Consider the following 227,253-nt stretch of genomic DNA (forward strand, 5'->3'; position numbering starts at 1 on the left):
CAAATCCAATCGAAATCGAATATTTCGACAATTGATCGAAGAGCATCCACGCATGGCGTGGATCTACGTGTCGACCAAGGTCGACACCCACCAAGAGCAGGCCATGACATTCCGACAGATCGCGGGAAATTGTCGGAGGCGGGGAGGGGGCAGATGGCGGGGGCGTGAGCGCCATGGATGGCGCGACCGAGCTTACATGGACGTACTTGCAGCGTCCCCCGCCATCTGTCCCCTCCCCGCCATCCCACGAAATGCAGGCTTTTGCTTTTGGTGTTGCTGTTGCTGTTGAGGTTGCCGGCCAGCGGCCGGCACTACCGTGGGTGCAGGGCGCAGCCCTGCCGAACACCCCCGCCTACATTCTGCTTACGAACGACTGACATTGTGCTCATGGTGCATGGGCCACGCTGTAGCTCGGTGTTTACAGCGAGGATGCATGGTGGTCTGGCAACAGCTGCAGCAGTACCTGTGGCCGATCGGCAGCGCCCTGGTGGTTGGCGGCCTGGGGGCTTGGGCCGTACTGGCCCTGTACCGTCGCCTTCGCGGGCGTGACCGGCGCCGTGCGCGCATTGGCCGGGTGATCGGACCGCCGCTGGCTCTTGCACTGCCCGTGCTGTTGCTGGTTCCGGCGCTGCAGACCACGCCATTGCCGGAACACACGCTCGATCAACTGCTGCGCGTGCTGCACATCGCCCTGACTGCCTGCTTCATCTGGTTGCTGGTGCGCGGCGTTGCGGCGGGTGAGCGGGCGATCCTGCGCAGCCACCCGATCGATGTGTCGGACAACCTTGAAGCGCGCCGCATCCAGACCCAGACGCGAGTGCTCAGCCGCGTGCTGATGGGCGGCATCATCGTGCTCGGTGCTTCGCTGGTGCTGCTGACCTTCCCGATGGTGCAGAAGATCGGCACCGCACTGTTGGCGTCGGCGGGCCTGATCGGCCTGGTGGCGGGTATCGCCGCCAAACCGGTGTTCGGCAATCTGATCGCGGGCCTGCAGATTGCGGTGACCCAGCCGATCCGGCTCGATGATGTGGTGATCGTCGAGGGCGAATGGGGGCGCATCGAAGAGATCGGCAGCAGCTACGTGGTGGTGCGCATCTGGGATGAGCGGCGGATGGTGGTGCCGTTGACCTGGTTCATCGAGCACCCGTTCCAGAACTGGACACGACGCAGTGCCGACCTGCTGGGTACGGCCTTTCTGTGGCTGGACTACCGTGCGCCGATCGCGGCGATACGTGCCGAGCTGGAACGCATCTGCCAGGGCCAGCCGCTGTGGGATGGACGGGTGTGCGTGACGCAGGTGACCGAGACCAGCGAGCGCGCGATCCAGGTGCGGCTGCTGGTCAGCGCGCGCAGTTCCGGTGATGCATTCGACCTGCGCTGCCTGGTGCGCGAACGCATGCTGGATTTCCTCGCACGCGAACATCCGCAATCGTTGCCGCAGGTGCGCGCGCGCCTGCAGCGGGACGATGAGCTGGATATGCCGCGGATGCGGCGTGCAGGCAGCGCCGATGTGCGTTCACCCGGTGCGGAGGATGGTGAGGCGGCCATCGCGCCGGCGGAGCCGCGCCCGGAATGGTAGCGCCGGGCCATGCCCGGCGGATTGCAGAGTGCCGCTGCGCTCGCCGGCACGGCCCGGCGCTACCATCCATTGGGTCAGGGGTCGCCGGATTCGATCAAGGTATCGGTATCGAAGTGCGGTGGGCGCCGGGCGCGCGTGCGCTGCTCATACGCGTAGGCCATCTCGATCAACTTCGGCTCGCTCCAGGCCGTGCCCATGAACAACAGCCCCGCAGGCAGGCCATCGATCTGGCCCATCGGCACGCTCAGGCTGGGGTAGCCGGCGACGGCGGCGACGCTGTAGCTCTCGCCGGGGAAGTCATCGCCGGTGCTGCGCAGGGGCCAGGCCACACCGGTCGTCGGTGCGACCAGCGCATCCAGCTTCTGCGATGCCAGCACGGCGTCGATGCCTTCCGGGCCCGCCAGTCGCCGCGCATCGCTGCGCGCGCGGATGTAGACGGGATCGCCCAGGCCTGGAGTCGCCTGGGCTTCCTGCAGCAGCTCCTGGCCGAACAGGCCCAGTTCCTGGCCTTTGTGCGCCTCGTTGAAGGCGATCAGCCCGGCCAGGCTGCGCAGTGGCGCCTGGTAGGTGTTGAGGTAGCGCTCCAGACCCGCCTTGAATTCGTACAGCAGGACGATGCGCTCGGCATCGGCCCAGGCGCCCTGGTTGGGTAATTCCACCGGTACCACCACGGCGCCGGCTCGGCGCAGTTCAGCGACAGCCTGTTCAACCAGCGGTGGCATCCCGCGATATTTCAGCAATGGTGTCTGCAGCAGGCCGATGCGCTTGCCGCGCAGGCCCTGCGGATCCAGCCGTGCGGTGTAGTCGTAGACTGCGCGGCCGGGCATGGTCGCAGTGGCGGGATCGGCGTCATCGCGGCCAGCGATGGCGGTCAGCACGGCGGCGGCGTCGGCGACGCTGCGGGTCATCGGGCCCGCGGTGTCCTGGCTGAAGGAGATCGGGATGATGCCTTCGCGGCTGACCAGGCCGACGGTCGGTTTCAGGCCGACCACGCCGTTGATCGCTGCGGGGCAGACGATGCTGCCATCGGTTTCAGTGCCGATGGCCACGCTGGCCAGGTTGGCGGCCACGGCCACCGCGCTGCCGCTGCTGGAGCCGCAGGGTGAATGACTGAGGCGGTAGGGATTGCGGGTCTGGCCGCCGCGCGCGCTCCAGCCGGAGATGGAGTCGTTGCCGCGGAAGTTGGCCCACTCGCTGAGGTTGGTCTTGCCCAGCACCACTGCGCCCGCTTCGCGCAGGCGGCGGACTAGGTAGGCATCGCCAGGGCGGAAGCCCTGCAGGGCCAGCGAGCCGGCACTGGTGGCCATCGGTGCGGCGTTGATGTTGTCCTTCAGCAGGATCGGGATGCCATGCAGGGGGCCGCGCAGGCGGCCGGCACGGCGCTCCTGGTCGCGCTGTGCGGCTTCCTTGAGGGCATCGGGGTTGAGTTCGATCACCGCGCGCAGGCGTGGCCCGGTGCGGTCCAGGGCGGCGATGCGCTTGAGGTAGGCGCCGGTCAGGGTGACGCTGTCGAGCTCACCGGCGACCATCCGCGCCTGCAGGTCGGAGACTTCGGTCTCGGCGTAGGGGAAAGGCATAGAACTGTTGCCGGGTTCACCGGCATGCGCGGTGGACGCGGCCGGGCTGCAGCCAGCAGCGAGCCCCGCAGGCAACGCGGTGATCAGGAAGGACAGGAGGGGCGGCAAGGACAGGCGCATGGGGCAGCTTCGACGGCTCCGATCCCCAGTGTAGCGGCTGCTCAGCGACGGCGCTTGCGCAGGTCGCGCGCCAGCACGTAGACGACGATCAGGTTGATCGCCAGCACCGTCCACGAGGCCCAGCCGGGATGGCGGACGATCGCGTAGATGTCGAAGGGCAGATAGATGGAGGCGGTCAGGCAGCCCAGCCAGGAAGCCCATGCCTTGGCTTTCCAGAGGCCCCAGGCCTCGACCAGGTGCAGCAGGCCGTAGCCGATCATCGCCGCCGCAGCCAGGTGCACCGCGTCGGGACTGATTGCATTCAACAGCGAGGGCAGGGTGCCGTGATCCGGGTCCAGGCTGAAACGCCGGATCAGGGCATTGACGCCGTCGCGAAGCGGCTGCGGGCCGAGGATTTCCAGCCCGGTGGCCGCCAACAACGCCAGCATCGCCTTGCTCGCTTCGAGCAAGGCGATGACATGGAGGCCCGGATGCCGGTGTGGATCCGGGTTGTAGCCGTTCTGGCTCACGGTTCGCTGGATCAGCCGCCGCGCGAGTTCTTCTTGCGGTCGCTTTCGGTCAGGAACTTCTTGCGCAGACGGATCTCCTTCGGGGTGATCTCGACCAGCTCGTCGTCTTCGATGAAGTCCAGGGCCTGTTCCAGCGAGTACTTGATCGCCGGGGTCAGCTGGATCGCATCGTCCTTGCCCGAAGCGCGCATGTTGGTCAGCGGCTTGGTCTTGATCGCGTTGACGGTCAGGTCGTTGTCCTTGGAGTGGATGCCGACCAGCTGACCTTCATACACGTTGTCGCCTTCAGCAGCGAACAGCTTGCCGCGTTCCTGCAGCGGGCCCAGCGAGTACGCGGGGGTGGTGCCCGGCGCATTGGCGATCATCACACCGTTGATGCGCTTGGCGATGGCGCCCTGTTCCTTCGGACCGTAATGGTCGAACACGTGGAACAGCAGGCCCGAGCCCTGGGTGAGGGTCTTGAACTCGTTCTGGAAGCCGATCAGGCCACGGGCCGGGATCTGGTATTCCAGGCGGACACGGCCCTTGCCGTCCGATTCCATGTTCTTCAGCTGGCCCTTGCGGGTGCCCAGCTTTTCCATCACGCCGCCCTGGTGGACTTCTTCGATGTCCACCACCAGCTGCTCGATCGGCTCCATGGCCTGGCCGTCGATCTGCTTGATGATCACTTCCGGGCGCGACACGGCCAGCTCGTAGCCTTCACGACGCATGTTCTCGATCAGCACCGACAGGTGCAGTTCGCCACGGCCGGAGACCAGGAACTTGTCGGCGTCTTCCAGCTGTTCGACCTTCAGGGCCACGTTGTGGACCTGCTCGCGGTCCAGGCGGTCCTTGATCTGGCGGCTGGTCAGGAACTTGCCACCGGACAGGTCCTTGTTGCCGGCGAACGGCGAGTTGTTGACCTGGAAGGTCATCGAGATGGTCGGCTCGTCGACGGTCAGTGCCGGCAGGGCTTCCGGGGTTTCCGGGTGGCACAGGGTGTCGGAGATGGTCAGCTCCGGAATACCGGAGATGGCGACGATGTCACCGGCTTCGGCGGTGTCCTGCTCGATGCGCTCCAGGCCCAGGAAGCCCAGCACCTGGGCAACCTTGCCGTTGCGCTTCTTGCCTTCACGGTCGATCACCGCGACCTGCATGTTCTTCTTCAGGGTGCCGCGCTGGATGCGGCCGATGCCGATCACGCCCACGAAGTTGTTGTAGTCCAGCTGGCTGATGCGCATCTGGAACGGACCTTCCGGGTCCACTTCCGGCTTCGGCGCGTGCTGCATGATCGCTTCGTACAGCGGGGTCATGTCGCCGTCGCGCACGGTGTCTTCCAGGCCGGCGTAGCCGTTCAGGGCCGAGGCGTAGACGATCGGGAAGTCCAGCTGCTCATTGGTGGCGCCGAGCTTGTCGAACAGGTCGAAGACCTGGTCGATCACCCACTCCGGACGCGAGCCCGGACGGTCGACCTTGTTGACCACGACGATCGGCTTGAAGCCCATCGCGAAGGCCTTCTGGGTGACGAAGCGGGTCTGCGGCATCGGGCCGTCCATCGCGTCGACCAGGATCAGCACGGTGTCGACCATCGACAGCACGCGCTCGACCTCGCCGCCGAAGTCGGCGTGTCCGGGGGTGTCGACGATGTTGATCCGGTTCTTGATACCGGTCTTCTTGTCTTCCCAGGTGATGGCGGTGTTCTTGGCCAGGATGGTGATGCCGCGTTCCTTTTCCTGGTCGTTGCTGTCCATCACGCGCTCGGCGAGGACGGTACGCTCGGACAGGGTGCCGGACTGCTTCAGCAGCTGGTCGACCAGGGTGGTCTTGCCATGGTCGACGTGAGCGACGATGGCGATGTTGCGAAGGTTTTCGATGGACATACGAAAGGGGGCCAGTCGGCGCCGGATTTGGAAAAAGAAGTCCAACATTATACGTCGAACTTGACGATTGGCGAAAACCTGGATTTCAGGACCGCTGAGGCCCCCATTCAGCCTGCCCCCCGGCGCTGCCCGTCCGCAGGCTGAAGACCCTGTCTGCGCACATGGTCGAAGCCGCCCATGCCACGGGGGAGGTGTATCCTTATGGGGCTGATTACACACCCCGCATCCCAAGGATCTGCATGTCCCTCATCGCCACTTTCGACACCACCCAGGGCCCGATCAAGGTCGAGCTGTTCGCCGACAAGGCGCCGCTGACGGTCGCCAACTTCGTGAACCTGGTCAAGCGCGGCTTCTATGACGGCCTGATCTTCCACCGCGTGATCCCCGATTTCATGATCCAGGGCGGCTGCCCGCAGGGTCGTGGCACCGGCGGCCCGGGCTACAAGTTCGAAGACGAGAAGAATGGTGTGAAGCACCAGATCGGCTCGCTGTCGATGGCCAACGCCGGCCCGAACACCAATGGCAGCCAGTTCTTCATCACCCACATCAAGACCGATTGGCTGGACGGCAAGCACACCGTGTTCGGCCAGGTCCTGGAAGGCCAGGCGATCGTTGATTCGGTCAAGCAGGGCGACGTGATCCATTCGATCACCCTGGAAGGCGACACCGACGCCGTGCTCGCCGCCCAGGCAGAGCGCGTGGGTGAGTGGAACAAGATCCTCGCCGCCTGATCCAATACCCGGACGGCCCCCTGCAGAGGGGGCCGTTTCCATGTTGCGGCCGCCCCGCCAGGCCTGTCCCCGCCCGCGCGGCCATCTCCCACAACGCTACTTAGCTTCTTAGCAGAGGAAATCCCCATGAAAGCACCTGTTCGTGTTGCCGTGACCGGCGCCGCCGGCCAGATCGGCTACGCCCTGCTGTTCCGTATCGCCTCCGGTGAAATGCTGGGCAAGGACCAGCCGGTCATCCTGCAGCTGCTGGAGCTGCCGGTCGACAAGGCCCAGGCCGCCCTGAAGGGCGTGATGATGGAGCTGGAAGACTGCGCGTTCCCGCTGCTGGCCGGCATGGTCGGTACCGACGACGCTGAAGTCGCCTTCAAGGACGCCGACATCGCCCTGCTGGTCGGCGCACGTCCGCGCGGTCCGGGCATGGAGCGCAAGGATCTGCTGCTGGAAAACGCGAAGATCTTCACCGCCCAGGGCGCCGCACTGAACAAGGTCGCCAAGCGTGACGTGAAGGTGCTGGTGGTCGGCAACCCGGCCAACACCAACGCCTACATCGCCATGAAGTCGGCGCCGGACCTGAACCCGCGCAACTTCACCGCCATGCTGCGCCTGGACCACAACCGTGCGCTGAGCCAGCTGTCGACCAAGCTCGGCAAGCCGGTCGCCGGCATGGAGAAGCTGGTGGTGTGGGGTAACCACAGCCCGACCATGTACCCGGACTACCGTTTCGCCACCGCCGATGGTGCGTCGATCGCCGATGCGATCAACGACCAGGAGTGGAATGCCAACACCTTCATCCCGACCGTCGGCAAGCGCGGCGCGGCGATCATCGAAGCCCGCGGCTCGTCCTCGGCAGCTTCGGCGGCCAACGCAGCGATCGACCACGTGCGTGACTGGGTGCTGGGCAGCAACGGCAAGTGGGTCACCATGGGCGTGCCGTCCGACGGTTCCTACGGCATTCCGGAAGGCGTGATCTTCGGCTTCGCGGTCACCACCGAGAACGGCGAGTACACCCTGGTCAAGGATCTGCCGGTCGACGACTTCAGCCAGAAGTACATCGACAAGACCCTGGCCGAGCTGGAAGAAGAGCGCGCCGGCGTCGCCCACCTGCTGGGTTGATGCGGTCGGTGCCGGCACCCTGCCGGCACCTTTCCATCAGGATAGGTACCGGCCGTTGGCCGGTACGCAGGAAACGGGGAGGCTTCGGCTTCCCCGTTTTCGTATGGAGTACCTGGCAACGATATGATCCTTCTGCATTACATCGACGACGCGCTGCTGGTGGCCGAGAAGCCGGCCGGCCTGCTGTCCGTGCCCGGCCGCTCGGCGGAGAACCAGGACTGCGTGGTCGCACGGCTGCAGGCGGTGTATGCCGATGCGCTGACCGTGCATCGCCTGGACCAGGTCACCTCTGGCCTGCTGCTGCACGCGCGCGGCAAGGACATGCAGGTAGCGCTGTCGATGCAGTTCGAGAAGCGCCAGGTGGGCAAGCGTTATGAAGCCATCGTGCAGGGGCTGCTGGAAGATGATGCCGGTGAAGTGGACCTGCCGCTGATCGTCGACTGGCCGAACCGGCCCAAGCAGATGGTCGACCACGAACGCGGCAAGCCGGCACTGACCCGATGGCGGGTACTGTCGCGTGACACCGAGGCGCAACGCACGCGCGTTGAACTGGAACCGGTCACCGGCCGCAGCCATCAGCTGCGCCTGCACATGGCCAGCCTGGGTCATCCAATCGTCGGCGACGTGCTGTATGGCGCAGAGGCCGCGCAGCGCGTGTGCCTGCATGCGCGCAAACTGCAGTTCACTCATCCGGTGACGGGCGAGGCGCTCGCGTTCGAGTCTACGACTCCGTTCTAGAAGGGTAGGGTGTTCGGCAGGGCTGCGCCCTGCACCCTGCTACGAACCGAAGCAATGTCAAAAGCCAAGGCAGCTCTGGATTTCTGCGTGTTGGGCGGGGCGGTGTGGGTTGGCAGGACACGCCGTTAACCCATCCATGGGGGCTCGATGGCGCCATCCATGGCGCCAACGGTCCTGCCAACCCGCACCGCCCCGCCTTCGGCAGATCTCCGGTGACGGAGGTCTGTCCGCGCTTTGCGTGGATCAAATCCATCGGAATCGAATATTTCGACAGTTCATCGAAAAGCATCCACGCATGGCGTGGATCTACGTGTCGACCAAGGTCGACAGCTACCAACAGCAGCCCAACAGCAGCGGGAAACTGTAGCCCAACAGCAGCGGGAAATTGTCGAAGGCGGGGTGGGTCCGGTTGCGGGGGCGTGAGCGCCATGGATGGCGCGACCGAGCCTACATGGACGTATTCACGGCGTCCCCCGCAATCGGACCCACCCCGCCATCCCAAGGAATACTTGCTGTTGCTGTTGCGGTTGCGGTTGCCGTTGCTTCGGCGGGTGCAGGGCGCAGCCCTGCCGGCAACACACCCCCTACCAAGGTAGGGCGGCCCACGCGCCAGCGCCGGACTATGCTCGAAGCCATGACTTTGTCTGGGAGGGCTGCGTCATGAACTACGAGGAAACCTACCGCCGTTCGATCGACGAGCCGGAGGCATTCTGGGGCGAGGAAGCCAAGCGCATCCATTGGCACACGCCGCCGCAACAGGTGCTCGACTACAGCAACCCGCCGTTCCGGCGCTGGTTCGTGGGTGGTGAAACCAACCTCTGCTACAACGCCGTCGACCGGCATCTGGCCGACCGCCCGGACCAGCTCGCACTGGTCGCCATCTCCACCGAAACCAACAGCACCCGCGAAATCACCTATCGCCAGTTGTATCGCGAAGTGAACGACTTCGCCGCCGTGCTGAAGCACCTCGGCGTCGGCCACGGCGACCGCGTGGTGATCTACATGCCGAACATGGCCGAGGCCGTGTTCGCCATGCTTGCCTGTGCACGTATCGGTGCGGTGCACTCGGTGGTGTTCGGTGGCTTCGCTGCGCACAACCTCGCGCTGCGCATCGACGATGCCAAGCCGAAGCTGCTGATCGCTGCCGATGCCGGCATGCGTGGCGGCAAGCTCATTCCGTACAAGACGATGGTCGATGCCGCCTGCGCCGAAGCCAGCAGTCCGCCGCCGCACGTGCTGATCGTTTCGCGCGGGCTGGACCCGGCCGAGCCACGCATCGAAGGGCGCGACGTCGAGTACGCCACCCTGCGTGCGCAGATCGGGCAGACCGATGTGCCGGTGCAATGGCTGGAATCGAGCGAGCCCAGCTACCTGCTGTACACCTCCGGCACCACCGGCAAGCCGAAGGGCGTGCAGCGCGATGTCGGTGGCTATGCGGTGGCGATGGCGCAGTCGATGCAGACCGTGTTCGACTGCAAGCCGGGACAGGTGATGTTCTCCACCTCCGATGTCGGCTGGGCCGTGGGCCATTCCTACAACGTGTATGGCCCGTTGATCGGCGGCTGCACCTCGCTGCTGTACGAAGGGCTGCCGACCAACCCCGATCCGGGCATCTGGTGGGCGCTGTGCGAGCAGTACAACGTGCGCACGATGTTCTCTTCGCCGACGGCGATCCGCGTGCTGAAGAAGCACGATGCCGATTTCATCCACCGCCACGACCTGGATGCGTTGAAGTATCTGTTCCTGGCCGGCGAGCCGCTGGACGAGCCGACCGCGCACTGGATCAGCGACGCGCTGGGCAAGCCGATCATTGACAACTACTGGCAGACCGAAACCGGTTGGCCGGCATTGACCCTGCTGCCTGGGCTGGACATGAAGCCGGTGCGGTTCGGCTCGCCCGGGTTCCCCAACCTCGGCTACCGGATGAAGGTGATCGACGAGAACACCGGTGAAGAGGTGGCTGCCGGGCAGAAGGGTGTGCTGGTGATGACGCCGCCGTTGCCGCCGGGCTGCATGAGCACGGTCTGGAATGACGACAGCCGCTTCCTGCAGAGCTACTTCAGCCACTTCAAGGAACTGCTGTACAGCTCGCTGGACTGGGCCATCCGCGATGACGATGGCTATACCTTCATCCTCGGCCGCACCGACGATGTGATCAACGTGGCCGGGCACCGTCTGGGCACGCGTGAGATCGAAGAGGCCATCTCCAGTCACCCGCGCGTGGCCGAGGCAGCGGTGATCGGGGTGAAGGACGAATTGAAGGGGCAGGTGCCGCTGGTGTTCGTCACCCTCAAGCAGGGGCTCGATGGCGAAGACCCGGCCGCAGTGGTGGCCGAGATGATGGCCACGGTGACCGCCTCGCTGGGTGCGGTGGCGCGACCGGCGCACATCCATGTGGTCAACGCGCTGCCCAAGACCCGTTCGGGCAAGCTGCTGCGTCGCTCGCTGCAGGCATTGGCCGAGCAGCGCGACCCCGGCGACCTGTCGACGCTGGACGACCCGGGCGCGCTGGAAGAGATCCGCCGCGCGCTGGGACGCTGATCGGGGTGGTAGCGCCGGGCCATGCCCGGCGAGCGCAAAGCGCGGAAAAGCCGCCAAGCATGGCCTGGCGCTACCCAGGCCTGCCAGGACATGCGCTAAGCTCCGCCTGTCATCGACCTGCAACACGCGTCACGCGCCGGGGAACGCGCGTGCCACCCGGGGATGGCGAACAGGGGGCGTGCCCGCAAGGGCGCGCATGCGTATCGCATCGTGGGAAGGGGGAGCTATGGCACTGCTGCATGCCAAGACGGCCGCTGGCCGCAAGGAAATCGAAGATCGTGCCCGGCGCCTGCCGGCGGCGCTGCGTTCGATCCTGTTGATGGTTGACGGCCAGCGCGATGAAAGCGAACTGCGCGGCTTGTTCGAGGGACTGCGCGCGCCGCCGGATGCGCTGCAGCAGCTGGCTGCACTGGGCCTGATCGAAGTGGTCGGCGGCAGGGCCGAACCTGTACCGCAGCGCGGGCTGTGCAGCGGCCGTGAGCAGGATCCGGCGCTGTACCAGCAGTTGTACGACGCGATGAGCGATGCCGTGCGCCGCCATCTGGGCCTGAAAGGCTACTTCATGCAGTTGAAGATCGAGCGCTGTACCGACGCGGTCGCCCTGGAAAAACTGTGCCCGGAAATGATCGCCGCGATCGGCAAGGCACGCAGCCCGGCGCTGGCCCAGCGCTGGTGGCAGGAGATCCAGATCTCGATGGCACCGGTCACTGCCGAGGTCGTGCCCGGCTGACGCGCGGGGTAAAGTGGTCCGCTCTTTTTCCGCCCAGGAGCCCCGCATGCAGGACGACACCGATACCCCCGGTTGGGATGCGATCAATGCCGCGCTGGCACCGCTGTACGCCGGCCAGGAGCCGCGTCACTTCGGTACCGCGCTGCCGTACACGCTGGGTGGCCAGGATCCGCTCGATGGCATCAGCGTGTACTGGGCGGAATCACCGGTTCCGCATTGGCACTACGTCACCTACGGCCTGTCAGAACTGTATGCAAAAGAGAGCAGTGATGCGGCCACCAGTGGCTATGGTTTCGAGCTGACGTTCCGCCTGGCTGCGGACAAGGGGGAGGATGCAGGCAGCACGCCGCCTGCGTGGCCGATGAACCTGCTGCAGAATCTGGCGCGCTATGTGTTCAGCAGCGGCAATGTGTTCGAGGATGGCCACCACCTCAACGCCAATGGCCCGATCGCGCTGGAGACCGACACCCGTCTCTGCCATCTGGCATTCGTTGCCGATCCGCAGTTGCCACCGCGCGACACCGCCAATGGACATTTGCAGTTCCTTCAGGTGGTGGGGCTGACCGACGAGGAAATGGACGCGATCAAGCGCTGGTCCACGCGCGGTGTCCTGCAGGTGCTTGAGGAAGCGATGCCGCTGTGGATCACCGATCTGCATCGCGGCAATCTGCTGGACGATCCGGCGCTGGCCGCGCGGGTGGAGGCTGGCAGCGAGCGTGAGGGATCCAGTACCGGCATGTTGTTCATCGAGACGCTGGACTGGCGGCAGACGGCGGGTATCACCACGCTGGTGTTGGGGGCCGGGCAGGTCGGCAGTGTGGGTGAGCTGCTGCCACTGCGCCTGCGCCACGGCAAGGCACTGACGCTGGTCAGCCGCGAACGACAATGGGAGTTCATGCCGACCACCGATGGCGCGGTCGCGGTCGAGGACGACAACGTGCGCTGGATACTGGATGAGGCGGCGTTGCAGGCCTGGCATGACGTGCGGCCGCAACGCGGGACCTACCCGGTGTCGAATACGTTGCAGGTTGAAGTGGTGCCGACGTTCCTGCGCGATGCGAAGGGCGAAGTGATCCGCGAAATCGGCTGACCGCGCCGATGGCACCGATGGGGTCGGAGCCGCCTGCTGCGCAGACGGATCCGACCCCGATTCCATCAGGCCAGGCCTTCGGCCTTCAGCACCGCCTGCACGCCCGGATCGGCATCCATGCGCGCCTTGTAGGCGGCCAGGTTGTCCAGGCCCGACAGGTCGACCTTGGTGCCGGCCGCCCAGCGCAGGGTGATGTAGAAGTAGGGATCGGCGAAGCTGCGGAAGCCGGCCAGCCACGGCTTGTCGGCCAGCTGCCTGTCGGCGGTCTCGAACAGGGCGCGCAGGCGCTTGTGCGCGGCGGCGCGGATCGCGTCGTACTGGCCTTCATCGGCGATGAACTTGCCCGGCGCGAACAGCGGCGAGAACGCCGGGTGCACGTCGGAGTTGACGAAGGCCAGCCAGCGGGTGGCTTCAGCGCGCTGGCGTGGGCTGCCATCGCCGCCGAGACCGGCCTGCGGGTAGCTGTCGGCGATGTAGCCCATGATCGCCGCGTTCTGCACCAGCACGAAGTCGCCATCGACGATCGCCGGTACCGCGCCGGCCGGATTGATCTTGAGGAATTCCGGACCCTTCAGGGTGTCCTTGTTCAGCAGTTCAACCTCGAACGGCTGGCCGGTCCACTGCAGTGCGATGTGGTCGGCGGTGGAACAGGCACCGGGCTTGCTGTACAGCTTCATGGGAACTCCAGGCGGGGTGTGGCGGGAAACCACCACTATCCCAGAGCCCAGCCGCACGCGGCAACGCTGCCACCGGCAACGGATCGTTACGACTGCCGGGGCTTGAGGTTCTGCACTTTGTAGAAGGTGTGATCGCCGATGGTGGCCACCTGGTAGGCGTTGCGCCAGTTCGGGCTGGCGATGGCCAGCGCAGCGAAGTGGCTGGCGCCAGGCACGATCTCGCGGCGCTCGCCGGCCGGCAGCGCCCAGTTGCGCTCGGCGTCGAAGGCCACGTCCATCGCTTCACTCCACGCCGCATCGTTGCCCAGCTGGGTGCCGGGGGAGACGATGGTGGGGGCGAACTGCTTGCGCGCGGTCACCACCTGGCACATCGAGTCGCCCCACAGGCCACTGTCGAGGCGACGCAGGGCGACCTCGGCCACGGCCTGCTGGCCACGCAGGGTCTGGTCGCGGGCTTCCAGGTAAACGGTGGTGCTCAAACACAATGAATCAGCGGCCGGCTGCGGCAGCAACTGCGACAGCCAGAGAATCCAGGCCAGTTTCATATAACTCCTTGCTCCGTGTGGGACGCACCTGGCGGTTCCGGCAGCGCAGGCTGCTGGAGGCGGGGTACGACTTGGCGTCATGGGGAGGCGGCCATCGGGGCTGCCCCGTGGGCGGCCCCAAGAACACGATCGTGGATCGATCGGCGGGGTCCGCACCGGCTCACCGGAAACTGGCTGGTGAGCAGAAAGTCGGCGCAAGGTAGGGGGGCATTGCCGAACGCATCCTGAATCGTCTGGCTTGACATTCAGCTTGGGGGCCGGTGACGGAAATCACATTCCGGTCCCCATTCAGGTGCTCATCAGAGCGCGGCGGCGAGCCGGCTGCCCTGATCGATCGCACGTTTTGCATCGAGTTCGGCGGCCACGTCTGCACCACCGATCAGGTGAGAGGCGATGCCTGCTGCCTGCAGTTCGGCCTGCAGCACGCGCTGCGGTTCCTGGCCGGCACAGATCACCACGTGGTCGACCGGCAGCAGCTGTTCGCTGCCGTCCACGCGGATGCGCAGGCCCGCATCGTCCACGCCGAGGTACTCGACACCACCCAGCATGCGCACGCCCTTGGCCTTCAGCGTGGCGCGGTGGATCCAGCCGGTGGTCTTGCCCAGGCGTGCCCCGGGCTTGCCGGCACTGCGCTGCAGCAGCCACAGCCTGCGCGGCGACGCCTCCACGGCCGGGCGGGCCAGTGCACCGCGGGCCTCGAAGGTGGCATCCACGCCCCATTCGGCCATCCAGCGTTGCGGGTCCAGCGATGGCGAGGGGCCGTCATGGGCAAGGAACTCGCCGACATCGAAGCCGATGCCACCTGCGCCGATGATGGCGGCGCTGGCACCCACCTCGACCCGGCCCAGCAGCACGTCCAGGTAGTTGACCACCTTGGCGTGGTCGGCACCGGGGAAGTCGACCTTGCGCGGCAGGATGCCGGTGGCCAGTACGACCTCGTCGAAGCCGGCCAGGCTGGCCGCGTCGGCACGGGTGCCCAGGCGCAGCTGCACGCCGGTCTCGCCCAGCTTGTGGCGGAAGTAGCGCAGGGTCTCGTGGAACTCTTCCTTGCCGGGAATGCGCTTGGCCACGTTGAACTGGCCACCGATCTCCTCGCTGGCGTCGAACAGGGTGACCTGGTGGCCGCGTTCGGCAGCGACCGTAGCGCAGGCCAGGCCGGCCGGGCCGGCGCCGACCACGGCCACCCGCTTCGGTGCGGTGGTCGGGGTGTAGACCAGCTCGGTCTCGTGGGCGGCACGCGGGTTGACCAGGCAACTGGCCAGCTTGTTTTCGAACACGTGGTCCAGGCAGGCCTGGTTGCAGGCGATGCAGGTGTTGATGGCTTCGGCGCGGCCGGCGCGGGCCTTGTTCGGCCACTGCGGGTCGGCCAGCAGCGGACGGGCCAGCGACACCATGTCGGCACCGCCATCGGCGAGGATGCGTTCGGCGACCTCGGGCATGTTGATGCGGTTGGTCGCCACCAGCGGCAATGACACATGCGGCTTGAGCTTGGCGGTGACCGCGGCGAATGCGCCACGCGGTACCGACGTGGCAATGGTCGGAATGCGCGCTTCATGCCAGCCGATGCCGGAATTGAGGATCGTCGCACCGGCGGCCTCGATGGCCTGGGCCTGCTGCACGATCTCTTCCCAGTTGCTGCCGTCTTCGACCAGGTCGACCAGCGACAGGCGGTAGATGATGATGAAATCCGGGCCGCAGGCTTCGCGGATGCGGCGCACGATCTCCACCGCGAAGCGCATGCGCTGTGCGGCATCACCGCCCCAGCGATCGTTGCGCTTGTTGGTGCGCGGGGCGATGAACTCGTTGATGAGGTAACCCTCCGAGCCCATCACTTCCACGCCGTCGTAGCCGGCTTCGCGGGCCAGCTTCGCGCTGCGTGCATAGTCGGCGATGTGCCGCTCGACGCCGCTGGCCGACAAGGCGCGCGGGGTGAACGGATTGATCGGCGCCTTCAGCTTCGACGGCGCTACCGACAGCGGGTGATAGGCGTAGCGCCCGGCATGCAGCAGCTGCAGGCAGATCTTTGCGCCGTGCTGGTGCGCGGCGGCGGTCAACTGCCGATGCGGGCGCACTTCCCAAGGCCAGGACAGCTTGCCGCCGAAAGGCTTGAGCCAGCCGACCACGTTCGGCGCGAAACCACCGGTGACGATCAGGCCGACGCCACCCTCGGCGCGCTCTGCGAAGTAGGCGGCCAGGCGCGGGAAGTCGCGTGCGCGGTCCTCCAGGCCGGTATGCATCGAGCCCATCAGCACCCGGTTGCGCAGCTGGGTGAAGCCCAGGTCCAGCGGGGCGAACAGGTGGGGGTAGGCGCTTTCGTTGGCTGGCGACATGTCGATACGCTTGCGTACGGAAGCGCGAAGGGTGCCGCGAAACGGCTCCCGGGGCAAGGGCTGCTCGCGCGGTAGCGCCGGGCCATGCCCGGCCTACCGGTCAGCTCAGGGCGATTGCGGTTGCCGGCCAGCGGCCGGCACTACCGGTGTGCGGCCGATCCCGAACCAGCCAAGCGTGACCCCGCACAACGGTCCGATCAGCAACGCGAAGGCGAGCGTGCCGACGCCGACATTGCCGCCCAGCCACCACCCCAGCAGCAGCACGCTGCCTTCGATCAGGCTGCGCACCTTCCAGATCGGCCAGCCGGTGCGCGCGTGCAGTCCGGTCATCAGGCCATCGCGCGGGCCAGGGCCGAGCTTGGCGCCGATGTACAGGCCGGTGGCCAGCGCCACCAGCAGCATGCCGGCGCAGAACATCGCCACCTGCCAGCCGAGGCCGACGGCCGGGGGCAGCAGCCACAGTCCGAACTGGGCCGAAGGGCCGATCAGCATCACGTTGAGCACGGTACCGACACCTGGCTTCTGCCGCAGCGGCCACCACAGCAGCAGCACCAGCGCGCCGATCACGTTGGTGGCCAAGCCGAACGACAACGGGGTCTGTGCAGCAATGCCCTGCGACAGCACGTCCCACGGCGCGACACCGATCGCGGCGCGGATCATCAGCGAGGCGCCGAAGCCGTAGAGGAACAGGCCGATGATCAGTTGCAGCAGGCGCAGGGGCAGGGCGGAGGGCATGACGGGCTCGGGGGAGGGAAATCTGTTTCCACCCTATCCCCGAAACGGAGCGTTCAATAGATACAGATGCCGGCCAATCCACTGCGACAGGCTGTGGGCGGTGAATCAGTCGTCCCAGCCGGCCAGCGCCAGCTTGCCGATGGTGCGGCCGCCGGCCAGACGCTGATGCGCGGCATCCAGGTTGGCCGCATTGATCGGGCCCAGCACTTCGCTCAGCGTGCCGCGCAACTGGCCCGCGTCGATCATGCTGGCGGCGCGGTTGAGGATGCGGTGCTGCTCAATGCGGTCGGCGGTGGCAAAGCGCGCGCGGGCGAACATGAATTCCCAATGGATGCCGATGCACTTGGCCTTGTAGGGATCGCCGATGCGCAGCGGGCCGCGGGGTTCCACGATCAGGCCTACATGTCCCTGTGGTGCCAGCAGCTGGCCCAGTTCGTCCCAGTAGTGATCGGTGTCGGCCAGGTTGAGTGCCACCTGCACTTCGTCGAAGCCAAGCGCCTGCAGCTGCGGCAAAAGGGGCTGGCGATGGTCGATGACATGCTGGGCGCCCATCCGCCGGCACCAGTCGATCGAGGCTTCACGCGAGGCGGTGGCAATGACCTCAAACCCCGCGTGGTGGGCCAGCTGGATCGCCATCGAGCCGACGCCGCCGGCACCACCGATCACCAGCAGGCGCTGGCCGGCGTGGCGGCGATCATCAAGCTGCAGGGGCATGCGCTGGAACAGCAGTTCCCAGGCAGTAAGGGTGGTCAGCGGCAGTGCGGCCGTTTCGGCGAAATCGAGGGTGGTCGGTTTGCGTGCCACCAGCCGCTCATCCACCAGCTGATACTGTGCATTGCAGCCAGGGCGGGTGACATCTCCTGCGTAGTAGACCTCGTCACCGGAGGCGAACAGGCTGGCCTCCTCGCCCATCGCTTCGACCACCCCTGCCGCGTCCCAGCCGAGAATGCGCGGGGTATCCAGCGACGCGGCCGACGTGGCTGCACGCAGCTTCCCGTCGACGGGATTGACGGAAAGTGCTTCGACGCGGATCAGCAGGTCACGGCCACGTGGCGGCTGCGGCGGTGGCAGCACCAGATCGCGCAGGGCAGGGGCGGAGTCACGGCACAGGGCGACGGCTTTCATTGCAGCTCCAGCTCGGTTCCTGTCTGCATCATAAGGTTCCTCACCTCGATGGGCGCGCGCTGAATCGCTTTGTGACAATCAGCGTCAAAACTGTCGCATCTGGCTCTTAAACCCTTCCAAACCCTTGTGGTGTGTGGGTCTTGCGGATTTTCATCATCCTGTATAGGGTTTCAACGTCGGGCCGGTAGCCGGTCGCGCACGACGCTTCACATGTTACGGGACTGTTAACATGACCTTCACCCGCCCGAGCATAATGTTCGCGGCGGTGGCGTGCTGAATCGGCTGTCTGAACATCGACGCAGTAGTGCTGGCCCATGCCTCTACCGGTTTCATACCCCCGAAATAGGAGCTGTACTCAATGAACAAGAAGATCCTTACTGCCGCGCTGCTGGGCGGTCTGGCTTTCGCCCAGGCTGCGTCGGCGCAGGAGTTCGATGACCGCTGGTACCTGACCGGTTCGGCCGGCTTCAACTTCCAGGACAACGACCGCCTGACCAACGACGCTCCGTTCGTGACCCTGGGTCTGGGCAAGTTCATCAGCCCGAACTGGTCGCTGGATGGTGAGCTGAACTACCAGAACCCGAACTTCGACGCCAACCAGGACAAGAACTGGTCGCAGTACGGCGTGTCGTTCGATCTGCGTCGCCACTTCATCAAGGAAGGCCGCGGCTGGAACCCCTACATCGTGGGCGGCCTGGGCTACCAGAAGTCGGAAGAAGAGTACAACCCGATCGCCGGTGGCCTGGCTGACCGCAAGGACGGCAACCTGGCTGCCAAGCTCGGCGTCGGCCTGCAGACCACCTTCGACAAGCGCGTTGCTGTCCGCGCCGAAGTGGCCTACCGCGCTGACTTCGACGACCAGAGCATCGCCGCGCGCGACGAAAGCTGGTTCGGCGACGTGCTGGCTTCGGTCGGCGTCGTGATCCCGCTGGGCCCGGCCCCGGTGGCTGCTGCTCCGGCTCCGGCTCCGGTTGCCCCGAGCTGCGCCGACCTGGATGACGACGGTGACGGCGTCAACAACTGCGACGACAAGTGCCCGAACTCGCAGCCGGGTCAGACCATCGGTCCGGACGGTTGCCCGGTGCCGGTCTCGATCGACCTGAAGGGCGTGAACTTCGACTTCGACAAGTCGAACCTGCGTCCGGACGCTGTGGCCATCCTGAGCGAAGCCACCGAGATCCTGAAGCGTTACCCGGATCTGCGCGTTGAAGTTGCCGGTCACACCGACTCGAAGGGTACCGACGCTTACAACCAGAAGCTGTCGGAGCGTCGTGCTACCGCTGTGTACAACTACCTGACCAAGAACGGCGTCGACGCTGGCCGTCTGGCCGGTCCGATCGGCTACGGCGAGAGCCGTCCGATTGCGCCGAACACCAACCCGGATGGTTCGGACAATCCGGAAGGTCGCGCCAAGAACCGTCGTACCGAGCTGAACGTCCAGAACTAAGTTCTGACGCTCTGCCAGTAAGACACAGCAGGACCCGGCTTCGGCCGGGTCTTGTTGTTTGTGCGGTCCGCAATGATGAATCAGCGCTGGAATGGTGACCGTTCGTCGGTAATTTGCTTATTAAACCAATGAGTTGCCGTATTCATTGAAAGTGGCGCTTGAAAGATGACGCGGCATTGCTAAACTCGCCGCGTCACTTCCTTTCGTGGATGCCCTCATGCTGCGCTCTGCATCGGCTGCCGTTCTGGCGCTGGCCCTGGTTCCTGCTGCTCACGCTGCGGTCGATTGCTCGGTCAACACCAGCGCTTCGCCGCTGCCGTTGCCGGCCACGGCCGTCGCCCCGGTGGCCGACGAGCTGTACATCCGCAGCAGCCAGCTGGGCATGTCCAGCGGCGTGCTGGGCAGCAGCTACGATCCGTCGCAGTCGCTGGACCAGGTGCTGCAGCGCTTGCGCATCGATGGCTGCCAGAACATCGCCAAGGCGATTCCGAGCGCGCCGGCGGTGAAGCCGAATGATCCGGCCGCGTACAAGCCGCAGACCGAGTTCGACAACACGCCGTGGCGCTTCGACATGAGCCAGAACGGCAAGCGCATGACCGCCGAAGAGTTCGACGCCTGGATGAAGGCGCGCGGCGTACGCGTGGTCAAGGCGCGTCCGGTTCCGGCAGCCACCCCGGCCGCAGCCGAAGTGCCGGCTGAGACCAAGCCGGTCGACAAGAAGTAAGCGCGGCGGGGAGCAGAGGCTTGCGCACGCGCCGCCCACCTGCCGCCCCCGCTGCCCGCTCCCACGCTGCGCGTGGGCGTGCGAATCCCCCTGCGGTTTCCGCTGGCGTGCGCCATGGCCTGGCGCGCGTGCTGTCCAAGGCGGGTGTGTGCTCGCGCAGCGAGGCCGCGCGCTGGATCGCCGATGGCCGCGTTCGTGTCGCCGGGCGCATCGTCCGTGATCCGGAATTCCCGATTGCCAGCCCGGCGCCGCCGATCGAGGTCGACGGCCAGCCGATGGGCGCACCGCAACGCCTGTACGTGATGCTCAACAAGCCGCGCGGAGTGGTCACCACCGTGCAGGATGAGCGTGGCCGCGACACGGTATACCGCTGCTTCGATGGTGCCGGCCTGCCGTGGATCGCGCCGGTCGGTCGCCTGGACAAGGCCAGTGAAGGCCTGTTGCTGTTCAGCAATGATCCGCAGTGGGCTGCGCGCCTGACTGATCCGGAGACCGGCCCGCACAAGACCTACCACGTGCAGGTGGATCGCCTGCCCGACGAGGACACCCTGGCCGCGCTGCGCGCCGGTGTCGAAGACGAGGGCGAGTTCCTGCTTGCCCTGGCCGTGCGCGTGCTGCGCAGCGGCGACAAGACCGCCTGGCTGGAGGTGGTCCTCGACGAAGGCCGCAACCGCCATATCCGTCGCCTGCTGGCGGCCTTCGACCTGCAGGTGCTGCGCCTGGTCCGCGTTGCGATCGGAGAGCTCACGCTCGGCGATCTCGGCAAGGGCCAGTGGCGGGCGCTGGAGGTCAGCGACCAGCAGCGGCTGGGGGCCGCTGCACCGGGCTGAGTGATGCCCACGGCCGGCGCTCGCCGGCCACCGTTCCAGGCGTAGGGGGCGCCTGGTTGTCGAATGTCCAGAACGGAGCCTGCCATGTATCACCCGACCCTCAAGCAAACCCTGCGCTGCGCCAGCCTGTTGTTGCCGATCGTGCTGTTGACGGCCTGCGGCGGCCACAAGAAGGCGGCCAAGGCCGATCGCCCCGCCGAAACCCCGGTGGTTGAAGTGAAGACCCCGGAGCTGGATGGCCGCGGCAGCTATCGCTTCATGATGAGCAACGGCGACCAGAAGATGACCGCCGACCAGTTCGATGCCTGGATGAAAGCCAATGGCATCCGCGTTGCCAAGGGCAACGGGCAGGATGCTGTCGCCAAGCCGGTGGTGGTCGCCAGCAAGGACGAGCCCAGGGACAAGAAGAAAAAGAAGAAATAAGGCCTGGCAGGTGCCGACCTTGGTCGGCACGCCCTGATGGGTAGCGCCGGGCCCGTGCCCGGCGAGCGCATGGCGCGGCTATCGGGAACCCGCCGGGCATGGCCCGGCGTTATCCGTGGATGATCAGCCCTTGATCACGCCCAGCTCGACACCGATGCGGGTGAATGCATCGATCGCGCGGTCCAGGTGCTCGCGGCTGTGCGCGGCGCTGATCTGGGTGCGGATGCGGGCCTGGCCCTTGGGCACCACCGGGAAGAAGAAGCCGATCGCATAGATGCCTTCTTCCAGCAGCCGCTCGGCGAATTTCTGCGCCAGCGGTGCGTCGTACAGCATCACCGGGCTGATCGGATGCACGCCGGGCTTCACGTCAAAGCCGGCAGCGGTCATCTTCTCGCGGAAGTAGGTGGTGTTGGCGGCCAGGGTGCTGCGCAGGTCATCGGCCGCGGCCAGCATCTCGAACGCCTTGATGCCGGCGGCGACCACGTGCGGCGGCAGCGAGTTGGAGAACAGGTACGGGCGCGAGCGCTGGCGCAGCAGCTCGATCACTTCGGCGCTGGCGCAGGTGAAGCCACCCAGCGCGCCGCCCATGGCCTTGCCCAGGGTGCCGGTGATGATGTCGATCTTCTCCAGCACGCCCTTGACCTCGGCCGAGCCGCGGCCCGACGCGCCGAGGAAGCCGGTGGCATGGCATTCGTCGATGTGGACCAGCGCGTTGTACTTCTTCGCCAGCGCGGTGATTTCGTCCAGCGGCGCGATGAAGCCGTCCATCGAGAACACGCCGTCGGTGGTGATCAGCTTGGTCTTGCAGCCGGCCGCATCGGCGGCCTGGAGCTGCGCTTCCAGATCGGCCATGTCGCAGTTGGCGTAGCGGAAGCGCTTGGCCTTGCACAGGCGCACGCCGTCGATGATCGAGGCATGGTTCAGTGCATCGGAAATGATCGCGTCGTTCTCGCCCAGCAGCGGTTCGAACAGGCCGCCGTTGGCGTCGAAGCAGGCCGCGTACAGGATGGTGTCCTGCTTGCCGAAGAAGTCGGCGATCTGCTTCTCCAGCTGCTTGTGCAGGTCCTGGGTGCCGCAGATGAAGCGCACCGATGCCATGCCGAAACCGTGGCTGTCCAGCGCGTCCTTCGCGGCCTGGATCAGGTCAGGATGGTCGGCCAGGCCGAGGTAGTTGTTGGCACAGAAGTTCAGCACCTTGCGGCCGTCTTCCAGGGTGATCTCGGCGGACTGCGGGCTGGTGATGATCCGCTCGGACTTGAACAGGCCCTGGGCGCGGATGGCGTCCAGTTCCTCAGCATAGTGGCGGGTCAGGGCGGAGGAGTCGGTCATGGCGTGGGCACGGCTCAGCACGGGAAACCACTGATTCTACCGGGCATCGACGGCTGCGGACCGGGCCGGATGGGGCACCGCCATGGCCGGCACATGTTGCATCGCAATAGCAAACGGGTTAAAAATTCGTGAACCGGGGCTGTCTGGCTCCGGTTGCTGCGCCCGCTGCAGATCCCCGCCTTCCACGCCACCGACCCCACCGGAGACGCTCATGAAGCACGCCCGTGCCTGCCTCGCCATTGCCGCCGCCCTGACGCTCGCGCCGTTCGCCGCCAGCGCCCAGGACAACGAATCTCCGTACAGCTGGAACGTCACCGCCGTCTCGGACTACCTGTTCCGTGGTGTGTCGCAGACCGATGAGGATCCGACCCTGCAGGCCGGCTTCACCTACACCAGCCCGGTTGGCCTGTATGCCGGTGTCTGGGGTTCGGGCGTGGACTTCGGTCCGGGCGATCCGAATACCGAGGTCGACTACCTTATCGGCTACGGCGTGGACGTGACCGAGCGCGTCAACTTCGACGTGCTGTTGAACCGTTACACCTACCTCAAGGCCAGCCACCAGAACTACAACGAGCTGATCACCACCACCACGCTGGACGACACCTACAAGCTGACGGTGGCCTACAGCAACGATGTGTGGAACAGCAGCACCGACGGCTGGTACTTCGGCCTGGGTGGCAGCTGGGGCCTGCCGAAGGACTTCACGCTCAACGCCAACGTCGGCCGCAGCACCTTCGAGGACGGTATCGCCAAGGACTACACCGACTGGAACGTCGGCGTCGCCCGCCAGTTCGGCCTGTTCAATGTCGGCCTGGGTTACTACGGCACCGATGGCAACGGCCGCGACAACTCCGGCAAGCTGGCCCACAGCCGGGTGATGCTGAGCGTGGCCGTAGGCAAGTAACGCCGCAGGCGTTACGGTAGGTGCCTGGCTTGCCTGGCTTGCCTGGCACGCTTCACGAAAAAGGCGCCCAATGGGCGCCTTTTTCGATTCCGCAGCGTTCTTGATCCCATCTGGAGGAGAGCCCCCTTGTTGTTCAAGGGGGCGCGCCGACGGCGCAGGGATAAGGAAACCTGCGGGGGAATTGACCCGAAGGGTCAATTCCAGCTGAGGACCACCTTGCCGGCCTTGCCTTCTTCCATCAGGTCGAAGCCCTTCTGGAAGTCGTCGATCGGCAGCTGGTGGGTCATGACCTTGCCGAGCGGGAAGCCGGACAGCACCAACTGGGTCATCTTGTACCAGGTCTCGTACATCTTGCGGCCGTAGATGCCCTGCACGGTCAGGCCCTTGAAGATGATCTTGTCCCAGTCGCAGCCGGCACCCTTGGGCATGATGCCGAGCATGGCGATCTTGCCGCCGTGGTACATGCAGTCGAGCATGTCGTTGAACGCGCGCGGGTTGCCGCTCATTTCCAGGCCCACGTCGAAGCCCTCCATGTGCAGTTCCTTCATCACGTCCTTCAGCGACGTGTTGGCGACGTTGACCACGCGGGTGGCGCCCATGTCGGCGGCCAGCTTCAGGCGGAAGTCGTTGACGTCGGTCACCACCACGTTGCGTGCACCGATGTGCTTGCAGATGCCCGCCGCGATGATGCCGATCGGGCCGGCGCCGGTGATCAGCACGTCTTCGCCGATGACGTTGAATTCCAGCGCGCAGTGCGCGGCATTGCCGTACGGGTCGAAGAAGGCGGCCAGCTCGGAGGGGATCTGGTCGGGGATCGGCCACAGGTTGCTGGCCGGCATCACCATGTATTCGGCGAACGCACCGTTGACGTTGACGCCGATGCCGACGGTGTTCGGGCACAGGTGCGGACGACCGCCGCGGCAGTTGCGGCAGTGGCCGCAGACGATGTGGCCTTCGGCCGACACGCGCTGGCCGATCTCGTAGCCGGTCACGCCCGGGCCGATCTCTGCGATGCGGCCGACGAACTCATGGCCGATGGTCAGGCCCGGCTTGATCGTGCGCTGGCTCCATTCGTCCCACAGGTAGATATGCAGGTCGGTGCCGCAGATCGCGGTCTTTTCCAGCTTGATCAGGACCTGGTTGGGGCCCGGGGTTGGCACCGGAACCTCTTCCATCCAGATGCCCTTGGCCGCTTCGCGCTTGACCAGGGCCTTCATCGTTTGCTGCGCCATCGGGGTGGAACTCATCAGGGGGAAAGCGCGGATTATAGGGCGCCACGCAGAATTCCCATGCTGCGCTGCGGGCGCAGCGGTGGAACGAAAGCTGTGCGCAGGCGGGCGTTTCGAACAGCGCCACTGCGTTCGCCGGGCATGGCCCGACGCTACCGGCAAATCGTGCGGGTAGCGCCGGGCCATGCCCGGCGGGCCGGGGCCCATGACTTCCGGGGTTCGGGCCGGGGCAGGGCGGCGGGCTACAATCGAGGGTTCCACTACCAGGGGCCGCTCCATGCGCTCGAACCTGCTTGCATTCTCCGTCGTCGCCAGCCTTGGGCTGGTCCAGGTCGCCCATGCCGCTGAAGGCATGTGGGTGCCGCAGCAACTGCCGGAAATCGCCGGCCCGCTGCAGAAGGCCGGCCTCAAGCTGTCCCCGGAACAGCTGGCCAACCTGACCGGCGATCCGATGGGCGCGGTGGTCGCGCTGGGCGGCTGCACCGCCAGCTTCGTCTCCCCGCAGGGCCTGGTGGTCACCAACCACCACTGTGCCTATGGTGCGATCCAGCTGAACTCGACCGCACAGAAGAACCTGATCAAGGACGGCTTCAACGCGCCCAAGCTCAGCGATGAACTGAGTGCCGGCCCGAACGCCCGCGTGTTCGTGCTCGACCAGATCACCGACGTCACCGCCCAGGCCAAGGCGGCCATCGCCGGCGCCGGCAAGGACCCGCTGGCCCGCAGCCGYGCGCTGGACGCTTTCGACAAGGCCCAGGTCGCCGCGTGTGAAGCCGATGCCGGCTTCCGCTGCCGCCTGTACTCGTTCTCCGGCGGCAACACCTACCGCCTGTTCCGCAACCTGGAAATCAAGGACGTGCGCCTGGTCTATGCACCTCCGGGCAGCGTCGGCAAGTTCGGCGGTGACGTCGACAACTGGATGTGGCCGCGCCACACCGGTGATTTCTCGTTCTACCGTGCCTACGTCGGCAAGGATGGCAAGCCGGCCGCGTTCTCGGCCGACAACGTGCCCTACCAGCCCAAGCACTTCCTGAAGTTCGCCGATACGCCGCTGGGCGCCGACGACTTCGTGATGGTGGCCGGCTACCCGGGCCGCACCAACCGCTACGCGCTGGCCGGCGAGTTCAACGAGACCGCCAGCTTCACCTACCCGACCATCGCCCGCCACTACAACGCGGTGCTGAAGATGATCGCCGACGCCGGCAAGGCCGACGCCGACGTYAAGGTGAAGTACGCCGCCACCGCGGCCAGCATGAACAACGTGGCCAAGAACTACCTGGGCCAGCTGGAAGGCTTCAAGCGCATCGATGCCGCCGGCCAGAAGCAGGCCGAAGAAGCGGCGGTGCTGGCCTGGCTGAAGAAGCAGGGCGCTGCCGGCAAGCCGGCACTGGCCGCACACGCGCAGCTGCTGCAGCACCTGGATACCAGCAAGTCGACGCGCGAGCGCGACCTGTTCGTCGGCCAGTTCAACAACACCTCTGCGATGGGCGCGGCCATCACCCTGTACCGCCTGTCGATCGAGCGCAGCAAGCCCGATGCCGAGCGCGAAGCGGGTTACCAGGACCGCGACCTGACCACCATCGAGGGCAGCCTGAAGCAGATGGATCGCCGCTACGTGGCGAAGATGGACCAGCAGCTGCAGACCTACTGGCTGGACCAGTACGTGGCCCTGCCGGCCGCCCAGCGCGACAACGAGGTGCTGAACACGTGGTTGGCCGGCAGCGATGCCACTGCGGTGAAGTCGCTGGTGACCAAGCTGGGCGGCACCGGACTGGGCAGCCTGGACAACCGCCTGAAGTGGTTCAAGGCCGATCGCGCTGCGTTTGAAGCCAGCAATGATCCGGCCATCCAGTACGCGGTGGCCGTCATGCCGGCGCTGCTGAAGCAGGAAGAGCAGAAGAAGATCCGCGAGGGCGAATCGCTGACCGCTCGTCCGCTGTACCTGCAGGCCGTGGCCGACTACAAGAAGAGCCAGGGCGAGTTCGTCTATCCCGATGCCAACCTGTCGCTGCGCATCACCTTCGGCAACGTGATGGGCTATGGCAAGGACGGCGTGAAGTACACCCCGTTCACCACCCTGGAAGGTGTGGCGGCGAAGGAAACCGGTGAGGATCCGTTCGACTCGCCGAAGGCCCTGCTCGATGCGGTCAAGGCCAAGCGTTACGGCGGTCTGGAAGACAAGCGGATCGGTTCGGTACCGGTGAACTTCCTGTCCAACCTGGACATCACCGGCGGCAACTCCGGTTCGCCGGTGCTCGATGCCAACGGCAAGCTGGTCGGCCTGGCCTTCGACGGCAACTGGGAATCGGTCAGTTCCAACTGGGTGTTCGACCCGGTGATGACCCGCATGATCGCCGTCGACAGCCGCTACATGCAGTGGATCATGCAGGAAGTGGCGCCGGCGCCGCAGCTGCTGAAGGAACTGAACCTGGCGAAATAAACCGGTTGCGGTAGTGCCGGCCGCTGGCCGGCAACCTCGACCAGATAGCCGGAGTTTCTGAAACCCCGCGACGTCTGTCGCGGGGTTTTTTCATGCCCCGACCGGCCGGGTCCGCCGAACAGGTATCATCCCTGTTCCGCGCACTTCACAGGATGTGAACAATGCGCCGGAACTCCTCCCCCAAGGACCCCTTGTTCGCATGCGCATCCTGCTTGCCCGTCACGGCGAAACGCCGTGGAACGCCGAAGGCCGCTACCAGGGCCAGATCGACATCCCGCTTTCGCCCATCGGTGAGGCCCAGGCCCAGGCGCTTGGCGCCCGCCTGGCTTCGGTGGACATCACCCGCGCGGTGGCCTCGCCGCTGTCACGCGCCCAACGCACCGCGCAACTGGCCCTGGGTGCTGCACGCGCCGACATGCTGCTGACCGAGCCGGAGCTGCAGGAAATCGCCCACGGTGAGTGGGAAGGCCTGCTGGCCAGCGAAATCAACGAAAAAGACCCGTCGCGCCTGCAGGCGTGGCGCAATGAACCGGACACCGTGCTGATGCCCGGCGGCGAATCGCTGCGCCTGGTGCTGGAGCGCAGCTGGCGCGGCCTGGCCCGCGCCGCCGAAGGCCTTGGCGAACACGACACCCTGCTGGTGGTCGCCCACGATGCAGTCAACCGGGTGATCCTGTGCAAGGTGCTGGGCCTGCCGTTGTCGCGGCTGTGGACCTTCCGCCAGGCACCGACCACGCTCAACCTGCTTGAAGGCGCCGACCTGGACAGCCTGGAAGTGGTGCGCCTGAACGACTGCGCCCACCACACGCCGTTCTTCGGTGAAGCCAAGCACCGCGCACTCTGAATCTTCTGCCCTGAACCACCTGCACCTGTTGGAAGCCTTGCCGTGAAGAACACCCCGACCACTCTGGCCGAATGGCTGGACTACATTGAACGCCAGCATCCAGCCAGCATCGACATGGGACTGGAGCGCGTGCGCACCGTGGCCACCGCGATGGGCCTGGGCACGCCGGCCAGGCACACCATCGTGGTCGGTGGTACCAACGGCAAGGGTTCCACCGTCGCCTTCATCGAGGCCATCGCGCGTGCTGCGGGCTGGAAGGTCGGCGCGTACACCTCGCCGCACCTGCTGCGCTACAACGAGCGCGTGCGCATCGATGGCCAGGATGTCGATGACGCCGCACTGGTGGCCGCGTTCAACACGGTCGAGGCAGCGCGCGGTGATGTGACGCTGACCTACTTCGAGTACGGAACGCTGGCCGCGCTGCAGTTGTTCGCCGATGCCGATCTTGATCTGGCCGTGCTGGAAGTGGGCCTCGGTGGCCGCCTGGATGCGGTCAACATCGTCGACGCCGACGTGGCGGTGATCACCACCGTGGACATCGATCACGCCGAATGGCTGGGCGAGGACCGCGAGGCCATCGGTGCCGAGAAGGCCGGCATCATCCGCGGCTGGAAGCCGGTGATCCTGGGCGAGACCGATCCGCCGTCGAGCGTGCTGGCGCGCGCCTACCTGGTGGGTGCCAATGCGATCCGCGGCGGCAGCGACTATTTCTACGAACCGATCGACGCGCAGCGTTGGCGCTGGCGCGATGTCGGCACCCGCCTGGAACTGCCGACGCCGACGCTGGCCGGGCCGATCCAGCTGGCCAACGCCGGTGCGGCGATCGCGGCGCTGCGCGCGTTGGACAAGCCGGTGCCGCGCGCGGCATGGGCCGCAGGCGTGGCAGCGGCGCGCATCGCCGGGCGCCTGCAGGCGTTCGAGCGCGATGGCGTGCAGGTTCGCGTCGATGTCGGCCACAACCCGCAGGCAGCCGGCCAGCTGGCGCGCGCGCTGAAGGCCGAGGCATCCCCCGCGCGCACCCTGGCGGTATACGCCGCGCTGCAGGACAAGGACGCCGTGGGCGTGGTGCAGGCCCTGCAGGAGGTGGTGAGCGACTGGACCCTGGCCGGGCTCGATGGCGCGCGTGGGCAGAGTGCGGCGGAACTGCAGGCACGGCTGGCAGATACTGCGGCAGCCACTGCGGCGCTGGCCGGCACGGTCGAACAGGCGATGGCGCAGGTGCTGGCCCGCGCCGAGCGCGGCGACCGGGTGCTGGTATTTGGTTCCTTCCATACCGCCGCCGCTGCGCTGCAATGGCTGCAGGCCCACGCCTGACCGCCGTTCAGCCATTACCGACGCCGTGCGGTCGCGCACCCGTATAATCGACCGCAACGTCCAGCCTGCCGCCTGCCCTACGTGGATACGCCCCTGAAACAGCGTCTGATTGGTGCCATCGTCCTGGTGGCCTTGGCCGTCATTTTCCTGCCGATGCTCGTCAAGGGCCCGGCCCCGGACAGCGGTGTCGCTTCTGTGCCGATCGCCGCGCCCGATGCGCCGGCCGATGGCCAGTTTGAAACCCGTGAACTGCCGCTGGTAGCACCGGCCGGTGGCGCCACCGGGTTGCAGAGTGGCCAGGCCCGCCCCGTCGAGGAGGCCGCCGCCCCGGCGGCACCGCCGACCGTGGACACCTCGCCAGCCGTCGCCGCAGGTAATTACGCGGTGACCTTCGGAGCCTACGGCAGCCAGGCCGACGCCGATGCAGTGATCGCCTACCTCAAGCGTTCGCAGCTTCCGGGCTTCATCGAGACCGCATCGATCAACGGTCGCCCGGCCTGGCGCGTTCGCGTTGGGCCGTATGCCGACCGTGCCCAGGCCGAAGCGGCCCGGCTGCAGGCGGTGAAGGTGCGTGCCGACGTGAAGGCAGAAGTCATCACGCTCGATGCGAAGCCCTCGACCAGCGCACCGGTGGCAAGCACGCCGACGCCCGCGCCGAGCGCCAGTACTCCCGTCGCGGCGGCCACGCCGTCGGCGACCGGCAACCCGGTGCGCAGTGAAAGCCTGCCGCCGAGTACGCCGACCGCAGCAGCGCCGCCGGCCGCCAAGCCGGAGCCGGTCAAGCCGGTGGCCAAGCCGGAACCGAAGCCCGAGCCCAAGCCGGAAGCGACCGCCAGCAAGCCGGCCACGCCGCCGAGCACGCCGGCCGCACCGGCCGCCAGCGGAGTGGGTTTTGCCGTACAGCTCGGCGCATTCGGCCAGGCCAACGATGCCAACGCCCTGCGCGACAAGGTGCGCGCGGCAGGCTTCAGCGCCTTCGTCGAGCAGGTGCGTACCGAAAAGGGCAGCCTGCACCGTGTCCGTGTCGGGCCGGTCGCCAACCGCGCCGACGCTGAACAGTTGAAGGCGCAGGTCGCCGCCAAGGTCGGCGTGGCCGGCATGGTGCGACCGCACCCATGACCTGTACGCAGCCCCGTTGCCAGCGCCGCCGAAGGAGCGGGGCGCCATGATCGACGTGGTGCTGCTGATCGTGATCGCCGCCTCCACCCTGCTTGGGTTGCTGCGCGGCTTCGTGGGCATCGTCATCGGCACCGTATCGTGGCTGGTGGCCGCCTGGGCGGCCTTCGCCTTCGGCAATGACGCCGCACGCTGGTGGGCCGCACCGGCTGCGCCCGGCGGCGAGCATTTCATCGGCGGCTACCTCAGCGTCGGCATCGGCGTGATGGTCGTGGTCGCCGTGATCGGCATGGTCATCAAGGCCATCGTCCACCGCAACATGCTGGGCAGCCTGGACCGCCTGCTGGGCGGGGTCCTCGGTGCCGTGCGTGGCGGGCTGATCGCCGCCGTGCTGCTGTTGCTGGCCGGCTTCACCCCGCTTACCGCCGAACCCTCCTGGCGCGGCTCAGCGCTGCGCCCGGTGCTGAACCCGGCCGTGGCCTGGATGAACAGCAAGCTGCCGCAGTGGCAGGTGCCGGGCACCGACCTGCTGCCCAAGGCCTTGCCGATGGACGCGCTGTCCCCATCTGCGTTGATGGAGCTGGGCAAGAGCGCCGGCTCCGGAGTGGGCAAGCCGGGGGCGACAGGCGATAATGGCGTACTCGGTCAGATAGTGGCGGGCAGCGGATGGCTGCGGCCTGCGAAGGCGGAACAGGGCGAGGCATACGATCCGGCCGAAGTGCGCCCGGACGCCCCAGCACTACCGGGCAGCATCGAGCCGGACGACCCGGCCAATGTCGACCGCAGACGCGGCGACAACTCTGGCCAGGTACGGCCACCTTCCTTGTAACTGGGCACAGCCCAGCGGAGACCTCGCATCATGTGTGGCATCGTCGGAATCGTCGGCAACCAGAACGTCGCCGGGCAGTTGTATGACGGCTTGACCGTCCTCCAGCATCGCGGCCAGGACGCGGCGGGCATCGCCACCGTCAACGGCAGCCGCCTGCGGGTGCAGAAGGCCACCGGCCTGGTCCGCGATGTGTTCGATGCACGCACCATGTCCACCCTGGAAGGCAGCGTCGGCATCGCCCATGTGCGCTATCCGACCGCCGGTTCGGAAGGCATGGACGAGGCACAGCCGTTCTACGTCAATTCGCCGTACGGCATCGCGCTGGCCCACAACGGCAACCTGATCAACACCGAGGACCTGCGCCAGCAGGTGTTCGAGCAGGACCGCCGCAACGTCAATACCGATTCGGACAGCGAAGTGCTGTTGAACGTGTTCGCCTACGAACTGGAACAGCAGCGCCAGCTCAGCCCGGAAGCCGCCATCCGCGCGGTTGCCGGCGTGCACCGCCGCTGCAAGGGCGGCTATGCGGTGGTCAGCGTCGTGCTGGGCCTGGGCCTGGTCGCTTTCCGCGATCCGCATGGCATCCGCCCGCTGGTGCTGGGCAAGCGCAGTCATGCCGAGGGTGACGAATACATTGTTGCCTCCGAGTCGGCCGCGCTGGACGTGCTGGGCTTCCAGCGCGTGCGTGACGTGCAGCCGGGCGAAGCACTGGTGATCACCGCGCGCGGCGAGTTGTTCTCGGAAATCTGCGCCGAGCCGGCCGAACACACCCCGTGCATCTTCGAGTACGTGTATTTCGCACGCCCCGATTCGATGATCGACAACGTGTCGGTGCACAAGGCGCGCATGCGCATGGGCATCAAGCTGGGCGAGAAGATCCTGCGCCTGCGCCCGGACCACGACATCGACACCATCATCCCGATCCCGGACACCTCGCGCGATGCCGCGCTGGAGATCTCCAACGTACTCGGGGTGAAGTACCGCGAAGGCTTCATCAAGAACCGTTACATCGGCCGCACGTTCATCATGCCGGGCCAGGGCGAACGGGTGAAGTCGGTGCGCCGCAAGCTCAACCCGATACACCTGGAATTCCGCAACCGCGTGGTGCTGCTGGTGGACGACTCGATCGTGCGCGGCACCACCAGCCAGCAGATCGTGCAGATGGCGCGTGACGCCGGCGCACGCAAGGTCTACCTGGCCAGCGCCGCGCCGCCGGTGCGTTACCCGAACATCTACGGCATCGACATGCCGGCCGCTGAAGAGCTGGTCGCGCACAACCGCAGCATCGAGGAAATCGAAGCGCACCTGGGCTGTGACTGGCTGATCTACCAGGACATCGAAGACATGGAAGCGGCGGTGAGCGAAGGCAATCCGGCGCTGCGCAACTTCGATTCCTCGTGCTTCAACGGCCATTACCCGACGGGCATCGAGCCGGGCTACTTCGAACGCATCCAGCAACTGCGTTCGGACGACGCCAAGCACAAGCGCCGCGCCTGAGGTCCATGCGGTGATCGACGTGCCTGACGTCGGCGGCAATCTGCTGCGCGCCGCGCAGCAGTGCCTGGCCGAGGCCGATCCGCTGCGCAAGGTCGCACTGACCCAGGCCTACGCTGCCGCGTTCCGCGCCGGCCGCTTGAACGTACCGGCCGATGCACCGCCGGCCGATCCGATCCGCATGCCGGGCCGGCCGCAGCAGCTGGTGATGGTGCATCCGCGTGAAGTGCCCCGGCGCGGCCTGGGCGGGGTGGAAGGGCGTGCGGCGTTCATCCATGCCATCGCCCATATCGAGCTCAATGCGATCGACCTGGCCTGGGACGCGGTGTACCGCTTCCGCGGTCTGCCGGCGGCGTTCCATGCCGACTGGGTGAGCTGCGCCGACGACGAATCGCGCCACTTCATGCTGCTGCGCGAGCGCCTGCTGGCACATGGCCATGAGTACGCCGATTTCCCGGCGCACAACGGCCTGTGGGAAATGTGCGAGAAGACCGCGCACGACGGCCTGGCGCGCATGGCGCTGGTGCCGCGCGTGCTGGAAGCGCGCGGGCTGGACGTGACGCCGGGCATGATCGACAAGCTGCGCAACGTCGGCGATGGCGAAACCGCCGACGTGCTGGAGGTGATCCTGCGCGAGGAGGTTGCACATGTTGCCGCCGGATCGCGCTGGTTCCGCTGGTACTGCGAGCGCGCCGGCGTCGAGCCACGAGCGCGTTTCAAGGAACTGCTGGTCGAGTATGCCGGTGGCTACCTGCATGGGCCGTTCAATATCGAGGCACGCCTGCTGGCGGGGTTCGATGCAGATGAGCTCGCCAACCTGGTCGAACAGGCGGGTTGAAGGAAAAGGGGACAGAGGGAATCAAGTCGTTTGTGCCACAAACGACTTGATTCCCTCTGTCCCCTTTTTGGTTCTCATGCGTTCGGCAACACCTGGCGTCTGCCATCCACCGTCGGCCGGTTGATGTAGAACAGCCCCGGCCCGGGGCGATACGGCAGCTCGCTGACACCGGCGTCGGCGGTGTAGGTCAGGGCGGTATCGCCCAGCGCATCGAAATTCCAGTGTGCGGACTGCATCAGGTAACGGCGGCGCAGCAACGCTTCCTGCGTCGGGGTCAACGGCTGGCCGGCAATCAGGCGGCGCGCGATCGGCTGCAGCGCGCTGGGCAGTTCCCAACCCGCCACCTTGGCCGCGTCGGTAGTCCAGGTCACGCCGGCATCGATGGCGTGCTGCTGCATCACCTGCAGCGCAACCAGCTGGTAGCGCCAATCGATGCGCCGGTGCAGCACCACCGCAGCGGTGACGTACAGCACCGGCGACATCAGCACGCTGCGGCTGCCCGCGCGTCGCTGCTGCTGCCACTGGTGCCAGACATCGACCCACACTTCCTTCGGGATCAACCCCAGCTGCTGCCGCCAGCGTTCGGCGTCGGCCTGTGCTTCAGCGTACGCGGTGGTCGCCTGCAGCAGTGCCAGGGGCGGTGTCTGGTAGTCCTCCACGCCAGGCCGCCGCAGTTGCCGCCGACGCGGCCGGCTGAGCAGCTTGGGCCCTTCTTCCACCTGGTCGTAGCCGCCACCGATGTTGGCGTGCACGCCGGGCAGTGCGATTTCGCGATGGGCTGGTGCCACCGTGGTCAGCGCATAGTGCTGGCGATGCTCGTCGCGCGCACTGAGCTGCAGCACGGCCTCGGCGATGCCTGCGGGCAGGGCGATGCGGGGGTGTTCGTCGGCGCGGCCGCCGTTGACGGCGACCACCGTGTCGAACAGGCCGATGAAGCGCAATATCGGCCGCGGCAGGGCGAAATCGGCGCTGCATGAAAGCCCCGCCTGCTGCAGCAGCTGCCGCCAGCGCGCGCCGTCCCATCCGCGCAGATGGTTGGCCACATCACGCGCGGAGGCCGCGCCGCGCGAGTAGCCGAACAGATCCAGCTGCACGCTGTGCAGGGGCGCGTGCCACTGCGTCGCAAGAGCCGACAGTGCCGCCGGCAGCAGCACCTGCAACGCACGCTGCACCTTCGCCTGCACGCCACTGGCGCCGATACCGAAGGCCAGGCCGATCAGGTCGTCCTCGGCATCATCGCGGGTGCCGACGCCTTCCACGTAGATCGCCAGCGAAGGTGTACTGCCGGGCGTGCGCCGGCTGTCCGGATACAACTGATGCAGGCGCGCGATGTTGGTGGCGCCGTTGTCGTAGCTGCTGGTCAACCGGCTCTGGTAGGTCGAATCATCATCGGCACGGAGCAGGGCGGGGCGCGGTCGCGGCACCTGCCGGTGGCCCTGCGCCAGGTTGTGGGCGTTGTTGCGGGTGCCATCGAAGAACAGGCCGATCCGCAGCAGGCCCGGATCAGCCGTCGTGTCACCGCTGTGCTGCGCTGGCGCCATGTGCATCCCCTGTCGTGGCCACGTCACGGTAGCGCGAAAGCCGTGTGTTGGCGAAGTGTACTGACGCTTTTGACCTGACTGAACGCAGATGCGGTCGATCACAGATCGCGATTTCCATTCCTCTCGTCTATTGAATTCACACGCCCTGCGCAGGCCTGATGGCCGGACCCGGCACCCCGGGTCGTGCTGCATCAACGCTGTCCACTTCACTTCAAGGAGCGACAAGATGATGTCCAGATCGATAGGTAAAGCGACAGGTGGTCTGTTGTTGGGATTGTCGGTAGCGGCGGCCGCCAATGCGGCGCCGCTGTTCGAGCCGGTCACCGTGCTCAGCCGTGCATCGGCCACCAGCGAGCCGGCACTGGGGCGATTGCTGGCCACCCCGTCCACCGCCGCCGTACAGGAAGTGCGTGTCGATGCTGCCGCCACCGCGCAGCCGCAGCTGGAATTCGAGCTGCTTGGGCAGAAGGTGCAGGCCGTTCGCAGCAAGGTCGAGGCGCTGCCCGATGGTGGCAGCATCTGGTACGGCCAGTTGCGCGCGCCGTCCGATCGCCTGCAGGCGGCCACGTCCAATGGCCAGGACGATCCGGGCAATTCGCTGATCCTGGTGCGCTCGGGCAATACCCTCACCGGCTCGATCCGCAAGGACGGCAAACTCTATCGTCTGCGTCCGCTGGGCAATCGCCACGTGCTGGTCGAGGTGGATGAATCGCGGATGCCGGCCGATCATCCGGCCGACTACAACCAGTTGCCGAAGATCGCCATGCCTGCCAATGATCGCCTCGGCACTGCGCAGGCCTCCTCAGGCAGCCCGGCGACCATCCGCGTGCTGGTGGTGGCAACCAACGCTGCAGTGACCGCCTACGGTGGCAACATGCAGTCGCTGGTGCAGTTGGCGGTTGCCGAATCCAACCAGGGTTACACCAACAGCAACGTAGGCCTCACCCTGCAGCTGGCCGGTTATGAAACCACCAACTACACCGAGTCCGGCAATTTCACCACCGACCTGTCGCGCTTCCGTGGCACCAGCGACGGCTACATGGACAGCATCCACACCAGCCGCAACAACACCGCCGCCGACGTAGGCGTATTGCTGATCAACAACACCAGTTACTGCGGACTGGCGTCGGGCATCGGTTCCACCGCATCGACCGCGTTTGCTGCGGTGTACTGGGATTGCGCCACCGGCTATTACTCGTTCGCCCATGAAATCGGCCACCTGCAGAGCGCACGGCACGACATCGCCAGTGATCCGAGCACGTCGCCGTATGCCTATGGCCATGGCTATCGTTATGAGCCGGCCAGCGGATCGCGCTGGCGCACGATCATGGCCTATGACTGCTCGGCCGGCTGCCCGCGGCTGAACTACTGGTCCAATCCGAACATCAGCTACAACGGCGTGCCGATGGGCATCGCCAGCAGTGCCGACAACCAGCGCGTGCTGGTCAATACCAAGGCCACCATCGCGGCCTTCCGCTGAGTCCAAGCGCCGACCAGGGTCGGCGTCTACCAGGGCGCGTGCACCTGCTCTGGTAGATGCCAACCTTGGTTGGCATCCTGTGATCCATCATGCGCGGCTGAGCGTATCCAGGGTCCAGCCGTTGGCATCCACGCGCAGCACCGAACCCTGTTCGTACCAATCGCCCAGCACGATGCGGGTGCAGCTGCGTCCGCCGGCCTGCAGGGTGTGGATCGCCGGGCGATGGGTGTGGCCATGGATCATCGTGTCCACGCCGTGGCGCACGTAAGTGGCTTCCACTTCGGCCGGGGCCACGTCGGTGACCGTTTCGAACTGCGCACGGTCGCCCTGCTTCATTTCCGACTGGCGCGCCTGGCTGGCATCACGCGCCTTCTGCGCGAAGGCGATACGCGCTTCCAGCGGCTGCGACAGGAACTGCGCCTGGAAGACCGGGTCGCGGGTCTGGGCACGGAACTGCTGGTAGGGGATGTCATCGGTGCACAGCAGGTCACCGTGCTGCAGCAGCACCGGGCGGCCGTACAGCTCGATCATGCACGGGTCCGGCAGGATGCGCAGGCCGGCGCGGCGGGCATAGTCTTCGCCCAGCAGGAAGTCACGGTTGCCGCGGATGAAGAAGACCGGCACGCCGCTGTCGGACAGTACCTTCAGCGCATCGGCCACCGCGTCGGCTGCGGCCGAGGGGGTGTCATCGCCGATCCAGGCTTCGAACAGATCGCCGAGGATGTACAGCGCATCGGCGCCAGGCGCTTCCTCGCGCAGGAAGCGCAGGAACAGGTCGGTGATGGCCGGACGGCTGGGGTCCAGATGCAGATCGGAGATGAACAGCGTGGTCATGCGGACATTCTAGGGCATCACACCGGCAACGGCAGCCAGGCCAGGCTGGCCGAGGCCAGCAGTGCAGCGATGCCGGTGGCAGCCAGAACGTCGCTTGGGTAGTGCAGGCCCAGCACTACGCGCGACAGGCCCACGCCGAAGGTGAACGGCACCAGCAGCGGCGCCAGCCAAGGATAGTAGGCCAGCGCGACGATGGTGAACGACACCGCGTGCAGGGTATGGCCGGACGGGAAACTGAACTCATCCAGCGGCGCCACCCAGGCACGGATACGCAGGTCGGCCGCGTACGGCCGTGGCCGCCGGGTCCAGCGTTTCAGGCCCTTGTACAGCAGCAGCGCGGCCAAGCCGGTGGCGGCCATGTGCACTGATGCGCGCAGGCCGTCGAAGCCATCGATGAGCACCAGCGCGCCCATCAGCACATACCAGAACACGCCATCGCCGAGCCGGCTGATGATCGAAAAGACGCGCCGCACGCGGCGACGTCGGCAGTAGTGGTTGGCGCGGCGGCACAACCGGGCTTCGCGACCGGCCAGCAGCTCAAGCGGCGTGGTGCGCATGTCCGCTCCTCCGCGCGCTGGCCAGTTCCGCCAGCAGGCTTTCGAACTCCGCCACCACCTGCTGCGGGTGCAGCCGCTTCATCGCCCGTGCCGCGTTGCCACCCAACCCGCGGCGCTGGGCATCATCGGCAGCCAGTTGCACCGCTGCCTGCACGAACTGCTCGTCGTCATCCACTGCGGCACCGTTCTCGCCGTTGCGCAGGTACTCGCGGGCCGCGCCGTAGTCGAAAGCGACCGTGGCCAGGCCGCTTGCCATGCTTTCCAGGGTCACGTTGCCGAAGGTCTCGCTGCGGCTGGGGAACAGGAACAGATCGCCACTGGCGAAGTGTCGGGCCAGGGCATCGCCGCGCTGGATGCCGCAGAAGATGAAATCGGGATTCTCATGCGCCAGTTTCTCGCGCGCCGGGCCATCGCCGACCCAGATGAAACGCGCTTTCGGGCGCACCTGCTGTAGCTTGCGGAAGGCCTTCACCGCCAGGCCGAGGTTCTTTTCGGCGGCGATGCGGCCAACGTAGATCGCCGCCAGGCCCGTGCCATCGATACCCCATTCCTCGCGCAATGCCGGGTCGCGGCGTGACGGGTCGAACTGCTGGCTGTCGACCGCACGGGCGAGCAGGCGCACGCGCTCGAAGCCCTGGTCGCTCAGGAATTCCTGCAGTTCGCGGGTGGGCACCAGGGTCGCGTCGGCCTGGTTGTGGAAACGGCGCATCCAGCGCATTGCCGCCGACTGCAGCCACGCCACGCCATAGTCGGGCAGGTATTCGTCGAAGCGGGTGTGGAATCCGGTAGCCACCGGAATGCCGAGGCGGCGCGCGGTGCGTAGTGCCGACCAGCCCAGCGGACCTTCGGTCGCCACGTAGACCGCATCGGGGCGTTGCTGTCGCCAGTGCCGGCCCAGCCGGATCGGTGCCGGCAGGCCGAAGCGCAGGCCGGGGTAGCGCGGCAAGGCCGCGCCCGGTACCAGCAGGGTGCCCGGCGCCGCATCCAGTGCTTCGCTGACCTGTCGCGGACGGATCAGGTCGACCTCGTGGCCGGCGGCGCGCAATCCCTGCTCCAGGCCCTGCACGGTCAGTGCGACGCCGTTGATCTCCGGCGGGTAGGTTTCGGTGACGATGGCATAGCGCATGGCGGGCCTCCGGTTTTACGCATGCTCGGGCCTGGCGATGTAGCCGACATGACCGCTTTGCGACAACGCGATGACGACCGGGCGAGGCGGTGCCTGCGCAGCTCAGCGGCACAAAAAAAGCCACGGCCCCGAAGGGCCGTGGTCGTGGTGTTGCGACAGCGCGTGGATCAGAAGCGCTGGGTGTACTTCATGTAGATGAAACGACCGATGTCAAAGCCGCCGTAGTAGGAGAAGTTGGAACTTGGCTGGCTGTACAGGATCGGGCCCCGGCGGGCGAACACATTGTTGGCGCCGATTGAAACGGTGGCGCTCCAAGGCAGGTTGTAACGCGCCTGGACATCATGGAACGTGACTGATCCGCGTCGGTTGTAATCGCGGTTGCCGCTGTACCAGGGCGCGCGCTGGTCCGGATGGGAACATTCGTCCGGATGGCTGCTTGCGTCCAGGCAGCGTTCCTTGACTGCGGAGAAGTAACGCAGGCTCCAGGTGAGCCCGACATTGCCATGCTCCCAGCCCAGCGACGCGTTGGAGCGGACCCGGAAGCCGATGCCTCCGTTGGTGGCGATGCCATTGCTGGGAATCGGCGGCACATCCGCCTCGTTGGTGGTCCGTTCCTCGGCGGCAACCACATAGGTGGTCTTCCAGTCGGCGCGCAGCGTGCCCCAGCCGGTTTCGATCCGGTGGCCGATTTCCAGATCATAGCCCTCGGCCTGGCGGAACCCGCTGTTGCGGTTGCCGTAGCTGAGCTTGTCGACGATGCCCAGTTCAGGATCACGGGTGAAACTGTCGCAACGTTCGGTGATGCCCAACTCGTAGCAGTCGCGGAGGATGTTGTTGGGATGGTCTGCGACGATGGTGTTCTCGATGCGGATCTTCCACCAGTCCAGCGCGATGTTCAGTCCTTCGGCGAACGTGGGGCTCCAGACCAGGCCTAGTGTGCGGCTGGTCGAGGTCTCCGGCTGCAGGTCGGGGTTGGATCCGTTGGTGAAGGGCCGCGGCGTCTGCCCGCTGCTGCCAGTGATCGGCTCGTTGCCTTGGCCGAGCTGGCGGTAGCTGTCGGCGTTGGCGATGTCGGCGGCGCAGCGTGCACGCACCTCCGGGCTGCTGGCAGCTGCACCGTAGACGGTGTCGCAGGGATCACGGAAGCCGGTGGTGAAGGTCTCAGAACCACCGCCATACAGATTGGAGATGGTCGGCGCGCGGAACCCTTGGGCCCAGGTGCCGCGGACCAGCAACTGGTCGATCGGTTTCCAGGTGAAGCCGAACTTGCTGTTGAGGGTGCCGCCGAAGGTGGTGTAGTCCGAGTATCGGGTGGCGGCGCTCAGGCTCAGCTCGCGCGCACCTGCAAGGTCGCGAAGCACCGGCACGCTCAGCTCCAGGTAGGCCTCGTCTACACGGTAGCCACCGCCGGTGGGGCCTGCGGCCAGGTTGGTGGTGGCACCGGTCTGTGCCAGCGCATCGGGGATGAAGCGGCCATCCTCGCGGCGGCTCTCCGCACCCACCGCGAAGCCCAGTTCGCCGGCCGGCAGCGTGGCGAGGCTGCCACTGAGGCTGGCGAACAGGTTGCGGGTTGTCGTGCGGCCGCGGCTGAGTTCCTCCGGGAACAACCAGTCCTGCAGTTCCGGGTTTCCGGTCAGGCCATAGGGATCATCCTGGCCATAGGGCACCAGCGGGTTCCAGGGTCTGCACCCGGCGATCGGTGCATCCGGTGTACCGCACTCGACCTTGCCGGTTGCCGGATTGTGGAAGGACGGCCCGGTGGCATCGGCGACGCGTTGCTTGTGCAGGTTGCCGGTGGCGCGTTGGGTCAGTTCGCTGCGGTTGTACTGGTAGCCGGCTTCCCAGTCGAAATCGCGACCGCCGAACGCGAAGCTGCCATCGAACGCCGCCACGCCCTGCCAGGAGGTCAGTTCGCTGGTACTGACGCGCGGAATCTCCCAGGTACGGCGGTTCCAGTGCACGTCGCTGGGCGTTTCGTAGCCGTGATGGCTGCCGAACGGGTTGAACCAGCTGTCGGCGGACATCGGCGTGATGCCGGCTGCGCCGGACTGGAACGGGTAGCCGGCGACCTGGCGCTTGGTGGTGCGTTGGTTGTAGGCCAGCTGGGTGTTGAAGCGGACCTGGTCGTTCAGATCCACGCGGGCGTCAACGAAGATCGAGTCACGCTTGATCGGTGTCTGCAGGTGCATCTGCTCGTTGCTGTTGCTGACGTCACCGGTGAATGGCGTGTTGTCGCTGAGATGGAAGCTGTCCGGCCCGCCCGGCTGACTGCCACGGTCGAGCGAATAGCTGCAGCCACGGCTGTTGCTGCAGCCCGGGCCCTTGAAGCCGGTAATGCGGCCCCACTGGCCGACCGTAGTCCAACCATCGTCGGGATGACGGTCGGTATAGGTGTAGGCACTGAAGCCTCGGTCCTTCGCCCACACGCCCTTTTCTTCGACGTGCTCGGCGGCGAGGCTGATCGAGGCGCGTTCATTCGACCAGCCTGCAACCACGTCGTACTGGGTGCGGGCACCATCGCCTTCGCTGAACTGGCCATGGTAGACGCTGGCGGTCACGCCCTCGACGTTGCGGCGGGTGATGATGTTGACCACGCCGGCCATCGCGTCGGAACCGTAGATGGCCGATGCGCCATCCTTCAGAACTTCCATGCGCTCCACGGCAGCGGCAGGAATGCTGGAGACGTCCTGATACCCACTGGTGGTCATGCCCAGGCGTTTGCCATTGATCAGTACCAGCGTGCGCTGCGCACCCAGGCCGCGCATGTCCACGTAACTGCCACCGGCGGTTTCGCCAGCGCTGAGCGGGCTGGCGCGGCTCAGTGCCGGGCTGCCGGTCGCGCTCAGGTTCTGCAGGATGTCGGCGACGGAATTGAAACCCTGCCGCTCGATGTCAGCGCGGCTGATGGTCAGCACGGGCTGCGCGGTTTCCAGATCGACTTGGCGGATGCGCGAGCCAGTGATTTCGATGCGGTCCAGGGTGGTGGTTTCAGCCGAATGCTGGGCGAATGCAGGAACGGCCAATGCGGTGGTTGCGGTCATCGTCAGCGCGCGACGGATCGCCAACCCAAGTTCGGGAATACGGATGGTCATGGCTCTCTCTCTCTTCCAAATCATCGGTGCGCGGCCAAGCAGGGCTGCGCCAGTTCCACCGCGGGCGGTGGACGTTCAAACCTAGTGAAGGCCCGTAGAGAGGAGTAGAGGAACGCGAGGAGAACGCCTGGATCGGCGATGACGCTTTTGTACAAAGCGGAATCGAATCAATCGATTGCCAGGTCATGGTGTGCTCCGGCTTATGGAGTGCCCGGGCTCGCGTGCTGGATTGGAAGCGTCAAGAGCGATGTAGATGGCGACAACCTGCGCGGGCATAAAAAAACCACGGCCCCGAAGGGCCGTGGTCGTGGTGTTACGACAGCGCGTGGATCAGAAGCGCTGCTGGTACTTCATGTACATGAAACGACCGATGTCGTAGCCACCGTAGTAGGAGAACGACGAATTCGGCTTGCTGTACATCACCGGGCCTTCCTTGCCGAACACGTTGTTGGCGCCAACCGACACGGTGGCATCCCACGGCAGGTTGTAACGGAACTGCACGTCGTGGAAGGTGACCGCACCACGCTGGTTGTAATCGCGGGTGCCCTTGATCCACGGTGCGGTGAAGCCCGGATCGGAGCACTCATCCGCGTAGCGGGTGGCGTTGAGGCAACGCTCCTTCACGCCGGAGTAGTAACGCGCGGTCCAGCTGACGCCGAAGTCACCGATATCCCAACCCAGCACCAGGTTCGAACGCACCCGGAAGGCCAGGCTGGTGCTGGTGCCGATGGTGTTGGCCACGCCGTTGATCGGGGTGGGAACCACGCCGGTATCGTTGGTCGAACGGTACACGTTCTTGCTGACGTAGGTGCTGGTCCAGCCAGCGCTCAGCTTGCCGTAGCTGGTATCCACGCGGTAGCTGACATCCAGGTCGTAGCCTTCGGTCTCGGCGAAGCCGGCGTTGCGGTTGCCGAACTTCAGGCCAGTGACGATGCCGGTGGCCGCATCACGGGTGAAGCGGCCGCAACGCGCTTCGATACCCTGCTCGTAGCAGTCGGTGAGGATCTGGTTCGGGCTGTCATCGACAATGGTGTTGTCAATGCGGATCTTCCACCAGTCCAGCGCAACGTTGAGGTTGCTGACGAAGGTCGGGCTCCACACCAGGCCCAGCGTCTTGCTGGTCGAGGTTTCCGGGGTCAGCTGCGGGTTGGAACCGGACACGAACGGCGTCGGCGTTGCGTCCTGCGCGGTGGTCACCGGCGTATTGCCCTGCCGCAGCTGACGGAAGTTGCCGGCGTCGGCGATGTCGCGAGCGCAACGTGCGCGGACTTCAGCACTGTTCCTGGAAGCGCCGAACACGGTGTCGCACGGGTCGCTGAACTGGGCGAAGGTTTCCGAACCGCCACCGTACAGGTCACTGATGGTCGGTGCACGGAAACCTTCGGCCCAGGTGCCGCGGACCAGCAGCTGGTCGATCGGCTTCCACTTGAAGCCGAACTTGCTGTTGAGGGTGTTGCCGAAGGTGTTGTACTCGGAGAAACGCGTTGCGGCGCTGAAGCTCAGTTCCTTGGCGCCCGGCAGGTCGGCCAGGATCGGCACGTTGAGCTCCAGGTACGCTTCCTTCACGGTGTAGCTGCCACCGGTCGGACCAGCGGCCAGGTTGGTGGTGGCACCGGTCTGGGCCAGCGCGTCAGGCGTGTACTGGCCATCTTCCTTGCGGCTTTCGACGCCGAAGGCAAAGCCCAGGTCGCCGGCCGGCAGGGTCATGATGCTGCCCGACAGATTGGCGAACGCGTTCTTGGTGGTGGTGCGGCCGGTGGTTTTTTCGGCCGGGAACAGCCAGGACAGCAGCTCTTCGTTGCCGGTCAGGCCATTCGGGTCATTCTTGCCATACGGCACCAGCGGGTTCCACGGCTTGCAGCCATCGATGACCGCGCCCTGGCGGCCGCACATCACCTTGCCGGTGGTCGGGTCGAGGAACGACGGGCCCACGGCATCACGCACGCGCTTCTTGTGCAGGTTGCCGGTGGCGGTGGCGGTCAGCTCGTTGCGGTTGTACTGGTAGCCCACGTCCCAGTCGAAGTAGCGCTGGCCGATCTCGAAGGTGCCATCCAGCGACACCACCGCACGATAGGTCTTCAGTTCGCTGGTGCTCACGCGCGGCACTTCCCAGGTGCGGCGGTTCCAGGACACTGCAGTCGGGTTGGCGTAGCCGTGCTGGCTGCCGAACGGGTTGAAGTAGCTGTCCCTGGACATCTGGCCAGTGGCGTTCGGGTCGTTGGGAATCGACACCGAGCTGGACTGGGTCGGGTAGCCGGCGATCTGGCGCTCGGAAGAACGCTTGTTGTAGCCGAACTCCGTGCGCAGGTTGATGTCATCGGTCAGCTTGAAGCGGCCATCGAAGTACACCGAATCACGCTTGATCGGGTACATGACGTGCATCTGGTCGTTGGCATTGCTGACGTCACCGGTGAACGGCGTCGCATCGGTCAGGTGGTAATTGGCCGGGTTGGTCGGGTCGGCACCGCGGTTGAGCGAGTAGCCGCAGCCCAGCCTGGTATCGGTGCAGCCCGGGCGACCCTTCAGGCCGGTGATCTGGCCGTACTGGCTCAGCGTGGTCCAGTTGGAGGGGTCATTGGGGTTGTGGTCGCTGGTACCGTACTTGCTGAACCAGCGGTCGCGTGCCCACACGCTCTTTTCTTCGGAGTGTTCCAGCGCAAGCGTCAGCGACACGCGGTCGTTGCTCCAGCCACCCACTACGTCGAAACGATCGCGTGCGCCGTCACCTTCGCTGTACTGGCCGTGGTAGACGTTGGCGGTCACGCCGTTGACGTTGGAACGGGTGATGATGTTGACCACGCCGGCCATCGCATCGGAACCGTAGATGGCCGAAGCGCCATCCTTCAGCACTTCGATACGCTCTACCGCCGACACCGGCAGCGAGGACACGTCCTGCAGGCCCGAGGTGCTGATGCCCAGACGCTTGCCGTTGACCAGCACCAGGGTGCGCTGCGCGCCCAGGTTGCGCATGTCGATGTAGGTGCCGCCGGTGTTTTCGCCCGAGCTCAGCGCGTTTGCGCGGCTGATCGCCGGGCTGCCCATCGCGGTCACGTTCTGCAGGATGTCGGCAACGGAGCTGAAGCCCTGGCGTTCGATATCGGTACGGCTCAGGGCCAGCACCGGCTGCGCCGTTTCAACGTCCACCTGGCGGATACGGGAACCGGTGATCTCGATGCGGTCCAGGTTGGTCGGCGAAGCGGTGCTGCTGCTCTGGGCGAACGCCGGCAGCGCAGCCAGCGTCGCGGTGGTTGCCAGGGCGTAGCGGATGGCCTGCCCCAGTGCGGTGGTGCGTGAAGTCATGACGAGCTCTCTCTCTCGGGTCGTGCAAAGGACGCCAAAACGGGCGTCGAAGGAATCGGCAGGTCCATGACCGAGCCGATGACCCGATAGTAGTCTCGTTGGTTAATGCTCTGTAAAAAGCGCGTGTCGGTTTGTGTCATTACGCATCACACGCTTTCACCAAACGTGAACAAAAGCAGGGGTTTACGTCAGGACGAGGCGCATACCGTCTCCGCCAACTGCTGCGTTGCAGCAGAAATTGGCGGTCGATTGCGCGAACTGTAACGAAATGTAATCGGGCGCCGGTCAGCGATCGGACGGCGTCCCGTCGCCCTGCTCAGACCACGAACGGACGGAACTGGATGCCGAGTCCAGCGATGCCCTCGGTCTCGCCGATCAGGTCGGCGCGCAGCAGCGGGCGCGCATCGATGAAGTCCTGCGGCACGATCAGCGACAGGCGGCTGTCGTCGGCAGTCAGTTCCAGCACCGGCAGCGGTGCGTCCTCATGCGCGCGGTTGAGCAGGACCGCCAGGCGCAGCAGGGCAGCCAGGCGCCGTGCGGTCAGCAGCAGGCGTTCGGGAATGGCATCGAAGGCGGTCTTGCTGATGCCGCGGCGGTGATTGCGCACCAGCGTCGCCAGCATCTGCTGTTCCTGCCGCGAGAAGCCGGCGATATCCGAGTTTTCCAGCACGTAGCTGCCATGCACGTGGTAACCGCTGTGGGCGATCATCAGCCCCAGCTCATGCAGGCGTGCGGCCCAGCCGAGCATGCGTGCGTCATCGGCATCCAGCTTCCAGCGCTCCTGCACCTGCTCCAGCAACGACAGTGCGGTGTCCTGAACGCGGCCGGCCTGCACCGTGTCGATGCCATAGCGATGGGTGAGGGCGGCCACCGATTCATCGCGCGGGTCGTTGTCGCCGGCACGGCCAAGGATGTCATAGAGGATGCCCTCGCGCATCGCGGCCTTGCTGACCAGCAGCTTCTGCAGGCCCAGCGCTTGGAAGGCGGCCTCCAGCACCAGGATGCCGCCGGCGATGATCGGGCGGCGATCGCTGGACAGGCCAGGCAGCACGATGTCGTCGATCTTCTTGGCCTTCAGCAGCTCATCGCGGAGCTGCGGCAACGCCTCGGCGGTGATCGCACCCTTGCTCAGCTTCATCGTCGCGCAGATTTCGCTGATGGCCTTGTGGGTACCAGACGACCCCAGTGCTTCCTGCCAGCCCAGCGCGCGGTATTTGCTGGCGAATGGCTGGAACTCCCGGCCAATCTCGGCCAGTGCGTCCTTCCAGCGCTTCTTGCTGAGTTTGCCGCCCGGGAAGAAGCGACGGGTGCTGGCGATGCAACCGGCCTGCAGGCTCTCGCGCTCCAGGGTCTGCATGCCCTTGCCGATGATGAACTCGGTAGAGCCGCCGCCGATGTCGATCACCAGGCGATGCTGGTCGGGCTTGGGCGGTTGCGCATGGGCCACGCCCAGGTAGATCAGGCGCGCTTCCTCGCGGCCACTGACCACTTCGATGGCGTGCCCGAGCGCGGTTTCGGCCGGCATCAGGAACGCCTGCGGCGAGCGCAGCTGGCGCACGGTGTTGGTGGCCAGAGCACGCACGCGATGCGGCGGGACGTTGCGGATGCGCTGGCCGAAGCGGGCCAGGCACTCCAGCGCGCGCTGTCGCGCTGCTGCGGAGAGTCCGCCCTTGCCGTCCAGGCCGTCGGCCATGCGCACGGTTTCGCGCAGGCGGTCGATCACCCGCAGCTGGCCAAGCGTGTAACGCGCGATGACCATGTGGAAACTATTGGAGCCAAGGTCGATGGCGGCCAGCAGGTCGCCATCCTGCAATGCGGGCGGAGTCGTGGTGGTATGCGGCATGGGCGAATGTTAGCCGAAGGGGCGGTGAACTCGTCACCGCGCGGCCTTCACATTTTGGAGGGGGAGTGCGGCAGGGCTGCGCCCTGCACCCGCCGAAGCGGTAGTGCCGACTGCTGGCCGGCAACCTCAACGTAACAGCAACAGCAACAGCAACGGCAACAGCTGGCTTCCTGTGGGATGGCGGGGTGGGTCCGGTTGCGGGGGACGCCGTAAACCCCCAGACCGGCCCAGCCGCTGGCGGCTGTGCGTTCGGGCGCTTGCGAAGCAGTGCTTCGCAAGCAAAGCGCCCTCACCCTTGGGGGCTTGACCGCGGCATCCATGCCGCGGACACCCCCGCAACCGGACCCACCCCGCCTTCGACAGGTTCCGCGATCTGTCGGAATGGCATGGCCTGCTTCTGGTGGGTGTCGACCTTGCCTGCTGTTGGTAGGTGTCGACCTTGGTCGACACGGTGGATCCACGCCATGCGTGGATGAATCCAAACGTGCCAACCAAGGTCGGCATCTACCGGATCGAAGGGCCTGCATATGTCGACCTTCGACAGGTTCACGCGGCTGTTGGTAGGTGTCGACCTTGGTCGACACGGTAGATCCACGCCATGCGTGGATGAATCCAAACGTGCCAACCAAGGTTGGCACCTACCTGGCCACCTACCGGGTCAGAGGCCCTGCATCAACGCCATCTGCGCCGAATGCGGGGCTTCGTCGTGGGCCGGTGCGCGCTTGTGGTAGATGCCTTCGGCATCCAGCTCCCAGGCGTTGAGGTTGTCGTCCAGGTAGTTCTGCAGCACCTCGCGGTACACCCGCTTGGCCAGCGCCGGGTCGAGGATCGGGAAGCAGGTTTCCACCCGGCGCAGCAGGTTGCGTTCCAGCCAGTCGGCGCTGGCGCAGTACAGCTCCGGTGCGCCGTCGTTGCCGAACCAGTAGACCCGGCTGTGTTCCAGGAAACGGCCGACGATCGAGCGCACGCGGATGTTGTCCGACACGCCCGGTACGCCCGGGCGCAGGGTGCAGGCGCCACGGATGATCAGGTCGATCTGCACACCCGCCTGCGAGGCGGCGTACAGCGCACGGATCACCTGCGCTTCGTTGAGGGCGTTCATCTTGGCGATGATCCGCGCCGGTCGCCCGGCGGCGGCGATGCGCGTCTCGCGCTCGATCCTCGCCAGGATCCCGGTGTGCAACGTGAAGGGCGACTGCAGCAGGCGCTTGAGCTTCATCTTCGACGCCAGCCCGGACAGCTGCTGGAACAGCAGGTGCACGTCGTTGCCGATGTCCGCATCGGCGGTGATCAGGCTCAGGTCGGTGTACGCGCGCGCGGTACCGCTGTGGTAGTTGCCGGTGCCCAGGTGCACGTAGCGGCGCAGCTTGCGGCCTTCGCGGCGCACGATCAGCAGCATCTTGGCGTGGGTCTTGTAGCCGACCACGCCGTACACCACCTGCACGCCGGCTTCCTGCAGCCGATCGGCCAGGCCAAGGTTGGCTTCTTCATCGAAGCGCGCGCGCAGCTCGACCACCACGGTCACGTCCTTGCCGGCGCGCGCCGCCTGGATCAGTGCATCGACGATCAATGAGTCCTTGCCGGTGCGGTACAGGGTCTGCTTGATCGCCAGCACGTTCGGATCAAGGGCGGCCTGGCGGATCAGGTCGAGCACCGCCGCGAACGCGTCGAAGGGGTGGTGCAGCAGCAGGTCCTGGCGGGCCACGGTCTCGAAGATGCCGTCGCTGTCGCGCAGGGTGCGCGGGGTCATCGGCGGATACTTCAGGTCCGGCTGGGCGATCAGGTCGTACAGCTGGATGATGCGGTTGAGGTTGACCGGTCCGTCGATGCGGTACACCGCGTTCTCGGTCAGGCCGAAGTTCTGCAGCAGGGTGCGTACGATGTCGCGCGGCATGTCGTGGGCGATCTCCAGCCGCACTGCAGGCCGGTAGCCGCGGTCCACCAGCTCATCGCGCAGGGCCAGCGCCAGGTTTTCCACTTCCTCTTCATCCACCACCAGCTCGGAGTTGCGGGTGACACGGAACTGATAGGCGCCCAGCACTTCCAGCCCCGGGAACAACTCGTCCACGAAGGTGGACAGCACCGAGGACAGGAACACGAAATTCTGCGGGCCGCCGAGTTTTTCCGGCAGCTGGATGATCCGCGGCAGCGAACGCGGTGCGCGCACGATGGCCAGGTGGCCGCTGCGGCCGAACGCATCGGTGCCCTTCAGCACCACCACGATGTTCAGCGACTTGTTGAGGATCTTCGGGAACGGATGCACCGGATCCAGGCCCAGCGGCGACAGCACCGGCATGATCTCGTTGCGGAAATAGGCACGCAGCCAGCGCTTCTGGCGATGGGTCCAGGAGTTGCGGCCGAGCACGCCGATGCCGGCCTCCATCAGCGCCGGGCGCAGCGTCTGGTTCCAGCAGCGGTACTGCTGGTCCACCAGCTCGGCGGCGCGCTCGTGGATGGCATTGAGAATGGCCTGCGGGCTCATGCCGTCCGGTGCCGGCGGCAGGCCGAACTCCTGTGCATGACGGACCGCAGCGGCACGGATCTCGAAGAATTCATCCAGGTTCGTGCAGGAGATGCACATGAAGCGCAGGCGCTCCAGCAGCGGCACCTGCGGGTCCATCGCCTGCGCCAGCACGCGGAAGTTGAAATCCAGCTGCGACAGTTCGCGGTTGATGTACAGCGCCGGGTCGCGCAACGGATCGCTGTCCGTGCTCACGGGGAGGGGGAGGGATCCGAGGCTGCTCATGGCGTCATTCTTCGAAGGAGGTCAGGGGGGCGGACTCACGCGGTCGCACGTGGTCGGCATCGAAATGGCAGGCGAACACCGAGCCCTTGCCGACCTCGCTGTCGATTTCCAGGCGTGCGTGGTGCAGACCGAGGATGTGCTTGACGATCGAAAGGCCCAGGCCGGTGCCGCCGCTTTCGCGCGAGCGGCTGCTGGAGACGCGGTAGAAGCGTTCGGTCAGGCGGGGCAGGTGGGTGGCCGGAATGCCATAGCCGGTATCGCGTACCGCCAGCACCACGCCGTCGCCCTCGCGGCGGAACTCCACCGCGATGCGGCCACCGGCCGGGGTGTAGCGGACCGCGTTGGTGACCAGGTTGGAGAACGCGCTGTGCAGTTCCTTGGTCGAGCCCTGCAGGTCCACGCCGGCCAGGTCGTCGATGCTGATCTGGTGCCGGCCCTGGCTGTGCGCTTCGGCTTCGCGGCGCAGGGTGGCCAGCATGGGCTGCATCGCCACCGTCTCAGCCTCGCTGTGTTCCTGCGATTCCAGCCGAGACAGGGTCAGCAGGTCCTCCACCAGCTGGGCCATGCGCTGGCTCTGCTTGCGCATTTCCTCCAGCATCGGTCCGGTTCCCGGGAAGTCCTCCGGGTCCATCATGTCCAGGTAGCCGTGGACCACGGTGAGCGGCGTGCGCAGCTCATGTGAAACGTTGGCCACGAAGTCGCGGCGTACCTGTTCCAGGCGCAGCAGCTTGCTGACGTCACGGGCGATCAACAGCCAGTAGTCGGACGAATAGGGAATCAGGCGCAGGTTCAGGCGGATCGCAGGATCGACCGGCGATGGCACGTCCAGGATCGGTTCGGCATTGCGGCCACCGGCCAGCCAGTGGGCCAGCGGCATCGGCTGCAGGCGTTCGACCAAGGCCTCACCCAGATCGCCCGGATGATGCAGGCCGAGCAGGGCCGTGGCCGCTTCGTTGAACCACTGCACGCGCTGGCTGTTGCGGTCCAGCACCACCACGGCGTCGGGCAGCGCGGCCGCTGCAGCGCGATAGCTGCGCAGCATGTCCAGCAGTCGCCGCTTGCGCACGCGCATCTCGACCTGGTTGCGGTACAGCAGGCGGTCCAGCTCGTTCCAGACGCCGGTGCCTTCGGCGGCGGTGTCCCAGCGCTGGCGCGCGGTCAGCCGGCGCAGCACGCGGCGCAGCCGCCAGTAGTGCCAGACCAGCGTCGCCAGTGCCGCCAGCGCGATGCACAGCCACAGGTGGCCAGTGAACCAACCGACCAGACCGGCCAACAGCAACACGGTGGCCACGGTGGCCAGTGTCTTCAACCAGGCAGAGCGGATGTGGCGGGGCATTGCGGTCTCGTCGTGGGTTGCGGCGGTTCACGCAGGTGAACCGGAAGTTATAGCAGAGTTGCCGACGCCGGCACCGTGGGGTGCACGGCGCCGGCACGACGAGGCTCAGGTTGCGGTGGAGAAGCGATAACCGGCGCCGCGCACGGTCTGCACCATGTTCTCGGCGTTGAACGGTTCCAGCGTCTTGCGCAGGCGGCGGATATGCACGTCGATGGTGCGTTCTTCCACATACACGCTGCCGCCCCACACGTGGTCCAGCAACTGCGCGCGGGTATACACGCGCTCGGGGTGGGTCATGAAGAAGTGCAGCAGGCGGTACTCGGTCGGGCCGATCGGCACCGGCTGGTCGTTGGCGAACACGCGATGGGCGGCACCGTCGATGCGGATCGCGCCCACCGCCACGCTGCCGTCCTCGTCATCGTCGCGGGCGCGGCGCATGACCGCGCGGATACGCGCCAGCAGTTCGCGCGCCGAGAACGGCTTGACCACGTAGTCGTCGACACCGGCTTCGAGGCCGCCGACGCGGTCGTTCTCTTCGCCGCGCGCGGTCAGCATGATGATCGGCACTTCGCGGGTGAGGGTTTCCTTGCGCCAGCGCCGGGCCAGGTCCAGGCCGCTGGTGCCGGGCAGCATCCAGTCCAGCAGGATCAGGTCGGGGACGCGGTCGGCGATGGCGGTCTGGGCCTCGCGGGCGTCACCGGCGTGGACAGGTTCGTAATCGCCCTTGCGAAGGGCGAAGGCGACCATTTCGCGGATCGCGGGCTCGTCATCGACGATCAGGATGCGTTTCTGCACGAGGGCACCGTAGGGCTCAGTTACTGGAGTGGTGCCAGTAGACTACGGTTTGATGACATGTTTGTGACTGCCTGGCCGGCATCTGGCTTTGCTGCCATCTGCCGGTCATGCCGCACTCAGCGGCGGTCCAGATCCGGGTCCTGCACGCCCTGCCGGCGCAGCTCGAGCACGGTGGGCGTGATCGACTCGATCCGCGCATCCACCCGGGCCCGACCGACATAGTCCAGCGCGGGGTTACGCTTGAGTGCCTGCAGCTGCATCAGGGCCTGTTCCGGGCGCCCGCCCAGGAACGCCGCCTCGGCATAGGCCTCGCTGGCGCGGACGCTGTCGCCGGCCAGTTCACTGGCGCGGGCGTAGCGCTGCTGGAAGACCGGATCGTTACCGCTTTGCGACAGCAGGGGGCGCAGCATCGCCTGCGCGCGCTGGCCCGCGGCCTGGCCTCCCTGCTCGTTCAGGATCTCGGCGTAGGTCAGGGCCACCGGCCGGCTGTTGGGGTGTTCGTGCAGCAGCTGCTCGAAGCGCGCATTGGCCTGGGTGGATTGGCCGGTGCGCGACTCCGCTTCGGCCAGGGCCAGGGCGACCCACAGGCTGTCCGGGTGGGTCTTCAGCAGGTCGGTGAGGGTCTGCCGGGCCTGGTTGGCACCGCTGCGGCCACCGCGCATCGTGGCCAGCGCCTGGCCATAGCGCTGGGCGTCATCCAGGCCGTCCTTCTGCCTGCGCGCAAGATCGGTGTACTCGCGTTGCAGGTCGGCCGGGCTGTCGGCGCTGAGCACGCGCAGGCGCTCACGGGCCCAGTTGAAATCGCCACTGGCGCCGCGGCTGAGCTGGCCGATCGGAACCCGCAGCACGCTGCCGGGCAGCAGCGGGTTGATGCCGCGCAGCAGCGGATCGCCCAGGGTCGGGTCGGCGGGATCCACTCGCTCCTTTCGCTCGCCGCTGGGCGTGCGCGTGGTCAGCAGCACCGTGTCCTTCTTCATCTGTTCGGCGCGGGCCTTGGCCTCGCTGATGCGGGTGGTGTTGACCGGGTGGGTGCGCAGGAAGTCGGGAACGCTGTAGCCGCCATCGTTGCCGCGCATCGCCGAGGACATGCGTTCGAAGAAGCCGGCCATCGCATCCACGTCGTAGCCGCTGCGCGACAGCGTGCGGATGCCCAGCCGGTCGGCCTCCGATTCGTTGGAGCGGGTGTAGTCGATCTGCCGTTGCTGCATCAGGCCCATGCCCGAGCTGATCGCGGCCATGGTCGCGTTGCCCGAGGACGAACTGTTGCTGGCCTGGGCGGCAACCACCGCCGCCAGCATCCCCAGCAGGATCGGGATCTGGTCGCGCTGGGCGCGCTCGACCCCGCGCAGCACGTGCTGCTGGGTGACGTGGGCGATTTCGTGCGACAGCACCGCCGCCACCTCGTCCTCGCGCTCGGCCGTCAGCACCAGGCCGGCATTGACGCCGATATAGCCGCCGAGGGTGGCGAAGGCATTGATCTGGCGGTCCTTCATCACGAAGAACGTGTAGGGCTGGCGTGGCTGGTCACTGTTGGATCCGAGGCGGGTGCCCATGGTCTGCAGCCAGTCGTTGACCAGGGGATCGTCCAGTAGGTAGCCATAGTTGCGCAGTTCGCGCAGCATCATCGCGCCGTACTCGGCCTGCCGGGCCGGGGTCAGCAGTTCGCCCGCCGAGGAGCCGATGTCCGGCAGCTTCTCCTGGGCCTGCGCCAGCGGGGCGGCCAGGGCCAGGGTCAGGGCAGCGGTGAGCAGCAGGGGTCGCAAGCGGTCGGTCCTCGGGCAGGGTCGGCCCAGCGTGGCAGGGCAGGGGGCAACCATTCGTTAATCAATCCACAGTGTTGCGGGCGTGGCGTGGAAATTCCAGCGCACCGGTACCATATATGGACCGTCGATCCATCGTGGAGTTTCCCGTGACAGCCCAGTCCGCCGGCGCTACCCCCGCCATCACCATCTATTCCACCGCCGTCTGCCCGTACTGCGTGGCCGCCAAGAACTTCCTCAAGAGCAAGGGCCAGCAATGGACCGAGGTCCGCATCGACCTGGACCCGGTCGAGCGCGAGAAGATGATGGCCAAGACCCGCCGCACCAGCGTCCCGCAGATCTTCGTGGGCGACGTCCACGTGGGCGGCTACGACGACATGATGGCCCTGCATCGTGAAGGCAAGCTCGAGCCGCTGCTGGCCGGGCAGGGCCAGGCATGAGCGCGGCCGACGACGGCAGCAAGGACCGGATCGCCGAGTTCACCGACTTCCGCAAGCGCATGAATGAACGCATCCTGGGCGAGCCGAACCAGGTGGTGCGCCGCTTCTTCGCCCTGGATACGCAGACCTACCAGGCCGGCGCGCTGGACGTGAAGACCAAGGAGTTGCTGGGCCTGGTGGCCTCGATGGTGCTGCGCTGCGACGACTGCATCAGCTACCACGTGGCCCAGTGCAAGGACGCCGGCGTCACCCGTGAGGAGTTCTTCGAGACCTTCTCGGTAGGCCTGGTGGTCGGCGGCTCGATCGTGATCCCGCACCTGCGCCGCGCGGTGGACTTCCTCGACCAGCTGGAAGGTGGCGCCGCCGCCCCGGCAGCGCACGAGCACTGAGCCTGGCCGCTACCGCGAACCGGGCCCTCTGGTAGTGCCGGCCGCTGGCCGGCATCTGGTGGACCCAAATCGGCAGAGGTTGCCGGCCAGCGGCCGGCACTACCCGGTAAATGCCTGCACCGGGGCCTTCCCCTCGATCCCGCAGCCCAGGAGCCCCCTTGTTGTTAAAGGGGGCGCGCCGAAGGCGCGGGGATAAGGAGGAATGCGCGGGCAATTCTGCCTGAGCCGGGGACTGGGACCATGGTCTATTTGGGACCTCGGCCCCGGCTCAGGCATAATTGCGGGTGAAACTTCCTTTGCGCCGGCGTTTCCGGGCACGTCCGGACGGCGTTTTTCCCCCTGTTCGGAACATCGATCAATGACGCAGAAAATTACGGTCATCCGCGGCGACGGCATTGGCCCGGAAATCATGGACGCCACCCTGTTCGTGCTCGACCAGCTCAACACTGGCCTGGAGTACGAAGACGCCGACGCCGGCCTGGTGGCCCTGGAGAAGCACGGCGATCTGATGCCGGCGGTGACCCTGGAATCGATCGCGCGCAACAAGGTCGCGCTGAAGAGCCCGCTGACCACCCCGGTTGGTGGCGGCTTCACCTCGATCAACGTCAGCCTGCGCCGCCACTTCGACCTGTACGCCAACGTGCGTCCGGCCCACACCTTCCCGAACACCAAGTCGCGTTTCGACAACGTCGACCTGATCACCGTTCGTGAGAACACCGAAGGTGCGTACCTGGCCGAAGGCCAGGAAGTGTCGGCCGACGGCGAGACCGCTTTCTCCGGCACCCGCATCACCCGCAAGGGCTCCGAGCGCATCGTGCGTTACGCCTTCGAGCTGGCCAAGAGCACCGGCCGCAAGAAGGTCACCGCCGTGCACAAGGCCAACATCATCAAGTCGACCTCGGGCCTGTTCCTGGCCGTGGCGCGCGAAGTCGCCGCGCAGTACCCGGACATCGAGTTCCAGGAAATGATCGTCGACAACTGCTGCATGCAGCTGGTGATGCGTCCGGAACAGTTCGATGTGATCGTCACCACCAACCTGTTCGGTGACATCATTTCCGACCTGTGCGCCGGTCTGGTCGGTGGCCTGGGCCTGGCCCCGGGCGCCAACATCGGCAAGGACGCGGCGATCTTCGAAGCCGTGCACGGCACCGCGCCGGACATCGCCGGCCAGGGCAAGGCCAATCCGTGCGCCCTGCTGCTGGCGGCGGCACAGATGCTCGACCACGTCGGCCAGCCGGAAAACGCCGAGCGCCTGCGCAAGGCCATCGTCGCCACGATGGAAGCCAAGGATTCGCTGACCGGCGACCTCGGCGGCACCGGCAACACGATGGGCTTCGCCAAGGCGATCGCCAGCCGCCTGTAAGCGGCGGCTCGACTCCGATTGGATCCACAGCGGGGCGCCTTCGGGCGCCCCGCTGCGTTTCACCGGCCAGTAGATCCACGCCATGCGTGGATGGCGGCATCATCTGCAAGGAAAATGATCTGTGCGAAAACCGCACAGATTGTGTGCTCAACGGCGGCTGGTTCGTGCATTCAATGCTCCTCATCCTGTGCCCACTTTCCACCGCACAGGAGCTTGACCATGAACCTCACTGCTTTCGGCCTGGCCGGCCTGATCGGCATGGCTGCCACCGCCCCGGTTGTCGCCGCCGAGCCGGTCCACCCCACCATCCGCCATATGGCTGGCGCTGCGGCTGCCACCTCGCTCGACGCAGCGAAGACGGCCGTGCTGGTGATCGACTTCCAGAACGAGTACTTCGACGCCAGCGCCGCGCCCGGTTTCGCCGGTGGCCGCATGGTCATTCCCGATGGCGTGGCGGCCCTGCGGCAGACGCGTCGCGTGGTCGACTTCGCTGATGCCAACGGCATCCGCGTGATCCATGTGCAGCACGTATTGCCGGCAGGCGCGCCGCTGTTTGCAGAAGGCAGTGTCAACGCGGCATTCCACCGTGACATGCAACCGCGCAAGGGCGAGACGGTGGTGCAGAAGGACAACGTCAGCGTGTTCGCCGGTGCCTCGGCAGCGGCACTGGACAAGGTGCTGAAGGATGCCGGTATCGACACCCTCATCGTCACCGGGCTGCAGACCCATGCCTGCGTTGCCGGTGCTGCACGCGATGCTGCGGCGGCGCCGCGCGGCTACCGGGTGATCGTGGCTTCCGATGCCTCTGCCAGCCGTGATCTGGATCTGGCCAATGGCGGGACCATCGGCCATCGCGCATTGCATGAGGCGTCGCTGGCGCAGATCGAGGATGCCTTTGGCGATGTGATGACCACCTCGGCGATTCTGGCCCTGCCGGTGCGCAAGGCAGGCAACGGCACTTGATAAGCTGGCGGGGTCCGCAGCCTGCGGGCCCCGCCGACTGGAGCGCGCTGCCGATGGACCATTTCGCCGCCCTGCGAGCCCTGCGCGCGATCGTCGACGCCGGCAGTTTCACTGCCGCCGCCGAGCGGCTGGGTACCACCCATTCGGCGATGTCGCGGCAGTTGCGTCAACTTGAAGAGCACCTGCAGGTGCGGCTGCTGGATCGCAACAGCCGGCGGCTGTCGTTGACCGAGGCCGGGCGCGACTACTACAGCGAGGCGGTTGCGCTGCTTGACCGGCTGGAGGCCGCCGATGACCGTGCGCGGGCCGGCCAGGCCCAGCCCAGCGGGCGCGTGCGGGTCAGCGTGCCGCAGGTGGTCGCCAGCCAGGAGCTGCCGCATTGGCTGCCTGGCTTCCTGGCGCGCTATCGCCAGGTTGCGCTGGAACTGTCGGCCGACGATCAGCTGGTCGATGTGGTCGGCGGGGGCTTCGACCTCGCCCTGCGCATCGCGCCGTCCTTGCCTGACAGCCAACTGGTCGCCCGTGAACTGGCGCGATGCCCGCGCATCCTGGTTGCGGCACCGGCGTACCTCGCCCGGCAGGGACTGCCTCGGCAGGTGGCCGACCTGCAGAACCACACCTTGTTGGGGTTCAACCCTGTTGCGGCGATGACGCCGTGGCAGCTGCACGGACCGCGCGGTGTCATCGCCAGCGTGGAAGCAGGCCAGCGACTGCGCGTGGACGCCACGCCGGCACTGTATGCGGCCGTGCTGGCCGGCATGGGCATCAGTCTGTTCACCGCGCTTACGGTGCAGGAAGATCTTCGCGCCGGCCGCTTGATCCGCGTGCTTCCCAGCTGGCACGGTGGCACGCGCTGCTATTTCGCGCTGTATCCCCATGCGCGTGCGCTGGCGCCGAAGGTGCGCGCGCTGGTCGATCATCTCGCCACGCATTACGCTGCAGCGTCGGGTGCGGCAGGGTAAGTCGCACGGCAGTGGTGAGGAGTGGGGATGGAGCCGGTGTATCTGCTGGTCGCGCTGGGCGCGATCGTCGCGGGGTTCGTGCAGGGCCTGTCGGGATTCGCGTTCGGCATGGTCGCGATGTCGTTCTGGGCGTGGGGGCTGGATCCCCGGCTTGCGGCGACGCTGTCGGTGTTCGGCGCGCTGGTCGGCCAGTTGCTGGCGGTATTCACCGTGCGCCGTGGCTTCAACCTGCGCCTGCTGCTGCCGTTCGTGCTCGGTGGGTTGGCGGGCATTCCGCTTGGCGTGCTGGTGCTGCCGCAGCTGGACATGGCCTGGTTCAAGGCGCTGCTGGGAGGTTTCCTGGCGCTGTGGTGCCCGGTGATGCTGATGGCGCGTTCGTTGCCACCGGTCACCGTTGGCGGCCGGTTCGGCGACGCGCTGGCCGGCATGGCCGGTGGTGTGCTCAGTGGCATCGGTGGCTTCGCCGGGCCGATACCGACCCTGTGGAGCACGCTGCGGGGCTTCGGCAAGGACGAGCAGCGCGCGGTCATCCAGAGCTTCAACCTGGCGATGCTGGCGGTGACCATGGCCACCTATGTCGGTACCGGCATGGTCACCCGGCAGATGCTGCCGTACTTCGCCATTGTCGCGCCGGCGATGCTGGTACCCACGCTGCTGGGGGCGAAGCTGTATATCGGTATCAGTGAGGCGCGTTTCCGGCAGATCGTCCTCGGCCTGCTGACCGCTTCCGGTGTGGCCATGCTGGCCTCGTCGCTGCCGTTGCTGCTGTCCCGTGGGGTGGCGGGATGAGGGCTCAGGCGGGCCGCAGCATGCGGAAGCGTTGATCGGCGGTGATCCGGAAGTAGTCGGCCGGTCCGCCACCGCGCAGGATGGTGTCGCTCGCTGCGGTGTCGTAGATGCCGTCGACGAGCAACCGCGTATCGATATGCACGGCGACCACTTCTCCCAGTACCAGCCAGCCATTGGTGTCATTGCCGGCCGCATCACGCAGACGCACGATCTGCGTGCAGCGGCACTCCATGCTCACTGGGCTCTGCGCAACGCGCGGCGGTGCAACCAACTCCGAGGCCAGTGCCGTCAGCCCGGCCAATACGAACTCGTCCACGTCGGGCGCGACTGCGCGGCAGCTTTCGTTCATTGCCTGGGCCAGATCGAATGTGGCGAGGTTCCAGACGAACTCGCCGGTGGCTTCGATGTTGCGCAGCGAGTCCTTGCGGCCCTGGCTGCTGAAACCAATGATCGGCGGCGTGTAGTTGAACGCGTTGAAGAAGCTGTAGGGCGCCAGGTTCACATTGCTGTCGGCATCACGACTGGAGATCCAGCCGATGGGACGCGGGCCGATGATGGCGTTGAACGGATCATGTGGCAGGCGATGGCCATCGGCCGGGCGATAGCTGTGGAAGCGGCGAGGGAGGGTGTCTGCCATGGGGCGTGTTTCCGCGGGAGTCGAGCGTGCTCGACGCTACAAAAAAAGGCCGCGATCCCGACGGACCGCGGCCTTGTCGTTTACGGCATGGACTGGATCAGCGCTGCTGGATCTTCGACAGCAGGCGCAGGAACTCCACATACAGCCAGACCAGGGTCACCATCAGGCCGAATGCGCCATACCATTCCATGTACTTCGGCGCGCGCTGGGCCACGCCGGTTTCGATGAAGTCGAAATCCAGCACCAGGTTCAGCGCGGCCACGACCACCACGAACAGGCTGAAGGCGATGCCCAGCCAGCTGGCGTCATGGATCACCGGCACGTTGATGTTGAAGAAGCCCAGCACGAACGAGGCCAGGTACAGCAGGGCGATGCCGCCGGTGGCAGCCACCACGCCGAGCTTGAAGTTCTCGGTGGCCTTGATCAGGCCGCTACGGTAGGCGAACAGCAGTGCGAACAGGGTGCCGAAGGTCAGCAGCACGGCCTGGAACACGATGCCCGGGAACTTCATGTTGAACACGGCCGAGATGGCACCCAGGAACAGGCCTTCCACCAGCGCGTAGAGCGGTGCGGTGACCGGTGACCATTCCTTCTTGAACACGGTGATCAGGGCCAACACCAGGCCACCGATCGCCCCGCCCATGGCGTACAGCTTGGCGCCGGCCATCACCTGGCCGTAGTCGTCCACGGTCTGGTTCCAGGCGAAGGCCGCGGTCAGCACGGTCAGCAGCAGCAGGAAGCCGGTCTTGTTGACGGTGCCATTGAGGGTCATGGTCTGGTCGGGGCTGGTCACCACCGAGCCACTGGCCAGATCGAGGAAGGTCGACTCGGAAAGAGCCGGGTTGCCGCTGCGCATGCGAGGTCTCCGTGCGAAAAGGGGGCGATTGGGCCATCCGGCCGCTGGCTGCGAGCATAGCCGATGACTGCGCAAGCCGTGGTCATGGCGGGGCAGGGCTGGGATTGCGCGTTGACAGTTCGCAGGGCGCTTGGCCACAATGGCCAGCTCCCCGGGTCCATGCCCGAGGGGATTGCAACACCGGGGTATAGCGCAGTCTGGTAGCGCGCCTGCTTTGGGAGCAGGATGTCGGGGGTTCGAATCCCTCTACCCCGACCAATCCCACGTCACGTCGGATTGGACGCCGTTCCGGTTCGGGCGCCCGTAGCTCAACTGGATAGAGCACCGGCCTTCTAAGCCGGCGGTTACAGGTTCGATTCCTGTCGGGCGCGCCATTGGCGCGACACCGGAACGTAGCTGGCGGATGTGAAGAAGTGCTTGCAAAAGCATGCAGACTCCACCAGAATGTCGGACTCGCTTCGGCGGACCTGAACTTCGGTGACAGTCCTCGGGCAACGTATCAAGCGTCAGCGTCGGCAGCATTGGCGGTGAAGCGAAAGTTTCAGTGGTGGCTGTAGCTCAGTTGGTTAGAGTACCGGATTGTGATTCCGGTGGTCGGGGGTTCGAATCCCCTCAGCCACCCCACTGATTCAACCGCATCGGCATCGCCGAAACGGTATTGCAATAAACAGGTCGCCGGCTATAATGTGCGCCTGAGTTTCAAGGGCTGTTAGCTCAGTTGGTAGAGCAGTTGACTCTTAATCAATAGGTCCAAGGTTCGAATCCTTGACAGCCCACCAAGACAGAAGCCATCGGGTCCGCCCGGTGGCTTTTTTCTTCAAGATGTAACCCTTCGCGATGGATCGCTGGTTGCAGTGCTTGTTTCAACGACGTTGAAGAAAGTGCTTGCAACGCCCTCGCGGATCGGGTCATAATTCGCCCCCCGATTTCGGGCTGTTAGCTCAGTTGGTAGAGCAGTTGACTCTTAATCAATAGGTCCAAGGTTCGAATCCTTGACAGCCCACCAGACGAAAGCCACTTGGTCCGCCAAGTGGCTTTTTTCTTTAGTCTCCGCTGGCGTGGAGCCGGCTGGAGGATAGCCCCCTTGAGTCAAGGGGGCGCGGCGAAGCCGGGGGGATGTGGGTGTTGGTGAGAGGGGCCCGCGCGGTGCGCAGCAGCGCGTGGGGCGGCAGCGCGAATGCGCAGCCGCGTCCCCAAGGTTCGAATCCTTGACAGCCCACCAGACGAAAGCCACTTGGTCCGCCAAGTGGCTTTTTTCTTTCCTGCGGCAGCGTCGGCAGATCCCCGTCATGGGTGGATATCGCAGGCATTGAGGGGTTCATCCACGCATGGCGTGGATCTACTGAAGCGTGGCTGAAATCAGCGTCCCATGCGTCATCAGCATGTTCAATGCTGTGAGCTGCTTCTCACCGGTTGCTGCCGGCATCGCTCCCAATAGGCGTTCCGCGCCGAAGGCGCATGCATGAGGAGTGCTTCGATGACGTTCAACAAGAGCGCGGGCGTGATGCTGGCCGCCGTGGTGGTTGTCGCCCTGTCGGGCTGCAGGGCGGACGAGGCGGCCACCGCCGCTGCGCCGGACTACGCGCGGACGGTGGAGCGATCTGCGGATGTCGACCACGTCGCTGCACAGTCGGTGGAGGGGCGCGACGCCGCGCAGTCGACCGGGGCGACAGGGGAGGCGCTGCCTGCTGGCGCGGTTGAAATGACGCGCTCCGCCGATGGCGCCACGCTGGAAACGCCCAGTGACGATGCGGCCGGCGTCCCTGCGGGCGAAACAACCGAGCCCGCGCCGGCCGCCCGCTGACCCGGATCGGCCTGGGGCGGGATGCGCCCAGGCCGGCTCCAAAGGGCAATTTCCCTGTTCAGTTTTGTGGAAGCCTTCCGCTTTTCGCCCTCGCCTGCAACAATGAACACCTGAGCCGGCCACGCGAAAGTGGCGGAATTGGTAGACGCCCTGGATTTAGGTTCCAGTGCCGCAAGGCGTGGGGGTTCGAGTCCCCCCTTTCGCACCAGGCCGGCCCGTCCCCCGCCCAGTCGGGCATTCCGCGTCAACCCCTGCGCCCGGCCGTGCTGGCGGCGCCGCCCGAATTGGGCGAAACTAAAGGGCTGCGGCAAGCAGGCGCGTCATCGACGTCGCGTCCTTACAACCGTTTCATCCATCATCGAGCCGGGGGCCAGGGCGCCACCGGTGGCAGGAGTCAACATGCAAGCTTCGATCGAAACCATCGGCAACCTGGAACGCCGCCTGAGCTTCTCGCTGCCGGAAGACCGTCTGCAGAGCCACATCAACGGCCGCTTGGGCGAAATCGCCCGCACCACCCGCATCAAGGGTTTCCGTCCGGGCAAAGTGCCGGCCAAGGTGATCGAGCAGCGCTTCGGCGCGCAGGTCCGTGGCGAGGCGCTGGACGGCCTTCTGCGCGAAACCTTCGACGCCGCCGTGCGTGAGCACGACCTGCGCATCGTCGGCAGCCCGCGCATCGACAAGGGTGACGAGGGTGAGTTCTCCTTCGTGGCCACCGTCGAAGTGGTGCCGGACTTCGGTGACATCGACGTCAGCAAGCTGACCGTGGTGCGCCACACCGCCGAAATCACCGATGCCGACATCGACCAGATGATCGAGAACCTGCAGACGCAGCGTCGCAGCTGGTCGCCGGTCACCCGTGCCGCGCAGGACGGCGACCTGGTCGCACTGGAAACCTGGTCGCAGGCCGGTGACGAGCGCCTGCCGGCCGAAGGCACCGAGAAGGGCAGCATCGTGCTCGGCCAGGGCATGATGTTCGAGACCATCGAGCAGGGCCTGGTCGGCATGGCCAAGGACGAAGAGAAGACCCTGGACGTCGAGTTCCCGGCTGACTGGCGCGTGCCGGCGCTGGCGGGCAAGACCGTGCAGGTCACCGTGAAGGTCAGCGACGTGTCCGAGCCGGTCGTGCCGGCCGTCGATGAAGCCTTCATCAAGAGCTTCGGCGTCAAGGGTGGCGACGTCGAGCAGTTCCGCAGCGACATCCGCGCCAACCTCGAGCGTGAGCTGAAGGGCGCACTGATGAACCGCCTGCGTCGTGAAGTCGGTGAGCAGCTGATCGCCGCCTATTCGTCGGTGGAAATGCCGCCGCGCCTGGTCGAGAACGAAGCCCGTGCCATGCTGGCCCAGCAGGTCGAGCAGATCCGCCGCAGTGGCCGCAACCCGGGCGAGATCCCGGCCGACGCCCACGAAGGCTTCAAGGACGCTGCTGCCAAGCGCGTGCTGGTCGGCCTGGTGGTCGGCGAAGTGGCCCGCAGCAACGACCTGCGCCTGGAGCCGAAGCGTCTGAATGAAACGATGCGTCTGATCGCCTCGACCTACGAAGAGCCGGAACAGGTCATTGAGATGTACCGCAACGACCCCCAGCTGATGTCTGGCCTGCAGAACCGCGTGATGGAAGAGCAGGTGATCGACTGGATCGCCGAGCGCGCCCAGCACACTGAAGAAAAGCTGTCGTTCCAGGACGCGATCCGCCAGTAATCCCTGGCGGATTGCCGGATACCCCGCGCCAGCCCTGGCGCGGGGGTGTTTCCCCCCAAGATAGGTACCTCACGAAATGGACAACCGAACCAAAGCCCTGAACATGGTTCCCATGGTGGTCGAGCAGACCAGCCGCGGCGAGCGTGCCTACGACATCTATTCGCGCCTGTTGAAGGAGCGCCTGATCTTCCTGGTTGGCCCGATCGACGATCACATGGCCAACGTGGTGGTGGCGCAGCTGCTGTTCCTGGAAGCGGAAAACCCGGAAAAGGACATCAGCATCTACATCAACTCGCCGGGTGGCGTGGTCACCGCCGGCATGGCGATCTACGACACCATGCAGTACATCAAGCCGGACGTGAGCACCATCTGCGTTGGCCAGGCCGCCTCGATGGGCGCGCTGCTGCTGGCGTCCGGTGCGGCGGGCAAGCGCTATGCGCTGCCGAACTCGCGGGTGATGATCCACCAGCCGCTGGGTGGCTTCCAGGGCCAGGCCACCGACATCGACATCCACGCACGCGAGATCCTGACCCTGCGTGCGCGCCTGAACGAAGTGCTGGCCAAGCACACCGGCCAGTCGCTGGAGACCATCGCGCGCGATACCGAGCGCGACAACTTCAAGAGCGCGGTCGATGCGGTCGCCTACGGCCTGGTCGACCAGGTCCTGGAGCGTCGTCCGGAAGAGTCGATCCAGGCCGGCTGACCGGCACTCACGGGGCCATGGCAGGCCCCGTTCCTGCAGGGTCGGGTGGACTGATGTCCCTCCGGCCCTGTGTTATTCTCGAATCGAACCCCCGTTCAGCGGGTGGGGTAACTGGGTAAGCGAAGCATGAGCGAAGACCGCCAAGGTCGTTCCACGGACACCGGCAAGATCCTCTACTGCTCTTTCTGCGGCAAGAGCCAGCATGAAGTGCGCAAGCTGATTGCCGGTCCGAGCGTGTTCATCTGCGATGAGTGCGTGGAGCTGTGCAACGACATCATCCGAGAGGAGCTTGAGGAAAAGGCGCAGTCGGCGCGCAGTTCGCTGCCCAAGCCGCGCGAGATCCTCGAGGTGCTCGACCAGTACGTGATCGGACAGAACCGCGCCAAGCGGACCCTGGCCGTGGCCGTGTACAACCACTACAAGCGCATCGAGAGCCGCCAGAAGAACGACGAAGTCGAGCTGGCGAAGTCGAACATCCTGCTGGTCGGTCCGACCGGTTCGGGCAAGACCCTGCTGGCCGAGACCCTGGCCCGCCTGCTCAACGTGCCGTTCACCATGGCCGACGCCACCACGCTGACCGAAGCCGGTTACGTGGGCGAGGACGTGGAGAACATCATCCAGAAGCTGCTGCAGAAGTGCGACTACGACGTCGAGAAGGCACAGCAGGGCATCGTCTACATCGATGAAATCGACAAGATCTCGCGCAAGAGCGAGAACCCGTCGATCACCCGCGATGTGTCCGGCGAAGGCGTGCAGCAGGCCCTGTTGAAGCTGATCGAAGGCACCGTGGCCAGCGTTCCGCCGCAGGGTGGGCGCAAGCATCCGCAGCAGGAATTCCTGCAGGTGGACACCAAGAACATCCTGTTCATCTGCGGCGGTGCGTTTGCCGGCCTGGACAAGGTGATCCAGCAGCGCTCCAACGACGCCGGCGGCATTGGTTTCGGCGCCAAGGTGAAGAGCAGCGAGCGCAAGCAGGAAGTGGGCAAGGTGCTGGCTGAAGTCGAGCCGGAAGACCTGATCAAGTTCGGCCTGATTCCCGAGTTCGTGGGCCGCCTGCCGGTGGTCGCGACCCTGGAAGAGCTGGACGAGCCGGCCCTGATCCGCATCCTGACCGAGCCGAAGAACGCCATCACCAAGCAGTTCAAGAAGCTGTTCGAGATGGAGAACGTCGAGCTGGAGTTCCGTCCGGACGCCTTGTCGGCCATCGCCAAGAAGGCGCTCAAGCGCAAGACCGGTGCCCGTGGCCTGCGCACCATCGTCGAATCGGTCCTGCTGGACACCATGTACGACCTGCCGTCGCAGGAAAACGTCAGCAAGGTTGTCGTGGATGAATCGGTGATCGAGCACAAGTCCGAGCCCTACCTGATCTACCAGACCCCGCCGGTCCCTGAACAGAAGGCCGCCGGCGCCGAATGATTCTTTCAACTTGTTGAATAGAAAGAATTTTCTCGGAACGTCTTGCATCTGAAAGCCGATGGCCCCATAACGGGGCCATCGGCTTTTTTTGTCTCCGGAAGATGCCCTCCCGGAGACGGTTTTCCCCTTCCCTGGAGCCCCCATGGCCCGTTCCCCAAGTGAGACCCTCGACCTGCCGGTCCTGCCGCTGCGCGACGTAGTGGTATTCCCGCACATGGTCATCCCGCTGTTCGTCGGCCGCGACAAGTCCATGCACGCGCTGGAACAGGCGATGGAAGCAGACAAGCGCATCCTGCTGCTGGCGCAGAAGTCGGCCGAGACCGATGACCCGCAGGCCGCCGACCTCTACCAGGTCGGCACCCTGGCGCAGGTCCTGCAGCTGCTGAAGCTGCCTGACGGCACCATCAAGGTGCTGGTCGAAGGCCTGTCGCGCGTGCAGGTGACCAGCGTCAGCGAACGCGATGGATCGCTGCACGGCCAGGCCGTGGAAATCGAGGCCGCCGATGCACGCGAGCCGCGCGAAATCGAGGCCATCGCCCGCTCGCTGATGTCGCTGTTCGAGCAGTACGTCAAGACCAACCGCAAGCTGCCGCCGGAACTGCTGCAGACCCTGGCCGGCATCGATGAGCCGACACGCCTGGCCGATACCATCGCCGCCCATATCAGCGTGCGGTTGTCGGACAAGCAGCGCCTGCTGGAAACGCTGGCGGTGGGCGAACGCCTGGAGATGCTGGTCGGCCTGGTCGACGGCGAGATCGACGTGCAGCAGATGGAAAAGCGCATCCGCGGCCGCGTGAAGTCGCAGATGGAAAAGAGCCAGCGCGAGTACTACCTCAACGAACAGATGAAGGCCATCCAGAAGGAACTGGGTGACCTGGACGATGCGCCGGGCGAACTGGAAGAGCTGGCGCGCAAGATCGCCGAAGCGGGCATGCCCAAGCCGGTGGAAGCCAAGGCGCGCAACGAGCTCAACAAGCTCAAGCAGATGTCGCCGATGTCTGCCGAAGCAGCGGTCGTGCGCAACTACCTGGAATGGCTGCTGGGCGTGCCGTGGAAGAAGCGCAGCAAGGTGCGCAAGGACCTGAAGGCCGCGCAGGACACCCTCGATGCCGATCACTACGGCCTGGAGAAGGTCAAGGAACGCATCCTTGAATACCTGGCGGTGCAGTCGCGGGTGAAGCAGATGAAGGGTCCGATCCTGTGCCTGGTCGGGCCGCCGGGCGTGGGCAAGACCTCGCTGGGCCAGTCCATCGCCAAGGCCACCAACCGCAAGTTCGTGCGCATGTCGCTCGGCGGCGTGCGCGATGAAGCCGAGATCCGTGGCCACCGTCGTACCTATGTCGGTTCGATGCCGGGCCGCATCGTGCAGAACCTCAACAAGGTCGGCAGCAAGAACCCGCTGTTCGTGCTGGACGAGATCGACAAGATGTCGATGGACTTCCGTGGCGATCCGTCCTCGGCGCTGCTGGAAGTGCTCGATCCCGAGCAGAACAACGCGTTCAACGACCACTACCTGGAAGTGGACCTGGACCTGTCCGAAGTGATGTTCGTGGCGACCTCCAACTCGCTCAACATCCCCGGCCCGCTGCTGGACCGCATGGAAGTGATCCGCATCCCCGGTTACACCGAGGATGAGAAGCTCAACATCGCCACCCGTTACCTGTCGCCCAAGCAGATCAAGGCCAACGGCCTGAAGCCGGAAGAGCTGGAGATCGGCAGCGATGCCATCCAGGACATCGTGCGCTACTACACGCGCGAATCCGGCGTGCGCAACCTGGAACGCGAGATCGCCAAGATCTGCCGCAAGGTGGTGAAGGAAATCGCGCTGGGTGGGCCGCAGCCGGTGGCGAAGGCGAAGAAGGGCGCGCGCAAGTCCAAGGCGCTGGTGAGCGTGTCGAGCAAGAACCTGGACAAGTACCTGGGCGTGCGTCGCTTCGACTTCGGCCGTGCCGAAGAAGAGAACGAGATCGGCCTGGTCACGGGCCTGGCCTGGACCGAAGTCGGTGGCGATCTRCTGCAGATCGAATCGACGCTGGTACCGGGCAAGGGCCAGCTGATCCTGACCGGCCAGCTCGGCAACGTGATGAAGGAATCAGCGTCGGCGGCGTTGTCGGTGGTGCGTTCGCGTGCCGAGCGCTTCGGCATCGATGCGGACTTCCTGCAGAAGCACGACGTGCACCTGCATGTACCCGATGGTGCGACGCCGAAGGATGGCCCCAGTGCCGGTGCGGCAATGGTGACCTCGCTGGTGTCGATGCTGACCAAGGTCGCCGTGCGCGCCGATGTGGCGATGACCGGCGAAATCACCCTGCGTGGTCGCGTCACCGCGATCGGCGGCCTCAAGGAGAAGCTGCTGGCGGCCCTGCGCGGCGGAATCCGCACGGTGATCATCCCCGATGAGAACCGCAAGGATCTTGCCGACATTCCGGCCAACGTCACCCGCGACCTGGAGATCGTGCCGGTGAAGTACATCGAGGAAGTGCTCGATCTGGCCCTGGAACGTCCGCTGGCACCGAAGAAGACGCGCAAGAGTGCGCAGCGCGTCACGGTGCGCAGCAAGGCCAAACCGAGTGGAAACGCGCGCGTCAAGCATTGATGCGTCCTGTCGAAATGCTTGAAACCCGCGTCGTTGCTGGCTTTCCAGCTTGCGTGGGGGTAGGGCCGCTGGTATAAAAGCAGCACTCGCGAATGAGTGATCGCAGTCAGCGCTCACTGAATTCGGCGAACCGTTTCCACATGGCAACCGCATGCAGACGTCGTGCGGTTGCTTCCCTGTCGAATACGCGGAACCCACCGCCAAAGGAGTTGTAAAGAATGAACAAGACCGAATTGATCGATGCCGTTGCTGAAGCTGCCGACCTGACCAAGGCCGAGTCCAGCCGCGCTGTCGATGCCGTCGTTGCTGCCGTCACCAAGGCGCTGAAGGACGGCGATGCGGTCACCCTGGTTGGCTTCGGTACCTTCCAGGTCCGCGACCGTGCTGCCCGCACCGGCCGCAACCCGAAGACCGGCGACACCATCAAGATCGCTGCTTCGAAGAATCCGTCGTTCAAGGCTGGTAAGGCCCTGAAGGATGCTGTAAACTAAGCGGCTCGCTGGGGTGCTTAGCTCAGCGGTAGAGCGTCTCCTTTACACGGAGAGGGTCGGGGGTTCGAAACCCTCAGCACCCACCACAGCACCGCGGTAAGTTTGAAATGTGGAGCGGTAGTTCAGCTGGTTAGAATGCTGGCCTGTCACGCCGGAGGTCGCGGGTTCGAGTCCCGTCCGCTCCGCCATTTTCAACGAGGCCCCCGGCCGAAAAGCTGGGGGCCTTGTTTTCTCTCCAACCAACCGGTTGTAGAGAAAACAAAGAGGTCTGCAATACGGAGCGGTAGTTCAGCTGGTTAGAATGCTGGCCTGTCACGCCGGAGGTCGCGGGTTCGAGTCCCGTCCGCTCCGCCATTGCAAAACTCTTAAATCCTCGTGAAAAAACTTTGAAAAAAGTGTTCAGCGGGGTAGGTTTTCAGGAAGTCTTCGGATATACTGAGCGCCTGCAAAGTTTCAAGCGCGGAGCGGTAGTTCAGCTGGTTAGAATGCTGGCCTGTCACGCCGGAGGTCGCGGGTTCGAGTCCCGTCCGCTCCGCCAACTCTAAGAGCCCTCGACGCAAGTCGGGGGCTTTTTCTTTGCGCCGTTTCCATCATTCGATGCGCGCGAACCTGTAGATCGCCTGGGCGGGATGGCGCCAGGCCCTGCTGCCACTGCTTTTGGTCCACGCCGCGAAGCGGGTTACACTGCCGGGCTCGCCAATCAAGCCTTGTGATTCCTCACCATGCTGCAGAAACTCCGCGACAAGACCTCAGGCTGGATCGTCACCGTGATCCTGGGGCTGCTGATGATTCCGTTCCTGTTCGTGATCGACAACAGCTACCTCGGTGGCGTCGGCGCACAGAACGTCGCCAAGGTTTCGGCACCGCCGACCTGGTGGCGCTCGGCACCGTCCTGGTGGCCGGTGCGCATGATGTGGCAGCACCATGAGATCAGTGCACAGGACTTCCGCACCCGTTTCGAGCAGGAACGCATGCGCGAACGCCAGCAGCAGGGCGAGAACTTCGACCCGCGCGCGTTCGAAAGCACCGAGAACAAGCTGGCCGTGCTCGACCAGTTGATCGACGAGCAGGTCGTGCGCCTGGTCGGTGAGCAGGCCGGTGTCGTGATTGGCGACGGCGCTGTGCGCGAATACATCACCACCATTCCGGGCTTCCTGGGCGCCGATGGCAAGTTCAGCGAAAGCAATTACCGTCTGGCCCTGGCCGGTGGCAATCCGCCGCGCACGCCGACCCAGTTCCAGGAACTGGTGCGTGAGAGCCTGCAGCAGTCGGTGATCCCGTCGGGCCTGCAGAATTCCGGCTTTGTCACCCAGGCCGAGACCGAGCGTCTGTTGAAGCTGCTGGGCGAGACCCGCGATGTGGAACTGGCCGCGCTGCCGGAAGTTCCGGTGGATACCGCGCCGGTGACCGACGCGCAGATCAAGCAGTGGTACGACAGCCATGGCAAGGATTTCCGCCAGGCCGAATCGGTGTCGCTGGAATATGTCGAGCTCAATGGTGCCAACCTGCCGGCGCCGACTGCGGCCGACGAAGCGACCCTGCGCAAGCGCTATGAAGACGAGAAGGCCAAGTTCACCACGCCGGAACAGCGCCAGGCGGCGCACATCCTGATCACCGGCGACGGTGCTGAAGCCAAGGCCGCCAAGCTGGCTGTCGAAGCAAAGGCGGCAGGTGCCGACTTTGCCGCGCTGGCCAAGGCGAACTCGGAAGATCCCGGCTCCAAGGCGCAGGGCGGTGACCTGGGCTGGGTGGAGCGGGGCGCGATGGTCAAGCCGTTCGAAGATGCACTGTTTGGTGCCAAGGCGGGTGAGGTGATCGGCCCGGTCAAGACCGACTTCGGTTACCACATCATCAGGGTCGCAGCGGTTCGTGGCGGCCAGGGCAAGTCCTTCGAAGAAGTGCGCGACACCTTGGCTGCCGAGCAGTTGAAGGCCGACGGCGAGCGCGGCTTCAACGATCTGGCGGGCCGCCTGGTCGATGCCATCAACAAGAGCCCGAGCGACCTGTCCGCGGCCGCCAAGGCGGTCGGCCTGTCGATGCAGACGCTGGGCCCGATCACGCGCACGACCGCCACCGGTATTGCCGCTGATCCGGCCGTGCTGCGTGCCGCCTTCTCCGACGTCCTGGTGCAGGACGGTACCGCCAGCGATCCGATCGCCCTGGGCGGCAGCAGCAACCACAGCGTGGTGATCCGCGTTGCCGCGCATACCCCGGAGCAGGCGCTGCCGCTGGACAAGGCGCGTGAGCAGGTGATCGCCGCGATCCGTGCCGACCGTCAGCGCCAGGCCGGTGACAAGGCCGCCGATGCCCTGCTGGCCAAGCTGAAGGCAGGCGCGACCCTGCAGTCGCTGGCTGCCAGCGAGAAGCTGCAGCTGAGCCCGATGCCGGGCCTGCCGCGCAGCCAGCCGGTGCCGACCCCGGAGATCAACCGTGCGATCTTCAGTGCGCCGCTGCCTGCCGAAGGCAAGCCGAGCTACGGCAAGGTCGACGTCAACGGCCATGCGCTGGTCTTCGCGGTGAACAAGGTCAACCCGGGCGACATCAAGGAAGTGACCGCCGAACAGCAGAAGCAGCTGAAGGACCAGCTGAGCCAGATCGACGGCATGGCCGCGGCCAAGGCCTACATCGAGGCGATGCGCAAGAAGTTCTTGATCCAGACCACCGAAGCGAACCTGTAAGCCCTCCGGCGAGCAGGAACGAAAAGGCCCGGCATTGCCGGGCCTTTTTTGTTGTCGCAACCCTGATCGATCCGTGACCTGCGCGATGAGTGCCGACCAAGGTCGGCCGCTACCAGAAGCGAAGCGACCTGCTCCTGCTCTTCATCCTTCAATCCGTGGGTGGTGCCACCGGAAACCATCAGGGGACGGGCGGGGTGGGCGCGCGGGGGTGTCCGCGGCATGGATGCCGCGGCCAAGCCCCCAAGGATGGGTTCACGGCGTCCCCCGTGGGTCCACCTCGCTCGTCCCAACTCATGAATGCTGCTGCCGCCACCCGCGAGGGGCTTCGCCGTTGGCCGGAAACCGCGCGTCAGCGCCGCACCGACCTCAGTCTTCGACGCGCAGTACCGCGCCTGGCTTCAGCACGCTGCTGCCGCTCAAGCCGTTCAGCGACAACAGCGCCTTCACCGGCATGCCGTAGCGGCGGGCGATGGTCCATGCCGATTCGCCATTGCGAACGGTGTGGCGACGGTTGCGCGGGCGATCGGCAGCCGAGGCGACCACCTTGGCCACCTGCGGGCTCGGCGCGGCGCTGGCGGTGCTGGCCACTGCGGTGGCAACGGCCGTGCTGGCGATGTCGGCAACGTCCGCGTTGGACGCCGAAACCGGGGCCAGTACGCGGGCCGTGCCCGACGGGCGGTTGCCGGCGGCCAGTGCCGGATTCAGGCGGGCGATCTTCGCCGGGTCCAGCGCGCGCTGGGCGGCCCACTGCTGGACGCTGGTGCCCGCCGGCAGGGTGTGGTCCTTCAGCACCGGCACGGTGCGGTCCAGCGAGGCCATCACGCCAGGCTGGTCTTCCACGTCTTCCAGCACGCAGGCCAGGGCATGCAGCTTCTCGACGTAGGCATGGGTGACCGGCGACAGCCCGGGCAGGCCGGCCGGCTTGGCGTTCTGCGCATTCATGCCGGCCTTGCGCATGGACTGCAGCACGCGGTATTCACCGGCGTTGTAGGCCATCGTGGCCAGGCGCCAGTCACCGCCGAACATGCCATGCAGGGTCTTCAGGTAGCGCACGGCGGCCTGGGTGGACTCCACTGCCGACAGTCGGCCGTCGTAGTTGTTGCTCATCGGTACGCGATGGTTGCGTGCCGTGGTGGCGATGAACTGCCACAGGCCGGTCGGGCCGCTGCCGTTGCGGGCATTGGGCCGGTAGCCACTTTCGACGAAAGGAATCAGCGCGAATTCGGTGGGCAGGTTGGCTTTGCGCAGCTCTTCGACCACATAGCCGAACAGCACCAGCGCGTCGTCATCCTGGTTGGCCAACCGCGAAGGCGCATGGGCGAACTGCTTCTGCCAGCGCGGGCTGGTGGCTTCGGCGTCACAGGTAGGTTCTGCAAGGCCGTCGCGGAAGCTGGAGAAGATCTCCTGGCCGTTACGTACCGATGCGGCCGGCAGCGTTGACGGATCCAGCGGCAGGGCCGAGGCGGCGGTCAGGTTCTGGCTGATGCCGGCGCCCAGCGATTGTGCGCCGGCAGTTCCGGCCAACCCCAGGACGAGACCCAGGGCCAGCGGCAGACTTCGGCGACTCATGCGCGGAAGCCGTCTTTCCAGTGCCGGAGACCGGCCATGACGTCGACGTCGTCCACGACTTCGCGCCCCAGGTGCGCCGACACGGCCGCGCGGATGGGCGCCGTGTGGGTACGCAGGAACGGATTGCAGGCAATTTCATCGGCCAGGGATACTGGCAGGGTGGAACGGTCATCGCGGCGCATGGCCAAAGCCTCCTCTTGGCGCTGCAACAAGGCAGCGTTGGCGGGGTCGACATGCCGCGCGAAGACGGCATTTGACACGGTGTACTCGTGAGCGCAACACAGCAGCAGTTGCGCGGGCAGGGCACCCAGCTTGCGCATCGATGCCAGCAGCTGGGACGGCGTACCTTCGAACAGGCGTCCACAGCCCAGGCTGAACAACGAATCTCCGCTGAAAAGCTGTTCAGCGGTGTGAAACGCGATGTGGCTGCGGGTGTGCCCGGGGACGGATAGTACGTGGAACATCCGGCCCATTGCCTGAACACGTTCACCTTCACCGACCCGCTCGGTGGCCATCGGGATGCGCTCGTCGACCGGTGCGACCACGCGCACCCCAGGGAAACGCGCCTGCAGCGCCGGTACCCCGCCGATGTGATCGTCGTGGTGATGGGTGAGCAGGATGGTGTCCACGCGCACGCCTTGGGCAGCCAGCGCCAGTACCGGCGCAGCGTCGCCGGGATCGACGACCACGGCAGCACCGTCGTCGGCGATCAGCATCCAGATGTAATTGTCCGCAAATGCGGGCAGGGCAGTCAGTCGCATAGAATTGGACCATGCCCGCGCTGCAGAGCACCCGTCAAGCGAGCCAGGCCCCGTGGTTCGACAGTGAACCGGCGGAGGCCCTGCGCGTGCTCGAACGGCAGCTGCTGCTGCCGCAGCTGTCGCTGCTGCCGACCCGGCCCTGGTTGTGGATCGCCCCCAGCGCCGCCTGGCTGGCGGATGCGCAGCTGGGCGGTCGGGGCCTGCGCCTGCATCGCCAGGGCAGTGGTTACGCCGGCGATACCCGCTGTGCCCTGCCGTTGCCGCTGCCCAACGAGAGCGTCAACGCCATCGTGCTGCAGCATGTGACCGTCGGCGATGCCGACCATCTGCTGGACGAGTGCGAGCGCGTGCTGATGCCCGGCGGCCATCTGTGGCTGACCAGCCTCAACCCGTTCAGCCCGTTCCGCACGCGCTGGCGCCAGCACGGGCTGGTGGTGCGCACGCCGCAGCGGATCCGCCAGCTGCTTGAGCGCCATGGGCTGGAATGCGAGGACATGCGTTACCTGGGGCCGATGTGGCAGGGTGCCGGCAGCCGCCGTCGCGGCGGCTGGGCGCCCCTGCGCGCGGCCTGCCTGTTCCACGCTGAAAAACGCACGCTGGCCCTGCCCGGGCCGACCCCGTTGCCCGTGCGCTGGCACGGCACCGTTGCTACCTGATCTGGAGTTGTATTGAAAACCATCGAAATCCACACCGACGGTTCCTGCCTCGGCAATCCCGGCCCCGGTGGCTGGGCGGCGCTGTTGCGCTACAAGGGGCACGAGCGCGAACTGAGCGGTGGTGAAGCGCATACCACCAACAATCGGATGGAGCTGATGGCGGCCATTTCCGGGCTGGAGTCGTTGACCGAGCCCTGTGAGATCGTCCTCTATACCGATTCGCAGTACGTACGGCAGGGCCTGACCCAGTGGCTGCCGGGCTGGATCCGCAAGAACTGGAAGACCGCCGGCGGTGACCCGGTGAAGAACCGTGAACTGTGGGAGCGCCTGCAGGCCGCCACGCTGCGGCACCAGATCGACTGGCGCTGGGTGAAAGGCCATTCCGGCGACCCGGACAATGAACGTGTGGATACCCTGGCCCGCAACGCCGCGATCCAGGTCCGCGACGGCAGCCCGGTAAACTGAGCCCATGCGTCAGATCATCCTTGATACCGAAACCACCGGCCTGGAGTGGAAGAAGGGCAACCGCGTCGTCGAAATCGGCTGCGTCGAGTTGTTCAAGCGCCGCCCGACCGGCAATACCTATCACCAGTACCTGAAGCCGGACTGCGAATTCGAACAGGGTGCGCAGGAAGTGACCGGCCTGACCCTGGAATTTCTCGCCGAGAAGCCGGAGTTCGCGCAGGTCGTGGAGGAGTTCCTGGCCTTCATCGATGGCGCCGAGCTGATCATCCACAACGCCGCGTTCGACCTGGGCTTTCTCGACAATGAGCTTTCCCTGTTGGGAGAGCAGTACGGGAAGATCACCGACCGCTGCACGGTGATCGATACCCTGGCGCTGGCGCGCGAGCGCTTCCCGGGCCAGCGCAACTCGCTCGACGCCCTGTGCAAGCGGCTGGGCGTGGACAACTCGCACCGCGCCCTGCATGGCGGTCTGCTGGATGCGCAGATCCTGGGTGATGTGTACATCGCGTTGACCTCGGGCCAAGAGGAGATCGGCTTCGGGCTGGGCGATGACGATGCCGGTGGCGCTGCGGCGTTGCAGGCGTTCGATGCGTCCAAGCTGCTGCCGCGGCCGCGCGTGGTGGCCACGCCGTCGGAGCAGGAAGCGCATGCGGCGCGTCTGGAACGGCTGCGCAAGAAGGCCGGCCACGCGTTGTGGGACGGCCCGAAGGTGGAAGAGGCCGCGAGCGCGTAGGCGCAGCGGTGGCGTGCGAGATGCAGCCACGCATGGCGTGGTGATGCGTGTGAAATGCATCCACGCATGGCGTGGCTCTACTGTAGATCCACGCCATGCGTGGATGGCGTGGATCAGTGGCAGCGCACCAGGATCACGGTGATGTTGTCCGAGCCGCCGCCGTCGAGGGCGGAGGCGACCAGGCTGTCCACGCATTCCTGCGCGCTGGCGTCGTCGAAGGCGAGGGTGCGGGCAATGCCGCGGTCATCCACTTCCTCGGTCAGGCCATCACTGCACAGCAGCAACTGCATGCCCGGGCGCAGCTCGCCGCTGGTGGTCGCCACGTTCAGGTGTGCCGGGTCGGTGACGCCCAGTGCCTGGGTGACCACGTTCCGGTGGGGATGGGCGCGCGCCTGCTCGGCGGTCAGGTTGCCCTGCGCGACCAGTTCCTGCACCACGCTGTGGTCCTGGCTGAGCTGGGCAAGTTGGCCATCGCGCCACAGATAGGCGCGGCTGTCGCCGACCCAGGCCACTTCGTAACGGTTGCCCTGTACCCGTGCAGCGACCACGGTGGTGCCCATCGGCAGGCTGTCGTTGCGCCGGCGCGAGGCGCGGATGATCTCTTCGTCGGCGGTGCGGATCGCCTGCGCCAACGGCGCGCCACGGCGGATCTCACGCACGATGGTCTCGCGCGCCAGTGCGCTGGCCACCTCGCCGCAGGCGTGCCCGCCCATRCCGTCGGCTACCAGCCACAGGGCCAGCTCGCCGTCACCGTAATAGGTGTCCTCGTTGAGCTCGCGGCGCAGGCCGGGGTGGGTGAGATGTCCGAATTCGATCATGGTGGGTGCTGGGCGAGGGGGTAATGCCGGGGAGAACGGCATCATCACGGCCAAGCGGACATCCGGCAAGCCATGCAGTCAGGAAAATTTCACTTCATTGGGCGCAATGACTTGTCGTCAGCCGCGCTTCCTCGTATGATGCGCGTCCCCGGTTCGCCGGGGAACATCTGGAGAGGTGGCAGAGCGGTTGAATGTACCTGACTCGAAATCAGGCAGGCGTTTATAGCGCCTCGGGGGTTCGAATCCCCCCCTCTCCGCCAGATTAAAAAAGAAGGGCTGCCGAAAGGCAGCCCTTCTTTTTTAATCTGGCGCGGGGATGCGACGACGCATCGCGCGTCGCCCCAAACGTTGCACTGCAACGTTCGGGCCCCTCCCTTTGCCGGCCTTCCTGCGGATGCTTCAGTAGATCCACGCCATGCGTGGATGCTGTTCGCGTGCGGCGGGTTACCATGTACGTCATCACCTGCTGGAGCCGCCACGATGACCGCTGAAATCCTCGTCCCCGTTTCATTCGGCGAGCTGCTGGACAAGATCTCGATCCTGCAGATCAAGTCCGAGCGCATCAGTGACGAAGGCAAGCTGGCCAACGTACGCAAGGAGCTGTCCGCGCTGGAAACCACGTGGATGGCGCACCCGGCGGCAGTGAAGGACATCGCCAAGCTGCGCGCCGAGCTGAAGGCGGTCAACGAGCAGCTGTGGGAGATCGAGGACGACATCCGCCTGAAGGACAAGGCGCACGCATTCGATCAGGGGTTCATCGACCTGGCGCGCAGCGTGTACCTGCGCAACGACGAACGCGCACGCATCAAGAAGGCGATCAACCTAGCGCTGGGTTCGGCGTACGTGGAAGAGAAGTCCTACCAGGATTACACGCAGCGCGCGTAATCCCGGGCGGCCCGACGCAGTAGATCCACGCCATGCGTGGATGGATCTCCCGGGTTGCGGGACGGTGCGGACCAAGGTCCGCACCCAGTAGACAGCGCTCAGCTGCCCGGCGTGCCACTCATCCCAGATGGTCGGCGACGTAACGCTCGAACGCGGCAATGCCGTCCTCGACGGTGATCAGTTCCATCACATCGTCGAATTCGATCTTGGTGCCCCACTTGAGGTCGGCTGCCTGCTTGCCCAGATACTTGCGCGCCGCGTCGTCGTAGCGGTCCGCGCAGTAGCGGCGGTCCGAATACGGGCCGCTGCGGTTCGGGTTGCTGGCCGCATGCAGGCCCAGCACCTTGGTACCCATTGCGTTGGCAATGTGCATCGGGCCAGAGTCCGGGGTCATCACCAGATTGGCGCGGGCCAGCAGGGCCGGCAACTGCTTGAGCGTGTCCTTGCCGACCAGGTCCAGTGCCGGAACATCCAGCTGGGCCTGGATGGCGTCGGCCATGCTGCGCTCCAGTTCGCTGCGGCCGCCGCACAGCACGATCCGCCAACCGCGCGTGACGGCATGGTTGGCGACCTCGGCATAGCGGTCGGCGTACCAGTTGCGGCGCACGTGGCTGGAGCAGGGCGAGATCATCAGCACCGGCCGGCCATCGTCCTGCCACTGCGCGGCGGCCCAGTCATAGGCTGCCTGCGGCACGGCCAGGTCCCAGCTGACATCGGTCTGGCGCAGGCCCAGCGGCTCGCAGAAGCTGCCGATGGCATCGAGCACATGGATGCCCGGGCGATCAGGGATGCGTTCGTTGATGAAGAGGCCGTGCAGATCCTTGGAGCGGCTGCGGTCGTACCCGATGCGGCGCTCGGCAGGAATGAAGGCGGACAGCACGTTGGCGCGGAACGCCACCTGCATCTGCAGCAGGGCCTCGAAACGCCCGGGCGGCAACTGCTTGCGCAGCTCCTTCACTCCGGCCATGCCGGTCTTCTTGTCGTAGGCGTGGAAGGTGACGCCCGGCAGGCCATCGAGCAGCTTCTGCCCGACCTTGTCGATGATCCAGTGGATCGGCGTGTCCGGGCGCGCGGCCTGCAGGGTGCGCACCAGCGGCACTACGTGGGTCACATCGCCAAGAGCGGACAGGCGCAGAAGACACAAGGAGGAGGACGCTGATGCCATGTGTTGTTAGACTCAAAGGAATGGTCGCATTCGACGCCAATGAAGCGCTGACGCCATGCCGCGAGGGTCGCGGCATCGGGGCCATTCTGTTCGACCGCGAGCGGCTGCGGCAAGCCGACATCGGTCTGTTCTCGCCACAGCACTGGGCCGGCAAGGCCCGGCCGGTGGGTGAGGGCGGCCGTGGCAGCGCCTGGTTCGTGGATGCGCCGTTCGGCGCCAGCGTACTGCGGCACTACCTGCGCGGTGGGCTCGCGGCCCGGATCAGCCACGACCAGTACATCTGGCGGGGGGCGGACCGGACCCGCAGCTTTGCCGAATTCCGGCTGATGCGCGCGCTGCGCGAGAAGAAGCTGCCGGTGCCCAGGCCGATTGCCGCCTTCTACATGCGTGAAGGCCTGCGCTACCGCGCCGCGATCCTGATGGAACGGATCGAAGGGGTGCGCTCGCTGGCCGACCGCGCACTGGTGGCCGGGCGCGGGGCGCCGTGGGAGGAAACCGGGCGGATGATCGCGCGCTTCCACCGTGCCGGGCTGGACCATGCCGATCTCAATGCGCACAACATCCTGTTCGATGGCAACGGCCATGGCTGGCTGATCGACTTCGATCGCGGGGTGATCCGCATCCCGGCCACGGCCTGGCGCGAGCGCAATCTCAAGCGCCTGCTGCGCTCGCTGATCAAGCTGCGCGGTGAGCGCAGCGTGGAAGACGTGGAAAAAGACTACGCGCGCCTGCGCCGCGCCTATGACATGGCCTGGAACCGGGGCACCTGATGGACTGGTCGTTGCGTTTCCTCGGCGTCGGCAATGCGTCGGCGGTCGAGCTGGGTTCGCCGATGTCGGTGATCGAGCGCGATGGTCGGCCCTGGCTGACCATCGACTGCGGCGGCGAAGGCCTGACTGCCTTCAAGGCCCATTACGGGCATATGCCGCAGGCGCTGTTCGTCACCCATGTACACCTGGACCATGTGGCCGGTTTCGAACGGCTGTTCGTGGATACCTTCTTCAGCGCGCAGCGGCGTGGCAAGGTGCGCCTGTACGTGCCGGCCACGGTGGTGCCGCTGCTGCACAAGCGCATCGGCGATTACCCGAACGTGCTGGCCGAGGGCGGCGCCAACTTCTGGGATGCCTTCCAGCTGATCGTGGTGGGCGATGCGTTCTGGCACGAGGGGGTGCGGCTGGAGGTGTTCCCCGTGCGGCACCACTGGCCGGAGACGGCCTATGGCCTGCGCCTGCAGGGCGCGCTGACCTGGAGCGGCGACACCAGGCCGATTCCGGAAATGCTGGCGCGCTATGCCAGTGACAACGAACTGATCGCCCACGACTGCGGGTTGCACGGCAATCCTTCGCATACCGGGGTAGATGACCTGGAGCGCGAGTACAGCGCCGAGCTGCAGGCACGGATGATGCTGTACCACTACGCCAGCGTGGCCGATGGCCAGGCCCTGGCCGCGCGCGGGCACCGGGTGGCACAGCCGGGCCAGTGTGTTGTGCTGGCCGCGCCGACCGCCCCGCACGTGCTGGCGCAGGATCCGCCGTGAGCAGCGCTGGCGCCGCCGCTTCACCGGCGCTGGCCGCCGAACTGGAGGGGTTGGAACGCGCACTGCATTGCCCGCAGGTGCGCGCAGACCATGAGCGTCTGGCGGCATTGCTGGATGAGGATTTCAATGAGATCGGCAGCTCCGGCCAGTGCTACGGCCGTGAAGCCGCGCTGGAAGAGATCCCGCTGGAGCGTGCGCAGGTGGTGATCGAGTCGGACCAGTACGCCGTGTGGATGCTGGCAAAGGGCCTGGCCCAGGTGCGTTACCGCAGTCGCTATCACGTCGATGACCAACCGCAGCGGTGGGTGCTGCGCAGCTCGCTGTGGCGTCAGCATTCAACGGGCTGGCGGATGGTGTTCCATCAGGGTACGCCTGAGGAGCGGTAGCGCCGGGACATGCCCGGCGAAGGGCGCCAACCAAGGTTGGCATCTACCGGAGCGGGGCTTCGCCGAAAAGGCGGTGGCCCCGCCGGCTGACCTCGGCGCCCGCGTCGATCGATACCGTTGCTGCCTTCCGGCCCTGGCGGAGTTTTCGACCTAGCGTCGCGAGGGGCCGACGGGGCCACCATAGAGACGTTGGCCGCCCGGAGGCGGCCGATTCACGGATCAGGGGAAGCAGCGCGTTGTGCGCCGGAGACCACAGCCGGACTGCACATCGGCTTACCGATGGCAGACGCGCATTCTAGCGCAGGCAGGTGCGTTGATGCCAGCTTCATGCACTGAATCCGATGTAACCCTGTGCGCCCAGCGTCGGCCGGTGGCTGCCGCCGTTGCTAGAATCCGGTCCCAGGAGGAACGACCTCCCCCACATCGGGATTCAATGACCAGGACGGCCTGGCCCTACCAAAGGAGGGCTGTCATGGCCTGGATCTATCTGTTGTTTGCCGGCCTGCTGGAAATCGTCTGGGCCGTGTCGATGAAGCAGTCTGAAGGCTTCACCAAACTCACCCCCACCGTCATCACCATCGTCGGCATGATCGCCAGCTTCTGGCTGCTGGCCGTCGCCATGCGCAGCCTGCCGCTGGGCACCGCCTATACGATCTGGACCGGTATCGGCGCGGTCGGTGCTTTCGTGGTCGGCATCGTGTTCCTGGGCGAGCAGGTCAGCCCGATGCGGATTGGCGCGGCGGTACTGATCGTCGCCGGCCTGGTTCTGATGAAACTCTCCAGCAGCTGAGGCCGGTTACGAATGCGGCGGGAATATGGATATTCCCGTTCTGCGGAAACAAGAGAATATGCATTTTCGGCAAAGTCGTGACGACTGTCGTGATTATTTGACGGCCATCATGAAAATAACGTGCCGGATTCACGTGGTGCTGGCGTTGACGGCCGCACAGTGCGCCCATTCGTCAAGCGAAACCGGGGAGTTTTCGCGCTGACGGACAGGCAGGCGCGCGCAGTTCCTGCAGCGCTTGCACGTGAAAGTGTGACTGTTTTTCAAGGTTGATACCGCAGGTCTTGTTCCCGGGTGGAGCAGGGCAGGACGACATCACCTCCAAAAAACCTGCCTGCTGTGCCACCGGTCATTTCATGGAGATTTACCGATGAACCGCATTTACCGTCTGGTTTTCAACCGTGCCCTGGGTGTGATGCAGGTGGCCTCGGAAATCACCCAGAATCCGACGGGAGGCGGTAAATCGGCAGGACGACACCTGCCGGGCTTGAAGGCGCATCGGCTGGCGCTGGCATTGGCCGCTACTTTGGCCAGTGGGTCGGCGTTTGCGGCATGCACCACGGCCGGTGCGGTGATTACCTGCGATGGCGCGACGGACCAGAACAATCTTTCCAGTACCGCCAATGGCGTGACCCTGAACATCGCCACCGGCGCGGTGCTGAGCGTGCCGCTCATCGTCGGCGGCAACGCAGTGACGCTGACCGGCAACGGGATCACTGTGAACAACGCAGGCTCGATTGATCCCACTCTCAACGGAGGTATCAGTCTGGCTGCCTCTGGCATGGTGCTGGGCAACAACACCGCCGGTGGCAACACGATCAACGTCACCAACCAGGCGGGCGGCAGCATCAAGGGCCTGGTCAACATCGGCTCGATTCTGGGCCTGGGCGGGCAGGCGCTGATCACCGAGAACGCTGCTGGCGGGGTAACCAACATCACCAACAACGGCACCGTGGGCATGTCCATTCTCGGAGCGGGCCTGCTGACCACCGCCGATGCTGCGGCGATCGTCACCTACGGCGGTGCCCGGGCGAACCTCGTCAATACCAGCACCATCACCGGGCGCATCGGGTTGGGTAGCTCAGCTGCTGGCAACACCGTGATCAACGCCGGCACCATCACTGGCAGCGTGCATCTGGGCAACTCCACCACGACCGGCAACAGCTTCACTGCAGTGTCCGGCTCCAGCGTGGCGCTGGGGCCGCTGGCGACCGGTATTGCCGGCGTATTCGGTGCTGCAGGCGTGAACCTCGCAGCGGCGGGCATCGTCGATGGCGGTACCGGTACCGGCGACCGCCTGCTCCTGCAGAACAGCGCAACCGGCCCGGGCAGTGGCACTGGCGGTGCGGTGACCACGATCAACTGGTCCGGCTACACCGGATTCGAGAACCTGACCGTCAACAGTGGTACCTGGAATCTGCAAGGTGCCTGGACCGGAACCAGTGCCACGATCAACGATGGCTTGGTCAACTTCAACAACGCGGCGTCATTCGGTACCGGTACCTTCAACGTCAACGGCGGCGCCATCGCGGCATCGGCGGGCGGGCTCACGCTTGCAAATTCCTTTGCGCTCAACACTGGCAGACTGACGTTGGGCGGCACCAACCCCTTCAGCTTGAGTGGTGTGCTGTCCGGTGCTGGCGGCCTGACCGTGACCAACACCGGTGTGGTCACGCTGGGCGGCGCGAACCTGTTCGGTGGTGGCGTCAACCTCAATGCTGGCGGCTTGCTGCTGGGCAACGCAGGTGCGCTGGGCAGCGGCAACCTGACGGTAGGTGGTGCCGCGTCGCTGGATACCAGCGGGGCCTTCAATCTCGCCAACAACATCGTCGTCAACGGTGGTGGCAGTCTGAATCTGGTCGGCACCAATGCGTTGACGTTGAACGGTGCGCTGTCTGGTGCCGGCAACCTGGTGAAGAACGGCGCCGGCACGCTCACCTTGGGCGGTGCAAACACGCTTACCGGCAATGTCTCGATCGCGGGCGGCGCGTTGGCGCTCGGTGCAGGCGGTAGCCTGTCACCGACCGCTGCGATCTCGCTCACGGCGGGCACGTCGCTGGACCTCACTGCCGCAGCCAACCAGACCGTCGGCTCGCTGTCCGGGCTTGGTGGAACGGTCAGCCTGGGCACTCGCACACTTACTCTAGGCGGTCTCGGCAATACCTCCTTCGCCGGCAACTTCACTGGCACTACCGGTGGCCTGGTCAAGGTCGGTACCGGAGTGCAGACACTGTCCGGCAGCAACAGCTTGACCGGTGGTTTTGCCCTGAATGGCGGCGGCCTGCTGCTCGGCAACAACGGTGCATTGGGAACGGGTGTGCTGAGCGTGGGCGGCGAGGTCACGCTGGATGGCACCACCGCAGCGCTCACCCTGGCCAACGACATCACGCTCGGCGCCGGCGGCTCGCTCGCGCTGCAGGGCGGCCAGCCCGTGGTGTTGAACGGGGTGATCTCCGGCGTCGGCAACATTGGCAAGAACGGCGCATCGCTGCTTACCTTGAACGGCACCAACACGTTCAGTGGCGGCCTCGTCGTCAACGGTGGCGGCCTGCTGCTGGGCAACAGCAGTGCGCTCGGTACCGGCCTGCTGGACATCAACAACGCTGCGACGCTGGATACCTCTTCAGCCCTGACCCTGGGCAATGACGTGATCATCGGCGCGGCAGGTTCGTTGAACGTGCTGGGTGGCAACGCGCTGACACTGGGCGGTGCGATTTCCGGTGGTGGCGGCCTGATAAAGAGCGGGGCTTCGACACTGACGCTCAACGGCGCCAATACCTTCACCGGTGGTTTGAACGTTGCTGCCGGCACGGTGGCGCTGGGCAGTGGTGGCAGCCTGGCCGCGACCGGCGCGGTCAGCCTGTCGGGGGCTGGGGCGGCGCTGGATCTTTCCCTGGGTGGTAACCAGACCATCGGTGCACTGTCCGGCGTGGCAGGTTCCACCGTGGCATTGGGCGGCAATACGCTCACCTTTGGTAGTGCGACCGACCAGACCTTCGCTGGAGTGATCAGTGGCGTCGGCGGAGGCCTGGTAAAGAGCGGAAGTGGTGTACAGACGTTGACCGGCGCAAACACCTTCACCGGCGGCGTCGCGCTCAATGCTGGCGGTCTGCTGCTGGGCAACAGCGGTGCACTGGGCACCGGCGCGCTCAGCATCAACGGTGCCGCGACGTTGGACGGCAGCTCTGCGCTGACCCTGGGCAACGCGGTCAACCTCGGTGCCGCGTTGACCCTGGGCGGCAGCAACAACATCACCCTGACCGGCGACATCTCCGGCGTCGGCAGCCTGACCAAGAACGGCGCCTCGCGGTTGACCTTGGACGGCACCAATGGCTTCAGCGGTGGCCTCAACCTCAATGCCGGCAGCGTGCTGCTGGGCAGCAGTGCGGCGGCCGGCACCGGCGCGCTGAACATCGGCGGCAACGTGTCGCTGGACGCGGCGGTTGCGCTGAACCTGAGCAACAACGTGGCCTTGGGTACCGGTGCGATTCTTACGCTCCCCGGCAGCCAGAACATCACGCTGGGCGGCGTGGTGTCCGGCGACGGTGGCCTGGCGAAGAACGGCGCCACGGTGTTGACGCTCAACGGTGCCAATACCTTCGGTGGCGGCCTGAACCTGGCGGGCGGCGGCCTGTTGCTGGGCAACAGTGGAGCGCTGGGAACCGGTGCGCTGAACGTTGCTGCGAACGCTAGCCTGGATAACAGCATTGCGCTTGACCTGACCAATGCGGTCAACCTTGGCGCCGGCTCGGCACTGACGCTGATCGGCAGCAACGCACTCACGCTCGATGGCGTGATTTCCGGCACCGGCAGTCTGGTCAAGAACGGCGCTGGTACGTTGACCCTCGGCAACGCCAACGGCTTCAGTGGCGGCCTGGCGTTGAATGGCGGCAACCTGCAGTTGGGCAACGCCGGCGCTCTGGGAACGGGCGCGCTCAACGTCGGCGGCAATGCAACGCTGGACACTGCCGCCGCCTACACCGTGGGCAACGCGATCAACCTGGCCTCGGGCACGACGCTTGCCCTGCAGGGCAGCAATGCGCTGACGCTCGGCGGCGTGGTGTCCGGCAATGGTGCACTGGTCAAGAACGGTGCAGCCACACTGACCCTGGCCAATGCGAACACCTACGCCGGCAGCACCACGATCAATGCCGGAACCCTGGCGCTTGGCGCAGGCGGCAGCCTGGCTGTCGGGGGTGACGTCACCCTCGGCGGCGCCGGCGCGGGCTTCGATATATCGGCGGCAACCGGCAACCAGACCATCGGCGCGCTGAATGGCGTGGTCGGTTCGACGGTCGGGCTGGGAGGAAACTCGCTGACCTTTGGTACGGCAGCCGATGCGGTGTTCGATGGCGTGATCAGCGGAGGTGGTGGCCTGGTCAAGGTGGGCGCGGGCGTGCAGACGCTGTCCGCTGCCAACACCTTCGGCGGCGGCGTCAGCCTCAATGCCGGTGGCCTGCTGCTCGGCAATGATGCGGCACTGGGCAGTGGTGCGCTGACCGTGGGTGGCGCGGCCACCCTCGACACCAGCCTGGCGGCAACACTGGTCAACAACATCGCCCTCAATGCCGGCCTGACCGTGCTGGGCAGCAACGCGCTGACGCTCAACGGGGTGATCTCCGGCACCGGCAGCCTGACCAAGAATGGTGCTGCCACGCTGACCTTGAACGGCGTGAACACCTATACCGGTGGCACCAACGTCAACGCCGGCACGCTGGCCCTGGGAGCAGGTGCAAGCCTGGCCGCCAGCGGCATCGTCAACCTGGCAACCGGCGCTACGCTGGATCTCTCCGCGGGCAACGGTGCCCAGACCTTCGGCACCCTGACCGGTAGTGGCACGGTCAACCTGGGCGCGAACTCGATCACTGTCGGCGGACCGACCAACGGTGTCTTCAGCGGATCCATCGCCGGCACCGGCGGCCTGATCAAGGAGGGGACCGGTACTGAAACGCTGACCGGTACCAACACCTTCACCGGTGGCACCCTGATCAATGCGGGAACGCTGGCGATCGGTGCCGGTGGCAGCCTGGCGGCAACCGGTGCAGTCACGCTTTCCGCGCCGGGCACCGGCTTCGACATCTCCGCGGCCGGCAACCAGACCATCGGCGCGCTCAACGGCGTCGCTGGCAGCACCGTGGCGCTGGGCGGAAATACGCTGACCTTCGGCGGCGTTGGCAACGGGACCTTCGATGGCGTGATCGGTGGGACCGGCGGGCTGGTCAAGAACGGTACGGGCATCCAGACGTTGGGCGGCGCCAACGTCTTCGGCGGCGGGGTGGCACTCAACGGTGGCGGCCTGGTGGTGGGCAACAATGCCGCGCTGGGTACCGGCGCGCTGACCGTGGGCGCCAACGCATCGCTGGACAGCAGCATCGCTGCGAACCTCGGCAACGACATCGGCCTGCTGGCCGGTGCCACGCTCAACCTGCTTGGCAGCAATGCATTGACGCTGGGCGGGGCGGTCACCGGCGATGGTGGCCTGATCAAGAACGGCGCGGCGACGGTCACCCTGACCGGCAGCAACACCTTCACCGGCGGCACGGTCATCAACAGCGGCACGCTGGCGATCGGGGCGGGCGGCAGCCTGTCGCCGACCGGCGCGGTGAACCTGGCCGGTACCGGCACCTTCGACATCTCCGCCGGCGGCAACCAGAGCATCGGTTCGCTGGCGGGCGTGGCCGGCAGCACGGTGTCGTTGGGGGGCAACAGCCTGACGCTGGGAGGTACCACCGACGCGACCTTCAACGGTGCCCTGACCGGCAGCGGTGGGCTGGTCAAGAATGGCAGCGGCGTGCAGACCCTCAACGGTGCCAGCACGTTTGGTGGCGGCGTCACCCTCAATGCCGGCGGCCTGGTGGTGGGCAACAACGCTGCGCTGGGAACCGGCACGCTGACCGTTGGGGGCGCTTCCACGCTCGATTCCAGCGGTGCGGTGACCTTGGCCAACAACATGGTGCTCAACGCCGGCCTGACCGTACTTGGCAGCAACGATCTCACCCTCAACGGCAATCTGTCGGGGGCCGGCAGCTTGACCAAGGACGGCGTTGCTACCCTCACGTTGAACGGCACCAACACCTATACCGGCGGCACCTACATCAACGCTGGCACGCTCGCGCTCGGTGCCGGTGCCAGCCTCAGCGCAGGCGGTATCGTCAATCTGGCCACGGGTGCCACCTTCGATCTTTCGGCCGGCAGCGGCACGCAGGTATTCGGCACGCTGATCGGCAATGGCACGGTCAACCTCGGCGCGAACACGTTGACCATCGGCGATGCCACCAATGGTGTGTTCAGTGGTTCGATCGGCGGCACCGGTGGACTGATCAAGGAGGGCACCGGTACCGAAACATTGACCGGCACCAACACTTTCACGGGCGGCACCACCATCAACGCCGGCACGCTGGCGATCGGCGCCGGTGGCAGCCTGGCCGCAACCGGCGCAGTGAACCTGGCCAACGCCGGTACAGGTTTTGACATCTCCAGCGGTGGCAACCAGGCCATCGGTACATTGTCCGGCGTCGCCGGCAGCACGATCAGCCTTGGCGGCAACACACTGACCACCAACGCAGCGGGCAACAGCACCTTTGCCGGGGACATCAGTGGCGCCGGTGGCCTGGTCAAGAACGGTGCCGGCGTGCTCGGCCTGACCGGCAGCAACACCTTCGGTGGCGGAGTGGCGCTCAATGCCGGTGGTCTGTCGCTGGGCAGCAGTGGTGCCCTGGGCACCGGCACGCTGACCGTAGGCGGTGACGCCACGCTGGACGGCAGTGTGCCGCTGACCCTGGCCAACAACATGCAGCTGGCAAGCGGCACGTTGACCCTGCTGGGGGGCACGCCGCTGACGCTGGACGGTGACATCGCCGGCAGTGGCAGCCTGCTCAAGGATGGTGCGGCGACGGTGACCCTGGGCGGCGCCAGCAGCTACACCGGCACCACGACGATCAACAGCGGCACCCTGGCGGTCGCCGCCGGTGGCAGCCTGTCCTCGGCCAGCACGGTGAACCTGGCCGGCGCCGGAACGCTGGACATCAGTGCGGCCGGCAACCAGGCCATTGGTGGCCTGGCCGGTGTTGCCAGCGGCAACGTGGTGCTCGGCGGTTCCACCCTGACCACCGGCGGCAGCAATGCCAGCACCACCTTCGGTGGCACCATCGGTGGCAGCGGTGGCCTGGTGCAGACTGGCACCGGCACGTTGACCCTGACCGGCAACAACACCTACACCGGTGGAACCACCATCAACGGTGGCAGCACCTTGCAGATCGGCAATGGCGGCGCGACCGGTGCGATCGTCGGCGACGTGACCAACAACGGCGCGCTGGTGGTCAACCTGTTGGGCAACACGACACTCGGTGGCACCGTCAGCGGCAGCGGTGGCCTGACCCAGGCCGGCAGCGGCACGCTGACGCTGACCGGCAACAATACCTATACCGGCGGCACCACCATCAATACCGGTGGCACCCTGCAGGTGGGCAATGGTGGTGCAACGGGGTCGATCATCGGCGACGTCGGCAACAACGGCAGCCTGGTGTTCAACGTGGGTGGCAACACTACGCTCGCGGGCGTGGTCAGCGGCAGCGGCGGTCTGACCCAGGCCGGTGCCGGCACGCTGACCCTGACCGGCAACAACACCTATACCGGCGGTACCACCATCAACACCGGCGGTACGCTGCAGGTGGGCAATGGTGGCGCCACGGGTGCGATCACCGGCAACGTCAGCAACAACGGCAGCCTGGTGTTCAACGTCGGCGGCAATGCCACGCTTGGTGGCGTGGTCAGTGGCAGCGGCGGGTTGACCCAGGCCGGCAGCGGCACGCTGGTCCTTACCGGCAACAACACCTATACCGGTGGCACCACGATCAACACCGGCGGTACCGTGCAGATCGGCAACGGCGGCGCCAGCGGCACGGTCACCGGCAACATCACCAACAACGGTGGCCTGGTGGTCAACACCGGCAGCACCACCACGCTGGGTGGCAGCATCAGTGGCGCGGGCAGCATCGTGCAGGCCGGCCCTGGCCTGCTCAACCTGGGCGGCAACAGTGGCGGATTCACCGGTACCGGTCAGGTCACCGGTGGTGGCCTGAATGTCACCGGCACCGTCGGTGGCCAATGGACCATCGGCAGCGGCACCACGTTGTCGGGTACCGGCACCATCGGCGGCAGCGCTGGCGGCGTCACCGTGAGCAGCGGCGGTGTGCTGTCGCCGGGCAACGGCCCGGGCAATGGCAGCAGTGGCGGCAACGGTACGGGCGCGATCACCGTGGGCGGCAACCTGAACCTGGCACCGGGCAGCACGCTGTCGGTCGATCTGGGCGCCACCGGCAGTGATGTGGTGCAGGTAGGCGGCAGCGCGAACATCGGCGGAGCATCGGTGGTGGTCAATGCCATCGACCCGAACACCAGCTACCAGCAGGGCCAGCAGTACACGATCATCAACGCAGGCGGCGGCGTCAGCGGGCAGTTCGTGCCGCCCACCACCACCTCGGCGTTCCTCTCACTGACCCCGGTCTACACAGCGAATGCCGCGCAGCTGAAGATCGATGTGAAGCAGACAGCGGCCTTCGTCACGGCTGCGCAGACCCGCAACCAGCTGGGCGTGGCATCGGCGCTGGACAGCCTGCCGCAGACCGGCGCGGCGCTGGGCCTGTACAACACGCTGCTGGCCTACGACACCGCCACCGCGCGCAACGCGTTCAACCAGCTCTCCGGTGAAGTGCATGCGGCCAGCCGTGCAGTGCTGCTGTACGACAACTACCTGGAAGAGGGCATCCGCCAGCGTCTTGGCAGCGAGCTGCCGACGGTGCGTGGCGAGCGTGCTTCGGCATGGCTGGCGGGTAGCGGCAAGGTGTTCAAGCAGGACGGCGATGGCAACGGTGACGAGATCCGTGCCAACCGCAATGCACTGATGGCCGGCGTCGATTGGAAGCTCGGCGAGCATGTGGTGCTGGGGGCGGCGGCGGGCAGCGAGCGGCTGGATACGCGGCTGTACGATCGCCAGTCGCGTGCACGCCTGCGTGGCAACACCTATGGACTGTATGCGCAGGGCGAGTGGAACAACGGATTTGCGATCGGTGGCAGTGTGTCGCGCGGCGATTACCGCACGCGCACCACGCGTGAAGTGCCGCTGCTGGCACAGACGCTGCACAGCCGCCAGGATTCGGATGTCACCATCGCCCAGATCGAAGGCAGCTGGACCTGGACCCATGGCAGGACGCAACTGCAACCGTATGTGCAGTTCACCAAACACTGGGTGGACAGCGATCGCGCGGTGGAGCAGGGCGGCAGCGCGGCGCTGGTACTGGAGGGCGGCAAGGACACGCTCAATGTCAGCACCGTCGGCGTACGCGGCCGCTGGGATGTGGGCAGCGGCGAGCGCTATCCGGCACAGCTGACGGTTGGGCTGGGCTGGCAGCATGCGTCCGGTGACACCGACGTGGCCAGCCGGCAGAGCTTCGCCGTCGGTGGCAATGCGTTCGATGCCTACAGTGCCGTGATGGCGCGCAACGCACTGGTCAGCCAGGTCGGTGTGGCCGTCGGCCTGGGACGCAGCAGCCAGCTGTCGCTGTTCGTGCAGGGCCAGCATGGCGACGGTCGCAACGATATCGGTGGCCAGTTGAACCTGCGCGTCGGGTTCTGAGCCAGCGCGTGTCTTCGACGGATCCACGCCATGCGTGGATCCGTCGAGAGCCGGGTTACAGCACGCGCTGCATCTCCACGGCGTCGATTCCGGCGCCGTGGCCATCGGCTACCACGCGTACCACCTGGAAGCCGAGGCCGGCATAGAAGCCCTGCGTGTGCTGGCTGGTGCTGAGCGTAATGCGCTGGATGGATGGGTCTGCTTCAGCCTGATGCAAGCGGGCCACTGCCAGCGCGCGTCCCAGCCCCTGTCTGTGGCGACTTCGTGCCTCAGCACAAGCTGGCGCTGCCATCGCCGCAGTGCCAGAGGCCGCCGCAGGCCACCACCAAGCACTCGACCTCGATCACCTGGAAGGCGCGCTGCACGGCATGTTCGTGCAGGAAGCGCTCGAAGCCGGTGCGAAGTAGGTGGGCACGTTGCTGTCGAAGATCGACAGGCAGGCGGTGAGGTCGGTGCAGCGGTAGGGGCGGGGTGTCATGAATGACTGTCATCGTGGTGGCGGGCACATTGTGCGCGAGGTCCGGACCATTGATGTCCGAACATGGCGAGCCCGGAAACCGGTCCGGACGCAGACTGCGGGTCCCCGTCATCAGGAGGTTCCATGTCCAACGTTCACCAGAACTTCGTTCAACTCCATCAACGCGCTGGTCTTTATGTGCTGCCCAACGTATGGGATGCCGGTGGCGCCCGCCTGGTCCAGCAGCTGGGAGCTGTCGCGGTGGGAACATCGAGTGCTGCCATGGCGTGGTCCTGCGGTTATGCCGATGGCGGTGCGCTGCCGGATACCGCGCTGCTGCAGCGGGTTTCAGAAATTGTTGGTGTGACCTCGCTGCCGGTCACGGTCGATATCGAGGACGGTTACAGCGATGTCCCCGATGCGGTCGCTGAGCGGGTGCTGCGCCTGGTGGAGGCGGGTGCAGTAGGGATCAACATCGAAGACGGTGCCGGCAGCCCTGCGGCGCTGGTGGGCAAGATCACCGCCATCCGTTCGGCGCTGGGCGGACGATCGCTGTTCATCAATGCGCGCACCGATGTGTATCTGCGCGGCCTGGCTGATGAGGATGAGGCGGTCAGGATGAGCATCGATCGGCTGCAGGCCTATGCACGTGCCGGTGCCGACGGCGGCTTCGTGCCCGGACTTCGCGCGCTGGACGAGGCTGCTGCAGTTGCCAGCGGCGTGTCGCTGCCTCTCAACCTGATGTGGCTGCCAGGGATGGCGCCGTTCGCTGTGCTGTCGCAGGCCGGTGTGCGGCGGCTCAGCGCTGGCCCGGCCTTGTTCATGCATGCATGGGCGGCGATGGCTGCGGCGACCACGGATTTTCTCGGCGGTGTGATGGCGATGCCCGAGGGCGCACCAGGCTATGCGGCCTTGAACCAGCTGTTCAGCGACAGGTGAGGGCGCCAAGGCGGTGCGCGCCGACAGGCTCGACCACGGGCGGGTAGTCGATGCGACCGGGCCGAGGCATCCACGCATGGCGTGGATCTACTGCCGTAGCTGGAGGAACAAGCCCCTCTGTTGAGGGGCTGCCCCGACAGGGGCGGGGAGAGGCCGGCGAAGGGAGGGGCCCGAACGTTGCGCAGCAACGTTTGGGGCGAAGCGTGCGGAACGCGCGTCTCGTCCCCAGCCAGATAAATAAAAAAGGGCTGCTGTCCGGCTCTACCCCTGCGGGCCGTCAAACCCGGGCGGGCGCGCATCCACGCATGGCGTGGATCTACTGCCGTATCTGGGGGAACAAGCCCCTCTGTTGAGGGGCTGCCCCGACAGGGGCGGGGAGAGGCAGGCGAAGGGAGGGGCCCGAACGTTGCGCAGCAACGTTTGGGGCGAAGCGCGCGCAGCGCACTTCGCGTCCCCCGCCAGATAAATAAAAAAGGCCGCCCGAAGGGCAGCCTTTTTTATTTATCTGGCGGAGAGAGGGGGATTCGAACCCCCGAAGCGCGGTTTAGACGCTTACACACTTTCCAGGCGTGCTCCTTCAACCACTCGGACACCTCTCCGGATCCCTGCCATCGGCAAACGCCTCAGCAGGGGCGCAGATTCTAGCGGGCGCAGCGGCAGGACACAAGCACTGGTTTGCAGGGCGAGAGGGCTGGACAGGCGTGGCACAATGGAACATCCGATGGAAGACGGTGGCCTGATGTCCTATCTCGTCCTTGCCCGCAAGTGGCGTCCGAAGCGTTTTGCCGAGCTGGTGGGCCAGGAACACGTGGTCCGTGCGCTCAGCAATGCGCTCGACAGCGGCCGGGTCCACCATGCGTTCCTGTTCACCGGTACCCGCGGCGTGGGCAAGACCACGATCGCGCGCATCTTCGCCAAGTCGCTGAACTGCGAGCAGGGCACCAGTGCCGATCCCTGCGGCCAGTGTGCGGCCTGCCTGGACATCGACGCCGGTCGCTACATCGACCTGCTGGAAATCGATGCCGCGTCCAATACCGGCGTGGACGATGTGCGCGAGGTGATCGAGAACGCCCAGTACATGCCCTCGCGTGGCAAGTACAAGGTGTACCTGATCGACGAGGTGCACATGCTGTCCAAGGCCGCGTTCAATGCGCTGCTGAAGACGCTGGAAGAACCGCCGGAACATGTGAAGTTCCTGCTGGCCACCACCGACCCGCAGAAGCTGCCGGTCACCGTGCTCAGCCGCTGCCTGCAGTTCAACCTCAAACGCCTGGATGAAGATCAGATCCAGGGGCAGATGACCCGCATTCTCGCCGCCGAGGAGATCGAGTCGGATCCGACCGCTATCGTGCAGCTGGCCAAGGCCGCCGACGGCAGCCTGCGTGATGGCCTGTCGCTGCTCGACCAGGCCATTGCCTATGCCGGCGGTGCGCTGCGTGAGGACGTGGTGCGCACCATGCTGGGCACGGTCGACCGCACCCAGGTGGCGGCCATGCTCGATGCCCTGGCCGAGGGCGATGGCCCGCGCCTGCTTCAGGTGGTCGCGGCACTGGCCGAGTTCTCGCCGGACTGGAGCGGGGTGCTCGATGCGCTGGCCGAGGGCCTGCACCGCATCCAGGTGCAGCAACTGGTGCCGGGCGCGTCCGCCGCTGCCGAGGGACTGGATGCCAGCGTGTTTGCTGAACGCCTGCGCCCGGAAGTGGTCCAGCTCTGGTATCAGATGGCCCTGAATGGTCGTCGCGATCTGCCATTGGCGCCCAGCCCGCGCGCCGGCTTTGAAATGGCCGTGCTGCGCATGCTGGCGTTCCGCCCTGCGGCTGCCGTGCCGTCGGTGCCGCGTACTCCGGAATCCTCCGGTGGCAGCGCACCGACCGGTACGGGCCAGACCGGGGGCGGCCTTGCTGGCAGCCACGAAGGAGCTGCACCGGCCGCTGCTGCGGCGCCAGAAGCCGCAGCGGTCACCCAGGCAATTGCGGCACCCGTGTTGGCGGAGGCGACCGCGCAGACGCCGAACCCGGCGCCACAGCGCGAACCCGAGCCGGAGCCCGAGCCGACCCCGGAACCAGATCCGACCCCGGATCCTGAACCGGCTCCGGTCGAGGAACCCGGATCCCCGCTGCCGATGAAGGCGCAGTTGGCTCCCGAGGCGGCCACGCCCAAGGCACCTGCCGAGGCAGATGACCTGCCGCCGTGGGCGACCGACGCGGCTGGCGCGCGCGATGAAGCGCTGGCGGCCGAGGTGGCAACGCCCGACGCGGCCATGGTCGCGCCGTGGCACGAGCCGCCGGCGCCGGCTTCACCGCCGGTTGCAGAGGCTGTTGCCGCGCCGGAGCGTTCGTTCCGTGCCGAGGGTATCGACATCGCCCCGGCACCGGTTGCGGCAAAGGAAAAAGCCTCGCCGGCAGGCAGTGTCAGTGACCTGGCCTGTGCCGAAGACTGGCTCGACCTGATCGCCAACAGTGGCCTCAGCGGTCCGTCGCGACAGCTTGCGGCCAATGCGGCCTTCATCAGTTGCCAGCATGGGGTCTTGAAACTGGGCCTTTCGCCCGGATTTGAATACCTGCGCTCCGAGCGCGCGCTGGCAGCGTTGGGCGAGGTGCTGGAAAAGTCCCTTGGCCACGCGCTGAAGATCGTGGTCGAAACCGTGGAAACCGAGCAGGTCCCGGCGGAGACCCTGCACCAGCGCGCCGACCGCCAGCGTGGCGAGCGGCAGCAGGCTGCCGAGGCCATTTTCATGGACGACCCGGAAGTCCAGCTGCTGATCCAGCAGCACGGCGCCCGGGTTGTTTCCGATTCCATCCGTTCTTTTGACGAGTAAGACGACATGCGCGGCAATATCGCCCAACTGATGCAGCAGGCCCAGAAGATGCAGGAAAACCTGCAGAAGGCCCAGGAAGAAATCGCCAAGATCGAAGTGACCGGCAGCGCCGGTGGCGGCATGGTCAGCGTTACCCTGACCGGCGCCAAGGAGTGCCGCAAGGTACGCATCGATCCGTCGCTGGCCAGTGATCCGGAAATGCTGGAAGACCTGATCGCCGCCGCCTTCAACGACGCATCGAACAAGATCGACGCCGAGTCGAAGTCGAAGATGGGTTCGGCCACTGCCGGCATGCAGCTGCCGCCGGGCATGAAGATGCCGTTCTGATGTCCGGTCTGGCACCCGCACTGCCGGGTGCCATGCACTGTGTAGCGTCGAGCGTGCTCGATTGCCCGCAATTTCCAGTCGAGCACGCTCGGCTCCACAGAACACGCCGCCGTGTCCGCACCCCTGCTTGAACAACTGATCGATGCACTGCGGGTGTTGCCTGGCGTAGGCCAGAAGACGGCGCAGCGCATGGCTTACCACCTGCTCGAACGCGAGCGCGAAGGTGGCAAACGCCTTGCCGAGACGCTGGCGCAGGCGGTTGAACGCATCGGTCACTGTGCGCAGTGCCGCGACTTCAGCGAAACCGAGCTGTGCCCGACCTGCGCCAATGGCAGCCGCGAGCGCAGCCAGCTGTGCGTGGTGGAATCGCCGGCTGACCGCCTGGCGATCGAGAACGCCACCGGCTATCGCGGCGTTTACTTCGTGCTGCAGGGGCGCCTGTCGCCGCTGGATGGCATCGGCCCGCGCGAGCTGGGTCTGGAGCAGCTGGAACAGCGCCTGGCCGAGGCGGAGGTGCAGGAACTGATCATTGCCACCAGCGCCACCGTCGAAGGCGAAGCTACCGCGCACTATCTCGCGCAGCTGGCGCGTGCCCGCCAGGTGCGGCCGAGTCGACTGGCCCAGGGCCTGCCCCTCGGTGGTGAGCTGGAGTACGTCGATCGCGGCACGCTGTCGCACGCGTTCGGCACCCGCAGCGAAGTGCGCGATTGAGTCGATGCCGGGCATGCCCCGGCGTTACCGGCCTACAATGCGGAAAACACCCCGCCGAGGCCGACCATGAGCAGCGAAACCCTCTTCAGCAAGATCATCCGTCGCGAGATCCCGGCCACCATCGTCTATGAAGACGACGACGTGCTGGCGTTCAAGGACATCGCACCGCAGGCGCCGGTGCACGTGCTGTTCATTCCGAAGAACGAGATCATTCCGACCCTGGATGACCTGCAGCCGTCGCAGGCGCACCTGATCGGCAAGCTGGCGCTGGCCGCCGCCGAGTACGCGCGTCGGGAAGGTTTCGCGCAGGACGGCTACCGCATCGTGATGAACTGCCGCGAAGATGCCGGGCAGACCGTGTTCCATATCCACATGCATCTGCTGGCTGGCGCGCCGCTGGGCCACTTCGGTACGCCAGGGCGTTGAGGCGGCCATCCACGCATGGCGTGGATCTACTGTTGTTGGTGCGCTGTCGATCCACGCCTGGCGTGGATGAAAAAAGGCCGCCCGATGGGCGGCCTTGTGCATCATGCGTACCGGGCCTGGACTACCACCAGCCCCAGCCGCGGTAACCGCCCCAGTACGGGCCATACGGGCCCGGGCCCCACGGTCCGTAGGGGTAGGGCACCACATCGACCTGGCGCTGCTCCGGCCACAGGTAGATCACGTCGGCAGACAGCTTCGGCAGCCGGTAGTCGTAATCGCCGATACGGGTGTTGGCGTAGCCATCGATCTTGCCGATGAAGGTCACGTCGCGGCCGGCTTCGAACACGGCCGGATCGTAGAAGCCGGCGCGGCAGGCGATGAAGCGGCCGTCGCTGGCATCGGAAGAGGTGGTGTTCGGGCGGCCACTGCCGTTGAGCGGGCGCGAGATGATCTGGAAACAGGTCTCGCCCTGGCCGGGCTTGGTTTCGATGATCCGGCCACCCCAGCGCACCGGCGTGCCGACCTGCTGGGTGGCAACCGAGTCGCGCGGGGAAACCAGGCTGAACTGTCCCTGCAGCGGCTTGGGGGCCGTGGCGCAGGCCGACAAGGCCAGGGCGGCCACGGCGGTGAGGAGGAACTTGGTATTCATGGGGAGGCTCCGGAAGTCGGGCGATGCCTGCGCAGGTCCCGCAATAATGGGGCGAGCTCGGTACAAGTGCCAGCGTAGCGTGCATCAGCGAAACGCTGGCTGAGTGTGATGAGGGCCGGGTCGGGGCACTGTGCGTGGACCCGGCGGGCCCAGTGCAGGGCCGGTTCGTGCGGTTCGCGGCCCAGACCCAGCCGCGCATAGCGCTGCCCCAGCCGGTGCCAGGCGCGCAGCAGCGGGTCACGCTCGCGTTCGCCACGGGCCAGCAGCCACGCCATCCACGCCAGCGCCAGCAACGCGGCCATCACGAAGCCGGCCAGCAGCTGTCCAGGGCCGAGGTCGTCCAGCCCGAACGGTTGCAGCAACTGCTGCTGGCGGCGCGCGTCGAAGGACAGCACCAGTTCGTTCCAGCCCTTGCGCATCCAGTCGCCGACCTGGCCCAGCTGCAGCCAGCGGTGCTGCAGGCCGGTATCGGCCCCGGCCTGCAGGCGATCGTCGAGCGTGTCCAGGATGCGCTCGGGTGCTACTGCCGCTGTCGGATCGATGCGTACCCAGCCGCGTTGCGGCAGCCACACCTCAGCCCAGGCGTGGGCGTCCATCCGCCGCAGCACCCAGTAGTCGCCGATCCGGTTGCGCGTGCCGCCGGCGAACCCGGTGACCACCCGCGCGGGAATGCCGGCATTGCGCATCAGCACCACGAAGGCAGAGCTGAAATGCTGGCAGTAGYCGGCCTTGTAGTCGAACAGGAATGCATCGACCGGATCGCGCCCGGGGGCCGGTGTTGCCAGCGTGTACGAGAAGTCCGCGGTGATCCACGCCAGGGCGCGACGGACCACGGCGGCGTCATCGGTGCCCGCCTCCTGCCGCCACTGTCGGGCCAGGCTTGCCGTGCGTGGATTGAAGCCTTCCGGCAACTGCAGCGCAGCGCGACGCTGGTACGACGACAGCGTGGCATCGAAGCGCTGCGGCGGAGCCGAGTGCAGGCGCCACCGGCTCAGTGCGGACAATGCGCGGTCGCTGCTCAGGCTCAGGGCTGCATCCAGCCGGCTGCCCTCTGGTGCGGCAGTAGGGAGATCCAGCGCGACCAGCTGGCGACGGTCGGTGGGTTCGTAATCGATCTGATAGTCCCAGCCCTCCGTGCCGTGTTCCACGATGGCTGGCGGCAGACCTTCGGTACGGCGGTCGCGTCGCCAGACATGCCCATCGAACTGGGTCAGTACCGGCCCGCGCCAGTAGCGCTGTGCCGGCGCTGGAACCGCGCCGAAGAACTGCGCCCGCAGGGCCGGGGTGTCGTCGGCCATCAGGTCCAGCCACTTGTCCGGCTCCATCGTGTCCGACAGCCCCGGTGTGCCGACGGCGCGTTCGGGAATGCCCCACAGCGGCGTGGCCAACCGCGGGAACAGCCAGAAGCAGGCCAGCGCCAGCGGCAGGCCGATCAGCAGCAGGCGACCGACACCGCGCAACTGCGTGGTCAGCGGCGGCGGCGCACTGCGGCCTTCACCCTGCGCCAGGCGCTGCAGCGCAATCAGGGCGCTGACGCCGGCCAGCACCGCGAGCACGGTGGTCAGCGGCCCTTGGTCGAGCAGGAAGGCAGCAAACGGTGAAAACAGGGCAAAGCCGAGCAGGCTGCGTGCATCGCGCAGGGTACGCAGCTCGCTGGACTTGATGGCCAGCATCGCCGCCAGCAGCGCGCAACCGGTATCCCGGCCGGGGCGCACCGCCCCCATCTGCCAGACGATGGCAGCAAGCATGCCCAGCACCAGCAGTACCCGCACCGGCATCGGCAGCACGCCGCGCTGTGACAGTGCTGCGGTGACGAGCGCCGCCACGGCGATCAACGTGGCCAATGCGGTGGGCAGCTGCAGCAGCAGCGGCAACAAGGCCAGTGCGGCGCTGGCCAGCGTCCACGTGCGGGTGTTGCGGTCCAGCAGCAGGGCAGGCTCAGTCATGGGGAAGCAATGCCAGCGCGCGCAGGCACAGATGGTGGTGGCCGGCGCCCTGGCCGGGGCCGAGCGGTGGCTGCATCGGCAGCAGCAGCGTATAGCGACGGCCTTCGCGCTCGGCGCTGTCCACCCAGCGTGCCAGCCGCGCGATGCGGGCCTCCTGGCCCAAGGGGGCCAGCGCGCGCCAGTCCAGCACGACCTCGATGCCTATCGGTTTTTCATACTCGCGTACCAGCAGCGTGTCGCGGCGCGCCGAGTGTTTCCAGGCAATGCTGCGGGGGGGATCCCCGGCGCGATACGGGCGCAGCTGGTGCAGTTCCTCGCCGTTGGCATGGGCGCGGGTGTGCAGCGGATCGCTGCCCTGCTGCGGCAGCGGCGGTGCCTTCGCTTCGGCCAGCGGGTAGACCAGCAGGGGTTCTTCCGGCCACACCCATGACCACGCCCTGACCAAGCCAAGCGGCTGGGTGCTGGACAGGCGGATGCGAGGCAGCTCCAGCCAGCCACGGCGTTCGCTGGGCACTTCCAGCGCGGCTTCGCCGCGGCCGTGCGCGGGCAGGTCGAGCCACGCTTCGCTGTTCCCCAATTGCAGGTGCAGGCCGTGGCGCGCCCGTGGGTCGCGCAGCGACAGGTCCACGCGCAGGCGCAGCGGTTGCCCGGCCGGCACCGGCTCGGCGGAGATCGCATCGATCTGTACGCCCGACAGCTGCAGGTGTGCGGCGATGGTGCTGGCGATCGCGGCTGCGGTCAGCAGCAGCGCCAGCAACAGGGCCGGATTGTTGTTGTAGTTGAGCGCGCCCAGCAGCATCGCGACCAGCAGGCAGGCCACAAACAGGCCGAAGCGGGTGGGCAGCACATAGATGCGCCGGCGGTCCAGCCGCTGCGGCAACGACTCGGGCGTACGCGGGCGTGCCATCTGCAGCAGTCGCCGGGCATGCGATGCCATCTTCAATCGACCGCGACGGTCTGCAGGATCGCCCGTGCCAGCGCCGGCCCTGTGCTGGACTCGGCTTCGCCCACCAGGCGATGGCCCGCCACCGCCACGAACAGGGTCTGCACGTCTTCGGGCACGACGTGGCCACGGCCGAGCAGCAGCGCATGTGCCCTGGCGGCACGCAGCAGGGCAAGGCCGGCGCGCGGCGACAATCCCACGCGTACGCCGGCATGCTGGCGGCTGCGGGTCAGCAGGGCCTGCACGTAGTCCACCAGCGCATCGCTGACATGTACCTGGCCGACCGCTTCGCGCAGGGCGCGTACCTGGTTGTCGTCCAGCTGCGGCAGCGCGCGGGCGATCAGGTCGCGACGATCGCTGCCGCGCAGCAGTTCACGCTCGGCCTGTGCGCTGGGATAGCCCATCGCCAGCCGCAGCAGGAACCGATCCAGTTGCGAGTCGGGCAACGGGAAGGTGCCCGACAGATCCACCGGGTTCTGCGTGGCGATCACGAAGAACGGATCGGGCAGGGCATGTGTCTGACCGTCGAGGGTGACCTGCTGCTCGGCCATCGCTTCCAGCAGGGCGCTCTGCGTGCGCGGCGGCGCCCGGTTGATTTCGTCGGCCAGCAGCACGTGGGTGAACACCGGCCCGGGATGGAACTGGAACTGGCGGCTGCCGGCGTCGTACACCGATACGCCGAGCACGTCGGCAGGCAGCAGGTCGGAGGTGAACTGCACGCGCTGGAAGCTCAGCCCCAGGCTGCTGGCCAAGGCGTGGGCCAATGTGGTCTTGCCGAGACCAGGCAGGTCTTCGATCAGCAGGTGGCCGCCAGAGAGCAGGGCCACGAAGGCCAACCGCACCTCATGCACCTTGCCCAGCACCAGCGCGTTGACCTGGTCCTGAGCATTGCGCAGGGACTGACGCAGTTGATCGGTTAGCATGCTGGGCATGGGGGACGAAGCTGTCATGGTCGTCTCAAGTTCGGTAACCGGTCGATTCTATCCATACATCAATGCAGGGCGAACAGCGCGCACGTACGATTTTTCTCTGGTTATGGACGCTCGTCACAGCGGCCAAACTGGTCGTGGCCGCACGCCTGCCGTTGTTCGTCGATGAGGCGTTCTATTGGCAGGAAGGCCAGCATCTGGCTGCGGCCTATTCGGATCTGCCGGGGCTGACGGCCTGGTTGACCCGGTTGGGTGTGGAGCTTGGCGGCCAGCATGTGCTTGCGCTGCGCCTGCCGTTCCTGGCCATCGGTGCACTGCTGCCGCTGCTGGTATCGCGCATTGCAGCGCGCTGGTTCGGCAATGTTGCCGGTTGGCAGGCCGGCAGCTTGACGCTGCTGATGCCGTTGTCGGCAACGCTGGGCCTGCTGGCCGTACCTGATGTGCCGATGGCACTGGCAGCCGTGCTGTGCCTGGACGCCGGCGCACGCCTGCTGCGCAGCGTCGACGCTTCCTCGGCGGTGAAGTTGGCGCTGGGCCTGCTGATCGGTGCGCTCAGCCACTATCGCTTCATCGGTGTGATCGGCGTCGGCTTCATTGCTCTGCTGGCGCTGCCGCAGGGCCGGCGCATGCTGGCCGATCCGCGCGTCTGGGTGGCCCTGGCCGTTGGCGTAGTGGCATGGCTGCCGCTGTTGGCCTGGAATGCCGACAATCACGATGCCGGACTGAAGTTCCAGGTGGTCGAGCGTCATCCGTGGGCGTTCGAGTGGCGCGGCCTGTGGTTCCTGGTGATCCAGCCGATGCTGGTGACGCCCATCCTCTGCATCGCGATGTGGAAAGTTGCACTGGCCGGCACCCGCAGCGGCGGCGGTGCGCGCGTGCAGTGGCGCTATTTCGGCCTGGTCGGCGGCGTGTCGACACTGGGTATCTTCGCACTGGGCTTCTTCACCGACGTCGAGCGCATCAGCTTCCATTGGCCGCTGCCGGGCTACCTGGCCCTGCTGGTAGCGGTGCCGGTGATACTCAACGGCTGGCCGCGCTGGTTGCGGCGTACCGGCTGGTGGCTGGCCGGGCTGGGCATGGTGCTGGCCTTCGGCTATTACCTGATGGCGTCCTCGTCATCGCTGCGCGAGCAACTGGCCGGCGACAAGTACTACCCGCGCAACTTCGCCGGCTGGCAGCCGCTGGCTGCTGCGGTTCGCGAAGAACTTCAGCAGATGCCTGAAGGCAGCCGCGTACTGGCCGGCAACTTCAAGGTAGGTGCCGAACTGGGCTTCCAGCTGGGCCGCGGTGACATCGACGTGCTGCCGCATCCGCTCAATGACAAGCACGGCCGTACCGCGCAGTTGGCGCAATGGAACCAGTTGCATGAAGGCGAGCGCGACGTGCCGATGCTGCTGGTGCTGTCGCCCAGCGATCAGCGTTTCCGCGATCTGCTCGCCCGCTATCACGCCATCTGTGAACAGGTAGGGCCGCTGCCGCCACCACGCGTGGTCAGCAACGATCACGGATTCCAGCGCTTCCTGCTGTTCCGCCTGCCGGCAAAGCGCGCACAGGGGGCGTGCGTGACACCTGCGCTGGCCTACCTGGACTCGCCGGCCAATGCTGAGAAAGTGTCGGGCACGTTGGCGGTGAAGGGCTGGGCGTTCAAGGAAGGCGCCGGCCTGCTGCGTGTCGAAGTGTTGGTGGATGGGCGTTCGATCGGTGATGCACGCTATGGCCGCGAGCACGATATCCGCTCATTCTGGTCCGATTCCAATGACCCGCAGCATCCACGGGTCGGCTTTGATGCCGAAGTGGATACCACCACGCTGACGCCTGGCCGACATTGGCTGGGCCTGCGCCTGCACGGTCGCGATGGCAGCGTGGAGCAGTGGCAGGAGCAGCCCTTCGTGGTTGAAAAGCGCTGAGGCCTCGTGCCCCCTGTGAGGGGCCTGCACTCGGCTCGACGCATGGCTTGGCCCTGTACTTGCGGGCGGGCAACTTTACGGCACCGCGAATCCGGCCCTGCGCAGCAATCCGCACAGTGCGATCAGCGGCAGCCCGATCAGCGCCGTGGGGTCTCGGTTGTCGATGGCCTCGAACAGGCTGATGCCCAGGCCTTCGCACTTGAAGCTGCCGGCGCAGTCCAGTGGCTGCTCGATGGCCACGTAGCGGGCGATCTCGGCCGCCTGCAGCGCGCGGAAGCGCACCTGGGTCGTATCCATTGCCGAAAGTGATTCTCCGTCTCGGATGAGACTGATGGCCGTGTGGAAGCGCACCGTCTGCCCGGACATTGCCGCCAGCTGCGCGCAGGCCGCCTCGACCGTGCTCGGCTTGCCCAGCGGCTGACCGTTCAGGTCCGCCACCTGGTCCGAGCCGATCACCCAGCTGCCGGGGTGGCGGGCGGCCACCTCGGCCGCCTTCGCGCTGGCCAGGCGCGCCGCCAGCGCCAGCGGCGCCTCGTCGGCCTCCGCAGTCTCATCCACCTGCGGGCGTGCGCAGTCGAAGGGCAGGCCCAGCCGTTCCAGCAGGTCGCGGCGGTAGCGGGAGGTGGAGGCCAGGACCAAGGCAGGCATGCGGGAATTCCGGGGGCGGGGCGCGGCAGTCTGGCCCGCTACCGCCAGCCACAGCAAGCCTTTCATGGCAGTCATTTGACACGCGACCTGCCGATCCTTAATATTCGGCGGCTTATGTCCGCGAACGTACCCGAAACGCTGGATGCCTGGCGGATGGTCGTAGCGCGAAGGCGCTTCGACGGTCAGGTTCCCCTGGCTGAATTGACTCGCCTGCAGGGGCTTGTCGCAGATACCGAAGGTGAGTGTAATTACTCGCTCGAATTCGGTCGCGACGAGATCTTGCGGGTATCCTATGTGGAACTGACCATCGATACCGCGTTGCCGCTGACCTGTCAGCGCAGCATGCAGCGTTTCCTGCTGCCGGTGAAGATGACCCAGAGGCTTGGCCTGATCCGCGAGGAAGACGAGGAATCGTCTTTGCCGGAGGAATACGAGCCGTTGCTGGTGCCGGAAGATGGCCAGCTGCGTCCGTTGGACCTGGTCGAGGACGAGTTGGTGCTGGCGGTGCCGGTGGTACCCCTGTCGCCGTACGGTGAGGCAGTCGACAAGGACTGGGCGCCGACCGAAGAAGAAATTGAAAAGGCCAATCCGTTCGCGGCGTTGGCGGCATTGAAGAAACAATAGCAGCCGGTTGTCGTCGGCGGCTGCGGCGAAAGCGAAAAGTGTGCTGGACGCTGGCGTCCTGTGCGACGAAACGACGAAGCAAAACGAACCGAGTTTGGAGCAATCCCATGGCTGTCCAGAAATCCCGTGTTACCCCGTCCCGTCGCGGCCAGCGTCGTTCGCATGACGCCCTGAGCGCCAAGCAGCTGTCGACCGACCCGACCACCGGCGAAGTGCATCTGCGTCACCACATCACTGCTGACGGTTTCTACCGCGGCAAGAAGGTCATCCAGACCAAGTCTTCGGCTGTCCAGGAAGACTGATGTGCCGGAAGGTCGCTGCCCGCTGGGCAGCGGCCTTCGCCTTCTTTCCCGGGCACGCCGGTGAACGGCGGCTCGTGCAACAGGAAACATGATGAGCAAGCGGATCTACTCGAGGATCGCGGGCACCGGTAGCTATTTGCCGGAAAAAGTCCTGACCAACGCCGACCTGGAAAAAATGGTCGAGACCTCGGACGAGTGGATCCAGACGCGCACCGGTATCCGTGAACGGCACATCGCTGCCGAAGGCGAAACCACCAGCGATCTCGGCTACCAGGCCGCGCTGCGTGCGATCGAAGCCGCTGGTATCGACGCTTCGCAGCTCGACATGATCGTGGTCGGTACGACCACCCCTGATCTGATCTTTCCCTCCACCGCGTGCCTGATCCAGGCCAAGCTCGGTGTGAGCGGCTGTCCCGCTTTCGACGTCAACGCGGCCTGTTCGGGCTTCGTGTTCGCGCTCAGCGTGGCTGACAAATTCATCCGCTCCGGTGATGCCCGCCATGTGCTGGTGATCGGCACGGAAACCCTGACCCGCATCGTCGATTGGGAAGACCGCACCACCTGCGTGCTGTTCGGTGATGGCGCGGGCGCCGTCGTGCTCAAGGCCGACGAAGAAACCGGCATCCTCAGCACCCACCTGCATTCGGATGGCAGCAAGAAAGAGCTGCTGTGGAATCCGGTCGGCGTCTCGGTCGGTTTCGGTGAAGGCAACAACGGTGGCGGCACCATCAACATGAAGGGCAACGACGTGTTCAAGTACGCCGTCAAGGCGCTGGACTCGGTCGTGGACGAAACCCTGGATGCCAACGGCCTGACCAAGTCCGACCTGGACTGGCTGATTCCGCACCAGGCCAACCTGCGGATCATCGAAGCCACCGCCAAGCGGCTGGAGATGTCGATGGACCAGGTCGTGGTCACCGTCGACAAGCATGGCAACACCTCGTCGGCCTCGGTGCCGCTGGCGCTGGATGCTGCTGTTCGTTCCGGCAGGGTCGAGCGCGGCCAGCTGTTGCTGCTGGAAGCCTTCGGTGGTGGCTTCACGTGGGGTTCGGCACTGCTGCGCTATTGATAGTGCCAGTTACGACAACGTGAAACCGTCGTTACGGCCCCTCTGGGGCCGTAATGCGTTAAAGGAGACTGTCATGGTTGAGCCCATCGTCATCGAAGGGCAGCGCGCCTGGCTGAAGCAGTACGGCGAAGGAAGCCGAGCAGTGGCCCTGGGCCTGCTCAATTTTGTTGCCCGCCGGTTCCATCTCGATGCCCTGCGCCCGCCGCCGCACCGCGGTGGCGACGCCGCGCGCGAAACCGAGGCCCGCCGGCTGGCGGAACTGCAGGCGCAGGGCGTGAACGTGCCCGCGGTGATCGGCAGCGGCCATGCCGCGCTGGTGATCGGCGACAACGGCAGCTCGTTCAATACCTGCCTGCGCGAAGCCGACGATGCCGGCCGCGATCGCCTCGTGGCCGCGGCAATGCAGGCCATTGCCGAAGCACACGCACGTGGCGCCTATTTCGGCCAGCCGTTGCCGCGCAACCTCACCTGGGATGGCCAGAACGTCGGTTTCATCGACTTCGAAGAAGATCCGCTGGAAGTCATGGACCTGGCCGAAGCGCAGGCGCGTGACTGGCTGATGTTCGGCTACGGCGTGGCCAAGTACTACGCTGACCGCCCCGAAAGCCTGCAGGCGATGATGGCCGAGGCGATGAACGGGGTGCAGGCACCGGTACGCGCGCATGTGCACGCCGTCAGCGGCCGTCTGCAGCGCCTGGCGCGGGTGTGCATGAAGCTGGGGCGCTCGGCGCGTGCGCTGGCCCACTCCATCTTCATCACCCATGGCGCCACCACGCTGGGCCTGCTGATGGTGGTCGGCCTGTGCATGGACTGGTTTGCCGACGGCGAGCTGGACATCCTGCAGCTGCTCTGCTGATCGCGGTCCGCCGGGCCATGCCCGGCGGACCCCGTATCGCGGCACTGTCCATACGCCGTGCATACGCGCACGTACAGACGACACGGCATGTTCCCCCTTATCATGGCCCGCTTCGATTGCAACAAGCGGATGACCGCGTGACCGTATCCACCCTCGCTTTTGTCTTCCCCGGTCAGGGCTCGCAGTCTGTGGGCATGCTGGCCGAGCTGGCCGAACTGCACCCGCAGGTGCGTGAGGCCTTCACCGAGGCATCCGATGGTGCCGGCGTCGACCTGTGGGCGTTGTCCCAGGGCGGCCCGGAGGAAATGCTCAACCGTACCGAATACACCCAGCCGGCCCTGCTGGCCGCCAGCATCGGCGCGTGGCGCGCCTGGAACGCCGTGGGCGGTCCTCGTCCGTCGGTTCTGGCGGGCCACAGCCTGGGTGAGTACACCGCCCTGGTCGCCGCTGGCGCCCTCAGCCTGCACGACGGTGCGCACCTGGTGCGCCTGCGCGGCCAGCTGATGCAGGACGCCGCACCGGCGGGTGTGGGCGCCATGGCCGCCGTGCTCGGTGCCGAAGACCAGCTGGTGCTGGACGTCTGCGCGGAAGCTGCCGGCAGCCAGGTGGTCGTTCCGGCCAACTTCAACTCGCCGGGCCAGATCGTGATCGGCGGCGACGCTGCCGCGGTCGACCGCGCGCTGGCGCTGCTGGCCGAGAAGGGCGTGCGCAAGGCGGTCAAGCTGGCCGTCAGCGTGCCCTCGCACACCCCGCTGATGCGCGAAGCCGCCAACCGTCTGGCCGAAGTGATGGCCGGCCTGTCCTGGCAGCTGCCGCAGCTGCCGGTGGTGCAGAACGTCGACGCCAAGGTGCACGACGGTGTGGACGCGATCCGCGCCGCGCTGGTGCAGCAGCTGTACCAGCCCGTGCAGTGGACCGGCTGCGTGCAGGCGCTGGCCGCCCGTGGCGTCACCCGGATCGCCGAATGCGGCCCGGGCAAGGTGCTGACCGGTCTGGTCAAGCGCATCGACAAGGCCATCGACGGCCGTTCCCTGGCCACCCCGGGCGACTTCGAAACCGCCCGCGAGACGTGGTCGGCCTGATTGCCCCTGTTCCTGCCGACCGTGCCGGTGGCCGCTGCAAGCGGCGCGGGTGCGGCGGCCGCCCCAGCCTGAGGAAAACATCATGAGCAAGCCCCTGCAGGGTGAAATCGCACTGGTTACCGGTGCCAGCCGTGGCATTGGTGCCGCCATCGCCGATCTGCTGGCCGCCCAGGGCGCCACCGTCATCGGCACTGCCACCACCGATTCCGGCGCCGCCGCGATCGGCGAGCGCCTGGCTGCCCACGGCGGGCACGGCCGCGCGCTGAACGTCACCGACGCCGCTGCGCTCGATGCCGTGCTTGACGGTATCGCCAAGGAATTCGGCCCGATCTCGATCCTGGTCAACAACGCCGGCATCACCCGCGACAACCTGCTGATGCGCATGAAGGAAGACGATTGGGCGTCGATCATCGACACCAACCTGACCAGCGTGTTCCGTACCAGCAAGGCCGTCATGCGCGGCATGATGAAGGCGCGCAAGGGCCGCATCATCAACATCGCCTCGGTGGTGGGCGTGACCGGCAACGCCGGCCAGGCCAACTATGCCGCCGCCAAGGCCGGCATCATCGGTTTCTCCAAGTCGCTGGCCAAGGAAATCGGCTCGCGCGGGGTCACCGTCAACGTGGTCGCGCCGGGCTTCATCGACACCGACATGACCAAGGCGCTGCCGGAAGAAGCGCGTACCGCGCTGATCGGCGACATCGCCCTCGAACGCCTGGGTTCGCCGGAGGACATCGCCCATGCGGTGGCCTTCCTGGCCAGCCCGGCTGCCGGCTACATCACCGGCGAAACTCTCCATGTGAACGGCGGCATGTACATGCCGTAAGCAAGGGGCGCAGGGATCGCGCCGCAAGTGGTTGATCTGCGAGGATTTTTGCTGCAATGCAAGGTCACGCCGGTTTCCACTACACTATCCCACGGCCATCGCCTTTGATGGCGACCACTTTTGAACCACTACTCCATCTGGAGCGATATCCCATGAGCACCATCGAAGAACGCGTCAAGAAAATCGTCATCGAACAGCTTGGCGTCAAGGAAGAAGAAGTCACCAACAGCGCATCGTTCGTCGATGACCTGGGCGCTGACTCGCTGGACACCGTCGAGCTGGTGATGGCGCTGGAAGAAGAATTCGAGTGCGAGATCCCGGACGAAGAAGCCGAGAAGATCAGCACCGTGCAGGCTGCGATCACCTACATCACGGCCCACGTCAAGGCCTGATGCAGGACGTCAGTGCGCGTGCGGGCGTTGAGTCCGGCGCGCACGACACCCCATGGGGCCGCTGTTTGCGGCCCCGTGTGTTTGCGCACCACACCGAAGTAAACCGCGTTACCCGCAAAGAACGTTCGGGTCAGGAGAATCAGCAATGAAGCGTCGCGTCGTCGTAACCGGCCTGGGTATGGTCTCGCCGTTGGGCAATGATCTGGCCAGCAGCTGGGAAGGCATCACCCACGGTCGTTCGGGCATCGGTCCGCTGACCAACGTTTCTGATGCCTACCTGGAACGGTTCACCACCAAGATCGCAGGTGAGGTCAAAGGCTTTGACATCACCGCCGACAACGAACTGTTCGGCAAGTACCGGGTCAGTGGCAAGGATGCCAAGAAGATGGACCCGTTCATCCATTACGGCCTCGGTGCCGCCTTCATGGCCCTGCATGATTCGGGCTTGGAGATCACCGACGCCAATGCCGACCGCATCGGCGCCATCGTTGGCGCTGGCATCGGCGGCCTGCTCGGCATCGAAGAGCAGACCATCGAGTTCCACGAGGGGAAGAAGATCTCTCCCTTCTACGTGCCCAAGACCATCATCAACATGCTGCCGGGCCAGCTGAGCATCATCAGCGGCCTGAAGGGCCCGTCGTTCTCGGCGGTCTCGGCGTGCGCCACCTCCAACCATTCCATCGGCACCGCCATGCGCATGATCCAGTACGGCGATGCGGACGTGATGGTGGCCGGCGGTGCAGAGCGCGGCTCCTCGCCGACGGCGCTGGGCGGCTTCTGCGCGATGAAGGCGATGAGCACCCGCAACGATGCTCCGGAACAGGCCTCGCGCCCGTGGGACAAGGACCGTGACGGCTTCGTGCTGGGCGACGGCGCCGGCATCCTGATCCTGGAAGAGTACGAGCACGCCAAGGCGCGTGGCGCGAAGATCTATTGCGAGCTGGCCGGTTTCGGCGCCAGCTCCGACGCGTACCACATGACCGCGCCGAGCGAGAACGGCGAAGGCGCTGCGCGCTGCATGACCATGGCCATGAAGGACGCCGGTGTCACCCCGGAACAGGTCGGCTACCTCAACGCACATGGCACCTCGACCCCGCTGGGCGACCTCGGTGAGACCATGGCGATGAAGACCGCCTTCGGCGACCACGCCTACAAGATGATGGTCAGCTCCACCAAGTCGATGACCGGCCACCTGCTCGGCGCTGCCGGCGGCGTGGAAGCGATCTTCTCGGTTCTGGCAATGCGCGACAACGTGATTCCGCCGACCATCAACCTGCAGCAGCCGGGCGAAGGCTGCGACCTGGACTACGTGCCCAACGAAGCACGCCAGGCCAAGGTCGACGTGGTGATGTCGAATGGTTTTGGTTTCGGCGGCACCAACGGCACGCTGATCTTCAAGCGCGTCTGATCGCACCGGTAGGGTCGAGCCATGCTCGGCTCCGCCAACCACGAGGCCGCCGCAAGGCGGCTTCCGTGTATCCGTCTCCCGAACTGGCTGCCATGACCCACGCCCCGCTGATCCACCCGCTGCCGCACCCGATCGACCTGCTGGCCCTGCAGCAGCGCGACCCGGCGCGTTTCCCGCTGCTGATGGAGTCCACCGCCTCGGGCACTGCGCAGGGCCGCTGGAGCCTGCTGCTGGCCGCGCAGGGCGACACCCTGCAGCTGGACGCCGATGGCCAGGTGCGCGACCAGCACGGCGCGGTGCAGCCCGGCAGCTTCCTGCAGGCGCTGGACCACGCATGGCAGGCACAGCGATTGCCGCACGACGGCGGCCACGCGCTGCCGTTCCGCGGTGGCTGGGCGCTGATGCTCGATTACGAAGTGGCCAGCCAGGTCGAACCGGTGCTGCCGGCGCGCGCGCGCGATGACGGCCGACCGACCGCACTTGCCCTGCGCTGCCCGGCCGCCGTGCTGCATGACCACCAGGCCGACGCCAGCTTCCTCATTGCCGAAGCGGGCGAGCAAGCGCTGCTGGACTCGCTGGTCGCGCTGGTAGCGGGTGAACTGCCGCCGGCCGGGCAGGGCTGGCAGCCGCCGCAGTCGGTCCGCGAAGACGAGCCGCAGCGCTTCACCGAGGGTGTGCGCCGAGTGATCGACTACCTGCGCGCCGGCGACGTGTTCCAGGTGAACCTGTCGCGGCGCTGGAGCGCGCACTTCGCAGCACCGGTCAGCCCGCAGGCGCTGTACGCGCAGCTGCGGCGGGCCAATCCGGCGCCGTTTGCCGGCCTGTTCAGTGCGCACGGCCGGCATGTGGTCAGCTCGTCGCCGGAACGGCTGGTGTCGGTGCATGGCGGCCACGCACAGACCCGCCCGATCGCCGGCACCCGTCCGCGCTTCGAGGGCGACGACGATGCCGCGCGCATCCAGGAACTGGTCGGCCATCCCAAGGAGCGCGCCGAGCACGTGATGCTGATCGACCTGGAGCGCAACGATCTGGGCCGCATCTGCCTGCCCGGCACGGTCGTGGTGGACGAGCTGATGACCGTGGAAAGCTACGCCCACGTGCACCACATCGTCAGCAACGTCAGCGGCCAGCTGCGCGCGGACGTCACCCCGGGCGAGGTGATCGCCGCGACCTTCCCCGGCGGCACCATCACCGGCTGCCCGAAGGTGCGCTGCATGCAGATCATCAGCGAACTGGAGCAGGTGCCGCGCGGCGCGTACACCGGTGCGTTCGGCTGGCTGAACCGCGATGGCGACCTGGACCTGAACATCCTGATCCGCACCGCCGAGGTGGACGGCAACGAGGTCAGCTTCCGCACCGGAGCCGGCATCGTGGTCGATTCGGACCCGGACAAGGAACTGGACGAAACCCGGGCCAAGGCCCGCGGCCTGCTGCGGGCGCTGGGGCAGCAGGGCTGATCGATTGCCGCCGCCGGGCATGGCTTGTGGGTGCCGACCGTTGGTCGGCACGGACGCGTGCCCCCGGTCATGACCCCGCCCCACCGGCACGGTATCCTGCACGACGGAATCGAGTTCAGAGGTAGTCCATGGCGGGAGCCAAGCGCGGGTGTCTGTTGGTGGTAACGCTGCTGCTGGTGCTGGCCGCCATCGTGGCCGGCGCGGGCGCATGGTTCTTCTACAAGCAGAGCCAGTTTGCCGACGTGCCGTTGACCCCCAGTGCGGACAGCGTGGTCATCGCCAGCGGCGATGGCATGAACAGCGTGCTGCGCAAGCTGCGCGAGGCCGGCGTGGACGAGGGCCAGGACACCCAGTGGCAACTGCTGGCGCGCCAGCTCGATGCCGCCGGCAAGCTGAAGGTGGGCGAGTACGCGCTGAGCAAGGACCTGACCCCGCGCGAGCTGCTGCTGCGCATGCGTGCGGGCAAGGTGCTGCAGCACCGCGTCACCATCATCGAAGGCTGGAACATCCGCCAGCTGCGCGCCGCGCTCAAGCGTGCCGATCCGCTGCTGCACACCACCGACACCCTCGATGACGCAGCACTGATGGACCGCCTCGGTTTCGCCGGCCAGCATCCGGAAGGCCGGTTCCTGCCGGAAACCTACGTCTACCAGCGCGGCGACAGCGACCTGGACGTGCTCAAGCGTGCCCACGGCGCGATGGAGAAGGCGCTGGACGAAGCCTGGGAAAGCCGTGCGCCGGACCTGCCGATCAACACGCCCTACGAGCTGCTGACGCTGGCGTCGATCATCGAAAAGGAAACCGCGCTGGCCAGCGAGCGACCGCAGATTGCCGGCGTGTTCATGCGCCGCCTGAAGATCGGCATGCGCCTGCAGACCGATCCGACCGTGATCTACGGCATCGGCGCGGCGTACGACGGCAACATCCGCCGCCGCGACCTGACCACCGATACGCCCTACAACACCTACACCCGCTCTGGCCTGACCCCGACCCCGATCGCCATGCCCAGCCGCGATGCGCTGATGGCCGCTGCACAACCGGCACCGGGCGATGCGCTGTACTTCGTCGCGGTGGGCGATGGCAGTGGCGCACACGTGTTCTCGCCCAGCCTGGACAAACACAACGCCGCCGTAGCCCGCTACCTGCAGCAGCTGCGCCAGCAACGCACCCAGGAGACTCCGGCGCAATGAGTTCCGCGCTGCTTCGCCATCCCCGTTTCGTCAGCCTGGAAGGCGGCGAGGGCGCGGGCAAGACCACCGCCATCAACGCCATTCGCGAGTGCCTGCGCCGCCACGGCCATGAGGTCGTGTTGACCCGCGAGCCCGGTGGCACGCCGCTCGCCGAGCGCATCCGCGGCCTGGTGCTGAAGCCGGATGCCGAGATTGCTGCCGAGCCGCTCAGTGCCGAGGCTGAGCTGCTGCTGGTGTTCGCCGCGCGCGCGCAGCATGTGCGCCAAGTGATCCAGCCGGCGCTGCAGCGCGGCGCCTACGTGCTCAGCGATCGTTTCACCGATTCCAGCTATGCCTACCAGGGCGGTGGCCGCGGCCTCGACCCGCAGTGGATCGCCGACCTGGAGCGCCGCGCCGTTGGCCTGCTGCCCGGTTTGACCCTGTTGTTGGACGTGGACGTGGCCGTAGGCCGCGCGCGTGCCAACGGCCGCGACCTGTGGCCGGACCGCATCGAAAGCGAGCAGGACGATTTCTTCCAGCGCGTGCGCGAAGTGTTTCGCGGCCGCGCACAGCAGGATCCGCAGCGTTTCGCGCTGGTTGATGCAGGCCAGGTGCAGGAGCGCGTGGCCGCCGATGTGGTTGCGCGTGTCGAGCGCTGGCTGCAGCAAGGGGAGGGCGTATGAGCACGTTCTCGCCCTGGCAGCAGCGCGCGTTCGACCAGACCGTGGCTGCACTGGATGCAGATCGGCTGGGCCATGGCCTGCTGATCTGTGGCCCGGCCGGGCTGGGCAAGCGGGAGGTGGCCCTGGCGCTGGCCGACCACGTGCTGGCACGCGGGGATGGCGCGCATGCCACCCGCACCCGGCAGCTGATTGCCGCCGGCACGCATCCCGACCTGCAGCTGATCAGCTTCATTCCCAACAAGAGCGGCGACAAGCTGCGCACCGAGATCGTGATCGAGCAGGTGCGCGAGATCAGCAACAAGCTGGCGCTGACCCCGCAGTACGGCGTGGCGCAGGTGGTGATCGTCGACCCGGCCGATGCCATCAACCGTTCGGCCGCCAATGCGCTGCTGAAGACCCTGGAAGAACCGCAACCCGGGCGTTACCTGTGGTTGATCAGCAGCGACCCGGCGCGCCTGCCGCAGACCGTGCGCAGCCGCTGCCAGCGCCTGGAATTCAAGCTGCCGCCGCGCGAGGAAGCGCTGGCCTGGCTGCAGCAGCAGGGCCACAGCGAAGCGGCCGCGCGCGAGGCACTGGATGCAGCACGCGGCCATCCCGGGCAGGCCGACAACTGGCTGCGCGAAGATGGCCTGAGCCTGCGTCGCGAGGTCGGCCGCGAGCTGGAACAGCTGGCCGCCGGCAAGACCGGCGCAGTGGAGCTGGCGCAGAAGTGGTGCGCCGATGACAACGCGGCGCTGCGCCTGCGCTTCGCCGCCGACCTGGCGCTGGCCCAGGCCAGCACCGATGCCTTGACCACGCCGGAGCGATTGCACAAGCTTGCAGCCTGGTTCGATGCGGCCAACCGCACCCGCGACCTGCTGCGCACCACCGTGCGCGCAGACCTTGCGGTGGTCGAGTTGCTGCTGGCCTGGAACAAGGTGAACGAGCGGCCTGCCGCAAGGGGAAATCGATGAGTGCCAGCAACGCCCGTCAGGGCATCCTGTCCCTGGCAGTGAAGGACAAGGCCGCGCTGTACAGCGCGTACATGCCGTTCGTGAAGAATGGCGGCATCTTCGTGCCCACGCCCAAGCGTTATTTCCTGGGCGATGAGGTATTCCTGCTGCTGACCCTGCCCGATTCCAGCGAGCGCCTGCCGGTGGCCGGCAAGGTGATCTGGGTGACTCCGGCCGGTGCGCAGGGCAACCGCACCGCCGGCATCGGCGTGCAGCTGGCAGATGGCCAGGAAGGCGAGACGGTGCGCCACAAGATCGAAACGATCCTGGCCGGCCTGACCGGTTCGGACAAGCCGACGCATACGATGTGATTCCGGTAGCGCCGGGCCATGCCCGGCGGCCCCTGGAAACGCGCGTGAACACGAATGTGAAAACTGTTGACGGTCTCTGAAAAGCCCCTATAATGAGCGGCTCAGCAACACACCGGGCGGTTAGCTCAGCGGTAGAGCATTGCCTTCACACGGCAAGGGTCACAGGTTCGATCCCTGTACCGCCCACCATGTTGCAGAACGAAAGAAGCTTCCAGAAATGGGGGCTTTTTTGTTGTCCATGATTCGTTCCGCCATCAGCCTGGCTGACCCAACCGCTCGCGCGCGATCATCGCCACACCGTCCAGCAGGTCGTGGCCGCTGCCCGCCTGCACCACCACTGCCAGCAGGTTGCGGCCCACATCCGCATTGCCGCCGCTCAGTTCGATCTCGCCTTCAAAGCACAGATCGCCCAACCATTCGTGCGCCTGCTGCAGACCGCGCTTGCGGGCGCGGCGGAATTCCGCGAGCAGCGTCGCTTGCCCAGCCTCGTAGTGGCCATCGGCGAGCTGGCCGATGGCGCCGCCATGCGCCGCGCGCCAGATCGCAGGCAGTGGGCGGCCCTTCCCGTCCACTGCGTCGGCTGAAAACTGCGCGCAGTACATCTCGTAGCGTTTGCCTGCCGTGCTGGCGGGTACGATGCCGGCCTCGGCGAGCAGGCGCTCGGCTTCATCCAGTTTGCTGAATTTCAGGCGCAGCAGCGCGGGGCGGCTCAGCTGCTGGGCCAGCGCGTGCTGGTTGGCGGCGAACCAGATGTTCCAGCCCACCTGCGCGCGGCCTTCCAGCGCGGCTTTGAAGTACTCCAGATGTTCGGCGTCCATGTCGGTCTCCTGCATTCCCTGCGCGATTGTAGCGAGGTCGCCATTCAAGCCGGTCAGGCGGCGCTGCCTGCCAGGCAGTGGCTGGCCTCACGCACCAGTTGCCGCGCCGCCACGATAAGGCCGTCGGTGTGGAAGTCGCCCAATTGCTGGTCTGCGCCACCGCCCACACGTACACGTTCGGCGGCGTGCAGCAGGTCCAGCACCACGCCCAGCGCGCACAGCGAACGGCTGAGCGAGGCGTGGTTGCTGGCACCCAGCATGAGACCACGACAGGGCTGTCCGTCTTCGCCATCGGCGTGCTGGATGGCGTTGAGGCAGGACACGAACGTGGACGACTGCGAGGGCGGTCCTTGTTCCTGCAACGCGCATTCGAGTTCGCGTGCGATGTCTTCGGGAACTGCATGCACGACGTCGCCGATCAGGGCATGCAGGCGCGGGTGGGAGATGCTGCTGTTGGTCATGGTGTAACCCTCACTGGCGTGGAGCCACCTTCCGGAGCGAAGGTGGCGGACGGTGCGGGTTGGCGTGCCGGGGCAAACACAACAGAGTGAGAAATCACCCGGCGGATCGAGTGATCCCCACGCACCGCCCGCCATGAAGGGCCGCCGATGCATTCTCGCGATTGCGCAGCGCTGCGCAAATCATCTGTCAGGTTTGCTTTTTCGAGACGCCAATCCCGACCGAGGCAATCTGCCTCGGCGAGGCGATCATTGGATTGCCGCACCATGGAAGTCAGTGAGGAAAATTCGCAAAAACTCTCTGCAACGCCGAGCGTGTTCCAATCTGTGCAGCGACGCACCCACGCGGCGTGCATCCCATCACCAATGGCGCAATCCGCCAACCGTCCATGACGGCCGAGGCCACTGGCAGGGGCCGGCTCCGCGTGGCGATCGCGTCAGCCGGCGCAGCATCGATGCGCAACTTGCCATCGATGAATGCAGAGGGTTCCATCCATGCACTGTGCCGTGGCCCCAGGCCGGCGTAGTCTCGGGCCATTGTCGCGCCACCTCCCAGCCCTGGAGTGCCACCATGCCGCTCGCCCGTTTCGATCTTCGCAAAGGTAAATCCGCCGACTATCTGCAACGCGTCGGCGAAACCATCTACCAGGCCATGCGCGCGGTCGGCGTGCCGGAAAACGATCGCTTCCAGATCTTCCAGGAGCACGAGCCCGGCACGCTGATCTACGATCCCGGCTACCTGGGCGTGGACCGCACCGACGACTTCAACTGCATCCAGATCACCTGGAACGAAGGGCGCACGCTGGATCAGAAGAAGGCGCTGTACCTGGGCATTGCCGATGGCCTGCACGCGGCGGTGGGCATTCGCCGCCAGGATGTCTTCATCAATCTGGTGGAAGTGAAGCGGGAAAACTGGTCGCTCGGCAATGGCGTGGCGCAGTACGTGAGGTGATCCATGAACCCGTCGTGGAATCCTGGCCCGGGTCCATTAATGCTTGAACCAACGAAAGTGTTGAGCGCCTGAGCTTGTTAGAACTTTTCAGGTGCATTAGCTGGTCATCCGCTTAGTGCGGTGAACTGTCGTAGCGTATCTACTGGGTTGATGGACGGGCGCGTCGAGCGCCTTCCCAACAGATGCACTCGTTGAGCTTTCTCACTCTGATGTGTTCCGGAAGATCCTCTCGTGCCGACCTCAGTTCGGCCCATCATATGAGTAGTGAATATCGATCTGATTGTAGGCCGAGGCGAATCTCGGCATTGGCGGTGTGGTAGAGGTTGTCAACGAGGAGAAGAGTGAAGGGCGATCCGTTCGCTGTGGCTATAGGAGGGCTGCGGTTGGCCACACATCGATCTGCCACGGCACCGCAGAAATGAACTATCGCAACGTGCTTCCACTCGATGCCAGGCACTCAACTGTCTAGTTGCTATGCTGTACATCTGTAGTCAGCGAACTTCTTGTGTTCGTTGACTTGCCGATGGCCGATTGCCGAGCCAGCCGATCATTGAAACTAACCTCTATGACCGCACGGTTGTGGGAGGCGATGAAAGCAAAGGTGCAACACTGCAGCACTTCGGTCGACGAGGTTGGAAGTTCCGATAAGGTGGAGCATCATTTCGGCCAACACTCGACGTGCAGGAGATCGGAGTGCCAAAGTGAATGGAGCCGGACTTGGAGTTCAAGTCCTTTTGAGATCTTCTCAGCCACGGCAAGCAAGGCGCTCAGTCAATGGGGCGATTGTGGGTATCTTCAGGGGCGCAAGTGACGAGGTGCGGGGCGCTTGCGCAACTCCCTAACAGGGGACAGGCAGGACGAATCTGTCTCTTGGAAGATGAGCTTGCGTACTATGCCTCTTTGAGGCTGTCAGAGTGTGTATTAGATCTGTCTATGGTCATAATTTCGAAAGTACTTTTGAGGGGTGGTTATGCGCTTTGTTCCTACTGAGCCTGATATCGCGACTACTTATGCGCGAATAGACGAAGGTGATTTGGATTTGCAGCCAGACTTTCAGCGCGGTGAGGTCTGGACGGTTGCAAAAAAGCAGCGGCTAGTGGATACGCTTATTCGTGGTTGGGTGATGCCGCCAATTCTGGTTGTTGCAATCGAAGGGGATCATCGTCTGCAGGTATTGGATGGTCAGCAGAGATTGGCGTCAATCCGAGATTTCATTAACGGACGATTCGCAATTGATGGGCGAATCGAGCCGCGTGATCCATTAATTTTAGATTTGCATGGAGTCAAATTCGATGGATTGCCAGAAGATGTGCGTCGCCGATTTTTACGGCTTCCTGTGCGGACATATGAGGTTTCCGACTATAGGCCAGAGGAGCCTGCTGAGATATTCTTTCGCTTAAATCAGCCTGCAGTTTTATCTCCGGCGGAGAAGCGGAACGCATTTTATGGCCCCGTTCGAGACGAGATACGTCATTTGGTTGACTTGGTGGAGTCCGGTATCTCTAGCGTAGGCACCATCGGATTTTCAAACAGTCGAATGGCCTATGACGATGTTCTCGCCAGGGTGGCATTCAGCTTAGATGCTGGGTCTCTGAGAGTGAAAGTGACAGCGAGTGCTGTTAGTGAGCTTTATAGAGATGGTTCCCCGTTAAGTGAATGGGTTTCGGTTCGTCTTAGGCAGGCGTGTGATCTTTTTATTAAGGTGTATAGGAAGGCTGCGAATTCGACTCACGGGATAAGGTTAAACAAAGCAACTATGTATTCATGGCTTATTTTTCTCGTTAGGTTCGATGGTAAGTATGTTCGCGGGCTAGCTGAGTTTTTCGCGGATTTTGAATTTTCAAGAGGCGCGGCCGGTGGGTATGAATTGGCTGACGATTCTTTTAAGAAATTCAATTCATTTCTTGTGCTGTTTAATGATAGAGCAAGCTCGCGTGCGTCTGATGTTAGCTCGGTTCTGATAAGGGATGTTGTTCTTTGGGTGGCATTTTGTTCGGCGAACTCAGGAGGGCGAGCTAGAAAAATAGCTGCGGAGATGACGATTAGGGAATATATGGAGATTTTCTCTGATTATGGGTGGTACGACGTTTCTATGTGTGAATCATTTGTTATGGATTTTTGTGATCATAATGAGTGGGGGGATGATTTGTATGCGTCGCGCTGACTTTGACGTCGCTTGGGATGGCTGCAGAAAGCGAAGCACCTCTCTTTTCCTAGATGAGTTGATCGTCGATGCAGGAGGGGTGACCTCGGTGAGGCTGGTTTCCCGAGTTGCTGCCTTCGTTGGCGTAAATGGGGCAGGTAAAACGGGTTTGATGCGGAAGATTTTTTCCTGTCTCGCAGGAGAAGATGTAATTTCTCGAGCTTCTGTTAAAGAAATTAGAGGGGTTTATAGAGGTAAGGAATTCTTTGCTTCGAATGAGGCGCCGGCTAATATACCTGTTGAGCTCCTTCAGTCATCGTCAGACGTTGCCGATATATTGAGGGTTTTTAGAAGGACTAATGATCTGGAAGATGTTGTAGCTCAGTATGAGGAGCGTTTGATGCCGAATGATCCTTTGGGGCTATTTAGGAATGTAGCTGGCGTTGGTTATGAATCTGTCGGTGTGACTGAGCTGGAAAGAAGTGCACTTGCGGATGGTCACGAGGAAGACGACGTAATTCCCTATTTCAAAGTGAAGGCGAGGGGGGTCGCCTATGACTCTCGCGAAATGGGCTTGGGGGAGCTTTGTGCGTTCTATGTAATTTGGCGGCTTATGCGCGCCCAAAAGAATAGTGTTGTTCTGTTGGATGAGCCTGACTCACATTTATCTCCGAGAAGCAGGGCTGCACTTATTGATGCGATAGGATTTATCGCCAATGAGCGAAGTTTAGTTGTTTTATTGACGACTCACTCTGTTGAGATGTTGGAGCAGTTGCGGCGCGAAGATAGCTTCTTGGTGTCGGAGAGTCGTGTCCCTGGTATGCCAACCTTGGATCTGATAAGTAATATGAGGGAGGCGCGGCTTCGACTAAATCTCAGAACTGAGAGAACGTTGCTTATAGTAGTAGAGGACGTTGACGCGCTGGCAGTGGTGTCGGGGATAATTAACAAATGGGCGGCTGGCGTTTCTGGTTTTGTTGATGTTGCAGTTGTCAAGGGAGGGGAGGGCGCTGTTAGGGCTTTTTGCTCTTCCTTTCCGGATAATAGGATTTGCAAGGTGGTTTCTGTTTTGGATGGCGATAAAAGGGTTGTCAAGGCAGTGAATGCCAATGATTCTGATTATTTGGTGGGGGAGGCGTACCTTCCGACAAATTTTGATCCCGTTCACTCCATTCGAATTTCAATAGGTGCAGATGTTCAACGGTTCTCTGCGCGGTTGGGGTACGATTCGGAAAGAGTGGAAGCTGCGTTGATGAACACCGTGCATTGTGATCATCATGATTTCATTAGCTCATTCATTTCATCGCTTGGCTTGGTTAATGTTCGGGTGGCGGATATGCGCCATTGCATGGTTTCGCATTGGTTGGACGACCCCCTTGTCATGGAAGACGCGAAGAGGCTAGCAACATGGATAGCCGGAAAAGTTCCATGATGATTTTTCTAGGATCGCGACCCCAGTCATACGCGGCGCCCGCTACTGCACAGTCCAAGTGCGAGGCAGAAAAAGTCCGTCAGCGTTCGATTAGAATGTTCTACCGTGCTAAGCAGCCGGTCGGTGATGACGAGATATAGATATCGCTGCCTTGGGAACTTACCTGCATTCTTCCTCGGTACACATTTTGAGAGCTGGCTCTGCGTCATGATGTCGCAGAGCTTGCGTTGAGACCGCGACTAGGGCCCAAGGTTGGCCGTGGCCCCGTAGAATGGTGGCGTGCGCCGTTCTGCTCTCCACCGCCGGTTCCAGGCTCTGGCATGGCTTGCCATGCTGCTGGTGCTGCTTGCCCCGCTGGTGAGCCGCTGGCTGGCGCATGGGCACCTGGCCGCCGCCACACCGGTGGTGGCCATGGACCACAGCATGCATGCACAGCACGCGATGGAAGGGCACCACGACCACCACGCGATGGCGATGCAGGACGGCGAAGTGGCACCAAAGCCGGCTGCCGATCCCCACGCCGATCATGAGATGGGCGTGGACTGCGATTACTGCCTGATCGCGGCGCGCTTGATCACGCTGCTGTTGGCAGTGCTGCTGTTGTTGGCACCGAGGGCGCCGGTGTGCCGCGCATTGCGTGGTGCGGTACAGGCGTTGCCGCAGCGGATATGCGGCACGTTGGGCGCGCGTGGGCCACCGGTGGCTGCGGCTGTCTGAGCCGCGCACGCGAAAGCCGCCGGGCATGGCCCGGCGTTATCGAGCTGATTGACGTCGCCGGGCATGGCCCGGCGCTACCGCGTGCGCTTTTCTTTTTGCTGCCCGGCTGACCGGGCGGCCTTGCATGCCGTGAAAAAATGAAAACCAACCCGAATGTCGCCGCCCTGCGCTGGGCGGCGCTGCCGACGCTGTGCGCCTTCGCTCTGCATGCCGCGCCCGCCCGCGCCGACGTGCCGGATCCCACCACGCTGGATACCGTGCGCGTGGTCGACACCCGCCGTGGTGAATTGTCCACCTCTGCCAGCGCCGGTTCGGCATTGGGCCTGAGTGTGCTGCAGACCCCGGCCAGCCTGACCGTGATCTCGCGCGAGCAGCTGGAACAGCGCGGCGATTCCAATCTCAACGACGCGATCACCCGCGCTGGCGCGATCAGTGCCATGCCCCATCCGGGCAACGGCCTGAGTGCGCTGTCCAGCCGTGGCTTCACCGATGGCGCCTCGGTGATGCGCCTGTACGACGGCCTGCGCCAGTACGGTGGTGTGGGCATCACCTTTCCGTTCGATACCTGGTCGATCGAGCGCATCGAGGTGCTGCGCGGGCCGGCCTCGGTCATCCACGGCGATGGCGCCATCGGCGGCGTGGTCAACATCGTGCCGAAGAAGCCTTCGCGCGGCGCCATCGAGAATGAGGTCAGCGTGACCGTGGGCAGCGAAGATACTGCGCGCCTGGGCTTCGGCAGCGGTGGCGCACTTACGCCCGTGTTGGCCTACCGCGTGGATGTCAGCGGCAACTACAGCAGCGAGTGGGTCGATCGCGGCCAGAACGGCGACGCTACGTTCTCTGCTGCGCTGCTATGGCAGCCACGGACGGACATGCAGTTCACGCTGACCCATGCGCAGGGCTACCAGAAGCCGATGCGCTACTTCGGTACGCCATTGATCGACGGGCGGCAGCTGGACGCGCTGCGCCACGAGAACTACAACGTGGCCGACAGCGTGATCCGTTTCCGCGACCGCTGGACCCAGCTCGATGCGGCCTGGACGCCGAACGACAACGTGGAATGGCGCACGCGCGTCTACCAGATCGACAGCCAGCGCGACTGGCGCAATGCCGAGGCCTATGTCTACAACGGGCGCACGGGCCTGATCGACCGCTCCGGCAACACCCAGATCACCCACAACCAGGACCAGACCGGACTGACCTCCACGCTGCGCCTGCTGGGCAATGCAGGTGGGCTGCCGAACAGCTTCGCTGTCGGCTTCGATGCCAATCGTGCGCATTTCAAGCACACCAACAACACTTATGCGGGCAGCTCGGGGCCGGTGGATCCTTTCAACCCAGTACCCGGTGGGTTCAGCAGCGATGCTCCCAACCTGCCGCGCTACCGCAACAGCGCCGAACAGGTCGCGTTGTTCGTGGAAGACCGGCTGGAACTGAGCGAGCGCTGGTCGGTGCTCGCGGGCTTGCGCCACGATCGCGCCACGATCGACCGCAATGACCTGGTCAGCGGCCAGCGTGCGTTCTCCAGGACCTACAACAGCACCGGCTGGCGCGCGGGCACGGTCTTCGCGGTGCAGCCCTCGTTGACCTTCTATGCGCAGTACTCGCAGGCGGCCGACCCGGTCAGTGGCCTGTTGATGATCAGCCCGGCCAATGGCGTGTTTGATCTGGCCAAGGGCAAGCAGGTCGAGGTTGGCATGAAGCAGGCCTTTGACGGAGGCGAGTGGACGCTGGCGGCCTATCGCATCCGCAAGACCGGCCTGCTCAGCCGTGACCCGTTGCAGCCCGACCGGCGGGTGCAGGTGGGGGCACAGACCTCAAAGGGAATCGAAGCTTCGTTGAACTGGAACTTCGCTCCACAGTGGTCGCTGGATGCCAACGCGACCGTGCTCAGGGCTGGGTTCGAGGATTTCCTGGAAGCCACCGGCACGCCGGCGGTGATCGTCTCGCGTGATGGCAACGTGCCGCCGAACGTGGCCGAGCGCCTGGCCAACGTCTGGTTGAGCTGGCAGTTCCAGCCCGACTGGAGCGTGGCCAGTGGCGTGCGTTACGTGGGCAAGCGCTATGCCGACAACGCCAACACGCTGCAGCTTCCGGGTTACGCCACCACCGACCTGGCCCTGACCTGGCAGGCCGCGCCGCGCACACGGCTGACCGCACGCGTGTTCAACGTGTTCGACAAGGCGTACTACGCCACGGCGTACTACACCAGCACGCAGTGGCTGCTGGGCGCAGACCGGCGCGTCGAGTTCAGCCTCGACCATCGCTTCTGAGGACGCACGTCATGTCGTTGCGATCCACCGCCAAACGCTGGACCTACCTGACGCATCGCTGGCTGGGCATCGGCGGGTGCCTGCTGATGTTGCTGTGGTTCGTCAGCGGCATGGTGATGCTGTTCGTCGGCTACCCGAAGCTGACGCCAGCGGAGCGGTTGGCCCCGCTGCCCGCATTGGTCGACGCGCGCGGCTGGCAGGCACTTTCCGTGTTGCCGGAAGCCGTTCGACAGGCGCCTGAGCGGGTCGTGTTGACGACGCTGCGTGGCGAGCCCGCCTACGTGGTGCGCTCCGGCGCGAACGTGGGCGCGTGGTCGGCGCATACCGGACAGGCATTGCCGCCGGTATCGACGCAGTTGGCCGAGGTTTCCGCCGCGCAGTTCGCCGGCGGCCCTGCCTTCGTTGGCGCCATGCCGCTGGACGAAGATCGCTGGACGCATTCGCGCGCGCTGGATCCGCATCGACCGTTGTACCGCGTCGGCGTCGGTGGTGCACAGCCCGGAGATGTCTACGTGTCCTCGCGTACCGGCGAAGTCGTGCTGGATGCGCCGCGCCTGCAGCAGCGCTGGAACTATGTGGGTGCGTGGTTGCACTGGCTGTACTTCCTGCGCATGCAGTCGGTGGACCCGGTATGGACCTGGACGGTGATCGTGCTGTCGGCGCTGTGCACCGTGGCCGCGATCAGCGGGGTCGTGGTCGGCATCTGGCGCTGGCGGTTTCGCGGACAGTACCGGTCAGGGTCGAAGACGCCGTACCAGGAGCCGTGGATGCACTGGCATCACCTGATCGGCTTGATGGCGAGTGCATTCGTGTTCACTTGGATCTTCAGTGGATTGATGTCGATGAACCCGCTTGGGGTGTTCAGCAGCACGGGCGTGGTGATCGACACCGCGCACTATCGAGGTGGCGTGGTGACGGTGGAGGGCGCACTGGCCGAGCCCGGCCGGCTGCTGGCTGCATCGACGGACGTTGGCTTCGTGCCGGTGGAGATCCAGTGGCGACGTATCGGTGGCGAACTGTTCGCCGTGCTGCTGGACGGGCAGGGCGATACCCGCATCGTGTCGGCCGTCGAAGGGCGCCTGCGTGTCGCACGGCTGCTGCCGGAGGCATGGCTGAAGCAGAAGGTGCAGGCGATGTCCGCTGCGCCGATTCAGGGTTTCACGATCCGGCAGGCGCCGGATGCGTACTTCTATGCGCGCGCGCCGGAGGCCATGAACGGTGCGGCGGTGCGGCGCTTCCCGGTGGCGGTGGCGTGGTTCGGCGATGCCGAGGCCACGCGCGTTTACATCGATCTGGCGACCGGCGATCCGCTGTTGACGATGGGGCATCGCGAGCGGGCCGGGCGCTGGCTGTTCTCTTTCCTGCACAGCTGGGACCTGCCTGCCGCGCTGCGTCAGCAGAACACGCGGCTGGGCGTGCTGCTGTTGCTGAGCGTGGCTGGCACGGCACTGTGTACCACCGCTGCGGTGATCGGTTACCGGCGTCTGCGGATGAAGGTGCGGCGTCGGCGGCCGTAGCACCCTGACGTTGGCCTGGCGCGTATGAGACTATCGGGAGTTCCTGGCCATGAAGGCTGCGGCCCGATGTCGATGGCCAGGGAAGTGCAGGGGCTCAATGCTTGCAAGGGTGCAACGGTAGTCCCTGGATAGGATTTCCACACAACGTAAATGGAGCAAGGATGAATTACGTTTCGATGGGTGTTCTCGCAATTGGAATTGCAGCGGCGTCTTCAAGCGTTCAGGCCAAATCGTTGCCGCGCCTGTACAGCTTTCCAACCACAACGACAGCGTCTGTTTCCAATGCGCTGCCGGCACCGGGGCAGGTGATCCAGTTGTCTGCGCAGGTCGATGGCCAAGCACTCGGGCTGTATCACATTCCAGGCAATGAGCAGATCGGTGGCTTCGTCGAATTCAAGGTCAATGGCCAAGCGGTGGGCAAGGTGCAGGTCAGTACCGTCAACACGCCGTTCCTCGGTACGGTTTCCGACCTGGACAAGGGGTGCTGGGCTGCCATCCGTGACGTCCAGGCCTGTACGCACAAGTACGCCTACGGCCGTCCGGCCAGGGTTGCGATCAACTACACCGTTCCGGCAGGCTTCACTACCGCGTCGATCACGGCGACGTTCAGTGGCGATGGTCAGTTCACGCAAGGGTCGGTGTCGGCGCCCGTCAACCTGCGCAACATTCCGACCTTTGGTGAGATCCGCGGCATGGGCAACAAGTGCCTGGATGCCGAGGGCGCCAACACCGCGCCAGGCACGGCCATCCAGGTGTGGGATTGCACACCGGGCACCGCGCAGCAGCTTTGGACCGTGAAGCCCAATACGTCGACCATCACGGGCGTGCCCAGCAATCGCGTGCTTGACATCGTGGGCTATGGCACAAGCAACGGAAGCCGGATCCAGCTCTACGACGCCCATGGTGACTGGAATCAGTCGTGGAAGTTCACCAACACATCCATCGTCGGCGTGGCCAACAAGGTGCTGGATGCCATTGGTGCGTCCAGCGCCAACGGCACCAAGATCCAGCTGTACAGCAATGCGCAGACCAGCAACCAGAAGTGGGAGTTCAATCCCGCCAACGGCTCGATTGTCGGTGTCGGTGGCAAGTGCCTGGATGTTGAAGGGGCCAATTCTGCGGATGGCACCCGCGTCCAGTTGTGGGACTGCACGGGCGTGCCGCAGCAGCGCTTCGAACTGGGCGCGGACGGGTCCATCCGTGGGCTGGGCGGCAAATGCCTGGAAGCGGCTGACGGTGCGAGCCACGATGGGAATCCGATCCGCATGTGGTCCTGCAATGGTGGCGCGCACCAGTCCTGGCGGCTGGTAGGCGAGATCCGCAACCCGCAGACCAACATGTGCCTGGATGACCCTGGCATGGGTAATGCCAATGGCTCGAAGGTGCACATGTGGATGTGCCAGGGCACAGAGAACCAGCGCTGGGAATTCTCCTCCTACTGAGTTTTCGGCCCGATGCAGTGTTGTGGAACCGTGCGCCTTCGGGCGCACGGTTCTTTGCAGGGACAGGTCAACGGCCTGCCATGCAGATCTACATCCGCAGCCAGCGTGTCGACACTGCCACCAGCAACAGTGCCATCGCCACACCGACAAAGGCGGCGATGAGGCCGAAGTGATTGGCGGCGAAACCGATCAGCGCCGGGCCGGCAAGAATGCCGGCAAAGCCGAGGGTGGACACGGCGGTGATGGCGATCGCCTGCGGCATCCGGTTCTGGCTGCCAGCCAGCGAGAACAGCGCCGGTGCGATGTTGGCGCAGCCCAGGCCGACCAGCACATAGCCGACCAACGACACCTGCCATGGCGTGACCAAGGTGAGCACCAGCACGCCGGCGCAGGCCAGCAGCGCACCGGCCACGATCGCCTTCTGCCGGCCGATGCGCTCTACCAGGCTGTCACCGAACAGGCGCGCCACGGTCATGGTCAGGGTGAAGGTCACGTAGCCGATGCCGGCATGGCTGGCATCGACCTGGCGGATGTCGGTGAGGAACACCGCGCTCCAGTCCAGCATCGCGCCCTCGGCCAGGAACGCGATGAAGGCCAGCACGCCGATGAACATGACGATGCCACGTGGCCAGGCCAGCAACGGCGTGTCGTGCGCGATGCGCTCGCTGCGCCAGTGGCGTACCGACAGCAGCGCGACCACCGCCATCATCAACACGCCCGGCAGCACCGCGGCAACCGGCGCCATGCGTGCGCTCAGCAACAGGGTCATGGTCGCCGCGCCGAGGAATCCCCCGATGCTGAAGAACGCGTGGAAGCCGGACATCATCACCCGCTGCGCTTCGCGTTCCACCACCACGGCCTGTACGTTCATCGTGCAATCCATCGCGCCTACGCCGGCACCGAAGACGAACAGCACCAGGCCCAGCAACCACGCCGAGTCGGCCAGTGCCAGGCCGGGCACCGTCGCGCAGATGATCAGCGTGGTAGCCAGCATTACCCGGCGGCAGCCCAGCCGTGCGGCCAGCACGCCCGACAGCGGCATGGCCAGCAGCGAGCCCGCGCCCAGGCACAGCAGCACCAGCCCGAGTGTTGCATCGTTGATGTCGGTACGCGTCTTGGCGAAGGGCACCAGCGTGGCCCACAGCGCGGTAGCGAAGCCGGGAATGAAGAATGCAGCGCGGGTCGCGTGCTGTTGGGCACGCGGTCGGTTGACGAGGGACATGGGCGATCCGGTCAGGGAGGTGTTGGATGCACGGTGATGCCGGCGGCGCGGAAGCGGGCGGCCAGGGCAGGCGGTGCAGACGTGGTCAGTACCAGGTCGTCGATGTCATCCAGGCTGGCGATCTGCCAGTTGCCCCGCGCGCCCAGTTTTTCGCTGGTGGCAGCGACGATGATGCGGCTGCTGCAGGCGACCATCGCGCGCTTGAGCGTGGCCTCCTCGGCATCCATCGCCCACACGCCGGTGTCCACGTCCACGGCGCAGGGGCCGGGCAGATAGACATCCGCGCGCACGCGCTGCACCTGGGCCAGCGCCTCGGCGCCAACCGCGCCGCCGCCGGCCGCCAGTCGCCCACCGATCAGCTGTACGGTGGTGCCCTCCCGCCACGCTGCGGCGGTGGCGATCTGCGGCGCGTTGGTGATCACCGTCAGCCCCAGCGCGCCCGGCAATTGCTGGGCAATGGCCAGGTTGGTCGAGCCGGCATCGATCAGCAGGACCTGGCCGGGCTGCAGCAGCGTACAGACACGGGCGGCCAGCTCGTCCTTGCCGGTGCGGTCCTGGGTCATCCGTTCGCGCAGTGGCACGGCTTTCGGGGCTGGCAGCACCGCACCCCCATAGACGCGCTGGCACAGGCCCTGGGCAGCCAGTTCACGCAGATCCCGGCGGATCGAATCTTCGGAAACCGCGTAACGGCGGGCCAGTTCGGCGGCGACCACGCGTCCCTGCTGGCGCAACTCCTGCAGGATCAACTGGGTACGTTCGGCGGGTAGTGTCGGGTCGGAGGTCATGCCTGAAGTGTGCACAATCATGCATCAACGTGCAAGATCGGGTATTGGCGGTGGCGCGTAAGGGTGGGATGTACACACTTCGGCTGCAGCGCTGGTGAATCCCACCCGAGCGCGTCCTGCCCATCGCCTTTCCAGCGCGGCATCATGGCAAGGCACCCGGCACGGAACCCTGCATGTCCTCCACTGTTCACCACAAGCTGCGCATCGGCGCCGATCAGTTCACCGGCCAGAAGGTGGTCGACCAGCAGTTCCTGGAATGCGATTTCTCCGGCGCTGACCTCACCGCCACCGAGTTCGTGAACTGCGTTTTCTACGATGCCGACACGCGCACCGGGTGCCGTTTCAGTGGTGCCACGTTGAAGGAAGCCAGCTTCCGCCAGTGCGACATCAGCATGTGCAACTTCAACTTCATCAAGGCGCTGGGGCTGGAAATCAGCGAATGCCGCGCACAGGGTGCCGATTTCAGCAACGCCAGTTTCATGAACCAGATCACCACGCGCAGCTGGTTCTGCAGTGCCTTCATCAAGAAGAGCAACCTGCGCTATGCCAACTTCTCGCGGGTGACGCTGGAGAAGTGCGAGCTGTGGGAGAACCGCTGGGACGGTGCCAACGTGAGCGGCGCCAGTTTTGCAGGGTCGGACCTGTCCGGCGGCCAGTTCGATGGCGTCGACTGGAATTCCGCCAACTTCACCGATTGCGACCTGACCAACTCCGAACTGGGCGAACTGGACCTGCGCAGCACCAACCTGCGTGGCGCCACGCTCGATGTGCAGCAGGTCGCGCTGCTGATGCAGCGGATCGGCATCACCGTGGTGCCATGAGCGTGCGTCGCGGCGCTATACCGGTGTGGCCGGCGCATGTGCCACCCAGCCCTTGAAGCTGAAGCCGGCGTAGAACAGTTCCACGTTCTCGAAGCCGGCCTCCTGCAGCAGCGCCACTTCCTGTTCGGGTGAGAGCAGCGGCAGGCGTTCGGCGATCGCCTCGGCCGCGCGCTGTGTATCGGCACGTGGAATGCCGGAAGCCTCGGCGAACGCGGCGTAGCGCTGCAGCCAGCGATGCTTGCCGGCCGCGTCCTGCGGCACGCTGTGGTGCGCCACCACCAACGGCGCACCTGCGCGCAGCCGTTGCCGCAGTTCGCGCAGGGTGTGCAGGCGCTGTTCAACGGTGAGGAAGTGCAGGGTCAGCAGGCAGGTGGCGCCGTCGAAGACGGTGCGCGGGGCATCGTCGATGTAGCCTTCCAGCAGCGTCACCTGGGCCATCAACGGCCCCAGGGTCTGTTCGGCCAGCGCGAGCATTGGCGCGGCAGGATCGACGCCGAGCATCCGCCATTGCGGGTGCGCTTCTGCGAAGGCCTTGAGTTCCAGGCCGCCGCCTGCGCCGAGCACCAGCACCTGGCCATCATCGGGTACGTGTTCGGCCAGCAGCAGGTGGCTCATCTGCTGCAGTCCGAGGAAACCTGGTACCTGCCGCAGCGGGCCCTCCGCGTAGCGGGCCACGGCGTGGGGATCGGAGAAGGACATCGGAAGGATTCCTGCGGCAATGGCGAACATCCACTTTACCGTGCTCGGCAAGTGTCGATTGCACAGTGGCCCGCCTTTGCTTAAGGTCTGCGCCTGCATGCATTGAAGAGATCGGGAATGGACCCTCGCAGCCCCGCGATGCCATCGGCGGAAGCCTTCGAACTGGCGCTGACAATGCTGGGACGGGAGGGCGTGGATGAGGAGCAGGCCGAGCGGGCGCTGCTCGCGCTCGGCAGCGAACACTGGCAGATGCGCCGCCTGCTGGTGTGGTTGCCTGAAGCCTTCGCCATGGCCCTGATCGGTCATATGGAGCTGGGCGTGCAGCTGCCCGGTACCTTCACCGCCTCCGACGCACAGGGCGAGCTGCATGAACTGCCGCTCGACCGTGAGCCTGTATTCGCTGCCGGTCTCCAGCGCGCCCTGGCCATGTACCACGAAGGTCCACGCGCCGCGTTCCGGGCGATCTGCCAGCGCAGTTCGTCGCTCAATGCGATCGACAACGCCTTGAATACCGGCGCCGATCTGCGGGGCGCCGCGCTTTCGGGTCCGGAGCTTCTGGACATCCCGGCAGAGACCTACCTCGCCCATTGAGCCCGGGGTTTTCAGAGCGCGGGCTTCATCCCGTCTGCTTCCAGGCGATACAGGCCGGTCAATCGCCAGTCATCGTGTACACGCTGCAGCCGGTACTCATGGATGCGGACGCTTGAGCGGCGCTGTTGCGCGGTACGTATGGACGCTGCGTCGCCGAGGATCTGCACGGCCAGGACCTGTTCCATTTCCGGATCATGCGCTGACTCGACGCTGGGCCGGCGCATGACAGTGCGAGAGGTGCCCGGCAGGGCATAGTGCTCCACCAGCTTCGCGTACGACGCATCGGCCAATGCCTGGCCGCGCGATGGGCCATGCTCTGCCAGCCGTGCAAGCGAGGCCTTGTTCCATTCCAGGAAGTCGGACTGGAAGGCGCGCATGCGTACGACCGGCGTGCTGCCGCCCAGATCCAGCGCGCTGCGTTCGAAAACAAGAAGCGGCAGAACCTCGCCGAACCCCACGTCGCGGCCATAGCGGAAGCTGCGTTCGGCCTGCGGCCTGCCATTGCAAAGCAGTGCGACGCGACCGGGCTTGCTGGAATGAACCATCAAGTGCCGTTGAAAATAGCCCTGTACCGGCTCGGCATCCGTGTTGGACGCCCCCGGCGCGGTGATCTGCAGTTGGCAGTTGCCATCCGTGGGCGCATAGCCAGCGATCTGCAGCGAGCCGTCGGGTGGCCCGAAGGTGACGCAACCACTGGCCAGCCCGCAGACCAAGGTGATGCCGATCCATCGACGCATGCGGGCGCTCCTTGCCTGGATGGCTGGCAGGATAACGCACTCGGATGCTTCAGCTGTGCTGCTGCAACGCCTTCCCAAGCACCTGCCAGATCTTCGGGTCCTGGCACTGCGACACATTGAAGCGCACGTAGTCGGCAGCCCGCTGCGACTGGCTGAAGGCATTGCCCGGCGCCACCACCACGCCTTCGCGCAGGCACTGCCTGGCCACCGCCGATGCATCGCGGCCATCGGGCAGCTGGCACCACAGGAACAGCCCTGCATCGGGTTGCAGCCATGGCGTGATGCCCAGCTTCTGCACCTGCCGCAGCGTGTGCTTGCGCGCATCGGCCAGGCGCGTGCGCACCGCCTGCATGTGGCGGCGGTAGCCACTGTCGGTCAGTGCGATCTGCATCAGGTGCGCAGCCAGGTGCCCACCGCCGAAGCTGGTGGCCAGCTTCAGATCGGTCAGTGCCTCGATCCAGTCCGGGCGCGCGGCGATGTAGCCGCAGCGCGATGCCGCGGAAATGGTCTTTGAGAAACTGCCGACATGGATCACCCGCGACAATCCATCCAGCGCCGCCAGCCGCGGCGCCGGGCGCAGCTCGAAGTCGGCGAAGATGTCATCTTCGATGATGATCAGTTCGCTGTGTTCGGCCAGGCCCAGCAGGCGGTGTGCCGTGGTCGCCGACAGCACCGCGCCGGTCGGGTTGTGCAGCCCGGCGTTGGTGATGTACAGGCGTGGTGCGTGTTCCTGCAGCGCGCTGGYAAACACCTGCAGGTCCGGCCCAGTGTGCGTGTACGGTATGCCGATGGCCTGCACCTGATGGGCCTTCAACATCGCGTGGTAATTGAAATAGCTCGGGTCGTCGACCAGCACGCAGTCACCGGGCTTCAGCAGGAAGCGGCAGATCAGGTCGACCGCGTGCGTCCCCGATTCGGCCAGCAGCAACTGCTCCATCGACGCGTCGATGCCCAGCGTGGCCGCGCGTCGCTGCAGTGTCTGCCGCAATGCCGGCAGGCCCAGCGGTCCTGCATAGTCCACCAGCTGCGCGGAGTCGGCGCGGGCCATGCGGCGCAGGCCGCGGCGCAGGCCATCGTGGTACAGCCAGTCGCTGGGCATCCAGCCGCAGCCAGGCTTGAGGTGTCCCGGCGGGGTTTCCAGCGATTGCCGTGATACCCACAGCGGGTCCACCGCGCGATCCAGCCGCGGTTCCATTTCCGCCAGCGCCAGTGGTGCCGCCGGGCCAGCCACGTAGAAGCCGGAGCCGGCGCGCGCGGCGATCACGCCTTCGGCGGCCAAGCGTTCGTAGGCCTCGACCACGGTGGACACGGAAACGCCCATCGCCGTGGCCTGCGCGCGCACCGAGGGCAGGCGGCTGCCCGGGCCATCCAGACGCGAACTGATGCGGGAGCGGACGGCGTGGATGACGCTGTCGATGCGGCTGGGCGGTCGGGACATGCGCGTGACTGTAAGGGGATTGTGGTCAGTACAGTTACTTGTGACTGTACTGGATTGTAGCTGTGTATCGCCCGTGCCCGGTGGCCCAATGAAGGGCACGGCCGGCCATTGCCCGGCATTTCTGGAGCAGGGTGTGGAACGGTCGGCAAGCGGGTGGATCAATGGCTTCATCGGTGTGGTGATCTTCGCCGGCTCTTTGCCGGCCACCCGTCTGGCAGTGATGGAGCTGGACGCCAGCTTCGTCACCGCCGCACGCGCCAGCATCGCCGCGTTGCTGGGGCTGGTGCTGCTGCTGGCATTGCGCCAGCCGCGCCCGGTCAGAAGCGATCTGCCCGGTCTGGTGCTGGTCAGCCTGGGCGTGGTGGTGGGCTTCCCGTTGCTGACCGCGCTTGCCCTGCGTCACGCCTCCTCGGCACATACCATCGTGTTCCTGGGCCTGTTGCCGCTGAGCACGGCGGTATTCGGCGTCCTGCGCGGCGGTGACCGGCCACGCCCGGCATTCTGGGTGTTCTCGCTGCTGGGCAGCGCCTGTGTGGTCGGCTACGCCGCGCGCAACGGCATCGAAGCCTCACTGCAGGCCGACCTGTTGATGCTGGCAGCGATCGTGGTGTGCGGACTTGGCTATGCCGAGGGCGGCCGCCTGGCCCGGCATCTGGGTGGCTGGCAGGTAATCAGCTGGGCATTGCTGCTGGCATTGCCGGTGATGCTGCCGCTGATGGTGGCGATGCGCCCGGCCTCGTTCACGGCGGTGGCCGCGTCGGCCTGGTGGGCGCTGGGGTACGTGGCGGTGTTCAGCATGCTGGTCGGTTTCCTGTTCTGGTATCGCGGCCTGGCCCAGGGCGGTATCGCTGCGGTCGGCCAGCTGCAGCTGCTGCAGCCGTTCTTCGGCCTGGCGCTGGCGGCGCTGCTGCTGCACGAGACCGTCAGCGCCGGCATGTTGCTGGTGACCGTGGCAGCGGTGATCTGCGTGGCCGGCGCCCGCCGCTTCAGCCGATGACGCGCGATAGCGTCGGCGTATCGTGGCGTGCCGCCAACAGTATTGGCCGGGGCCGGCGCGCCTGGTTGAAGCTGTGCCGATGAAACCCAATTCCAGTATCTCGTTCGAAGGCCAAGTGGGCCTGGTGACCGGTGCCGCCGGTGGTCTCGGCCTGGCCTACAGCCGCCTGCTGGCCCAGCGTGGCGCGCACGTGGTGATGCATGACGTGGGCGCCGCGACGGACGGCACGGGTACCGATCCGCAGCGCATCGCCCACGCGGTGGCAGCACTGCATGCCCAGGGCCTGCCGGTCGAAGCCGCCAGCGGCCCCATCAACCAGCGCAGTGGCTGCCACGCGCTCGTGCAGGACATCCTGCAGCGGCATGGTCGCCTGGACTTCATCATCCACAACGCCGGCTGGGTGGCCTACGCCGGTATTGAAGTGGTGGAAGACGATGCGCTGGAGCAGATGCTGTGCCTGGCGGCGAAGACACCGCTGTGGCTGGCACAGGCGGCATGGCCTGCGATGCGTGCTGCCGGCGGCGGCCGCATCGTGCTGACCACCTCCGATCGCGCGCTGTACCCGCAGTATGCGCAGCGCGGCCTGTGCGGCTACGCGATGGCCAAGCTGGCTGCGCAGGGGCTGGTCAATGTGCTGGCCCTGGAAGGCGCCGAGCACGGCATCGTCGTCAACGCGGTGTCGCCGGTGGCCAAGACCCGCATGTGGGGCATCGACGGGGAACCGGATGAACTGCATCCAGAGGCGGTGGCGCCCGGGGTTGCCTTCCTTGCCTCTACGCGGTGCCGGCAGGGTGGCTGGACCCTGCGGGCCAGCAACGGCCAGTTCCATGCATTGCGATTGCAGGAAGCCGAACATGTGGCCTATCCGCGCGACCTGCGTGCGGTGGCAGCGGACAGCATCGAATCGGTGGCCCTGCAGTGGCCGGTCATTGCACGGCCGAGTGTCGACGCGCGCGGTTGAACGCGTACCCTAGGCAGGTCTCCACCTGCCTGCGATGAAATGATCGATCTGCGCCTGCTCCGCCAGTTCGTGGCGGTGGCCGAAGAACTGCACTTCCATCGCGCTGCTGCACGCCTGCACATGTCGCAGCCGCCATTGACGGCGGCGATGCGGCGCCTGGAAGACGAGGTGGGTACCGGGCTGATCGTACGCGGCAACCGCACGCTGGGCCTGACCGCAGCGGGGCAGACGCTGCTGGTGGAGGCGCGTGCAACCCTGCAGCACGCCGAACAGGCGCTGCAGCGCACGCGGGAAGCGGCGGCAGGGCAGACCGGCAGCCTGCGTGTCGGCTACGTCGGCAGCGCACTCTATGGGCGCCTGCCGGCACTGATCCGCCAGTTCCGCCATGCGTTTGCGCAGGTGCAGCTGCATCTGCACGAAGCCACCTCGCGGCAGCAGCAACAGTGGCTGCGCGAGGGACGCATCGACCTGGGCATCCTGATTCCGCCGATCATTTCCGCAGAACTGCATCTGCAGGCGTTCGACCATGATCGACTGGCCATTGCCCTGCCGCGCGCGCATCGGCTGGCCGCACGGCCACGGCTGGATGTCGCCGCGCTGGTGGACGAGCCGTTCGTTTCATGGCCGTCGGCCGAAGGCATCGGCTTCCACGCGCAGGTGCTGGGCCTGTGTACCGCTGCCGGCTTCACGCCGCGGGTCGTGCAGGAAGCGCAGGGTATGCACGCAGTGCTGTCGCTGGTGGCCGTGGAAGCGGGCGTGGCGATCGTGCCGGCCAGCATGGCCGGGTTCCGTCCCGAAGAAATCGTCTATCGACCACTGGATGGCGGCAACGCTGCGTTCGAGTTGCAGTTCTGCATGCGCCCGGAATCGCCTGCGCCGGTGCTGCAGAATTTCCTGGCGATGGCAGCGCAACCCGTAGTGTCGTGATTGCCAGCTGAGCATCTGTGCTGCGTGCAGTGGCGGCACGCTGATCCGCAGTGAGTATGCCTGCGGAGTGTGACTTTGCCTGCAGTTCTGCCCTTGGAAATCGCACCTGCGGCAAGCCTGAGGCGCGGGCGCGGACAACCCCTACATACCGCCTCGGCGACAGCAATCAGCATGCCCCCGTCGGCCATCATCGGCCGGCTGGGATTGGCGTCCCACAATCAACTCTGGCACGTGATCGGCAGGCGCACGGATGGCGCCTGCGGATCTCGTGACCCGCTGTCCGTGGTGGGCGATGTGTGGGGATCACAATGATCCGCCGGTCAGTCCCAGAGTTGTCCGGTACGCCAACCCGCATCGCCCGCCGCCTGTTCGTGGTCAGCCACGAGTGCGCTGATGGCGCTTGCCTCGGGGGTGGCAATGCGCGTCGTGCGCGGGAGCGGCGGCGGGCGGTGCATCTGTCTGCTCAGCGGGGACGGGCGAACAGATGTTCGGCCGTGTAATCGATGAACACCCGCAAGCGCGCGCTGGGGTGGCGATTGCCCGGCCACAGCAGTGAGAATTGTCCGTGCTGCCGTTCCAGCATCGGCAGCACCTGCTGCAGCCGGCCATCGGCCAGTGCTTCGGCCGCCAGGAAATCAGGCATCCAGGCCACGCCCATGGCACCGATCGCCGCGGCCAGCAGCGCTTCCATGTTGTTGCAGGTCATTGCCGTAGCCAGAGCAGCGCCGGCATCGCCATTCACGCCGGGCAGGCTCCAGGGCTGCAGCGTGCCGGTGGTCGGGAAGCGGAAACGCACCGCCTGCAGTGAACGCAGTTCCGGCAGCGACTGTGGCCAGCCGTGTGTTCGCAGGTACACCGGCGCTGCGCACAGCACGAAGTGGAAGCTGCCGAGGCGACGCGACATCAGGCTGGAATCGGCCAGTTCACCGCTGCGTATCACCGCATCCAGCCCTTCGCTGACTACATCCACGAGGCGGTCATTGAAATCAAGTTCCAACTGCACCTGCGGGTAGCGCTGCTGGAAGCCGGGTAGCACCGGCAGCAGAAAACGGTAGCCGATGGTGGGCAGGCCAATCCGCAGCAGGCCGCGCGGAGCGAATTGGCGTTGCGCAAGATCAGCCTGGGCCTCGGATAGTTCATCCAATGCCCGGCGGCAGCGCTGCAGCAGCAGGTCGCCTTCGTCGGTGAGGTGCATGCGGCGCGTGGTGCGGTGGAACAGTCGCGTACCCAGGTCCTGCTCCAGGCGGGCGATCCGCTTGCCCACTGCGGAAGCGGACAGGCCCAGCACCCGGGCGGCACCGACAATGCTGCCGGCCTCGGCGGTGCGGACGAAGGCCAGCAGTGCGGAAATGGAGTCCATGGCGGAATGATTGCGGAACATCTGGCTGTAATCAAACGCCTGCGGGCCTGTTTTTCCCGGATCGCGGCGTGTTCATCATCAATGGCCCCGTTTGCAGGAGGCCGCGATGGCCCGTTTTCTGACCGATTCCCACTCCGCGCAACGGCGCTGGGCCCTGTTGTCGGTGTGTCTGGCCGCACTCGCGTTGCCATTGTCGTTCTCGGCCGGCGCTGTCGCGGTGCCGGTGTTGGCCATCCAGTTGGCCAGTTCGCCCGCTTCGCTGGCTTGGGTGACCAACGCCTTCATGCTCGGATTCGGCAGCCTGCTGTTGGCGGCAGGTGGGCTGGCGGACCGCTATGGGCGGCGCCGCCTGTTCCTGCTGGGCAGCGGCGGCTTCGCATTGGCGACGATGTTCGTCTGCCTTGCGCCGGATCTGTTCTGGCTGGACCTGGCGCGCGGGTTGCAAGGAGTGGGCGCTGCGGCGGCATTGGCGTCGGGCAGCGCCGCGTTGGCGCAGGCGTGGCACGGCCAGGCCCGCACGCGCGTGTTTGCCCTGCTGGGCACGACCTTCGGTGCCGGCCTGGCGCTGGGGCCACTACTTGCAGGCGTACTGCTTGAGGCGCTGGGCTGGCGAAGCGTGTTTGCCGCCGGAGGTGTACTGGCTCTGCTGGCGTGCACGCTGGCAGCCCGCGTGCTGCCGGAGAGCCGCGGGCAGGCTGCGCAGCTGGACGTATCGGGCATGCTGGCTTTCAGCCTGACACTGAGCATGCTGACATTGGCGCTGTTGTGGCTGGGCGAATTCGGCCTGTACGCAGCGCGGGTGCGATGGGCATTGCTGGCGACCGTGTTGCTGGCGGCATCGTTCGTGCTGATCGAGCGCAGGCATCCGGCGCCGTTGCTCGATCTTTCGCTGTTCGCACAGCGGGCATTCGTCGGTGTGCAGCTGCTGCCGGTGGCAACCTGCTTCGGCTACGTGGTGCTGCTGGTGGTCCTGCCGTTGCAGTTGCTGGGCGTGCATGGCCAGAGCGTCGCCACCGTTGGCGTGCAGATGCTGGCGCTGTCCGCGCCGATGCTGGTGCTGCCACTGCTGGCTGCGCGCTGGGCCGTCCGGCTGGGAAGCACGCGCCTGTGTGTGGCTGGGTTGCTGCTCTGCGCGCTGGGGCTGTATCTGCTGTCGCGGCAGGCGGCACATCCATTGCCGGCGCAATGGATCCCGCTGCTGGTGCTGATCGGTACAGGCACCGCATTGCCATGGGGCTTGATGGACGGGTTGTCGGTCAGCGTAGTGCCGGTGCAACGCGCGGGCATGGCGGCGGGAATCTTCGGCACGGTGCGGGTAGCGGGCGAGGGCATCGCACTTGCTGCGGTGACTGCATTGCTGGCGACGCTCATCGGTCAACGCCTGCCGGGCGCATCCGCTCCGGCAGTGGGCAAGGCCGCGGTTTATCTGGCTACCGGTGCGCTGCATTCGGCCCAGCCGCTGCTGCCTGGGTCAACGTCGCTGCAGTTGCAGCGCGCCAGCGGCGAAGCGCTGGCGCAGCTGCTGCACGTGTTGTCGGCGCTGACCGCCGGCAGCTCCCTGCTGCTGCATGTGCTGCTGCGGCGGTCGCCGTCCGTTGCCGTGCTCAGAACCGATAGCTGATGGTGCCGGTGACCACACGCGGGTAGCCGGCGAAACAATCGCCGAAGGTGCGGCACGGCGCGTAGTAACGCTTGTCGGTGAGGTTGGTGATGTTCAAGGCCCAGGTCCAGTTGGTCACCTGCACTTCCACCAGCGCATCGGCCAGGGTGTAGCTGGGGGTGATGACGCGGCCGCCGTTGCCCAGCGACACCGTGTTGCCGACATGGCGGACACCCAGGCCGAGTTTCATCCGTGCGGCGTCATCCAGCTGGAAGCCCTTGGACACCCAGGCCGAGGCCAGGTCCTGCGGGGTGTCGTTCAGGCGTTCGCCCACTTCCAGTGCGAAGTTGCTGCGGCTGACTTCGGCTTCGTTGCGCGCGTAAGCCGCAGTGACCGTAAGGTCGTTGGCGAACTGGAACTGGCCCTCCAGCTCCACGCCCTTGGAACGGATCTGGCCGGTCTGGACGACGTTCAGAACGTTGTTCGGATCGTTGGTCTGGCGGTTGGTCTCGGTGATGCGGTAGGCGGCCAGGGTCAACAGCATGTTGCGGGCCGGTTGCCACTTGATGCCACCTTCGGCCTGGCGTCCGCGCATCGGCTTGAAAGCATTGCCGAACAGATCCTGGCCGGACACCGGCAGGAACGATTCGCTGTAGCTCAGGTAAGGCGATACGCCGCCGCCGACGTCGCCGATCAGTCCGGCACGGTAGGTAGTGGCATCGTCGGTCTGGCTGGGCTGGCCTTCGGTCTTCGAACGAGCATGGTCGCGACGCGCACCCAGCACCAGCGACACGCGATCAGCCCAGCGGATCTGGTCCTGCACATATACGCCCAGCTGGGAAGACTCCTGGTCCGGCTGGCGCTCCCAGCCACGTACCGTCGGGGCGGTCGATACCGGTGCGTAGACGTCGATGGGCGTGCCGGTGGCATCCAGCCGCTGCAGCTGCTCCTTGTACTGGCTGTAGTCCACGCCGGCCAGCAGCAGGTGCTGGAAGGCGCCCGTGGCGAAGTCGAACTGCACCGCGTTGTCGGCGCTGATCACCTGGATGTCCGGCTGCGTGCCGTAGGCGGTGCGGTTGACCACGCGCCGGTCGGCATCGATGAAGGGGTTTTCCGGGTTGCTGTAGCTGTCCACATACAACTGCTGCAGGGTGGTCTTGCCGTCGATGTAGCGCACCGCCGAGCGCAGGCTGACCGCATCGTTGAAGCGATGATCGAACAGGGCGGTCAGGCTGTATACGCGCGAATCGATGCGGTCGAAACCGGCATCGCCGATGAAGGTGGTCGGATCCAGACGGCGACCGGGCGCTGCGTGCAGGGTGGCGGCCAGCGGCAGGAACTGCTGGCTGGAGCCGGTCTTGTCGTGCTGGTAGCTGGCCAGCAGGGTCAGCGTACTGCGTTCACCGCGCCAGCTGATCGAGGGTGCCAGATACACGCGGTCGTCCTTGAGGACATCGGTCTGCATGTTCGATTCGCGGACCAGACCGACCAAACGCCCGGCAACCGTGCCGTCGTCATTCAGCGCACCACCGATGTCGCCCTGCAGCTGCCGACGATCGAAGCTGCCCAGCTGCAGGCCGACCTCACCGCTGGCGGCGCCGAAGCTCGGGCGCTTGCTCATGGCGTTGATGATGCCGCCGGTGGCGCCCGCTCCGTACAGCACCGATGACGGGCCGCGCAGCACTTCCACCCGTTCCAGGCCGTATACCTCCGGGCGTGCCAGCGGGCTGAAGCCGTAGCTGCGGCGCAGGCCATCCTGGTACTGCACCGGGTCCAGGCCACGTACCGAACTGGCGTCATTGCGGGTGTCCAGGCCCCAGGCGTCGGCGGTGACACCGGCGCTGTAGCGCAGCACTTCCTGCAGGTTGTGTGCGCCGCGATCGGTGAACAGCTGCTGGGTGACCACGCTGATCGCCTGCGGCGTCTCGGTCAGGGCGGTGTCGGTCTTGGTCGCGGTGCTGGCGCGCTCGGCCACCACGGTCACCTTGTCCAGGGTCCGGGCCGCAGTGCCGTCCTGGGCTTGGGCGATGGCCGACGCCAGCAGGGTGGGCAGGAACAGCGTGTACAGCAGCGGGCGGCGCGACGGCAGGGCAGGCATCGTGGGGAATCCGGGAAGGGCGGTGACGGCGGATTATCCGGATGCCCGCTTCCAAATACAAATGATTCCCAAATGCACTTGCCGGTGATGAGCCCGGCTTCAGGGCAGGCCGTCTGCGGCGCCGCGGATGCTCATCCAGGCGCCGCCGCCGGGCGCGCTGCCGGCGCGGACACGGAAGCCGTGCAGCCCGGCAATGGCGGCCACGATCGACAGCCCCAAGCCAAAGCCGGGCCCTTGCCCGGCACTGCTGCTGCCGCGGAAGAAGCGCTGGTAGATCAAGGTGCGGTCCTGCGGCGGGATGCCCGGCCCGTTGTCGATCACATCGATCCGGGGCGCGCCGTGGTCGTCCATCGCGCGCAGCAGGATGCGTCCGTGCGCAGGCGTGAACTGCAGCGCGTTGGACAGCAGGTTGGCCACCGCTTCGAACAGCAGTTCGCGGTCGCCGCGCAGCATGCCGATCTGCGGCGCCACCTGCAGCTGCAGATCCTGTTGCTTCTCTTCGGCCAACGGCAGGTAGAACTGGTGCAGTTCCTGCAGCAGGTCGGCGATGTCGACCTCGTCGAAGGCCGAACGGCGCTGGTGGCTTTCCAGCTCGGACACGCGCAGCAGGGCGGCGAAGCGCGCCATCAGCATGTCGGTCTCCGCCAGCGCCTTGTCCAGCGGGTCCGCATGCGGGTCGTGCTCGCCCAGGCCAACCCGCATGCGGTAGAGGTGTGCACGCAGGCGCGTGAGCGGTGTGCGCAGGTCATGCGCGATGCTGTCGCACACGCCTTTGACCTCGGTCATCAGCTGTTCGATGCGTTCCAGCATGGCATTGACGATGCTCGACAGCCGATCGATCTCATCGCGTCGGTTGGATACCGGCAGGCGTTGCCCGAGGTCGCCGGCAATGATGCGGTTGGTGGCCGCTTCGATCTGCTGGATCCGCTTCAATGGGCGCCGGCGCAGCAGATGCCAGCCCACCAGCCCGGGGATGACGGTCAGTGACACACCCCACAGCAGTGCATCGAGGATGATGCTGTTGACCGCCATCAGCTTGCCGTTCTGGCGCACGAACACCAGTGTCCGGCCATCCCGGGTCACCACGCCGAGCGCGCTGCCACCGCTCTCGTGGCGGCCATCGACCAGCGTCCAACCCGCTACCTGATGCGAGTTGCCATCCAGCGGCAGTCCTTCGGGGATGGCCGTCAGCGGGCCCGCCATCGCCACGCCGGCCTTGTCGAACAGCCCGTACGTATACACCTGGTGCAGGTCGAAGCGCTGGCTGTCGCGCAGCGCGTCATCCAGCGCCGGGCCGTCGAAACTCATGAACAGATGGGCGCGCTGCTGCAGGCCCGATTCGGTCAGGTCGTTCAGGTAGTCCGAGATGCGCCAGTACATCACGCCCAGCAGCAGGCTGGACCAGGCCACGAACAGGATGCAGTACAGGCCCAGCAGGCGGCTGCTGGATGAGCGCCAATGGTCAGGACTGCGCGTCGAAGACATAACCGGTTCCACGTACGGTCAAGATCGGCTGCGGCCGGCCGGGTTGTTCGATGCGTTTGCGCACCCGGCCGATATGCACGTCGATCAGGTTGGTGCCCGGATCGAAGTGGTAGCCCCAGACTTCCTGGAACAACATGGTGCGGGTGACCACCTGGCCGGCATTGCGGACCAGGAATTCCAGCAGCTTGAACTCGGTCGGCAGCAGGTTGATCTCCTGGCCGCCACGGCGTACCGAGCGGCTCATCAGGTCCAGTTCCAGGTCGCCGGCGCGCAGCACCTTGTCGCTGGCAGCGGCCTGGCCCTGGCGCCGGATCAGCACTTCCACGCGGGCGGCCATTTCATCGGAGGCGAACGGCTTGGTCAGGTAGTCGTCGCCACCTGCACGCAGGCCACGCACGCGTTCATCCACGTCCGACAGCGCACTGATCATCAACACCGGCGTGGCGATGCCTTCATGGCGCAGCGTGGTGACCAGGGCCAGCCCGTCGATGCAGGGCAGCATGCGGTCCAGGGTGATCACCGCGTAGTCGCCTGAACGTGCCAGCGCCAGGCCACTGCTGCCGTCGCTGGCCAGATCCACCTCGAAGCCGTGGCTGCGCAGCTCGGTGGCGATTTCCTCCGCGGTGACAAGGTCGTCCTCGATGGTGAGTACGCGCGGCATGGGCCACTTTGCAGATTGGGACCTGCGCATCCTCGCAACCACGGGTGTGCACTGCAAATGAAAAATGTTTCATGCGTTTTTCGCTGGATTGCAGCGCGCTGTCTTCTATATTCGGCGCCGAACGCTCCCCCCGCGCGTGGAACCTGCTGCCGATGACCCTTCCGTACTTCTCCCTGCCTGCCGCGGGCTGGCGCCGGCCGCTGCTGGTGCTTGCCTTGGCTACCCTGCTGGCCGGCTGCGGCAAGGACGCACCCAAACCAGGCAAGGCGACGCCGGAAGTGACCGTGCTGACGCTGCAGAACCAGACGCTGGCGCTGCAGCAGGAACTGCCGGGACGCACCATTGCCTCGCAGGAATCGGATGTACGCCCGCAGGTGGACGGGGTGCTGGTGAAGCGCCTGTTCGAGCAGGGGCAGCTGGTGAAGGCCGGGCAGCCCCTGTTCCAGATCGAGCCGGCGCTGTACCAGGCCGCCCTGAACGAGGCGCAGGCCAATCTGAAGACCGCCGAAGCGGCCGCCGTGACCGCTCGCCTGCGGGCGCAGCGGATGCAGGCGCTGGGCAAGGACCAGCTGGCCGCGCGCCAGGACGTGGACGATGCCATCGCCAGTGGCCAGCAGGCGGCTGCGGCCGTGCAGGCTGCGCAGGCAGCGCGCGATACCGCCAGTACGCGGCTCGGTTTTGCCACGGTCACCGCACCGATTGCCGGTCGCATCGGGCGCGCGCTGTTCACCCCGGGGGCGCTGGTGACATCCGCCCAGGCCGATCCGCTGGCGCGGATCCAGCAGGTCGACCCGATGAACGTGGACATCACCCAGTCCAGCAACGAGTACCTGGCGCTGCGTCGCGCCATTGCCGAGGGGGGCGTGCAGGCCAACAGCGCGCCGGTGCGGCTGCGCCTGTCAGATGGCACCGACTACCCGCTGCCGGGCACGCTGGAATTTGCCGACATCGATGTGCAGCAGGAGACCGGCAGCATCACCCTGCGCGCGCAGTTCCCCAACCCCGAGGGACAGCTGTTGCCGGGCATGTACGTGCGCGCGCAGGTAGGCCAGGGCACGCAGCAGCAGGCGTTGCTGGTACCGCAGTCGGCGGTGGACCGCAGTGCCAAGGGCGAGGCGCAGGCGTGGCTGGTCGACAAGGAGGGCAAGGCGCGGCTGCGCACCTTCCGCACCGCCCGCGCGGTCGGCAACCAGTGGCTGGTGCTTGATGGCATCAGTGCTGGCGAGCAGGTGGTGGTGGCGGGGGCGCAGGGCCTTGCCGACGGCATGCTGGTGCGGATGAAGACGGCGCCCGTGGCTGCGCCGGCCGGAAAGGACTGAGCGCATGCTGCCGCGCTTCTTCATCCACCGCCCCGTATTCGCCTGGGTACTGGCGATCTGCATCATGGCGTTCGGCACGATTGCGGTGACCCAGCTGCCGGTCGAGCAGTACCCGGACATCGCACCGCCGCAGGTCAACATCACCGCCAACTACACCGGCGCGTCTGCACAGACGGTGGAAGACAGCGTCACCCAGGTGATCGAGCAGCAGATCAAGGGCATCGACCACCTGCTGTATTTTTCCTCCACCAGTTCGTCTTCGGGACAGGCGCGGATCACGGTCACCTTCGACCAGAGCGCCAACCCCGATATCGCCCAGGTACAGGTGCAGAACAGCGTCAACCAGGCCATCAACCGCCTGCCGCAGGAAGTGCAGCAGCAGGGCGTGACCGTGGCCAAGTCGCAGGGCGACTCGCTGATGGTGGTTTCGCTGTACGACACCAGCCGGCGCATGGAGCGAGTGGACGTTTCCGATTTCCTGGTCAGCAACGTGCAGGATCCGATCAGCCGCATTGCTGGCGTCGGCGAGATCAATGTGTTCGGTTCGGCCTATGCGATGCGGGTGTGGCTGGATCCGCACAAGCTGCGTGCCTACGACCTGATGCCGTCGGATGTGCGCAGCGCGATCCAGGCACAGAACACCCAGGTCACTGCCGGCGAGCTGGGGGCGTTGCCGTCCAGTGCGACGCAGAGCCTCAATGCCACCGTCACCGCGCAGTCGCGCCTGCAGACTCCGGAACAGTTCCGCGCGATCATCCTGCGCACGCTGCCCAGCGGCGCGGCGGTGCACCTGGGCGACGTGGCGCGGGTCGAGATCGGCGCGGAGAATTACCAGACCAGCAGCTTCCTCAACGGCTATCCGGCTGCGGGTTTCTCGGTGACCCTGGCCTCCGGCGCCAACGCGCTGGCCACTGCCGATGCAGTACGCGCCGAGCTTGAACGGCTGCGGCCTACGTTCCCGCCCGGGCTGCAGGTGGCCTATCCACGCGACAGCACGCCGTTCGTACGGGTCTCCATCGAAGGGGTCATCCACACCCTGATCGAGGCGATCGTACTGGTCGTGGTGGTGATGTTCCTGTTCCTGCAGAACCTGCGCGCCACCCTGATTCCTGCGATCACGGTGCCGGTGGTGCTGCTGGGTACCTTCGGCGTCCTCGCGTTGGCCGGTTTCACCATCAACACCCTGACGCTGTTTGCGATGGTGCTGGCCATCGGCCTGCTGGTCGATGATGCGATCGTGGTGGTGGAGAACGTGGAACGCATCATCCACGAAGAGCATCTGCCGCCACGCGAGGCAACCGAGAAGTCGATGGGCGAGATCACCGGTGCGCTGATCGGCATCACCGTGGTGCTCGGTGCGGTGTTCCTGCCGATGGCGCTGTTCGGCGGTTCCACGGGCATCATCTACCGGCAGTTCTCGATCACGATTGCATCGGCCATGGCGTTGTCGGCGCTGGTCGCGCTGACCCTGACACCGGCGCTGTGCGCGACCCTGCTCAAGCCCTCGTCGGCGCAGAAGCCACCGGGGCGCTTCTTCGCCGCGTTCAACCGTGGCGTCGAACGCAGCCAGTCGGCCTACCAGGGCAAGCTCGGTGGCGTGGTGTCACGTCCGCGGCGCTGGATGGCGTTCTACCTGTTGCTGGTGATCGCCATGATCGCCTTGTACGCGCGCATGCCCACCGGCTTCCTGCCGGTGGAGGACCAGGGCCAGGTGACCTTCCAGTTCTCCACGCCTGAAGGCACGCCGATGGCGCGCACCGAGGCGCTGGGCGAGCAGATCAGCCGTTACTTCATGGAGCACGAGAAGCAGAACCTGGACGTGGTGTTCGTGGTGGTCGGTCGCAACAACGCCGGTACCGGCCAGAATGCGGGGCAGGGCTTCCTGGCACTCAAGCCCTGGGACGAGCGCAAGGGCGACAACACCGCAGCGGCGATCATCGCGCGCGCCAATGCCTATTTCCGCAAGCTGCCCGATGCCAAGGTCAACGTGCTGGCGCCGCCGGCAGTGCGCGGCCTGGGGCAGTCCAGCGGTTTCGAGCTGTGGCTGCAGGACACCAGCGCGGCCGGACGCGTGGCGTTGCAGGCCGCGCAGGAGCAGGTGGTGCGCGCGGCCGGCGAAGACGACGGACTGACCTCGGTGCGATTGAACGGGCTGGGCGACAAGGCCGAGCTGCGGCTGGACATCGACCACGCCCAGGCCAGCGCGCTGGGCCTGGCACAGGCCGACATCAATTCCACGCTGTCTGCCGCCTGGGGTGGCAGCTACATCAATGATTTCCTGGATCGCGGCCGGGTCAAGCGTGTCTACATGCAGGGCGACCAGCCTTACCGCAGCGTGCCCGACGACATCGGCCAGTGGTACGTGCGCGGTGGCAACGGTCAGATGGCCTCGTTCGCCAGCTTTGCCAGCAGCCACTGGGCGCGTGGGCCGCAGCTGCAGCAGCGTTTCAACGGCCTGCCGGCGATGCAGATCCAGGGCAGCGCGGCCGAGGGGCGCAGCTCGGGTGAAGCGATGCAGCGCATGCAGGCACTGGTGGCCGATCAACCCGGGTTCGATCTGCAATGGAGCGGGCTGTCCTATCAGGAGCAACTGGCCAGCAACCAGACGCTGTACCTGTACGCCGCTTCGATTGCCTTCATCTTCCTGTGCCTGGCCGCGCTCTACGAGAGCTGGACGGTGCCGGTAGCGGTGGTGCTGGTGATTCCGCTGGGCGTGATCGGTACGGTGCTGGCGACCACGGCTGCGGGCTTCGTCAATGACATCTACTTCCAGGTGGGATTGCTGACCACGATTGGATTGTCGGCAAAGAACGCGATCCTGATCGTGGAGTTCGCCGAAGCACGCTACCGCGCCGGCAGTTCAGCGGTGGAAGCGGCACTGCAGGGCGCGCGCCTGCGCCTGCGGCCGATCGTGATGACCTCGCTGGCCTTCGTGGCAGGCGTCATCCCGCTGGCGTTGGCCACCGGCGCCGGCGCGGTCAGCCGGCGTGAAATCGGCATGAGCGTGATCGGCGGCATGCTCTCCGGAACGGTGCTGGCGGTGGTGCTGGTGCCGCTGTTCTTCGTGCTGGTACGGCGGATGGGCAGGGCGCGGCCGGTGCACTGAGGAGGCCAGGGCCGTCGGTTGTCATCGGCCTGCCGCAACGCCATCACCCGGTCTTGGCCCGGGCATCGGTAGGGTGATCGTCCCCGTCCCCCACGGAGACCTGCCATGTGGTTGCTTGACCGACTCTGGCCCTCACGCCCTGCGCTGCCCGCCGCGACGCTGCCGCCTGCAGCGGACCTGCCCACGCGTCGAACGCCGTTGAAGCGTCCGTTGCGCGTCGGCCGGGCCAGCATGGCCCCGTGGCAGAAGGTCGCGCCGCCGCCCAGGCGCAGCCGCCACTAACCGGTGCGGTCGGCGGGGTGGTTCACCCCGTCATTGACCGGAATCGTTCCCAGCGCGAACGGATCGATGCCTTCCAGGCAGGCCACGTTGTAGCCGTACTGGTCCGGGTTGGAGCGGCGGCGGTGGTGCGTGTAGATGCCACAGACGTCGCAGAAGTAGTGCTCGGCCACGTGCGTATTGAACTGGTACAGGCGCAGATGGGCCTGGCCACGCACGATATGCAGCCCGTCTTCGGCCACGCTGGCGGCGATGGCGCCGCGGCGCCGGCACATCGAACAGTCGCAGCGGCGCGGGTCGACGATGCCCTCGGGCAGGTCCAGCAGCAGCTCGACGGTGCCGCAATGACAGCTGGCCCGGTGCTGCGCCTGCACGGCGACGCCGGCCACGGTGGTAATGCCCATCCTCGCTCCCTGTACACCTTGGTGGACGCCAGTATGCGCCCGCAGGCGCCAGCCTGAACCGTCGTAGATGTCGCCGTGAGGCGGCTTGTGGCTAACTATGCCGCCCCGGGACCCCGACAGGATGCCAGTGAAAGCCGCAGGACGATGGATGACAGGATGTGTGATGGTGCTGCTGGCGCTGTGGGTGGCCGGTCTGCTGACCTACCAGATGCCCGGGCCAGGCTGGCTGGGCGTGACCGCGGCGATGCTGTGGCTGCTGGCCGCCGCCTGGGCGGCCTGGCAGGTGGCGCGCGGCCGTGGCACGCGCCGGTTGTGGGCGGCCTTTGCCGGCGCTCTGGCGCTGGCGGGGCTGTGGTGGCTGCTGCTGACCCCACGCCAGGACCGCGACTGGGCCGATGACGTGGCGCAGCGCCTGCACGTGGAATCCTTCGATGGCCGCCACGTGGTGCTGGATAACGTGCGCGATTTCACCTGGCGCACCGAGACCGACTACGACGCGCGCTGGGTGCGCCGCAGCTACGACCTGGACCAGCTGCGTTCGGCCGACCTGGTGCTGTCGTACTGGATGGGCCCGGCGATCGCCCACACCCTGGTCTCGTTCGGATTCGAGGACGGGCGCCACCTGGTGTTCTCGCTGGAAATCCGCAAGGAGCGTGGTGAATCGTTCTCGGCACTGGGCGGCTTCTTCCGCAAGTTCGAGATGACGCTGGTCGCGTCCGAAGAAACCGACATCATCCGCACGCGCACCAACGCGCGCGGCGAGGATGTCTACCTGTACCGCCTGCACGGCATGGACCGCAACCAGCTCAAGACCCTGTTTGCTGCCTACATCGACCAAGCACGCCAGCTTGATGCCACGCCCGGCTTCTACAACACGCTGACCAGCAACTGCACCACGATTGTCTTCGACCTGGCGCGGCATATCGCCCCGCGCCTGCCGCTGGACTACCGGTTGCTGGCCTCGGGCTACCTGGCCGAGTACGCGCAGGAGGTGGGCGCGCTCACGCCTGGCGTGCCGTACGCCGAACTGCATGCCAAGGGCCGCATCACCGAGCGCGCGCTGAAGATGGCACCCGACGATGACTTCTCCACCGTGATCCGCCAGGGCATCCCTGGCACCGAGCAGGACCCGCAGCAATGACCCCGATGATCCTGTTCCGCTGGCAGCGCGCGCTGCCGGCGTTGTTGGCTGCTTTCCTGCTGCTGGGCGGCAGCGGCTGCGCGATGGTCACCGTCAAGCAGGTGGCGTCCAGCGATTACCTGGTCAACAAGCGCGCCGATGTGCTCAACACCGGCAAGCTCAGCCCCGCCTCGCGCGAGACACTGAGTGCGGCCGGGCTGGACGAATCACAGTGCGAGAAGGACTTCCTGGTCTGCCGCAGCACGCTGTTGATGACCGATGACCTCAACGTCGAGCAGCGGTTGTCGACGCTGTCCGAGCTGTGGGTGAAGGCCGCTCTGGCATTGACGTCGAAGAAGCAGGCGGCCAACGAACCGCCGATGAGCGATGCAGCGCTGGATGCATGGCTGGAGGCGGCGCGCTATGGCTATGCCTATCTGTTCTACAGCGGGCGCTCGCCCTCCGATCGCGCGTTCGAGGATCGGCAGACGCAGGTACGCGATTACTACAACTATGCTGCCGAGAAGGCCGCCGTGGTGTTGTTCGCGCGTGCCCGTGCCGCAGCATTGGCCGGCGAGGACTACACCAAGCCGGTGTCGGCGGGCAGCTGGACGCTGGCTTCCGATTTCCAGCGCCTTTCATTGAAGAGCATCCCCAAGCAGCTGGTGCCGGCCGGTACCGTCAGCTTCGTCGGCATGCGCAGCACCTATCGCCGCGATGGTTTCGGCGCCGAGCTGGTGATGGTGATGGACCCGCCGAAGCTGGTGGTGCCTGCCGTCGCCGCGGAAGGGGCCAAGGCCGAAACGGCACAGGCGCAGGCCACCAAGGACGAGCAGGAGGAGGGCGTCCGCCGCGGACGCCGCCACCAGCACGATGATTCGGTGCCCGAGTACAGCGAGATGTCCTCGATCAACGTTACGGCATTGCTGCGTTTTGAAGGCAACACGCTGGAAGACGTGATGCGCACCCGCCAGGTGCTGCTGGATGGCTATTCGCCCGAGGCCACCGAGCGCATCACCCTGCATGGCGAAGAGGTGCCGCTGGCGGGCAACTTCACCGCCGCCTACGGTCTGTGGCTGGCGCAGAGCGGATTCGCCACGCAGTCGCTGCGTACCCTGTTCGGCATGAGCGAGGGCATCGGCGAGCCGCACATCTACCTGATGCAGCCATGGGATCCGAACCGCCGCATCATCTTCATGCTGCATGGCCTGGGCAGCAGCCCGGAAGCGTGGGTGAACCTGGCCAACGAGATCATGGGTGACCCCGAACTGCGCCAGCAGTTCCAGGTGTGGCAGGTGTACTACCCGACCAATGCGCCGATCGCGCTGAACCGCTACGAGATCGCCAACGCATTCAACGACACGTTGCAGCACTTCGACCCCAACGGCAGCACGCGCGCCTCGAAGGACATGGTCTACATCGGCCACAGCATGGGTGGCGTGCTGGCGCGCCTGCTGGTCAGCGATTCCGGCGATGTGCTGTGGAATGATCTGCTGGCCAACTACAACCTGAAGGGCGAACGCCTGAAGCGGGTGCAGTCCAAGCTGGGTCCGTTGCTGCACTTCAAGGCCGAACCGAACGTGGAGCGTGCGATCTTCATCGCCGCCCCGCACCAGGGCACGGACATCGCCGGCAACAAGGTCGGCCGCCTGATCGGCCGCCTGGTGCGCCTGCCGCTGACCATCCTCGGCAAGTTCGAGGATGTGTTCCTGGCACTGGCACAGGCCGAGCAGCAGGCGGATGGCACGGCCAAGCCGAAGATTCCCAACAGCATCGACAACCTCAAGGCCAGCGACCCATTCGTGAAAGCCGCTGCGCAGCTGCCGATCACGCCGGGCCTGAAGTACCACTCCATCATCGCCCAGCGCAAACCGGAACTGCCGGTGGAGAAATCCGACGATGGGCTGGTGCCTTACTGGAGCTCGCACCTGCCGGGCGCGTTGTCGGAGAAGGTGATCATCTCCGGCCACAGCGTGCAGGAGACGCCGCAGGCAGTGCTGGAAGTGCGCCGCATCCTGCACCAGGACATCGATGAAGTGGGTACGGTGGCGAGGCCGTAACGGGACGCTCTCCGGGGCGTCTACACGCGACGTGCGATCACCGTGGCGAACACCGCCAGGCCCAGGGTGATGGCCAGGCACAGGATGTAACCGGTATGCGGGGCGCTTTCCACGAACAGTGCGAACAGCGCGCCGGATACCGCCAGTGCGGTGGTCACCGACAGTGCTTCGCTCAACTGCAGGGCCGAGGTGTTCGCACCCTGTTCGTGTGGTGGTGACAGTGACAGCGTCAGCACCGAAAGGCTGGCGTAGATCATGCCCATGCCGAAGCCGGTCAGTGTCCAGCCGACCAGGGCGACCGGCAGTGGCACCGCAGTGAACAGCACCGCCAGCGTCGCGGCGATGCCCACGGTCATCAGCGGTGTGCCCACGCGCAGCAGTTGCTGCCGCGACCAGCCGCGCTGCTGGTGACCCTGCAGCCACGAGCCGGTGAACCAGCCCAGCGCGCCCAGGCTCAGCACGGCACCGGCCCAGCTGGGTGACAGCCCACGCTCGCGCTGCAGCAGCAGGGGCAGGTAGGCCTCGCAGGCGAAGAACGCGGCAGCGGCCACACCACGCAATGCGATCACACTGGGCAGGCCACGGCGCAGGCGCAGGGTGCCGGCGGGCAACAGGCGATGCACGCAGAACAGCAGCGCCAGCATCGCCACGCCGATGCACAGCAGTGCCGGTACGCCCTGTTGTTGCCCGCCCAGATACAGCAGCAGGGCAGCCAGGGAGGCGCCGCTGGCCCAGCGCACGATGTTGCCGCGGCCATCATCGGCAACATCCGTGGCTGCAGCCTGCATGCGCGCCAGCGCCGGTCGCAGCAGCAGGCCGGCCGGTATCGCCAGCAACGGCACCGCCAGGAACACCCAGCGCCAGCCAAGATGCTGCACGATCACACCGCTCAGCGCCGGGCCGATCATCGACGGAACCACCCAACCGGCAGAGAACGCGGCGAAGACCTTCGGCCGCAGATGCTCGGGATAGGTCCGGCCGACCATCACATACAGCGACACCGAAATGGCGCCTGCGCCCAGGCCCTGCAGCAGGCGTCCGGCCACCAGCATGCCCATGCGCAGGGCGAAGCCCGCCAGCAGCAGGCCGAGCACGAAGCAGGCCAGGCCCCACCATAGCGGGCGTGCGGGGCCGTGGCGGTCGGCCCAGCGGCCGGCCAGGGTCATGCCGATCACGCTGGTGGCCAAGGTGCCGCCGAAGGCCAACGCATACAGGCGCAGGCCGTCCAGGGCCTCGGCCACGGTCGGCATTGCTGCGGCCACCGCCAGTGCCTCGAAGGCATGCAGGGAGACCAGGGCGACCATGCCCAGGGTGGTGGCGCGGTAGCGCGCGGACAGGATGGAGGAATCGACCGGATCGGCCGTGGCAGCGGGGGAGGGCATCGGGTTCCTGCGGAGGCGGACGGGCCGCGCTTGTCATCTGGCGGCGATGGTAGCAGCATGCCACCTCAACCAAAGTTGAGGTCAATCGATGCTGGCACAGGACATGAGCGTCGGCGATGTCGCCCGTCGCAGCGGCGTGGCCGTCTCTGCGCTGCATTTTTACGAGCGCAAGGGATTGATCAGCAGCCTGCGCACGTCGGGTAACCAGCGCCGCTACGCCCGCGACGTGCTGCGCCGGCTGGCGGTGATCCGCGTGGCGCAACGCGTGGGCATGCCGCTGGAAGCGGTGGCACGTGCGTTCGAGAGCCTGCCGCAGGGGCGGGCGCCGACCAAGGCCGACTGGGCCAAGCTGTCGGCACGCTGGCAGGTGGAACTGGAGGAACGCATCCACATGCTGCAGCTGCTCCGCGACGAGCTGACCGGCTGCATCGGCTGCGGTTGCCTGTCACTGAAGCGTTGCCGCCTGGCCAACCCGGATGACGTGCTCGGCGAGCGCGGCGACGGCCCGATGCGCTGGGGCTGACCGTGCTGGTGGGTGCCGACCCTGGTCGGCACGCTCGTTACCAGACGGTGATGGTTTCGCCGCTCTGGATGCCTTCCACCGCGCGCTGGAAGGCGAGCGCCGCGCGCTGTGCGGTCACCGCTTCGAAGCCGGGGAAGTAGGGGCCGTAGGCTTCCATCGATTCCACCAGCACGTTCGGGCTGACCACGTTGATGCGCAGCCCGCGCGGCAGCAGTTCCAGCGCCGCCGCCCGCACGAAACCTTCCAGCGCATGGTTGACGGCGGTGGCGTTGGCGCCATCGCGGATCGGCTGCGCGCTGACGATGCCGCTGGTCAGGGTGATCGAGCCGCCAGCGTTGAGATGGTGCTGCGCGGCCAGTGCAAGGCGTACCTGGCCGAGCAGCTTGTCCTGCAGGCCGACGTTGAACTGTTCGGGTGTCATCTGCTGCAACGGGCCGAAATGCAGCTTGCCGGTGGTGGATATCACCGCATCGACCGGGCCGGTCTGCGCGAACAGTTCGCGCACGCTGGCGTCGTCGGTGAGGTCCACGCGCAGGCTACCGCTGTGGCGGCCGGCAGCGAGGATGTCGTGCTGCTGGCCCAGGTGGCGGGCGACCGCCTGGCCGAGGGTGCCGCTGGCACCGACGAGAAGAATCTTCATGACAGCTCCTTGCGAGAGGGGATGGATGCAGTCTGCGCTGTCACCGGTTGGTTTGGTAAGTGGCTTATGATTCGCATATTCCTAACCATGGATTTGCAATGGATACCTTGCGCTGCATGCAGGCCTTCGTCGCCGTGGCCGAGCACGGTAGTTTTTCCGCTGCCGCCAGCCACCTGCAGGTGTCGGCGGTGATGGTCGGCAAGTACATCCAGCAGCTGGAAGCGCACCTGGGCACCGCGCTGCTGCAGCGGAACACCCGTCGCCAACGCCTGACCGAAGCCGGCACTGCCTACCTGGCCGGTTGCCGGCAGGTGCTGGAACAGGTGCAGCAGGCCGAGGCGGACGTGGCCGGGCTGCAGGTGCAGCCACGCGGGCTGTTGCGGGTCAGTGCGCCGACCACCTGGGGCAGCTGCGTGCTGGCTCCCGTGTTGAGCGATCTGCTGCGGGCACAGCCGCTGCTGAACATCGAGCTGGACCTGAGCAATCGCCGCATCGACCTGATCGAGGATGGCTTCGATGCAGCCATCCGCGTCGGTCCGCTGCCGTCGCAGGAACTGGTGGCGCGGCCGCTGCCGCCGTATGCGATGAGTCTGTGTGCATCACCGTCGTACCTGCGCCGCCGTGGTACGCCGCGCACGCCCGCCGATCTTGAAGGACATGATTGCCTGAGCCACCTGGCCTGGCGCGGCGGTCACGGTTGGCAGCTGGCCAATGGCGAACAGGTCGATTGGGAAGCGCGGTTGACCAGCAATGACGGTTACGCGCTCCGCGAAGCAGCCGTGGCGGGCGCAGGCCTGGTGCTGCAGCCGACCGCGCTGCTTGCCGGTGAAATCGCAGCGGGACGATTGAAGCCACTGCTGCGCGACTATCTGCCCGAGCCACGGCCGATGCACCTGATCTACCTGCCCGACCGTCGCCCCCGACCGCGGCTGCAGTGTTTCGTTGATTTCGTCATGGCCAGGCTGGGCACGTAGATCCACGCATGCGTGGATGGCGGTGGGTGCCGACCGTTGGTCGGCACACTTGTTTCAATCATTGGCGGCAGACAGTTCCTGCCCACGCACCTGCGCGGCACGCAGTGCCTTTTCCACCAACGCTTCAAACCCACCTGCCTGGAAGCTTTCGATCGCCGCCTGGGTTGTGCCGTTGGGTGAGGTCACCCGGCGCCGCAGTTCGGCTGGGCTTTCACCGGCTTCGTCCAGCATGCGCGAGGCGCCCAGCAGTGTCTGCACCACCAGCGTGCGCGCCGCTTCTGCAGGCAGGCCTTGTGCGATGCCGGCCGCTTCCATTGCTTCGGCCAGCAGGAACACATAGGCCGGGCCACTGCCGGATACGGCGGTGACCGAATCCATCTGCGCTTCGTCGTCGATCCACACCGTGCGTCCCGCGCTGGCCAGCACGCGTTCGGCCTGCGCATGCTGCTGCGCATCCACCGCTGGCGTGGCATACAGGCCGGTGACCCCGGCGCCGAGCAGGGCCGGGGTGTTGGGCATCGCGCGCACCACCGGCAGCGTGCCACCCAACCAGCGCTGCAGCTGCGGGCTGGTGATGCCGGCGGCGATCGAGATCACCAACGGCTCCTGTGTCTGCGCCAACACCTGCAGTGACTGGCAGACCTCGCGCAGCACCTGCGGTTTCACCGCCAGCAGCCACGTGTTGCCCTGCGCCGCCGCAGCGGCCGCGTTGTCGTGGGTCTGCACGCCAAAATCGGCAGCCAGCTTTTCGCGCAGTTCGGCCACCGGTTCGGCCACGTGGATGTGCGCGGCCGGCACGCCCTGCCGGATCAGGCCGGCAATCAGGCTGCGGGCCATGTTGCCGCCGCCGATGAAGGTGATGGAATCAGCTGCCATGGGAATCTCCTTGGAATCAGGCCGGGCGCGGACGCGCGCCGAACAGGGCGGTACCGATGCGCACCAGGGTGGCACCTTCGGCGATCGCTTCAGCGTAGTCGCTGCTCATGCCCATCGACAGGGTGTCCACCTGGGCATGAGCGGCAGCCAGCGCCTCGAAAAGTGTGCGCATGCGCACGAACGCGTCGCGCCGGCGCTCGGCGTCGGGCCACGGCGCAGGAATCGCCATCAGGCCGCGCAGGCGCAGGTTCGGCTCGGCGGCGATGGTTGCCGCCAGCGCGTCCACGTCGTCCGGCGCGCAGCCGTGCTTGCTCGACTCGTCATCGATGTTGACCTGGATGAGTACGTTCAGCGGGCCGCGTTCAGCGGGGCGGTAGCGGGCCAGCGCGGCGACCAGCTTGGGCCGGTCCACGCTCTGCACCCAGTCGAAGTGCGTGGCCACCGGTTCGGCCTTGTTCGACTGCAGGTGGCCGATCAGGTGCCATTCCAGGCCCAGCGGCTGCAGTTCCTGCATCTTGGCCAGCGCTTCCTGCACGTAGTTTTCGCCGAACGCGGTCTGGCCCTGCGCGGCAAGCGCAGCCACGGCCTCGGCCGGCTGGGTCTTGGACACCGCCAGCAGGCGCGGCGGTGGCCGCCCGGCGGCAGCGGCGGCGTTGTGCAGGTTGCTCAGGATCTGGGGCAGGGGAGTGGCCACGTAACGCGTTCCGTTCAATCAGGAGGCTATACTGCCGCCCGGGGAAAGATCCTTCCAGTCGAAGCCGTTATTGGGGAGTAGCCGCTCATGGATATCGCCGAGCTGTTGGCGTTTTCCGTAAAGAACAAAGCGTCCGACCTGCATCTGTCCGCAGGTCTGCCGCCGATGATCCGCGTGGACGGTGATGTTCGCCGGATCAACATTCCAGCCCTGGACCACAAGCAGGTCCACGCGCTGGTGTACGACATCATGTCCGACAAGCAGCGCCGCGATTACGAGGAATTCCTCGAAGTCGATTTCTCCTTCGAGATCCCGTCGCTGGCGCGCTTCCGTGTCAATGCGTTCAACCAGAACCGTGGCGCCGGTGCGGTGTTCCGTACCATTCCGTCCGAAGTGCTGACCCTGGAAGACCTGGCCTGCCCGCCGCTGTTCCGCGAGGTGATCCAGCAGCCGCAGGGCCTGATCCTGGTGACCGGCCCGACCGGTTCGGGCAAGTCGACCACGCTGGCGGCGATGATCGACTACATCAACAAGAACGAATACGGCCATATCCTCACCGTCGAGGATCCGATCGAATTCGTGCACACCTCGCAGAAGTGCCTGATCAACCAGCGCGAAGTGCACCGCGATACGCACGGCTTCAACGAAGCGCTGCGTTCGGCACTGCGTGAGGACCCGGACATCATCCTGGTCGGCGAACTGCGTGACCTGGAAACCATCCGCCTGGCGCTGACCGCCGCGGAAACCGGCCACCTGGTGTTCGGCACCCTGCACACCAGTTCGGCGGCCAAGACCATCGACCGCATCATCGACGTGTTCCCGGCCGGCGAGAAGCCGATGGTGCGCTCGATGCTGTCCGAATCGCTGCGCGCGGTCATTTCGCAGGCGCTGCTGAAGAAGGTCGGTGGCGGTCGTACCGCTGCGTGGGAAATCATGGTGGGTACCCCGGCCATCCGCAACCTGATCCGCGAGGACAAGGTGGCGCAGATGTATTCGGCCATCCAGACCGGCCAGCAGTACGGCATGATGACCCTGGACCAGCACCTGCAGGACCTGGTCAAGCGCAGCCTGATCACCCGCAACCAGGCCCGCGAATACGCCAAGGACAAGCGTCTGTTCGAGTAAGGCGAGGCAATGGCGGGGCAGGGCGCGCGAATACGTCGCCGGCCCCGCGCTGTTTCCTCCACCGACCGATTCCTGGTACATGCCCCATTGGGAGCCCGCCGTGAACACCACCGCGACCACCATCGATTTCACCTCGTTCCTCAAGCTGATGGCGCACCAGCGCGCCTCGGACCTGTTCATCACTGCCGGCATGCCGCCGGCGATCAAGGTCAACGGCAAGATTTCGCCGATCACCCAGACGCCACTGACGCCGCAGCAGAGCCGCGACCTGGTGCTGAACGTGATGACGCCGGCGCAGCGCGAGGAATTCGAAAAGACCCACGAATGCAACTTCGCCATCGGCCTGTCCGGCGTCGGCCGCTTCCGCGTGAGCTGCTTCTACCAGCGCAACCAGGTCGGCATGGTGCTGCGTCGCATCGAGACGCGCATTCCCACCGTGGAAGAGCTGAGCCTGCCGCCGATCATCAAGACGCTGGCGATGACCAAGCGCGGCATCATCCTGTTCGTCGGCGCTACCGGTACCGGTAAATCAACCTCGCTGGCAGCGATGATCGGTTACCGCAACCAGAATTCGACCGGGCACATCATCACCATCGAAGATCCGATCGAATTCGTGCACAAGCACGAGGGCTGCATCATCACCCAGCGCGAAGTCGGCATCGATACCGACAGCTGGGAAGCCGCGCTGAAGAACACCCTGCGCCAGGCGCCGGATGTGATCATGATCGGCGAGGTGCGTACCCGCGAGGGCATGGACCACGCCATCGCCTTCGCTGAAACCGGTCACCTGGTGCTGTGCACGCTGCACGCCAACAACGCCAACCAGGCGATGGACCGCATCGTCAACTTCTTCCCGGAAGATCGCCGCAACCAGCTGTTGATGGATCTGTCACTGAACCTGAAGGGCGTGGTCGCGCAGCAGTTGATTCCTTCGCCGGATGGCCGCTCGCGCAAGGTGGCGATGGAGATCCTGCTGGGCACGCCGCTGGTGCAGGACTACATCCGCGACGGTGAGATCCACAAGCTGAAGGAGCTGATGAAGGAATCGGTCCAGCTGGGCATGAAGACCTTCGACCAGAGCCTGTTCGAGCTGTACCAGGCCGGTGAGATCAGCTACGAGGACGCACTGCGCTACGCCGATTCGCAGAACGAAGTGCGCCTGCGCATCAAGCTCAGCCAGGGCGGCGATGCCCGCACCCTGTCGCAGGGGTTGGATGGCGTGGAGATTTCAGAGGTCCGGTGAGGGCGCCGCCCGCCGCTGGCTGACTATCGTAAATGGGGTGCATATGGATATGCCGCGTGCTCGCAACGTCGTGCTCATCGATTACGAGAATGTGCAGCCTCCGTCTCTCAAGGAGTTGGTTGCCCCTGGTTTCACCGTGCTGATCTTCGTTGGCGCATCGCAATCGCGGATCAGCATGGATGTTGCCGAGGCAGTCCAGGCATTGGGTGGCAACGGACGCTATGTGCGTTGCAATGGTAGCGGGTCGAACGCGCTGGATTTCCATATCGCCTTTTACATCGGCGAGATGGCTGCGGTCGATCCCAGCGCATTCTTCCAGATCGTTTCGAGGGACACCGGCTTCGATCCACTGGTGGCGCACCTGCAATCGCGGCGTCTCAACGTCCTGCGGTGCGCATCCGTTGCCGATCTGCCAATGCTCCGTGGCACGCAGCAGGCTCCGGCCAAGCCACCGACGCCGGTCGTATCGAAGGCCAAGCCGCCAGCGTTGAGTGTCGACGCGCGCCTGCAACGCGTACATGCAGTGTTGGTGAAGCAGGGCAAGGCGCGGCCGGCTTCAATGAAGTCGCTCACCTGCGCGATCAACAGCCTGTTTCAGAAGGCACTTCCCGCAAAGGATGTCACTGCGCTCATCCAGCAACTGCAGCAGAAGAAATGGATCACACTGGAGGGCAGCAAAGTACGTTATCAGCTGCCGTCCAAGGTAGCGTAGGTAACTCGTCCACCGGATGCAGAATTGGTGCGGGCGGCAGGACGGCATTCATGAAATCCAGTCATGACCGACTGCCATCCAGGTCGTTCAATCCGCTGCCCCTGCAGGCGTATCGTCATCGCTCCCCTACTGGAGCACGACGATGCAGACACGTGAACTCGGCCGCAGCGGCCTGAAAGTCTCCGCCCTGGGCCTGGGCTGCATGGGCCTGAGCCACGGCTACGGTCCCGCCGTCGAGCAGAGCCAGGGCATCGCCCTGCTGCACGCCGCGGTCGAGCGCGGCGTGACCTTCTTCGACACCGCCGAAGTCTACGGACCGTATACCAACGAAGACCTGCTCGGCAGGGCGCTGGCACCGCACCGCGACAAGCTGGTGATCGCTACCAAGTTCGGCTTCAAGGACGCACAGGTCGACACCGGCCTGGACAGTCGTCCGCAGAACATCCGTGCGGTGGCCGAAGCCAGCCTCAAGCGCCTGCGCACCGACTACATCGACCTGTTCTACCAGCACCGCGTGGATCCGAACGTGCCGATCGAGGATGTGGCCGGCACCGTGCGTGACCTGATCGCCGAGGGCAAGGTGCGCCACTTCGGCTTGTCCGAAGCCAGCGCCGCCACGGTGCGTCGCGCGCATGCCGTGCAACCGGTGGCCGCAGTGCAGAGTGAGTACTCGCTGTGGTGGCGCGAACCGGAACGCGAACTGCTGCCGGCGCTGCAGGAACTCGGCATCGGCTTCGTGCCGTTCAGCCCGCTCGGTCGCGGCTTCCTGACTGGCGCGATCAACGCCGACACCACCTTCGCCGACAACGATTTCCGCAACACCGTGCCACGCTTCGAAGTGGAAGCGCGTCGCGCCAATCAAGCGCTGGTTGACCGCATCACCACGATCGCGGCGGCGCGGGGCGCCACCCCGGCACAGGTCGCGCTGGCCTGGCTGCTGGCGCGGGCACCGTGGATCGTGCCGATTCCGGGGACGACCAGGATCCATCGCCTGGAAGAGAACCTTGCCGCCGCCGACCTGCAGCTGTCTCCCGCCGAGCTGGAGCGCATCGCGCAGACGCTGCAGGAGATCGCCATCGTCGGCGAGCGCTACAACGCGCAGCGCGCAGCGCAGGCCAAGGGCTGATCGCAGTGTGTGCGGACTTTCGTCCTGTGCTGGGTGTGGTCTTTCGATCTTTGGTGGGCGCGGACTTTCGATCTGTGGTGGGTGCGGACTCTCGTCCTGTGGTGGGTGCGGACCGTTGGTCCGCACGCCTCACCCCACCATCGGTCCGCGCAGCGCATCAAGCACCGTACGCATCGCCACGGTGACGTGCCGGCGTGACGGGTAATACGCGTAGTAGCCATCGAAGTGCGGGCACCAGTCATCCAGTGTTGATTGCAGGCGGCCTTCCAGCAGGGCCGCCTGCACCTGGTCTTCGGGCAGCCAGGCCAGTCCGCTGCCGGCCAGCGCCGCAGCCCGCGTCATGCCCATGGTGTTGAAGGTCCATTGGCCGGAGACGCGGATGCTCAGTTCGTGGCCATCCTGACCGAAATCCCACGGCATCAGGCCGCCATGGGTGGGCAGGCGCAGGGTGATGCAGTTGTGCGCGGCCAGATCGTGCGGATGCACCGGCGCCACGTGCTGGCGGAAGTACGACGGTGCCCCCACCACGCGCATGCGCAGCGGCGGACTGATCGGCAGCGCCACCATGTCGCGTGCCAGGCGCTCACCGAGACGGATGCCGATGTCGTAGCGCTCGGCGACGATGTCGGCCAGGCCGTAATCGGTGGTCAGCTCGACCTTCAGGTCCGGGTACTGCTGCAGCAGCGGCGCCAGCCTGGGCCAGGCCAGGTATTCGGCGGCGTGGCCGGTGGCGTTGATGCGGATGGTGCCTGCGGGGCGCTCGCGGTACTCGGCCAGCGCGGCCAGTTCGTCTTCGATCTCTGCCAGGCGCGGGGCCAGGGTTTCCAGCAGGCGGGCACCGGCCTCGGTGGTGGCGACGCTGCGGGTGGTGCGGGTCAACAGGCGCACGCCCAGTCGCTCTTCCAGCCCGCGCATGGCGTGGCTGAGGGCGGACTGGGAGACGCCCAGCTGGGCAGCGGCTTTGGTGAAGCTGCCTTCGCGGGCAACGTGGACGAAGGCTTGCAGGTCGTTGAGGTTTTCACGCGGCATGAGGGGATGATACGGCCGGGCTGCGCCCGGCGCCCGCGGTAGTGCCGGCCGCTGGCCGGCAACCGCAACAGCAACAGCTGGCTTCCTGCTGGGATGGCGGGGTGGGCCCGGTTACGGGGGACGCCGTGAATCCATCCATGGAGGCTTGGCCGCGGCATCCATGCCGCGGACACCCCCGCAACCGGACCCACCCCGCCTTCGACAGTTTTCCGCGATCTGTTGGAATTGCATGACTTGTTGTTGGTGGGGGTCGACCTTGGTCGACACGTAGATCCACGCCATGCGTGGATGCGCGTGACTGGTGGCGCCGGGCGCTGGTCGGTTAATGCGCTATGTCGATTTGTGGTTCCGTGGTTCGTCGATCGGGTACTTTCCAAAGAAAAGGGAGCAGCACATGAGCACCGACAGCAAACCCAAGGGCCCGGCGTCCTATTTTCCTTCCATCGAAAAGACCTACGGGCAGCCGGTGGCGCATTGGCTGGCGCTGCTGGCCAAACGGCCGGGGCTGAAGCACATGGAACTGGTCAGCTTCCTGAAATCCGAGCACGGGCTGGGCCATGGCCACGCAAACGCCCTGGTCGCCCACCACCTGGCCACCCAGCGCTGAGACAACCGCTCCACCGAGCGAAGCGACCCGCTTTTGCTCTTCTTTTCTCTTTACGTGGCTGGACGCGCACGGAACCTGTCCAAGGCCGGGTGGGGTGAGGCTGCGGGGGTGTCCGCGGCATGGGCCCGAGGCATGCCTCGGGCGGGTTGGGCAGGACGGGACGCCCAATCCCGGTCTTGCTGTGTGCGCAGGACAGCGCACACGAGCAAGACGCGGCCAAGTCCCCAGGGACGGATTCACGGCGTCCCCCGCAGCCTCACCCCGCCTGGCCAAGCCACTGAACTGCATTACGCCGCCCAGCCACGAGGGGCTGCGCCGTTCGCCGCAACTCCCAACTGAACGATTTCATCTGCAACTGTCATGCAGATCGTGTCTAATACCGCTCCCCACCCGTAGTGCCCCCACCTGTATGTCCCTCCAATCCCATGGCCCGGCGCCGTGCGACGACGCTGACGGCCACCTGGTCACCGCTGGCCCGCTGACCCCGCCGCCCGATGTTGCCGGCACCCCCGCCGATGAGAAGGCGCTGCGCCACTCGGTCGCCGAGGACGTGCAGGGCATGGTGCTGGCCATGCTCGTGGCCTCACTGGGCCTGGCCATCTTCGCCAAGGGCGGGCTGATGATCGGCGGCATGGCCGGCATGGCCTTCCTGCTGCACTATTCGATGGGCTGGAACTTCGGCCTGGTGTTCGTGCTGGTCAACCTGCCGTTCTACTGGGTGGCCGTGCGCCGCATGGGCTGGGAATTCACCCTGAAGACGTTCGCAGCGGTCACTGCCTGCGGCCTGCTCACCGACATCCTGCCGCGCTGGGCGGACTTTTCGCATATCGCGCCGCTGTACTCGGCGCTGGTCGGTGGCGCGCTGTCCGGCCTGGGCATCCTGTTCTTCATCCGCCATCGCGCCAGCCTCGGCGGCATCGGCATCCTGGCGGTGTACCTGCAGCGCACCCGCGGCTGGAGCGCCGGCAAAGTGCAGATGTCCTTCGATGCGTGCCTGATGGTGGCCGCGTTCTTCGTGCTGTCGCCGTCCAAAGTGATGTACTCGGCCATCGGTGCGGTGGTACTCAGCCTGGTGCTGATGTTCAACCACCGCCCGGGCCGCTACATGGGCGTCTGATTCCGCATTCGGCGGATCGCCCGCCCAGGTGCCACGCGCCCCGGTAGCGCCGGGCCATGCCCGGCGGATGCGCATCAGCCGCGCGCTGCCTGTACCCACGGCGGTGCCAGCTTCAGCAGCGTTGCATGCACCGGGCAGTCCTCGGCATGCGCGCCCGGCAGGTAGCCCAGGCTCATCAGGAACTCGCCGGTGATCTCGCCACCGGTGAAGCGGAACGTCTTCTTGAACAGCTTCACCCAGTCGGCCTTGCTGCGCGGATGGTGTGCGTCCAGCCAGGCGGCGAAGCTGCCGTGGCTCTGGCGCAGCTGCTGGATCACTTGCGCGTTGTGGATCGCCGCCAGCACCTTCAAGCGGTTGCGGATGATGCCCGGGTCCGACAGCAGGCGCTCGATGTCCTGCTCGGCGTAGGCCGCCACGCGATCAACGTCGAACGCGTCATAGGCCGCGCGGAATCCCTCGCGCTTCTTCAGGATGGTCTCCCAGCTCAGGCCGGCCTGGTTGATCTCCAGCAGCAGGCGCTCGAACAGTTCACGCTCATCGCGCTGCGGGAAGCCATATTCATTGGCGTGGTAGTACTCGTGCACCGGATGGCCCGGGGCGATGCGGCAGTATCCGCTCATGGTGTGGCCGCCTCCGCGCGGTCGTTGCTGCGATCAATCTCCAGCTGGCCCGCCGCGCCGTCAAGCAGCAGCGTCGGCCAGCGCGGCGGCTGCATGGTCAGGCGGCCGTCGCGCAGGGCCTGCGGGGCCCCGTCCGAGGTGCGCTGGTCAACGTCCTGGAAGGAAACCTCACCCTCCTTTCTCCAGCCAGCCGGTTCACGCACGTGCAGCTGGCAGCGCGGACCGCTGTACAGACTGGTCATGCACAGCAGCACGTCGTCTTGGCCATCGCCGTCCAGGTCACGGCGCAGGGTGACGCAGCGGTTGTCGCCGGTCTTGTCGTCGTCCAGGCAATCGCCCGCGTGCAAGCGACGGTCCAGTATCGCCTGCCACCAGTCATCGGCTGGCGAGGCGGTGCCCTTGGCCTGCACGATCCGTGACTTCAGGCTGGCCAGGTCGCGCACGCCATCGTCGATGTCGTTATCCCAGCGTGACTCGCGCTTCTGCCGGGCCAGGGCCTGCACGATGATGCTGGAGGCGCGCGTGTCGGCCGCCAATGACGGTGCTTTCTGCAGCGTGCGCAGCGCCTGCACACCTCGACGGCCCAGCTCGAAACGCAGCTGATTTGCGGCGTCCGCAGTCATCAACGCCGGATCGGCGCGCAGGCGCTTCATCTGGCTGGCCAGGGTGATGCGCACCGGGTCGATCACCGGCGAGATGGCCAGCAGTGCGGTTGCCAGCACGGCCCAGCACATCCAGCGGTTGACCGGCTCAAGCCGATGCAGCCAACGCCCGTGCCGGCGCAGTGCGGCGAAGGCGTAGCCGATGGCATAGCCGGCAATCAGCACTGCCACCGCCACGCCCCAGAAGCGCGAGAGGGTCCAGCCGTACTGGCTGACCCGCAGGGACATCGCATACAGCGCCAGGCCGGCGTAGATCGGCAGTGCCAGCAGGCTGGCCTCGACCAGCCGGCGCAGCCATGCCGGGTAGGGCGGGGTGCCGTCGTCGTGCTGGTAGACCGCGTTGGCCAGGCTGATCAGCAGCACCGCCAGCACCAGCAGCAGGCTGGCGGCCGAACGCGTGGCCCACAGCGGCGCCAGCCCGGTGAACGGCAGCGACAGCACGAACAGCACCGCGATGAACGACAGCAATGGCAGCAGGCCGCGGCAGATCGCGAAGAGCACCTGGCGGGTGATCTGCATCGCGCGATGCTGGGTGCGCCCGATCAGCACGCCGAAGCCTGCCAGCATGCCGGTGGCCAAGGCGATGAAGGCATCGCTGCCGAACAGGACGTGGAAAAAGTCGACCTTGACCATCCGGAACAGCGCCGCCCACAGCCACAGCAGCAGCCAGGTCAAGCCGGTGAACACCGCCGCCAGCACCAGGGTCAGCCCGTTCTGCCAGGCGCGTTCGAACAACGCGCCATAGTCGGCCCGCCAATGTCCGGCATGCAGGCGGAACTGCCACCACGGCAGGGCAATGAACGTGGCAACGGCCAGGCAGATCGAGAGCGGAACCTGCAGCACGGCCGCATACAGCGCGGTTTCTCCGCTCAGGTTCCAGGCGGTCCAAGCGGCCAGGGCGAGGACCAGCAACGAGGCCAACCCGGCGTGCAGCCACAGGCGCCAGGCCTTCAGATCGACCAGCGTCAAGGCCACTGCGGTGGGCACGGTCAATACCCAGGCATACCAGCAGTAGCGCCAGCCGATGTCCCGGAACGGCCATTGATCCGCCAGTTCCTGGGCCGCGAAAAGCATCAGCCCCTGCAGCAGTGCGATCAACACGATCATGCTGCGGGTGGGCCATGACAGCGTTGCATCCTGCTGCATCGGGTCGTCCTCCTTGCAAGAGCGCCATCCTAGCCCATCCCTTCGCGCCCGCATCCGGTCGCAGCGGTTAGAATGGCGCCCATGCCAGTAATGCCGACTTCCCTCGCCAATCACCTGCTCGTGGCGCTGCCGTCGCTGATCGACGCCACCTTCGCCCGCACCGTCGCGCTGATCTGCCAGCACGACGAGAACGGGGCAATGGGGGTGCTGGTCAACCAGCCGTCCGAGTACACCCTGGGCGAGGTGCTTGCGCAGATGGAGATCGCTACCGGCGATGGCGTCCTGCAGGCGCGTCCGGTGCTCAATGGCGGACCGGTGCATCCCGAGCGTGGCTTCGTCATCCATGACGACGCGCGCGCGTGGGATTCCAGCCTCGTCGTCGGTGAGGGCCTGTACCTGACCACCTCGCGTGACATCCTTGAGGCGATGGCGCGTGGCGAAGGCCCGGCCAATGCCGTGGTCACCCTGGGCTGCGCGGGCTGGAGTGCCGGCCAGCTGGAAAGCGAACTGTCCGAAAACAGCTGGCTGACCGTGCCGGCCGATGCCGAACTGGTGTTCCAGCTGCCGCTGGAACAGCGCTGGCAGGGCGCCGCGTCGCGCATTGGCGTCGATCTGTTCCGGCTGACCGATTACAGCGGCCATGTCTGAGCCGGCCCTCATCCGTCGCGATGGCACCGTACTCGGTTTCGATGTCGGCTCGCGCCGGATCGGCGTGGCGATCGGCAGTGCCTTCGCCGCGCATGCGCGTGCGGTGGCCGTGGTCGATGTGCACGGCAATGGCCCCGACTGGGCGGCGATCGAACGCCTGCTCAAGGAATGGAAGCCCGATGGCCTGGTGGTTGGCGATCCGCTGACCCTGGACGGCCAGGACCAGCCCAACCGCAAGCGCGCGCAGGGCTTTGCCCGCCAGCTGCGGGAACGTTTCAAGCTGCCGGTGGTGATGATCGACGAGCGTTCCAGCTCGGTCGAGGCCGCCCGCCGCTTCGCCGTCGAGCGCGCCGAAGGGCGCAAGCGTCGCCGCGACGCGGCTGCGCTCGATGCCGTGGCTGCGGCGGTGATCATCGACCGCTGGTTGTCGTCGCCGGACGACGCCATTCCCATTCCCTGACGATACGAACCCCGCCATGACCGCCCAGCAACTCGATGACTCCGGCCGCCTGCGCCACCTGTTGACGCTTGAAGGTCTTCCCCGCGACACCCTGGTGCAACTGCTCGACCGCGCTGGCCAGATCCGCGATGCCGCGGTCGGCCGTGTCGGTAACAAGCGCCACGTGCTGGGCGGATCGGCGGTGTGCACGTTGTTCTTCGAACCCTCCACCCGTACCCGCAGCTCGTTCCATCTGGCGGCGCAGCGGCTGGGTGCGGACGTGCTGAACTTCGACGCCTCCACCTCGTCCACGCGCAAGGGCGAAACCGCCTGCGACACGCTGAAGAACCTGGAAGCGATGGGCGTGCGCGGTTTCGTGGTGCGCCACCCCGATGACGGCGCCGTGGCGGCGCTGGCTGCGGTGGCGGGCGAGGGCACCGCGCTGGTCAATGCCGGCGACGGCCGCAGCTCGCACCCGACCCAGGGCCTGCTGGACATGCTGACCCTGCGCCAGGCCAAGGGCCCGGACTTCTCGAAGATGAAGGTGGTGATCGTCGGTGACGTCAAGCACTCGCGCGTGGCCCGCACCGACCTGCATGCCCTGCGCACGCTGGGCGTGGGCGAGATCCGCGTATGCGGCCCGCAGTCGCTGCTGCCTGACGACGACACCCTCAAGGGCTGCGTGGTCGGTGATGATTTCGACGCGATGCTGGAAGGCGTCGACGCGCTGATGATGTTGCGCCTGCAGCGCGAGCGCATGGAAGAAGGCCTGGTGCCGTCGCTGGAGCAGTACCACGCACAGTACGGCCTGAACACCGCACGCCTGGCCCGCGCCGGCAAGGATGCCGCCGTGCTGCACCCGGGGCCGATCAACCGCGGCGTGGAAGTGACCGATGAAGTGGCCGACGGCCCGCAGTCGTGGGTGCTGCGCCAGGTCGCCAACGGCGTCGCCGTACGCATGGCCGTGCTGGAAACCCTGCTGGGTTGATTGCCTCCGATTGCTGCGTTGGTGCGTGCCAACCTGGGTTGGCACGTGCACTGCTTTGGTAGATGCCAACCTTGGTTGGCACTATCCGTCCGTGCTGAATGCCTCCGGTCGATCACCCAAGGCCTCGAGCTCCCACTCGCACCATGCGTGCCGATACTGCCCCAACTGCGTCGTCAGACCCGCCCTGATCGGATTGCCCATCAGGTACATCGCATGCCGGTACAACGATTCGTCCGAGCGGATCGCATGATCGTGGTAGCAGGCCTGCCAGAAGCGCCCGCCCCTTCCCAACAACCGGTTTGCCTGCTGCGCCGTGCGCGATTTGAAGCGCTTCATGACGGTTTCCAGTGTTCCCGCACGTAGTTCGAGCAGCCAGTGGATGTGATCGGGCATGACCACGTAGGCGATCGAGCGGGTGAAGCCTTCCTGATCCAGCCTCTGGAATTCCTGGATTGCCAGGGCTGCGGCAGCGTCGTTGGCGAACAGGGGCGCACGACGATCCACGACGGTAGTCAGGATGTAGCTGAGACCGATGCTGGAGCGACGGCCGAGCAGGAGGCGGACGTTTTGCATGCCGCAAGCTTGGGCGGACACGCTTGCGACGGACATCGGGGAATGGCTTGATCTTGGGTAGGCTGGTGCCAACCAAGGTTGGCATCTACCAGAAGGGGGCCAACCAAGGTTGGCCTCTACCGGAGCAAGCGCTCAGCGCTTCTGGGCGAACAGCCACGCCCACATCGCCGCGTCGGCGTAGGTGGCATCCCAGGCATTGTGGTTGCCCTCCGCGTACTCGGTATAGCGCACGTCGCGCGCGCCGGCGGTCTGGAACGCTGCATGCAGCCGGCGATCATCATCCGGTGGCACCACGTCATCCAGCGCGCCGTGGAAGATCCAGATCGGGGTGCGCTGCAACCGTTGCGCGATCACCGCATAGGGATCCGCTTCGTTCGCCACCTGCTCGACGAACAGGGTAGGGCGTACCGCACGTGGTGCCAGCACCGCACCGCACACCGGCACGATCGCGGCAAAGCGCTTCGGATCGTCCAGCGCGATGTTCCAGCTGCCATAGCCGCCCATCGACATTCCGGTCAGGTACTGCCTTGCCGGGTCAGCGCCGAACTCGGCGATCGTGGCGTCCAGTGCCGCAATCGCCACGCGGTTGTTGCGGCCGCTCCATTCCTCGTCGCCGGGAACCTGCGGAAACACCGCCAGCGCGGGGAAGTCGGCCGCGTGCCGACGCAGGTACGGGCCCAGGCCTGCGTGGGTCTGCTTCACGCCATCGCCGCCGCGCTCGCCGGAGCCGTGCAGGAACAGCACCACCGGCAGCGGACCAGCCGCGCGCGCGGCAGCGGCCGGTATGAACACCTGGTAGTAGGCGGTGTCGCCGTCCACCTTCACCGCACGTGCCTCGAAGTGGCCGCGGGCACCGGGCGGCGTACTGGCACACCCGGTCAACATCAGCAGGGCCAGCAGCGGCAGCCAGCGCAGAAGCGATCGAAGCATTGCGGTTCCCATGAGGGCGATGTCGCCTCGATGGTAGTGCGCCGCGACCGGCCCGGCATCGTGCGCCGCATCACTGCGGGCGCGGGAAGCTGGCGATGATCTCCAGCTGCTCCTGTGCTTCGGCATTGCCGCCTGCGGCTGCGGCCTGCACCTGCGCCATGTCCGGGTGCAGCACCACCAGCAACGGGTTGTCGCACACCGGGCACACATACTCGGTGGCGTCCTCGTCCAGTTCCATCACCATTGCCCGCGAACTGCCTTTCCACTCGCAGGCGGCACAGGTGTGAAGCTGGTCGCGCCAACCCGGCGCAAAGTAGTTTTCGATCGTCGTTGCCATGGCAGTTCCAGTCAGTGCAGCAGGACCATGGTGGCCAGGCCGAGGAAAGTAAAGAAGCCCATCGAGTCGGTCACCGCTGTCAGGAAGATGCCGCTGGCCAGCGCCGGATCGAAGCCGAAGCGCTTCAGGCCCAGGGGCACCAGCACGCCGGCCAGTGCCGCGAACAACAGGTTGCAGGTCAGCGCGATGGCGATCACGGCCGAGAGTCCGGGCGAGTGGAACCAGGCGAGCACGATCAGGCCCAGCACCGAACCGAGCACCACGCCATTGAGCAGGGCCACCCGCACTTCCTTCCACAGCAGCGTGCGTGCGTTGGAACTGCCGACCTGGCCCAGTGCCAGGCCGCGCACCATCAGTGCCAGCACCTGGGTGCCGGCGTTGCCGCCGAGTCCGGCGACGATCGGCATCAACACCGCCAAGGCGACCAGCTTGTCGATGGTGCCCTCGAAGTGGCCGACCACGCTGGAGGCCAGGAAGGCTGTGCACAGATTCACCGACAGCCACATCAAGCGGCGGCGCATCGCGCGCCAGACCGGGCTGAACAGGTCCTCGTCCTCGTCCAGGCCGGCGGCGCCCAGCGCCTGGTGCTCGGCCTGGCCACGGATGATGTCGACCACGTCATCGATGGTGATGCGGCCGATCAGGATGTTGTTGTCATCCACCACCGGCGCGGAGATCCAGTCATGGTCGGAGAACTGCCGCGCCACTTCCTGGTCGCTCTCGCCGACATCGATGGCAGGCTGCTCATCGTCGATCAGGCGGTTGATCGGGGTGGTGTCTTCGTGGGTCACCAGCGAGGCCAGCGACACCCGGCCCAGGTACTGGTGGCGGCGGCTGACCACGAACAGGTGATCGGTGTGGTCCGGCAGTTCGCCGCGCAGGCGCAGGTAGCGCAGCACCACATCGACGTTGACGTCGGCGCGTACCGTCACCACGTCCGGGTTCATCAGGCGGCCGGCGCTGTCCTCGGGGTAGGACAGCACCTGCTCCAGGCGCTCGCGGTTCTCGCGGTCCATCGACTTGAGGACTTCGTCGATGACCGTGTCCGGCAGGTCTTCGACCAGATCGGCCAGATCGTCGATGTCGAGGTCTTCGACCGCGGCGATGATTTCGTCCGGGTCCATGTCCGCGAGCAGGCTTTCGCGCACGTCGTCGCCGACGTGGACCAGCACCTCGCCATCGTCTTCCGGATCGACCAGGCCCCAGACGATCTCACGCTTGCCCGGCGGCAACGATTCGAGCAGGTTGCCGATCTCGGCCGGCGCCAGGGTATTGACCAGACGGCGTACCGGGCCCAGCCGACCGCTGTCCAGTGCATCGGACAGCATCCGCAACTGGCGCGCAGTCTTGTCGTGGCGTACGGCCTCAGCCATCGCAGCTCCCGCGGGATAAGAAAAGCCGCGATCCCAGCAAGGATGCGGCAACAGGGGTGTTCAGCGTGTCATTATCGCAAGGGGATGTTTCAGCGCATACCCCGCTGGCCACAGGCCACTGGGGTCCACGCATGCCACCTCATCCCCCGCCTGTCGGCGCGCTCCTTGAACAACAAGGGGCTGCTGCTCCAGATCGAATCCGCCGGGCATGGCCCGGCGCTACCAAAGGTGACACGCGGCGGTAGCGCCGGGCCGTGCCCGGCGAGCGCGTAGCGCGGGGGTCAGGACGCGTCCGCCACAAGCGCCAGCCAGCGCTCGATGCCGCGGCGGTCACGCATGCCCAGCAGCTTCGGTGCGCGGGCGCGCAGGGCTCCCAGATCGGCATCACGGACAGCACGACGTACTTCCAGCAGGGTGCCCGGGTGCAGGCTGAACTCGGTCAGGCCCAGTGCCAGCAGCAGCGGGGTCATCCGTGCGTCGCCCGCGATTTCGCCGCATACCGCCACCGGAATGCGATGGCGTGCGCCGGTCTCGATCACCATCTGCAGCAGGCGCAGCACGGCCGGATGCAGCGGCGAATACAGTTCGCCCAGGGCTTCGTTGTTGCGGTCGGCGGCCAGCAGGTACTGCACCAGATCGTTGGTGCCGATCGACAGGAAGTCGACCAGATCGATGAAGCTCTCCAGCGCCAGCGCGGCGGCGGGTACTTCGATCATCGCGCCCAGTGGCACATGCTCGGCCACCATGTGGCCCTCGGCGCGCAGCTGCTCGCCCAGTTTCAGCATGCGCCGGCGCACCGCCAGCAGTTCGTCGCGGGTGCTGACCATGGGCACCAGCACGCGCAGCTTGCCGTAGGCCGAGGCACGCAGGATCGCGCGCATCTGGGTGTCGGCCACCTTGGGCCGCGCCAGCGACAGGCGCACGCCGCGCAGGCCCAGCGCCGGGTTTTCCTCGTTGCTCAGGGTCAGGCCGGTGCGGTCGGCCTTGTCTGCACCCAGGTCGAGGGTGCGGATGGTCACCGGCCGGCCACTCATGCCCAGCGCCGCATCGCGGTAGGTCTGGAACTGTTCTTCTTCGTCCGGCAGCTCGTTGCGCTGCAGGAACAGGAATTCGGTGCGGTACAGGCCCAGGCCGTGGGCGCCCAGCGCATGCGCCTGGGTCACATCTTCCAGCGATTCGGCGTTGGCCAGCAGTGCGATGTCGACCTGGTCGCGGGTACGGCTGGGCTTGCTGCGCAGGCGGCCGAGCTCGCGCTGCTCGCGTGCGTGCTCCTTCAGGCGCGCCCGGTAATCACGCAGGTTATCGGCCTGCGGGTTGACGGTGATGCTGCCGTCGGCGCCATCGATGATCAGCACGTCGCCGTCGATCACCTTGTTCAGCAGCTGCGGCACGCTGACGATCAACGGCAGGTGCAGGCTGCGGGCAAGGATCGCACTGTGCGAAAGCGCGCTGCCAGCGCTGGTGACGATACCGACCACACCGTGCGATTGCAGCTGGGCCAGCTCGGAAGGGGCGATGTTGTCGCAGACCAGGATTTCGCCGGCCAGGCCCTTCACCGCTGCGGGCCGTTCCGGCTGCAGGAACGCGTGGATGCGCCCGATCACATGGTCGAGATCGTCCATGCGGCTCTTCAGGTAGGCATCGTCCATGCCGTCGAAGACTTTGGCCAGGCGGTCGCGCTGCAGGCGCAGCGCGTAGCCGGCACTGTAGGGACCACTGCGGATCAGTTCGTCCAGGCCGAACAGCAGTTCGGGATCGTCCAGCAGCAGTGCATGCAGGTCGAGGAACTCGCCAACTTCCTGGTTCAGCGCGCCATGCAGGCGCTGGCGCAGCTCGTGCATCTCCGTGCGCGCCGCGTCCACGGCGCGATGCAGGCGTGCCAGCTCGGATTCAACCTGGGAGGGGGCGACGCGCTGTTCGGCTACTTCCAGTGCATGCGGCAGGCGCACGCGGGCGCGGCCCATTGCCGTGCCGCGGGCGGCGCCGTGGCCGGCCAGCAGCTGTACCGGCCGTTGGCCGGTAGGGGTTTGGCCGGCGCGCGCGCGCGGCACGCTCAGTTGTCCTCGTCGAAGCGACGCTCGAACAGGTCGACCACCGCATCCATCGCGGCGACTTCGTCTTCGCCGTTGATGCGGATGGTGACCGGCGTGCCTTGCCCGGCCGCCAGCAGCATCACGCCCATGATGCTCTTGGCGTTGATCTCACGGCCCTTGGCGGCCATGGTCACGTTGCAGCGGAACGGCGCCAGGGTCTGCACCAGCTTGGCGGTGGCCCGGGCATGCAGGCCCAGGCGGTTGCTCACAGTGAGTTCTCGTTCAAGCATCGTCGACTATCGCTCCATTACGGGTGCCCGCCGCCGCAGTGGCGGGCAGTTGATCCAGTCCCTGTTCCGGATAATTCATCACCCGCAGCAACATCGGCAGACTCAGCGCCGACACCCGGCGAACCGGGGTCCCCAACCGGGCCAGCTGCCCGGCAAGGTTGGCAGGGCTGGCGCCGTACAGGTCGGTCAGGATCAGCACGCCATCGCCCCCATCGACCCGCCGCAGAGCGGCCGAGGCGAGCGGGAGCAGAGCATCCAGGTCTGCGTCGAACGGTACTTCGAAAGCTTCGGTCTTCAGCGGCAACTGCCGCAGAAGCCGGGTCGCCACGTCGAGCAGGGCGATCCCGACCCCAGGATGTGTTACGAGGAGAATGCCACAGGTCATTACTGCACGTTAACAGGTCAAGGTGAATTGGCGATAGCAGCAGGAGAGGGGCACTGTGTCCCGTATTCAGCGTTGTTCGGGTCAGAGCCCTTTTTCGTTGAAAAAGGGATCCGACTCCATCCGTTTTTTCGATGCCTGACAGAGATTCATCCACGCATGGCGTGGATCTACCGTGTCGACCAAGGTCGACACCTACCCACAGTGCAACTCCGACCCGCCGCGATCTGTCAGAGGCGGGGCGGTGTGGGGGTGCAGGACCGTTGGCGCCATGGATGGCGCCATCGAGCCCCCAAGGATGGGTTTACGGCGTGTCCTGCGCGCCCACACCGCCTCGCCATCCAAGGGAATCCGATGTTGCTGTTGCTTCGGCTGTTGCTGTTGACGTTGCCGTGGTTTCTGCGGGTGCCGGGCGCAGCCCGGCCGACCCCCTCAATCCTGTTCGCGGTGGTACGTCGCCACGTCTTCCCAGCCCATCTCACGCGCATGGCGGGCCAGGCGTTCGGCCAGGAACACCGAGCGGTGCTTGCCGCCGGTGCAACCGAAGGCCACCGTCACATAGCTGCGGGTGCCATCGCCCAGCTTGGGCAGCCAGGTATCCAGGAAATCCATCAGCTGCGCCAGGTAGCGCTGCACATCCGGCTGCGCTTCCAGGTAGTCGCGCACGCCGGGTTCGCGGCCGCTCAACGCACGCAGTTCCGGATCCCAATGCGGGTTGGGCAGCACGCGCGCGTCGAACACGAAGTCGGCCTCGGCCGGTACGCCACGCTTGTAGGCGAACGATTCGAACAGCAGCGACAGGCGGCTGGCATGGCCCATCGCAAATTCAGTGATGATCCGGCGCCGCAGCTGGTGCACGTTCAACGCACTGGTATCGATCACCGCATCGGCTTCGCGGCGCAGCGGCGCGATCAGCTCGCGCTCACGGGCAATCGCTTCGGGCAGCGACAGGCCCAGCTGGCTCAGCGGGTGCCGGCGGCGGGTGTCGGCGTAGCGCTTGAGCACCGTTTCATCGCTGGCCTCGAAAAACAGCACCTTGGCGTCGACGCCGGCATCGGTGGCCAGCTGCCGCCAGCTGGACAACTGGGTCAGGTCGCTCTGCCCACGCACGTCGATGCCCACCGCCAACCGGCGCGATGCCGCGCCGTCATGGTGGCTCAGCACATTGCGCACGAAATCCGGCAGCAGCTGGATCGGCAGGTTGTCCGAACAGTAGTAGTCCTGGTCCTCGAAGGTCTTCAGGGCGACGGATTTACCCGAGCCGGACAGGCCACTGACGATGATCAGGGTCGGGGCGGTGGGAATGACGGTGCTCATGGACGGGCTCTTCGAAGGACAGGGAGGTCAGGGCGTTCGCCGTTCCAGCAGGTTGCTGTGGCGGGCGATGAACATCGCCGCCGGGTCGATACCCTTGGTACGCAGAATGTGCAGGCGGGTGGCCGCCTCGGTCAGGACGGCCAGGTTGCGGCCGGGCATCACCGGCAGGGTGATCAGCGGCACGTCCAGGTCCAGCACGTGGCGCGTGCCCGAGTCGCCGGTCAGGCGCTCGTAACCATGGGGGGTGGGCTCGGTCATCGGCTTGGTCAGGTGGACGATCAGCCGAAGGTACTTGTTCTTCTTTACAGCGGTGTCGCCAAACATCTCGCGCACGTTCAGCACGCCCAGGCCGCGCACTTCCAGCAGGTCCTGCAGCAGTTCCGGGCAGGTGCCATCGAGCACGTCGGGGGCGATCTGGGTGAACTCGGGGGCGTCGTCGGCCACCAGGCGGTGACCGCGGCTGAGCAGTTCCAGGGCCAGCTCGCTCTTGCCTGATCCCGCTTCACCGGTGATCAGCACGCCGATGGAGTAGATCTCCATGAACACGCCATGCAGGATTACCCGCGGCGCCAGCGTCCGGGCCAGGTGGTAGGACAGATGGTTGAGCAGTTCGTGGCCGCGCTTGGGTGACAACCACAGCGGCGTGCCGGATTCATCGGCGGCCGCGCGCAGGTCTTCCGGGCACGGCTGGTTGCGGGTCAGCACCAGCGCCAGCGGATGCGACTGCATGATCTTTTCGATGGTTTCCCAGCGCTGGCGTGGTTCCAGCGCGTCCAGCCAGGACAGTTCCTCGGTACCGAGGATCTGCACCTTGTTGGGATAGATCGCATTGAGATAGCCGGCCAGCGAAGGGCGTCGCGAGACCGTATTGCCGGCCTCCAGCTCACGCTTCTCGCCGGATTTGCCCGCTGCCCAGCGCAGGCCGAGCCGCTCTCGCTGCTGTTCGAACAGTTCGCGGGCAGTGATGCTGGTATTCATGCGGCGCTCGCCGGTGGGGTCAGGTCCAGGGCCTGGCGCAGTTCCCGTGCATCACCGGCCTCGCGCAGCGCCTGGCGGATGCAGGGCGCGGAAAACAGCTCGGCCAGCTCGGACAGCAGCATCAGGTGTTGATGGGTGTAGTGGGCGGGAACGGCCATGGCGAACACCAGGTCCACCGGCTCGTCACCACCGAAATCGACCGGGGTCTGCAGACGCAGCAGCGCGCCACGGGGGCGATCCAGGGTCGGCGCACGACCATGCGGGATGGCGATGCCGTAGCCGATCGCGGTACTGCCCAACGCCTCGCGCTGGCACAGGTTGAGATAGATCTGTTCGGCGTTGGCCTGGCGGCAGGCCAGCAATCCGGCCGCGGCCTGCAGGACGCTGTCGCGGTCGGTGGCCGTGCAGAGCTGGGTCTGCACGGCCGCCAGGAGGTCAGTCAGGGGCATGTCTGCGGGGAGCGGTGGCGATCAGCCACCATTGTCGCCCACCGGCAGCGGTGCGTGCTGCTGTTTTTTCTCCTTGTGCTTGATCACCAGGCGGTCAAGCTTGTCCGCCAGCAGGTCGATCGCCGCATACATGGTCTGCGCATTGGCTTCAGCGTGCAGGGTCTGACCCGGAATATTGAGGCTGGCATCGACGTGGTGTTCAGTCTTCTGCAGCTTGAGCGTCACCCGCGCTTCGCAGTGCTGGTCGAAGTGTTTGCCGATCCGGGCCAGCTTCTCCTCTACATAGGACTGCAGGGCCGGGGTGACTTCGACATCTTTGCCAAACGTTTCGATGCGCATCGGGTTTCTCCTTTGATCGGATGTGCCAATGAACCTCTCCGCCGGGCGCGGCGGCGCGTCAAACGATTCTGACTCTTTCGTGCGAGGCGGAGATGTTCATGGCCTCACGATACTTCGCCACGGTGCGGCGCGCTACTGGGATTCCCGACGATTTGAGCAGGTCAGCCAGCTTGGCGTCAGAAAGCGGCTTGCGTGGGTTCTCGTCATCGATCAGGCGCCGGATCATGGCCTGGATGGCGGTGCTGGACGCTTCGCCGCCGCCTTCGGTGTCGATGCCCGAAGCGAAGAAGGCGCGCAGCGGCAGGGTGCCGCGTGGCGTACGCACATGTTTGCGGGCGATCGCGCGCGATACGGTGGATTCGTGCAGGCCCAGTTCGCCGGCGATCTCGCGCAGGGTCAACGGGCGCAGTGCCTGTTCGCCGAATTCAAGGAAGCCGGCCTGCTGCTGGATCAGGCTTCGCACTACCCGCAACAGCGTCTCGCCTCGCGCCTGCAGGCCCTTCAGCAGCCAGCGCGCCTCCTGCAGTTGGCCGCGCAGATAACCGGCATCGGCGTCACCGCAGCGGCGGATCATCTGCTCGTAACCGCGGTGGATCACCAGCTTGGGGCCGGCATGGGCGGCCAGCGCGGCGCGCCAGATGCCGTTCTGCCGCCATACGACGACGTCGGGCACCACGTAGGTGTCCTGGGCGAGCGGGGCGATCTGGGTGCCGGGGCGCGGGTCCAGCGAGCGCAGCAGGGCCACGGCGGTCTCGACCTCGGCCAGCGGCTGCTTCAACTGCTGGGCCAGGCCGGTCACGCCCGAGCGCGGCAGTTGTTCCAGTGGGCCGGCAGCAACCTGCCGGGCCAGGGCCAGGCACGGGGTGTCGGCAGGAAGCACGTCCAGCTGCAGTTGCAGGCATTCGCCGAGGCTGCGTGCGGCCACGCCTACGGGGTCGAAGCGCTGGATCTGGTGCAGCACGGTCAGGATTTCGTCTTCACCGGCGTGGATTGCCGGCAACAGCGCTTCGGCGATGGCCGAGAGCGGCTCGCGCAGATAGCCGTCGTCTTCCAATGAATCGATCAGCGCGGCGCCGATGCTGCGGTCGCGCTTGGACAGGTGGGTCAGGTGCAGCTGCCACAGCAGGTGGTCGGCCAGGGTTTCGGTTTCGGCAACGCGTTCGGCGGCACTGCCGTTGTCGTCGTCGTCATCGAAACTACCGCCGCTGCCGCCACTGCTCCAGTCCAGCTCGGCAGGCGCCCAGTCGTCGCCGCTGCTTTCAGCGTTGTCGGGTGGGGCGTCATTGTCGCCGCCCGCGTCCTCGCTGCTGCCGTCCTTGTCGACACCGGCGCCTTCGTCGCTGCTGTCCGACCAGTCCAGCAGCGGATTGCTCTCCACCGCCTGGGCGATTTCCAGCTCCAGCTCGGTCGTGGACATCTGCAGCAGCTTGATCGCCTGCTGCAGCTGGGGCGTAAGCACCAGCTGCTGTCCCAACGATGTCTGCAGCCGAGTCTTCATGCCTGTGCCGAACGGAAGGGAGAGGGCCCGGCGGCCGCGGTTACAGCTTGAAGGAATCCCCAAGGTAGACGCGACGCACGTCGGCATTGTCCAGGATCGCCTCGGGCGAGCCCTGGGCCAGTACGGTGCCCTCTGCGAGGATATACGCGCGGTCGCAGATTCCCAAGGTCTCGCGCACGTTGTGGTCGGTGATCAGCACACCGATGCCGCGTTGCTTGAGATGGGTGACGATGCGCTGGATTTCACCGACCGAGATCGGGTCGACACCGGCGAAGGGTTCGTCGAGCAGGATCAGCCGCGGTTTGGCGGCCAGTGCACGGGCGATCTCGCAGCGACGGCGCTCACCACCGGACAGGCTGGCGCCGAGCTGTTCGGAAACATGCCCAAGCTGCAGTTCGTCGAGCAGGCTGTTCAGTTCGCGCTCGCGGCCCGCCGAATCCAGGTCCTCGCGCAGTTCCAGCACCAGGCGCAGGTTGTCGGCCACGGTCAGCTTGCGGAACACCGACGGTTCCTGCGGCAGGTAGCCCACGCCCTGCTTGGCGCGGGTGTACATCGGATCGCCGGTGATGTCCTTGCCGTCCAGCACGATGCTGCCGGCATCGGCACCGACCAGGCCGACGATCATGTAGAAGCAGGTGGTCTTGCCGGCACCGTTGGGACCGAGCAGGCCAACCACTTCACCGGCGTCCAGGGTCAGCCCGAAGTCCTTGACGACTTCGCGCTGCTTGTAGCGTTTGCGCAGGCCAGTTGCGACGAGCATTACTTCTTGCCTCCAGCCGGAGCCGGAGCGGCAGCAGGCGTCTTGTTCTTCGGCGGAATCACGGTGCGCACGCGGCTGCCATCACCGCCGGAGTTCATTTCACCGCTGCGGGTGTTGTAGACCATGCGCTGGCCCGCATTGGTGCCGCGCGCGCTGGTGACCTTGTAGTTGCCGGTCAGGGTGATGATCTCGGTGGTGATGTCGTAGTCGATCCGGTCGGCCACCGCATCCATCCAGGTGCCATCGTCGAGCTGCTGCTTCATCTTGGCCTGCTTGCCGGTGAACACCGCACGCACGGCTTCGCCGCCCTTGAGGTAGATCTCCGCTTCGGACGAGCGCAGGTCCAGGGTGCCCTGGGTGATGATCACGCCACCGGACAGCACGGTCTTGCCATCACCGGTGAGGGTGCCGGACTGCGCACCGGAATCAATGTTCATCGCTTCATTGCGGTCCGTCGACTTGGCAAAGGCGACAGCGGGGACAAGAAGACTGAGTGCGAGCACGGCTGCAAAGGGAATCTTCATCGGGGTCCGTTCTACCGGTGGTGGCCCTCCGGCGGGACCGGGGGCGGCGGGTGGGGGCTGCCTGCTTCGCGCCTGTCGGAAGACGTCGCGGGCGGGCGGCGGAATCAGCGCTTGGGCGTGTAACGGCCCTTGGACTGGCTGAGGAAATGATACGTGTTGTTCTTCGAATCCACCTCGAACCCGACGCCGGACTGCTCCATGCCGGGCCGGGTCATGGTCACCAGGGCATCGGTGCGGGCGCGGTTGTCCTTCGGGAATACATCCAGGTGGTCGGTGCGGAAGGTGGTCGGGACCACGCCCGGGCCGGCCGGGCTGTCGCCGGCGACGTTGCCCCGCAGCTTCATCTCGTCGCCCTTGGCACTGAGCCAGCCGGTCTGGGCGCGCAGCGTCCAGTGCTTGCCGTCCTTGTCGGGCATTTCGAACAGCGGCGTGGTGATGTTGAGCGTCTGGTCGCCACGCTGGCGTTCCAGCAGGGGCGCGCGCAGGGTGGTCGATTCCTTGCCATGTTCGTCCAGGGCGACGATCTGGAAATCGTGCAGGATGTAGTCCACGCCGGCGTCCTGGCCTTCGACGGCAGGTGCCTTTTCGCGGTTGCGCAGCGCCGCCCAGCTGCTCAGCAGGGCGGCCAGCAGCAGGCCGACGCCGAGGATCATCCGCCAGTTCAGGGTGGGGGCATTCATGCGCCGAACCTCGCCAGCACGGCGTCCACGCGGCCCTGCGCGGCCAGCAGCACGTCGCACAGCTCGCGCGCGGCACCACGGCCACCGTCAGCACGGGTGATCCAGTGCACGCGCTCGGCGATCCACGGATGGGCATTGGCCGGAGCCACCGCCAGGCCGACCGCGCCCAGTGGCGCCAGGTCGGGCAGGTCGTCACCCATGAAGGCCACCTGCTCCAGGCCGATGCCGTGCTGGGCGCACAGCGCCTGCACGCTGGCCAGCTTGTCGCCGACGGCAATCTGGGTGTCGATGCCCAGGTCGGCGCCGCGCTTGAGCGCGGACTGGCTGTTGCGCGCGGTGATCAGCACGGGGTGGATGCCGTGCTGCTGCAGCAGTTTCAGGCCCAGGCCATCCTGCACGAAGTACGCCTTGCTCTCATTGCCATCCTTGTCGTAGTACAGCCGACCGTCGGTGAGGGTGCCGTCCACGTCGAAGCAGGCCAGGCGGATACCGGCCGCAACGGCATGCAGGTGGGTGGGGAAGGCGGGCAGGGGGGACCAGGGCATCAGGGCATCGGACTCGGTGGTTGCGGGCTCGTTGGTACAGACTGAATGGGGTCTACGGACTGTCGGTTAAACCACCCGCGCCCGCAACAGGTCATGAATGTTCAGGGCGCCGACCGCGCGGCCCTGGCTGTCGACCACGATCAGGCCGGTGATCTTGTGGGTTTCCATCAGCCGCGCAGCCTCCACCGCCAGCTTGTCGGCGCTGATGGTGCGCGGTTGCCGGGTCATCACATCGGCGATCCTGGCGGTGCGCACGTCCAGGTCGGTGTCCAGGGCGCGGCGCAGGTCGCCGTCGGTGAACAGCCCGATCAGCACGCCCTGGTCGTCGACCACGGCGGTCATGCCCAGGCGCTTGCGGCTCATCTCCATCAGCGCTTCGCTGAGGCTGGCGCCGACATCGACCTTGGGCAGGTCCTCGCCGGTGTGCATGACGTCGGTGATGTGCAGCAGCAGGCGGCGGCCGAGGCTGCCGGCCGGGTGCGAACGGGCGAAATCGTCGGCGGTGAAGCCGCGTGCATCCAGCAGGGCCACCGCCAGCGCGTCACCCATCGCCAGCGAGGCGGTGGTGCTGGAGGTGGGCGCCAGCGCCAGCGGGCAGGCTTCGGCCGGCACGCTCACATCCAGGTGGAAATCGGCGGCGCTGGCCAGGCTCGACTGCGGGCGGCCGGTCATGGCGATCAGCACATTGCCCTGGCGCTTGAGCACCGGCAGCAGCATCAGCAGCTCATCCGATTCACCCGAATAGGACAGGGCCAGCACCACGTCGTCCTCGGTGATCATGCCCAGGTCACCATGGCCGGCCTCGCCCGGGTGCACGTAGAACGCCGGGGTGCCGGTGGAGGCCAGGGTGGCGGCGATCTTGCGTGCCACATGGCCGGACTTGCCCATGCCGGTGGCGACTACCCGGCCGCGGCTGCCCAGGATCGCCCGGCAGGCCTGCTGGAAGGCATCGCCGAGGCGGTCGGCCACGGCGTCCAGCGCCTGCCGTTCGATCTCGAACACGCGCCGGCCACTGGCGACCAGGGCGGCAGGGTCGGCGGAACGGGGGGGCAACAGGGATTCGGCCATGCGGACGCCACGCAGCGGAAGTAGAATGGACGCACATTTTATTAGGAAAGCCCGTTGGACGCCGACACCATCCGCAATCTGATCGAAACCGGCCTGCCCGGCGCCCGCGCCGACGTGCAGGGTGACGATGGCGTGCATTTCGAAGCGACCGTGGTCAGCGAGGCCTTTGCCGGCAAGCTGCCGCTGGCCCGCCACCGGATGGTGTATGCCACTCTGGGTGACCTGATGGGCGGCGCGATCCACGCGCTCGCACTGAAAACCGTGACCCCGGCCGAAGCCGGCTGAACCGCAGAAGATCCCCAATACATGGCCAAGATCGTTGTGACCGGCGGCGCTGCGCTGCACGGTGAAGTAAGCATCTCCGGCGCCAAGAACGCCGTCCTCCCCATCCTGTGCGCGACCCTGCTGGCCGATGCGCCGGTGGAGATCACCAACGTGCCGCATCTGCACGATGTGGTCACCACGGTGAAGCTGCTGGGCGAACTGGGCGCGAACGTGACCATCGACCAGGGCACGCTCTCGCGTGGCAGCGCGATCGTGGTCGACCCGCGTCCGGTCAACCAGCATGTGGCTCCGTATGAACTGGTCAGGACCATGCGCGCCTCGATCCTGGTGCTGGGCCCGCTGCTGGCCCGCTTCGGCGCGGCCGAAGTATCGCTGCCCGGCGGCTGCGCGATCGGTTCGCGCCCGGTCGACCAGCACATCAAGGGCCTGCAGGCACTCGGTGCCGACATCGTGGTCGAGAACGGCTTCATCAAGGCCACCGCCAAGCGCCTGAAGGGTGGCCACTTCACCTTCGACATGGTCAGCGTGACCGGTACCGAGAACGTGCTGATGGCCGCAGTGCTGGCCGAAGGCACCACCATCCTCGACAACGCGGCGATGGAACCGGAAGTCACCGACCTGGCGCATTGCCTGATCGCTCTCGGCGCGAAGATCGAAGGCCTGGGCACCGCCCGCCTGGTCATCGAAGGCGTCGAACGCCTGTCCGGTGGCCGCCATGAAGTGCTGCCCGACCGCATCGAAACCGGCACCTTCCTGGTGGCCGCAGCGATGACCGGTGGCAAGGTCACCGTCAACCGTGCGCGCCCGAACACCATGGACGCGGTGCTGGCCAAGCTGGTGGAAGCCGGCGCGACCATCGAGACCACCGAAGACAGCATCACCCTGGACATGCACGGCAAGCGGCCGAAGGCAGTCAACCTGACCACCGCGCCGTATCCGGCGTTCCCGACCGACATGCAGGCGCAGTTCATGGCGCTCAACTGCGTGGCCGACGGCGTGGGCGTGATCAATGAAACGATCTTCGAGAACCGTTTCATGCACGTCAACGAGCTGCTGCGCCTCGGCGCGGATGTGCAGGTGGAAGGCCACACGGCCATCGTGCGTGGTCACGAGCGCCTGAGCGGTGCACCGGTGATGGCAACCGACCTGCGCGCGTCCGCGTCGCTGATCCTGGCCGGCTTGATGGCCGATGGCGATACCACCATCGATCGCATCTACCACCTTGATCGCGGCTACGAAAACATCGAAGAAAAGCTGTCTTCGCTCGGCGCCACCATCCGGCGCGTGGCCGCATGATCCTGCGCGGCAGGTTCAGCCGTCGCCGCAAGGCGCTGCTGGTGCTGGTGCTGATCGTGCTGGCGTGGCTGGGCTATGCCTGGTACGCCAACATCGCCATCACCAAGGGCATCGAGCAGAAGGACATGGACTGGAATGGCGACGGCACGGTAAGCCGTGACGAGATCATCCAGTCGTTCTACGCGGTTGCGGTGAACGACAGCCAGGACGGCAACCGCCATTGCCGCACGTTCGTGCGCCGATCCACGGGCGAGCAGATCCGGGTCGACTGCCGCACCGAGTTCAAGCCGGCGGAAGAAACGAAGAAATGAAAAAACGCCCGCGAAAGCGGGCGTTTTTGTGTGCGGGGCATGAATCCACGCATGGCGTGGATCGACGTTGGGCGGTAGCGCCGGGCCATGCCCGGCGAGCGCGCAGCGCGGTCGGTCAGTTCATCGCCTTGATGGTCAGGTCCAGCGCATCGCGGCCGCTCTCACGCTGCAGCATGCGCGCCGGCACCGGGAACTCCGGCACGATCCAGGCGATCAGCTCCTTGTTGCCGTCGGTGCGCGAGACCTTGGTGGCCTCGTAGCTCTTGCCGCCGACGGTGACCGATTCCTTGCCCACCACGCGGTAGGTCATGTTCTTGATGCGGCCTTCGTCGACCATGCGATAGGTCAGCGGCTTGCCGGCGGCCAGGTCGCGGGCGATGGCCAGGTTGATCAGCAGCGCGTCCATGTCGCCGGCCTTCAGGGCGATCGGTCCGGCACGGTCCGGCTTGATGTCGCCGGTCCAGGTGGCCTGGTTGCTGGTCCAGTTGTAGTTGGCCTGCACATTGCGCTTCTTCACCAGCAGCGCAGAGCGGTCCTGGCTGCTGAGCGGGCGCAACTGCCCACGCACTTCCTCGAACACGGTGGTCTGGCTCAGGTCCGCCAGCTGGTTCTTGACCTGCAGGCTGTAACGCCACTTGTTGGTGCCTTCGCTGGCCAGGGTCATGCTGCCATTGGCCTGCATGCCCATGTAGCTGGCGAGGTAGTCGGCCTTGAACGGCTGCAGGGCCATGGCCGGCAGGCTGGCCACCGACAGTGCGGCAGCGGCGATCCAGGTCAGGGGGCGGGTCAGGGTGTTCATGCTCAGACTCCTTGGTATTCGATCAGGCGCAGATCGACGCGATCTTCGCCGTCTTCACGTTGCAGGATGCGCACCGGGGTGGGGACACCGTTGGCGATCCAGAGAATGGTTTCATTGTTGCCGCCGTTGGTGCGATACACCCGCAGCGCGTTGTAGGACAGGTCGCCGACCTCGACGTTCTCGGTCTGCGCCGCGGCCTGGTAATCGTGCTGGCGCACCTTGCCCATGTCGACGTAGCGATAGTGCATGGCCGCGCCGGGACGGGCGTCGCGCATGATCGCCAGGTTGATCAGCAACGCGCTCTGGTCGCCGGCCTGCAGTGGAATCGGCTGGGCGCGCTTCTTTTCCACGTCGCCGCTCCATTGCGCGGTACCGGCCTGCCAGTTGTAGGTGCCGACCGCCTTCTTGCCCAGGAACAGGCCCTTGCGCACCGTGCTCTGGCTGAGCGGCGCATACACACCGCTGCGCTCCTCGAACACCGTGCTCTGCTCGATGTTCAGGCCGAGCACGCTGGCAAAGCCGCGGCGGCCGACCACCTGCATGTCCACCCGCCACTGGCTGCCGCCGGTGTGGGTGACCTGCATGGTCGCATCGCCTGCTTCCTTGCCCTTGAAGAACGCCTGGTAGGTCGCGCTGAACGGCTGCAGCGGCGGCGGCTCCCAGGCCAGTGCAGGCAACACCGGCGGCGCCACCTCCGCAGTTGCCTGCGCAGCGGGCGCTGTTGCCTGGCCCCAGCCCGCACAGGCGAGGACGGCAAGCGGCAGCAGCAGAGTTGTACGCAGCAGGGACGTGGTCTTCATGGCCGACAGGAACCGCAGGAGGGGAGCAGGATGCCAGCCCCGCAGTCAGCGGGGCGTGTGCACGGGCGTTACCGGTTCAGGTTTCCGGCGGAATCTAGAGCCAAGGGGCTAAACAGGGGGTGACCGTCGAACATCGGCCGGCCTTCCCGTTCAGCCAGGCGGCCTGCACAGAGCAGTTCCAGGGTGGCGATCAGCAGCGGATGCTCCACCGCAAGCACGCGTTCGGCCAGGGTCTGCGCATCGTCGCCGGCAAGCACCGGAACCCGGGCCTGCGCCAGCACCGCGCCGGCATCCAGTTCCGGCACCACCAGGTGCACGCTGGCGCCGTGCTCGCTATCGCCGGCCTCAAGCGCCCGTGCATGGGTGTGCAGGCCCTTGTGCAACGGCAGCAGCGAGGGGTGGATGTTGACCAGGCGGCCAGTGAACCGCTGTACGAAATCGGCGCCCAGAATGCGCATGTAGCCGGCGCAGACGATCCAGTCCGGCGTGGATGCTGCCAGCGCATCACCCAGCGCCTGCTCGTAGGCGGCGCGGTTGCTGAATTCCTTCGGCGCATGCCCCCAGCGCCGATCCGTTGCCACCCGCTCCAGGGCGGTCGCATCGGGACGATCGGAGAACACGCCGACAATCTCGGCCTGTAGTCGCCCTGCCGCGATGGCGTCGACAATGGCCTGCAGGTTGCTGCCGCGCCCGGATGCCAGCACGGCGATTCGGCGGATGCTCATCGCACCACGCTCCGGCGTACCAGCGGCCACAGCAACAGGCTGCCCAGGGTCGCCAGCAGCATGTCCGCATGCGCGTCCCACATGTCGCCCTGCTGGCCGTTGTAGGCCTCGGCCGCTTCCGGCGACAGGGCAAGGGCGATGCCCCATTCCAGCCACTCATACACCAGGCTGGAACACATCACCGCCATCACCGCCAGGGTGAATGCCTGGCCGATGCGCAGCGCAGGCCAGGAATGTCGCGCCAGCTGCAGCAATGCGGGGGTGAAGCAGACGCCATAGAGGAAGTGGATCAGGCGATCGAAGTGGTTGCGCTGCCAGCCAAAGGCGGCGTCCGGCGACCACCCGAGCAGCGACTGCAGCCATGCGTCATACGGGACGTTGGAGTACAGCCAGCGCGCGGCCACGCAGTGGATGGCGATGAAGCCGCAGATGGCGATGAACGCGCCGTTGCCCAGCTGCCAGCGCCGGTCCACCCACCACAGGGCCAGCAGGCCGATCACCGTCAGCGAACTGTGCAGGGTCTGCTCGAGCGGCCACAGCGGATGGATCCAGGTGGCGGCGAAGATGCCCAGCACCGCGACCAGTGCGGCCTTCTTCGGTGCCGACAGGGAGTGGGTGGCGCGGTTGCGGGCGAGCGTGGAGGCAGCGGGCGTGGACATGTCGGGGCGATCAGCAGAAGAGACGGAACATGCGCTTGCCAGCTCAGACGCTGACGTGGTCGCCGCGGTCGAACAGGGCGGCGATCTCCGGCTTGCGCAGGAAATACACCGCGTAGGCGGTCAGGGCCATGCCCAGTGGGCCGGCCATCACCGCTGCCCAGGCCGCGCCGCGACACCAGGCCAGATGGCTGCGCTGGCCAAGCAGCCGCGCGGTGCGCAGCTGCAGGAAGCCCAAGCCGATGGCCAGCAGCGACACCGCGCCGTACACCGTCGCCAGCACCGCGCCGTCGTCCATTCCGCGTTCGAAGGCGACGATGCCGACAAAGCCGAGGAAGACCAGCGCTGCCAGCCAATGGAAGCCGGCCAGCGCGTAGAACAGGATCTTCAGGTTGTGCAGGTGGCTTGCGGTCTGCAGGTCGGCCAGGGTCTGCCGTGGCAGCGGCGGGGGGTTCATGCCATCGCTCATGCCACACCCGCCTGGCCAGCGAAGGCGGCTTTCACCTGCGGGCGCAGCAGCACGACCAGGGTGAACACGCCGAGGATGGTGCCGATGGGGGTGAACAGGCACGCCAGCCCCGCCACGATCATGCACAGCAGGTAGCGGCGCTGCCGTGACAGGCAGCGGCCGGCATAGGCCACGAAGCCTGCCAGGGTCAGCCCGCCGAGCACGATGCAGACGCCCATCACGGTGAACAGCCAGCCGACGAACTGCTGCTCTTCCGGCGATGACGGTTCACCGCCGGATTTCATCGGCAGCGAGCCGGACAGCATGGCGATGCCCAGCACGATGTGCAGCACGAAGACCAGCGAGAACACCGCCATCAGGCCAGCGACCACATAGTGGCCGATCGCCAGCTGGCGTAGCTGGGTGGCGTCCTGCGGGCCGAACACCGGCACGGCCGGGTTCGGCGGCAGCACCGGCGGAGCCGGCGGCGTCGACAAGGGAGGAGGTGCGTCCATGCGGGTTCCTTTGTCCAGTGGATCAGGCGATGTGGACGCGTTCGCCGCCCTGGGCGGTGACCACTTGGCCGATCGTCCAGTGCTCCAGGCCTTCCGCCTTGACCGCAGCGGATACGGCCTCGAGCTGGTCGGCAGCGACGATCAGCACGAAGCCGATGCCGCAGTTGAAGGTGCGCCACATCTCGCTGTCTGCCACCGCGCCTTCCTTCTGCAGCCACTGGAACACCGGCGGCAGGGTCCACGACGAGGCCTGGATGTCCAGGCCGAGGCCTTCGGGCACCACGCGGATGATGTTCTCGGTCAGGCCGCCACCGGTGATGTGGGCCATGCCGTGGATGGCATCGCCGTGCGACTTCAGCAGCGACAGGATCGGCTTGACGTACAGGCGGGTGGGGGCCATCAGCGCATCGACCAGCTTGACCCCGCCTTCCAGTTCCAGCTCGGCCGGGCGGCCGGCGCGGTCATAGATGCGACGGACCAGCGAATAGCCGTTGGAGTGCGGGCCGGACGAGGCGATGCCGATCAGCACGTCGCCGGCGGTGACATTGGCGCCGTCCTTCAGTTCGCTCTTTTCGACGGCCGCGACGGTGAAGCCGGCCAGGTCGTACTCGCCCGGCGCGTACATGTCGGGCATCTCGGCGGTTTCGCCGCCGATCAGGGCGCAGCCGGCCTCGGTACAGCCATTGGCGATGCCGCCCACGACCGCGGCGGCGGTGTCGATGTCCAGCTTGCCGGTGGCGAAGTAGTCCAGGAAGAACAAGGGCTCGGCGCCCTGCACCAGCACGTCGTTCACGCACATGGCGACCAGGTCGATGCCGATCGTATCGTGGCGGTTCAGCTGGTGGGCCAGCTTCAGCTTGGTGCCGACGCCGTCGGTGCCCGACACCAGCACCGGCTCGCGGTACTTGTTGGACAGGTCGAACAGGGCGCCGAAGCCACCCAGGCCGCCCATCACCTCCGGACGGAAGCTGCGCTTGACCAGGGGCTTGATCCGCTCGACCAGTTCGTTGCCGGCGTCGATGTCGACACCCGCGTCACGGTAGGTGAGAGGAGAAGGGGCGGAAGACGGGCTGTTGGTCACGGGCGTCGGCGCTGGCAGGGGTTGAATCGCCGATTTTAACAGGCCGCATTGGCGCAAAGGCCGTATTCGGGCAACAATTCCCCCCGGATACGTCGAGCCAATGGATGTCCTGATGCGCCGCAGCCTGTTTTTGACCCTGCTCCTTGCGCTGTGCCTGCCGGTGGCCACGATGGCCCAGAGCGGCATGCGAACCGAGGGGGATGTTGCCACTGCCAGTGGTGCGTACGAGGCCGAAGTGCCCGTCAACAGCCAAGCCGAGGCTGACCGCAACGGTGCACTTGCCCGCGCGTTGAGCGTTGTACTGGGCAAATTGTCCGGCGATCGCAGCGTCATGTCGCGCCCCGGCGTGGCGCAGGCGTTGCGCAATGCCAAGGACTACGTTGCCAGCTACGACTACAAGCAGGACCAGAGCGTGGGCGCCAGCGGTGCGCCGAGCTTCCGTACCCTGCTGGTCGCGCGCTTCCGCGAGGATGACGTGGACGGGCTGGTGTCGGCCCTGGGCCTTCCGCTGTGGCCTCAGCCCCGGCCGAAGCCGGTGCTGTGGCTGGCCGTCGACGACGGCAGTGGTCCGCGCCTGGTCAGCGTGCAGCAGGCCAACGCTGCGCGGCCGCTGCTGAGCCGGGCCATCGAGCGCGGCTACAAGCTCGGCCTGCCCAGTGGTGGCGCCGCCGAGCAGGCCCTGGCCGGTGCCATCTGGCGCCAGGACAGCGCCGCAGTCGCGCGGGCCTCGTCGCGCTATTCGCCGCCGATGCAGCTGATCGGCAAGCTTTACCGCGCCAATGGCGGCTGGCAGGCGGACTGGGTGTTCGTCGACAACGGCCGGGAACTGAACAAGTGGACCAGCAAGGACGCCAACGCCATGCGCGCGATGGCCGCCGGTGCCGATGGCGCTGCCGACGCGCTGGTCAAGCGTTATGCAAAGGCCGGTGCGGCCACCGGCCAGGCGGGCACCTACCGCGTGGTGGTGACCGGCATCAACAGCGCCGACGAATACCTGCGCCTGGCCGCCGGCCTGCGTGAAGTTGCGGTGGTGCGCAACGTCACCCCGCTGCGCGCGACCGCCGACCACCTGGAACTGAATCTGGAAATGACCACCGGCCTGGCCGGCTTCAACCGCATGCTCGGCGACAACGGCGTGCTGGTGCCGTCGGCGACACTGCCGGCCCTGCCGACGCCGATCGACGATACGACCGGTGCACCGGCACCGGCGCCGGTCAGCAATGAGTACCGCCTGCGATGATCCTGTCCCCGGAAGCGGAAATCGCGCAGTTCCTGCGGCGGCTGAAGTTCATCCTGCTGGCCGGCCTGATCGGCTGGGTCGTGTGGCTGCTGGCGCCGATCCTGACGCCGTTCGTGCTGGCGCTGGCGCTGGCCTGGCTGGGCGATCCGCTGGTGGACCGCATCGAGGACACCGGCCGCTCGCGCATGACCGGCGTGGTGCTGGTGTTCGTGGCAATGGTGCTGGTGATCGTCGCGCTGCTGCTGGTGCTGGTGCCGATGATCGAGCGCCAGATCAGCACCCTGATCGCCGCGGCCCCGCAGGCGCAGGCCTGGCTGATGGAGAAGGGCATTCCCTGGTTCGAGCAGAAGACCGGGCTGGAAGTGATGCAGTGGATGGATCCGGACCGTGTGATCGAATGGGTGCGCAGCCATTGGCAGCAGGCCGGCGGGTTCGCCACGACCTTCATGGGCTACGTATCGCGCTCGGGCTTCACGGTGGTGACCTGGGTGGTCAACCTGTTGCTGCTGCCGATCCTGGCGTTCTACTTCCTGCGTGACTGGGACAAGCTGGTCGAACGCGTGGCATCGGTGATCCCGCGCAACCAGATCGGCACGATCACCACCCTGGCACGTGAATCCAACGAGGTGCTCGGCGCCTTCATCCGCGGGCAGTTCCTGGTGATGCTGGCGCTGGGCGTGATCTACGCCGGTGGCCTGTCGCTGGTCGGGCTCAAGCTGGGCCTGCTGATCGGCCTGATCGCCGGCCTGATCAGCTTCATTCCCTACCTGGGCGCGACCACCGGCATCCTGATGGCGATCGTGGCTGCGCTGGTACAGGCGCAGGGGTTCGACCTGAAACTGCTGATTCTGGTGGGCGTGGTGTTCACCGTTGGCCAGCTGCTGGAGAGCTACGTGCTGACCCCGCGCATCGTCGGCGACAAGATCGGCCTGCACCCGGTGGCGGTGATCTTCGCGGTGATGGCAGGCGGCCAGCTGTTCGGCTTCCTGGGCATGCTGCTGGCGCTGCCGGTGGCGGCGGTCAGCAATGTGCTGTTGCGCTATGCGCACCAGCGTTACCGCCAGAGTGAGCTATACGCCGGCGAGAAGCCCGCGATCGTGCTTGATGGTGTGATCGACCAGCCCCATATCATCGTGCCTGGCAATGACAAGGGTCCGGAACTGAAGTGATTGGTGTGCCGCAACTTCCGCTGGCCCTGCATTACCCGCGGGACCAGCGGCTGGAAAGCTTCATCGGCGCGCCGGACGGCGCGCTGGCGCAGCTGCATGCCATCGCGGTGGGGGCCAGCCACGACTGGGTGTACCTGGAAGGCGCGGCCGGCACCGGCAAGACCCACCAGGCGCTGGCGATGTGCTCCAGCGCCGAGCAGGCCGGGCGCCTGCCGACCTATGTGCCGCTGGCCAGCGTGGTCGGCCGGGTGCGGGTGGCGCTGGAAGGGCTTGAGCAGCGCGAGCTGGTGGCGCTGGATGGCCTGGATGCGGTGGCAGGCAATCGTGAGGATGAAATCGCGCTGTTCGATTTCCACAACCGCGCGCGCGCTGCCGACGTGACGGTGTTGTACACCGCACAGAAGTCGCCGGGCGAACTGGGCCTGGTGCTGCCGGACCTGCGTTCGCGCCTGGGCCAATGCGTGCGCGTGCTGTTGCAGCCGCTGGACGAGGAAGGCCGCGCGGCGGTGTTGCGCGAGCGCGCGCTGCGCAGAGGGCTGGCGATCGACGAGGCCGCCATCGAGTGGCTGCTGTCGCACACCGGTCGCGAGCTGGGTGGTCTGATCACGTTGCTGGACTGGCTGGATCGCGAATCGCTGGCGGCGAAGCGGCGGATTACCGTGCCGTTCCTGCGCCAGGTGCTGGAAGAAGGCCGTCCTCGTTACTGAGGGGTGTGGTTCGGCAGGGCTGCGCCCTGCACCCGCCGAAGCCAGGGCAACGTCAACGTCAACAGCAAAAGCTCGCTATCCGTGGGATGGCGGGGTGGCTCAGGTTGCGGGGGACGGCGCAAGTACGTCCCTGTAGCCTCGGTCGCGCCATCCATGGCGCTCACGCCCCCGCAACCTGAGCCACCCCGCCTTCGACAGGTTCCCGCGATCTGCCGTGTCGGCGTTCTGCACTGCTGTTGGTGGGTGTCGACCCTGGTCGACACGTGTCTTGCTTGTAGTGGGTGACGACCGTTGGTCGTCACAAGAGCGAAGCGACCCGCTTCTGCTTTTCCTTTTTCTTTTTCGTGGCTGGACGCGCACGGAATTTGTCAGAGGTCGTTGGCGCCATGGATGGYGACAAGTAGATCCACGCCATGCGTGGATGAGACTTTCCGGGGAAGGACTGCCTTGGATCCGACGTTCTCTGCTTGTGGTGGGTGACGACCGTTGGTCGTCACCAGAGCGAAGCGACCCGCTTCTGCTTTTCCTTCTTTTCCGTGGCTGGACGCACACGCAGACTGTCAGAGGTCGGGCGGGTGGGCCATGCAGGGGCGTTGGCGCCATGGATGGCGCCATCGAGCTTACATGGACGTACTTGCAGCGTCCCCTGCATGGCCCACCCGCCCGGCCAAGCACGGCTTTTGATTCAAGCGACCAACCACGACGGGCTCAGCCGTTCGCGGTCAACTCCGCATCCAGCGCATGCAGGCGATCAACGGTCCCGACATCGGTCCAGCGCCCGCGATGGTGCTGCCCCGTCATCAGCCCCTGTGCCATGAAATGCTTCTGCAACGGCACCACCGAAAACTTCGGTGGCACACACTCGCTGCCCGGTGCCTCACCGATCACCGCACGCCAATCGGCCACGATCGACGGACGATAGACGCCGATGCCCGCATAGGTCAGGCACGGGCCTTCGCGGTCATGGTGCAGTACACCGTGCGCGTCCAGCCGGTAGTCGCCATTGGGGTGCTGCGCGGGGTTGTCGACCAGTACCAGATGCGCTTGGCCGGCCGGTTCACGCGGCAGCGTGGCGAAATCGAAATCGGTCCAGATATCGCCGTTCACTACCAGGAACGGATCGTCCCCCAGCGCCGGCAATGCATTGAGGATGCCGCCACCGGTTTCCAGCGGGGTATCGCCTTCGTGCATGAAATGCAGGCGCAGGCCCCATTGGCTGCCATCGCCCAATGCGGCCGGGAACTGCTCGGCGAGCCACGCGGTGTTGATCACCACGTCGTGGATGCCGAGCGCAGCCAACCGCTCCAGATGCCACGCGATCAGGGGTTTGCCGGCCACCGCCAGCAGTGGCTTGGGCGTGTGCAGGGTGAGGGGGCGCATGCGCTCACCCAGGCCGGCGGCGAAAATCAGTGCCTTCATCGATGCGGCCTTCAGCGCTGCACGCGCATCGGCGCGGCCAACTCGGCCAGTGCCGGTTTGATCCGCGTTTCCAGCAACTGCTGCAGGGGCGCCAGTTCGCGATAGCGCGGCAGCACTTCATCGAGGTAGGTGATGAAGCGCGGCGCATCGTCCAGGTAGTGGCCCTTGTTGTCGCGATAGCGCAGGCGGCAGAACAGGCCGAGGATCTTCACGTGGCGCTGGATGCCCATCCAGTCGGCATCGCGCAGGAAAGTGGCACGGTCGGGTACCGGCAGGCCGGCATCGCGTGCGCGCTGGTGATACTGCGCCAGCCATTCGTCCACGCGCTGCAGCGGCCAGCTCAGGAAGGCATCCTTGAACAGACTTACCGCGTCGTACGCGATCGGGCCACGCACCAGGTCCTGGAAATCCAGCACCGCCGGGCCGCCATCCACCGGCATCAGGTTGCGCGGCATGTAGTCGCGGTGGGTCATCAGCTGGGCCTGGCCCAGCGCGTTGTCCATCAGCCGACGGTGCACCAGCTGCAGGCCTTCGATCTCGCCGCAGTCCAGTTCAAGGCCAAGATGGCGTTGCAGGAACCACTCGTCGAACAGGCCGGCATCACGCTGCAGCAGCGCTTCGCCGAACTGGCCGAAATCGGCCGGCACCGGAATGGCCTGCAGGCGCAGCAGCTGATCGATGGATCGGCTGAACCACTCGTCGGCATTGCGTTCGTCGAGGATCTTCGCCAGCGTCGGGCCGCCCAGGTCTTCCAGCAGCAGGAAGCCGGCGTCGAGGTCCTGGGCAAGCAGGGCGGGCACGCGCAGGCCGTGATCGTGCAGCAGGCCGCGCATGCGCAGCCACGGCGTGGGGTCTTCCAGCCCCGGCGGGGCGTCCATCACGATGTGGCTGCCGCGATGGCTGGTGGTGCGCCAGTAGCTGCGCATGCCGGCGTCGACCGAGGCGCGTTCGACCACGGTGTTGCCGTCGTCAAGCTGGGTACGGGCCCATTGCAGGCGCTGTGCGCTGCGCTGGGGATCAGAGGCGGGTTCGGTCATGCAGGCATATCCGGGCGCGCCGGGCGCGCCAACGTCGGGGGCAGAATGGGAAAAGAGAGGGCGGCTCAGCGGCGGCCGCTGAACAGGCGCAGGATCGCCAGCACGACGACCGCACCCAGCACCGCGCCGAGGAAGCCGGCCGGTTCACCGGGCGCGTACCAGCCCATGTACTGGCCGAACCAGCCGGCCAGCAGCGCGCCGATGATGCCCAGCACGATGGTCAGCAGGCAGCCCATGCGGTTGTTGCCGGGCATGAAGAAGCGTCCCAGCAGGCCGACGAAGAAGCCGACCAGGATGATGTAGAGCCAGCTGGTGCTGCCAAACAGACCGTTCATGCGATCACTGCTCTGGAAGGTTGGACGCAGCCTAGCAAGGCCGGGCTGCGTCCGTCACTGCGTGCTGGATCAGCAGCAGCCGTGGTCGCCGTGGCGGGTGCCGCTGTCGGCGGCCACCGGCGAACCGCTGGTCTCGCCACGCAGGCTGGCCGCGTAGTGCTCGCTGATCACCTTGGACACGCACGAGGTGACCTTCTTGCCCATCGGGATGTGCAGGAACTCGTTCGGGCCGTGGGCATTGGAGTGCGGGCCGAGCACGCCGGTGATCATGAACTGGGCGCCCGGGAACTTCTCGCCCAGCATGCCCATGAACGGGATCGAGCCGCCTTCGCCCATGTACATCGCCGGCTTGCCGAAGAAGGTCTGGCTGGCATCGTCGATGGCCTTGGTCAGCCACGGTGCCATCGCCGGCGCGTTCCAGCCGGTGGAGGCCTTTTCCAGGTCCAGGGTGACCTGCGCGCCGTTCGGCGGATCGCGCAGCAGCGCTTCCTTCAGCAGCTCGCCGCAGGTCTTGCCATCGGCAGTGGGCGGCAGGCGCAGCGACAGCTTCACTGCGGTATGCGGGCGCAGCACGTTGCCGGCCGATTCCAGCGGCGGCATGCCGCCGATGCCGGTCACCGACAGGGCCGGGCGCCAGGTGCGGTTGAGCACCAGCTCGGTCAGGTCGTCGTTCATCGGCTTGAGGCCATCGACCAGCGGGAATTTCTCGAAGATCGCGGTGTCGACCACGTCGGCGGCACGCTTGGCCTGTTCCAGGCGCTCGGCCGGGATCTCCACGTTCATGCCGTCGATCAGGATGCGGCCGGTGTCCTGGTCCTCGATGCGCGACAGCAACTGGCGCAGCAGGCGGAAGCTGGACGGCACCACGCCGGAGGCGTCACCGGAGTGCACGCCTTCGTTGAGCACCTTCACCGAGAAGTTGCCGCCGGTCAGGCCGCGCAGCGAGGTGGTGCACCACAGCTGGTCGTAGTTGGCACAGCCCGAATCCAGGCAGACCACCAGCGACGGCTTGCCGATGCGGTCAGCCAGATGGTCCACGTAGGCCGGCAGGTCGTAGCTGCCCGACTCTTCACAGGCTTCGATCAGCACCACGCAGCGGGCATGCGGCAAGCCCTGGGCCTGCAGTGCCAGCACGGCGGCCAGCGAGCCGAAGATGGCGTAGCCGTCATCGGCACCGCCACGGCCATACAGCTTGTCGCCGCGCAGGACCGGGGTCCACGGGCCCAGGTCGTCGTCCCAGCCGGTCATCTCCGGCTGCTTGTCCAGGTGCCCGTAGAGCAGGATGGTGTCGTCGCCGGTTTCGGCGCCGGTAGCCGGAATTTCCAGCAGAATCAGCGGGGTACGGCCTTCCAGGCGCACCACTTCGACCTTCAGGCCGGGCAGGTCCTGGGCCTTGGCCCAGGTTTCCATCAGGGTGACCGCCTGCTCCATGTAGCCGTTCTGCACCCAGTTGGCGTCGAACATCGGCGACTTGTTGGGAATGCGGATGTAGTCGACCAACTGCGGGACGATTTCGCTGTCCCACTTGTCATTGACGAATTGGCCGAGCTTGGCGCTGTCCATCTGAAACTCCGGTTGCATGGCTGATCCGCCCATTCTACGCCTCGGCCAAGGGTAGGGTTTTCCCTACATCACGTCGGGTATTTGGCTGGCTTTTAGAAATCCGTGAACCCTATACGCTGTGTGCATGTGGTGACGGACACTGTTTCGACCGACGGGATTGCCGGTCGGGACGGTCAGAACCACAAGGAGATACACGTCGTGCCTTGGTTTGTCGTGTTAAGGGCGCTGGTGCTGGGAGTGTGGATCGCGGGAGCGCAAGCTGCCGAGCCGATCGACATCAACCGGGCCGATGCCCAGGCGCTGCAGCAGGGATTGACGATGGTCGGGGCCACCAAGGCTGCGGCGATCGTCGAGCACCGGCGCAGACACGGCCCGTTTCACCGCGTCGAGGACCTGACGCAGGTGAAGGGGATAGGGACATCGATCGTCGAACGGAATCGACGACGGATCACCGTTGGCAACACGATGTTGCCTGCGGATCCGGTACCCGGATCGGTACCGGTGCGAACCGTACCCAGGCGCTGACAACAGGAATCGTCGGAATCTGCAGGATGCAGGTTCAATGGCTGCGGACAGGATGGCTGCAGCCGCCGACCGTCGCAGGGATGCGGCACCAATCACCAGGATGGTGGCATCACAGACCTGTGGAAGGGGCTGAGATACAAACAGGACAGACGCGGCCGCGTGCAGGATGCAACGCCGCCCCCGCTTCGCAGGATGCGAGGGGGTGGCAGCAGGCCGACAGGGACGTGACGATTGCCCGGTACGACACATGGCTGTGTCGCCGGGCAATTTCTTTTGGCGCGGCTGCGACGTGCCCATGGTGTACGGTGGGGTCTTCGCATGGAATGGAACCTGCTGGATGCACCTGCACCGTTTGACCTTGATGCTCGCCGTGGCCTTGGCACTGCCGTGCGCCGCACAGGCGGCCGCACCCTCCAAGCCTGTCGTGGCCACGACCTCCGAAGTACGCGGGCCGACCGACCTCAAGCCGGGCGAGTACCTGTGGCATCCGGAAGTCTCGCCGGCCGGTCCGATCGTGCTGGTGGTGAGCCTGGATGAGCAACGGGCTTACGTGTACCGCAATGGCATTGCCATCGGCCTGACCACGATCAGCTCGGGCAAGACCGGCCATGAGACGCCGACCGGTGTGTTCACCATCCTGCAGAAGGACAAGGACCACCGCTCCAACCTCTACAACAGCGCACCCATGCCGTACATGCAGCGGCTGACCTGGGACGGCATCGCCCTTCACGGCGGCAGCCTGCCCGGGCATCCGGCCTCGCATGGCTGCGTGCGCCTGCCGCAGGCCTTCGCCCAGAAGCTGTTCAGCGAAACCAAGCGCGGCGATACGGTGGTCGTGGCCGATGCCAAGAGCGCGCCGATGACGCTGGCCTATCCGGCGGTGCTGGCGCCGGTGAATGCACGCGGCCAGGCCCTGCCGGAAGGCGAGGGCGGTGCTCCCGACAAGGCCTGGTGGGATGATGCGGCCGCACCCAGTGGCCAGGTCGGCATCCTGGTCAGCCTGCACGACCAGCGCCTGTACGTGCTGCGCGATGGCGTGATGATCGGTGAGTCGCCGCTGAAGGCCGACGCGCTGCCAGCGTTCCAGGGCACCACCCTGTTCGTGATGGGCCAGGGCTACAGCGATACGCCCAGCCCGCTTGATGCACAGCAGCGCCTGCACCAGTGGACGGCCTATCCGCTGCTCGGCCAGGACCGCGCCCAGGCCACGCCGGACCTGCTGGCCACGCCGTCGTTGCCGATGGCCCTGCCGGCCGATTTCGCCCGCCAGCTGTACCAGGTACTGGTGCCGGGCACGACCCTGCTGGTGACGTCGCTGCCGGCGGTGCGCCCAAGCGCGGCTGAATCGGGAATGCAGCCGGTCTTGGAATCAGAGCCGCCAGCGTCCACCCTCAAGGGGTCCTGAGACCTCCCTACGTGCCCATGTCTGCTTCCCGCCTGTGCCGGCTGGCCGCCCTTGGCCTGCTGGCAACCACTGCCAGCGCCCCGGCCGGGGCACAGACGCCCATTGCCGCCATCAGCGCCGACGACCTCGCCGCGCAGCTGGCACGCACCGCGCCCAAGGCGGACCGTCGGGTTCTGCAGTTGGCTGCCCACGCCATGCGCTGCGCACTGCAGCGGCCGGAGCTGGGAGTCAGCAGTGAACGCCTGAGCGTGATCGATTACTCGCGGCCGTCCACCGAGCCGCGGATGTGGGTCTTCGATCTCGCCCGCCAGCGGCTGTTGTTCGAGGAGTGGGTGGCGCACGGCCGCAACAGCGGCGAGAACCGCACCGAACATTTCTCCAACCGCGATGGCAGCTTCATGTCCAGCATCGGTGCGTTCACCGCGCAGGAAACCTACATGGGCGGCAACGGCTATTCGCTGCGCCTGGCAGGATTGGAGCCGGGGTTCAACGATCGTGCGCGCGAGCGCGCCATCGTCATCCACGGTGCGCCGTATGTGAATCCGTCCACTGCGCAGTTGCAGGGGCGGTTGGGGCGCAGTCTGGGCTGCCCGGCGGTGCGGTTGTCGGTGGCCAAGCCGCTGATCGACGCGCTGCGAGGCGGCACGATGGTGTTTGCGTACTACCCCGACAAGGACTGGCTCAAGCACTCACAGCTGCTGGGCGGCGATTGCGGTACGGCTGCGGGTCTTGCAACGCGTTGATGCGTTACGGCGCGCGGCATGATGCAATGCGCGCATGAACATCGACTCCCTGTTGCAGACCCCGAGCCAGGTGATTTCCAGCCTGGACTACCGCCGCGAACGCTGGCGCAACGGCCTCGGCTGGACCCGCGAGATCCTGCGGTTGCCAGCGCAGGGCGATGATTGGGCGTTGCGCCTGTCGGTGGCCGAGATCGAGCAGGACGCCGCGTTTTCCGCATTCCCGGGCGTCGAGCGCGAACTGGTGCTGCTGCAGGGCAATGGCGTGCGCCTGCGTTTCGAGGACGGCCGCGTAGCCGAGGTGCTGCCACCGCATGGGCGCGTGCGTTTTGCCGGTGAAGCTGCGCTGCACGGCGAGCTGGTGGACGGCACCACCCACGATTTCAACCTGATGTGGAAGCGCGGACTGCTGCAGGCCGAGCTGCTGCATCGTCCACTGGTCGGGCCGATGTTCTTCTTCTGCGAGCCGGGCGTGGCCTGGGCCCTACACCTGTTGGGCGGGCAGGCCACGTTCGGCGCGGACAGCGGATTGCCTGCGATGCAGGCCGGCGATACCGCGTGGTTGGCCGCCGGTGAGCGTCAGCGGCATGCATTGCAGGGCGGCGGCGAGTTGTTGGCGATACGGGTGAGCGCGGCGGGCGGCTGAGCCAGCGTCGGCGCCCGGAGGCAATCATCCACGCATGGCGTGGATCTACTGCAGCATGGTTGTCACCTTGGATCCGCGTAGATCCACGCCATGCGTGGATGCGGCGGCCGATATCGCAGGTGCGGACAAGGGATCGCCGCCAGCCGTTCAGTAGATCCACGCCATGCGTGGATGCAGCAGCCGATATCGCAGCAGGGTGCGAACAAGGGATCGCCGCCAGCCGTTCAGTAGATCCACGCCATGCGTGGATGCAGCAGCCGATATCGCAGCAGGGTGCGAACAAGGGATCGCCGCCAGCCGTTCAGTAGATCCACGCCATGCGTGGATGCGGCGGCCGATATCGCAGGTGCGGACAAGGGATCGCCGCCAGCCGTTCAGTAGATCCACGCCATGCGTGGATGCAGCAGCCGATATCGCAGCAGAGTGCCAACAAGGGATCGCCGCCAGCCGTTCGGTAGATCCACGCCATGCGTGGATGCAGCAGCCGATATCGCAGCAGGGTGCGAACAAGGGATCGCCGCCAGCCGTTCAGTAGATCCACGCCATGCGTGGATGCAGCAGCCGATATCGCAGCAGGGTGCCAACCAAGGTTCGCACCCACCAGGAGGCAGTTCGCACCCACAAGAGGCGGTTTGCCCCAAACGTTCGCTCAATACACGTCGCGCCGGTAACGACCGGCCAGCAGCAGCGCTTCCTTGCCGTCGGCACCGAGCACCTGCTCGATCACCGCATCCACTGCCGGGGCCATGCCCTGCAGGCTGCCGCAGACCAGGATCGTCGCGCCGTCATCGACCCACTGCCGCAGCGTGGATGCTTCGGCCAGCAGGCGATCCTGCACGTAGCGATGTGCGCCGCCATCACGGCTGAATACCGTATCCAGGCGGGTCAGCGTGTCGTTGCCGAGCATCGCCTGCAGTTCATCGCCGAAGTGGAAATCATGCGCGGCCGAGCGTTCGCCGAACAACAGCCAGGTGCGGGCACCGCCAATGAGTGCGCGTTCGTGCAGGTGCGCGCGCAGGCCGGCGATACCGGTGCCGTTGCCGATCAGCAGCAGTGGAACATCAGCGGCGACGCCATGGAAATTCTCGTTGCGGCGCAGGCGCATCTGTACCGGCCCGCCGATGGCGGCGTGGTCGCACAGCCAGCCACTGCCGATGCCCGGCGTGCCATCGGCACGCAGCTGTCGGCGCAGCAGCAGTTCCACCGCGCCGTCGTCCATCACCGAGGCGATGGAGTATTCGCGATGTGGCAGGGGCTGCAGGGCCGCCAACAGCCCAGGCAGATCGCCTGCTGCAACCAATGACGGCAGGTGCGAGCGCGCAACGCGGGCGAGCAGCGTAGTGCCGTCGTCCAACACGGTGTCCGCGTCGAAGCCCTGCGTCTGCAGCCAGTCGCGCGTGCTCTGTTCGGCATGCTGCGGACCGACCTCGGCGATGTCACCGGCCTGCCACTGCGCGCCGCTGCCGGTCGGGGGCTGCAGGCGCAGCCAATAGACCGGACCACCGGCGCTGCCGGGGTTGAGGTGGGTACGCTGCAGCAGCGTCCACGGCTGGTACTCGGCCGGTGTCCAATCGGGAAGTTCGCTCGCGCCGCCGCCGAGCTGGCCAAGCAGTTGCTGCCAGTGGCGCAGGGCAGCTGGATCGGCGTTGTCGACTTCAATGGCATCGAACAGCGGATGTGCTCCGTGCTGGCGCAGCCAGTCATGCAGCTGGTGGCCGAACGCGCAGAAATGCCCGTAGCTGCGATCGCCCAGTGCGAGCACCCCGTACTGCACGTGCTGCAGCGGCGGCTGCGTGCTCATTACCTTGCGCAGGAAGGGCAGGGCGTGGTCGGGTGCATCGCCTTCGCCGGTGGTGCTGACGATGAACAGTACACGCGCGCTGCCCGCCAGCAGGGTGGCATCGACCTCATGCAGACCGCGCAGGCGCACCGGCATGCCGGCCGAGCGCAGAGCCTGCGCACTGCGCTCGGCCAGTTCGCGGGCGAAGCCGGTCTGGCTGGACCAGACCAGCAGCATCGGTGGGTTGCCGCCTTCGGGCGTGTCGTCGCGCGGACGGCTGCGCCACCACAGCACGCCACACGCCAGCAGATACAGCGCAGTGGCGGCCAGCGCGATGCCCCATTGCCGAGCCGGCGGTGCACCCTGCCACCACGCTTCGCCCAGGTGCAGACGCAGCAGTGCCCCGCCGATCACGGCCAGCAGGGCCAGCACCATGACGTTGCCAACGGTCGCGCGCGGGAAACGCATGCTCATCCAGCCTGCTCATCCAGCAGCTGCTGGAAGGCGCTGCTGAGGGTTTCGCGTGGGCCGGTGGTGGTGCGTTCCAGATAGCGCGCGGCCAACCCCTCGCGCTCTGCCAGCGCGATGCCTGCATCGCGGCCGAGTACGGTCAGCGCGGTGGCCCAGGCGTCAGCGTGCATCGCGTCGCTGGCGACCACGGTGACGGCGGCTGCGACCTGCCGTACCGGCGTGCCGCTGCGCGGGTCAAGGCTGTGGCTGTAGGCCACGTCATCGTCGTGATAGTGGTGCCAGCGATCGCCGGAGGTGGCCACCGCCTTTCCGTCCAGCGCCAGGACACGCGGTGGCGTATCGGTGTGGGCATCTTCTTCCGGCGCCGACTCCACCAGCACGCGCCACGGCTGGCCGTCCGGCTTGCGGCCGTAACCGGCCAGTTCCCCACCGACTTCAATCAGTGCGGCATCGATACCCTGGCCGCGCAGCCAGGCGGCGACGTGGTCGACGCCGAAGCCCTTGGCGATCGCCGAAAGATCCAGCTCCAGGCCACCGGGCTGCAGCAGCGCATCGTCCTGCCAGTGCAGGCGCTGCCAGCCGCAGCGTGCACGGGTTGCCTGCAACGTGGCGGCATCGGGTGCGCGCCGTGCGCCGGCATGGGCGCCGAAGCCCCACAGCGCCACCAGCGGGCCGACGGTGGGGTCGAACGCACCGCCGCTGGCTGCAGCGATGGCCTGCGCGCAGGCCAACACATGGCGTGTTTCGATGGGAAGCACGAGGTACTGACCTGCGTCGGCACGGTTGTAGCGGCTCAGGTCGGAACCCGCTTCCCAGGTGCTCATCTGCGCGACCACTTCATCCAGACGTGCCTGGATGCCAGCATGCAGTGGATGCAGGTCGCGCTGGCGCGGTACGACCAGCGACACGCTCCAGGTGGTGCCCATGGTGGTGCCGCCCAGCCGGGCGATGTCGAGTGCGGTAGAGGTCATGGGCATGCGTGGCAGGCTGCGATACCAGGGCGTGCCGGGTATCGCAGCGCTGTCTTTACTGCGGCAGCACTTCCAGCGTGGCGACGTAGCTGAGGCGGCGCTTGGCGGCCTGCTTGACCGAGGTCTTCTTGTCCTCGGTGCCGGTTTCCAGCCAGTACATGCCGGCTTCCGGCCAGGTCACCTTGATCTCGCCCTTGGCGTCGCTGGTCAGCTTCTGCTCGTCCTGCGCGTTGCGGTAGCGGGTGCCGCCGCGCACGATCTCGAACTCCAGGCCTGCGGTCGGCTTGCCGTCGACCAGTACGCGGAAGGTGGCTTCCTCGCCGGCGAACAGGTCGTTCGGGTGACCGACGGCCACCAGTTCGATGCCGCGGTTGGTCGGCTTCAGCGCGGTGTCGTTCGGCGCCCCGTTGGTGACGAAGGTCTCCACGCGGCCGACCGACTGGCTCACTTCCAGCTTCTTCGCATCCTTGGGCAGTTCGCCGAAGGTAGCGGCGGTACCGCGCCAGCGCTTGCGCTCGCCGTTCAGCTCATAGGTGGCCGACAGGCCGTCGTTGACCGAGGCGATGCGGTAGGTGCCCTGCTGCTTCAGCTCGACGTCGAACACGCTGCGGTACTTGCCGGTGGCCGCGTTCTGCGCCTGCACGGTGCTGCCGTCCGGGGCGGTGATGACCACCGATTCGAGGCGCAGCGGCACGTGATTGAAGTAGAACAGGTCGTTGGAGACCGCACCGTCGACGGTGATCCACGGCGCGTTGCCGGCGATCACGGTCTGCGAGGGCAGCAGCCAGGCCTTGTGGGCCAGGGCAGAGAAGGGAAGGGCAGCGGCCAGAGCGGCGGCGAGGACGAGCGTGCGCTTCATGCGGAAGACTCCAGGGTGATTGATGGGGTCAGAGCCCTTCCTGCGGAAGTGATCCGACCCCTGGGGTGCTGCGATGGGGGCGGATCCCTTTCCAGCGGAAAGGGCTCTGACCCCGGCTCAGGCAATTACGGTTTGACGGCGAGGGTGACCTGGCCCAGTTCGGTGGCGCCCTGCGCGCGGCCGTTCTGTGCGGCGGTGGCCGGCCAGGTGAAGGGAATCTTCAGCAGTTCACGGCCGCCGACTTCGCGCACCGCTTCCACCACCAGGGTGTAGTTGCCCGGGGCCAGCTGCTTCAGTGCGGGCTGCTTGTCGTTGAACGACAGCGCGTGCTTGCCGGCCGGGCGGGTCGGGCCGGTCACGCCGTCCACCGGCACCTGCAGGGTGCGGCCGCTCTTGCGCCACCACTGGCGCAGGTCGGGCAGCCACTTGGTGCCATGGCCTTCGCTGTTGCTGGTCTGCTGGTACCAGACCGACAGGTTGGCGGCGACCTTCTGGTCGGCGCCTTCCAGCCACACCGCCACATACGGGCGGTGGTACTCGGCCACGTTGAGCTTGGGCACTTCGACGTTGATGTCGAGGGTGGTGGCGTAAGCCGGCGAGGTGGCCAGCAGGCCGCTGAGGGCGATGGTCAGGGTGACGCGCATGGGGCGGCTCCGGAAGAACGGATGGAAGTCACGGTGGAAGTCAGTGGATCAGCAGCAGGGCGATCAGCAGCGGGATCATCAGGCCCAGGCCGACCAGTGGCCAGGTCATGCGTCGCTGCCGCGCATGCAGGTGCAGCAGGAACAGGCCGGTGATGCAGAACACCAGGCAGGCGACGGCGAACACGTCCAGGAACCAGCCCCATGCGGGGCCGGCATTGCGGCCCTTGTGCAGGTCGTTGAGATAGGACACCGCGCCGCGCGAGGTGGATTCGTACTCCACCGCGCCGGTTTCGCGGTCGATGCTCAACCAGGCGTCGCCGCCGGGGCGTGGCAGTGACAGATAGATTTCCTCGGCCGACCATTCGGCGGGTCGACCGCCGATGGAGATGCCCAGCTGACCGTCGAGCCATTGCCGGGCCGGGCGTGGCAGTGGTGCATTGCCGTCCTCGCGGGAGCCCAGGCCGCCGAGCAGTTCGGCCGGCAGTTCCAGGTGCTGGTTCTGCACCTGTGGCTTGGCCTCGATCTTTGCTGCATGGTTCAGCGTCAGACCGGTCACCGCGAACAGCAGCATGCCGATCAGGCAGACCGCAGAGCTGATCCAGTGCCACTGGTGCAGGGTACGCAGCCAGAAGCCGCGGCTCTGCTGCTGCTGCACGGTGGAAGATGCGGGACGGCTCACGGCACGATTCGGGACGGATGAATACTGGTCATTACATCATTGATGAGAATTGCTCGCAATTAGATGTCGTTGTGTATCTCTGAAAGGGTAGTGCCGGCCGCTGGCCGGCAATCCCATGCCACCTGAGAACATCGCGCGGTTGCCGGCCAGAACTTCGCGTTGAGCGAGATCCAGTAGCTGCGGCGCTGGTCCTTGGTGGCGTAGTCGTCCACGCAGTTGTATTCGCTGGGGCTGGTCAGCAGGCACGACTGCGAGACGAAGTTCTTGTCGAACAGGTTGTTGACCCGCGCGTTGACCGTCAGCCACTGCGTGGCCTTCCAGCTGCCACCGAGGTGGAAGAGGGTGTAGTCCTCGTAGTAGCGGGTATGACTGGCGCCGGCGGCATCAAGGATCGTGTCGCGGTAGCGGTCGTAGCGGCCTTCGCCGATCAGCGACAGGCTGATGGCATCGTTGAGCTGCCAGTTGAGGCTGGCGTTGGCCATGTGCTTGGCCGGCATGGTGCCGGTGATCGGCAGGCCCTTGCCGGAACCGGCGGTCTGCTCGCTCTTGGTCCAGGTGTAGTTGCCGCGCAGCTGCAGGGTGTCCAGCAGGTCGACGTGGCCGGCCAGTTCTGCGCCACGTGTCTCGGCCTTGTCGATGTTCACGCTCTGGGTGAAGGTGCTGTAGCCCAGCGACGCCCAGCCCGGGCCGATGTCCACGCAGTAGCCACTGCCGGCCGGCGCGACTTCACAGTTGGGGAACGTGCCGCCGCTGGCGATCTTGTCTTCGAACTTGTTGATGAAACCGGTGACGTTGAAGCCCCAGCGCTGGCCCTCGTAATAGGCGGCCAGCTCGTAGTTGGTGCTGGTTTCCGGCTTCAGGTTCGGCGAGCCCACCAGCGGCAGCACGCCCTGGCCACCAAAGCCGGTGATGCCGGGGAACAGCTGGTCCGGACGCGGGGTCTTGTAGCCGGTGCTGACGCCACCCTTGAAGGTCCAGGCATCGGTGGCATTCCAGACCAGGTAGCCGCGCGGGCTGAGGTGGCTGCCGAAGATGTTGTGGTTGTCGTAGCGCAGGCCGAAGGTGGCGGTCAGGGTGTCGGTCAGCGACCAGTTGTCCTCGGCGAACAGCGCCCACATGCGGTGCTTCTGTTTGGTGTTGCTGCGGTAGCCGGCACCGTCCATGCCGAACACGCCGTCCACCATGTCGGTGTCGTTGTATTGGCCGCCCACGGTCAGCTTGTGCGCACCGAAGTCGAGGTCGAGCATCGTGTCCAGCACGTAGCCTTCCAGTTCCATGGTGCGCAGCGGCCGCGGCAGGAACGCCTGCAGGCGTGCCTGTTCGCTGGCGTTGAGTGCGGCCAGGCCGTTGTTGCGGCCGGCGGCACAGTTGTTGGCGGCACCGGTGCGGCGGCAGACGTCGTTCCACAGGGTCTGCAGGCCGGCGCGCTCGTCCAGCGTCAGCGGCAGCGAGCGGCCGAGGTTGTTGCTCTTGCTGTGGGTCAACGAGGTCTGCCAGGTGCCGAAGCTGTAGCGGCCTTGATGGGTCAGCGAGAGCTGGTCGCGCTCATAGCGCTGGTAGGCGGTGTAGCCCACGCGCGGCTGCACCACGCGGCGGGTGACGGTGCCGCTGCCATTCGGGTTCGGAACCACCGCGTTGCCCACGCGCCACAGGCTGGCCAGGCTGTCGAGGGTGCCGGTCTGGCCTTCGCTGTTGTCGTACTTCTGGCGTGAGACGTCGTAGTCCAGCCACAGTTCGTGGTCGTCGTTGACATGGAAGTTCAGGCGCACGCCGGTGTTCCAGTTGGTGTTGGCCACCGATTTGCCGCCGCCACCGAAACCGATGCTGCGTTCCCACAGCGTGCCGTCGGGCAGGGTCAGCGCATCCCATTCGGGATTGGATGCCTTGGCGTCGTAGTAGCTGCCGCGCACGGCCAGGCCCAGGCGATCCTTGACCAGCGGGCCGCTCAGGTACAGATCGGTGCTGCGCGCGTCGCCGAACTGGTCGTCCTGCTGCACGGTGAAGCCCTGGGTGACCGCGCCGTGCCAGCTGTCCTGGTTGCGGCGGGTGATGATGTTGATGACGCCGCCCATTGCATCCGAGCCGTACAGCGTGGACATCGGGCCGCGCACCACTTCGATGCGCTCGATCGCATCCAGCGGCGGCAGGTAGGCGAACTGGCCACCACCGAAGTTGTTCGGATACAGCTGGCCGGCGTTGCTCTGGCGGCGACCGTCGATCAGCACCAGGGTGTACTCCGACGGCAGGCCGCGCATGGAGATGGTGGCGCGGCCGTTCTTGTCGGTGGCTTCCAGGCCGACGTCGATGCCTTCGACGTCGCGCAGGGCGTCGACCAGGCTGGTGTAAGGGCGCTTGCTCAGCTCTTCGCGGCTGACCACGCTGATGCTGGCCGGTGCATCGACTACCTTCTGCTCGAAACCGGAGGCGGTCACCACCACCTTGTCCAGCGTCTGCGGCGCGCCGCTGGCGGCACCATTGGCGTAGGCGGGCGCCGCGACCGCAGCCAGCACAGCGCTGGTCAACAGATGTCGGGACAGGGACGAACGGACACGATGGCGCTGGGCCATGGCAGATACCTCGAAGGATGTAGGGCAGCGCGATGCAGGGCGCGGAACGCGCACGGCAGGGCAGGGATGGCCCGGTCAGGGGCGGCAGGGGCGAAACAGGCAGCGGTGAGCCGTCGCAACCGCGCAGGCGGTCACGGCGTGCCGTGGATCAGGCGAGCGGCGGCGCCTGGCCGCGTTGCTGGCGGCGCCCGGGCGCATCGGCCCAGGGCATGTCCGGTACGGCCAGCGGCCAGTGCGGACGCGCGCCGGAGGGAACCGACGCGGAGGGAACCAGATCAAGTTCGGTGCGCAGCCAGTGGCTGGCCAGCAACAGCGGCGGGATCGGCTTGTCCGTGGACTTGGCCGGTGCCGAGGCGCAGCGCCGCAGTTTGGCCGGCGCTTCTTCCTGCAAAGGGCTTTCGCCGCCGCGCTCTTCCAGCGGCTGCTGCAGCGCCTGCGGCGCGGCGGCATGGGCGACCGGTAGCAGCGGCAGGGTGCCCAGCAACAGCGTCAACATCGCCACCCACGCCAGCAGGCTGGCCAGCGCAGGCCGACGGCCGCGCATGGCGGTGCCGAGCTGTACAAGCCGAAGCGGGCGAGGGCGGAACGGGCGACGCAAGCGGAGATCCCTGGCTGGCCGGAACATCCGGCGTCAACGGGGCGTGATTGTAATGAGACCCGTTAGCCGTTGCAAATGAGAATGATTGCCAAATTGCCGCAGGGGTGGCCTGATCGGTTCAGACCTCGCTCCAGCGTCGCAGCAGATTGTGGTACACGCCGGTCAGCTGCAGCACCGCGTCGGCATCGCCATTGGTCTGCCGCAGGCGCTCGATGGAAGTATCCATCTCCCACAGCAGACGACGCTGCACATCGTCGCGGATCATGCTCTGCACCCAGAAGAACGAGGCCACGCGCGCACCGCGGGTGACCGGATTGACCTTGTGCAGGCTGCTGGAGGGATACACGATCAGATCACCGGCCGGCAATTTCACTTCGTGCTCGCCGTACGTATCACTGATGATCAGCTCACCGCCGTCGTACTCGTCCGGGTCGGACAGGAACAGCGTGCAGGAGATGTCCGAGCGCAGCTGCTCGCCGTTGGCCAGGTTCATCACCGCGCCATCGACGTGGAAGCCGTAGGTGCCGCCGCCGCTGTAGCGGTTGAAGCGCGGTGGCAGGTACTTCAAGGGCAGCGCGGCGCTGAAGAACAGCGGATGCCGTGCCAGGGCCACCAGAATGGTTTCGCCCAGTTCGCGGCGCAGCGGCGAAGCTTCAGGCAGCTGCTGGTTGTGCTTGGCCTGCGCGCCGAGGTGGCCGACGGTCTCGCGGCCATCGGTCCAGTCGGCTGCGTCGAGCCTGCGGCGGATGTCAGCCACCTGTCCGGCGCTGAGGATGTCGGGGATGTGCAGCAGCATGCGGAAGTCCTCAGCAAGCAGACGGTGCGACCAGCGCGCGCACCTGCGGGTAGGGTGAGGCGGCCAGCTCGGGCACGATATGTGCCATGAACGCGGGACTGCCGTGCTGCAGCGCCAACTGCAGCCAGTGCACGGCCTGTTCGATCTCACCGGCCTGCAGAAGGATGGAGGCGTAGTTGGCCTGGCCGCGGAAATCGCCGGCCTCGGCCGCGCGCCGATACCAGCCCAGTGCAGCCTGCGGATCGCGACCGGTGTCCAATCCATCTTCCAGATGCCGGGCCAGCAGGTTCATCGATTTGGCGTGGCCCAGATGGGCCGCGCGGGTGTACAGCGCCAGTGCCTGTGCACGGTCCTGTGGTACGCCGCGGCCGGTGGCCAGCAGGTTGGCCAGGTTGTACAGGCCCCAGTCCAGTCCGGTGTCGGCGGCGCGCCGGTACCAGACCGCTGCGAGCGAAGGATTGGCGGTGGTGCCCTGGCCCAGCTCATGGCAGCGGCCAAGCATGTTCATCGCCATCGGCGCGCCGTTGTTGGCTGCAGTCTCGTACCAGAGCAGGGCCGCAGCAGCGTCCTGGGGCGTGCCTTTGCCTTCCATGTGCATCTGCGCCAGCAGCAGCTGTGCCTCGACCTGCCCGGCCTGCGCCGCATCGCGGACGCGCGCGAAGGCAGCCTGCGGCTCGTGCAGCAGCAGGTCGGTCAGGGCGTCGGAATCAAAGGGGATGTTGGAAGCCATGCGCGGAGTATCGCCGGAAACAAAAACGGCGGCAGGAGATCCTGCCGCCGCGTGGGTGCTGCGGGTTACATCAGAACTTCACGTTCAGTGCCAGGGTGGCCGAACGACCCGGGGCGATGCTCGCGTAGTGCGACGCGTAGGCCTTGGTGAAGTAGGTCTTGTCGGTCAGGTTCTGCACGTTCAACTGCAGGCTGATGTTGTCCTGGATCGCGTAGCTGGCCATCGCATCGAAGCGGGTGTAGCTGGGGATCCACTTGGTGTTGGCCACATCACCGTACTGCTTGTCGGAGTAGTTGGCGCCGGCGCCGACGGTCAGGCCGAACGGGAAGCGGTAGGTGGTCCACAGGGTGGCGCTGTGCTTGGCGGTGTTCGGGAACACGTTGCCGTTGTACGGCGAGGGCACGTAGATGTTGGACGGGCAGGTACGGCCGGACACGGCGCAGACGAAGCCGTTGTCCTTCAGTTCCGAATCCAGGTAGGTGTAGCCGCCGTACAGGCTCCAGGCGTCGGTCAGCTGGCCGGTGAAGCCCAGTTCCACGCCGTTGATTTCCTTCTTGCCGGCGTTCTGGCTGGTGCCGTTGTCGACGGTCACGCGCGCGTTGTCCATCACGGTGTGGAAGATCGCCGCGGTCAGGTTCAGGCGGTTGTCGAACAGGTCCCACTTGGTACCCAGTTCGAGGTTCTTGGTGTCCTGCGGCTTGAGGTCGGCCACGGCCGCGCTGAGGCCATCGGAACCATCGCCACCGTCCATGCCCGGCGGGGTGGAGGAGGTGCCGTAGGACAGGTAGATGCTGCCGTTGGCGGTCGGCTTGAAGACAATGCCGGCCTGGTAGTTCAGGAAGTCATTGTCGTTGCGCACGCGGGTCGGCGCCTTGCCGGCCACCGGGGTGGTCAGGGTGGTGGAGAAGTCGTCGTAACGCAGGCCGACGTTGATCATCCACTGCGCGTTCAGTTCGATGGTGTCGAACAGGTAAGCGGACTTGGTCTTGGTGCGCTGCTCGACGTCCAGCGCCTTGTCGCTGCGGTACACCGCATGGGTGGCCGCCCACGGATCGTTCGGGTTCGGGTTGTCGAAGCTGGTGCAGTTGTAGCCGGTGGCCGCGCCGGTGGTCGGGCACTTGCTGCTGTTGGTCAGCGGATTGTTGGTGCCCGGGGTCATCAGGTAGCTGCCACGGGTCATCTTCTCGTCGCTGTATTCCGCGCCGGCGCTGTAGCTGTGCTTCAGTGCACCGGTCTGGAAGCTGCCGGTCAGGCTCAGCTGGTCGGCGAAGCTCTTGACGTCGACGGCGCGGCTGTTGGTACGACGCCACAAGGTGCCGTAGTTGTTCGGGTTGCCCTGGCTGTCGTCCGGCTGGGTCCACAGGTAATCGTTGCTGGTGTTGCCCAGGCGCGCGATGTTGCGCAGCTTGTGGCTGCCGAAGTCGTAGCTGCCGTCCAGCGTGCTGATGTCGGCGCGGGTGCGCTGGAAATCGCGGTCCACCAGGCCGTAGTAGTTGTTGCGGTCGGGCACCATCGGGCGGCCGTCCACCCACTTCGACACCGGCGCGCCGTTCGGGTTGCCATACGGGAAGCCGCCTGCGTCGGGCAGGTCGTCGCTCTGCATGTGGTAGTGGCTGGCGATCAGCTGCGCCGGGCCGTTCAGGCCGAACGCGATCGACGGCGCGATGCCCCAGCGGCTGACGTTGGCCGCGTCACGACCGGCAATGTCCGACTCGTGCTTCATCAGGTTCAGGCGTGCGGCGATGCCATCGCCCAGCACGTAGTTGGCATCCACGGTGCCGCGTGCGTAGCTGTCGGTGCCGATGCCCATGCTGGCAGTGGTCTCGTTCTTCAGCTTCGGGGTCTTGCTGACCAGGTTGAGGCTGCCACCACCGGAGTCACGACCGCCGTAGGCCGAGCTCGGGCCCTTGACCACTTCCACCTGCTCCAGGTCGAACACTTCGCGGGTCTGTGAACCGACGTCGCGCAGGCCATCGACGAACATGTTGCTCTGCGAGTCGAAGCCGCGGATGAAGGGGCGGTCACCGGTCGGGTTGCCGCCTTCGCCGGCGCCGAAGGTGATGCCCGGGACCATGCGCAGCGCATCCTGCAGGTTGGTCGCACCGGTTTCGGCGATCAGCTTCTCCGAGACGATCGAGACCGACTTCGGAGTGTCCAGCAGCGCGGCGGTGAACTTCGGCGAGGACGGGTTGAACCAGCTGCCGCGCACCTGGACCTTGTCCAGCTCGGTGGCCTTGCTGGCGCCGGCGTCGTCGGCGGCCTGCGCGGCCAGCGGCGCGAAGCCGGCGGCGAGGGTGGCGGTGGCCAGTACGGAAACGCGAGGTGCGTACTTGCGGGTCTTGATGTGGGTCATGGGTAGGTTGGCGGTGGCTTGGATGGGGAATGAGCGAGAGCTGGCCAGCACGACTCAATGGCGCGATGGCGGCGGCGAGGTTCGGGCAGTGCCAGGCCATGCCTGGCGGCAGTTCAGACGAGGCGAGGCGCACGGCAATGGCCGCAGGGCGCCTCAGATGGCGTGCGGAGCCGGAGGTGCGTGGCCGGGATTCAGGCGCAGCGAGGGGTCGTGCCGCTGCCAGCGCAGGGCATCGGAGTGCCACAGCGGGATGTGGGCCACCAGCGCAGCGCGCGGCGGCGCAGCGCCGGTACAGGGCGTGCCGCTCTCACCGTCCAGCGGAGGTTCCGGGGCCGGCACAGCGTGGTGGGGGCATTCGTCGCTGGAAGGAGCCGGCAGCGGAGCGGCCTGGTCCATGTTGTCCAGATGCGCCTGCCAGCCGGCGTTGGCGGTGTGGCCGCCACGCCCTTCGTGCAACGCCGACCAGCCCAGCAGCAGCGTCAGCAGCGCGGCCACAAGCAGCGGCCACCCCTGACGGGCGAGCTGGCACAGCGTGGCAGTGGGCGCGGACGAAGCCATGGCGCAGGCGGAGGCGTTACGAAGATGTTACGTAGGATAACATCAACGATAATGATTCGCATGTACGGGTGTGGCAGGCCACCCGGAACGGACCCGAAAGGCCCTGGCAGGGCCCTCAGGCTGTTCCAGTAGATCCACCCCATTGGTGGATGCCTTGAACTTCAATCGCGGTCGTCGCGGGTCCAGATGGCGTCGTGTTCGCGCTTCACCGGAAACTTCGGCACTGCGGTATAGGCCGGCGCACACAGGGCGCGGCCATCACGCACGTCGAAGCGCGCGCCATGCAGTACGCATTCAACGCTGCCCTCGGCGGTGTTGAACTCACCCGAGGACAGCTCGAACTCCTCGTGCGTGCATTGGTCTTCCAGCGCGTACAGTTCGCCGTCGAGGTTGAACACCACGATCGGCGTACCGGTGACTTCGTCGAACACGCTCTTCATTTCGCCCGGCAGCAGTTCGGCGCCGGCGCAGACAAAGGTCCAGGCCTCACTCACGCGGTGGCTCCGGCCAGCGGCTTTTCCAGGATCTCGAAGCGCAGGTCGTCGCGCTTGGGGATGCCGAAACGTTCGTCGCCATACGGGAACGGCTTCTTGATGCCGGTGCGCTGGTAACCGCGGCGCTCATAGAAGGCGATCAGTTCGTCGCGGATGTCGATCACGGTCATCTGCATCACCGGCACGTTCCATTCGCGCGCGGCGTGGGCTTCGGCCGCGTCCATCAACTGCTTGCCGACGCCGCCGCCCTGCTGGGCCGGGTCGACCGAGAACATGCCGAAGTAGCCCTTGCCGTCGACGTCGGCGACGTGGGCACAGGCCACGAGCTGGCCGTCGCGTTCGGCCAGCAGGATGGTCGAGCGCGGGCGGTCCAGGTCGCCCTGGATGCCTTCGGCATCGACGCGGGCGCCGTCCAGCAGGTCGGCTTCGGTGGTCCAGCCGACGCGGCTGGCGTCGCCGCGGTAGGCCGAGGTGACCAGGGTGATCAGGGCGGGGATGTCGGCCGACGTGGCGGCGCGGAAGGTCAGAGTGCTCATGGGGGCATTCTAGGTGGGGCGGGGGCGGGCGGGGAGCTTGCTGATTCGGCTGGCTTTGCCGAGTGTGTCGGATACGCCTTGTTGACATGATCTTCATTTTTCATTCATAAATGAAGCAGTACCCGCCCACCGCGTTCAAGCGTGTGGTTGTCTGCCGGAGTGGGTACCGTCCGATCTGATCATCGACAGTGGCGCGATGTGGGCGGGGCTCTCAAGGAAGGTCGATCCAGGGAGGATCTTCATGCAGTCACGGCTCATTGCTCATCCGCGCGCGGCAAACGCCATCAAAGGCCTGCTTCTGACAGCACTGGCCTTCTGCGTACTGGCACCGGTTCCCGCCTCCGCCCAGATCGTGCCTACCTGGCGCCAGGAGTACGACAAGCGCTTGAAGTACGGCGACCTGGTCGAGCCCTTGAAGGGCGAGATCTTTGGCGAGCAGGTCAACCTGTATGACGGTTCGATCAGCTTCAAGGCCACGGATATTTCGATACCGGGCAATGGCAGCTTGCCGATGACGCTGAGCCGCAGTCTCGGCGATGGCGGCAACAGTAATGAGAGCCCTTTCTCCAACTGGAAATTGGATATTCCTTCCCTGTCTGGTGTGCACGGCGACCTGCCTGAGACTGCGGCCGCGGGCTATTGGCTGCCTGCGGCCCGCTGCAGCACCGTCAGCGGACCTCCGTCGTTGGAAGTCTGGAACCGACGGCACACCCAGATCGTCAATTTCAATGCGCACACCTACTGGGATGGCACGCGACTTTCGCTGCCTGGTGGCGGGGGCGAGAGCATTCTGGGAGACGGCGGTGATGCTCGCCAGCCCAAGCCTCAGTTCGGTAAATCCACCCCGTGGAACACCAAAAGCGGTTGGACGTTCACTTGTCTGGGCTCGCTCAAGAGTGGCCAGGCCGGTGAAGGCTTCCTGGGGCACGCACCTGATGGTTCCAAGTACTACTTTGACTGGATGGTGGCACGTCCGGTCAATCCTGCGACCCTGCAGCCATTTGGTCCGGAGAGTAATGCTCAATTGCAGCGCAGGCGCGTTTACCTGTACCCCTCCCAGATTGTGGATCGGTTTGGCAACTGGGTGCGCTATGAGTGGAATGGCGACCGCCTCGAACGCATCTTTGCCAGTGATGGTCGTGAAATCAGCCTGGCGTACAACGCTGACGGATTGATTGCATCAGCGACGGCAGCTGGGCGCACGTGGACGTACGGGTATACCGCAGCCAATATCCTCCAGACGGTAACGCTGCCGGATGGGACCCAGTGGGTCTACAACCTTCCGCCGCTTTCCGTCACCCGCAAGTATGCCGACTACACCGGGCAGAACATCTGGGAGTACATGGACTATCCGGTGACCTGCGCCCGGATGAACAAGATCATACCCACTGAGATTGCGGCGACTGTCCAGCATCCTTCGGGGGCAGTGGGTACGTTCTTGTTCCGCCCGTTCCGCCACGGACGGAAGAACGTAACGTTCGACTGCCAGACATCTGGTGACAATCATCTGTACGAAGAAGGCTGGAACTACACGCCTGTCTACCGTGACGCGCAGTCGCTGGTAGCAAAAACAATCACTGGTCCGGGTATGCCTGTTGCGCAGTGGACCTATCAGTACACCAATCTTGATGGCGCCTACGCGCAGGATCTCGGCGGACCGGCCATTCCTCCGGGCCAGGCCGAACCGAAAATCACCACCGAGACTCTGCCTGACGGCGTTGTACGTGTGTATGAATTCGGCAAGGAGGTGGCGTACAACGACGGTCTGCTGTTGTCGACCACCACGCGCTCGGGCGGCACCGTCGTGCGCGTCGACCGCAACAACTACTATCCCGACGCCCAGCTTGACTCGGCGCCATTCCCGAAAGAAGCCGGCAAGGACTTCAAGTACGGTGCGAACGACCTCAAGGCACACTACAACAGGCCCGTACAGTCCACCGTGGTGGAACAGGATGGCGTGCAGTTCACCCGCACGGTCCAGGCTTTCGATGCCTTTGCACGCGAGGTGAGCGTCGTCGAGGGCAACTCAGCCGGACAGAGCCGCGCCAGCACAACCACCTACTACGACAACCTGGCGCTATGGGTGAATGGCCAGTCAGCGCGCAGCGTAGTCAATGGTGTCGAGCAGTCACGCACCGAGTTCGACACGACCAATGCGTTGCCGCTGCGCGCTTATGCCTTCGGCCGGTTGGCGCAGCAGGTGACCTACGCGGCTGATGGTACGGTGGCATCGGTTGCCGATGCCCGTGGCAACACCAGCCACCTGTCCGCGTGGAAGCGCGGTGTCCCGCAGCAGTTGCGGATGCCGGCCACGGCTGAATCTCCCAATGGGGCGACGCGCACCGTTGTGGTGGACGACAACGGCTGGATCACCTCGTTGACCGATGAAATCGGAGCAACCACCAGCTTCAGCTACGACAGCATGGGGCGCCTGCGCAGCCAGCAGTTCCCCGGTGGCGACACCGTGAGCTGGAATGCGGTCACCATGGACCTGCAGCGGTTGGGCAGCGCGCAGTTCGGCGTGCCGGCCGGCGCCTGGAAGCATTCACGAACCCAGGGCGGGCGACGGACCGATACCTATCTGGATGCCATGTTCCGCCCGGTGCTGGTCACTGAAAATGCAGACAACGTTCTCGATAGCGCAGTCGTGACCCGCTACGACACCAGCGGCAAGACGGTGTTCGCGTCCTATCCGGTTCGCCAGCTTTCCGACATCAATGCGGCGTTTGACGGCACCACCACGCAGTACGACGCGCTGGGTCGACCGGTCGTGGTCAGCCAGTCGTCCGAACTGGGTGCCTTGGTAACTCGCACCGAGTTCGTGGGCAACCTGTCGGTGAAGGTAACCAATCCACGCGGACAGTCGACCACAACACGGCACCTGGCCTATGACCAGCCCACCTATGAGATGCCGTTGATACTGCAGCATCCAGAAGGGGTAGTGACCGAGATCCAGCGCGACGCTCTCGGCAAGCCGCTGGCGATTACCCGTAGCAGCGCCGACGGCAGCCAAGCGCTGACCCGCCGTTATGTCTATGACGGTTACCAGCAACTCTGCAAGACCATCGAGCCGGAAACCGGGGCGACCGTGCAGGACTATGACGCTGCCGGCAATGTACTGTGGTCGGCTGCCGGCACGGGCCTGACCAGCGCCGCAGACTGCAACCGCAGCGAAGCACTCGCCACTGGCCGCGCCGTGCAGCGCAGCTATGACGCTGCCAATCGACTGCTGGCGCTGACCTTCCCCGATGGCCGCGGCAACCAGGTCTGGTCATATACGCCAGATGGCCTGCCCGCAGAAATCAGTACGCAGAACGATGCCGGCCGTCCGCTGGTCATCAATCGCTACCAGTACAACCATCGTCGTCTGCTCAGCAGCGAGACGCTGCAACATCCAGACTTCGGCAATCTGAGCCTGGCCTATGGCTACGATGGCAACGGCGCGCTTGCCAGCAACACCTACCCGGGCGGGCGCATCGTCAGCTATGCCCCGGACGCCCTCGGCCGCGCCACATCGGTGGGGGGCTATGCGAAGGAGGCCAGCTATTTTGCCAACGGCGCCTTGGCGCGCTTCGTATATGGCAACGGCATTGTCCATGCGATGAGCCAGAATGCTCGCGGTCTTCCTGACCGAAGTCGCGATGCCACCGCTGCGGCCGCAGTGCTCGATGACAGCTACGACTACGATGCGGGTGGCAACGTGATGGCCATCTCTGATGGCTTGCCGGGTGCGCCAGGCAATCGTGACATGGCCTATGACGGGCTGGATCGACTGCGCTCGGTTACCGCGCCGGGCTTTGGCAACGCGCTGTATGAGTACGACGCACTGGACAACCTGCGCCGGGCCAAGGTCGGCAGCCGGGATCGCACGCATTATTTCGATCCGACCAATCGTCTGGTCAACGTTGTCGATACTGGCAGCAGCGCGACCGTTGTCGGTCTCGGCTATGACGTGCAGGGTAATCTTTCGATCCGCAATGGCCAGGCGTTTGGTTTCGACTACGGCAACCGCCTGCGTACGGTGGGAACGACGGAAGCCTATATGTACGACGCGCATGGACGCCGGGTGAAAGCATGGAACAGCGAAACGGGCGTGATCTACTCGTTCTATGACAATGGCGGCGTGCTGCGTTTCCAGCGCAATGAGCGCACGGGAAAGCAGACGGACTATCTGTACCTGTCCGGCAGCCTGGTGGCGCAGGTGCACGGCGAGGCTGCACCCAGTGCTCCGGCGCTGAGCGCTCCGGGCTACATCACCCAAGGCAGCGTCAACCTGACGTGGAGTCCGGCCGGCGGCGCCAACCGCTACGAACTGCAGCGCGCCCAAGGGGGCAACTGGAGCACGATTTTCGACGGCGAGGCGCAGGCATTCACCAGTAGCGGTCTGGTCACCGGCACCTATCAGTTCCGAGTGCGCGGATGCCGCGTGGTCTGTGGCGAGTGGAGCAACACCGCCTCGGTCGCCGTCGAGCTGCCGCCGGCTGCAGTGCCTGTGCTGAGCGTGCCGACAACTGCATTCAACGGCAACTACAGCATCAGCTGGTCGGCCTCTGCCGGCGCAGAACGCTTTGAACTGGAGGAGAGTGCCAATGGCGGAGCCTGGACGCAGGTTCACAATGCGGCGGGCCAATCCAAGGCATTCAGTGGCAAGCCGGCAGGCAGCTTCAACTATCGTGTCCGTGCATGTAATCCGGTGGGGTGTACCGAATACAGCAATGGCGCCGCAGTGACGGTGGTCTACCCGCCTGTCGGTGCTCCTGGAGTATCAGCGCCGGCTCGTTCGGCACCCGGCAGCATTGGCATCGGCTGGAACGGGATTGGCGGTGCCGATCGTTACACACTTCAGGAAAGTACCAATGGCGGCGGTTGGGTGACCCTGTTCGATGGCAATGCGGGGTCCTTTGCCACGCCTGCGCGTGGAGTGGGTAGCTATGCCTACCGCGTCGCCGCCTGCAACGGCGCTGGATGCGGGCCGTGGTCGGCAACGGTGACGGTCGCAGTCATCGGACCGCCGACGATCGAGCCGGTGATCAGCGCGCCGGGCCTGGTGAATGTGCCGCAGTACAGCTTCAGCTGGTCAGTACCCGCCAATAGTGAGAGCTTCATCCTGGAGGAGAGCGCCAACGGCGGTGGATGGACCGTGGTGCATAACGGCGGTGCGAACAGCTTTGGTGCAAACAGAGGCAATGGCAACTACGCCTACCGTGTACGTGCCTGCAACTTCGCGGGGTGCAGCCCATATTCAGGCATCGTAAGCGTTTCAGTCGTGCTTCCTCCGGCTGCCACCCAGATTTTCCTGGCGGAATGGTTGTCTACGCGCAAGGCCCCCTACCAGGTGCAGTGCACCGTCTCCTGGCGAGCCGTGCCCGGCGCAACGGAGTATCACCTTGAGCCGTCGGGGGCTGGACGCCGTCTATACACCGGGCCTCTGACTTACGTGCAGTCAAACAACGGGAATTACTGCGCAAGCTTGTACATCGTTCGCGCCTGCAATGCCGGCGGCTGTTCGGAATGGTCTGCGGGCTTCCCTGTCACCCGCGGCGTACTGAGCTGGGACTGAGCCATGAATGGAATCACTTCTCTACTGATTCGCGCAGCGCTTCTTGTGGTGGCGACACTGGCCGGTGCTGCACCGGCTGCGGCCCAGGAAGTGGTGGAATACATCCACACCGACGCACTGGGCTCGCCGGTGGCGATCACCGATGCCAGCGGAAATGTCATCGAGCGTACCGTATATGAACCGTATGGAGGCGTGGTCAATCGGCCATTGAAGGATGGTCCAGGGTATGCCGGGCATATGACGGACTCTGTAACCGGGTTGAACTACATGCAGCAGAGATACTTCGACTCAAGTTTGGGTACCTTCCTCTCGGTGGATCCAGTCACTACTGTCGAAAATCCCTATGCAAATTTCCAGCGTTACAGGTATGGAAATGGGAATCCCTACAAGTTCGTCGATCCAGATGGCGCTGATGCGATATATTTTTCAGATGTTAATGTTCTGGTGATTCCGGTTAATTTTACGGGTCCCGCTGCAACAAAATCCAATGTGGAAGCGATCAGGAGTCGGGTTGATTCAATTGCTTCCGAGTATCGAGGGATTAAGGTTCGTTTGCAGGTCCTGGGTTCCGCCGGTGGTCATGGCCAGAATTCAATGAATTTGGGGCCTGGAAAGGATTACGCAAACTATCCTCGTGCCGGTCAGGGGGTATATGGCGGAATCGGCGGGAGGACGGCTCATATCGATAGCTCCGAGAGCAACTGGATAGGCGCGGCAGTTCACGATATCCTGCATTTTGCAGGCGCCCCGGAAGGGTATCGTGATGTGGGGTCGCGAGATGGGCGTACATCGAGCCCCATGGAGGGGTACTCTTCCGATCATATTATGGCTGATCGAAATGGTACGCGAATTACTGCGAGGGATGAGGATGCGATGCTGAGTAATGACACGACATCGAGGCATCGGTTGAGCGATTTCAAGGGGGTCTTTAGGGTTGAGGGGCGACTTGATGCAAAACGCCTCGATAAGCAGTTTTCAGGGAAATAACCAACCGGATACTCCGATGAATATTTCAACTTTACTGGCCTCCGTCATATCAATTTTTCTTCTTTCTTCCTGCGGTCAGCAGCGCGGCTGCCATTTGCAGGTTATCAATCAAGATCATGACAGTTCATCATCCCAGAAAATATTTGCTGAAGTGGATGACGTCATTCGTTCGCGCTCTGTGGATGGCGGAGTCGAAGTAAAGGCGGAGTTGGTGGTGTCGCAACTTGAGCTGTCCCGGGAAGGAAAGAGAAGGAGGAGGCTTTTCTATGTATTGATGGATGGAGAGGGGAGGTTCATGGATGCATCCACATGTGATGTCGGAGAAGGTCAATGTGCTTCGGTTGTTTCGAAAAAAATGGTGAAACTATGTGGCGAGGTCTGAATTTATTGCATTAATCCATCGGAGCATATATTGGTGAGTAAAGTCCAGTATTCTGATCGCATTCGAAGATCAATAGTCGTAATTTTTGCAGCGATTTGCCTGGCTGGCCTTGTTGCGTGTACTAGTGAAGTGGCGAGTTCGGGTGGGGTTGTCAATCATCTCCCGAACAATGCAAGGGCAAATCAATACGCTGCGGCGCTCCGCTCCAGTTCTGTCGCCGGAGGCGCATCGAGGGAGCAAATGTGTGAGGTCCATTTGATTGATGTTCGGCAGTCATTCGATCAGGAGGGGAATGAAAAGCTGAGAAGCTATTTCGTTTTGACCAATTATCGAGGGATTTTTGTGTCGGCGGACACCTGTGGACTGTCCGTGGGTGACTGCGTTGCAGTTATTGCAAAGAGGTCGAGTTCTGAATGTCGACTGCCGCCGAGAGATTAGGAGAGCGCCAACGGCGGCGGCTGGACTGTGGTGCATAACGGCGGTGCGAACAGCTTTGGTGCCAGCCGTGGAAAAGGCAGTTATGCCTACCGGGTGAGAGCCTGCAACTTCGCCGGGTGTAGCCCCTGGGACAGTTGGGCTTGCCTGTGCAGATGACGTTTACGGTTGTCGTGCAGTAGATCAGCATTGGCCATCTTGGGACGCAAAAACGCCACGGTCTCCCGTGGCGTTCGCATCTTCCCATCTGTTACTGAAGCCTCACCCCAGCAACTTCCGCACCTTCGTCAACGCAGCCATGAACCGCTCGATCTCTTCATGCGTGTTGTAGAACGCCAACGACGCACGGCAGGTCGCCGCCACGCCGTAGTACTGCAGCAGCGGATGCGCGCAGTGCTGGCCCGAGCGCACGGCCACACCTTCCAGATCCAGCAGGGTAGCCAGATCGTGCGCATGGGCGCCGTCGATCAGGAATGACACCACCGCGGCCTTTTCCGGCGCTTCGCCGATGATGCGCAGGCCGTCAACCCGGCGCAGCTCTTCGGTGAAGTGCGCCAGCAGCTCGGCTTCGCGCGCTTCCACGTGGTCCAGGCCGACGTTCTGCAGATAGTCCGCCGCCACGCCGAGGCCGATGAAACCGGCGATGTTGGGGGTGCCGGCTTCAAACTTGTGCGGGGCGTCGTTGAATACGGTGCCGTCGAAGCTGACTTCCTTGATCATCTCGCCGCCGCCCAGGAACGGCGGCATCGCGTCCAGATGCTCGCGACGCGCCCAGAGCGCACCGGTGCCGGTCGGGCCGCACATCTTGTGGCCGGTGATGGCGTAGAAGTCGCAGCCGATCGCGGTGACGTCGACCTTGCGGTGCGGTGCGGCCTGCGAGCCGTCGACCACGGTGACGATGCCGCGCTTGCGCGCTTCGCGGCAGATCTCGCGCACCGGGTTGATGGTGCCGAGTACGTTGGAGACATGGGCCACGGCCAGCAGCTTGACCTCGGCGGTCATCGCCGCGCGCAGCGCGTCCAGGTCCAGCGCGCCGTCGGGGGTGATCTCGGCCACGCGGATGGTCGCGCGGGTGCGCTGGGCGACCAGCTGCCACGGCACGATGTTGGCGTGGTGTTCCATGCGCGACACCAGGATCACGTCGCCGGCCTTCAGCCGGGGCAGGGCCCAGGAGTAGGCAACCAGATTGATCGCGAAGGTGGTGCCGCTGCACAGCACCAGGTCGTTGCTGCGCACGTTGAGGAAACGGGCCAGCTTGTTGCGTGCGCCTTCGTAGGCGTCGGTGGCCTCGGTACCCAGCGCATGCACGGCACGGCTGACGTTGGCGTTGTAGCGGCGGTAGAACTCGTCCACCGCGCCGATCACCTGCACCGGCTTCTGGCCGGTGTTGGCGTTGTCGAAATAGACCAGCGGCTTGCCGTGCACTTCGCGCATCAGCAGCGGGAAGTCCAGGCGCACGCGCGCCCAGTCGGGGGCGTCGGCGGGTGCTTCGATCGGTCGCGGGGTGGACAGGTTCATGCCACGCCCGCCTCGGCCAGGGCCTTGTCCAGCCGGCGTGCCAGCTGTTCGCGCAGCGCTTCGGGCAGCACCTTCAGCGGTTCGTGGCAGAACGCGGCGCTCAGCAGCGCCTGCGCCTGGGCCTGCGGCAGGCCGCGCGAGCGCAGGTAGAACAGCGCGTTGGCGTCGAGCTGGCCGACGGTGGCACCGTGTGCGGCCTTCACTTCGTCGGCGTCGATCACCAGCGTCGGCTGGGTATCGATCTCGGCGTCGGCCGACAGCAGCAGGTTCTTGTTGGACAGGTTGGCGTCGGTGCCATCGGCACCGGCACGGATCTGGATGCCGCCATGGAACACCACGCGGCTGCGGTTGGCGGCCACGCCACGCCACTGCAGCTCGGCGCTGGTGTCGCGGGCGATGTGGTCGATGCCCAGGCGGGTATCGACGTGGCGGCGACCATTGCCGAGCAGCACGCCATTGGCGGTCAGCTGGGCGTTGTCGCCTTCCAGGCGCACGTTCAGCTCATGGCGGCTGAGCGCGGCACCCAGCTCCAGGTCCACGCGGTGGTACTGCGCGTCCTTGGCCAGCACCGCGTCGGTACGCAGGAAGCTGGTCTGGCGCGCGCTGCCGGCCTGCACGCGGGCGTGCTTGAGCACCGCATCGCGGGCGACGTGGGCGTGCAGTACCGTGTTGTCCAGATGCGCCGAATCACCGACGCTGAAGCGGTGCTCGACCACGCCCAGGCTGGCGCCGGCACGCAGTTCGATCAGGTGGCGGTGGTGCCAGGCCAGATCGGTGTCGCCGGCCACGCTGGCGAATACCAGCTGCAGCGGCACCTCGACCTGCACGCCGTCGTCCACGCGCAGCACCACGCCTTCATCGGCGAGGGCGGCGTTGAGGCGGGCGAACACATCGTCGCTGCGATCGTAGCGGCGGCCGAGGAAGCGCACGGCGTCCTCGCCAGCGGCCAGTGCGGAGGACAACGTCTCCAGCTGCACGCCGGCCGGCAGGCCCTGCACGTCGCTCAGCGCGTCGTTGAGGCGGCCATTGACGAACACCAGGCGCGGTGCCGGGATGTTCTCCAGCGCGGCGGCATCCAGCAGCGCCGGGGCCAACGGTGCGGCCGCAAAGCTGCGACGCTCCAGCTGGCGCAGCGAGGTGTACTTCCAGGTTTCGCTGCGTGCGCCGGGCAGGCCGTCGCGCAGCACGCTGTCGAGCACTTCGCGGCGCGCATCGCTGCCGCAGAAGGCCTGGGCCATGGAATCGAGCAGGGCGCTCATCAGACCGCCGCCTCGGGCACGACCCGGTCCTTCAGGAAGTCATAGCCGTGCGCTTCCAGTTCCAGCGCCAGTTCCGGGCCGCCGCTCTTGACGATGCGGCCATCGGCCAGCACGTGCACGACGTCCGGCTTGATGTAGTCCAGCAGGCGCTGGTAGTGGGTGATGACCAGGAACGAGCGGTCGGCGCTGCGCAGCGCGTTGACGCCGTCGGCCACGCTCTTCAGTGCATCGATGTCCAGGCCCGAATCGGTTTCGTCCAGGATCGCCAGCTTCGGCTCGAGCACGGCCAGCTGGAAGATCTCGTTGCGCTTCTTCTCGCCACCGGAGAAGCCTTCGTTGACGCCACGGTGCAGCAGTTCGTCCTTCAGGTGCAGCACGGCCAGCTTCTGCCGCACCAGCTTGAGGAACTGCATGGAATCCAGTTCTTCCTCGCCGCGCGCCTTGCGCTGTGCATTCAGCGCGGCGCGCAGGAAGTAGGTGTTGTTCACTCCGGGGATTTCCACCGGGTACTGGAATGCCAGGAACAGGCCGGCAGCGGCGCGCGCTTCCGGGTCCTGGTCGAGCAGGTTGACGCCTTCGAACTGCACGCTGCCTTCGCTGACCTCATAGCCGTCGCGGCCAGCCAGGACATTGCCCAGGGTGGACTTGCCGGCGCCGTTGGGGCCCATGATGGCGTGCACCTGGCCGGGCTTCACTTCCAGGGACAGGCCCTTGAGGATTTCCTTGTCGCCGATGCGGGCGTGGAGGTTTTCGATCTTCAGCATGATGGGGGTTTCCGTGGTGCGGGCCGGGGCCCGCCGGTAAAGAGAATGCGTTGTGCGAGGGCAGGGCGGGCGATCAGCCCACCGAACCTTCCAGCGAGACTTCCAGCAGCTTCTTGGCTTCCACCGCGAATTCCATCGGCAGTTCGCGGAACACCTGCTTGCAGAAGCCGTCGACGATCATCGACACCGCGTCTTCCTGGCTGATGCCACGGGCGCGGCAGTAGAACAGCTGGTCGTCGGAGATCTTCGAGGTGGTGGCCTCATGCTCGACGGTGGCGCCGGGGTTCTTCACCTCGATGTAGGGGAAGGTGTGGGCGCCGCACTGCTTGCCGATCAGCAGCGAATCGCACTGGGTGTAGTTGCGCGCGCCGTCGGCATTGCGGTCCACCTTGACCAGGCCACGATAGGTGTTCTGGCCGCGGCCGGCGCTGATGCCCTTGCTGATGATCTTGCTCTTGGTGCGCTTGCCGACGTGGATCATCTTGGTGCCGGTGTCGGCCTGCTGGCGATGATGGGTCAGTGCCACCGAGTGGAACTCGCCGACCGAGTCGTCGCCCAGCAGCACGCAGGACGGGTACTTCCAGGTGATCGCCGAGCCGGTCTCGACCTGGGTCCAGGTGACCTTGCTGCGCGCGCCACGGCATTCGGCACGCTTGGTGACGAAGTTGTAGATGCCGCCGACGCCATTCTCATCGCCCGGGTACCAGTTCTGCACGGTGGAGTACTTGATCTCGGCATCGTCCAGCGTCACCAGCTCGACCACCGCCGCATGCAGCTGGTTCTCATCGCGCATCGGCGCGGTGCAGCCTTCCAGGTAGGACACGTACGCCTTCTCTTCGCAGATGATCAGCGTGCGCTCGAACTGGCCGGTGTGGCCGGCGTTGATGCGGAAGTAGGTGCTCAGTTCCATCGGGCAACGCACGCCCTTGGGAATGAACACGAAGCTGCCATCGGAGAACACCGCAGAATTGAGCGCGGCGAAGTAGTTGTCGCCCACCGGCACCACGGTGCCCAGGTACTGTTTGACCAGTTCCGGGTGCTCCTTGATGGCTTCGGACATCGAGCAGAACACGATGCCCTTTTCGGCCAGTTCCTTGCGGAAGGTGGTACCGACGGACACCGAGTCGAACACCGCGTCCACCGCTACGCCGGCCAGCTTGGCGCGCTCGTGCAGCGGCACGCCCAGCTTGTCGTAGGTGTCCAGCAGTTCCTTGGGCACGTCATCCAGCGAGGCGTACTTCGGGCCCTTCGGCGCGGAGTAGTAGCTGAGCGCCTGCAGGTCGATCGGGGCGATCTGCAGCTTGGCCCAGTTCGGCATCGGCATGGTCAGGAAGTGGCGGTAGGCGTCCAGGCGCCACTGCGTCATCCATTCCGGCTCTTCCTTCTTGGCCGACAGGGCGCGGATGGTGTCCTCGTCCAGGCCGGCGGGAAGGGAGTCCGACTCGATGTCCGTGATGAAGCCGGCCGAATACTTGCGGCCGAGCTGCTCATGGATCTCGCGGTTGGGGGTGTCGTCGCTGGCGACGGTTTCGATGGTTTCGGTGGCCATGGGGGGCTGCCTACGGATCAGGAGACGACGTCGACAGCGATGGTGCGGCGCTGTTCTTCGTCGACAAGGGGAAGAGGGGGCAGGATCTGCGCCAGGCTGACATCGCGCAGGGCCTCGGAGACCACGTCGTTGATCAGCCGCCAGCTGCTGCGCGCGCCGCACTTGGGCGCCATGCCGCACTGATGGTGGTCGTGGCTGCACTCGGTCAGGGCCAACGGCCCTTCCATGGCTTCAACCACTTCAAACAGCGAGATCTCGATCGATGGGCGGGTCAGCCGGTAACCGCCGCGGACGCCGCGCAGGCCTTCGACCAGGCCGGCCTGGGCCAGTGGCTTGAGCACCTTGCTGACGGTGGGCGGCTCCAGACCGGTGAATTCGGCCAGCTCGGTGGCACTGAGCACCTCGCCCGGACGGGCGGCGAGTACGGTCAGTACGACGGTGGCGTAATCGGTGAGCTTGGTGACGCGCAACATGGGATGCGAGTGGTTCTTAAAGCGGACTGAAATTGTACGCTTTTATTCGCCGGCATCCAACCCGGCCATTCAGCGGGCGCTTGGGCCCGGCCGGAGGGCAGTCGCCAAGGGCCGCCATCGGGGCGACATGCTGCGGCATGGGGGTGATTTTCGCAATCACCCGGAATGGGCGAGAATCAACGTTCCTTCCGCTGCAAACGTCTCTTGCCGATGCCCAAGAAGATCCAAGCCCGCAAGTCCGCCATCCACGGCAACGGTGTGTTTTCCGTGGCCCCGATCAAGCAGGGCGAGCGCGTGATCCAGTACAAGGGCCTGCTGCG

199 protein-coding genes, 13 tRNA genes, 1 other RNA gene and 2 pseudogenes (1 of these 215 only partly in view) are annotated in these 227,253 nt (G+C 65.9%); 115 read left to right on the forward strand and 100 right to left on the reverse strand.

Annotated features, from left to right (window positions below):
* The first annotated feature begins 433 nt into the window (after positions 1-433).
* Entirely contained in the window at positions 434-1,579 is a 1,146-nt protein-coding gene (locus tag AC1DCU_RS09275; protein WP_170919619.1) for a mechanosensitive ion channel family protein, read from the forward strand.
* Between the two features lie 74 nt (positions 1,580-1,653).
* On the opposite strand, the gene AC1DCU_RS09280 is transcribed toward AC1DCU_RS09275, so the two are convergent.
* From AC1DCU_RS09280 to typA, 3 genes are read right to left on the reverse strand one after another with little or no spacing between them, the layout of a single operon-like run.
* Positions 1,654-3,276, reverse strand: coding sequence for an amidase (locus AC1DCU_RS09280; protein ID WP_032977435.1), 1,623 nt, complete (start codon positions 3,274-3,276; stop codon positions 1,654-1,656).
* A 41-nt stretch (positions 3,277-3,317) separates the two neighbouring features.
* Positions 3,318-3,785: a DUF2127 domain-containing protein gene (locus AC1DCU_RS09285; protein WP_025879438.1), complete on the reverse strand. Its 468-nt coding sequence runs from the start codon at positions 3,783-3,785 to the stop codon at positions 3,318-3,320.
* Between the two features lie 11 nt (positions 3,786-3,796).
* On the reverse strand, positions 3,797-5,644 hold the full coding sequence (gene typA, locus AC1DCU_RS09290) for a translational GTPase TypA (protein ID WP_025879437.1): 1,848 nt from the start codon (positions 5,642-5,644) through the stop codon (positions 3,797-3,799).
* 239 nt (positions 5,645-5,883) lie between these two features.
* Here typA and AC1DCU_RS09295 point away from each other — a divergent pair, with 239 nt between their 5' ends.
* The 6 genes from AC1DCU_RS09295 to AC1DCU_RS09320 all read left to right on the forward strand — a co-directional run bounded on the left by AC1DCU_RS09295 (position 5,884) and on the right by AC1DCU_RS09320 (position 12,587).
* Positions 5,884-6,375, forward strand: coding sequence for a peptidylprolyl isomerase (locus tag AC1DCU_RS09295; protein ID WP_025879436.1), 492 nt, complete (start codon positions 5,884-5,886; stop codon positions 6,373-6,375).
* A gap of 126 nt (positions 6,376-6,501) precedes the next feature.
* Positions 6,502-7,488, forward strand: a complete 987-nt coding sequence (locus tag AC1DCU_RS09300; RefSeq protein ID WP_025879435.1) for a malate dehydrogenase — start codon at positions 6,502-6,504, stop codon at positions 7,486-7,488.
* A 123-nt stretch (positions 7,489-7,611) separates the two neighbouring features.
* Positions 7,612-8,226, forward strand: coding sequence for an RluA family pseudouridine synthase (locus tag AC1DCU_RS09305; protein WP_025879434.1), 615 nt, complete (start codon positions 7,612-7,614; stop codon positions 8,224-8,226).
* A 660-nt stretch (positions 8,227-8,886) separates the two neighbouring features.
* The gene (gene prpE, locus AC1DCU_RS09310; RefSeq protein WP_313113316.1) at positions 8,887-10,767 is read left to right on the forward strand and encodes a propionate--CoA ligase; all 1,881 of its coding nucleotides are present in this window, start codon (positions 8,887-8,889) and stop codon (positions 10,765-10,767) included.
* Between the two features lie 226 nt (positions 10,768-10,993).
* Positions 10,994-11,497, forward strand: a complete 504-nt coding sequence (locus AC1DCU_RS09315; protein ID WP_032977431.1) for a hypothetical protein — start codon at positions 10,994-10,996, stop codon at positions 11,495-11,497.
* A gap of 46 nt (positions 11,498-11,543) precedes the next feature.
* The gene (locus AC1DCU_RS09320; protein WP_313113321.1) at positions 11,544-12,587 is read left to right on the forward strand and encodes a suppressor of fused domain protein; all 1,044 of its coding nucleotides are present in this window, start codon (positions 11,544-11,546) and stop codon (positions 12,585-12,587) included.
* A gap of 65 nt (positions 12,588-12,652) precedes the next feature.
* On the opposite strand, the gene AC1DCU_RS09325 is transcribed toward AC1DCU_RS09320, so the two are convergent.
* The 5 genes from AC1DCU_RS09325 to AC1DCU_RS09345 form a co-directional block, all read right to left on the reverse strand.
* Positions 12,653-13,264: a glutathione S-transferase N-terminal domain-containing protein gene (locus tag AC1DCU_RS09325; protein WP_099841973.1), complete on the reverse strand. Its 612-nt coding sequence runs from the start codon at positions 13,262-13,264 to the stop codon at positions 12,653-12,655.
* Positions 13,265-13,350: 86 nt separating this feature from the next.
* A complete protein-coding gene (locus AC1DCU_RS09330; RefSeq protein WP_025878087.1) occupies positions 13,351-13,809 on the reverse strand; it encodes a cell wall hydrolase in 459 nt (152 codons plus the stop codon).
* 299 nt (positions 13,810-14,108) lie between these two features.
* Positions 14,109-16,139, reverse strand: a complete 2,031-nt coding sequence (locus AC1DCU_RS09335; protein ID WP_313113326.1) for an NADPH-dependent 2,4-dienoyl-CoA reductase — start codon at positions 16,137-16,139, stop codon at positions 14,109-14,111.
* A gap of 105 nt (positions 16,140-16,244) precedes the next feature.
* The gene (yczE, locus tag AC1DCU_RS09340; protein WP_032977425.1) at positions 16,245-16,874 is read right to left on the reverse strand and encodes a membrane protein YczE; all 630 of its coding nucleotides are present in this window, start codon (positions 16,872-16,874) and stop codon (positions 16,245-16,247) included.
* A gap of 105 nt (positions 16,875-16,979) precedes the next feature.
* Entirely contained in the window at positions 16,980-17,999 is a 1,020-nt protein-coding gene (locus AC1DCU_RS09345) for a zinc-binding alcohol dehydrogenase family protein (protein ID WP_442251717.1), read from the reverse strand.
* A gap of 358 nt (positions 18,000-18,357) precedes the next feature.
* Between AC1DCU_RS09345 and AC1DCU_RS09350 the strand changes: the two genes are divergently transcribed.
* From AC1DCU_RS09350 to AC1DCU_RS09365, 4 genes are all read left to right on the forward strand, one after another.
* Positions 18,358-19,446, forward strand: coding sequence for an OmpA family protein (locus AC1DCU_RS09350; RefSeq protein WP_032977421.1), 1,089 nt, complete (start codon positions 18,358-18,360; stop codon positions 19,444-19,446).
* Between the two features lie 217 nt (positions 19,447-19,663).
* Positions 19,664-20,170, forward strand: coding sequence for a hypothetical protein (locus AC1DCU_RS09355; protein WP_025878093.1), 507 nt, complete (start codon positions 19,664-19,666; stop codon positions 20,168-20,170).
* 20 nt (positions 20,171-20,190) lie between these two features.
* Positions 20,191-21,000, forward strand: coding sequence for a pseudouridine synthase (locus AC1DCU_RS09360; RefSeq protein WP_442251716.1), 810 nt, complete (start codon positions 20,191-20,193; stop codon positions 20,998-21,000).
* Between the two features lie 84 nt (positions 21,001-21,084).
* Positions 21,085-21,423, forward strand: coding sequence for a hypothetical protein (locus AC1DCU_RS09365; RefSeq protein ID WP_442251715.1), 339 nt, complete (start codon positions 21,085-21,087; stop codon positions 21,421-21,423).
* 123 nt (positions 21,424-21,546) lie between these two features.
* On the opposite strand, the gene kbl is transcribed toward AC1DCU_RS09365, so the two are convergent.
* The gene (gene kbl / locus AC1DCU_RS09370; protein WP_032977415.1) at positions 21,547-22,752 is read right to left on the reverse strand and encodes a glycine C-acetyltransferase; all 1,206 of its coding nucleotides are present in this window, start codon (positions 22,750-22,752) and stop codon (positions 21,547-21,549) included.
* 211 nt (positions 22,753-22,963) lie between these two features.
* Between kbl and AC1DCU_RS09375 the strand changes: the two genes are divergently transcribed.
* Positions 22,964-23,656: a TorF family putative porin gene (locus tag AC1DCU_RS09375; protein ID WP_025878097.1), complete on the forward strand. Its 693-nt coding sequence runs from the start codon at positions 22,964-22,966 to the stop codon at positions 23,654-23,656.
* Between the two features lie 194 nt (positions 23,657-23,850).
* On the opposite strand, the gene tdh is transcribed toward AC1DCU_RS09375, so the two are convergent.
* A complete protein-coding gene (gene tdh / locus AC1DCU_RS09380) occupies positions 23,851-24,873 on the reverse strand; it encodes an L-threonine 3-dehydrogenase (protein WP_032952044.1) in 1,023 nt (340 codons plus the stop codon).
* Positions 24,874-25,162: 289 nt separating this feature from the next.
* Here tdh and AC1DCU_RS09385 point away from each other — a divergent pair, with 289 nt between their 5' ends.
* The 7 genes from AC1DCU_RS09385 (at position 25,163) to AC1DCU_RS09415 (ending at position 33,760) form a co-directional block, all read left to right on the forward strand.
* Positions 25,163-27,325, forward strand: a complete 2,163-nt coding sequence (locus AC1DCU_RS09385; RefSeq protein WP_478013612.1) for a S46 family peptidase — start codon at positions 25,163-25,165, stop codon at positions 27,323-27,325.
* A gap of 199 nt (positions 27,326-27,524) precedes the next feature.
* The gene (locus AC1DCU_RS09390) at positions 27,525-28,169 is read left to right on the forward strand and encodes a histidine phosphatase family protein (RefSeq protein WP_025878100.1); all 645 of its coding nucleotides are present in this window, start codon (positions 27,525-27,527) and stop codon (positions 28,167-28,169) included.
* A gap of 42 nt (positions 28,170-28,211) precedes the next feature.
* Entirely contained in the window at positions 28,212-29,483 is a 1,272-nt protein-coding gene (gene folC / locus AC1DCU_RS09395; RefSeq protein ID WP_442251713.1) for a bifunctional tetrahydrofolate synthase/dihydrofolate synthase, read from the forward strand.
* Positions 29,484-29,564: 81 nt separating this feature from the next.
* A complete protein-coding gene (locus tag AC1DCU_RS09400; protein ID WP_025878102.1) occupies positions 29,565-30,602 on the forward strand; it encodes an SPOR domain-containing protein in 1,038 nt (345 codons plus the stop codon).
* Positions 30,603-30,648: 46 nt separating this feature from the next.
* Positions 30,649-31,428, forward strand: a complete 780-nt coding sequence (locus AC1DCU_RS09405; RefSeq protein WP_312962167.1) for a CvpA family protein — start codon at positions 30,649-30,651, stop codon at positions 31,426-31,428.
* 30 nt (positions 31,429-31,458) lie between these two features.
* Positions 31,459-32,925: an amidophosphoribosyltransferase gene (purF, locus tag AC1DCU_RS09410; RefSeq protein WP_025878104.1), complete on the forward strand. Its 1,467-nt coding sequence runs from the start codon at positions 31,459-31,461 to the stop codon at positions 32,923-32,925.
* A gap of 10 nt (positions 32,926-32,935) precedes the next feature.
* Positions 32,936-33,760 carry a ferritin-like domain-containing protein gene (locus tag AC1DCU_RS09415; RefSeq protein WP_442251712.1) on the forward strand — a complete coding sequence of 275 codons (825 nt, stop codon included), beginning with the start codon at positions 32,936-32,938 and terminating at the stop codon, positions 33,758-33,760.
* A 74-nt stretch (positions 33,761-33,834) separates the two neighbouring features.
* On the opposite strand, the gene AC1DCU_RS09420 is transcribed toward AC1DCU_RS09415, so the two are convergent.
* Positions 33,835-35,301 carry a DUF2235 domain-containing protein gene (locus AC1DCU_RS09420; RefSeq protein WP_442251711.1) on the reverse strand — a complete coding sequence of 489 codons (1,467 nt, stop codon included), beginning with the start codon at positions 35,299-35,301 and terminating at the stop codon, positions 33,835-33,837.
* A 226-nt stretch (positions 35,302-35,527) separates the two neighbouring features.
* On the opposite strand from AC1DCU_RS09420, the gene AC1DCU_RS09425 reads away from it, so the two are divergent.
* The gene (locus tag AC1DCU_RS09425) at positions 35,528-36,781 is read left to right on the forward strand and encodes a zinc-dependent metalloprotease (RefSeq protein WP_313445795.1); all 1,254 of its coding nucleotides are present in this window, start codon (positions 35,528-35,530) and stop codon (positions 36,779-36,781) included.
* An 87-nt stretch (positions 36,782-36,868) separates the two neighbouring features.
* Here AC1DCU_RS09425 and lpxH read toward each other — a convergent pair whose 3' ends face one another.
* From lpxH to AC1DCU_RS09475, 10 genes are all read right to left on the reverse strand, one after another.
* Entirely contained in the window at positions 36,869-37,615 is a 747-nt protein-coding gene (lpxH, locus tag AC1DCU_RS09430; protein WP_025878109.1) for a UDP-2,3-diacylglucosamine diphosphatase, read from the reverse strand.
* A 17-nt stretch (positions 37,616-37,632) separates the two neighbouring features.
* Positions 37,633-38,172 carry a phosphatase PAP2 family protein gene (locus tag AC1DCU_RS09435; RefSeq protein WP_025878111.1) on the reverse strand — a complete coding sequence of 180 codons (540 nt, stop codon included), beginning with the start codon at positions 38,170-38,172 and terminating at the stop codon, positions 37,633-37,635.
* Complete coding sequence (locus AC1DCU_RS09440; RefSeq protein ID WP_099841979.1) at positions 38,153-39,298, reverse strand: glycosyltransferase family 4 protein; 1,146 nt, start codon at positions 39,296-39,298, stop codon at positions 38,153-38,155. The genes AC1DCU_RS09435 and AC1DCU_RS09440 overlap by 20 nt, the downstream gene beginning before the upstream one ends.
* Positions 39,299-39,465: 167 nt before the next feature.
* A complete protein-coding gene (locus AC1DCU_RS09445; RefSeq protein WP_442251710.1) occupies positions 39,466-42,390 on the reverse strand; it encodes a TonB-dependent receptor domain-containing protein in 2,925 nt (974 codons plus the stop codon).
* A 330-nt stretch (positions 42,391-42,720) separates the two neighbouring features.
* Positions 42,721-45,690, reverse strand: coding sequence for a TonB-dependent receptor domain-containing protein (locus tag AC1DCU_RS09450; protein WP_333622808.1), 2,970 nt, complete (start codon positions 45,688-45,690; stop codon positions 42,721-42,723).
* A 316-nt stretch (positions 45,691-46,006) separates the two neighbouring features.
* Positions 46,007-47,533: an exopolyphosphatase gene (ppx, locus tag AC1DCU_RS09455; RefSeq protein ID WP_025878116.1), complete on the reverse strand. Its 1,527-nt coding sequence runs from the start codon at positions 47,531-47,533 to the stop codon at positions 46,007-46,009.
* 658 nt (positions 47,534-48,191) lie between these two features.
* The gene (gene ppk1, locus AC1DCU_RS09460; RefSeq protein WP_025878118.1) at positions 48,192-50,279 is read right to left on the reverse strand and encodes a polyphosphate kinase 1; all 2,088 of its coding nucleotides are present in this window, start codon (positions 50,277-50,279) and stop codon (positions 48,192-48,194) included.
* 4 nt (positions 50,280-50,283) lie between these two features.
* Entirely contained in the window at positions 50,284-51,615 is a 1,332-nt protein-coding gene (gene phoR / locus AC1DCU_RS09465) for a phosphate regulon sensor histidine kinase PhoR (protein ID WP_025878120.1), read from the reverse strand.
* A gap of 105 nt (positions 51,616-51,720) precedes the next feature.
* The gene (gene phoB, locus AC1DCU_RS09470) at positions 51,721-52,410 is read right to left on the reverse strand and encodes a phosphate regulon transcriptional regulator PhoB (protein ID WP_025878121.1); all 690 of its coding nucleotides are present in this window, start codon (positions 52,408-52,410) and stop codon (positions 51,721-51,723) included.
* A 116-nt stretch (positions 52,411-52,526) separates the two neighbouring features.
* On the reverse strand, positions 52,527-54,173 hold the full coding sequence (locus AC1DCU_RS09475) for a M48 family metalloprotease (protein ID WP_478013611.1): 1,647 nt from the start codon (positions 54,171-54,173) through the stop codon (positions 52,527-52,529).
* Between the two features lie 146 nt (positions 54,174-54,319).
* Between AC1DCU_RS09475 and grxC the strand changes: the two genes are divergently transcribed.
* The 6 genes from grxC (at position 54,320) to AC1DCU_RS09505 (ending at position 59,076) form a co-directional block, all read left to right on the forward strand.
* On the forward strand, positions 54,320-54,610 hold the full coding sequence (gene grxC, locus AC1DCU_RS09480; RefSeq protein WP_025878124.1) for a glutaredoxin 3: 291 nt from the start codon (positions 54,320-54,322) through the stop codon (positions 54,608-54,610).
* On the forward strand, positions 54,607-54,999 hold the full coding sequence (locus AC1DCU_RS09485) for a carboxymuconolactone decarboxylase family protein (protein WP_005408260.1): 393 nt from the start codon (positions 54,607-54,609) through the stop codon (positions 54,997-54,999). Before grxC ends, AC1DCU_RS09485 begins: the two co-directional genes overlap by 4 nt.
* 358 nt (positions 55,000-55,357) lie before the next feature.
* The gene (locus tag AC1DCU_RS09490; protein ID WP_025878127.1) at positions 55,358-56,362 is read left to right on the forward strand and encodes an isocitrate dehydrogenase; all 1,005 of its coding nucleotides are present in this window, start codon (positions 55,358-55,360) and stop codon (positions 56,360-56,362) included.
* A 219-nt stretch (positions 56,363-56,581) separates the two neighbouring features.
* Positions 56,582-57,325, forward strand: coding sequence for a cysteine hydrolase family protein (locus AC1DCU_RS09495; protein WP_088101161.1), 744 nt, complete (start codon positions 56,582-56,584; stop codon positions 57,323-57,325).
* Positions 57,326-57,378: 53 nt separating this feature from the next.
* A complete protein-coding gene (locus tag AC1DCU_RS09500; protein WP_442252192.1) occupies positions 57,379-58,287 on the forward strand; it encodes a LysR family transcriptional regulator in 909 nt (302 codons plus the stop codon).
* A gap of 27 nt (positions 58,288-58,314) precedes the next feature.
* Positions 58,315-59,076: a sulfite exporter TauE/SafE family protein gene (locus AC1DCU_RS09505; protein ID WP_442252191.1), complete on the forward strand. Its 762-nt coding sequence runs from the start codon at positions 58,315-58,317 to the stop codon at positions 59,074-59,076.
* Positions 59,077-59,080: 4 nt separating this feature from the next.
* Here AC1DCU_RS09505 and AC1DCU_RS09510 read toward each other — a convergent pair whose 3' ends face one another.
* On the reverse strand, positions 59,081-59,713 hold the full coding sequence (locus AC1DCU_RS09510) for a flavin reductase family protein (protein WP_442252190.1): 633 nt from the start codon (positions 59,711-59,713) through the stop codon (positions 59,081-59,083).
* A 97-nt stretch (positions 59,714-59,810) separates the two neighbouring features.
* Positions 59,811-60,569, reverse strand: a complete 759-nt coding sequence (locus AC1DCU_RS09515; RefSeq protein WP_032977389.1) for a Bax inhibitor-1/YccA family protein — start codon at positions 60,567-60,569, stop codon at positions 59,811-59,813.
* Between the two features lie 181 nt (positions 60,570-60,750).
* Between AC1DCU_RS09515 and AC1DCU_RS09520 the strand changes: the two genes are divergently transcribed.
* The 17 genes from AC1DCU_RS09520 (at position 60,751) to AC1DCU_RS09600 (ending at position 71,952) form a co-directional block, all read left to right on the forward strand.
* Positions 60,751-60,827 (forward strand) — tRNA-Pro (locus AC1DCU_RS09520).
* Between the two features lie 39 nt (positions 60,828-60,866).
* Positions 60,867-60,943 (forward strand) — tRNA-Arg (locus AC1DCU_RS09525).
* 173 nt (positions 60,944-61,116) lie between these two features.
* Positions 61,117-61,193, forward strand: a tRNA-His gene (locus tag AC1DCU_RS09530).
* A gap of 79 nt (positions 61,194-61,272) precedes the next feature.
* Positions 61,273-61,348: transfer RNA gene (locus AC1DCU_RS09535), tRNA-Lys, on the forward strand.
* 151 nt (positions 61,349-61,499) lie between these two features.
* Positions 61,500-61,575, forward strand: a tRNA-Lys gene (locus AC1DCU_RS09540).
* A gap of 471 nt (positions 61,576-62,046) precedes the next feature.
* The gene (locus AC1DCU_RS09545) at positions 62,047-62,373 is read left to right on the forward strand and encodes a hypothetical protein (RefSeq protein WP_442252188.1); all 327 of its coding nucleotides are present in this window, start codon (positions 62,047-62,049) and stop codon (positions 62,371-62,373) included.
* A gap of 123 nt (positions 62,374-62,496) precedes the next feature.
* Positions 62,497-62,581 (forward strand) — tRNA-Leu (locus AC1DCU_RS09550).
* A gap of 191 nt (positions 62,582-62,772) precedes the next feature.
* Complete coding sequence (tig, locus tag AC1DCU_RS09555; RefSeq protein ID WP_025878140.1) at positions 62,773-64,068, forward strand: trigger factor; 1,296 nt, start codon at positions 62,773-62,775, stop codon at positions 64,066-64,068.
* Between the two features lie 76 nt (positions 64,069-64,144).
* Complete coding sequence (clpP, locus tag AC1DCU_RS09560) at positions 64,145-64,771, forward strand: ATP-dependent Clp endopeptidase proteolytic subunit ClpP (RefSeq protein ID WP_025878142.1); 627 nt, start codon at positions 64,145-64,147, stop codon at positions 64,769-64,771.
* Between the two features lie 126 nt (positions 64,772-64,897).
* Positions 64,898-66,187, forward strand: coding sequence for an ATP-dependent Clp protease ATP-binding subunit ClpX (gene clpX / locus AC1DCU_RS09565; RefSeq protein WP_025878143.1), 1,290 nt, complete (start codon positions 64,898-64,900; stop codon positions 66,185-66,187).
* A gap of 142 nt (positions 66,188-66,329) precedes the next feature.
* Positions 66,330-68,783, forward strand: a complete 2,454-nt coding sequence (gene lon / locus AC1DCU_RS09570; protein WP_025878144.1) for an endopeptidase La — start codon at positions 66,330-66,332, stop codon at positions 68,781-68,783.
* A 218-nt stretch (positions 68,784-69,001) separates the two neighbouring features.
* Complete coding sequence (locus tag AC1DCU_RS09575) at positions 69,002-69,274, forward strand: HU family DNA-binding protein (RefSeq protein ID WP_004146343.1); 273 nt, start codon at positions 69,002-69,004, stop codon at positions 69,272-69,274.
* 11 nt (positions 69,275-69,285) lie between these two features.
* Positions 69,286-69,360 (forward strand) — tRNA-Val (locus AC1DCU_RS09580).
* Positions 69,361-69,385: 25 nt separating this feature from the next.
* Positions 69,386-69,462: transfer RNA gene (locus AC1DCU_RS09585), tRNA-Asp, on the forward strand.
* Positions 69,463-69,551: 89 nt separating this feature from the next.
* A tRNA-Asp gene (locus AC1DCU_RS09590) sits at positions 69,552-69,628 on the forward strand.
* A 107-nt stretch (positions 69,629-69,735) separates the two neighbouring features.
* Positions 69,736-69,812 (forward strand) — tRNA-Asp (locus tag AC1DCU_RS09595).
* 184 nt (positions 69,813-69,996) lie between these two features.
* Positions 69,997-71,952 (forward strand): peptidyl-prolyl cis-trans isomerase, encoded by a 1,956-nt coding sequence (locus AC1DCU_RS09600; RefSeq protein WP_442252184.1) that lies wholly within the window; start codon positions 69,997-69,999, stop codon positions 71,950-71,952.
* 366 nt (positions 71,953-72,318) lie between these two features.
* Here AC1DCU_RS09600 and AC1DCU_RS09605 read toward each other — a convergent pair whose 3' ends face one another.
* Both AC1DCU_RS09605 and gloB read right to left on the reverse strand, forming a co-directional pair.
* On the reverse strand, positions 72,319-73,521 hold the full coding sequence (locus tag AC1DCU_RS09605) for a lytic transglycosylase domain-containing protein (protein WP_032977383.1): 1,203 nt from the start codon (positions 73,519-73,521) through the stop codon (positions 72,319-72,321).
* On the reverse strand, positions 73,518-74,282 hold the full coding sequence (gene gloB / locus AC1DCU_RS09610; RefSeq protein WP_032977381.1) for a hydroxyacylglutathione hydrolase: 765 nt from the start codon (positions 74,280-74,282) through the stop codon (positions 73,518-73,520). Before gloB ends, AC1DCU_RS09605 begins: the two co-directional genes overlap by 4 nt.
* Positions 74,283-74,293: 11 nt before the next feature.
* On the opposite strand from gloB, the gene AC1DCU_RS09615 reads away from it, so the two are divergent.
* The 3 genes from AC1DCU_RS09615 to dnaQ are packed head-to-tail and all read left to right on the forward strand — an operon-like array spanning position 74,294 to position 76,136.
* On the forward strand, positions 74,294-74,938 hold the full coding sequence (locus AC1DCU_RS09615; protein ID WP_025878154.1) for a class I SAM-dependent methyltransferase: 645 nt from the start codon (positions 74,294-74,296) through the stop codon (positions 74,936-74,938).
* 12 nt (positions 74,939-74,950) lie between these two features.
* Positions 74,951-75,403 carry a ribonuclease HI gene (gene rnhA / locus AC1DCU_RS09620; protein WP_442252183.1) on the forward strand — a complete coding sequence of 151 codons (453 nt, stop codon included), beginning with the start codon at positions 74,951-74,953 and terminating at the stop codon, positions 75,401-75,403.
* A gap of 4 nt (positions 75,404-75,407) precedes the next feature.
* Entirely contained in the window at positions 75,408-76,136 is a 729-nt protein-coding gene (gene dnaQ / locus AC1DCU_RS09625; RefSeq protein WP_442252182.1) for a DNA polymerase III subunit epsilon, read from the forward strand.
* Positions 76,137-76,249: 113 nt separating this feature from the next.
* On the opposite strand, the gene AC1DCU_RS09630 is transcribed toward dnaQ, so the two are convergent.
* Positions 76,250-76,954 (reverse strand): PP2C family protein-serine/threonine phosphatase, encoded by a 705-nt coding sequence (locus AC1DCU_RS09630; RefSeq protein ID WP_025878157.1) that lies wholly within the window; start codon positions 76,952-76,954, stop codon positions 76,250-76,252.
* A gap of 169 nt (positions 76,955-77,123) precedes the next feature.
* Between AC1DCU_RS09630 and AC1DCU_RS09635 the strand changes: the two genes are divergently transcribed.
* Positions 77,124-77,214, forward strand: a tRNA-Ser gene (locus AC1DCU_RS09635).
* 220 nt (positions 77,215-77,434) lie between these two features.
* Entirely contained in the window at positions 77,435-77,839 is a 405-nt protein-coding gene (locus AC1DCU_RS09640) for a DUF6165 family protein (RefSeq protein WP_282279665.1), read from the forward strand.
* Positions 77,840-77,957: 118 nt separating this feature from the next.
* Here AC1DCU_RS09640 and AC1DCU_RS09645 read toward each other — a convergent pair whose 3' ends face one another.
* Positions 77,958-79,004: a glycosyltransferase family 9 protein gene (locus AC1DCU_RS09645; RefSeq protein ID WP_088101167.1), complete on the reverse strand. Its 1,047-nt coding sequence runs from the start codon at positions 79,002-79,004 to the stop codon at positions 77,958-77,960.
* Positions 79,005-79,024: 20 nt separating this feature from the next.
* On the opposite strand from AC1DCU_RS09645, the gene AC1DCU_RS09650 reads away from it, so the two are divergent.
* Genes AC1DCU_RS09650 through AC1DCU_RS09660 form a run of 3 tightly spaced genes read left to right on the forward strand, consistent with a single transcriptional unit; the run spans position 79,025 to position 80,927 of the window.
* On the forward strand, positions 79,025-79,774 hold the full coding sequence (locus AC1DCU_RS09650; protein ID WP_025878162.1) for a 3-deoxy-D-manno-octulosonic acid kinase: 750 nt from the start codon (positions 79,025-79,027) through the stop codon (positions 79,772-79,774).
* Complete coding sequence (locus AC1DCU_RS09655) at positions 79,774-80,541, forward strand: MBL fold metallo-hydrolase (RefSeq protein ID WP_025878163.1); 768 nt, start codon at positions 79,774-79,776, stop codon at positions 80,539-80,541. Before AC1DCU_RS09650 ends, AC1DCU_RS09655 begins: the two co-directional genes overlap by 1 nt.
* The gene (locus AC1DCU_RS09660) at positions 80,538-80,927 is read left to right on the forward strand and encodes a nuclear transport factor 2 family protein (protein ID WP_442251305.1); all 390 of its coding nucleotides are present in this window, start codon (positions 80,538-80,540) and stop codon (positions 80,925-80,927) included. The genes AC1DCU_RS09655 and AC1DCU_RS09660 overlap by 4 nt, the downstream gene beginning before the upstream one ends.
* Positions 80,928-81,003: 76 nt before the next feature.
* Here AC1DCU_RS09660 and ffs read toward each other — a convergent pair.
* Positions 81,004-81,100: signal recognition particle sRNA small type (gene ffs, locus AC1DCU_RS09665), an RNA gene on the reverse strand.
* A 299-nt stretch (positions 81,101-81,399) separates the two neighbouring features.
* On the opposite strand from ffs, the gene AC1DCU_RS09670 reads away from it, so the two are divergent.
* Complete coding sequence (locus AC1DCU_RS09670) at positions 81,400-81,717, forward strand: DMT family transporter (RefSeq protein WP_032977375.1); 318 nt, start codon at positions 81,400-81,402, stop codon at positions 81,715-81,717.
* A 367-nt stretch (positions 81,718-82,084) separates the two neighbouring features.
* On the forward strand, positions 82,085-91,348 hold the full coding sequence (locus AC1DCU_RS09675; RefSeq protein ID WP_478013609.1) for an autotransporter-associated beta strand repeat-containing protein: 9,264 nt from the start codon (positions 82,085-82,087) through the stop codon (positions 91,346-91,348).
* A 55-nt stretch (positions 91,349-91,403) separates the two neighbouring features.
* Here AC1DCU_RS09675 and AC1DCU_RS09680 read toward each other — a convergent pair.
* Positions 91,404-91,826 (reverse strand): annotated as a pseudogene (locus tag AC1DCU_RS09680) (GNAT family N-acetyltransferase).
* A 123-nt stretch (positions 91,827-91,949) separates the two neighbouring features.
* On the opposite strand from AC1DCU_RS09680, the gene AC1DCU_RS09685 reads away from it, so the two are divergent.
* Complete coding sequence (locus tag AC1DCU_RS09685; protein WP_442251302.1) at positions 91,950-92,744, forward strand: isocitrate lyase/PEP mutase family protein; 795 nt, start codon at positions 91,950-91,952, stop codon at positions 92,742-92,744.
* 506 nt (positions 92,745-93,250) lie between these two features.
* Here the strand turns inward: AC1DCU_RS09685 and AC1DCU_RS09690 are convergent.
* Positions 93,251-93,343: transfer RNA gene (locus AC1DCU_RS09690), tRNA-Ser, on the reverse strand.
* Positions 93,344-93,465: 122 nt separating this feature from the next.
* On the opposite strand from AC1DCU_RS09690, the gene dnaX reads away from it, so the two are divergent.
* The 4 genes from dnaX to AC1DCU_RS09710 all read left to right on the forward strand — a co-directional run bounded on the left by dnaX (position 93,466) and on the right by AC1DCU_RS09710 (position 97,026).
* The gene (dnaX, locus tag AC1DCU_RS09695; protein ID WP_478013615.1) at positions 93,466-95,562 is read left to right on the forward strand and encodes a DNA polymerase III subunit gamma/tau; all 2,097 of its coding nucleotides are present in this window, start codon (positions 93,466-93,468) and stop codon (positions 95,560-95,562) included.
* Positions 95,563-95,568: 6 nt separating this feature from the next.
* Positions 95,569-95,889 carry a YbaB/EbfC family nucleoid-associated protein gene (locus tag AC1DCU_RS09700; RefSeq protein ID WP_025879376.1) on the forward strand — a complete coding sequence of 107 codons (321 nt, stop codon included), beginning with the start codon at positions 95,569-95,571 and terminating at the stop codon, positions 95,887-95,889.
* Positions 95,890-96,000: 111 nt separating this feature from the next.
* Entirely contained in the window at positions 96,001-96,600 is a 600-nt protein-coding gene (gene recR / locus AC1DCU_RS09705; protein ID WP_025879377.1) for a recombination mediator RecR, read from the forward strand.
* Between the two features lie 66 nt (positions 96,601-96,666).
* Positions 96,667-97,026 (forward strand): histidine triad nucleotide-binding protein, encoded by a 360-nt coding sequence (locus AC1DCU_RS09710; RefSeq protein WP_032977365.1) that lies wholly within the window; start codon positions 96,667-96,669, stop codon positions 97,024-97,026.
* Between the two features lie 121 nt (positions 97,027-97,147).
* On the opposite strand, the gene AC1DCU_RS09715 is transcribed toward AC1DCU_RS09710, so the two are convergent.
* Genes AC1DCU_RS09715 through AC1DCU_RS09730 form a run of 4 tightly spaced genes read right to left on the reverse strand, consistent with a single transcriptional unit; the run spans position 97,148 to position 101,514 of the window.
* Positions 97,148-97,675, reverse strand: a complete 528-nt coding sequence (locus tag AC1DCU_RS09715) for a Slp family lipoprotein (RefSeq protein WP_025879379.1) — start codon at positions 97,673-97,675, stop codon at positions 97,148-97,150.
* The gene (locus AC1DCU_RS09720; RefSeq protein WP_478014160.1) at positions 97,672-99,621 is read right to left on the reverse strand and encodes a transglutaminase TgpA family protein; all 1,950 of its coding nucleotides are present in this window, start codon (positions 99,619-99,621) and stop codon (positions 97,672-97,674) included. The genes AC1DCU_RS09715 and AC1DCU_RS09720 overlap by 4 nt, the downstream gene beginning before the upstream one ends.
* A complete protein-coding gene (locus AC1DCU_RS09725) occupies positions 99,614-100,558 on the reverse strand; it encodes a DUF58 domain-containing protein (RefSeq protein ID WP_032977361.1) in 945 nt (314 codons plus the stop codon). The genes AC1DCU_RS09720 and AC1DCU_RS09725 overlap by 8 nt, the downstream gene beginning before the upstream one ends.
* A gap of 2 nt (positions 100,559-100,560) precedes the next feature.
* Positions 100,561-101,514 (reverse strand): AAA family ATPase, encoded by a 954-nt coding sequence (locus tag AC1DCU_RS09730; RefSeq protein ID WP_025879382.1) that lies wholly within the window; start codon positions 101,512-101,514, stop codon positions 100,561-100,563.
* Between the two features lie 44 nt (positions 101,515-101,558).
* Between AC1DCU_RS09730 and AC1DCU_RS09735 the strand changes: the two genes are divergently transcribed.
* On the forward strand, positions 101,559-103,400 hold the full coding sequence (locus AC1DCU_RS09735) for an ArnT family glycosyltransferase (protein ID WP_032977359.1): 1,842 nt from the start codon (positions 101,559-101,561) through the stop codon (positions 103,398-103,400).
* A gap of 75 nt (positions 103,401-103,475) precedes the next feature.
* On the opposite strand, the gene AC1DCU_RS09740 is transcribed toward AC1DCU_RS09735, so the two are convergent.
* Entirely contained in the window at positions 103,476-104,048 is a 573-nt protein-coding gene (locus AC1DCU_RS09740) for a Maf family protein (protein WP_442251300.1), read from the reverse strand.
* A gap of 114 nt (positions 104,049-104,162) precedes the next feature.
* Here AC1DCU_RS09740 and AC1DCU_RS09745 point away from each other — a divergent pair, with 114 nt between their 5' ends.
* The 14 genes from AC1DCU_RS09745 to AC1DCU_RS09810 all read left to right on the forward strand — a co-directional run bounded on the left by AC1DCU_RS09745 (position 104,163) and on the right by AC1DCU_RS09810 (position 115,408).
* Positions 104,163-104,672: a YceD family protein gene (locus AC1DCU_RS09745; protein ID WP_025879385.1), complete on the forward strand. Its 510-nt coding sequence runs from the start codon at positions 104,163-104,165 to the stop codon at positions 104,670-104,672.
* A 107-nt stretch (positions 104,673-104,779) separates the two neighbouring features.
* Positions 104,780-104,974: a 50S ribosomal protein L32 gene (rpmF, locus tag AC1DCU_RS09750; RefSeq protein ID WP_025879386.1), complete on the forward strand. Its 195-nt coding sequence runs from the start codon at positions 104,780-104,782 to the stop codon at positions 104,972-104,974.
* A 91-nt stretch (positions 104,975-105,065) separates the two neighbouring features.
* On the forward strand, positions 105,066-106,043 hold the full coding sequence (locus AC1DCU_RS09755; protein WP_025879387.1) for a beta-ketoacyl-ACP synthase III: 978 nt from the start codon (positions 105,066-105,068) through the stop codon (positions 106,041-106,043).
* 73 nt (positions 106,044-106,116) lie between these two features.
* Complete coding sequence (locus tag AC1DCU_RS09760; RefSeq protein ID WP_032977357.1) at positions 106,117-106,899, forward strand: BUD32 family EKC/KEOPS complex subunit; 783 nt, start codon at positions 106,117-106,119, stop codon at positions 106,897-106,899.
* A 137-nt stretch (positions 106,900-107,036) separates the two neighbouring features.
* Positions 107,037-107,981, forward strand: a complete 945-nt coding sequence (fabD, locus tag AC1DCU_RS09765) for an ACP S-malonyltransferase (RefSeq protein WP_025874079.1) — start codon at positions 107,037-107,039, stop codon at positions 107,979-107,981.
* 82 nt (positions 107,982-108,063) lie between these two features.
* On the forward strand, positions 108,064-108,807 hold the full coding sequence (gene fabG / locus AC1DCU_RS09770; RefSeq protein WP_025874078.1) for a 3-oxoacyl-ACP reductase FabG: 744 nt from the start codon (positions 108,064-108,066) through the stop codon (positions 108,805-108,807).
* Between the two features lie 152 nt (positions 108,808-108,959).
* A complete protein-coding gene (gene acpP, locus AC1DCU_RS09775) occupies positions 108,960-109,199 on the forward strand; it encodes an acyl carrier protein (protein WP_025874077.1) in 240 nt (79 codons plus the stop codon).
* A 145-nt stretch (positions 109,200-109,344) separates the two neighbouring features.
* Positions 109,345-110,607, forward strand: a complete 1,263-nt coding sequence (gene fabF / locus AC1DCU_RS09780) for a beta-ketoacyl-ACP synthase II (protein WP_025874076.1) — start codon at positions 109,345-109,347, stop codon at positions 110,605-110,607.
* A gap of 92 nt (positions 110,608-110,699) precedes the next feature.
* Complete coding sequence (locus AC1DCU_RS09785) at positions 110,700-112,064, forward strand: aminodeoxychorismate synthase component I (protein WP_032977353.1); 1,365 nt, start codon at positions 110,700-110,702, stop codon at positions 112,062-112,064.
* Between the two features lie 128 nt (positions 112,065-112,192).
* The gene (mltG, locus tag AC1DCU_RS09790; protein WP_099841998.1) at positions 112,193-113,254 is read left to right on the forward strand and encodes an endolytic transglycosylase MltG; all 1,062 of its coding nucleotides are present in this window, start codon (positions 112,193-112,195) and stop codon (positions 113,252-113,254) included.
* Entirely contained in the window at positions 113,251-113,916 is a 666-nt protein-coding gene (gene tmk / locus AC1DCU_RS09795; RefSeq protein ID WP_282279654.1) for a dTMP kinase, read from the forward strand. Before mltG ends, tmk begins: the two co-directional genes overlap by 4 nt.
* Positions 113,913-114,869 (forward strand): DNA polymerase III subunit delta', encoded by a 957-nt coding sequence (locus AC1DCU_RS09800; protein ID WP_032977348.1) that lies wholly within the window; start codon positions 113,913-113,915, stop codon positions 114,867-114,869. The genes tmk and AC1DCU_RS09800 overlap by 4 nt, the downstream gene beginning before the upstream one ends.
* Positions 114,866-115,219: a PilZ domain-containing protein gene (locus AC1DCU_RS09805; RefSeq protein WP_025874071.1), complete on the forward strand. Its 354-nt coding sequence runs from the start codon at positions 114,866-114,868 to the stop codon at positions 115,217-115,219. The genes AC1DCU_RS09800 and AC1DCU_RS09805 overlap by 4 nt, the downstream gene beginning before the upstream one ends.
* 114 nt (positions 115,220-115,333) lie before the next feature.
* Positions 115,334-115,408: transfer RNA gene (locus AC1DCU_RS09810), tRNA-Val, on the forward strand.
* Positions 115,409-115,473: 65 nt separating this feature from the next.
* On the opposite strand, the gene AC1DCU_RS09815 is transcribed toward AC1DCU_RS09810, so the two are convergent.
* Together AC1DCU_RS09815 and AC1DCU_RS09820 are read right to left on the reverse strand one after the other, a co-directional pair.
* Positions 115,474-116,037 (reverse strand): hypothetical protein, encoded by a 564-nt coding sequence (locus AC1DCU_RS09815; protein ID WP_442251297.1) that lies wholly within the window; start codon positions 116,035-116,037, stop codon positions 115,474-115,476.
* A gap of 53 nt (positions 116,038-116,090) precedes the next feature.
* Positions 116,091-116,498: a hypothetical protein gene (locus AC1DCU_RS09820; RefSeq protein ID WP_478013573.1), complete on the reverse strand. Its 408-nt coding sequence runs from the start codon at positions 116,496-116,498 to the stop codon at positions 116,091-116,093.
* Positions 116,499-117,066: 568 nt separating this feature from the next.
* On the opposite strand from AC1DCU_RS09820, the gene AC1DCU_RS09825 reads away from it, so the two are divergent.
* From AC1DCU_RS09825 to AC1DCU_RS09855, 7 genes are all read left to right on the forward strand, one after another.
* Positions 117,067-117,447: a tautomerase family protein gene (locus AC1DCU_RS09825; RefSeq protein WP_442251295.1), complete on the forward strand. Its 381-nt coding sequence runs from the start codon at positions 117,067-117,069 to the stop codon at positions 117,445-117,447.
* Between the two features lie 970 nt (positions 117,448-118,417).
* Positions 118,418-119,611, forward strand: a complete 1,194-nt coding sequence (locus AC1DCU_RS09830) for a DUF262 domain-containing protein (protein ID WP_442251294.1) — start codon at positions 118,418-118,420, stop codon at positions 119,609-119,611.
* Positions 119,598-121,022 (forward strand): AAA family ATPase, encoded by a 1,425-nt coding sequence (locus tag AC1DCU_RS09835; RefSeq protein WP_478013572.1) that lies wholly within the window; start codon positions 119,598-119,600, stop codon positions 121,020-121,022. The genes AC1DCU_RS09830 and AC1DCU_RS09835 overlap by 14 nt, the downstream gene beginning before the upstream one ends.
* A gap of 330 nt (positions 121,023-121,352) precedes the next feature.
* Positions 121,353-121,739 (forward strand): DUF2946 family protein, encoded by a 387-nt coding sequence (locus tag AC1DCU_RS09840; protein ID WP_442251308.1) that lies wholly within the window; start codon positions 121,353-121,355, stop codon positions 121,737-121,739.
* Positions 121,740-121,876: 137 nt separating this feature from the next.
* Complete coding sequence (locus AC1DCU_RS09845; protein ID WP_478013571.1) at positions 121,877-124,012, forward strand: TonB-dependent receptor; 2,136 nt, start codon at positions 121,877-121,879, stop codon at positions 124,010-124,012.
* Positions 124,013-124,023: 11 nt separating this feature from the next.
* Positions 124,024-125,529, forward strand: coding sequence for a PepSY domain-containing protein (locus AC1DCU_RS09850; protein WP_442251291.1), 1,506 nt, complete (start codon positions 124,024-124,026; stop codon positions 125,527-125,529).
* 305 nt (positions 125,530-125,834) lie between these two features.
* Positions 125,835-126,971, forward strand: coding sequence for an RICIN domain-containing protein (locus AC1DCU_RS09855; RefSeq protein WP_478014162.1), 1,137 nt, complete (start codon positions 125,835-125,837; stop codon positions 126,969-126,971).
* Between the two features lie 88 nt (positions 126,972-127,059).
* On the opposite strand, the gene AC1DCU_RS09860 is transcribed toward AC1DCU_RS09855, so the two are convergent.
* Positions 127,060-128,193, reverse strand: a complete 1,134-nt coding sequence (locus AC1DCU_RS09860; RefSeq protein WP_313115435.1) for an MFS transporter — start codon at positions 128,191-128,193, stop codon at positions 127,060-127,062.
* An 11-nt stretch (positions 128,194-128,204) separates the two neighbouring features.
* Complete coding sequence (locus tag AC1DCU_RS09865; protein WP_312964050.1) at positions 128,205-128,978, reverse strand: DeoR/GlpR family DNA-binding transcription regulator; 774 nt, start codon at positions 128,976-128,978, stop codon at positions 128,205-128,207.
* Between the two features lie 173 nt (positions 128,979-129,151).
* Between AC1DCU_RS09865 and smqnr the strand changes: the two genes are divergently transcribed.
* Entirely contained in the window at positions 129,152-129,799 is a 648-nt protein-coding gene (gene smqnr, locus AC1DCU_RS09870; protein WP_033830499.1) for a SmQnr family pentapeptide repeat protein, read from the forward strand.
* Between the two features lie 15 nt (positions 129,800-129,814).
* On the opposite strand, the gene AC1DCU_RS09875 is transcribed toward smqnr, so the two are convergent.
* Positions 129,815-130,498: a class I SAM-dependent methyltransferase gene (locus AC1DCU_RS09875; protein ID WP_100435895.1), complete on the reverse strand. Its 684-nt coding sequence runs from the start codon at positions 130,496-130,498 to the stop codon at positions 129,815-129,817.
* A 117-nt stretch (positions 130,499-130,615) separates the two neighbouring features.
* Between AC1DCU_RS09875 and AC1DCU_RS09880 the strand changes: the two genes are divergently transcribed.
* Positions 130,616-131,089 (forward strand): hypothetical protein, encoded by a 474-nt coding sequence (locus tag AC1DCU_RS09880; protein ID WP_144435712.1) that lies wholly within the window; start codon positions 130,616-130,618, stop codon positions 131,087-131,089.
* Positions 131,090-131,100: 11 nt separating this feature from the next.
* Here AC1DCU_RS09880 and AC1DCU_RS09885 read toward each other — a convergent pair whose 3' ends face one another.
* Both AC1DCU_RS09885 and AC1DCU_RS09890 read right to left on the reverse strand, forming a co-directional pair.
* Entirely contained in the window at positions 131,101-131,826 is a 726-nt protein-coding gene (locus tag AC1DCU_RS09885; RefSeq protein ID WP_282279647.1) for a hypothetical protein, read from the reverse strand.
* Between the two features lie 49 nt (positions 131,827-131,875).
* Positions 131,876-133,264 (reverse strand): aminotransferase-like domain-containing protein, encoded by a 1,389-nt coding sequence (locus tag AC1DCU_RS09890; protein WP_478014164.1) that lies wholly within the window; start codon positions 133,262-133,264, stop codon positions 131,876-131,878.
* Positions 133,265-133,397: 133 nt separating this feature from the next.
* On the opposite strand from AC1DCU_RS09890, the gene AC1DCU_RS09895 reads away from it, so the two are divergent.
* From AC1DCU_RS09895 to AC1DCU_RS09905, 3 genes are all read left to right on the forward strand, one after another.
* Positions 133,398-134,261, forward strand: coding sequence for a DMT family transporter (locus AC1DCU_RS09895; protein WP_099785940.1), 864 nt, complete (start codon positions 133,398-133,400; stop codon positions 134,259-134,261).
* Positions 134,262-134,340: 79 nt separating this feature from the next.
* Positions 134,341-135,222 carry an SDR family NAD(P)-dependent oxidoreductase gene (locus AC1DCU_RS09900; RefSeq protein ID WP_263929785.1) on the forward strand — a complete coding sequence of 294 codons (882 nt, stop codon included), beginning with the start codon at positions 134,341-134,343 and terminating at the stop codon, positions 135,220-135,222.
* 39 nt (positions 135,223-135,261) lie between these two features.
* Positions 135,262-136,149 carry a LysR family transcriptional regulator gene (locus tag AC1DCU_RS09905; protein WP_032977321.1) on the forward strand — a complete coding sequence of 296 codons (888 nt, stop codon included), beginning with the start codon at positions 135,262-135,264 and terminating at the stop codon, positions 136,147-136,149.
* Positions 136,150-136,612: 463 nt separating this feature from the next.
* On the opposite strand, the gene AC1DCU_RS09910 is transcribed toward AC1DCU_RS09905, so the two are convergent.
* Complete coding sequence (locus AC1DCU_RS09910; protein WP_059063312.1) at positions 136,613-137,509, reverse strand: LysR substrate-binding domain-containing protein; 897 nt, start codon at positions 137,507-137,509, stop codon at positions 136,613-136,615.
* Between the two features lie 106 nt (positions 137,510-137,615).
* Here AC1DCU_RS09910 and AC1DCU_RS09915 point away from each other — a divergent pair, with 106 nt between their 5' ends.
* Complete coding sequence (locus AC1DCU_RS09915; RefSeq protein ID WP_442251287.1) at positions 137,616-139,130, forward strand: MFS transporter; 1,515 nt, start codon at positions 137,616-137,618, stop codon at positions 139,128-139,130.
* Here the strand turns inward: AC1DCU_RS09915 and AC1DCU_RS09920 are convergent.
* From AC1DCU_RS09920 to AC1DCU_RS09930, 3 genes are all read right to left on the reverse strand, one after another.
* Positions 139,114-141,207: a TonB-dependent siderophore receptor gene (locus AC1DCU_RS09920; protein ID WP_442251286.1), complete on the reverse strand. Its 2,094-nt coding sequence runs from the start codon at positions 141,205-141,207 to the stop codon at positions 139,114-139,116. The two genes, AC1DCU_RS09915 and AC1DCU_RS09920, sit on opposite strands and share 17 nt — an antisense overlap.
* Positions 141,208-141,306: 99 nt before the next feature.
* Complete coding sequence (locus AC1DCU_RS09925) at positions 141,307-142,692, reverse strand: sensor histidine kinase (RefSeq protein ID WP_442251285.1); 1,386 nt, start codon at positions 142,690-142,692, stop codon at positions 141,307-141,309.
* Positions 142,670-143,353, reverse strand: a complete 684-nt coding sequence (locus AC1DCU_RS09930; protein WP_442251284.1) for a response regulator transcription factor — start codon at positions 143,351-143,353, stop codon at positions 142,670-142,672. The genes AC1DCU_RS09925 and AC1DCU_RS09930 overlap by 23 nt, the downstream gene beginning before the upstream one ends.
* A 152-nt stretch (positions 143,354-143,505) precedes the next feature.
* On the opposite strand from AC1DCU_RS09930, the gene AC1DCU_RS09935 reads away from it, so the two are divergent.
* A complete protein-coding gene (locus AC1DCU_RS09935; RefSeq protein WP_080150846.1) occupies positions 143,506-144,672 on the forward strand; it encodes an efflux RND transporter periplasmic adaptor subunit in 1,167 nt (388 codons plus the stop codon).
* Between the two features lie 4 nt (positions 144,673-144,676).
* Positions 144,677-147,778: an efflux RND transporter permease subunit gene (locus AC1DCU_RS09940; RefSeq protein ID WP_442251283.1), complete on the forward strand. Its 3,102-nt coding sequence runs from the start codon at positions 144,677-144,679 to the stop codon at positions 147,776-147,778.
* A 278-nt stretch (positions 147,779-148,056) separates the two neighbouring features.
* Here AC1DCU_RS09940 and AC1DCU_RS09945 read toward each other — a convergent pair whose 3' ends face one another.
* On the reverse strand, positions 148,057-148,461 hold the full coding sequence (locus AC1DCU_RS09945) for a GFA family protein (protein WP_032977314.1): 405 nt from the start codon (positions 148,459-148,461) through the stop codon (positions 148,057-148,059).
* A 163-nt stretch (positions 148,462-148,624) separates the two neighbouring features.
* On the opposite strand from AC1DCU_RS09945, the gene AC1DCU_RS09950 reads away from it, so the two are divergent.
* Complete coding sequence (locus AC1DCU_RS09950; RefSeq protein WP_032977312.1) at positions 148,625-149,602, forward strand: Lnb N-terminal periplasmic domain-containing protein; 978 nt, start codon at positions 148,625-148,627, stop codon at positions 149,600-149,602.
* Entirely contained in the window at positions 149,599-151,641 is a 2,043-nt protein-coding gene (locus AC1DCU_RS09955; protein WP_032977310.1) for an esterase/lipase family protein, read from the forward strand. The genes AC1DCU_RS09950 and AC1DCU_RS09955 overlap by 4 nt, the downstream gene beginning before the upstream one ends.
* A gap of 20 nt (positions 151,642-151,661) precedes the next feature.
* Here the strand turns inward: AC1DCU_RS09955 and AC1DCU_RS09960 are convergent, their stop codons facing one another.
* The gene (locus AC1DCU_RS09960) at positions 151,662-153,023 is read right to left on the reverse strand and encodes an MFS transporter (RefSeq protein ID WP_099783070.1); all 1,362 of its coding nucleotides are present in this window, start codon (positions 153,021-153,023) and stop codon (positions 151,662-151,664) included.
* Positions 153,024-153,111: 88 nt separating this feature from the next.
* On the opposite strand from AC1DCU_RS09960, the gene soxR reads away from it, so the two are divergent.
* Complete coding sequence (gene soxR / locus AC1DCU_RS09965) at positions 153,112-153,546, forward strand: redox-sensitive transcriptional activator SoxR (protein WP_032951587.1); 435 nt, start codon at positions 153,112-153,114, stop codon at positions 153,544-153,546.
* Between the two features lie 37 nt (positions 153,547-153,583).
* On the opposite strand, the gene AC1DCU_RS09970 is transcribed toward soxR, so the two are convergent.
* Entirely contained in the window at positions 153,584-154,186 is a 603-nt protein-coding gene (locus AC1DCU_RS09970) for a short chain dehydrogenase (RefSeq protein WP_025874043.1), read from the reverse strand.
* A 98-nt stretch (positions 154,187-154,284) separates the two neighbouring features.
* Between AC1DCU_RS09970 and AC1DCU_RS09975 the strand changes: the two genes are divergently transcribed.
* Positions 154,285-155,160: a LysR family transcriptional regulator gene (locus tag AC1DCU_RS09975; protein WP_025874042.1), complete on the forward strand. Its 876-nt coding sequence runs from the start codon at positions 154,285-154,287 to the stop codon at positions 155,158-155,160.
* A 54-nt stretch (positions 155,161-155,214) separates the two neighbouring features.
* Here AC1DCU_RS09975 and proC read toward each other — a convergent pair whose 3' ends face one another.
* Entirely contained in the window at positions 155,215-156,036 is an 822-nt protein-coding gene (gene proC, locus AC1DCU_RS09980) for a pyrroline-5-carboxylate reductase (RefSeq protein ID WP_442251282.1), read from the reverse strand.
* Between the two features lie 16 nt (positions 156,037-156,052).
* Positions 156,053-156,730 (reverse strand): YggS family pyridoxal phosphate-dependent enzyme, encoded by a 678-nt coding sequence (locus AC1DCU_RS09985; protein ID WP_032977304.1) that lies wholly within the window; start codon positions 156,728-156,730, stop codon positions 156,053-156,055.
* An 87-nt stretch (positions 156,731-156,817) separates the two neighbouring features.
* Between AC1DCU_RS09985 and AC1DCU_RS09990 the strand changes: the two genes are divergently transcribed.
* The 4 genes from AC1DCU_RS09990 to AC1DCU_RS10005 all read left to right on the forward strand — a co-directional run bounded on the left by AC1DCU_RS09990 (position 156,818) and on the right by AC1DCU_RS10005 (position 160,936).
* Positions 156,818-157,855, forward strand: coding sequence for a type IV pilus twitching motility protein PilT (locus AC1DCU_RS09990; RefSeq protein WP_004147099.1), 1,038 nt, complete (start codon positions 156,818-156,820; stop codon positions 157,853-157,855).
* Between the two features lie 79 nt (positions 157,856-157,934).
* On the forward strand, positions 157,935-159,098 hold the full coding sequence (locus AC1DCU_RS09995; RefSeq protein WP_049467229.1) for a PilT/PilU family type 4a pilus ATPase: 1,164 nt from the start codon (positions 157,935-157,937) through the stop codon (positions 159,096-159,098).
* A 43-nt stretch (positions 159,099-159,141) separates the two neighbouring features.
* Entirely contained in the window at positions 159,142-159,810 is a 669-nt protein-coding gene (locus tag AC1DCU_RS10000) for a PIN domain-containing protein (RefSeq protein ID WP_152543319.1), read from the forward strand.
* A 142-nt stretch (positions 159,811-159,952) separates the two neighbouring features.
* Positions 159,953-160,936, forward strand: coding sequence for an aldo/keto reductase (locus AC1DCU_RS10005; RefSeq protein ID WP_263929774.1), 984 nt, complete (start codon positions 159,953-159,955; stop codon positions 160,934-160,936).
* Positions 160,937-161,065: 129 nt separating this feature from the next.
* On the opposite strand, the gene AC1DCU_RS10010 is transcribed toward AC1DCU_RS10005, so the two are convergent.
* Entirely contained in the window at positions 161,066-161,965 is a 900-nt protein-coding gene (locus AC1DCU_RS10010; RefSeq protein ID WP_025874037.1) for a LysR family transcriptional regulator, read from the reverse strand.
* Between the two features lie 394 nt (positions 161,966-162,359).
* Here AC1DCU_RS10010 and AC1DCU_RS10015 point away from each other — a divergent pair, with 394 nt between their 5' ends.
* Both AC1DCU_RS10015 and AC1DCU_RS10020 read left to right on the forward strand, forming a co-directional pair.
* Complete coding sequence (locus tag AC1DCU_RS10015) at positions 162,360-162,572, forward strand: DUF4287 domain-containing protein (RefSeq protein WP_032977298.1); 213 nt, start codon at positions 162,360-162,362, stop codon at positions 162,570-162,572.
* 409 nt (positions 162,573-162,981) lie between these two features.
* A complete protein-coding gene (locus tag AC1DCU_RS10020; RefSeq protein ID WP_025874035.1) occupies positions 162,982-163,689 on the forward strand; it encodes a YitT family protein in 708 nt (235 codons plus the stop codon).
* 74 nt (positions 163,690-163,763) lie between these two features.
* Here AC1DCU_RS10020 and AC1DCU_RS10025 read toward each other — a convergent pair whose 3' ends face one another.
* Positions 163,764-164,309: a DNA-3-methyladenine glycosylase I gene (locus AC1DCU_RS10025; RefSeq protein ID WP_025874034.1), complete on the reverse strand. Its 546-nt coding sequence runs from the start codon at positions 164,307-164,309 to the stop codon at positions 163,764-163,766.
* On the reverse strand, positions 164,306-166,117 hold the full coding sequence (locus tag AC1DCU_RS10030) for a DUF4153 domain-containing protein (RefSeq protein WP_032977295.1): 1,812 nt from the start codon (positions 166,115-166,117) through the stop codon (positions 164,306-164,308). The genes AC1DCU_RS10025 and AC1DCU_RS10030 overlap by 4 nt, the downstream gene beginning before the upstream one ends.
* Before the next feature lie 81 nt (positions 166,118-166,198).
* Between AC1DCU_RS10030 and AC1DCU_RS10035 the strand changes: the two genes are divergently transcribed.
* Genes AC1DCU_RS10035 through AC1DCU_RS10045 form a run of 3 tightly spaced genes read left to right on the forward strand, consistent with a single transcriptional unit; the run spans position 166,199 to position 168,192 of the window.
* Complete coding sequence (locus tag AC1DCU_RS10035; protein WP_032977293.1) at positions 166,199-166,765, forward strand: YqgE/AlgH family protein; 567 nt, start codon at positions 166,199-166,201, stop codon at positions 166,763-166,765.
* Entirely contained in the window at positions 166,758-167,225 is a 468-nt protein-coding gene (ruvX, locus tag AC1DCU_RS10040; protein ID WP_025874031.1) for a Holliday junction resolvase RuvX, read from the forward strand. The genes AC1DCU_RS10035 and ruvX overlap by 8 nt, the downstream gene beginning before the upstream one ends.
* A gap of 16 nt (positions 167,226-167,241) precedes the next feature.
* Complete coding sequence (locus tag AC1DCU_RS10045; RefSeq protein WP_025874030.1) at positions 167,242-168,192, forward strand: aspartate carbamoyltransferase catalytic subunit; 951 nt, start codon at positions 167,242-167,244, stop codon at positions 168,190-168,192.
* A gap of 81 nt (positions 168,193-168,273) precedes the next feature.
* On the opposite strand, the gene AC1DCU_RS10050 is transcribed toward AC1DCU_RS10045, so the two are convergent.
* The 17 genes from AC1DCU_RS10050 to AC1DCU_RS10130 all read right to left on the reverse strand — a co-directional run bounded on the left by AC1DCU_RS10050 (position 168,274) and on the right by AC1DCU_RS10130 (position 182,268).
* Entirely contained in the window at positions 168,274-168,765 is a 492-nt protein-coding gene (locus AC1DCU_RS10050; protein WP_051585095.1) for an REP-associated tyrosine transposase, read from the reverse strand.
* A gap of 132 nt (positions 168,766-168,897) precedes the next feature.
* On the reverse strand, positions 168,898-169,695 hold the full coding sequence (locus AC1DCU_RS10055; protein ID WP_025874028.1) for a carboxylesterase family protein: 798 nt from the start codon (positions 169,693-169,695) through the stop codon (positions 168,898-168,900).
* Between the two features lie 70 nt (positions 169,696-169,765).
* Entirely contained in the window at positions 169,766-170,032 is a 267-nt protein-coding gene (locus AC1DCU_RS10060) for a hypothetical protein (RefSeq protein ID WP_442251280.1), read from the reverse strand.
* Between the two features lie 11 nt (positions 170,033-170,043).
* Positions 170,044-171,405, reverse strand: a complete 1,362-nt coding sequence (gene mgtE, locus AC1DCU_RS10065; RefSeq protein WP_025874026.1) for a magnesium transporter — start codon at positions 171,403-171,405, stop codon at positions 170,044-170,046.
* Between the two features lie 281 nt (positions 171,406-171,686).
* Positions 171,687-173,456 carry a phosphoenolpyruvate--protein phosphotransferase gene (gene ptsP, locus AC1DCU_RS10070; protein WP_025874025.1) on the reverse strand — a complete coding sequence of 590 codons (1,770 nt, stop codon included), beginning with the start codon at positions 173,454-173,456 and terminating at the stop codon, positions 171,687-171,689.
* Positions 173,457-173,458: 2 nt separating this feature from the next.
* On the reverse strand, positions 173,459-173,728 hold the full coding sequence (locus AC1DCU_RS10075) for an HPr family phosphocarrier protein (protein WP_025874024.1): 270 nt from the start codon (positions 173,726-173,728) through the stop codon (positions 173,459-173,461).
* Entirely contained in the window at positions 173,721-174,113 is a 393-nt protein-coding gene (locus AC1DCU_RS10080; RefSeq protein WP_025874023.1) for a PTS sugar transporter subunit IIA, read from the reverse strand. Before AC1DCU_RS10080 ends, AC1DCU_RS10075 begins: the two co-directional genes overlap by 8 nt.
* Before the next feature lie 429 nt (positions 174,114-174,542).
* Complete coding sequence (rapZ, locus tag AC1DCU_RS10085) at positions 174,543-175,427, reverse strand: RNase adapter RapZ (RefSeq protein ID WP_032951584.1); 885 nt, start codon at positions 175,425-175,427, stop codon at positions 174,543-174,545.
* A gap of 27 nt (positions 175,428-175,454) precedes the next feature.
* The gene (gene hprK, locus AC1DCU_RS10090; RefSeq protein ID WP_004147299.1) at positions 175,455-176,405 is read right to left on the reverse strand and encodes an HPr(Ser) kinase/phosphatase; all 951 of its coding nucleotides are present in this window, start codon (positions 176,403-176,405) and stop codon (positions 175,455-175,457) included.
* Entirely contained in the window at positions 176,402-176,854 is a 453-nt protein-coding gene (locus AC1DCU_RS10095; RefSeq protein WP_032977285.1) for a PTS sugar transporter subunit IIA, read from the reverse strand. The genes hprK and AC1DCU_RS10095 overlap by 4 nt, the downstream gene beginning before the upstream one ends.
* 21 nt (positions 176,855-176,875) lie before the next feature.
* Positions 176,876-177,193 (reverse strand): ribosome hibernation-promoting factor, HPF/YfiA family, encoded by a 318-nt coding sequence (gene hpf, locus AC1DCU_RS10100; RefSeq protein WP_004147311.1) that lies wholly within the window; start codon positions 177,191-177,193, stop codon positions 176,876-176,878.
* Positions 177,194-177,251: 58 nt separating this feature from the next.
* The gene (locus AC1DCU_RS10105) at positions 177,252-178,691 is read right to left on the reverse strand and encodes an RNA polymerase factor sigma-54 (RefSeq protein WP_442251278.1); all 1,440 of its coding nucleotides are present in this window, start codon (positions 178,689-178,691) and stop codon (positions 177,252-177,254) included.
* Positions 178,692-178,731: 40 nt separating this feature from the next.
* Complete coding sequence (lptB, locus tag AC1DCU_RS10110; RefSeq protein ID WP_025874019.1) at positions 178,732-179,451, reverse strand: LPS export ABC transporter ATP-binding protein; 720 nt, start codon at positions 179,449-179,451, stop codon at positions 178,732-178,734.
* Complete coding sequence (gene lptA / locus AC1DCU_RS10115) at positions 179,451-179,975, reverse strand: lipopolysaccharide transport periplasmic protein LptA (RefSeq protein ID WP_025874018.1); 525 nt, start codon at positions 179,973-179,975, stop codon at positions 179,451-179,453. The genes lptB and lptA overlap by 1 nt, the downstream gene beginning before the upstream one ends.
* Positions 179,976-180,079: 104 nt before the next feature.
* On the reverse strand, positions 180,080-180,655 hold the full coding sequence (gene lptC / locus AC1DCU_RS10120; RefSeq protein ID WP_025874017.1) for an LPS export ABC transporter periplasmic protein LptC: 576 nt from the start codon (positions 180,653-180,655) through the stop codon (positions 180,080-180,082).
* Positions 180,652-181,200 carry a KdsC family phosphatase gene (locus AC1DCU_RS10125; RefSeq protein WP_033830524.1) on the reverse strand — a complete coding sequence of 183 codons (549 nt, stop codon included), beginning with the start codon at positions 181,198-181,200 and terminating at the stop codon, positions 180,652-180,654. The genes lptC and AC1DCU_RS10125 overlap by 4 nt, the downstream gene beginning before the upstream one ends.
* Positions 181,201-181,266: 66 nt before the next feature.
* On the reverse strand, positions 181,267-182,268 hold the full coding sequence (locus tag AC1DCU_RS10130) for a KpsF/GutQ family sugar-phosphate isomerase (protein WP_025874015.1): 1,002 nt from the start codon (positions 182,266-182,268) through the stop codon (positions 181,267-181,269).
* Positions 182,269-182,322: 54 nt separating this feature from the next.
* On the opposite strand from AC1DCU_RS10130, the gene AC1DCU_RS10135 reads away from it, so the two are divergent.
* Genes AC1DCU_RS10135 through AC1DCU_RS10145 form a run of 3 tightly spaced genes read left to right on the forward strand, consistent with a single transcriptional unit; the run spans position 182,323 to position 184,160 of the window.
* On the forward strand, positions 182,323-182,553 hold the full coding sequence (locus AC1DCU_RS10135) for a BolA family protein (protein WP_025874014.1): 231 nt from the start codon (positions 182,323-182,325) through the stop codon (positions 182,551-182,553).
* A 21-nt stretch (positions 182,554-182,574) separates the two neighbouring features.
* Positions 182,575-183,849 (forward strand): UDP-N-acetylglucosamine 1-carboxyvinyltransferase, encoded by a 1,275-nt coding sequence (murA, locus tag AC1DCU_RS10140; protein ID WP_025874013.1) that lies wholly within the window; start codon positions 182,575-182,577, stop codon positions 183,847-183,849.
* Positions 183,846-184,160 (forward strand): hypothetical protein, encoded by a 315-nt coding sequence (locus tag AC1DCU_RS10145; RefSeq protein WP_032977527.1) that lies wholly within the window; start codon positions 183,846-183,848, stop codon positions 184,158-184,160. The genes murA and AC1DCU_RS10145 overlap by 4 nt, the downstream gene beginning before the upstream one ends.
* A gap of 115 nt (positions 184,161-184,275) precedes the next feature.
* Here AC1DCU_RS10145 and AC1DCU_RS10150 read toward each other — a convergent pair whose 3' ends face one another.
* The 7 genes from AC1DCU_RS10150 to purM form a co-directional block, all read right to left on the reverse strand.
* The gene (locus tag AC1DCU_RS10150) at positions 184,276-184,959 is read right to left on the reverse strand and encodes a DUF3108 domain-containing protein (RefSeq protein ID WP_032977526.1); all 684 of its coding nucleotides are present in this window, start codon (positions 184,957-184,959) and stop codon (positions 184,276-184,278) included.
* Between the two features lie 2 nt (positions 184,960-184,961).
* Positions 184,962-185,759 (reverse strand): DUF3108 domain-containing protein, encoded by a 798-nt coding sequence (locus tag AC1DCU_RS10155; protein ID WP_442252319.1) that lies wholly within the window; start codon positions 185,757-185,759, stop codon positions 184,962-184,964.
* Between the two features lie 68 nt (positions 185,760-185,827).
* The gene (purN, locus tag AC1DCU_RS10160; protein WP_442252320.1) at positions 185,828-186,484 is read right to left on the reverse strand and encodes a phosphoribosylglycinamide formyltransferase; all 657 of its coding nucleotides are present in this window, start codon (positions 186,482-186,484) and stop codon (positions 185,828-185,830) included.
* Positions 186,481-187,092: a DUF2238 domain-containing protein gene (locus AC1DCU_RS10165; protein ID WP_170919604.1), complete on the reverse strand. Its 612-nt coding sequence runs from the start codon at positions 187,090-187,092 to the stop codon at positions 186,481-186,483. The genes purN and AC1DCU_RS10165 overlap by 4 nt, the downstream gene beginning before the upstream one ends.
* A gap of 94 nt (positions 187,093-187,186) precedes the next feature.
* Positions 187,187-187,609 (reverse strand): hypothetical protein, encoded by a 423-nt coding sequence (locus tag AC1DCU_RS10170; protein WP_025874007.1) that lies wholly within the window; start codon positions 187,607-187,609, stop codon positions 187,187-187,189.
* Complete coding sequence (locus tag AC1DCU_RS10175; protein ID WP_105163572.1) at positions 187,606-188,103, reverse strand: hypothetical protein; 498 nt, start codon at positions 188,101-188,103, stop codon at positions 187,606-187,608. Before AC1DCU_RS10175 ends, AC1DCU_RS10170 begins: the two co-directional genes overlap by 4 nt.
* Before the next feature lie 22 nt (positions 188,104-188,125).
* Positions 188,126-189,184, reverse strand: coding sequence for a phosphoribosylformylglycinamidine cyclo-ligase (gene purM, locus AC1DCU_RS10180; RefSeq protein ID WP_442252321.1), 1,059 nt, complete (start codon positions 189,182-189,184; stop codon positions 188,126-188,128).
* 112 nt (positions 189,185-189,296) lie between these two features.
* Here purM and AC1DCU_RS10185 point away from each other — a divergent pair, with 112 nt between their 5' ends.
* Genes AC1DCU_RS10185 through hda form a run of 3 tightly spaced genes read left to right on the forward strand, consistent with a single transcriptional unit; the run spans position 189,297 to position 192,300 of the window.
* Positions 189,297-190,424 (forward strand): DUF2066 domain-containing protein, encoded by a 1,128-nt coding sequence (locus tag AC1DCU_RS10185; protein ID WP_223482051.1) that lies wholly within the window; start codon positions 189,297-189,299, stop codon positions 190,422-190,424.
* Complete coding sequence (locus tag AC1DCU_RS10190) at positions 190,421-191,593, forward strand: AI-2E family transporter (protein ID WP_080149494.1); 1,173 nt, start codon at positions 190,421-190,423, stop codon at positions 191,591-191,593. The genes AC1DCU_RS10185 and AC1DCU_RS10190 overlap by 4 nt, the downstream gene beginning before the upstream one ends.
* Positions 191,593-192,300 carry a DnaA regulatory inactivator Hda gene (hda, locus tag AC1DCU_RS10195; RefSeq protein WP_032977533.1) on the forward strand — a complete coding sequence of 236 codons (708 nt, stop codon included), beginning with the start codon at positions 191,593-191,595 and terminating at the stop codon, positions 192,298-192,300. The genes AC1DCU_RS10190 and hda overlap by 1 nt, the downstream gene beginning before the upstream one ends.
* Positions 192,301-193,008: 708 nt before the next feature.
* Here the strand turns inward: hda and murU are convergent.
* The 4 genes from murU to AC1DCU_RS10215 all read right to left on the reverse strand — a co-directional run bounded on the left by murU (position 193,009) and on the right by AC1DCU_RS10215 (position 196,654).
* Positions 193,009-193,719 (reverse strand): N-acetylmuramate alpha-1-phosphate uridylyltransferase MurU, encoded by a 711-nt coding sequence (murU, locus tag AC1DCU_RS10200; protein WP_478013570.1) that lies wholly within the window; start codon positions 193,717-193,719, stop codon positions 193,009-193,011.
* 11 nt (positions 193,720-193,730) lie between these two features.
* A complete protein-coding gene (locus AC1DCU_RS10205) occupies positions 193,731-194,756 on the reverse strand; it encodes an aminoglycoside phosphotransferase family protein (protein WP_442252382.1) in 1,026 nt (341 codons plus the stop codon).
* Positions 194,757-194,821: 65 nt separating this feature from the next.
* Positions 194,822-195,091, reverse strand: a complete 270-nt coding sequence (locus tag AC1DCU_RS10210) for a GlsB/YeaQ/YmgE family stress response membrane protein (protein WP_025874000.1) — start codon at positions 195,089-195,091, stop codon at positions 194,822-194,824.
* 69 nt (positions 195,092-195,160) lie between these two features.
* Positions 195,161-196,654, reverse strand: a complete 1,494-nt coding sequence (locus tag AC1DCU_RS10215) for a M20 family metallopeptidase (protein ID WP_080149492.1) — start codon at positions 196,652-196,654, stop codon at positions 195,161-195,163.
* Positions 196,655-196,852: 198 nt separating this feature from the next.
* On the opposite strand from AC1DCU_RS10215, the gene AC1DCU_RS10220 reads away from it, so the two are divergent.
* From AC1DCU_RS10220 to AC1DCU_RS10235, 4 genes are all read left to right on the forward strand, one after another.
* Positions 196,853-197,179, forward strand: a complete 327-nt coding sequence (locus tag AC1DCU_RS10220) for a ComEA family DNA-binding protein (protein WP_033832065.1) — start codon at positions 196,853-196,855, stop codon at positions 197,177-197,179.
* Positions 197,180-197,516: 337 nt separating this feature from the next.
* Positions 197,517-198,584, forward strand: a complete 1,068-nt coding sequence (locus AC1DCU_RS10225) for a L,D-transpeptidase (protein WP_105164937.1) — start codon at positions 197,517-197,519, stop codon at positions 198,582-198,584.
* Positions 198,585-198,601: 17 nt separating this feature from the next.
* Entirely contained in the window at positions 198,602-199,327 is a 726-nt protein-coding gene (locus AC1DCU_RS10230; RefSeq protein WP_025873996.1) for a murein L,D-transpeptidase catalytic domain family protein, read from the forward strand.
* Between the two features lie 34 nt (positions 199,328-199,361).
* The gene (locus tag AC1DCU_RS10235; protein WP_032975832.1) at positions 199,362-199,970 is read left to right on the forward strand and encodes a HutD/Ves family protein; all 609 of its coding nucleotides are present in this window, start codon (positions 199,362-199,364) and stop codon (positions 199,968-199,970) included.
* A 649-nt stretch (positions 199,971-200,619) separates the two neighbouring features.
* Here AC1DCU_RS10235 and AC1DCU_RS10240 read toward each other — a convergent pair.
* From AC1DCU_RS10240 to AC1DCU_RS10300, 13 genes and pseudogenes are all read right to left on the reverse strand, one after another.
* Complete coding sequence (locus tag AC1DCU_RS10240; protein ID WP_442252067.1) at positions 200,620-202,224, reverse strand: sulfite reductase subunit alpha; 1,605 nt, start codon at positions 202,222-202,224, stop codon at positions 200,620-200,622.
* Positions 202,221-203,192, reverse strand: a complete 972-nt coding sequence (locus tag AC1DCU_RS10245; RefSeq protein ID WP_442252066.1) for an FAD:protein FMN transferase — start codon at positions 203,190-203,192, stop codon at positions 202,221-202,223. The genes AC1DCU_RS10240 and AC1DCU_RS10245 overlap by 4 nt, the downstream gene beginning before the upstream one ends.
* A 55-nt stretch (positions 203,193-203,247) precedes the next feature.
* A complete protein-coding gene (locus AC1DCU_RS10250) occupies positions 203,248-204,051 on the reverse strand; it encodes a DUF4198 domain-containing protein (protein ID WP_025873992.1) in 804 nt (267 codons plus the stop codon).
* A gap of 125 nt (positions 204,052-204,176) precedes the next feature.
* On the reverse strand, positions 204,177-204,695 hold the full coding sequence (locus AC1DCU_RS10255) for a DUF2271 domain-containing protein (RefSeq protein WP_032975835.1): 519 nt from the start codon (positions 204,693-204,695) through the stop codon (positions 204,177-204,179).
* Between the two features lie 40 nt (positions 204,696-204,735).
* Positions 204,736-205,374 carry a PepSY-associated TM helix domain-containing protein gene (locus AC1DCU_RS10260; protein WP_442252065.1) on the reverse strand — a complete coding sequence of 213 codons (639 nt, stop codon included), beginning with the start codon at positions 205,372-205,374 and terminating at the stop codon, positions 204,736-204,738.
* A gap of 149 nt (positions 205,375-205,523) precedes the next feature.
* Positions 205,524-207,941: pseudogene (locus AC1DCU_RS10265) on the reverse strand (TonB-dependent receptor domain-containing protein); the annotation flags it as partial.
* A 148-nt stretch (positions 207,942-208,089) separates the two neighbouring features.
* Positions 208,090-208,485, reverse strand: a complete 396-nt coding sequence (locus AC1DCU_RS10270; protein WP_032951575.1) for a hypothetical protein — start codon at positions 208,483-208,485, stop codon at positions 208,090-208,092.
* 172 nt (positions 208,486-208,657) lie between these two features.
* On the reverse strand, positions 208,658-209,335 hold the full coding sequence (locus tag AC1DCU_RS10275; RefSeq protein ID WP_032975840.1) for a Fe2+-dependent dioxygenase: 678 nt from the start codon (positions 209,333-209,335) through the stop codon (positions 208,658-208,660).
* 10 nt (positions 209,336-209,345) lie between these two features.
* Positions 209,346-210,065, reverse strand: a complete 720-nt coding sequence (locus AC1DCU_RS10280) for a tetratricopeptide repeat protein (protein WP_032975841.1) — start codon at positions 210,063-210,065, stop codon at positions 209,346-209,348.
* Positions 210,066-210,135: 70 nt separating this feature from the next.
* Positions 210,136-212,418: a TonB-dependent receptor gene (locus tag AC1DCU_RS10285; protein WP_032975842.1), complete on the reverse strand. Its 2,283-nt coding sequence runs from the start codon at positions 212,416-212,418 to the stop codon at positions 210,136-210,138.
* A gap of 153 nt (positions 212,419-212,571) precedes the next feature.
* A complete protein-coding gene (locus AC1DCU_RS10290; protein WP_099783125.1) occupies positions 212,572-212,976 on the reverse strand; it encodes a hypothetical protein in 405 nt (134 codons plus the stop codon).
* Positions 212,977-213,137: 161 nt separating this feature from the next.
* A complete protein-coding gene (locus AC1DCU_RS10295; protein WP_025873985.1) occupies positions 213,138-213,470 on the reverse strand; it encodes a non-heme iron oxygenase ferredoxin subunit in 333 nt (110 codons plus the stop codon).
* The gene (locus AC1DCU_RS10300; protein WP_032975848.1) at positions 213,467-214,006 is read right to left on the reverse strand and encodes a GNAT family N-acetyltransferase; all 540 of its coding nucleotides are present in this window, start codon (positions 214,004-214,006) and stop codon (positions 213,467-213,469) included. Before AC1DCU_RS10300 ends, AC1DCU_RS10295 begins: the two co-directional genes overlap by 4 nt.
* Before the next feature lie 241 nt (positions 214,007-214,247).
* On the opposite strand from AC1DCU_RS10300, the gene AC1DCU_RS10305 reads away from it, so the two are divergent.
* Genes AC1DCU_RS10305 through AC1DCU_RS10315 form a run of 3 tightly spaced genes read left to right on the forward strand, consistent with a single transcriptional unit; the run spans position 214,248 to position 220,935 of the window.
* Complete coding sequence (locus AC1DCU_RS10305; protein WP_442252063.1) at positions 214,248-219,566, forward strand: wall-associated protein; 5,319 nt, start codon at positions 214,248-214,250, stop codon at positions 219,564-219,566.
* A gap of 3 nt (positions 219,567-219,569) precedes the next feature.
* Positions 219,570-220,553: an RHS repeat-associated core domain-containing protein gene (locus AC1DCU_RS10310; protein WP_081323681.1), complete on the forward strand. Its 984-nt coding sequence runs from the start codon at positions 219,570-219,572 to the stop codon at positions 220,551-220,553.
* Between the two features lie 16 nt (positions 220,554-220,569).
* Positions 220,570-220,935, forward strand: coding sequence for a hypothetical protein (locus AC1DCU_RS10315; RefSeq protein ID WP_208082432.1), 366 nt, complete (start codon positions 220,570-220,572; stop codon positions 220,933-220,935).
* 696 nt (positions 220,936-221,631) lie between these two features.
* Here AC1DCU_RS10315 and AC1DCU_RS10320 read toward each other — a convergent pair.
* From AC1DCU_RS10320 to AC1DCU_RS10340, 5 genes are all read right to left on the reverse strand, one after another.
* A complete protein-coding gene (locus AC1DCU_RS10320) occupies positions 221,632-222,888 on the reverse strand; it encodes a cysteine desulfurase (protein ID WP_442252062.1) in 1,257 nt (418 codons plus the stop codon).
* The gene (gene sufD, locus AC1DCU_RS10325; RefSeq protein ID WP_032975852.1) at positions 222,885-224,147 is read right to left on the reverse strand and encodes a Fe-S cluster assembly protein SufD; all 1,263 of its coding nucleotides are present in this window, start codon (positions 224,145-224,147) and stop codon (positions 222,885-222,887) included. The genes AC1DCU_RS10320 and sufD overlap by 4 nt, the downstream gene beginning before the upstream one ends.
* Positions 224,147-224,911: a Fe-S cluster assembly ATPase SufC gene (gene sufC, locus AC1DCU_RS10330; RefSeq protein WP_032975854.1), complete on the reverse strand. Its 765-nt coding sequence runs from the start codon at positions 224,909-224,911 to the stop codon at positions 224,147-224,149. Before sufC ends, sufD begins: the two co-directional genes overlap by 1 nt.
* A gap of 73 nt (positions 224,912-224,984) precedes the next feature.
* The gene (gene sufB / locus AC1DCU_RS10335; RefSeq protein WP_025873979.1) at positions 224,985-226,460 is read right to left on the reverse strand and encodes a Fe-S cluster assembly protein SufB; all 1,476 of its coding nucleotides are present in this window, start codon (positions 226,458-226,460) and stop codon (positions 224,985-224,987) included.
* A gap of 17 nt (positions 226,461-226,477) precedes the next feature.
* Entirely contained in the window at positions 226,478-226,933 is a 456-nt protein-coding gene (locus tag AC1DCU_RS10340) for an SUF system Fe-S cluster assembly regulator (protein WP_025873978.1), read from the reverse strand.
* Positions 226,934-227,143: 210 nt separating this feature from the next.
* Here AC1DCU_RS10340 and AC1DCU_RS10345 point away from each other — a divergent pair, with 210 nt between their 5' ends.
* Positions 227,144-227,253 carry the 5' portion of an SET domain-containing protein gene (locus AC1DCU_RS10345; RefSeq protein ID WP_010483549.1) on the forward strand. The gene runs 358 nt beyond the window's last position, so only the first 110 of its 468 coding nucleotides appear in the window; it begins with the start codon at positions 227,144-227,146; its stop codon lies beyond the right edge, outside the window.

This window comes from Stenotrophomonas sp. 10L48 (genome assembly GCF_056395105.1).

Excerpts from the sequence above, each read along its gene's own strand:
- AC1DCU_RS09740 (WP_442251300.1), bottom strand. The coding sequence starts at position 104,048 with ATGCCTGCCTTGGTCCTGGCCTCCACCTCCCGCTACCGCCGCGACCTG.
- AC1DCU_RS09910 (WP_059063312.1), bottom strand. The coding sequence starts at position 137,509 with ATGGACTCCATTTCCGCACTGCTGGCCTTCGTCCGCACCGCCGAGGCC.
- tdh (WP_032952044.1), bottom strand. The coding sequence starts at position 24,873 with ATGAAGGCCCTGGTCAAGCGCGAAGCGGCCAAGGGCATCTGGATGGAA.
- ppx (WP_025878116.1), bottom strand. The coding sequence starts at position 47,533 with ATGCCGCATACCACCACGACTCCGCCCGCATTGCAGGATGGCGACCTG.
- typA (WP_025879437.1), bottom strand. The coding sequence starts at position 5,644 with ATGTCCATCGAAAACCTTCGCAACATCGCCATCGTCGCTCACGTCGAC.
- AC1DCU_RS09315 (WP_032977431.1), top strand. The coding sequence starts at position 10,994 with ATGGCACTGCTGCATGCCAAGACGGCCGCTGGCCGCAAGGAAATCGAA.
- AC1DCU_RS10320 (WP_442252062.1), bottom strand. The coding sequence starts at position 222,888 with ATGAACCTGTCCACCCCGCGACCGATCGAAGCACCCGCCGACGCCCCC.
- lptB (WP_025874019.1), bottom strand. The coding sequence starts at position 179,451 with ATGCTCGTCGCAACTGGCCTGCGCAAACGCTACAAGCAGCGCGAAGTC.
- AC1DCU_RS09500 (WP_442252192.1), top strand. The coding sequence starts at position 57,379 with ATGGACCATTTCGCCGCCCTGCGAGCCCTGCGCGCGATCGTCGACGCC.
- dnaQ (WP_442252182.1), top strand. The coding sequence starts at position 75,408 with ATGCGTCAGATCATCCTTGATACCGAAACCACCGGCCTGGAGTGGAAG.
- AC1DCU_RS09655 (WP_025878163.1), top strand. The coding sequence starts at position 79,774 with ATGGACTGGTCGTTGCGTTTCCTCGGCGTCGGCAATGCGTCGGCGGTC.
- gloB (WP_032977381.1), bottom strand. The coding sequence starts at position 74,282 with ATGCGACTGACTGCCCTGCCCGCATTTGCGGACAATTACATCTGGATG.
- AC1DCU_RS10240 (WP_442252067.1), bottom strand. The coding sequence starts at position 202,224 with ATGAGCATGCGTTTCCCGCGCGCGACCGTTGGCAACGTCATGGTGCTG.
- AC1DCU_RS09815 (WP_442251297.1), bottom strand. The coding sequence starts at position 116,037 with ATGGACGCCGAACATCTGGAGTACTTCAAAGCCGCGCTGGAAGGCCGC.
- AC1DCU_RS09835 (WP_478013572.1), top strand. The coding sequence starts at position 119,598 with ATGCGTCGCGCTGACTTTGACGTCGCTTGGGATGGCTGCAGAAAGCGA.
- kbl (WP_032977415.1), bottom strand. The coding sequence starts at position 22,752 with ATGACCGACTCCTCCGCCCTGACCCGCCACTATGCTGAGGAACTGGAC.
- tmk (WP_282279654.1), top strand. The coding sequence starts at position 113,251 with ATGAGTTCCGCGCTGCTTCGCCATCCCCGTTTCGTCAGCCTGGAAGGC.
- AC1DCU_RS09915 (WP_442251287.1), top strand. The coding sequence starts at position 137,616 with ATGGCCCGTTTTCTGACCGATTCCCACTCCGCGCAACGGCGCTGGGCC.
- lpxH (WP_025878109.1), bottom strand. The coding sequence starts at position 37,615 with ATGACCACGCTGTTCATCTCCGATCTGCATCTGGACCCCAGCCGTCCG.
- AC1DCU_RS10185 (WP_223482051.1), top strand. The coding sequence starts at position 189,297 with ATGCGCCGCAGCCTGTTTTTGACCCTGCTCCTTGCGCTGTGCCTGCCG.
- sufD (WP_032975852.1), bottom strand. The coding sequence starts at position 224,147 with ATGAGCGCCCTGCTCGATTCCATGGCCCAGGCCTTCTGCGGCAGCGAT.
- AC1DCU_RS09945 (WP_032977314.1), bottom strand. The coding sequence starts at position 148,461 with ATGGGCATTACCACCGTGGCCGGCGTCGCCGTGCAGGCGCAGCACCGG.
- AC1DCU_RS09335 (WP_313113326.1), bottom strand. The coding sequence starts at position 16,139 with ATGTCGCCAGCCAACGAAAGCGCCTACCCCCACCTGTTCGCCCCGCTG.
- AC1DCU_RS09510 (WP_442252190.1), bottom strand. The coding sequence starts at position 59,713 with ATGGCAGACACCCTCCCTCGCCGCTTCCACAGCTATCGCCCGGCCGAT.
- AC1DCU_RS09805 (WP_025874071.1), top strand. The coding sequence starts at position 114,866 with ATGAGTGCCAGCAACGCCCGTCAGGGCATCCTGTCCCTGGCAGTGAAG.
- AC1DCU_RS10305 (WP_442252063.1), top strand. The coding sequence starts at position 214,248 with ATGCAGTCACGGCTCATTGCTCATCCGCGCGCGGCAAACGCCATCAAA.
- AC1DCU_RS09840 (WP_442251308.1), top strand. The coding sequence starts at position 121,353 with ATGCTGCTGGTGCTGCTTGCCCCGCTGGTGAGCCGCTGGCTGGCGCAT.
- AC1DCU_RS09350 (WP_032977421.1), top strand. The coding sequence starts at position 18,358 with ATGAACAAGAAGATCCTTACTGCCGCGCTGCTGGGCGGTCTGGCTTTC.
- AC1DCU_RS09960 (WP_099783070.1), bottom strand. The coding sequence starts at position 153,023 with ATGCCCTCCCCCGCTGCCACGGCCGATCCGGTCGATTCCTCCATCCTG.
- AC1DCU_RS09970 (WP_025874043.1), bottom strand. The coding sequence starts at position 154,186 with ATGAAGATTCTTCTCGTCGGTGCCAGCGGCACCCTCGGCCAGGCGGTC.
- murU (WP_478013570.1), bottom strand. The coding sequence starts at position 193,719 with ATGAAGGCACTGATTTTCGCCGCCGGCCTGGGTGAGCGCATGCGCCCC.
- AC1DCU_RS09955 (WP_032977310.1), top strand. The coding sequence starts at position 149,599 with ATGACCCCGATGATCCTGTTCCGCTGGCAGCGCGCGCTGCCGGCGTTG.
- AC1DCU_RS09725 (WP_032977361.1), bottom strand. The coding sequence starts at position 100,558 with ATGGCATCGCATGCCCGGCGACTGCTGCAGATGGCACGCCCGCGTACG.
- AC1DCU_RS09615 (WP_025878154.1), top strand. The coding sequence starts at position 74,294 with ATGCCCGCGCTGCAGAGCACCCGTCAAGCGAGCCAGGCCCCGTGGTTC.
- sufB (WP_025873979.1), bottom strand. The coding sequence starts at position 226,460 with ATGGCCACCGAAACCATCGAAACCGTCGCCAGCGACGACACCCCCAAC.
- clpP (WP_025878142.1), top strand. The coding sequence starts at position 64,145 with ATGGACAACCGAACCAAAGCCCTGAACATGGTTCCCATGGTGGTCGAG.
- acpP (WP_025874077.1), top strand. The coding sequence starts at position 108,960 with ATGAGCACCATCGAAGAACGCGTCAAGAAAATCGTCATCGAACAGCTT.
- clpX (WP_025878143.1), top strand. The coding sequence starts at position 64,898 with ATGAGCGAAGACCGCCAAGGTCGTTCCACGGACACCGGCAAGATCCTC.
- AC1DCU_RS09345 (WP_442251717.1), bottom strand. The coding sequence starts at position 17,999 with ATGAAAGCCGTCGCCCTGTGCCGTGACTCCGCCCCTGCCCTGCGCGAT.
- AC1DCU_RS10145 (WP_032977527.1), top strand. The coding sequence starts at position 183,846 with ATGATCCTGCGCGGCAGGTTCAGCCGTCGCCGCAAGGCGCTGCTGGTG.
- AC1DCU_RS10010 (WP_025874037.1), bottom strand. The coding sequence starts at position 161,965 with ATGCCGCGTGAAAACCTCAACGACCTGCAAGCCTTCGTCCACGTTGCC.
- AC1DCU_RS10205 (WP_442252382.1), bottom strand. The coding sequence starts at position 194,756 with ATGACCGAACCCGCCTCTGATCCCCAGCGCAGCGCACAGCGCCTGCAA.
- AC1DCU_RS09875 (WP_100435895.1), bottom strand. The coding sequence starts at position 130,498 with ATGTCCTTCTCCGATCCCCACGCCGTGGCCCGCTACGCGGAGGGCCCG.
- AC1DCU_RS10050 (WP_051585095.1), bottom strand. The coding sequence starts at position 168,765 with ATGCAAAACGTCCGCCTCCTGCTCGGCCGTCGCTCCAGCATCGGTCTC.
- AC1DCU_RS10290 (WP_099783125.1), bottom strand. The coding sequence starts at position 212,976 with ATGGCTTCGTCCGCGCCCACTGCCACGCTGTGCCAGCTCGCCCGTCAG.
- AC1DCU_RS10230 (WP_025873996.1), top strand. The coding sequence starts at position 198,602 with ATGTCTGCTTCCCGCCTGTGCCGGCTGGCCGCCCTTGGCCTGCTGGCA.
- AC1DCU_RS09605 (WP_032977383.1), bottom strand. The coding sequence starts at position 73,521 with ATGAGTCGCCGAAGTCTGCCGCTGGCCCTGGGTCTCGTCCTGGGGTTG.
- AC1DCU_RS09305 (WP_025879434.1), top strand. The coding sequence starts at position 7,612 with ATGATCCTTCTGCATTACATCGACGACGCGCTGCTGGTGGCCGAGAAG.
- soxR (WP_032951587.1), top strand. The coding sequence starts at position 153,112 with ATGCTGGCACAGGACATGAGCGTCGGCGATGTCGCCCGTCGCAGCGGC.
- AC1DCU_RS09320 (WP_313113321.1), top strand. The coding sequence starts at position 11,544 with ATGCAGGACGACACCGATACCCCCGGTTGGGATGCGATCAATGCCGCG.
- AC1DCU_RS10215 (WP_080149492.1), bottom strand. The coding sequence starts at position 196,654 with ATGGACAGCGCCAAGCTCGGCCAATTCGTCAATGACAAGTGGGACAGC.
- AC1DCU_RS09325 (WP_099841973.1), bottom strand. The coding sequence starts at position 13,264 with ATGAAGCTGTACAGCAAGCCCGGTGCCTGTTCCACCGCCGACCACATC.
- lptA (WP_025874018.1), bottom strand. The coding sequence starts at position 179,975 with ATGAAGATTCCCTTTGCAGCCGTGCTCGCACTCAGTCTTCTTGTCCCC.
- AC1DCU_RS10030 (WP_032977295.1), bottom strand. The coding sequence starts at position 166,117 with ATGCAGCAGGATGCAACGCTGTCATGGCCCACCCGCAGCATGATCGTG.
- AC1DCU_RS09760 (WP_032977357.1), top strand. The coding sequence starts at position 106,117 with ATGGTTGAGCCCATCGTCATCGAAGGGCAGCGCGCCTGGCTGAAGCAG.
- AC1DCU_RS09375 (WP_025878097.1), top strand. The coding sequence starts at position 22,964 with ATGAAGCACGCCCGTGCCTGCCTCGCCATTGCCGCCGCCCTGACGCTC.
- AC1DCU_RS10285 (WP_032975842.1), bottom strand. The coding sequence starts at position 212,418 with ATGACCCACATCAAGACCCGCAAGTACGCACCTCGCGTTTCCGTACTG.
- dnaX (WP_478013615.1), top strand. The coding sequence starts at position 93,466 with ATGGAAGACGGTGGCCTGATGTCCTATCTCGTCCTTGCCCGCAAGTGG.
- AC1DCU_RS09515 (WP_032977389.1), bottom strand. The coding sequence starts at position 60,569 with ATGCGCAGCGGCAACCCGGCTCTTTCCGAGTCGACCTTCCTCGATCTG.
- AC1DCU_RS09445 (WP_442251710.1), bottom strand. The coding sequence starts at position 42,390 with ATGACCATCCGTATTCCCGAACTTGGGTTGGCGATCCGTCGCGCGCTG.
- fabF (WP_025874076.1), top strand. The coding sequence starts at position 109,345 with ATGAAGCGTCGCGTCGTCGTAACCGGCCTGGGTATGGTCTCGCCGTTG.
- AC1DCU_RS10000 (WP_152543319.1), top strand. The coding sequence starts at position 159,142 with ATGGATATGCCGCGTGCTCGCAACGTCGTGCTCATCGATTACGAGAAT.
- AC1DCU_RS10210 (WP_025874000.1), bottom strand. The coding sequence starts at position 195,091 with ATGAACGGTCTGTTTGGCAGCACCAGCTGGCTCTACATCATCCTGGTC.
- AC1DCU_RS10035 (WP_032977293.1), top strand. The coding sequence starts at position 166,199 with ATGCCAGTAATGCCGACTTCCCTCGCCAATCACCTGCTCGTGGCGCTG.
- AC1DCU_RS09495 (WP_088101161.1), top strand. The coding sequence starts at position 56,582 with ATGAACCTCACTGCTTTCGGCCTGGCCGGCCTGATCGGCATGGCTGCC.
- mgtE (WP_025874026.1), bottom strand. The coding sequence starts at position 171,405 with ATGGCTGAGGCCGTACGCCACGACAAGACTGCGCGCCAGTTGCGGATG.
- AC1DCU_RS09820 (WP_478013573.1), bottom strand. The coding sequence starts at position 116,498 with ATGACCAACAGCAGCATCTCCCACCCGCGCCTGCATGCCCTGATCGGC.
- AC1DCU_RS09865 (WP_312964050.1), bottom strand. The coding sequence starts at position 128,978 with ATGACCTCCGACCCGACACTACCCGCCGAACGTACCCAGTTGATCCTG.
- AC1DCU_RS09710 (WP_032977365.1), top strand. The coding sequence starts at position 96,667 with ATGAGCAGCGAAACCCTCTTCAGCAAGATCATCCGTCGCGAGATCCCG.
- purN (WP_442252320.1), bottom strand. The coding sequence starts at position 186,484 with ATGAGCATCCGCCGAATCGCCGTGCTGGCATCCGGGCGCGGCAGCAAC.
- tig (WP_025878140.1), top strand. The coding sequence starts at position 62,773 with ATGCAAGCTTCGATCGAAACCATCGGCAACCTGGAACGCCGCCTGAGC.
- AC1DCU_RS09920 (WP_442251286.1), bottom strand. The coding sequence starts at position 141,207 with ATGCCTGCCCTGCCGTCGCGCCGCCCGCTGCTGTACACGCTGTTCCTG.
- AC1DCU_RS10175 (WP_105163572.1), bottom strand. The coding sequence starts at position 188,103 with ATGGACGCACCTCCTCCCTTGTCGACGCCGCCGGCTCCGCCGGTGCTG.
- AC1DCU_RS09390 (WP_025878100.1), top strand. The coding sequence starts at position 27,525 with ATGCGCATCCTGCTTGCCCGTCACGGCGAAACGCCGTGGAACGCCGAA.
- AC1DCU_RS10275 (WP_032975840.1), bottom strand. The coding sequence starts at position 209,335 with ATGCTGCTGCACATCCCCGACATCCTCAGCGCCGGACAGGTGGCTGAC.
- AC1DCU_RS10130 (WP_025874015.1), bottom strand. The coding sequence starts at position 182,268 with ATGGCCGAATCCCTGTTGCCCCCCCGTTCCGCCGACCCTGCCGCCCTG.
- AC1DCU_RS09800 (WP_032977348.1), top strand. The coding sequence starts at position 113,913 with ATGAGCACGTTCTCGCCCTGGCAGCAGCGCGCGTTCGACCAGACCGTG.
- AC1DCU_RS09330 (WP_025878087.1), bottom strand. The coding sequence starts at position 13,809 with ATGAAACTGGCCTGGATTCTCTGGCTGTCGCAGTTGCTGCCGCAGCCG.
- AC1DCU_RS09830 (WP_442251294.1), top strand. The coding sequence starts at position 118,418 with ATGCGCTTTGTTCCTACTGAGCCTGATATCGCGACTACTTATGCGCGA.
- murA (WP_025874013.1), top strand. The coding sequence starts at position 182,575 with ATGGCCAAGATCGTTGTGACCGGCGGCGCTGCGCTGCACGGTGAAGTA.
- AC1DCU_RS09275 (WP_170919619.1), top strand. The coding sequence starts at position 434 with ATGGTGGTCTGGCAACAGCTGCAGCAGTACCTGTGGCCGATCGGCAGC.
- AC1DCU_RS09485 (WP_005408260.1), top strand. The coding sequence starts at position 54,607 with ATGAGCGCGGCCGACGACGGCAGCAAGGACCGGATCGCCGAGTTCACC.
- AC1DCU_RS10245 (WP_442252066.1), bottom strand. The coding sequence starts at position 203,192 with ATGACCTCTACCGCACTCGACATCGCCCGGCTGGGCGGCACCACCATG.
- AC1DCU_RS10170 (WP_025874007.1), bottom strand. The coding sequence starts at position 187,609 with ATGAGCGATGGCATGAACCCCCCGCCGCTGCCACGGCAGACCCTGGCC.
- AC1DCU_RS09300 (WP_025879435.1), top strand. The coding sequence starts at position 6,502 with ATGAAAGCACCTGTTCGTGTTGCCGTGACCGGCGCCGCCGGCCAGATC.
- AC1DCU_RS09940 (WP_442251283.1), top strand. The coding sequence starts at position 144,677 with ATGCTGCCGCGCTTCTTCATCCACCGCCCCGTATTCGCCTGGGTACTG.
- AC1DCU_RS10060 (WP_442251280.1), bottom strand. The coding sequence starts at position 170,032 with ATGGCAACGACGATCGAAAACTACTTTGCGCCGGGTTGGCGCGACCAG.
- AC1DCU_RS09675 (WP_478013609.1), top strand. The coding sequence starts at position 82,085 with ATGAACCGCATTTACCGTCTGGTTTTCAACCGTGCCCTGGGTGTGATG.
- AC1DCU_RS09425 (WP_313445795.1), top strand. The coding sequence starts at position 35,528 with ATGATGTCCAGATCGATAGGTAAAGCGACAGGTGGTCTGTTGTTGGGA.
- AC1DCU_RS10080 (WP_025874023.1), bottom strand. The coding sequence starts at position 174,113 with ATGACCTGTGGCATTCTCCTCGTAACACATCCTGGGGTCGGGATCGCC.
- AC1DCU_RS09785 (WP_032977353.1), top strand. The coding sequence starts at position 110,700 with ATGACCCACGCCCCGCTGATCCACCCGCTGCCGCACCCGATCGACCTG.
- AC1DCU_RS10020 (WP_025874035.1), top strand. The coding sequence starts at position 162,982 with ATGTCCCTCCAATCCCATGGCCCGGCGCCGTGCGACGACGCTGACGGC.
- AC1DCU_RS09755 (WP_025879387.1), top strand. The coding sequence starts at position 105,066 with ATGAGCAAGCGGATCTACTCGAGGATCGCGGGCACCGGTAGCTATTTG.
- AC1DCU_RS09735 (WP_032977359.1), top strand. The coding sequence starts at position 101,559 with ATGCAGGGCGAACAGCGCGCACGTACGATTTTTCTCTGGTTATGGACG.
- AC1DCU_RS10105 (WP_442251278.1), bottom strand. The coding sequence starts at position 178,691 with ATGAAGACTCGGCTGCAGACATCGTTGGGACAGCAGCTGGTGCTTACG.
- AC1DCU_RS09930 (WP_442251284.1), bottom strand. The coding sequence starts at position 143,353 with ATGCCGCGCGTACTCACCATCGAGGACGACCTTGTCACCGCGGAGGAA.
- AC1DCU_RS09575 (WP_004146343.1), top strand. The coding sequence starts at position 69,002 with ATGAACAAGACCGAATTGATCGATGCCGTTGCTGAAGCTGCCGACCTG.
- AC1DCU_RS09880 (WP_144435712.1), top strand. The coding sequence starts at position 130,616 with ATGGACCCTCGCAGCCCCGCGATGCCATCGGCGGAAGCCTTCGAACTG.
- AC1DCU_RS09935 (WP_080150846.1), top strand. The coding sequence starts at position 143,506 with ATGACCCTTCCGTACTTCTCCCTGCCTGCCGCGGGCTGGCGCCGGCCG.
- AC1DCU_RS09670 (WP_032977375.1), top strand. The coding sequence starts at position 81,400 with ATGGCCTGGATCTATCTGTTGTTTGCCGGCCTGCTGGAAATCGTCTGG.
- AC1DCU_RS09545 (WP_442252188.1), top strand. The coding sequence starts at position 62,047 with ATGACGTTCAACAAGAGCGCGGGCGTGATGCTGGCCGCCGTGGTGGTT.
- AC1DCU_RS09685 (WP_442251302.1), top strand. The coding sequence starts at position 91,950 with ATGTCCAACGTTCACCAGAACTTCGTTCAACTCCATCAACGCGCTGGT.
- AC1DCU_RS10300 (WP_032975848.1), bottom strand. The coding sequence starts at position 214,006 with ATGAGCACTCTGACCTTCCGCGCCGCCACGTCGGCCGACATCCCCGCC.
- AC1DCU_RS09440 (WP_099841979.1), bottom strand. The coding sequence starts at position 39,298 with ATGCGCTATGCCATCGTCACCGAAACCTACCCGCCGGAGATCAACGGC.
- AC1DCU_RS09745 (WP_025879385.1), top strand. The coding sequence starts at position 104,163 with ATGTCCGCGAACGTACCCGAAACGCTGGATGCCTGGCGGATGGTCGTA.
- smqnr (WP_033830499.1), top strand. The coding sequence starts at position 129,152 with ATGTCCTCCACTGTTCACCACAAGCTGCGCATCGGCGCCGATCAGTTC.
- AC1DCU_RS10190 (WP_080149494.1), top strand. The coding sequence starts at position 190,421 with ATGATCCTGTCCCCGGAAGCGGAAATCGCGCAGTTCCTGCGGCGGCTG.
- AC1DCU_RS09435 (WP_025878111.1), bottom strand. The coding sequence starts at position 38,172 with ATGCGCACCACGCCGCTTGAGCTGCTGGCCGGTCGCGAAGCCCGGTTG.
- AC1DCU_RS09600 (WP_442252184.1), top strand. The coding sequence starts at position 69,997 with ATGCTGCAGAAACTCCGCGACAAGACCTCAGGCTGGATCGTCACCGTG.
- AC1DCU_RS09905 (WP_032977321.1), top strand. The coding sequence starts at position 135,262 with ATGATCGATCTGCGCCTGCTCCGCCAGTTCGTGGCGGTGGCCGAAGAA.
- AC1DCU_RS09900 (WP_263929785.1), top strand. The coding sequence starts at position 134,341 with ATGAAACCCAATTCCAGTATCTCGTTCGAAGGCCAAGTGGGCCTGGTG.
- AC1DCU_RS10255 (WP_032975835.1), bottom strand. The coding sequence starts at position 204,695 with ATGCGCGTCACCCTGACCATCGCCCTCAGCGGCCTGCTGGCCACCTCG.
- AC1DCU_RS10225 (WP_105164937.1), top strand. The coding sequence starts at position 197,517 with ATGCACCTGCACCGTTTGACCTTGATGCTCGCCGTGGCCTTGGCACTG.
- proC (WP_442251282.1), bottom strand. The coding sequence starts at position 156,036 with ATGGCAGCTGATTCCATCACCTTCATCGGCGGCGGCAACATGGCCCGC.
- AC1DCU_RS09490 (WP_025878127.1), top strand. The coding sequence starts at position 55,358 with ATGACGCAGAAAATTACGGTCATCCGCGGCGACGGCATTGGCCCGGAA.
- AC1DCU_RS10095 (WP_032977285.1), bottom strand. The coding sequence starts at position 176,854 with ATGCCCCTGACTGACCTCCTGGCGGCCGTGCAGACCCAGCTCTGCACG.
- rapZ (WP_032951584.1), bottom strand. The coding sequence starts at position 175,427 with ATGAGCACCGTCATTCCCACCGCCCCGACCCTGATCATCGTCAGTGGC.
- prpE (WP_313113316.1), top strand. The coding sequence starts at position 8,887 with ATGAACTACGAGGAAACCTACCGCCGTTCGATCGACGAGCCGGAGGCA.
- AC1DCU_RS09640 (WP_282279665.1), top strand. The coding sequence starts at position 77,435 with ATGACCGCTGAAATCCTCGTCCCCGTTTCATTCGGCGAGCTGCTGGAC.
- AC1DCU_RS09925 (WP_442251285.1), bottom strand. The coding sequence starts at position 142,692 with ATGTCTTCGACGCGCAGTCCTGACCATTGGCGCTCATCCAGCAGCCGC.
- AC1DCU_RS09700 (WP_025879376.1), top strand. The coding sequence starts at position 95,569 with ATGCGCGGCAATATCGCCCAACTGATGCAGCAGGCCCAGAAGATGCAG.
- AC1DCU_RS09995 (WP_049467229.1), top strand. The coding sequence starts at position 157,935 with ATGCCCCATTGGGAGCCCGCCGTGAACACCACCGCGACCACCATCGAT.
- phoR (WP_025878120.1), bottom strand. The coding sequence starts at position 51,615 with ATGCCCCGCCACATCCGCTCTGCCTGGTTGAAGACACTGGCCACCGTG.
- hpf (WP_004147311.1), bottom strand. The coding sequence starts at position 177,193 with ATGCGCATCGAAACGTTTGGCAAAGATGTCGAAGTCACCCCGGCCCTG.
- AC1DCU_RS10055 (WP_025874028.1), bottom strand. The coding sequence starts at position 169,695 with ATGCTTCGATCGCTTCTGCGCTGGCTGCCGCTGCTGGCCCTGCTGATG.
- AC1DCU_RS09825 (WP_442251295.1), top strand. The coding sequence starts at position 117,067 with ATGCCGCTCGCCCGTTTCGATCTTCGCAAAGGTAAATCCGCCGACTAT.
- AC1DCU_RS09420 (WP_442251711.1), bottom strand. The coding sequence starts at position 35,301 with ATGGCGCCAGCGCAGCACAGCGGTGACACGACGGCTGATCCGGGCCTG.
- ppk1 (WP_025878118.1), bottom strand. The coding sequence starts at position 50,279 with ATGAGCAGCCTCGGATCCCTCCCCCTCCCCGTGAGCACGGACAGCGAT.
- AC1DCU_RS10235 (WP_032975832.1), top strand. The coding sequence starts at position 199,362 with ATGAACATCGACTCCCTGTTGCAGACCCCGAGCCAGGTGATTTCCAGC.
- yczE (WP_032977425.1), bottom strand. The coding sequence starts at position 16,874 with ATGCCCTCCGCCCTGCCCCTGCGCCTGCTGCAACTGATCATCGGCCTG.
- AC1DCU_RS10125 (WP_033830524.1), bottom strand. The coding sequence starts at position 181,200 with ATGCCCTGGTCCCCCCTGCCCGCCTTCCCCACCCACCTGCATGCCGTT.
- AC1DCU_RS09280 (WP_032977435.1), bottom strand. The coding sequence starts at position 3,276 with ATGCGCCTGTCCTTGCCGCCCCTCCTGTCCTTCCTGATCACCGCGTTG.
- ruvX (WP_025874031.1), top strand. The coding sequence starts at position 166,758 with ATGTCTGAGCCGGCCCTCATCCGTCGCGATGGCACCGTACTCGGTTTC.
- lptC (WP_025874017.1), bottom strand. The coding sequence starts at position 180,655 with ATGAATGCCCCCACCCTGAACTGGCGGATGATCCTCGGCGTCGGCCTG.
- fabG (WP_025874078.1), top strand. The coding sequence starts at position 108,064 with ATGAGCAAGCCCCTGCAGGGTGAAATCGCACTGGTTACCGGTGCCAGC.
- AC1DCU_RS09450 (WP_333622808.1), bottom strand. The coding sequence starts at position 45,690 with ATGACTTCACGCACCACCGCACTGGGGCAGGCCATCCGCTACGCCCTG.
- AC1DCU_RS09505 (WP_442252191.1), top strand. The coding sequence starts at position 58,315 with ATGGAGCCGGTGTATCTGCTGGTCGCGCTGGGCGCGATCGTCGCGGGG.
- AC1DCU_RS10150 (WP_032977526.1), bottom strand. The coding sequence starts at position 184,959 with ATGAACACCCTGACCCGCCCCCTGACCTGGATCGCCGCTGCCGCACTG.
- AC1DCU_RS09650 (WP_025878162.1), top strand. The coding sequence starts at position 79,025 with ATGGTCGCATTCGACGCCAATGAAGCGCTGACGCCATGCCGCGAGGGT.
- AC1DCU_RS09885 (WP_282279647.1), bottom strand. The coding sequence starts at position 131,826 with ATGCGTCGATGGATCGGCATCACCTTGGTCTGCGGGCTGGCCAGTGGT.
- AC1DCU_RS10310 (WP_081323681.1), top strand. The coding sequence starts at position 219,570 with ATGAATGGAATCACTTCTCTACTGATTCGCGCAGCGCTTCTTGTGGTG.
- AC1DCU_RS09295 (WP_025879436.1), top strand. The coding sequence starts at position 5,884 with ATGTCCCTCATCGCCACTTTCGACACCACCCAGGGCCCGATCAAGGTC.
- AC1DCU_RS09850 (WP_442251291.1), top strand. The coding sequence starts at position 124,024 with ATGTCGTTGCGATCCACCGCCAAACGCTGGACCTACCTGACGCATCGC.
- AC1DCU_RS10280 (WP_032975841.1), bottom strand. The coding sequence starts at position 210,065 with ATGGCTTCCAACATCCCCTTTGATTCCGACGCCCTGACCGACCTGCTG.
- AC1DCU_RS10045 (WP_025874030.1), top strand. The coding sequence starts at position 167,242 with ATGACCGCCCAGCAACTCGATGACTCCGGCCGCCTGCGCCACCTGTTG.
- AC1DCU_RS09845 (WP_478013571.1), top strand. The coding sequence starts at position 121,877 with ATGAAAACCAACCCGAATGTCGCCGCCCTGCGCTGGGCGGCGCTGCCG.
- AC1DCU_RS09405 (WP_312962167.1), top strand. The coding sequence starts at position 30,649 with ATGATCGACGTGGTGCTGCTGATCGTGATCGCCGCCTCCACCCTGCTT.
- AC1DCU_RS10250 (WP_025873992.1), bottom strand. The coding sequence starts at position 204,051 with ATGAAGCGCACGCTCGTCCTCGCCGCCGCTCTGGCCGCTGCCCTTCCC.
- sufC (WP_032975854.1), bottom strand. The coding sequence starts at position 224,911 with ATGCTGAAGATCGAAAACCTCCACGCCCGCATCGGCGACAAGGAAATC.
- AC1DCU_RS10270 (WP_032951575.1), bottom strand. The coding sequence starts at position 208,485 with ATGCGCGGCCGTCGGCCTGCGCTGGCCAGCCTGCTGGCGTGGGTGGCG.
- AC1DCU_RS10155 (WP_442252319.1), bottom strand. The coding sequence starts at position 185,759 with ATGAAGACCACGTCCCTGCTGCGTACAACTCTGCTGCTGCCGCTTGCC.
- AC1DCU_RS09990 (WP_004147099.1), top strand. The coding sequence starts at position 156,818 with ATGGATATCGCCGAGCTGTTGGCGTTTTCCGTAAAGAACAAAGCGTCC.
- AC1DCU_RS10015 (WP_032977298.1), top strand. The coding sequence starts at position 162,360 with ATGAGCACCGACAGCAAACCCAAGGGCCCGGCGTCCTATTTTCCTTCC.
- rpmF (WP_025879386.1), top strand. The coding sequence starts at position 104,780 with ATGGCTGTCCAGAAATCCCGTGTTACCCCGTCCCGTCGCGGCCAGCGT.
- AC1DCU_RS09355 (WP_025878093.1), top strand. The coding sequence starts at position 19,664 with ATGCTGCGCTCTGCATCGGCTGCCGTTCTGGCGCTGGCCCTGGTTCCT.
- AC1DCU_RS10075 (WP_025874024.1), bottom strand. The coding sequence starts at position 173,728 with ATGCTTGAACGAGAACTCACTGTGAGCAACCGCCTGGGCCTGCATGCC.
- AC1DCU_RS10005 (WP_263929774.1), top strand. The coding sequence starts at position 159,953 with ATGCAGACACGTGAACTCGGCCGCAGCGGCCTGAAAGTCTCCGCCCTG.
- AC1DCU_RS09975 (WP_025874042.1), top strand. The coding sequence starts at position 154,285 with ATGGATACCTTGCGCTGCATGCAGGCCTTCGTCGCCGTGGCCGAGCAC.
- hprK (WP_004147299.1), bottom strand. The coding sequence starts at position 176,405 with ATGAATACCAGCATCACTGCCCGCGAACTGTTCGAACAGCAGCGAGAG.
- AC1DCU_RS09730 (WP_025879382.1), bottom strand. The coding sequence starts at position 101,514 with ATGACAGCTTCGTCCCCCATGCCCAGCATGCTAACCGATCAACTGCGT.
- AC1DCU_RS10025 (WP_025874034.1), bottom strand. The coding sequence starts at position 164,309 with ATGAGCGGATACTGCCGCATCGCCCCGGGCCATCCGGTGCACGAGTAC.
- AC1DCU_RS09645 (WP_088101167.1), bottom strand. The coding sequence starts at position 79,004 with ATGGCATCAGCGTCCTCCTCCTTGTGTCTTCTGCGCCTGTCCGCTCTT.
- AC1DCU_RS10340 (WP_025873978.1), bottom strand. The coding sequence starts at position 226,933 with ATGTTGCGCGTCACCAAGCTCACCGATTACGCCACCGTCGTACTGACC.
- AC1DCU_RS09365 (WP_442251715.1), top strand. The coding sequence starts at position 21,085 with ATGTATCACCCGACCCTCAAGCAAACCCTGCGCTGCGCCAGCCTGTTG.
- purF (WP_025878104.1), top strand. The coding sequence starts at position 31,459 with ATGTGTGGCATCGTCGGAATCGTCGGCAACCAGAACGTCGCCGGGCAG.
- AC1DCU_RS10315 (WP_208082432.1), top strand. The coding sequence starts at position 220,570 with ATGAATATTTCAACTTTACTGGCCTCCGTCATATCAATTTTTCTTCTT.
- AC1DCU_RS09860 (WP_313115435.1), bottom strand. The coding sequence starts at position 128,193 with ATGTCCCTCGTCAACCGACCGCGTGCCCAACAGCACGCGACCCGCGCT.
- AC1DCU_RS09950 (WP_032977312.1), top strand. The coding sequence starts at position 148,625 with ATGGTGCTGCTGGCGCTGTGGGTGGCCGGTCTGCTGACCTACCAGATG.
- mltG (WP_099841998.1), top strand. The coding sequence starts at position 112,193 with ATGGCGGGAGCCAAGCGCGGGTGTCTGTTGGTGGTAACGCTGCTGCTG.
- AC1DCU_RS09715 (WP_025879379.1), bottom strand. The coding sequence starts at position 97,675 with ATGAATACCAAGTTCCTCCTCACCGCCGTGGCCGCCCTGGCCTTGTCG.